Raw genomic sequence first — 185,238 nt, 5'->3', positions numbered from 1 at the left:
TCGGCAGTAGGGGTTCAAGGATTTCCCACTCTTCGTCTGTTAGGCTGCTAGAGTACGGCATGACTGCTGGATACGGCTTTTGCGGTAACTGTACTTCAAGATAGTAAAAGATGTCAAATGGATTCTATAAACAAAATGAAAACTCTCTATGCTGGATAAAACTATCAGCTTGATGCTAGTGTTATTAGCCTAGAAGCTTTCGCGGTGTACGTCTAAGTTATCACTAGAGCAAAGGATTTACTTTGAAAATCTGATAAATTTTATTCCAATTCAAAACAATTTTACTTGCGCCTTGCTGCTAAAAGGCTTTTACCCTTGTTTCATCAAACTTCCCATGACAACCTCAAGTTCAAAAACAGCACTTACCTCTACAAAAACCTGGATTTGGCAAGATTTCCCTATTTGCTATCAAACCCAAGGAACCACTGGCCCAGCTGTTGTTCTGGTGCATGGATTTGGCGCTTCTTGGTGGCACTGGCGAAAAAATATTCCCGTATTAGCGGAAAATTGCCGTGTTTATGCGATCGATTTGATTGGTTTTGGGGCTTCCGCAAAACCTAAACCTGGTGAAAAAATTGCCTACACACTAGAAACTTGGGGACAGCAAGTAGCAGATTTTTGCCGCGAAGTTGTTGGTGAGCCAGCTTTTTTAGTCGGAAATTCTATTGGCTGTATTGTAGCCATGCAAGCAGCAGTAAGCAACCCAGATATTGCCTTAGGAGTTGCTTTGCTTAACTGTTCTTTACGGCTGTTGCACGATCGCAAACGGGTAACTTTACCTTTGTCTCGTCGTTACGGAGCGCCTCTACTGCAACGCCTGTTATCTATTAAACCAATTGGTGATTTCTTTTTCAATCAACTCGCCAAACCGAAAACGGTGCGGAAAATTCTGCTGCAAGCATACGCGAATGCTGAGATGGTGACAGATGAGTTGGTAGATATTCTCACTTCACCAGCAAGTGATCCGGGTGCTGTAGCTGTGTTCCTTGCCTTTACTTCTTATTCTACAGGGCCTCTACCAGAAGACCTTTTACCACTGTTAGCCTGTCCTGCAATTATCTTATGGGGAACAGCAGACCCGTGGGAACCAATTAAGTTAGGTAGAGAATTAGCCAACTTCCCGCAGGTAGAAAAGTTTATCCCTTTAGAGGGAGTAGGGCATTGTCCCCAGGATGAAGCACCGGAGTTAGTTAATCCGATTTTACTCGATTGGATTTGGGAGCGAAAGGCGGTAATAGACTCGGCAAAATTAGAGGCATAATTTGCATCCAGTTAACCAAAAATTTTCAGAATGCATATTAGGAATTGATTCTTCTCTTGCAATAAGTTAAAGGGAAAATAGAAAGATAGATGCTAAAGGTAGCATCTATCTTTCTTGGGTCTAGTCCCGTTGATGTCATGCATTAAGAGAATATGGGGGAAGGCTCAAACTCTCTCATAACCTGATTTATCTTGAGCGAGTTATGTGAGTCTTCTACTCTCCCTACTAAGTGCAAAGTTTAAATGCAGGAATCACTCAGTGCTTAGGCTTTGCTAACTTAGTATCAACAGTAGCGGCGTCCGTAGTGGTGTCCATAGCGGCGTCCGTAGTGGTGTCCATAGCCGCGTCCATAGCCGCGTCCATAGCCGCCGTAATAACCATATATTCCTCCAGATAGAAGCTGCTGTTCTTCTGTCGATAGCTCCACAAGCAAATCAGGTGTAATGTTTTGATCTGACATAATTGTTTGCCTCACTTTTGTACAGTGCAAAAGAATGACTAGTGCCTTGAGATATACAGCAAAAGCTGTACTCATTAATTAGTCGAAACTATGTTGATCTGAAGTAAGGGGCGAGCATAAAGGTAGATGCTAAGGATAACAGCTACCTTTATTGTCTCTAGGCTGTTAATTTCATACCTGAAGAGAAGATAAGAGACGAATCAAACTCTTTCTCAAAATTTAATTTATCCTGAGTGAGTTATTATTAATCTTCTCTTTTATCTACTTGAGTCTGAGGATTGTGATTTTGTAGACTTTGGCTTTTCTTCTTCTGCCTCCATTTTCCTCTTCCTCTTCCTCTTCCCCTTCCTCTCCATCTTCGTCTTCATCGTCCAAGCTGGTTTGTCCCCCAGAGAGAAGCTGTTGATCCTCTGTGGATAAATCTACAAGTAACTCGGATTGGATGGATTGAATGGTTTGAACTGACATAATTCATTACCTCACTTACTTACACAAGTTGAATAGCAAAAAGGTGCTCGTCCAATAGTCAAAACTCTTTGCATTTGAAGTAAGAGGGAGCATCCAACTAGGTGCTAAGGGTAGCAGTTACCTTTTTCTCTATAAGCCATTGATTTAATGCTTTAAGAGAATATAGTCTACTGCCCAAACTATTTCTCAAAATTTAATTTATTTTGAGCGAGTTATATTAGCTTCTCTTACCCCCACTAATTGCAAAGTTTAGGAAGATCTTGGGATGCTACGGAGGCTCACAACACCTCTAATCAAGTATCGGCGGGGACGATGTCGGACAGGAGAACCGGACAAAGAAAGTTCATCGCCACCTGATTCATCGTCACCGAATTCATCGCCACCGAATTCATCGTCACCTAATTCATCTTGTCCCCCAGCTAGAAGCTGTTGTTGTTCTGTGGATAGATCCACAAACAAATCAGACATCATCATTTGAGTTGACATAAATTCTTTGCCTCACTTACTAATATAGGTGCTCATCACCTATATTTTTATTATTAACTATTTGTCTAGAAGATAAATTACTCTAAAGTTATAAAAAATCAAGGTTAATTTACTACTTTTGGTTCATGATATTCTAAATAAAAATAATAGTAAATTTTGACAAATTTGATGTAATTTTATTGATTACTTTAAATACATAGATCCAAGAAAATATTTTTGGCAGAATAGTATTAATGGCTTTTTGTACATAACTAAGTATGCGTTTAAAGCCATTGAGGACTACAAAAAACTTTAAAGTAACGAAGGATTTAATTTACAATAGAGTCATCTGCTTTGTTTCTAAACAAAGGAAAATTTGGCAACCAAATTTTTATAGAAGACCCTAATGTAAATTGTGAAAATATATATTTCGTATTTTGTGAAGATACATCACCATTTGCAAGTTTTAATGTATTATCTGCTGTAGTTTGGATGTTAGTTTGTTGGATAAAAAAATTATTTTCAGCTGGCATACCTTCATTTGGTATATTTGGAATTTGCCCAGCAGCTAGGGTTTCCTGTTCTTTTCCAGACAAATCCCTGAACCATTGATGATTTTGGGATTTGGTATTTTCAGACATAGTTTTATTTGCTCATACAGAGCCTAATTTTTACAGTGTTAAAAACTTTAAATGCTCTCCTTGTTGAGAGAGAAAAGTCTCAGGAGTACCTTGTATTTGTACCTGACCTTTATCTAGTAGTACAATCCAATCGGCTCGATTAACTACACTGGGACGATGGGTGATTAAAATCGTAGTTTTGCCCTCTCGGTATTCTAAGAGCCGATCTAGTACGTGAGATTCGCTGACTGGATCAAGTCCAGCGGTTGCTTCATCTAAAATGAGTACAGGTGGATTAGTTAGAATGCCTCTAGCGATCGCTAATCGTTGTCTTTGTCCACCAGAGATATTTGCCCCAAATTCCCCTAAAACAGTTTGATACTGATTTGGAAGTTGACTGATAAACTCGTCTGCATCAGCTATCTGGCAAGCTTTGACAATTTCCTCAAAGGAAATATAAGGCGTTCCTAAGCGGAAGTTGTCCAAAATTGAGCGACTCCAGAAATGAGGTTCTTGGGGTACATAAACTACTTGTTGTCGCAAACAATCCAGAGAAAGGTCTTGGATGTTATAGAAGCCAATGCGAATATTGCCAGAGTTAGGCTGATATAAGCCTGCAATTACTTTCGCCAAAGTACTTTTACCACAGCCGGACTTACCAATTAAAGCAGTTACTTTCCCTCCAGGCAGCTTGAGAGAAAAATCTTCTAATAAGTCAACTCTGCCAGCGTGGTGAAATTGGACATGAGAACAGCGAATGTCTGCATCACCAGAAATTTGGGCAACTGGCTTTTGACTACCTCCAACTACTTCTGGTGTAGCATCGATAACTTCCAGGAGGCGAGAGACTGCTGTTTGGGAGCGAAAATATTCATCTACAAAATTAATTAAAGAGTCAATTAAAGCCAGAACATTGACCTGGAGGACGTTAAAAGCCAGCATTTGACCAATGCTCAACTCTCCTTGAATTACCAAGATGCTTCCTAGCCCAAGTAAAATAACACCACCGAGAGTGGCTAAAAGTTTAGAAATAGTACCGTTGATAATTCCGATTTGGATGGTGCTGAAAGTTAAATTGGCAAGGCGACCAAAACGGCTTTGGAATTCATCCCAAAATTGTGGTGCAGCATTTGTAGTTTTGATTACCTGCGCTCCCTTAAAGGTTTCTACCAAAACGCCTTGATTTTCTGACCCCAAAACCAACATACTGCGGTTCTTTTGTCGGAGGATGGGTAAAAAAGGTAGGGTAGATAAGGCCATTAACGCCGCAAACAGCATGACTGCTAATGTCAGTTTCCAGCTATAAAACAGCATCAAGCAGAAAGATATGACTGCAATAAAAAACTGGCTAGGTAAAAGAACCACAATCTGCGATACCAATTGGTTGATTTCATTGATATCTCTGAGTCGGCTAGTGATTTCGCCACTGCGGCGAGCTTCGTAGTAATTTAAGGGTAAGTGGAGAATTTTTCGTGCAAACTCCAAAACTAATCCTAATTGCAGTCGTTGACCAAAATGAGCGATCATAATGGCTTGCAAGACTTGCAGACTACTGCTAAATAAGCTCATCACCACAACGGCTGAGATCACCACAGTGAGTAACTGGGTATCCCCACGCACAAGCACATCATCTGTGAGCAGTTGGATCAGAACAGGAGTACCTAAAGCGAGTAGACCCAGGGCAATATTGATCATCAAAACCTGAGTCAACAACCCACGATAAGGTAATATCCGCTGAAAAAAGCGTACTAAGCCAGCTTTTGGTTCTTCTTGGGGCTGCTGAAAAAAGCGGTCTGGATCTGGTTCGAGTAATAGCATTACCCCATTCCAAGCTGTTGCCAACTCTTCTCGGTTGACATAACGGATACCCACCCCTGGATCAGCGACAACGTAATTCTTACCCCGCTTGCCGTATAAAACAACCCAGTGATAACCCCGCCAATGAATAATTGCTGGTAGTTGTATTTCATTAATTCTGTCTACGATCGCAGGTGCAGCTTTAACTGCTCTGGCATTTAAACCTATAGCCTCAGACCCACGTTTTAAACCCAGCAAAGTTGTTCCTAGCTGTCCAGTCCCGACTGCATCTCGACTGCGATTGATACTTAAGAAACGTCCATAATGCTTGGAAATCGAAGCAAGACAAGCTGCCCCACAGTCTTCCTCACTCAACTGTAAAACACACTGGTAATTTTTACGGTGTTTAAATAGATCAAACATGGCCACTAGACCTATTAAATTGGTAGACGATGATTAATAAAATCTGCTTATTAGATTAAGAATTTGCGATTAATCTGGCTTTTCTGAGAATGAATTGAAGCACCGTTTCTTGCCGAGAAATAATATCAGCCCTGCCCTCCATACCAGATTTCAGATGACACTGGCGATCGCCTCTACCCACATATGGGGTTTGTGGCTCAATAGTTACCTCGTAGCCAACTGGATCTGCACTGTTTTTTCCAATTGGTAGGGCGTCTGGTGCAACTGTTTTGACTGTTCCCTGGAGAGTGCCATAGTCTGGATAGGGACAAGCAGAAACTTGCATTTGGACTTTTTGTCCCAATTTCACCTTGTCAATATCTTGAGCCGGCACACGAGCCTTAATTAGTAAAGGAGCATCGAGGGGAGCAATCTGAGCGATCGCTTCACTTGGTTGCACTACCTGTCCTGGGTTGCGAAGATTCAATTGCAACAGTGTTCCGGCGATTGGCGATCGAATCACACTCAAATTCAAGTCGGTTTTTGCCTGTTGCAGTTCTTTGGTGTTGCGATCAAGTTCTTTTTGGAGTTCAAGGCGTTGCTGGAGTAGAGTTTCTCGGTCTTTTTTCAAAGCGGCTAAGGCCGCCTCACCTCTAGCCTGTTCCTGCTGAATCCGTTCAGATGCCACGGTTACGGTAGCATTACTAGGATTAATCGCAGTTTTAGCCTTTTCTAGGTTGGTTTGGGCAACCTTAAGGGCTTGTTCCTTTTCCTCCAGGAGATTTTTGGCGTTAGCTTTAACTTGTTCTAGTTTCGCCTCAGCAGATTTAACCGCTTGTTCTTTGTCCTCCAGAAGGTTTTTCGCGTCAGCGCTAGCTTGTTCTAGCTTTGCCTCAGCAGATTTAACCGCTTGTTCTTTTTCGTCAAATAGATTGCGAGGAACGGCTCCCGACGCTACTATCGGCTGCAATCGGTCACGTTGCACCTTGGCTAAGGTCAAAGCGGCTTCTGCTTCTTGCACAGTTGCTATTAAGACTTTTTCGCGTTGCAATCGGTCACGTTGCACCTTGGCTAAGGTCAAAGCGGCTTCTGCTTCTTGTATAGTTGCTCTTAAGACTTTTTCGCGTTGCGATCGCTCTTGTTGCACCTTGGCTAACCTCAAGGATGCTTCTGCTTGCGTCATATCAGCTGTAGCTTTAATTTGCTGATCTTGATAGTTGCGTTGTGTCCCATCTAATTCAGCTTGTGCAGCTATAATCGTGCGGTTAGTTAAGTTTGTCTGCGCTGCAATCTGAGTATCTATTTGACCCAGTTGAGCATCAATTTGACTTAGTTGTAATTTACTTTGCTGAATACTACTTTCTAATTGACTCTTTTGAGTCTGAAGACGAGAATTATCAACGTGAGCGATCGCTTGTCCCTGGCTCACAACTTGATTCTCATGAACATCAATGTTTTGAACGGTTCCAGTCATGGCAGACTGAACAACCCGCAGTTCTCCTACAGGTCGAATATTTGCAGGAACTTTGACCGTGACGTTGTAATGAAGAACAGATGTCAGAGTAATACCTGCTACAAAGATAGTCAGTAAAACACCGCTGCCAATGTGAGTCCATTTACCGATATGAGGAAGAAACTCGTTAGCTTCAATTAGATGAAGTTGCTCTGGATTGGGTTCATTAAACCTATTCCAAAAATAGTTTTCTTGGGGGCGTAAGGAGTTCACGACATTACACCTTTTGTTTTAATGGATACCTGAAAATCTGCCAACCCAAAATTGCTGGGTTTTCAGATGGGAAAAGGTTATCAAACACCTTTTCCCTTTACCCCGCCACATTCCCTTGACGAACCACTAGGATAAAAAGCCAAACGGTCACAGATGCTGCCAATAGTAGCCAACATCATGTTTTATAATTGTTTATAATCAATCAAGGGGGAAGAAGAAGGTATGCGCGATGCGCTGGAATCGCCTTTTTCATATCTTTAACGTGGGTAACGCGTTGAGAAAACAGAGGAGAAAGCTCAAACTCCCTCAAAGTCCTCACTTACGTTGAGCGAGTCATTACAATCTCCTCTCCCCCTTTTTATCTCCAAGAAAAGATTCCATAAATTAACTTACTTGCGAATTGAGTTGTACCTGAAGCACTCAACAAAAGTGTTAGGTATACAAAGGTGAAGATTACCGAAAAACTTTGGAATCGTTCATCATTACAAGCATTAACTTATATAATCTTCAGTTGGAGAAACAAGAAGGAAGACGGAAAATTGATTCCTTATTGACTCTTAAGTGTTTGAAAAGCCCTACACACCAGTTTATGTCTAGAGTATTTCTAGATATGTCAAGCCTTATTCTTTGAGATCACCTGTGGGCATAGTTAACAAATGATAGTGTAGGCTTAAGCTGGGTTGGTGATAATGCTAAATAAGCTAACTTAACGCAAACCTAAAGAATCTTGGGCAGCGTTATTGATGTAATTATTTTGGCCAGTGGAGTTGGCGGTGTTGCCTAGTGGGCTAGAAATGCTTGTCCCTTGTACATTGAAAAGTCTTTGAGCAAAATTGCTGTTAGTCAGTTCAAAGTCGCCACCACCGACTAAAAGCTCCTGTTTTGCATCCGATAACTCTAGAAAAAACTCAGATATTATGATTTGACTTGGCATGATGTTAGCCTCACTACTTAAGCAAATCTAATGAAAAATTGGGTTCTAGATACTGTCTTCAAAATAAGGCAGAAGCAAGAAAAATTTTTCATCTTTGTTGTAAGTGCATCTCATGGTGTCTAACTTCCAATTGTCCTTATCCCCGACGTATTCAGTCAGATATTTGTTTTCTGCATAAGGCTGGACATTTCTAAAATCCATAGTTGCTTCCACCCACCAATGATTATAAATCTAGAGTGCATAAATTGCTAAATATCACCATGTGCTACCAGTGAAAACTGAAAAGTGTGATTCTGTAGTGGTCAGTTATTCGGTTCCAAGTTGCAGATTTTGAGTAGGGAAAGGAAGAACAAAACTTATGCAAGAGTTTATTCAATTCTTTATTCTTAACTGTTTGATAATTCCCAGTCGCTATTCCTTGCCTAAATATGCGAAGCGCTCTAGACTGATAGGTAATTTTTGGTATTACCTGTGGGAATGTTTAAACGATAGGCGAAGCAGACAAAGCCGTAATGTTCGTAAGAACTTTCCACCTAGCGCCACCGCCACAGCGGAGTTTACGGCACTGTCTTGAGAAACTGAAAAGGGTAACACCTGCAACATCAGCTATTCATTTCAAAGTTGCAGATTTTGGGTATGGGAAGAGAGTAGGAAGAAAACATAAATCTGATAAAAAATCGATTCATTGTTCACTGTTTGAGAACCCCCACTCACCATTCCCTACCTAAATATCCGAATTGCTCTGGCGTGTGACTGCTGATTTTCCGGGTGACCCCTGAAATACAGTACAGTTACTGTCCTTCGCCATTACCTCCATTACCACCTTGAAGTCTTCCTCCAGAACCGTTGAGAGATGGCGCTTGACCCAACGCTCTAACATTCGTAGGAATAACTCCACCCAAGCCCAAGAAATCTTGCGCCGCAGTATTTACAGTATTATTAGTTGCAGTGGAATTGGCATTGCTACCTTGGGGACCGGAATTGGTTGTTCCCCGTAAATTTGCCTGTCTATTAGCGAAATTGCTGTTACTCAACTCAAAGTCGGCACCACCAGCTAGCAGCTGTTGTTGTTCATCAGATAACTCGACAAACAATTTAGATGCAATTATTTGATGTGACATGATTGTTAGCCTCACTTACGAAATTAGGTGTGTGACCACCTAAGACCCAACTATAGGCATTGTTTGTCAGGATTTCATAAACCTGAAGACATAAAACAAAATTGTATTTTTGTTTCTCAAGGTAGATATAAAATCTTGTATTTGTTTTAGATATATCAATACGCTAGAGCAGCTATAGTCAATATTCAGTGATTTTGCAGTTATTTACAGTATTTAAACATATATTCCCTGATTTTGAATATCTAGAACCACAACATTTAAATTATGGTTATGGGTTTCCTGCGGGAATAATTATGGCAATTATAGTTGAGATGTAATAGGCAGTGGGAGCCTATAGATGTTATTGCTGATAAATCTAAGTAAGCGGGTGTAAATAATCATTTGAACAATTAGGAATGACACGCCAAAAGATTAGTAACTAAGAACTAAGTGGCTTAAGAAGAAAGCAAGGGCTGCACTGCCCAAGGGAACTGTTAAATTATCAATACCCAAAAAGGAAAAAGCTTCTAAAGTAGTAGCGATAAACGCCACCACGAGTGATATCACCCAAGTTTGCCAACTATTGCCTTGAGTTCCAATTAAAATCAGACTACTGACGAGATAGCTAACGAGCATCATAGTTAGGGAGCCTTCCCAACTTTTTTGTGTATCAAAGACTTTATACTTATGTGTACCAAAGCGTTGTCCGATTAAGGCTGCTAGTCCATCTCCCCAAGTCATAATCAAAATTCCTAGTGCTGCGTACTGGGGTTGTTGTAAGTACCAGAACCAGGCAATTAAAATACCGAAACTGACAGAGTAAAAAAATGTCCCTAAACTTTGCCGTCCGACGCTATTAATTCCAGGAAGAATAGAGAATCGATAGGATAATAAGGTGATTCCACTCGCTAAAATAGAAGCTGTAATCCCTACACTGGCGGGAATATCGAGCCACCAAGCGATTAAAATTACATTACCAGTGCCAATATGAACTATCTTCCGCACGATTTCTGGCTTGTCGGCAAAGCGGTTTACCACCCATGCAATCAGAAGGATGAGTAACACCCAAATTGCAGCTATCGCAATTTGCAGCCATAAAACCGGAATTGAGGAGAAGTCAGAAAATGTAATTAACAAAGATGTAACAAAATGAAAATTTTTACCTCTGTTACTAATTTATAAGATTTAGGTAACTGCAATGAAACTATTATTGATTTGGCTGATTCGGGGTTACCGAATGTTTATTTCGCCGTTGTTTCTCCCAACTTGTCGCTTTCAACCAACTTGCTCGATGTATGCCATTCAAGCCATTGAACGATTTGGAGTGTTACGTGGTAGCTGGATGGCAACTCTGCGGATTTTGCGCTGTCATCCGTTTCATCCAGGTGGTTTCGATCCAGTGCCAGAGGTGGTAGAAAAGGTGAAGGAGGAGTAGTTTTGTACAAATGGTGGGGAATTGAGGGGTGAAATTTAAACGCATAGGCGCTTCGCCTTCCCGCAGGGTAGGGGCGCAAAGGGAAGCGCAGAGGGACGCAGAGAATCAGAATAGAGGTAAATTATTAAATGAAGTGTTCGTGGGTATAGCTATTTGGGGAGATGTCAACAGCTGAGGTTGTCATCTAGCGTGGGAAGGTTGAATAATTTAATTTAGGCTTACGATGATTAATCCTACTGCGATTTCTATACCCGAACCACAAATTCCTACTCCTGAGCCTAATCCGCTACCTAGTCCCGAACCTGTACCGGGGCCAGCGATTCCTCAACCATTACCGGGGCCTGTACCAGAACCAGTACCTGCTCCCATTCCTCAGACGGTTCCAGGGCCAATTCCCCAAACCATACCGGAACCTGTTTAGATTACCTTGGTAATGTAATCCAAAATCTCAAATCTAAAATCCAAAATGCTAAGAGCCGGAATTGTCGGACTTCCCAACGTCGGAAAATCTACTTTATTTAATGCTGTAGTTGCTAATGCCAAAGCAGAAGCAGCTAACTTCCCTTTTTGCACGATTGAACCGAATGTCGGCGTTGTCGCAGTACCGGATGAGCGGTTAAATGTTCTTGCTAAGATTGCCAGTTCGGCACAAACTATCCCGGCGCGGGTTGAATTTGTAGATATTGCCGGTTTAGTTAAAGGTGCAAGTCAGGGTGAGGGACTAGGGAATCAATTCTTGTCTCACATCCGGGAAGTTGATGCGATCGTCCATGTGGTACGTTGTTTTGAAAATGACGATATTATCCACGTTGCTGGTTCTGTTGACCCAGCGCGAGATATTGAAATCATTAATATAGAACTGGGTTTATCAGATTTATCACAAATTGAGCGGCGAATTGACCGCACTCGCAAACAAGCTCGTACCAGCAAAGATGCACAGTTTGAAATCACAGTCTTAGAAAAATTAGCTGCGGCTTTAAATGAAGGTAAATCGGTGCGTCAGGTGAGCTTGAATGAAGAAGAAACAGAAATTATTAAAGGATTAGAATTGCTCACTTATAAACCGATTATCTACGCCGCGAATGTATCTGAGGATGAGTTGGCAACTGGTAATCATTTTGTGGAGACAGTGCGGCAAATTGCAGCAACAGAAAATGCCCAGGTTGTGATAGTTTCGGCTCAAGTTGAAGCGGAATTAGTGGAATTACCAGAGGAAGATAAAGCTGATTTCCTCGCGTCTTTAGGTGTGGAAGAAGGCGGTTTGAAATCATTGATTCGTGCAACTTACATGCTTTTAGGCTTGCGGACATATTTTACTTGCGGCCCCAAAGAAACCCGCGCTTGGACAATTAATGCCGGAATGTCTGCACCTCAAGCTGCTGGTGTAATTCACAGTGACTTTGAACGAGGATTTATCCGCGCCGAAACTGTCGCTTATAAAGACTTGGTAACAACTGGTTCGATGAATGCTGCGAAGGAAAAAGGGTTGGTTCGCAGTGAGGGTAAAGAGTATGTTGTGCAGGAAGGGGATGTAATGTTGTTCCGATTTAATGTGTAGGGGTAATTAATGAGTGGCCGTTATCGATAAGATAATGGTCAACCCACACCAAGCTGCGTAGGCATCGCACTAAATAAGTTGACAAAACCTTCAATATATGAATATTCTTCAAGGAAACTGTTAGGCGATCGCAAATAAACCAGCAATTCTCAAAATCATGATGCCTGTTTACACAAGTTATCAAAGGACATACTTCAGCTATTTCCACCCAAAATGTATACATAGGAACCCAAATTCTCATCATCTGTACCAACAATCAAACCGCCTTCTGCACCTGGAACAAGTTCCATACCTTCAATTTTGTGGTAATCAGAGCGGTAAAGAGGAACAAGTTGAGGATTTTGCCGCCATGCAATTTTGTTACCACGGAATCCCAGGTGTCCAGCGACATACACAGCTGACTGAAATGGGCCATCATCTCCAGCATCGCTTGCTGAAGTCATGTAAACAATTCCTACGGGGTCTACCTTAATATCTGAAATATGACGAACATTGCCAGATGGAAACGGTACTTTCAGATTGACAGAACCTGCGAGAGTAATTTGATATTTAGCTAAGTCAAACATTCCCCAAAAAATAGTTGCTGGTTGTTCTCCTTCACCTCGATGTCCCCAAATAGCAACTAATTGACCCTCTATATTTTGTAATCCAAATGCTTCAAAATTATTACCTTGAATAATTCCTGGTAGATTAAATTCCTTGATAATAGAGATCGTTTTATTGGCAGGCTCTAACCTAATGTAATAAGCTTTTCCAGAACTGCTTAAAGCTATAAAAGAGGATTTTGTTTTTTCTGGAACAGATGTTAAAGCTTCTAAATCGATGGGTAATTCTATGTTATTTGGCCAGTTTAAGGGGAAATATTCAGGTTGTTTTTTACCCTTAATGCTGATGATTGCTAAACGACTTTGGTTTTTGTGTTTGTTGTCATGGACAATCAATAAATCTAAGGAATTGCTTTGTTGCTCTATCAAAGCCATACCACTGATCCCGAAAGGGATACCACCACGAACCGGACGCCAATCTTGTGCCCAAACTTGTACAGATATGAGTAAAACTGTACCCAAGATTACTATATTGATGATTAACCTAATAAACCGAGGCATAGTAATTCGTAATTCGTAATTACAGCAGTTTTCATTTATTTGAAGCACTTCTGTCGTAGGGGCAAGTGCTTACTACGAACTTGCTTATCAGTTGACACCAATGAGCATAGCTGTGCTCCTAACAGGGCGATTCTATTTACCTGACAATAGCTGCATACAGTCAGCGGTTGCCTAAACCGATGCTCCATCATAGCAACCCCTTAAGCCAGTGGCTATAACGGGCAACCCCTTGCTGCACTTATTGAATTTCTCAGGATAATATTTTATGTAAAGAAAGCAATAATTCGTTGACAGTATAAGGCTTTGACAAAAACGTATTGACACCAATAGCAGCTACTGCACTGAGCTTATTCTCAGACATCAGTCCACTACTGGCAATAATTTTGACTTGGGGGTTGATTTTTCGCAGGGTACGGATGGCAGTTAAACCATCCAGCGAGGGCAGCATAATATCCATTAGTACGGCACTAATTTTGTCCCTATTTTTAGCGTATAGCGCGATCGCTTCAATGCCATCACTGGCAATGAGAGTTTTATAGTTGTGAGTTTCTAGTGATGTTTTCGTAATTTCTTGAATGGCAGCTTCATCATCCACAACCAAAATCAATTCTCCATGTCCTGTTTGTGGTGGTAATTCTTCTGGAGTGAGTGTTTCCATCCCTTCCACTGCTGGTAAGTAAACCTTAAAGCTAGTGCCACTTCCCGGTTCGCTATACACGTTGACAAAACCTCCGTGGCTTTTAATAATTCCCAGCACGGTGGAAAGTCCTAAACCTGTACCTTTTCCTACATCTTTTGTGGTAAAAAATGGCTCGAAAATTTTATCTAAGATTTCTCTAGGAATCCCAACTCCAGTATCGGAGACAGTAATCACTATGTAAGGCCCCTCTTTGGCTTCCAGGTTCATGCGGGCATAATTTTCGTCAATCAACAAATTCTCGGCAGAGAGACTTAAACTACCGCCATTGGGCATAGCATCACGGGCGTTAACGCAGAGGTTCATCAGCACTTGATGTAGTTGGGTGCTATCTCCAGAAACCATCCACAAATCCTGCGGTACATCAGTGCTGATTTGTATGGATTTGGGAAATGTCTCTTTGAGAATCTTGGCAAGTTCCACAATCAGATGTCTGAGTTGCAAAGTGATGCGCTTCCCTTCTACACCCCGCGCAAAGGACAGCACCTGTTTAACTAAATCAGCACCACGTCTGGCGTTGATTTCCAAAATCTCCAGTAGATGACGGGTGCGTTCATCTGCATCGGGAAATTTGAGCGGTAAAAGTTGCGCTCCTGCCAAAATCGGTGTCAGGATATTGTTGAGGTCGTGAGCAATGCCACTAGCAAGAGTGCCAATACTTTCCAGGCGTTGGGCGCGAAACAATTGGGCTTCTAAGTGTTTTTTCTCAGTAATATCTGTGTCAACGGTGAGAATTGATTTGGGTTTCCCTTGTTCATCGCACACCAGACTCCAGCGACTAGCAACAAGGATTTCCTTGTCCGTTTTAGTAAGTTTTGTTAACTCTCCCTGCCACTTACCTTTAGTAATAGCTTGCAACAGAGCCGCTTCAATTTCTGGTGAAGGTTCGTCATACAAAAGCTCACTAGCATTTTTGCCCCAAGCTTCTGTAGCTTTCCAGCCGTAAATTGTTTCTGCGCCTTTGTTCCAGAAGATAATTTTATTGTTTAAATCTCGCACGCAAATGGCATCTGTGGCGACATCAAGTAATGCTGCTTGTTCGCGAATTTTTTCTTCTGCCAATTTGCGTTCGCATAGCGCGGCTTGCCGTTCGCGTAGTGCGGCTTGTCGTTCGCTAATATCAATACTGGCGCATGTCACGCCGACAATTTCTTGCGACTCATTCCGCAATGGCTCAACTGTCAAATCGTAATATCGAGTTGTATCTTTGATTGTAATTGATACTTCCTCTCGCGTTCCTATGCCAGTGGTTAGCACCCCACGTTTAATTGTAATCAGACGTTGAGCATCTTCAACTGGGATAATATCCAAGTCTTTTTTGCCCAATATTTCCTCAACTGTCAATCCATAGGAGGGATTGTAAACCCAGGTGTACCGTAACTCACAATCTTGGTTGTAGACAAAGATGGGAGAGTTTTTTAGGGCTACCCGAAATCGCTCCTCACTCTGTCGCAGTGCGTTATCTGCCCGTTGACGTTCGATGGCATAACGCATTGAGCGCACTAGCAAGTCGCCAGTTACTTGCCCTTTCACCAAATAATCTTGCGCTCCTTCCTGCATTGCTCTAATTGCTAGGGTTTCATCGTTTATACCCGTGAGCACAATTATCGGAGTGGCTTTTGCTTGATGGTGAGCGATGACAAAGGTTTCTAATCCCTGGCTATCTGGCAGCGAGAGGTCTAACAAAATTACATCAAAAAGTTCCTTTTCTAAGTAGTTGAGTGCTTCGGAAAGCCGCTCAACAGGCGATAAATCAACTACAACTGTGCTAACTTCTTTTAAAAGCTCCTGTAATAAAAATACATCACCAGGGTTATCTTCAACTAGCAAGACTTTAATATTTTTACCTGCCATTTCCACTACTCCGGTGGCAGTTTTACGATCGCAAACCAAAAATTTTCTATTGATTGTACAATTTTAACGAATTGATCGAAGTCTACTGGCTTAGTTATATAACAGTTTGCACATAAATTATAAGCTTTGAGGATGTCTTCTTCAGCTTGGGAAGTCGTCAAGATTACTACAGGAATTCGCTTGAGGTTTTCATCTCCTTTAATTTCTGCCAGTACTTCCCGCCCATCTTTTCTGGGGAGATTTAAATCAAGTAGCACAATATCTGGATGGGCTGCTCTAGCATATTTTTCCTGTTTTCGCAAGAATGCCATTGCTTCCACACCATCTTCGACTACATTCAAGTGAATCGAGATTTTGCTATCTTCCAGGGCGATGCGTGTAAGTTGGGCATCGCCAGGATTGTCCTCTACCAACAAAACCTCAATAGGCATAATCGCTGTTATAGTACTCACGATTGTTTACCTGCTCTATCTGGAATTGTGAAGTAGAAAGTCGAGCCTTGACCCGGTTTCGACTCAACCCAGATCCGGCCGCCGTGGCGTTCTATAATTTTCTTACAAATTGCCAGACCAATTCCAGTACCTGGATACTTGTCTCTACCGTGCAAGCGCTGAAAAATTATAAAAATACGTTCTGCATACTGGGATTCCAAACCAATTCCATTATCACGCACCCAGAACAACCATTCATCTGCCAACGGGATAACATTTAAACTTTCCTGATTTAAATTTGCATCTGGTTTTGCTACCCCGATGTGAATTCGTGGCTGCTGATTCTGGCAAAATTTGATCGCATTGCCAATCAGGTTTTGAAATACTTGTATCAGTTGTGTAGGATCAGCCATCACTTCAGGTAAAGGATCATGAGTGACAATTGCTTTACTATCCGCGATCGCAATTTGCAGATTAGCGATCGCCTGTTCTAAGACAACGCTACAATTTACTCGGATAAAGGGCTGTCCACGGGTGCTGACGCGAGAATAATTCAACAAATCATTGATTAGGGTCTGCATCCGCCTAGCCCCATCTACTGCATAGTTGATAAACTGATCGGCATTAGCGTCTAGTTGATTTTTGTATCTTCGCTCTAGTAGTTGTAAATAACTCGTTACCATCCGCAACGGCTCTTGCAAGTCATGGGAAGCGACGTAAGCAAATTGTTCCAATTCCGCATTAGAACGAGCGAGTTCCTGACTTTGCTGGCTTTGTTTTTCTAATAGTTGCGCTTGAGATAAAGCAATCCCAATTTGGTTACCTAATTGTTTTAACAACTCCGTCTCAAAGTTATTCCACCGTCGAGGTGCAGAACACTGATGAGCCAGCAACAAACCCCAAATGCTTTCCCTGACTAGAATTGGTACTACAAGGTTAGCTCTGACAGCAAACTGCTGAAGAAATTCTCGATGGCAAGGTTGAATATAAGCGGTTTCAATGTCTTCAATGGCACTGACTCTGCCCTGACGATATCTTTCTATGTATTCTTCCTTAAAGCAGGGGTCAAAAATATTTCTTCCCAAAATTACCGGCCAGCCAGGTAGCACCGCCTCTTGCACTACTGTTCCCGAACCATCAGGCTCTATTTGAAAAATTAAAACTCGGTCAGCTTGTAGTAGTTTTTGTACCTCACTAACTGTGGTTTGAAGAATTTCGTCTATTTGTAAAGATTCTCGAATTTTCAAAGTGATTTCAGCAAATAATTGCGATCGCAAATTTTGACGCTTTAATTCCTCATCTGCCTGCTTGCGATCTGTGATATCTGTATAAGAACCAACCATGCGAACTATATCACCCAATGCGTCCCAAAGTGCCTGTCCTCGATCTAGAATCCATTTATAGCTGCCGTCTTGGCACTGGACTCGATATTCACAGACATAAAACGGTGTTTTCTTGGCAAAGTGGTCTTGGAAGGCTTGAAGTACCCAATCTCGCTCATCGGGGTGGATTAGTTTTGTCCATTCATCCCAACCGTTGGAAACTTCGTGGTCTTTATAACCGAGCATTTCCTTCCACCGAGTTGAGAAGAACACTTCATTAGTCTTAAGGTTCCAATCCCAAATACCGTCATTATTACCATGTAATGCTAATTGCCAGCGTTCTTCACTCTCTCGTAGTGCTTCTGCCGTTTTCCGTCGTTCAGTAATGTCTTGGAAATAAACAGACAAGCCATCTTTTGCAGGATAGGCGTGGACTTGAAGCCAACAGTTGAGTGACGGATAAAACTCCTCAAATTCTACACTCACCTGTTCTAAGATTGCCCTGTGATACTCACGATGGAATGTTGTGTCGATGATTTCTGGAAACACCTCCCAGATGTTTTTACCCAGTAATTCATTCTGGCTTTTTTGCAACAGCCGTTCCGCTTGACCATTAATGTAGGTAAATCGCCACTTTTTATCCAGGGCAAAAAACCCATCAGTGATGCTTTCGAGCAAATTAGCAACGCGGATTCTCGCAGCTTCAGACTGGGCGTGTGCTGCTTGCTCGTGCGCCACAAGCTTCTCGGTAATTTTAGATACCTCAGTTACATGCCGCCTGAGTTCTAATTGGTCGATTACCAAGCGACTCAGAGCTACAAGCGCCTCCACTTGTTTTTGGCTCAATTCTTTGGGAACTTGGTCAATTACACATAGAGTTCCCAGCATATCTCCCTGCGGGGTAATTAGGGGTACACCTGCATAAAACCGTATGTATGGATAGCCAGTTACTACGGCATTATTTGCCAATTTTTCATCAGCTAGGGTATCAGGAACCACCACAACATCACGCCGCTCTTGGCAAAGGTAAGATAACCCAACACACCGGGGCATTTCTGATACATCTAAACCTACTTTTGCCTTAAACCATTGACGGTTTTCATCAATGAAATTTACCAAGGAGATGGATGTGCCACAAATAAAAGCCGCTAACTGAGCAAGATTGTCGTAGGCTTCTTCAGGTTCGGTGTCGAGAATTTGATACTGGCGGAGGGCTTCTAGCCTCGACACTTCTGTATCAATTTGTCCAGCTTTCATTAACTTTTCTTAATAAATTCAAATGTAATATCCAGTCAAAAACGTGGCTATCTTAAGAACAGCTTAACTTTTTTTAATAATTGTTAATCTTTTCCCCGCCTTTGGCTGTTCAGGGAAGTCTGTTAAATTTTGTCAAAATGCTACATCCACATTAAAAGTGATGCTTAGTAGCAAACTATTCCCTGTTTACGCCGCAAAGTTATTGCGTAGGCGTAGCTCGTCGTAGACATCTCCTAGTGTAAACAAATTTAGTCTGCATGAATGATGAGATTCAATTGTTACAGACTATTTGCTGGTCTTTAAAACCCCACCCTGTCCTGACGACATCCCTCTCCTTAGTAAGGAGAGGGACAGATTTTACTACGTAAAAGCAGGGTGAGGTTTATTTGGGCTATTCGATAAACCGTGAATTGCGTCATCTTGACAGCAATACTATTAGACTCCTACCAAAACGGCTTCTCGCAACTTGGCAATCACATCGCTGAGATTACCCGTGTTCAGGCGGTAACTCAGAGGATGAGCAATCAACCGCGCCGTGCTTTCATACAGAGTAGCAATTTCAATCAAACCATTTTCGCGCAAAGTTCGCCCTGTAGAAACCAAATCCACGATCGCTTCAGACATTCCAGTAATTGGGCCTAGTTCTACTGAACCATACAACGGCACTATTTCCACAGGTAAATCCAGACTGTGGAAATATTCACGAGCGCAATTCACATACTTGGAAGCAACTCTACCATGCGGTGGTAAATCTAAAGGCGATCGGTAAGAACTGGATGCTTTTACCGCCACCGACATCCGACAATGCCCAAACTGCAAATCCACCAAGTGGGCAACTTGCGGTTGCTTCTCCCGCAACACATCGTAACCAACAACACCCAGTTGTGCTTGACCATATTCCACATAAACCGGCACATCCTGCGCCCGCACCAACAAAGCTTTTGCAAGTCCCTTAGTGTCAGGAATTTGAAGTTGGCGAGTTCCTGAATCTAAAAAAGCACTAAAATCTAATCCCACAGATTGTAGCAGGCGGATGCTATTTTTAAGGAGTTCCCCTTTTGGCAATGCAACAGTTAGCATTCTTGTTCTTAATATCCTTGGCGTTCTGGCAGTTGAATAATATTGAGAATATCTCTATATGCTTACCACAAGCAGCATGAGAATTTTATTAGTTGATGATGAAGTTGAACTAACTGAACCCTTGAGTCGCTTATTAACTCGTGAGGGTTACACTGTGGATGCCGCTTACGATGGGACAAGTGGCAACGAACATGCACAAGCAGGCAATTATGACCTACTAATTTTAGATTGGATGCTGCCAGGAAAAACGGGGTTAGAGATTTGTCAGCAATTGCGACGCCAAGGCAAAACCACTCCCGTGCTGTTTCTCACAGCTAAAGATACTCTAGATGACCGCGTACAAGGTTTAGATGCTGGCGCTGACGACTATTTAGTTAAACCTTTCGAACTGCGGGAGTTACTAGCGAGAGTCCGTGCTCTATTGCGTCGTTCCGGTTCCCAAACCTATGAAACCACCACCGGACGTTTAACCGTCGCTGATTTAGAACTCGATTGTGAAAATCAAGTGGCCTATCGCCAAGGACGAATCATTGAACTATCGCAAAAAGAAAGCCAGCTACTTCAATACTTTATGGAACACACTGGACAACTAATGACTCATGCCCAGATTATGCAAAATTTGTGGCAAGAGGAAGAACAACCCAGTAGTAATGTAATCGCGGCATTAATTCGTTTACTGCGCCGTAAGATTGAGGTAGGTAGAGAAACTGCGCTGATTCACACAGTCTACGGCAAAGGCTATCGTTTCGGTGCTTCCTCAGTGGAGTCAACCCCTTCCCTAGGGGACGCTGCACGAACGGGGAATTCAAAATTCAAAATTTAAAATTCAAAATTACAATCCCCATAAATAATAGCAAAGAAGCAAGCTACGCGCAGCATCTCGTAATTACGAATTACGAATTATTTTAGTCTTTGCAACTTTAATTCCTGTCGAAGTTTGTTGTAGAGGGATAAATCCACAGGCATCATAATCTGTTAAATTCCCTTCCACACACCAAGCTGATTAAAAGAAGCAGCAATTTCAGGAGTCAGTTCAGCAAGAAGTTGAGAAACTTTAGTTCGCAGATGCTCCAGGTTATCAAATAGCTCCCATTTCAAGTCTTGCTTGAGATATTCCCAAACGCGCTCTATGGGGTTCAGTTCTGTTTCCCAATATTTTAGCGATGCCTTCGGCGGCAAGCTACGCACTAACACTCATTTCTTGCCCTTTAATCAGATATAGGGCTTGTATACGTTCTTTGCACCGAGACTGTTTTTGATGTCTCAGCAACTCCTCTAGTTCCTCAACACTTTCTTCAATTTCGATATGCGTTACCCCTGCCATCACATACCCTGAATGCTACTTCTTTCTATATTTACCATCTGTCGCATTCTTTTTTCAAATTGGTATTAGTAAATAACTTAAAATCAATTTCCTCCAGAAAATTTAGACAAGAATTTTCCGAACATTTAAAAGTTTTTTATAGTCAAGATGTCTTTTGGAACGGTTCTTATTTTATTGCTAGTTGTGGGGGTGTTACTGTTTCAATGCTGAAAAAGTACATTGAGAACCAACAACAGCCTGAAGATTAATATTTGTTCGTTTCCTCCATATCTTCCTCCCTTGCCTGTCAGCATTGGTCGGAAGATTGTCGTCAACTCACCCGCCATTCATCCCACGCTGCCCTATCGGGTCAGACGTGGGGCTTCTGTCGGTTCAAGCTAAGGCACTTCAATGGGAATCAAAGCATTTTCTGGCAAGTAGTTGGAAAAACGCCCTTCATCAGCAAGCACCAAAATCAGACGCAGGGGATAATCTGGCGGAACTTGCAAGTCTGCCCACGGTACTGCCAACTCTAAACAACTATTTAAAGCTACTTGAGCGCGACTGAAACGGGGATGCCATTGATGATTGTCTCCAGCTTCCCGGAATTGAATCGATTGTGTCAGCAAATTAACTTCTAGAAGATGGTGGAAAAGGTAATTCAGTGGGGCTGCATCTGGTACATCTGCCAACGGAACTGGGCTATTGACCATTGTTTTTTCTGGATAGAACCACAGCAAATTCAACTCTGCTGGAAAATCTCGCCCTGGGGCAACGCCGTTTTTAAAGTCCAGCCGCAAATAGAAATTCAGGTGATCCACCCCATACCAAAGTCGCTGGATGACACTGCTGTTGTGCATCGTCCCCCGCGCCCCGCCAATTTCTATGCGTCCAGCTTTGTCCCAGTCTTGCTCATCACCCCTACCATCGATAACAGGATGGATAAATCCTTGTGGAGTGTGGCTTCCCTGTGCTTCGTGGATTTCCACTGGTTGTTTGAGGTAGGGCGGTACAGGTTCATTTAATGCCTTGTAAATGCCAAACAAGTGTTCTCGAAACAACTGGTCAAAAATGGCATCTTGATTTGATGAGTGTCCTGCACCAAACCACCAAAACCAGTCGGAACCCTCTGCGGCATACAATGCTTCCCACGCTTCTGGGTTGTTTTCTTCCGTTGCTTCGGGATGACTTGCGAGCATTTCTCTTGCTTCTGTCAAGTAATCCCAAGCACGATTTTTGGCAGGATCGCCGATCCAAGTGGTGAAACTACCATCCACCCAAGAACCACTATGTAGTTGCCCTCCGGGAATGGTGGCTGTGGCTGGAAATTCTTCTAGAAATTCGGAGACAGTGACGAGTTTGAGGTGGGGTTCATCGCTCAAGCTTTGATATAAAGCTTCTAGGAAGGGTTTACCGTCTTGGGGATAAAATTCCCAGCAATTCTCCCCATCCAAGGCGATGGTAACTAGCCAAGGTTGTTCACTGTGACTCTCTCTTTGCATTTTAGCGATCGCTTGCAAATGTCCCACTAAGTCCGCAGCTGCTTGTTTTGCGGGCATCGCACCGTAGGTAAAGCCAATCAAATCTGATAATCTGTGGTCACGAAACACAATTGACAAATCACCCTCTGTGGTTTGCAGGCGATAGGGTCGATACAGCAATTCTGGTTGCTGTACATTCCCCGCCCCATCCCGATGAAAAAAGTGTTTCAGCGTCCATCCCAAGACGGCTTCATCTGAGCATATCCACTTAAACCCTTGGTCAATAATATGTGGAAGTATTGCCGGGCTGACTGACTGTTCCGAAGGCCACAAACCACGGGGTATCTGTCCAAAGCGGTCTTTATAAAAGTTCCAAGCTTTCCGCAAGTGGCGGGGAATGTCTTCTTCCCACTGAAATCGCTGTTTTGGTAGTGTCATATACGGCACAGCTACCCTACCAGAGTTGGTATCAGCTAGCAAGGGTAAAATCGGGTGAGTGTAAGGCGTGGTGGTAACTTCTAGCTGTCCCGCCTCCTGCATTTTTCGATGTTGGGGGATAATGCGGCTGAGAATTTCTCGCTGTTTGGAATAAATGCGCTGGCGATCGCTTAAAGTAAAATTCCGACCCTGTTTTAACCAAGCCGCAATTTCCGGGTCATCCCAAAACAGCGGATCGATCCAAGCTAGATTGTGCCAAGCTAGCAAATCACCATAATCTGGCAATTCCCAATTTGCTAAACACCAAGCTTGTCCTTTTTCCTGCCTTTGCTGGTACAACTCGGCATAGCGGGGATGAGGATCAATTAGGGTGTGGTGATTGGCATCAAAAAAGTGTTGGATAATAAATTCCCGCTGTTGCTGGGTGAGTTGTTCATCCGGTGTCAAGCTGGCTGTGAGGTAAGGATCAAAAGCAGTGCCAGCAATATAATCTTCTAGTTGCAATATCAGCGATGGTACTAAATTCACCGTTTGGTGTAATTTAGGATACCGCTCTAAGAGCAATACCAAATCCAAATAATCTTTAGTCCCATGCAAACGTACCCAAGGTAGACGGTACTGCTGACTTGGAGATAGCGAAACGCCGCTGCCAGGAGATTTGTACAGCGGCTGATGTTGATGCCAGATAAAAGCGATGTAAAGAGGATGGGACATAAGAATAGTTAGGAGTTAAGAATGAGGAGTTAGGAGTTGATTCAAAACTCATAACTCCTAACTCCTAACTCCTAACTTTTACACCACTTGTTCAATTTCTGCAATTTCAGGAATCATTTCTTTGAGGCGGCGTTCAATACCCATTCTCAGGGTCATTGCAGAACTGGGGCAAGAACCACAGGCACCTTGCAGGCGCAGTTTTACAACAGGCCCATCGAGTTCTACGAGTTCCACATTGCCGCCATCAGACATAAGATAAGGGCGCATTTCATCTAAGACTGTTTCAACGTTGTCAATTGTGAGTTCCATAGTTTTAGACCTGCTAAGTTAATGATGGGGATTGGAGAGGCAGTTGCTCCACTTGGGGTCTCCCCAAGTGGAGCAACTACCGTCATGGGGAATGGGGCATTGGGCATAGGGCATTGAATAATAATGATCCCTGTACCCTATGCGCGGTTACTCATTAACCATTATCCAAAATTTTGTTTTTCAGCTTTGTTAAATCGATCCTAAATCTAATTGCCGCTAGATTGTCAGATGTCAGTTTTTAACGACTTTTGACTAAACCATTGCTGGTTTTAGCAACTTGATATTAGATTAGCTGAACAATTTGTCTTGCAAGCCCTCCTACTCTACTTTAGCCTTTAAAGTACTGAAGAGAATGCAGGGAGAAGGACAAGGAAGGTTTTTTCTTAATACCCCATGCCCAATATGCTTATTAAATAATAATTTCTCAAAAAATTTAAAACTCAAAACCCAGTATTGGTAATGTTCCAGATGACTAATGACCAATGACTAACTCAGCACTGTTTGTTGAGTCGCTATCACTAGATGAAACCATGACTGGTTGTTGATATAGTGGCACAGTGAATGTGACTGTTGAGCCAAGACCTTCGCCCAGACTATAAAAATGTACCTCGCCGCCCATTGCCTCCACTAGCTTTTGGGATATTGCCAGTCCTAAACCTGTACCGCCATACTGGCGAGTGCGGGAGCCATCTACCTGAGAGAATAATTGAAACAGTTTATCTTGTTTGTCTAAGGAAACACCGATGCCAGTGTCTGCCACACGTACTCTCACCATGCCAGGAAATTCCTGACCTTGAAAGTTCGGCTTCGCTTTTTTGAGTACTAAATCGGCGCTGACGGTGACACCGCCCTCATGGGTAAATTTGATGGCGTTACCTACCAAATTAAGCATCACTTGTAGCAACCGTTGGTAGTTGCTTTGGACAATAATTTCATCGGAGATAGCAGGCATTTGCATCCGAAAGCTGAGGTTTCTCGTTTCTGCTTGGGGACGCATGAAACTTTCTACAGCACTGAATAGCTCATCTAGCTTGACTGGAGCATAAGCTAATTCCATTTTGCCAGCTTCGATTTTAGCAATGTCCAAAATATCGTTAATGATATTCAGCAGATGTATCGATAAGTGGTGAGCTTCTGCCAAAAATTGGTTTTGTTCTTCTGGGTCATCTGCCATCCCTTCTAAAATCAGCTTCAAGAAGCCAATCATGCCGTTGAGGGGGGTACGAATTTCATGGGATACATTAGCTAGAAACTCGCTTTTGAGGCGGGAAGCTTCTTCGGCTTTTTGACGCGCTGATTCTAATTCTTTATATAAAGTAGCATGTGCGATCGCAGTTCCCAATTGATCTGCTGCTTCTTTTGCCAGTTCTAATTCCGATTCTGTTAATGTGTAACATTCATCCTGCCAACTCAAGGCAACCAATCCATTGGCTTGGTCTTGATAGCAAGTCGCAATTACCAAAGTTTTCTGCCGCCCAGCCTCTGTGTATCCAGACACTTCCATGACAACTGGTTCTAGGGTTGCCAAGACTTGAGCAAAGGCAGGTTCAGAAGCTATATCTATTTCTGAGCCTAGCATTGATTTGAGTTCTGGCTGGCGATACTCAGCCTTCACCCCCACTTTTGAGCTAGAGGGCTGATAAGGACAAATAATACAGCGCTCTAACCGCAGTGCTTTCCCCAAACTGTCAACTGTTTGCTGCCAAATAATATCTAAATCCAATGTCCGGCGAATATTTCTGGTAATCCGATTTACCAGTTTTTGGTGTTGCTGTGAACGTATTGCCAACTCTATTTGTGTGGGCGTTTTTGATGCCACACGCACTTGTTTTTTGTTGAGTGTCGCTTGCACTAAGCGTCCCATCACTAAAACTGTAGTGGCAGTCGTTCCCAAGCTTGGCATAATCGGACTAATCACTAAGTCCAACTCAAATAATTCCTGGTGGTAGCTAAACCAACACTGAAACCTTTCTGGCACCAAACTGGTCAAAATTCGGTGCAATCGTTCCAAATAAGTAACCTTATCCACCGGGACAAAGGTTTGGGTCTGGTTCAGCTCGTCAACTATTTTTTCAGTATTGAACCCCAGGAGTTCGCTGTGCTGCCAATAAAAGGTCAGATAGCGCCCTGCCCCATCTTGCGTATAGACCAACTCGGCTCCTAGAGTTGGTAATGAGCCATCAGTCTTACTGGTAATAGATTCCAGATTTTGGGAAAATACATTTGGCAATTGGGAATTGGCAGTAATAGTCATTAATTGAGTTGGATAAACAAAGGGTATCCGACCGTAATTTTACTAAAGCTGCTCAAATTTTTGCATAAATTTTTACAGCTTTTTTGTTTTTTATTGAGTATTTCTTGGTGTTCTGAAATCCAGATTGGCAAACTTAACTTTTTTAACTTGCATTGACAGCTAATTGATAGCGTCAATCGTTCCATTCACCACGAGGAGGAACGGGGGTACGCACAGGGGTGCGCGTTAGTTCGTCATCTCTGAGGATTTCACCCCGCAACCACTGGCGAATCGCCACCTCAATCACTTTACTTGGATCATTAGTGAGATGCTGAATTTGCTCTAGTAGTTCGGAGTCCAGGCGGACAGCAATTTCTACCTTATCGGCTCGTGTGTTTTCCGCTTCGGTAGTTTTCTCTTGCATATTCATAGGTTTGATATACTCTGAATTGGTTTTGTCTAAAGCTTTGTAAAGCAGTTATATTCATAGTTTGGGCTAATTCGCTGAAAAATCTTCAAGGGCACAGTTAAATAGTTCCCCAAAATAGCACCAAAGTAACAGGCTTTAAGTTTTAAATCGCATTTTTCATATAACTGACTAGACAATGGCTTTAGAAGTTTTGCCGATAAATCAGTGATTCTGGGTAATTACGGGTGGTAATTGCCCATGAGCCCTACATGATCCCTACATGTACTTATTTACATTTATTGTACGCTCCTAGCTGATGAATACTAGCAGCAACAAATAGACTTTCATAATATTCTTAAAAGTCCACCTATTTAGATCGAAAGTTAAAGATGGGGTGAAGAGGGAAGGGGAGGCAGAGGGGCAGGGGAGCAGGGTGAAGAATAATAACTCTATAACTCCAAACTCCAAACTCCAAACTCAGCACTAAAAGCAAGCAGCGTCTTGGCTAAGAAAGCATTAAAATACATTAAGTAAATTGCTCTTTTAACTTTGGTTGCTGCTAAGGCAAAGATAGTATATGACTGACGTTCCCGCAGTTCGCATTCGCAATTTTTGTATTATTGCTCACATCGACCACGGGAAATCAACCCTCGCCGATCGCTTGCTACAAGCTACTGGCACTGTTGAAGACCGACAGATGAAGGAACAGTTCCTCGACAATATGGATTTGGAACGGGAGCGCGGCATTACAATTAAGCTGCAAGCTGCCCGGATGAACTACACAGCTAAGGATGGTCAGCAATATGTGCTGAATCTCATTGATACTCCGGGACACGTGGATTTCTCTTATGAAGTCTCCCGCTCTCTTGTTGCTTGTGAAGGAGCACTGCTGGTAGTAGATGCGTCCCAAGGTGTGGAGGCGCAAACTTTGGCGAATGTATATTTAGCCTTAGAGAATAATTTGGAAATTATCCCGGTTTTGAATAAAATTGATTTGCCTGGGGCAGAACCAGAACGGGTAATTGGCGAGATTGAAGAAATTATCGGCCTAGATTGCAGTGGTGCGATACTCGCCTCTGCTAAAGAAGGAATTGGTATTGATGAGATTTTAGAAGCAGTTGTTGAGCGGATACCACCACCGCCCAATACCATAAATGAACGCTTACGAGCGTTAATATTTGATAGCTATTACGACAGTTACCGGGGAGTAATTGTGTATTTCCGGGTGATGGATGGCACAGTGAAAAAAGGCGATCGCATCCATTTAATGGCATCCGGGAAAGAATTTGAAATTGATGAGTTAGGTGTCCTTTCTCCCACTCAAAAGCAAGTTGAAGAACTACACGCTGGCGAAGTAGGCTATTTAGGAGCGGCAATTAAAGCTGTAGCGGATGCACGGGTAGGAGACACAATTACCCTCAGTAAGGCGAAAGCTGAGTCACCCTTACCAGGTTACGCAGAAGCGAACCCGATGGTTTTTTGCGGGATGTTCCCCATTGATGCTGACCAATTTGAAGATTTGCGGGAAGCCTTAGAAAAGCTCGAACTCAACGACGCAGCGTTGCATTACGAACCAGAAACTTCTAGCGCTATGGGGTTTGGCTTCCGTTGCGGGTTTTTGGGCTTATTGCACATGGAAATTGTCCAGGAACGCCTAGAGCGGGAGTATAACCTAGATTTAATCATTACAGCCCCCTCAGTGGTTTATAAGGTGATTACCCTCAAAGGTGAGGAACTGTACATCGATAATCCTAGCCGCTTACCTTCTCCCAATGATCGCGAAAAAATTGAAGAACCCTACGTCCAAGTAGAGATGATTACGCCGGAAACTTATGTCGGCAGTTTGATGGAGTTGTCACAAAATCGCCGTGGCATCTTCAAAGATATGAAATATCTCGCCCAAGGACGAACCACACTTACTTACGAACTTCCCTTGGCGGAAGTTGTGACTGACTTTTTTGATCAAATGAAGTCGCGATCGCGCGGTTACGCTAGTATGGAATATCACATTATCGGCTACCGTGAAAATCCTCTGGTGAAGCTGGATATTATGATTAACGGCGATCCCGTAGATTCCTTGGCGATGATTGTCCATCGGGATAAAGCTTACAACGTCGGGCGGGCAATGGCAGAAAAACTCAAGGAACTAATTCCCCGCCATCAATTTAAAGTCCCAATTCAGGCATCTATTGGCAGTAAAGTTATTGCCAGCGAACACATCCCCGCCTTGCGGAAAGACGTGCTAGCCAAGTGCTACGGTGGTGACATCAGCCGGAAGAAGAAACTATTACAGAAGCAAGCAAAAGGTAAAAAGCGGATGAAATCTGTAGGTACTGTGGATGTACCACAAGAAGCCTTTATGGCAGTACTGCGCTTGGATCAAAGCTAATAAAATTCAGGAGTCAGGAGCGGAGCAAGGAAAGCTCCGCCTCCGATCAGAATTCATAATGAATTGGAGGTCGAGTGGCAGATAGCGCAGTGGTAGCAAGTCCGCGAGCATCTGCATCTGATCTTTTTAGTCCCGCACCCCAGTTTTTTTGTTATCAATTCTTCTTCAACATCCATTAATTTTAATTACAAAGGCTGTCAACAGCAGCCTTAAGTGTAGGAGTTTTAGCCTGTTACTGGCAGGTTTAGCTTTCACAAAGCAGACTGACTCACTGTTGGCTCAACTATCCTTGAGTGTGCCTCTAGTGCGGGATTTCTAACAGCAAAATATAATTTATTGTAGAAATTCAAAACATCATGAGTCGCAAGCAGGCGCAAGAAAAACTCTCTGAGGCGGAGCAAAAGTATCGCACTCTAGTAGAACAAATTCCGGGCGTTGTTTATATCTCACCGATCAATACCACAGCAAAAGAAGCTTATATTAGTCCGCAACTGCAACAATTATTAGGCATTGCCCCGGAAGATTGGAATCATGGTTTCTTGAATAGTTGGTTAGATTACACTCATCCAGACGATCGCGATCGCTATTGGCAAGCTGTAGACACTGCGATCGCTACCGGAGAGCCTTTGAACATTGAGTATCGGATGATTAGGCACGATGGCAGAACAATTTGGGTACGAAACCAAGCCAATCTTGTTCTCTGTGCCGATGGACAAACTCAGGTACTTCAGGGTTTAGTGTTTGATATTACCGAACGCAAACAGGTAGAAGCAGCACTGCAAGAAAGCGAAGCGCGTTATCGTGCCATCCTCGAAGACCAAACGGAACTGATTGCTAGATGCTTACCAGATGGCATCGTTACATTTGTTAATGAAGCTTTCTGTCGATTTTTTGGACTGAAGCGCGAAGAGATTATCACCCACCACTACGAACCTGTTGTGTTTGAGGAAGACCGGGAACGTGTGTTTAGTCTGGTAAATTCCATCAGCTTAGAAAATCCCGTTATCACCATTGAAAATCGGGTCATAGCTTGCCAAGGGGTGCGGTGGACACAGTGGGTTATTCGAGGGATATTTGATCAACAGGGTACGATTGTAGAACTTCAATCGGTTGGAAGAGATATTACTGACCGTAAACTGGTAGAACAAGCTTTAAGTGAAAATGAGCAAAAATTCCGTGCTATTTTCAATCAAACCATTCACTTTATCGGATTGCTTCAGCCGGATGGAATAGTGTTAGAAGCTAACCAAACAGCACTGGAATTTGCTGGAATTACTCGAAAAGAAGTAGTTGGTAAACCATTTTGGGAAGGAAAATGGTGGACAATTTCTCCAAAGACCCAAGCACAATTAAAAACTGCGATCGCATCTGCTGCCAATGGTGAATCGATTCGCTATGAAGTTGACGTTTTAGGTCGAGATCATCGAGTTATGACGATTGATTTCTCACTACGTCCTATACTCGATGAAACAGGGCGTGTGTCACTACTAATTTCCGAGGGGCGAGATATTAGTGAATATCAAGCCGCACTGCGCGAACGCCACAAAGCTGAAGAAGCATTGCGCTCAAGTCAAGACTTTCTACAAAAAATTGCTAATACCGTACCGCATATTTTGTATTTGTTTGACCTTTTACAAGGAACAAGCATTTATCTTAACGAGCAGAGTGTAGCAGTTTTAGGCTATTCTGCGGAGGAAATTTGTCAAGCAGATCCGCAATGGTTTATAAATTGCTTTCATCCAGATGACCAACACCTCTGCTATGACCTACCAAGTCGCTTCGTTAACCTTAGCGACAATGAAGTAATTTCCACCGAATACCGATTCCGACACAAAAATGGGGAGTGGCGTTGGCTCAATACACGAGAAGTCATCTTTGCCAGAGATGGTAGCGGTACTCCAACGCAGATTCTTGGCTCGGTAGAAGACATTAGCACTCGCAAACAAGTCGAAGGGTTACTGCGACAACAGGCGGAGGGAGAGCGGCTAATTACTGAAGTAACTCAACAGATTCGGCAATCACTGAATTTGGAGGAGGTTCTTCATACAACAGTCAACAGTATTCGACAGTGTTTGGGTTCAGATTCCGTAGCTATCTACCAGTTAGAATCTGACGGAAGTGGCAATTTTGCAGCGGAATCAGTGGGTAATGACTATCCCCAGAGATTAGAGCACATAATGCACCCATTTTCGATCAAACAAGATTTTAGCGGCTATTACCAGGGATTACCTACAGTCCTACATGATATTCAGGAGTCTAATTTTTCAGCCGATCTTTTAGAGTTATTAGAACTTTATCAGATTAAGGCCGCGATGGTAGTGCCGATCTTGAATGGGGAGCATCTGTGGGGTTTACTGATTGCTCACCAGTGCGCCGCACCTCGCTACTGGCAAGCGTTTGAAGTTAATTTATTGCAGCAGTTGGCAAGGCAAGTAGCAATCGCTATTCATCAATCAGTACTCTACCAGCAAGTACAAGCTGCCAATGAAGAACTACAAAGATTAGCTACCCTAGATGGCTTGACTCAAATAGCCAATCGCCGCCGATTTGATGAGTATCTTGAGGATGAGTGGCATCGCCTCAAACGCGAGCAAGCGCCGTTGTCTTTAATTTTGTTCGATGTCGATTTTTTTAAACGCTACAACGATACCTATGGGCATTTAGCAGGGGATGATTGTTTGCGGCAATTGGGGAGTACCCTCAAAAGTATTATTAAGCGTCCAGCCGATTTAGTAGCGCGTTACGGCGGGGAAGAATTTGCTGTCATTCTGCCTAATACAGAGATTCAAGGAGCAATCTATGTAGCTCAAACTATTCGACAAGCAGTCCGCAACTTGGCCATTCCTCATGCTCAATCTAGTGTGTGCGATCGCGTTACTGTCAGTCTAGGCGTTGTCAGCATTGTGCCAAATTCTGAAATTTCGCCGCAAGACTTGATTAATGCTGCGGACAAAGCACTTTATCTAGCCAAACAGCAAGGGCGCGATCAAGTTCATGCTGTTTGCGTCGTTATCCCTTCTTAAAGCCTAAGTTGCAAAACGAGCGCTCAATTGTTCTAATTACGAATTACGAATTAGTATTATCCTTGCTTCCTATCCCTAGCCCACAGTTGATAACCTTTGATAAGCTTTAACAAAATCACTGTTAAAAAATCTCAAAATTTTAGTAAACATACTCACTGCATTTGCCACCCTTGTATTTTTAGGTAAATGTAGTTTTTTAGATATTTGTAAAGTGTTGGGGAGTCTAGCAGATGAAGATACTGGTACTGAGTTGGGAGTTTCCGCCGAGGATTGTTGGGGGAATTGCGCGGCATGTAGCGGAGTTGTACCCAGAACTAGTAAAGCTAGGGCATGAAGTCCACCTGATTACAGCGGAGTTTGGTCAGGCATCGATGTATGAGGTGGTTGAGGGAGTAAAGGTGCATCGGGTGCCAGTGGCACATAGTAATGACTTTTTCCACTGGGTAGTCAATCTCAACCTGAGTATGGGAGATCATGGTGGGAAGTTGATTTTAGAGGAAGGGCCTTTTGATTTAATTCATGCCCATGATTGGTTGGTAGGAGATGCTGCGATCGCTCTCAAGCATAATTTTAAAATACCACTAATTGCCACAATTCACGCTACAGAATACGGACGCTATAACGGTATTCACACAGACATCCAAGGCTATATTAATGGCAAAGAAAACTTGCTAGCTTTCAACGCTTGGCGGATTATCGTCTGTAGCGACTATATGCGCCAAGAACTAGGACGAGCACTACAAAGTCCTTGGGACAAAATCGATGTCATTTATAACGGTATCCGAGCCGAAAAGAAACAACATCACGTAGATTTCCATGCTCTGGATTTTCGCCGCCAATTCGCCGCAGACGAGGAGAAAATCGTTTACTACCTCGGTCGCATGACTTACGAAAAGGGTGTACCTGTATTACTTAATGCTGCACCCAAAATACTGTCCCAAATGGGAGGTAACGTGAAATTTGTGATCGTTGGTGGTGGTAATACTGACCATCTCAAGCGCCAAGCCTGGGATTTAGGAATTTGGCATCATTGCTATTTTACGGGTTTTCTCTCCGATGAATACTTAGATAAATTCCAAACTGTCGCTGACTGTGCCGTTTTTCCTAGTCTTTACGAACCCTTTGGAATTGTAGCTTTAGAAAGCTTTGCCTCTCGTGTACCTGTAGTAGTTTCTGATACTGGTGGTTTTCCCGAAGTGGTGCAACATACCAAAACAGGCATTGTCACTTGGGTGAACAATCCCGATTCTTTAGCTTGGGGAATTTTGGAAGTGTTGAAAAATCCAGGATATCGGCAATGGCTGGTGGATAATGCTTATAAAGATTTAGAGCGACGCTTTAGCTGGCCGAAACTAGCCAAGCAAACTGAAGAAGTATATCAGCAAGTTGTACAAGAGCGATCGCAAACTGTCTGGTAAGAGACTTCTAACGAAAATCGGCGGGAATCCCATCCCTTCAAAGGGTGTTCGGGATAGCCACCCGCCGATTTAGTCATTAGTACCAATGACTAATCGGTTTCCCCACGGCAATTCAAGAAAACGAGGGAAGGCGAGAGCATGTCGGAAAGACTTGCGATGTTTTCGTAGCCGTGGGATGAGTTAAATGATGACATACAGCCTCCAATGAGGTCATGGTGTATATATCACATTTGATTCATCACTTGTATGAACATTTTAATGCTATCTTCCACCTTTCCCTACCCACCAACACGCGGGGGAACCCAAGTTAGGACATTTAATTTACTTAAATACCTGAGTCAACGGCATACTGTTACTCTTGCTACTCAACGCGAGGGTGATCTTACAGATGCAGAAATAGCAGGATTACGCGATTGTGTGGATCATCTAGCCATTTTTGAACGCCCGCCAGATTATGGAACCACCGGAATATTCCAGAAAATACAGCGATTTGGTAGATTTTTACAACAGGGGACACCACCAAGTGTATTCAACCGCTACTCACTTGAGATGCAAACTTGGATTAATAACTGGGTGGAAGCGGGAAAATGTGATGTGATTACCTGCGAACATAGCGTCAATGAAATTTATGTACAATCGCATTTTCAGAAACAGCTAAAAACCATAGTTAATGTTCATAGTTCTGTTTACGCTACCTGTCGGAACCAACTAGCAACGGGTATTTCAGAAAATTCCCTCAGAGACAAAATTAATCTCCCACTTTTGCATCGTTATGAACAAAGCTACTGTGCTAAATTTTCGGCAATTGTCGCAACAACAGAAGAAGATAAAATTCAACTACAGGAATTTAACCCTAATAGTGAAATTACAGTTATTCCCAATGGCGTAGATTTAGTTTCTTTCCCCAACCGTACCACCGATCCAGGAGGACATCGCTTAATTTTTATCGGTGCAATGGATAATTTGGCAAACATTGATGCTGTCTGCTTTTTCAGCAACCAAGTTTTGCCAGAAATTCAAAAAATTTATCCTGATACAACTTTTGATATTGTCGGTTCTCATCCGGTACCAGAAGTTTTAGCACTCGATAAAAGACCAGGAATTAATGTGATTGGGCGTGTACCTTCGATGGTAGAATATTTACATCAAGCAACCATCTGTGTTGTACCCATGCGGACTGGGTTTGGCATTAAAAATAAAACTTTAGAGGCAATGGCAGCTGGTATACCTGTAGTGGCAAGCGATCGCGGCTTAGAAGGATTAGCCGTAGATGGTTCTAGTCAATCATTACGAGCATTACGAGCGAATAAACCGACAGAGTACATCACCGCTATTAGTCAACTATTTGATCGTCCACATCTGCGTTCAGAATTGTCTCACAACGGTAGACAACTGGTAGAAACTGAATTCACTTGGGATATCGCTGGTAAAAGCTATGAACAAGTTTGTCTTGGGACTAATTCGTAATTAGCACACACAGAAAAATGCTTGCTCTAATAAAGAACCCAGCCTCAGATACCGATAAATTTTAATTGTTCTTTCTTATCGGTGTAGGACAAATCTCTGTAGAGACCTTGTAATGCAACGTCTCTACATCGGTCGTGCAAAATATCTTATCTAAATCGTATTGGTTCAGGGTTAGCTTGTGAAGAACCACGTTAATTATTCTCAAACCTAGTCGAAGCTCCTAACACAAGTAATTTCTTATGCTTATGTTTATTCTTATTTTTGAGGGTAGTCAAATAATTATCAACGTAGCGGAAAGCAGCTGCACCATCGTAATCAGCAATGGCTATAGCTTGTAAGAAAACCTTTGAAGGAATTTCAAACCCTAAAAACTTTTCTGTTAAAATTAATAAATCTTTATCGGTGGCGGGAAAAGTAGTTTCTTCTGCCTCTTCTGGATCATAGAAGATATCTTCAATTAATGTTTTATACACTTTGTACCTCCCCAAATGCATAAGATGCAAAGCCAGTGATAAAGTTTAGCTGCTGATCGCGAGTTTGTAAGTTAACTGGGAGTTCAGTACCAGGGCATCCTATCTCCCTTAATATCTCTAAACAATAAGTACTGAGTTGAGTGTATGGAGCTTGCTCCAATTCTTGAGCTACTTCTAGAGCCATCTCCAGATTGACTTGGATAACCGTCGTTACAGGGTTGGTCATAAACACGCCCTAATAAACTGGATGCTCTAAGTTTTGATCACAAGCACAAATAGCGTAACGGTGTTTTTGCGGAATTTATGAAGAGGGGAAAATAAAGTATCAGCGCATTTGCGGTAATGTATCCGAAATTATGCAAACTAGGCTGAAAGCTTGGTCATTTCCATCTAGTTGCGATCACTTGCACCAAAAGATTTTGGCATATCCCTTTGGGAATATTGCTACACGCATCTCTTGCCAAAATAAAGTATAAATACTTAAAATTTTGGTCTTGCAGACAATGACAAAATCAAGACTTCAGTCCTGACTACGAACATTTTTAAGGAAGAAACATTAAAAAACCCACAATTTTACTCACCACTACTAAGGGTTTTTTGTTGTTGATAACGCTGTTTAAACTGCTGTTGTTGGATTTTATGATCGACAATTGGGTCAGGATAGCCAACAGCATGACGTTCTAAAGGTGGAATTTTACCAGTAACTAAATATTCTGTATCTACAGATCGCAATTCTGATACCCATTGCCGAATATATTCTCCCTCTGGATCAAATTTTTGTGTTTGACTAGCTGGGTTAAAAATCCTCACAGGCTTGGGATCCATGCCGCTAGAAGCACTCCATTGCCAACCACCATTATTGGCAGATAAATCTCCATCAATCAGGTGCTGCATAAAGTATTTTTCTCCCAATTGGGGATTAATTAGCAAGTCTTTAGTGAGGAAACTGGCGACAATCATTCGACAACGGTTATGCATCCAGCCACTTTCATTCATCTGACGCATTGCTGCATCCACAATGGGGTAGCCTGTTCTCCCCTCACACCAAGCTTGGAAGTGTTCTTCGTTAGTTTCCCAAGGAAAGTTCTTAAAGGTGTCACGGAAAGCACCATCAGCTAATTCGGGGAAGTTATACATTGCATGTTGATAAAACTCCCGCCAAGCTAATTCCTGTTGCCATGTGCGAATATTAACTGCTGTTTCCTCACTGCGGCTGTTTTCCAGTGCTTCTATCGTGGCTTGCCAAACGGTGCGAATGCCAATTACGCCAAATTTCAAAGCTGCACTCAGTTGCGATGTTCCGTCCACTGCGGGGAAATTCCGCTGTTCTTGGTATTCAGTAATAGCTTTATTAGTAAATTCCTCTAGCCGTTCTTGCGCCGCCGCCTCTCCCGGTGAAATAATCAATTGTTCATCCCAAATAAATCCTAAATCTTTAGCTGAAGGTAGTGTCAAGGCTCCTGCAAGTTGAGCAATTTCTTGTTCAGCATCTGTTAACCCCTCAACATTTTGCAGAGTTTCTACTGGGTTCGCTTTCGGTTTGGTAATCCAATTTTTCCAGAAGGGGGTGTAAACCGTATAAGGTTGATTACCTCCCGTGCGGATCTCATCTGGGGAGGTAAGGATTTGATCCCAGTTTTGGTTAAGAAACTGAATGCCTTTTTCTTTGAGGGCATTTATAACGGCGCGATCACGTTCTTGCGAATAAGGTTCTACATCCCAATTCCAAAAAACAGCTTTGGCATTTATTGCCTCTGCTAAAGCTGGTATCGCTTGTACAGGATCAGCGTGGAGGATTAACAACTGGCTACCAACTTCAGCATATCTCTCTTGGAGTTTCTGCAAACAGCCAATCATATAAGTTACTCTTACAGGAGCAACATCATCTCGTTCCAGAATATGCGGATCAAGGCAAAACACGCCCACCACTTTCGGACTCTGCCGTTTTGCCGCAGCCAGCCCCGTATTGTCAGAAATGCGTAAATCGCGCCGATGCCAAAACAGAATTAAGTCAGACATTCCATGCTAGATATAGTTCACCCGTACTAGCTTAGATGCTATTGGTACCAATGAACATCATTCTGGCGATAAATTTCTTCTTTAAGCTCATTCCACCCCTCAAAGGTAGGGCTGTTTCACGTTGACTGATGACGGTTGACGGTTAACAGTCATCAGTCATCAGTTAACGGCGGCGGGGCGGCTATCTCGGACACCCCTTGTTCGCACAGCGTCTCGTAGAGAAGAAGTGGGCTTCCCGCCGCCTTGGTGAATGAGGATTGAGAGTGAGTTAACAAGATGTCTCCAGGAAATTAAACCCCGGCTTATCAATCGGAAATAGTGACTTTTAAGCTCAAAGTTGAGTATACTCTTCTTAACAGTTAATTAGTCTTTTTGTCATGGCTAACCTACTACTTGACGACGGTACGATTGAGAGCGATTTAGGCGAAATAGCTCGTGAGCTTGCCCCTCTTGGCATTGAACTCAGACACTATGACCCAGGAACATCGCTTCTCTTTCCCAATCTGCTAGACCAGGACTTTTTAACTGAGTCCGAGAAACGTTATTGTGTAGAACTCCATAACAGCGTCTTTGAATTTATTCAGCAAGAAAATGGCGCTCTCTGGTGTGACTTGCTAAATGTGCATCCAGGTTCCTTTAATCTTCACCATCTGATAGCAACCTACGGGCGTTACCATACTCATCCTGGCGCTGAACCCCTCTATGTGTTGGCAGGAGAAATGATCTATGGCTTCGTGCGACCTGATGGCAGCCAAGTACAGCTTTTAGTTCAGGCACAAGACTATCTCTATATCCCCGCCGGCGTTGAGCATTGGTGCAGCCCGACTGCATCGTTGAATTTCAAAGGGGTACGCTATTTTGCGATTGCAGAAGGTTGGGTTCCCAATTATACGGGCACTCAAGTAAGTGATTCGCTCAACAAGCCGCGCTAAGGCTATTATCCCTAACTCAATTAGAGGATTTAAGTGAGGCGCTATTAGATTTCTCCGCAGTGGCAGACTTGACAAAATGGTTAAATAATGTTGTGTAATGCTGAAAAATTCACTCAACTTCTTCACAGCGAATTAACAGTGTTTCCATCTCCTCTGCTAGAGAAATCAACTCTGTCCAAGAGGAACCACTAACTAAATTTTGGGCATGAGCTAATCGGTTTCGCAACTGTTCAGCAGACTTGAGAAAGCGTTCGCCAAACCGCTTGGACTTTAGTTCCAGTTGCTGGAGAAGTTCTGGTTGATTTAAAATCAACTCTCGCTTATCACAGAATTGCAGATAATCTAATAAATCGGTAGCTTCGTTTCTTTCTTGGCTCTCTCGCCATAGCCTTTGAGCAACTTCTAAGCGTTCAGGTTTGAGGACTTTTTGCCAAGAATCTTGAGGATAGTAAATCCGCACCAGCCGCAGCAGATTCATTTCTAGCAGCGTTACCAAGCCAAACAGTAGCATTCGCGCGGGTGCTTTCTGCAAGTCGCCACAGGTAACAATCCCACTTACCTGATTGCAGTCCAAGACAAACAATCGCGGAGTTTGTTGTAGGATGGGTAGCAACTTCATCAGTGGGGTGGAAATGGCAATTAGCTCTTTTGGATGAAACACCCGTTGATAGTCGACACACTTGCCTTCTTTGCCTTGAATCAAACTAGAGCGTTCTACATAACCGCTAATAATATCTCCCGTCTCAACGCCGATAACATCAAAATTTTGTGCCTGCATCCAATGCAGCACTTCTGTCACTTCCGCATCGGCGGGCATAGCTTTAAGGGGTTCTGCCACGTATTCAATAGTGATATTGTTCTCAAATAAACTCCGCAGGTCTTGAGAACGAGATTTTAGGTGTTTCATCCCCCTACTGTGAACTCACGTTAAATAATCCTACGGCACTCACGCGATCGCCATCTAGAATTTTCGCCCAGATTACCTCTGCGTAGGCGTAGCCCAACCTAGGCATCGCTATCTCAACAAATACCATAAACGGTATACCATCCTTATTGGTATAAAGATAGTGGCAGTTAGACATTTTCAAGTAACAGAATATTTTGCACCACAAAAAAATAAATATTTATGTAGTTATCTGTATGAGATTAGTTGATTAATTTTCGCTAAAAATGCCGAAAATCCTGACAAAAAAAATGTTATTACTAAAACGACATATCGAATTGATACTTGGTAGAATTTTACCAAGATAACCAAAATTGATAATATTATCATGCCAAGAAAAGAACAAGGATGGGTTACATTTCAAACTTCAGAGGACGAGCGGAAGATCCTGGAGGAGTTCTGTGAACAGTCTCAACGCACCAAGACTGAGATTCTGCGGGAACTCGTGCGTAGTCTCAATCAGCACTCCTCGACACCAATATCACCACCAACTCACCAGGAAGAACAGGAAGATATCTACTACACTCAAAAGCCTGACATAGAAAGTAGTATTCCAAAAAAATCACTAAAAGTTAGCTCTCGGAATATTCTTAAAGGTGTCGTTAAACGAGTTATTTATGGAGCAGTTAATAGTGAGGTGACTCTGGAAATTATTCATAAAGTAGAATTAACTTCGATTATCACTAGAGCTTCCGCAGAAGAATTGGAACTATCTGAGGGAAAAGAAGCTTATGCAGTCATTAAATCTAACGATATTGTTATTGCCAGAGAATAGAAATACTTGATTTTAGGCGTTGGATATTAAGAAGATGAATTATCACTAACATTTTTGATTTTGGATAACTGCAATCTGACTAATATTTGATTTTTGAAAAAACTCAGTAGATGTCTATTCCCTTTTTTCCTGTTCCCTGTTTCCTCCCTACGCAAGTAAGTTCAGGGATAAAATCGGATTTCTAAAGATAAATTGAGTATATGTTTAAAAACAATACGGATGACACAAGACGCACGACAATATGCACCAGCAACTGAGCGCAACCGTGAACCAATTCTAGAAATACTTTTGCAGGTATTGCCTCAGAGTGGCACTATTTTAGAAATAGCAAGTGGCACTGGTGAACACGCAGTATTTTTTGCGTCTAGGCTCAGTTCTCATTTGTGGTTACCAACAGATGCAAATTTAGAATTACGAGCCAGCATTATTGCATGGACTGAACACGTGCGATTCGTTGATTAGCGAATAACGGTAATCAGTCCGTAAATAACTAATCCAGCCCGACAGCAGATTACTGTCACTAAAGGCTGAACTCTCGGTCAGATGTAGGTGAAAGTCCTACCATTCAGACTCAGAATTGACTCCTTATCTGCCCACACCGAACAAGCTCGGTTCTTGTAGAGTGAAGCTGGGAACAGGACGCAATCAGACGACCGTTGCGGGTTGACACTGGCGTTAACAGGGAGTTCCTATGGTGAAACCGGGTCTATAAAAGCAACTTAGTCCAAAGCAGGGCGCAACAGAAAATCCCTGACTTCACTGGAGAATTAATTCCCGCCGCATCTGCGTTTAATAACGGCAAAGAGTCAAGGGAATCCAGTAGTTGAATTGACCACGCCTAACGGAACAATCAATCTCTCCGAGGGAACGAATAAAAACGAGTTGTGGGTCTAGGGGCTTTCGTTCCCCAAGTAGCCCAGACGAGCGGAGGAATCCCCACAATTCGGGTAGGACGAACCGTAATTGGTTCGAGGTGTTCAGAATACACTAACTAGAGAAGAGAAAATGATTAGACACGGTGTAAAAACTAGTGAATCTTGGAAAGCTCTACCGTGGAAGAAATTCCGCCGTAACCTTTTCCGCCTTCAAAAGCGCGTGTACAAAGCGGTTCTTGTTGGAGACAAGCGGAAAGCTAGGTCACTCCAAAAGCTTATTTTAAAATCCACCTCGGCTCGATTTCTTGCAATTAGACTTGTATCTCAGCTAAACGCTGGCAAAAAGACGGCGGGTATTGATGGTAAGAAATCCCTCACATTTGAAGAACGCTTCAACCTTGAAGAACTACTGAAAATGAATAGCGGAAATTGGAAGCATCAAGGACTACGGGAAATCCCCATCCCCAAGAAGGATGGGACTACCAGAATGCTAAAAATACCTACCATCGCGGATAGAGCTTGGCAATGCCTTGCAAAATATGTACTAGAGCCAGCACACGAAGCCACCTTCCACGCCAGGAGTTACGGGTTTAGAACTGGGCGCTCTGCCCATGATGCACAGAAATACATCTTTGACAACCTACGCTCACAAAGTAACGGAATAGATAAAAGAGTTATAGAACTCGATATCGAAAAATGCTTCGATAGGATTAACCACTCATCAATAATGGACGAACTCATCGCCCCCAAAGGCTTAAAACTCGGAATATATCGATGCCTCAAGGCAGGAATCAACCCAGAATTTCCTGAACAAGGAACCCCACAAGGGGGAGTGGTCAGTCCTCTACTAGCTAACATTGCGCTCAACGGGATTGAGAGTATACACAGATACCAGAAACAAGGACACAGAATCACTGATAAAACCTCAAAAGAGGATATCAAAGAACCATCAATCCGATACGCGGATGACATGGTTATTATACTCCGACCCGAAGATGATGCAACAGAGATACTTGAAAGAATCAGCGAGTTTCTCCGCAAACGCGGAATGAATGTAAGCCAAAAGAAAACCAAAGTTACCGCCGCGACAGATGGGTTTGATTTCCTCGGCTGGCACTTTAAAGTCCAGAAAAACGGAAAGTTTAGATGTAATCCCTCAGTGGACAACTTCAAAGCGTTCCGTAAGAAAGTAAAACACATCGTCAACAACTCGAATTATGGCGCTACCACAAAGGCTGAAAAACTAGCCCCAGTAGTTAGAGGCTGGAGAAATTACCATAAGTTCTGCAAGATGGACGGGTCAAGGTTATCACTTTGGTTCATGGATCACAGAGCTTACACGGTATTCAACAAGGAAGCAAAACAGACACGCCACTCTAGCAGAAAACTGATAGATAAAGCGTTTCCAAAAGTTCCCTACTCCGAAAACAAACACATTTCTGTCAAAGGAACTAAATCACCCTACGACGGAGATACAGCCTACTGGAGCGAACGTAACAGTAAGCTCTATGACGGCGAAACCTCTAAAGCTCTTAAGAAGCAAAACCATAAATGTGCATCCTGCGGCCTAAAATTCATCGATGAGGAACGGGTTCACCTACATCACATCGACGGGAATCACGCCAACTGGAAGAAAAATAATCTTGAAGCAATTCATGAGAGTTGCCACGATTACAAACACATGAGCAAAAGCGCAAGCTAAGAACATCGGGAGCCGTGTGCAGTGAAAGTGTGCGCCGTGGTACGCACTGATAGAATTGCCAACACAGTTGGCTGGAGTTTGGGGTAATCGACTCCAAGGCGAACAACTTACCTAGACTCGAAAGAGCGAGGGGACAAGAGCATGTTCGTAAAGCGGAAAGTAACAGAAGACGTGTATGTTACGGTTCCGCAACGCCTGAACGATATGGTTAAAGCCAAACTGCTTAAACCCTAATATCCTGCGGTGGAACCGCACATCCTTCGGTAGCACGTCCGTACACCGATGTTATCGGTAGCCATTAAATCAACTTTCGTTAATGGTACACCCTGACCGATAAGCGATGAGTAATGAACTCATTCAAGGATATGAGTAGGAACCTAAGTCGTTCTTTATACGTTCATCAGTGACGGAACATGGGATTGCCTAAAGGACGCGAGTCCTATGGTGACGGAGTGACAATAGTAGTCGTGGGAGTATCGCCCCACCAAGGAAAACGGGAGAACCGTTTACAGGGCGAAGTGTCACAGGTAATTAGATGTAACAGAAATCGAGAGGTACGCGAGATGCGAACAGCCGAAACGATACTGAACATCATACGTGAGCGCGGACAACGTGGGTTGCCAGTAGAAAACGTGTATCGACTGCTATATAACCCAGATTTGTACCTACGCGCCTACGCCAAGCTAAACAGCAACGCAGGTGCAATGACACCAGGCGCTACGCTGGAAACAGTGGATGGGATGTCCCTGGAGAAAATTAATACCATCATTGAGGCTCTGAGATATGAGCGATATAGATGGACACCAGTGCGACGTATTTACATCCCCAAGAAGAACGGTAAATTAAGACCTCTTGGTATGCCTTCCTGGTCAGATAAATTACTTCAAGAAGCAATTCGATCCATACTAGAAGCCTACTATGAGCCTCAGTTTAGCGAACACTCTCACGGTTTTCGACCCCAACGCGGATGTCATACAGCACTGAAAGAAATTACCCAGAAAGGTCGAGCTACTAAGTGGTTTATCGAAGGAGATATCAGCGCGTGTTTTGACAGAATAGACCATTTTATCCTGTTAAAAATACTACAAGATAAAATCCACGACAATCGCTTTATTCGACTAATCAAGGGACTGCTGGATGCAGGGTATTTAGAAAATTGGAAATACAATTCCACTTATAGCGGGGTTCCGCAGGGTGCAGTTGTAAGCCCAATACTTTCCAATCTGGTGCTAGACAAATTGGACAAATACGTCGAACAGGAATTAATACCAGCATACACACGAGGTCAACGAAGGAGTGTTTTCCCACCGTACAATGTGCTGACCAAAGCAGCAGCCAAAGCACGAAAAGTAGGAAATTTGTCAGAAGCGCGTCAACTGAGCCAACAGGCACAATCGATTCCGTCCCGTGACCCCAATGACCCAAACTTTCGTCGCCTTTGGTATACAAGGTATGCCGATGATTTTCTGTTAGGAGTAGTAGGCTCAAAATCTGAAGCTGTGGAAATCAAACAGAAAATTGCTACGTTTCTACGTGACTCTTTAAAACTGGAACTCAGTGAAGAAAAGACGCTCGTTACCCATGCAAGGGACGAAGCTGCTAAATTCCTGGGTTATGAAATCCACATACTACACGCCGATGATAAGCATGACCATCGTGGTCAAAGATGTATCAACGGTAGTGTGGGTCTTCGGGTTCCAAAAAGCGTAATTAAAGACCATTGTGTTAAATATATGCGCTCTGGGAAGCCTATACACCTGACGCAAAGAGTCAACGATAATGCCTACAGCATAGTTAGCCAGTATCAAGCGGAATATCGAGGATTAGTCCAGTATTACCGCATGGCTTACAACCTCCACACTTTCTCCTTACTGAAACGAGTTATGGAGCTTTCTTTAGTAAAAACTTTGGCAAAGAAGTTTAAAACTACATGCCAGAAAATTTACAGACAGTATCGCACAACTATTGATACCAAAGGTGGTACTTACAAGGTATTACAAATTACAATGGAGCGCGATAACAATAAGCCTTTGATAACTCATTTTGGTGGTGTCTGTTTGCGATGGAATAAGTGGGTCAAAATAGACGATAACCTGGCTAATCATATCTGGAACGGGCGTAGTGAAGTCGTTCAACGTCTTTTAGCCCAAAAATGTGAAATTTGCGGGGCAACGGATAATATTGAAGTCCACCATATCCGCAAACTAGCAGACATTAAGCCTCATGGATGTAAAGAACGTCCAGAATGGATGGTCAAAATGTCAGCACGTAAACGAAAAGCCCTCGTGGTTTGTCGTCAGTGTCACGAGAAAATCCAATACGGACGCTACGATGGTGAAGCTCTCAAACGTTTTGATTACTGGAAAGCTACGTGATACGGAAACGGTCATGCGTAGTTTGGAGGGGGGTGGTTGGAAAAGTGCCAATACTGGTAACTCGCTGGCTACCTACCCTACTGCAAGCACGGATCTAACCGAGAGGTGCGAGAGATAATACTCTCCATCGACTCAACCATTGGATGTAATAACGTTTGTCCACCGCTTGAGCTAGATGCCAGAGAACCAGTTTGGGCAGTGGAGAAAGGAGCAGTGACTCAGTGGCTTAATATTTCGCCAATTGTCGCCATCGTCAATATTAATATGATTCACATTTCACCGTGGTCAGCCTGTCTAGGACTAATGGCAGGGGCAGGTCGGATCTTAGCAGCAGGAGGTATTCTCTATTTATATGGGCCTTTTAAACAAGGTAACGAACATACAGCAGCGAGTAATGCAGCTTTTGACGAATATTTACGCGCCCAAAACCAAGAATGGGGTGTACGTAACTTGGATGATGTAGTGGCAGCAGCTAAGGCAGAACATTTGATTTTGAAACAGATTTACCAAATGCCAGCAAATAATCTCTCAGTAGTGTTTGAACGTTCTGCTATTGAATAATTCTGCTTAAGGCTTCTGTAGAAAGGTTGGTTGAGGTCTGGATTGACCCACTCAGTAGGAAGTGGGGAATGGGGGAGCATAGGAGGCAGAGGGGAAGTTGTAGTAAGTGTTTCTCCTCTGACTATTTGCCCCTTGTGCCCAATACCCAATACCTATTCCTTGAGCAGCAAATAATATAGTGAACCATTACCGCCTGTGATACCAGCGCGATCGCCTGCTAGTTTACCAGACCCCATAAAATAATCCACCCGTCCTGGGCCCTTGATGGCGCTTCCTGTATCCTGGTCAAGTACAAAGCGGCTGACAGTACGCCTCTCTAGTTTGCCACCACTGACAGGATAGGGAAATGAGTTATAAATCAGCGCTAGCGCTCCTGGAGGCATGAGAGACTTATCTGTAGCAATGGAACGTTCTGCTGTCACTGGTACATGAATACTACCAGTCGCTGGTCTACCGCTTGTTTCTTGGAAGAAAACAAATCGTTCCCAGCGTGGCAGGTAATTGCTCAACTCTTGGGGTTTTCCCCGGAAATAACTAATCAGACGTGGCATTGTTAATCCTTCCAGTGGAAGTTTGCCATCTTTCGCTAGTTCTTTGCCGATGCTAGTCCAAGGGTAATCAGTTCCACCTGCATAGCCAATGGATGTTGTTTTGCCATTAGTTAATTTAATTTGGGCAGAACCTTGGATATGTACCATGTATGCGTCTAGGCGATCGCGAAACCAAAGCATTTCTAAACCACGCAACTGGCTCTTATTCCCTAGTAAACCATCCTTTCCTTCCAAATCAATTCGTTTTGGGTGGGGTTTTGGCCATTGGCTGAAATCAGATGGTAGCCGATAAAGGGGATACTTATATGTGGCAGTCCTGACACGGCTAGCAGTATAAATAGGTTCGTAGTAAGCAGTGAACTTAACAGTACCCTTGCCATCGTTGCCTACAGACTGGTAAAAGACAAACTCTCGGCGAACAGCGGCTTGTAATTGCGCTGCTGACTTAGAACTGACAACTAGTTGGCGAAAACGTATCAAACTTCGGCGGACGCGCTCAAGGGTAATTCCCTCAACTGGATAATTTTGATATGCTGCGATCGCCTCTTTCTTTGTTAGATAAAGCAGACTGTTATCAATGGAAGCCAACAGCGCTTTGCGATCACCGGTTTTACCTCTTTGACCCCAAATTTGCTCATCCCAACCCAAGCAAGTCTGCTGGAGCGCACAATCGCTTCCGATAGCGATTGGTTTTAGCGGCGGCGTTACATCAGGAGTAGTTGGTACTGGTAGAGCCGGGAGATCAGGAGTAGTCGGTACTGGCAACGGCAGAAAGTTAGGAACTTGAGCAACAACCGACCAGAGAGGGTTTACAAGGGCAATTCCCAGACTAAAGGAAAACAAAGCAAGGGTTTTTCTCATCATTTAGTTGAATCTTTCAACACTGGAACTAAAAACTGGTTCTACCCGGATTGCCACGATCCGAGAAGGGCGTATTACCATATATTCCCCTTGAATATTTTTGATCGGCACGCTAATAAAGTCATTAGAAGCAGACTTTGGCACAAGTTCGCCGCTATACCACTTCTGAAACTCTTGAATCGTAGGAAAACGTACTTCTTCTCGGTGGCCGCTTTCCAGTAGGAGGTATACGGCATATTCATTTGGAGTTCTAGCCATAAGATTGAATCATTTGAAAAACATTCAACCCATTGTTAACCACGTAACCCCCGAATGAAAAGGGTAAGCATACGGGAGCAGGGGGACAAAGAGAATAACCAATAGCCCATGCCCAATGCCCCATACCCAATGACTCTTCACTCTAGACGGCTAATCCTTTAACCAGTTCCTTAAAAAGTGTAAGTTGACTTGAGCTGTTGCATAACTCTCCAATCAACTTCTGATAAGTCATTGGCATTGTTGAACAACAGTTAATCAGGAGGCAAAAATTATGAAACTTTACTATCGTGGTTTGAGCTACGAATATGACCTAAACAAAGTTGGCAGCAGAAAAGTAGAACAGCCATTTGTGCCAGATCATAATCTGATGTACCGTGGCATTACCTATCGTGTTGATCCAAAATCCAAAGTGGCGGAAGCTACTCTACCACAAGTAGCCTATAAATTGAGCTTTAGAGGAATCACTTACTTTGTAAATAAAACTGCACAGAGAGAAGTTACCGCAGTCTCTGAACCAGCAAGTACTTCAAAAGTTGCAGTATTGCCGTTTTCCGAGGAATTAAAGCTTCAACAATAATATGGCAGGCAGCAAGCCGAGATGGAGTTTAGGGAGTCATGAACTTGTAGTAGAATCCTCGAAAAAGCTTGAAATTTCAGCACTATCTACTTTCTTTCTCACCAAACCTTGCCAAAGCTGGTAGTTGTGCCAAGATTAATTTGAGGACTTAGGCAAGTGACACAATGTTAGGACAATTATTAGACGGACGTTACCAAGTCCTTCAAGTCTTAGGTGGAGGTGGATTCGGTCAAACCTACGTTGCCCAAGATACCCATCGCCCAGGTTTCCCGAAATGCGTTGTCAAACACCTCAAGCCCGTCACTCGTAGCCCTGAATTTCTCGAAACTGCTAGACGGCTATTTACTAGTGAGGCAGAAACACTAGAACTATTGGGTAATCATGACCAGATACCTCGGCTTTTAGCTTATTTTGAAGACAATCAAGAGTTCTTCTTGGTGCAAGAGTTCATTGAAGGGCATACTCTAAAAGCGGAACTGTTCCCCAATCAACCTTGGACAGAAGAGAAAGTAATTCAACTGCTCCAACAGGTCTTGGGTATTCTGCAATTTATTCACAGCCACAACGTTATCCATCGAGATATCAAGCCGGACAATATAATCAGGCGGCAACAAGACGGCAAGTTAGTGCTGATTGACTTTGGCGCAGTCAAACAAGTCCAAACTCAACTGCTTACAGTTCCAGGGCGCACGGGGGCTACTATTATCATTGGTACCCCAGGATATATGTCTACAGAACAGGGGCAAGGCAAGCCCCGCCCCAACAGCGATATTTATTCTTTGGGCATTATTGCTATTCAATCGCTGACAGGGTTACATCCTATAAACTTTGAGGAAGACCCAGATACAGGAGAAATTTATTGGCAGCATCAAGCTAACGTCAGTTCTGAGTTGGCATCTGTGCTATCAAAGATGGTGCTACACCACTTTAAACAGCGCTATCAGTCTGCTGCTGAAGTTCTAGGGCTGCTGAAACATCTCGATACTAGAGTAGAAGAACAATCACTTCAACCATCATTTTCTACACAACCGCCTCAAGCTTCACTTTCTCAACAAAACTCAATTGGGTATCCGCCTGCTTCTATTCTGTCTCCAGAAAATTACAGTCGGTTGGAAACAATTCTTTTGGAATTTGTTGGCCCCGTGGCCTCAAGATTACTACGACAAGTTGCGGCATCAGCGCCCAACTGCGAAGAATTGATTAGTCAATTGGCGCTTCATCTTAGAGTAAATCAACAAATGGATTTTAAGAAGAAAACAATATTCCTTTTAGAAAAACCTACTCTACTACAGGAACTTACTGTTAAATCTGAAATAAAGTTCAATAATTTACCAAGTCAAGAACCTCAAGCAATCAGCGATAGTTTTGTGAATCAGTGTGAGCGAGAGTTAGCTGATTTAATTGGCCCAATAGCTAAGTTCCTAGTTCAAAAAGCTGTGAGGTCTTCTGGACAAGTTTCTCGTGCAGAATTTGTAAAAATTTTAGCATCACAAATTCCCGATTCTCAAAAAGCTTTGCAATTTCAGCAGCGCCTACTTTCATAATTTTTTATTGCATTTTTCTATCCATAAATTACGAATTACGTTAACGTAGTGCGAAGGAATCCGCTTATACCATTTTACTTTAATAATGGTACAAATACGCTGGTAAGGGCATGGCATTGCCATGCCCCTCCGAGAAATCTATATGTATGTATCAGGATTTTTGTGAATTGGTATTACCCCTGCGGGGAACCAAGCTAGCAAGAGCGTCATTACGAATTACGAATTACGAATTACGAATTAATTCTTAGCTCTGGTTATTCAACATCTCCATAGCTATTTTTAAGCTAGCTTTCATCCGATTAAATGCTTCTGCTAAACCGCCAATTTCATCATTAGAACTTTCTTCAAAATCAGCGCTCATATCACCAATGCTAACTTTTTGAGCGATTTTCTCTATTCTTCTGATGCGCTGAATCACGTACTTTTTGATTAAAAAGTTAATTAAGAAAACTACGATCGCAAAGATAGCAATTAAAAGTGCCATTATCAATATCCAAGTCCGTTTGGCATTAGCAAAAATCTCTTCAGAAGGAACAGAGATTATTTGGGCAGAAACAATCTGATTGAGTTGCCAGCCAAAACCATTTTCCGAGCCATAAGTTGCCAACTGACTCTTAGGAGCCTGATCTGGTGTAGAATGACACCGCAGACATTGCTGCTGTGTAATCTTTAGTGGTCGCGCAATGTAAAATACTTCGTTTTCTGACAAGTTACGAAAGCCTGTAATTTCTAAAGTATTAGGTTCGTTGCGAAAACGCTCTACAAGTTGAGTTTCAAAATTATCAGCTTTATCCGCTAAATTAGTTGGATTAAGTGTTGCATCCTTATGAAAAAAGTTTTTATATTCAGGCTTTTTCCGAAAATTTTCAAAAACCTCTTTAGAAGAAAAAGTTGGTACTATTTCCGGCATGAACGTTGGGTTGGTTTCTAGTGTAGGTGCTAACAAGGGATCGATCCGATTCTGTGTATAGTTTCTAACCGCGTTCACCATTTGGATGAGAATCTGCGCTTGAGAAGTTACTTCATTTTGCGCTCTCCCCTGAAGTACACTGGATAAGGCAATGCCACTTCCCAAAATACTAACTATGAAAACTAATATTAAAAGTAAGTTAAATTTAGCACCTATTTTTAAGTTTTTTAACGTAAAGTTGTTTAACATAACCTAACCAACGAAGGTTGTCTCTGAGTTTGTCTAATATTTATTTATACTTGTTAGAAAGCATCTCAACAATATTTAAATAAATGTTAATTATTTGCTGCAATATAACCTATTTAGGCGGCAGTAAAAATTATCTAAATTAATCCTGAAAGCCCAGTTATTTCCTTAACCATAATTAGTGATGTTTTTGCTATTTCCCCGTCGTTTATTTCTGTTTCATCTGCTAGGTTTGACATTTACCGCCTGCCAACCACGAAAGCAGTTTGAGGGCACGTTAACTGTTGGTGTTATTAATTATGGTGGAGGCGAACAGATAATTAACCAATATGCTAAATTCAATAGTTACTTGGGTGAAAAAACAAATGCATATATTCAGCTAGAGCCTGCTTTTAATGAAAACAAAGCCATTGAGCGCCTTGAGGCTCGTGCTTGGTCATTGGTATTTGCTCCACCGGGTTTAGCCGCTATTGCGATCGCACGCTACCAATATATTCCCTTATTTCCTTTAATAGGTATTAATAATTTGCGCTCAATCTTCGTTGTTCGCAAAGAAAGTCCGATCACCGAGTTGAAACAGCTGCAAGGTCAAACATTAGCTTTAGGTCAGTTAGGTTCAGCAACAGGATATTATTTTCCACTTTACAATCTTTATGGTACAACACTAGCTGATATCTTATTTGCACCCACGCCCAAAGCCGCTTTAGAATTGGTGGCTCAAGGAAAAGCGATCGCCTGTGCTGTCTCGGAGGCGGAATTGGCTCTCTACGGTTCACAGTTGGCCCCAACCGAATTCCGCATCCTATTTAAAGACCCTCACTATGTACCATTAGGTGTAGTCTTGATTGGGCCTAATGTAGAACGTAACCGTCAAGAGTTCATCCGCAAAGTAATGAGCGATGCGCCTTCAGCTTTGGCTCAAGAAGTGGGGTATGTACCCAATGGACAAGTACCAGATTATAAATACATGATTTCTGTGGTTGATCGGGTGAGTTCGATTACTTCTGGGCTAGAAGATAAACCGGTTCGTTTATTTTGAGTGAGATCGCGGATTGCTCAAAAAAACAATTTGAATCGGGCTAGCTGGTTTTGAATCGTCCCTGTCAGGATTTTATTTAGTTCTGTGGTGTCTTGGAATTGCAAAATTTGCTGCGTCGGTAAGTCGAAGGGAAATTGCCCTTCAAAGTCTGGGCGTTGCATGTGCGCTAGTAGAATCTGTTCAGACCGCTTACTTTGGATGGCATAGCCAATCTCAATACAGACATTTGGACTGGGAATTAATTGGGGGGCTTCTTTACCATCAATACTAGCGATGGGCGTGGTGTCAGCGATAAATAACAAACTCTTACGGATTTTCCGCATGATCGTGCGGTTAATCCGTACAGGTGCACCACTAGGGCGAGAGGATTCTACTAATGTTAGAGGAAGGCGCGATCGCAAGTTTAAATTGTCTAAACTTTTTCGCAGTTCTTCTCTCAAAACATTCGTGGCTGCGGCATACTCAGTTTGATAGCACAAAAAAATTGTTGGTTCTAACTGAGCCAACACCGCCTGCTTAGTGAAATAAATTTCATGACTAATTAAGTCAATGTTAGCGACACTATAGCCACCACTACCTTCAATATAAAATTCAATATTTTCCCCTTCCAGATAGCGACCAAACCAAGTTGATTTCTTAACTTCGTCGCTTTCTTCCAAAAAGTCTGCTCGCAATGCTGATCTCAGCAGGCTTTTTTTGCTTAAGCGAATGTCTGGCGGACGTTTTTCCAGTTCTGGAATCGGTTCGTAATCCTGTAGATACCACGCTCTGAGCGCAATAATTGACATAAGGCGCTATTTAAACTGTTTCTCGCTATTCAACTTCGTATAATCTTACACCAAGAAGAAGCTCTATCTCAGACTTATCTTTAAACACAACAACACCCAAACTTCTACTCGCTGAACTATCCCCTCTCATTGTTTATACTAGCCAGGGATGTACTAACTTTCATCACTTGTGTAAACAAGTAATAAAAATCAGTTACAGCGCCCCCTAATCTCCCATATTTGAGGAAATAGCAGTTTTCGCGTTGGGTGTTGTTGTCTTTTTACGAGACAGATGTAAGTTAAACAGCGTCTTTTACCTCTTACTACATTTCAAACGCAGCTGTTATATCTGCCAGGGAAGCTTGTTTTGTAGCTTCAATTATTAGATTATCACTTCTGGATGGGAGGGATTTTTTTTGAAACTAAACTTTACTTTTGATGCATTTTTAATCCAATTTAATCCAAGTCAATATACTGCACGCCCTATATAGTTTATAAATCTTTTCTTTAGCCTATTGTTAAAAGTTTTATCATCACACTTTGGGATGAATTCAGTAATTACTAATTCAAATTTTAAGTTTTGAAACTAACATTTTGTAATATTCTGAAAAATCGATTTGCGTGGTATTAGTGCCATCATCTAGAGCCAAGTTAATGCAAATTGGTTTTAGACATGGGGTTCCTCCCCCTGCTCCTCTACGTTTGGTTGACTATTAATTTTGGCTGGAGGTTTAACGGGAATTTCAATCCAGAACTCTGTACCTTTGCCAGGTTCTGAAATGCACTCCATTATTCCACCATGTTTTTCGACAATAATCTGATAGCTGATTGCCAGTCCTAGCCCTGTACCCTTGCCCACAGGTTTGGTAGTGTAAAATGGGTCAAAAATTCGCTTTTTCACCTCTTCAGTCATTCCAGGCCCATTGTCACTAAAACGAATTAACAGACGAGAGTTGTCTGTTGAGATTTTAGTGGAAATGTGGATATTAGGCATTGGGCCTGGGTTATTCTCCTTGTCCCCAGTTCCCATTTCCCAGTTCCCATTCCCCATTACCAGGGCATCTATGGCATTGCTAAGAATATTCATGAATACCTGATTCATTTGGCCGGCATAGCATTCCACCCGTGGGATGTTGCCATAGTCTTTGATTACCTCAATGCCTGGAAATTCAGAATTAGCTTTCAACCGATGTTGCAAAATTAACAAGGTGTTGTCAATGCCTTCATGTATGTCAACGCGCTTGTTGTCAGACTCATCCAAGCGAGAAAAATTGCGTAACGACAGCACTATTGAGCGGATGCGCTCGGTTCCTACTTGCATTGAGGTCATGATTTTTGGGAGGTCTTCTACCAAAAATTCAAAATCGATCGCTTCGATCGCGGCGCTAATTTCACTATGAGGGTGCGGATAGTGTAGCTGGTAAAGACGTAAAATTTCTAGCAGTTGTTCGGTGTAGTCACTGGCGTGACAGAGATTACCGTAGATGAAGTTAACGGGGTTGTTGATTTCGTGGGCGACACCCGCAACCAACTGTCCTAAGCCGGACATTTTTTCGGTATGAATTAATCTTGTCTGTGTTTCTTGGAGTTCATGTAGGGTATGCTCTAACTGTGCAGCTTGATTTCTGGCTTCAGTTTCGGCATCACAGGTTTGTTCGTAGAGTTGCGCTTGTTGAATAGCGATCGCAGCCTGATCTCCTAATTGTTGCAATAAATCAATTTCTGCATCCTGCCAATCTCTGGGAGCTTCACACTCATGGGCTATTAATAACCCCCATAGTTCCATACCTATATTAATCGGAACTATTAAGTTTGCTTGTACTTGCAGACTCTGCAAAAACTCTCGATGACATTCACTTAAAGAAGTTGCGGAAACGTTGTTAATTGCCCGTACCCTGCCCTGATAATATAGATGGGTATACTCATCAGGAAAGCATTCCGGTGGCGCATTCACTCCCAAAACTGACTGCCAATTGCCATTAATCTCTTCCACAATCACCGATTTACTCTTCAGATGGAAAATCAGCACCCGGTCTGAGTTTAGCAGGGGACGAACTTCCCGAACGATGGATTGCAGAGTTGTTTGCAAGTCTAATGTGCGGCGAATATGCTCTGTAACTTGTTTGAGTAGTTTAGTAAAGAGTAATGATTTTTCGAGTTCATAAGTTTGCTCTTGCACCCGCAGTTCTAGGTTGCTATTCAGGGCTTGTACCTGTTTATACATTTGCTGTTGCTGAATTGCCATTGAGAAATGATCGTACAAAGCTTGCCCTAATGAGATGTCTTCCGGCTTCCACTCAGGCGCTTGCCCCTTTTTTTGCTCTCGCCAAACCTCAAAGGAAAGCTGGGGTAGCAGTTGTCGCCGGTTTTGTTCACATCGTCCCGCCCACAAAATTTCCGTTTCAAATTCAGACCGAAAAATGCTTAATACACCAATAAATTTTTCTCGGTAATGTAGGGGAATCACCATGACTCCGCGAATTTGAGTAGAACGGAATGCTAAAGCCAAAACTCGCAAACGTGGTTCTTTATAGAGGTCAGATATTGCCCAAATATTACCTTCTTTACACTCAGCCATCCAGTTTTGCCACATGGGATGCTGTTCGATAATACTGTTATCTAACTCGTAGGGGAGTGTCGGTTGGTCGCCCCAGGTGTATAGTTCCAGACTCTGTTCAATGTAAAGCCTGCCACCTACTCCATTGAAGGCAGTAATAACTTCTTCTAACGCTCCCTGCAATTGGATTGTCGGCAGTTTATGCAATAGTGTGGTAACTCGGTTAATAGTAGCTTCTCGCTCTTGCTTGGCGCGGGCTGCGGTGAGTAGATTACTTTGAGCGATCGCGATCGCTACCTGGTCAGCTACTTGCTGCAATACTTTTAGTTCTCGCTTCAAAATATTTCGCGGTTCACTTTGGTGAGATACTAACAATCCCCATAATTTAGGCTTTGCCGATTGTTCTTGTGGATCACAATCTAAAATTGGCACTACCAACGAAGACTGCACGCCCATTGCCTTTAGGTATTGAATATGGCACGGGTCTACCTGCCGATAGTAGATATTAGTTTGTAGACGTTTGCCTGTTTCTTTTGACTGTAGAGGCGATAACCCGATCTTCCCGTTTGCCACATCCACAATCGAACGTTGCTGTGCTAAAAGAAACATCTCCCTAGCTTCTTGTGGAATATCATCAGATGGGAAGCGCTGCCCCAATAAGGATGGCAGACGTTGCTCATGGATAGATTCAGCAATGACTTCACCGGTACCATCAGTATCAAAACGATATATTTTTACCCGATCTGCACCCAAAAATAAACGCACTTGGCTAACGGTAGTCGTTAATATCTCTTGGAGGTCGAGCGATCGCCTGATCTGTTTTATCATCCGGTGCAGTAAACTTTCTTGATCTAAGCTTTGCTGCAACCCGTTTGGTTTATTAGTAAATGTCATTGCCTATATACACCATAACTGAAGTATAATTTTTTATAATTGTCACTGGTAAAAGTTTTTAACTTAACAATGCCTTAACTTTCATCCTATTTACCGAAATTCCTGCTACAAATACCTTGCTAAGGGCTTACATCTTTTGCAATGCAAAGATTTTTGGAAATGGATCAGAGAATATTTGAAAAGTATAAAATATTTTGCATGATCTCCGTAGCGCTTCTAAAGTTTGCTTAAGTGTGATCAAATCATTTATTGTATCATTAAATACTTCTATGTCGTCCTCTCAAATCATCTAAAAGTTAATAAAATTTTAATCATTGACATCTATTAATTTTATATTCTTAATCATTAAATTATTGCAGTAAAATTACTTAAGTTTATGTCTTAAAAACTGCGCTAAATTAAAAATATTTTTTACCTTTTTTACCCATTAATTCAATTAATTAAAATCTTTTCAAATAAATAACTAAACTATTGGCAACTTTTTGAAAGATTGTTGTCTGGGGAATTTTACTATTCCCCGCCGAATTGCTGATTTTATGTTGAATGTAACTATTTTGATTAAATTATTCGTAAATTACCGTTAAAGATAGTAAATTACGGATTTCTTCACGCACACTCATGAGAGTTTTACCGAGATGGTTTTGACCGACTTTATTAGCACCACAGCCCCAAAAAGAATCTGTTGGGGAGTTTTCAACTAAAATCTCATCGCCTGTTTTCAGGAGAACTTCTCTAATATCAGTATGAGTGAGAAACTTTTTGAGTACAGCTTCTCGCATAATTTGAGTTTTGACCAAATCCCAGTCTCGACGGAGTTGGCGAGTGCTACATCTTCCCAAAGCGGCAGCTTCTTCTGGGGTAGCGGCAGCATGGATGATGGGTATAATTGCCGCATCTGTACTGCCGACAAACTTTTGGGCTTGATAGTAATGCTCAACCGTTGGCCAGTAAGTACCCTGGATGTGGATTCCGTGGGGAGAAAAGTTAGAAAAACAGCCATAAGGCTGCCAAACCTTATAAAAATAAATGGTCATTTGAAAATTGCTCTTTTATATATTCAATTTCAGGGTAGCTGAAAGATCGCACTCGCAACCCAAAATCGAGCTTATCAAACAGATTTTCTCTCGGTTCACATCATTGGGGATTCTTCCCAACGACTTATAAAGATTATCAAACTTCTATCGAGCGATCGCTCAACGAAAATCGGCTATTCCTCCCATCCCTTCAAGGGGTGGGAGGAATAGCCGCCCGCCGATTTAGTCATTAGTCATTTGTCCTTGGTCATTGGTATTAATGACTAATGACCTCTTGAAAGGATTGATTGGTGAATACTTAGCACAGCCTGATAAAAACCACTTTACGTACGCTAGTGAAGCTCAGGGTTTAAGTCAAATTTGAGTTGATGAAGCGATCGCAGAACTTTTTGAGATCCTCCATATTCAGTTAAAAATCAAAGGTTGTGCGAATCACACCCACATACTGTGTATCATTTCTGCTATCATTTTCCGGGTTGAGAATCACCCAAAAACCAGGAGTCACTGAGATATTATCATTCAGGCGGTAGCGATAGAATGCTTCGATATGGTAAGCGTTATCTCGGTCTTGACGGACATCACTGTTAGAGACACGCGGCGGTATCCCAAAGAGAATTCCCGGCAGGTTGCCTCTACCACCCACATCGGGAAACGACATACCAATCGCCCCAAACCAAGCATTGGCATTATCTCCATTGTTCACAAAGAGAGAATCTGTTTCCCCCCTACCATTAGAAATATCACTGAAACCAGAGTTTTTGGCATTTGCCCAAACATATCCACCCCAAGAGTGAACCTGGAAATTTGGGGAAAAGCGATAGTATCCCTGTACACCAACAATGCTATTGGAAGTAGCAATGTTGTTTCCAAAGGGAGCATTTGACAGGGCACTGCCTCTCCCGGCGTTGATATCTACAGTGCCAGCAGGGGTATAACCATGAGAGTAGGCGACACCAATAGCTCCTTGCTTGCCGTAATATGCCAGGTGTGCCAGAGCGTTGTAACCGCCATCAAATAAGCCATTTTGCGCTGATGGAACATTCGGATTATTTGCTAAATAGCCCAAGGTGAGAATCAAGTTTTTACTGATACTCCAGTTAGCGGCTGCACCACCACCACCCCGCTCGAAGAGGGGACTGTTTTTGCCAAATAGTGAGGGAATCCCATTACCATCATCGGCAATGGTTGCAGGAGTGATGTTGTTTGTGATGTCGTTGTAACCAATGCCTGTGGGGCCAACGACGAAGGAGAGGGAATCACCAACCGGGAAGTAGTAACGAATGTGAGGAATTATAAGTGTATTGTTGCTGTCATTGTCGAAGTTCAGGCGTGTCATTCCTGTACCTGTGGCTGCGGCAATTTGGCTTGCACCATTGGAATTCGCAAAGTTGCCAAACTCTAGCCGGACTCGCAACAAATCTTTGCCGGTGAAGCTACTCTCCAAGTTGAGACGACCCCGGTTTGCAAAGAAGAGACGGGATTCATCGCGTTCCCCACCCACTCTATTACCAAAAGTATCACTAATGGCGGTAATAATTTGAGCATTCAACTTGGTAGTAGTAGAAAATTGCTGCTCCTCCAGCGTTGCTGTCCGTGCTTCTAGGGTATCCACCCGCCCACGCAGAGTTGTCAATTCTGCCGCAAACTCTGTTTGCAAATTTTGCAGCACTGCCAAATCTTCTTTCTTGACTAAATCGCTAGTACCCACAGCAATTAATTCATTCACCCGATTTAAGCAGGCATTTAAACCAGCTGCAAACTCATAACGACTCAAAGCACGATTACCGCGATAGGTTGCGTCAGGATAACCTGCAATACAGCCATAGCGTTCCACCAGCGATTGCAGTGCCTGGAATGCCCAATCGCTCGGTTTGATATCGGAAAGTTGGGAAACAGAATTGACTTGTCCCTCCAAATTTCTATCAGTATCTGCTGCACTCGAATCATCTTCTGGAGGTGCTGCCCAAACTGTTGGAATTGCCAAAAATAAGATAAAAAAGCTATGAAAAATAATTTTTAGCATTGATTTATTAGTTGTAAATGGTTGAATTATGATTTTGTAACTAAAGAGATTACACTCAAACAAAAGCTTTTAGTTTTTAAGCTAATCAGCATTGAACTTACATATTATGAGCTTAGATTTTGGTATAATTAAAACAACGTCTTGACCGAATAATTCATAATTAATAAATGGGTACAGAGCCAACACTGAATTAAAAATTAAGTGGTCTTCAGCTCTCTGCGAGACGCTGCACGCAGCAAGATCCCCGAAGGGGTACGCAAAATCGCTCTAAAAGTTTGGCGTTTGCGTAGCGTCCCGAAGGGAAGCCTCTTGTAGAGAAGGCTTTACGCTACGCGATCAGTCGACAGTTCAGCAGATCACATTGATAGTTTCTATAGGAATCCGGTTTGATTTATGAAAAAAATAGGTATTGTAGGGTGTGTTAGATGGAACGTCGTAACGCACCAAATCCTTATAAATGGTGCATTAAACTGTAGTTAACACACCCTATGTGTCTTTTCAAAAATCAAATAGAAACCCTATATCTTTTTAGTAATTTACTGAAGCGAGAATTTGTATTTGGTTAACCAAATTGATTTTGATAAATTCGTATTGGGTAGCTATAGCTCTCATCTAAGGACTAAAGTGCTTACTACGAAATCTCTTAAACTGTCATAATACTTGTGACAAAATCAGGCTTGGTGAGACAAGGGACATAAGCCTCTTGTTCTATGCAACCTCACAGATAATCGGTATATATCAAAGTCATTTTTTTACGTAGATGCGTAGCTGCTTGCCGCAGAGGATACAGAGATACAAATTACGAATTACATGTCTTCTAACTCAATTCCTTTGGTTTCCTTAATAAAAAAGAGAATGAAAAAGAATGAGGTAGCCGCTGCAATTGTATAAAGTCCATAGGCAGAACCTAGACCGAAATATTGCAGTATGGGAGGAAATGTTGTGGAAATGAGGAAATTCGCAATCCATTGCATTGCAGCAGCAACTGAAAGTGCAGCGGCTCGAATTTTGTTATTAAACATTTCTCCTAACAGAACCCAAACCACTGGTCCCCAGGAGAAGCCGAAGCAAAATACATAGAGATTGGCTGCAATGAGAGCTATAGTACCTGCACTTCCGGTGAGATTGGGGTTCCCCGCAGCATCCAGGGGAGCGGTACCAAAAATAGAAGCCATCGTCCCCAAGGTCAAGGTCATGCCAATCGACCCTAGTATGAGCAAGGGCTTGCGACCAAATTTATCCACGAAGGCGATCGCAATCAATGTTGTAATAATATTTACGGCTCCTGTAATCACCGTGATTGTTAGAGAACTTTGTTCTGAAAACCCGACTGCACGCCACAAAACGCTACTGTAGTAGAAGATTACATTAATGCCAACGAATTGCTGAAATACAGATAAGCCTATTCCTATCCAAACAATCCGAAGGAGTCCACCATTTCTGCTTAAGAGGTCAGAAAATCTGGGTTCGCGTTCTCGAAGCACTGTCTGCCGAATTTCTTCAATTTTTGCCAGCACATCACCCCCCAAAATCTTGGTGAGAACGTTAGCAGCTTCTGGTTCTCGTCCTTGAGCAACTAAGTACCGGGGAGATTCGGGAATCATTAAAGCTGACATTCCATAAAGCACGGCGGGAGGAATTTCTGTCCAAAACATCCAGCGCCAAGCGGCTATACCAAACAAAAACGGCGACTCGGCTGAACCTGCTGACACAGCAATAAAGTAGTCGCATAGTAGTGCAATAAAAATCCCAACTACGATCGCTAATTGTTGCAGAGATCCTAATCTTCCTCGCAAATGGGTGGGAGAACATTCCGCGATGTAAGCTGGAGCGATGACGCTAGCAGCACCAACTGCAATGCCACCCAATACTCGCCAAAAGATAAAATCCCAGATTCCGAAGGCAATCCCGGAGCCAATGGCACTGATGGTAAACAACACCGAAGCTGCTACCATTGCCTTGACTCGACCATAACGGTCTGCGATTTTCCCTGCATAGAAGGCTCCTACCGCAGACCCCAATAATGCCAGTGACACGGCAAGTCCCGTTAGCACACTGTTGGCGTTAAAGGCTTTAGAAAGGGCGCCAACTGCACCGTTAATTACAGCAGTATCAAAACCGAACAGAAAACCGCCGAGGGCAGCAGCACCAGCAATTAAAATTACATAGAATGTGCTGGATTTACGACGAACAGTAGTAGATGACATAGTTTATGTACATAGTTTATGTATTGTGAACATGGGGCATGGGGCATTGGGCATTTGGCTCTCTGCACCCCTCAGTCCCCAATACCTGCCGTGTATACACAAGTCTTTTAAAGTTACTGCTTAACATAGGGCAGGTTAATTTTTGCAGGTCGATGTAACAAAGGTGCAGGTTGATGCAACAAAGGTGCAGGTCGATGTAACAAAGGTGCAGGTCAAGAGATTTGTGTGTACACCGTAGAATCCCAATACCCAGTCCCAAGTTCCCTTTATCGTCTGGAACGTCTGCGGAGTCGGTCAATCATTACTGCTAAAATAATTACTAGTCCTTTGACAACTAGTTGCCAGAAGTAAGATAGGTTCAACAAGGTTAAACCGTTGTTGAGAATAGCAATGATCAATGCACCTAGAAGTGTGCCGCCAATTGTACCAATACCGCCGGTAAAGCTGGTTCCACCTAGAATAACAGCAGCGATCGCATCTAATTCATAACCCTGACCTAAGATGCCACTAGCACTATAAAGACGGCTGGCACTCATGATTCCTGCTAAACCTGCCAGTAATCCACTAATACCATAGACGAATAGCAACACCCGATTAACTTTAATTCCAGTTAATCTGGCTGCCCGCTCGTTACCACCGACAGCATATATCTGCACTCCCAAAACAGTTTGCCGCAGCACAAACCAGCTAGCAATTACAGCCAGTAGTGCAATTATCACTAGCCACGGAAGAGGGCCGACATAGGTATTACCCACCCAAGCAAAATTTATGTCACGGTTAATCAGCGTTGTTCCCCTGGCAATCAAGAAGGCAACACCTCGCAAGGCTGTAAGTGAACCCAACGTGACAATAAAAGGTGGCACATCTAGAAAGGTGATGAGAGCGCCGTTGAGTAAGCCTAAAAGCAATCCTGCTAGCAACGCAGCAGGCACGGCCGCCCAACTTAAAGCCGGCAGTAGCGATACCAGCAACGCAACTACGGCAGAAACAGCTAATATTGACCCAACAGAAAGGTCAATACCTCCGGTGAGAATCACAAAGGTCATTCCTGTCGCCAGCACAATATTGATTGATGCCTGACGCAAGATATTAATGATGTTACCGCCTGTGAGGAAGTTGGGAGAAAGGAATGCAAATAAGATGCAGATAATTACTAAGATTGGCAGAATACCCGCAACTTCCAGCAGAGTGCTAATTGATTTGCGGTTCCGGGATACGGGATTTTTGCCTAATTTATTGGCAGGCGGTCTGACTGTCTGACTCATGATTCTAATACCTCCGATGCTCCAGTTGCATAGTGCATAATCTTTTCTTGGGTGATTTCTTTACCAAGACTGCCGTCCAGTTCGCCTACCAGTTGTCCTTCTCGCATCACCAAGACGCGATCGCTCATGCCGACAATTTCCGCTAGTTCGCTGGAAACCATTAAAATAGCAACACCTTGTGCTGCCAATTCGCTCATAATTCGGTAAATTTCGCTTTTGGCACCGATATCTACGCCGCGTGTCGGCTCATCTAACATCAGGACTCTCGGTTTAATGGCTAACCAACGCGCTAGCAGTAGCTTTTGCTGATTACCACCAGAAAGATCGAGCGCTCTAATTTCCAAATTGGCTAGGCGGATATTAAAGTTTTCCACCGCGTCTGTTGACAGCCGATTAACTGAACTCCAGTTAACAATTCCAGCCTTTGCATCCTGCTTGAGTGTGTTGATGGCAATATTCTTGCGGGCGCTCATCTCCAAAAATAAACCTTGATCTTTGCGGTCTTCTGGGACGTAGCCAATTCCCGCAGCGATCGCATCACTGGGCGTATTAATTTCCAGTTTTTTGCCATTGAGGAATACTTCACCACTGGCTTTGCGGTCTGCACCAAAAATCAGCCGGGATAGTTCTGTGCGTCCTGCACCAACCAGCCCCGCTAAACCAACAATTTCTCCAGCGCGAATTTGAAAACTAGTTGGCTCAACTTTCTTGCGGGCGTCACTCATATTTCTGACTTCCAGCACGACTGGGCCAGGGTTCGTTTGCCGTTTATGTTCGTAAAAGTCTTGCATGGAGCGACCAACCATCATCTGCACCAATCGCTGTGGGGAAATTTCACTGCGTGTGAGACTGCCAATATATTGACCATCGCGCAGTACGCTAATCCGGTCAGCTAGGGCATAGATTTCTTCCATACGATGGCTGATGTAAATAATGGCAATGCCATCACTCCGCAATTTGCGAATTACCTTAAATAAATGCTCACTCTCGCGGTCAGACAGTGCTGCTGTTGGCTCATCCATTACCAAAACGCGGCTTTTATCTTTCAGCGCCCTGGCAATTTCCACTTGCTGCTGTTCTGCGATCGATAAGGTACCAACTATAGTCTGCGCTGTAAAATTGGCTCCCAGGCTTTCCAGCACTTGCTCTGCTTCCAGTTGCATTGCTTTGCGGTCTAAAAACTGACCTCGCTGCAACTCGCTACCCATAAACATATTTTCGGTAACGGTTAAATTAGGTGCAACATTCAGTTCTTGATAAATGAGATTAATACCCGATTTGCGTGCTGTCGCCGGATCGGTAATTTTCAGGGGTTGACCATTGATGCGAATTTCTCCTTCATCGGCAATGTAAGCCCCAGCTAGGATCTTCATCAATGTGCTTTTACCTGCTCCGTTTTCACCCATGAGGGCGTGAACTTCTCCTGGATAAATCGTGAGATTGACATTTTGGAGTGCAGATACACCATGAAATCGTTTCGTAATCCCTTGCATTTCTAATACAGGGGCGGTGGTTGGTGCATCAGGAAATGAGGTTTCAATAGTTTTTGTCATGAGCAGAACCTGTAAAAAGAATTTAAAATTCGCAATTGTGAGTTAGAAATTAATCCATAAACTCACACCTAATGTGAAATTAAAATCATCACAAAATCATGTTTTAAAACCGACCATTATCTTGGAAAGTTCTCATCATCGTGTTTCAAGATTTAGAACTTTCCGCAGATGCATATATATACATCATGGGTATATACAAAAAGTCTGTCAATGCACCAAAAGACTCAACTCAGATTAGAAATAACTTTTAATTGCAAATTTACAATTATTATTATTTACCAGCCTTTTTCTGTGCCTACATTATCTTTTGTGATCAACTTAACTGGAATCAGAATAGTAGGGTTACTAGGCTTTTTACCATTTAAGATGTCGTTGCCAACCTGAACTGCTTTTTGGGCCATTCCTCGTGGATTTTGAGTAGCAGTTGCAGCATATAAACTATCTTTAGCTGCGATCGCAGTGATTGCTTCTGGCGCACCATCAACCCCAACAATAAAGAAATCTTGACGTTGTGCTTGCTTTGCTGCTAGTTCTGCGCCAATTCCACTCGGATCGTTAATGGCAAAAACCGCATCAATCTTCGGAAAGGTTGTAAGTAAATCAGTCATAACTCTAAGTCCTCCATCCCGGCTACCCCCTGCATTCTGGTTTTTAGAGAGGATTTTGATATCGGGATATTTGGATAATACATTCTCGCAGCCACTAACTCGCTGAACTACCGAGTCCACTGGCGGCCCATTAACTATTACTACATTGCCTTTACCTTTGAGGCGATCAGCAATATATTTGCAACTAACTTCTCCAGCTTGGACATTATTAGTGGTGATGGTGGCATCCACACCTCCCTCAGCACCTGTGTCTACGGCAATCACAATTCTACCTGCAAGTTTGGCTTTTTCAACTATTGGTCTAATTCCACTTTTATCAGCAGCATTCAAAATAATGATGTCAGTATTTGCGGCAGTCAAATTTTCAATTTGATTGGCTTGTTGGTTAAGGTCATAAGCACTGGAAGCTGTACTAACATTGACATCTTTTCCGCCAATTCTTTTCGCTTCTGCCTCAACTGCTTGTCCCATAACGACGAAGAAAGGGTTACTTAGATCGCCAACGGTGAAGCCAACCGATCGCAATTTTGTATTCCCAGTGGCGGTTTTAGTTTCTGCACTAGTATTGGTAGCAGGTTTAATATCAGTGTTAGTAGCAGTGTTGCCATCGGGAGAACCATTTGTACAGCCGACAAGACTACCACTGATGATACCGAATATGCTAGCTGCGATTACGCGAAGCGTAACACCAGAGGTGAACGCAATCTTTTTCACATTCATATATCTCCTAGAAGTCATTCTTACTTAAACTAAATTTGGAACCAATATGTTATTTAAAAACAGGGCGAAATATTCTAACCCTCCTATCTCAATCCTTTTTCTGTGTGTTGTAATTACGAATTACGAATTAAAAATTACCAGCCTTTGTAGCTGCTAAGGTTATCTCTGGTAACCAACTTGACTGGAATCAGAATCTCAGATGACTCAGGTTTTTTGCCCTCGATGATATCATTTCCAACTTGAACTGCTTTTTGCGCCATCCCTGCGGGATTTTGAGCAGCAGTTGCAGCAAATACACCATCTTTGTCTTCCATTGCTTGGGTTGCATCTGGCGATCCGTCAACCCCAACAATAAAAAATTCATTGCGTCTTGCTTGTCTAGCTGCTAAATCTGCACCAACACCACTTTGATCGTTCGTGGCAAAAACGGCATCAATTTTGGGAAAGGTGGTAAGCAAATCGCTCATGACTCTCAGTCCTCCATCCCTAGTCCCTTCGGCGTTTTGGTTTTTAGAGATGAGTTTGATATTAGGATATTTGGACAATGACTTCTCGCAGCCACTCACTCGCTGATTGATTGAGTCCATTGGGGTACCGTTGAGGATGACCACACTACCTTGACCTTTGAGGCGATCGGCAATATATTGGCAAGCAACCTCACCAGCTTGGGTATTGTTAGAGCTAATCATTGCATCCACATCTGCATCAACGGCTGAATCTACTGCAATGACAACTCTACCTGCAAGCCTTGCTTGGTCAATTACCGGTTTAACTCCTTTTTTGTCAACAGCGCTAAGGATAATTAGGTCAGTATTCGCAGCAGTGAAATTTTCGATTTGGTTGGTTTGTTGGTTCAGATCAAAGGCACTGGAAACCGCATTAACTCTGATATTACCTCCAATTTTATTAGCTTCTATTTCAGCCCCTTTCTGCACTGCATTATAAAAAGGGTTGCCCAAGTCACCCAAGGCAATACCGATTGTTTGCAATTTTTTATTTGGAGCATTAGTTTGACTCTCTAAACTAGTATTGGTAGCAATGTTAGTACCAGTATTAGTAGCTGTGTTGTCATTTTGAGCGCTATTTGTGCAACCAATAACAGCGAAACCTAGTATGCCAACTATGAGCGAAATTCTCTTCATATTCATCTATTTTTCACAATGTATTTAAATTTCAAAAAGTCAGTAGAATATAAATGTGCAAATTTATCACAATATGAGCTATGTCTGAAAACTTCAGGCATAACCTAGCACTAATGCTGGTTTTGGAAATTTTTATTCCTCTCAAATGTTTTCTAATGTGACCTGATTTAAATTAGTGCTATTAATTGCCCTAATTTAAATATTTTGTTTTTAAAGCAAAACTACAAGCACTACACTACGTCAAAAAATCACATACCTGAAACTACATTTGGAAGTGTGTGGGCTAAAAACAGCTTTTAACTAGAACTAGTAGAACATGATTTTATCAAACTGGGAAATTTGCATTTCCTTTTACATTATTTTAGTTTAACCTGCATTATCGCAAATATGATCCCCGTTTATTGAACTTTACAAAGCCAAGAAAACTATTCCATTTTGATGTAGGTTCAACTTTTTCTACTAAAGCATTTGCGAAAATTAAGTAATTTTCGTCGGATGTAAACTTTAAAAAACTTAATATATTTAACTCGAGTTGAATTGAGAAAAGTTAATCCCGTAATAGAGAAATTCCTGTTTTTGAATCTATCTTTTAGGGGTAGAAATATATAGCCGATTGTCATATATAAAAATCCTCTTGTTTTATTTTCAGAGTTTATTCCAATATGCCTGTAAAGTGCGCTTATTTGCTATACTAATTTGCCAGAGCTAGTCTTGCTATATCTCGATCAGAATAATTCTTTAGATATAGGGATAAGAAATACCAAAAAAGTTATTCTCACCCTATTACCGCCGTTGTCAAGATGTGAAATAACAGATACGATAAGTAGTTCGCGTCTGTTCAATTGTTCTGAGAATTAAATAAAAATCGAGTCGGTGGCTATAAACATCAGGACATCTGCATAGATGTTTTCTACTTTTATCAGTGGCAATGTCCTATTTTTTATTGGAAAAATTTTCACTCGGTTTAAGATCGCTGAATAATTGTTTTTCATCATTAAGGAAAAGTAATCACCATCTCCACAAGCCCAATTATTTATCGCGTCTGTAGGGTATCTTTTTCTTTGCTTTTGCTTCTAGCAGAAATTTAGAATTTTAAGGTTCTGGGTAAATATTTAGCTACTAAATCTTCATAGTAAGGCTTTAATTTTTGCCAATCTGGAGGATTAGGGTTCTTTGAATACAAATCGTAGGGATTGAATAACTTCACCCATTTAAACATTTCTTGATCGTGTTTATCCATCAAATGTTCGTAAGCATTTTCACGATGTTGAGGATAAAATGAGTGATAGCGAAGGATGTATAATGCAGATTCAGGCAAATAGTTTTTCATCATGTAATATACATACTCATCATGTCCCCATGACATGTATACATTACTCAAGCCACAATTCGGCTCGTAAACACCATATAGGGAGTTATATATAGGGTTATTGTAATCAGGATTTTCTTTGAAAAATTCCGAGAAAACAATCTTATCAGAAAATGCACAACCCACTGGATAGGTATCACCTACTGTAGCCCATTGGGGTTCACCAAATAAGCAAAGTACTTTCCCCATATCGTGAAACAAGCCAGTAAGTACCATCCAGTCTGGGTGATCATCAGCGCGAATGGCTTCTGATGTTTGCAATAGGTGCTGTAATTGATCTAAGTCTGTATCAGGATCTGAATCATCAACTAATTGATTCAAAAACTCCAATGCATCCCAGACAGACATTTCTTTTTTATCCAACTTCAAAAATTCTTCTTTTTTTTCTAATACAAAATCATACGTTTGATTGATATGATTTAACCGATAGAACTCTTTCACCGTGTCTCTAGTGGGCGTTTCGTAATTCCTGTACTCTTCGGTGGTTTTACCTTCTTTAACTATGCTGTCCGGATCGGGATAGCGATTAAGTAAGTCTTCTTCCCATTCTTCTAGAGAATGTAAGGGATTGTTTTGAGCTTGGTCGATGGCATTATTTATAGTTTGAGACATAACTTTATTACTTGTCGATATTGATTTGTTAAATGCTACTTTCGCACTCCATCTTATGCACAGGTGTGCAAAACTTGTATTGAATTTATTTTTGCACACGTGTGCAAAAACGTGTGTTAAGTTTCTTGTCGTCTTTGGATGCATGTGGATTTGAGTTCAGACAAAGCACTTATGCGATCGCTAAATTCTTAGATATTTTGAATGCCTTCTCAGTAACTAAAACTTTTGTAAACAGCTATACACACGTGTGCACAAAGCTAAATATAAGCTCATATTTTGTTTTACACACCTGTACTTAATTTTTTTGTCAACTTCATACACAGAAGTGTCAATTTGTCAATTGAATAGCATGAGAATACTTGACAATATTAGCCAACTCTTGTAACTGGCTGATCGCTTCTGCACCCTCCAACTTCATTAATTCGCGATCGTCCCATAATTCCATCCAAGTAATCCCGTAATCAGACACTAAAAATCGAATCAGGTGCTTTTCTCCTAGGCTAACCATAAATGAAGCACTCTGCATTTGGTCACCGCATATATAACAAGACGCTGTATAGCCACACCCGTCAAGTGTAATTGTCAAGGCTTGCAGGTTCATTACCAAGTCTTGGACGAATTCCTGATGTTGTTGCGCTAATCTTAGAAACACTAGTTTTCTCCTACCACTAGATTTATGTGGTTCCTTTTAAAATTTCTTTAGATTTACATCTGATGTAATCTGGTTGCCAAAAGTTCATGTTTTCCCAAAGACGTGATTAATCTTAATCTTCCGGTTGTAACCAATAAGCTAAATTCCCAAGGCCGTTCTAATGTTTTGGACAATTACCTGGGGTGGTTGTGCAACATCCATAGATATGGTACTCAATGGTTCTTCAAGAGTATAAAACTGACTGTTGAGGAGTTTTTCGCTCATGTAATGATTGCTACGCTCTTGCAATCGCATTTGAATCAACTCATAAGATCCTTTGAGGTAAACTAGCTTGATGCGTTCGCTATCCAATACCAGAAATTGCCGATAGCTGTCCTTTAGAGCCGAACACGCCAGCACTACATTTTTATTATCTTGCAGCCAATGTTTTATGGCTGTTTGCAAATCTTGCAACCAAGGCATCCTGTCAGCTTCACTCAGAGGGATACCGCGCCGCATTTTCTCAACATTCTCTGGCGAGTGAAAAGCATCAGCGTCGCTAAACTCCCATTCTAACGAGTCTGCTAGCAGTTTTCCTATGGTGGTTTTGCCAGAACCTGATACACCCATTACGATAATAATCATTGACTGCTTAATCATATTTTACTTAAGAAAAGTTAAGTTATTGAAATGGAGGCAGAAGTCAAGACTCCTTTCCATGCAACATGTGAGTTGTATTAAAATCTCTTGACAAATAACGATTATTTTCTATAATACTACTTATGCACACGTGTGCAATATTTTAAAACCTCATATAAAAAATGAATAAAAGAAGAATTTCAATTGAAGATATTGCTCAAAGAGCAGGTGTTTCTCACTCCACAGTTTCACGCGCTTTGAGAGATAACGCTCTCATTAGCCCTAAAGTGCGAGAGGAAATTAAGCAATTGGCGCAGGAGATGAACTATGTGCCTAATGCTATTGCTCAAAGCTTGCAAAATAAACGCACTAATACTATTGGAGTAGTAGTAACTTCAATAGCAGATCCATTTTTTGCTGAGGTAGTAGAGGGAATCGAGAAAATAGCCAGACCCGCAGGCTTGAGTGTTTTGTTAAGTGCTTCACACCGAGATTTTGAGCAAGAAATAGCTGCTATTGATAGTTTTCATCGTCGGAGAGTAGACGGGATTTTAGTAGCAGACTCACGAATTAGTAAGCAGCATACCAAACAACTAACGCAAATTGCTGTGCCAACAGTTCTGATTAATAGCCAGACAGAAGATCAATCTGAAATATTTCACTCAGTGGCAATAGACGATCGCTTAGGTGCTAGATTAGCCACAGAACATCTAATAAGTCTGGGACACACCGCAATTGGTTATCTAGGTGTAGGCGATCGCAGCAGATCGAATCAGCAGCGCCTAAAAGGGTATCAAATGGCCCTTGCGGAAGCTGGTATATCACCAAATACTGATTGGGTTGCAATTAGTGATGAAGATGATACCAGAACAAGCGATGTTACTACCGGACAGCAGATGCTATCTAAACTATTGACTGCTGAGGTTACAGCGATCTTTTGTTACAACGACATGATGGCAGTTGGTGCGCTTTTAGCCTGCCAACAACTAGGTATTTTAGTACCGCGAAGTTTAAGCCTAGTTGGATTTGATGGTATTGCTTTGGGTAGTTACGTTACTCCGCCACTCACGACAGTCAGCCAGCCAATGTTAGAAATTGGTGGCATAGCCATGCAAATGTTGCTCGACTTATTAGAAGGAAAAATTGTAGAAAACCGCGTTTTATCTCCTTTTCTATTACAGCGTGGTAGTAGCGCAGCATTACAGTAATTTTCAGGTAATTATACAACAACTGAGATGGGGAGTAGGTAGAGAGGCGATTAATCATGTCTGTCGAAAAGCTCTGTAATAAATCAATACGCTTGGGTTAAGGGTTATTAGTATAGATGATTGGTCTTTTAAGACGCGATAAATCGCGTCTCTACAACTGGATTGTGTAATAAATAACCGCAATTAATTTGAAAAAATTTTAACAAAACAAAAATTATGTTAACCAAAAAACTGGCTTTATCTCCCGATCGCTGCTTTTCTCCAGAACCAGTTCAAAGACGACTAGCTCACCAATTTTTTGATAGCATATCTGCGCTACCCTTAGTCTGTCCACACGGGCACGTAGATCCAGCGTTGTTAGCTAATCCCGCAGCCCGTTTTGGTTCACCGACCGAATTATTTATTATCCCTGACCACTATCTTTTGCGGATGCTTTATAGTCGAGGCATACCTCTGCAAGCTTTGGGCATACCTACTAGTGATGGTTCACCAGCAGAAACCGACCATCGTAAAATCTGGCAATTGTTCGCCGAACATTTTTATCTATTCCAGGGTACTCCGTCCGGGTTGTGGCTGAAAGACGAACTAACTAACGTCTTTGGCGTAGATGAACCTTTAAATTCTCGCACTGCTGGATATATCTATGATTACTTGGAACGTCTGTTAGCTTTGCCTGAGTTTTCCCCTCGTGCTTTATTCAAACGCTTTAACATCGAAGTGCTTTGTACTACCGATGCAGCCAGTGATACCCTAGAGAATCAGCGATCGCTCCACGAAGAAGGTTTTACTCAAATCAGACCAACTTTTCGACCAGATGCAGTAGTTAATCTAGATGCTCCTGGTTGGCGCGAAAATCTTACCAAATTGGAAAGCACTGTAGGTAAAGAAATTAGCACTTACGCCACTTTTATAAAAGCCCTAGAAGAACGTCGGGCTTTCTTTAAAAAAATGGGCGCGACAGCTACCGATCAAGGTGCAGCTACACCTTATACCACACGCCTTTCTGACCAGGAAGCTGAAGCTATTTTTGCTAGAGCATTAACTGGCAAACTGAATCCAGGTGATGTTGAGAATTTTACCGGTCATATGTTCATGGAAATGGCTCGGATGAGTGTGGAAGATGGCTTAGTGATGCAAATGCATTGTGGTGTTATGCGTAACCATAATCCGGCTCTGTTCGAGACATTTGGATCTGATAAAGGTGCTGATATTCCGCTAAAAATAGAATGGACTCAAAATCTGCGCCCGTTGTTGTCAGCCTATGGTAATGATCGGCGCTTTAGCTTAATTCTTTTTGGCATGGATGAAAGTACTTACAGCCGAGAATTGGCTCCCCTAGCCGGTCATTATCCCACTATATTGCTTGGCCCGCCTTGGTGGTTTCACGACAGCGTAAATGGCATGGAGCGCTACTTTAATCAGGTAATGGAAACTGCTGGACTTTATAATACTGCTGGGTTTAATGATGATACCCGTGCTTTCGTTTCTATTCCGGCTCGTCATAATGTCTGGCGACGGGTAGCTTGTAATTGGTTAGCTGGATTGGTAACACGGGGATTGGTTGAGGAAGAGGAAGGGTATGATATGGCCCGCGCTTTAGCTTACGACCTCGCTAAGGTTGCTTACAAATTGGACTAATACTAATTCTCCCAAATCAAGCTATTAGAATTAGCTCTTTCAACGTGGCTCATAAAATATGATAGTTTTTTCTCAGCCTTCTCTGTGCCTCTGCGGTTTAAAAGTAATTTATTTAACTACAGAGGCCCAGAGGACACAGAGTAAATAGCTCAAACAGGAATTTATTAACCAAACTTTTTACCCACCTTAAAAGCGCTAGCCCTAATATTTAATATTGATTTTTTTAATTACGAATTTAAATAAGATGTCAGACTTGATTTTAAATAAACTTTTTAGCTTAAAAGACCAAGTAGCAGTCATCACAGGCGGTTCTGGTGTACTTGGTGGGTCTATGGCACGGGGTTTGGCCCTTGCTGGAGCGCGAGTCGCGGTTTTGGGTCGCAATGAAGCACGAACGGGTACAGTAGTGGCTGAGATTACCGCTAACGGTGGAGAAAGTATGGCTGTGCTTGCAGATGTTAGCGATCGCTCCCAATTAGAAATCGCTAGGGAGGCTATTATACAGCGTTGGGATCAGATAGACATCTTGGTAAACATGGCCGGCGGTAATATTCCTGCTGCCACAATTAACCCTGATGCCACTATTTTTGATATGCCTCGCGTTGCTTTTGAGGAAGTAGTTAGCCTCAACTTACTCGGTACTCTACTGCCTAGCCAAGTTTTTGGTGAAGCAATGGTCGAAAGAAATCAGCCCTATGGTTGTATTGTCAATATTTCTTCTATGTCTGCCATTCGAGCGATCAGCCGCGTGGTTGGCTACTCAGCTGCAAAAGCGGGGATAGATAACTTTACTCGCTGGTTAGCCGTCGAACTTGCCCAAAAGTATGGAGATGGACTGCGAGTAAATGCGATCGCGCCAGGTTTCTTTATTGGAGAACAAAATCGAGATTTACTCCTAAATGCAGATGGCAGTTTGACCGTTCGCGGGCAGAAAATTATCGACCATACCCCCGCCGGACGTTTTGGAAAACCAGATGAATTACTCAGCACCTTAATCTGGTTATGCAGTTCTGGTTCTAGTTTCGTCAACGGGGTAGTTGTGCCAGTAGATGGTGGGTTTAGTATCTACAGTGGAGTTTAATTATGTATTCACTGGCTGTAACTAATGGGATACTTTCACACGAGGAAGTTTCTGGGCTAGTTCATCAAGCTTTGACAGATCCGAAATTGGATGGACAGCGTATCCTAGTGTTGATTCCAGATGGTACCCGCACTGCTCCCATCCCCCAAATGTTTCGATTGCTTCATCAGGAGTTGAGTAAAAGGGTAGCGGCTCTGGATTTTTTAATCGCTCTGGGTACACATAATCCTATGAGCCAGGAACAAATCAATCACTTGGTGGGGGTGACACAGGAGGAGCGAGAGACAACCTTTAAAAAAGTTCGCATCTTTAACCACCTTTGGAATGAGCCAGATACTTTTATTTCTTGTGGAGTAATTTCAGCAAATGAAATAGCAGAGATCAGTCGAGGAATGCTACATCAAGCAGTTGAAGTCCGTGTTAACAAGCTTGTAGCAGAATACGATTTAATAATGATTTGCGGCCCGGTCTTTCCCCACGAAGTTGTCGGCTTCTCTGGCGGAAATAAATACTTTTTTCCTGGCATTGGTGGTCAGGAAGTAATTGATGTATCACACTGGTTAGGTGCTTTAATCACCTGTTACGAAATTATTGGTACACTGGGAATAACACCAGTTCGGCGCTTAATTAACCGAGCCGCTAACCTGATTTCTACCCCGAAGCTTTGTTTGGCGATGGTAGTTGCACCCAAAACGAATCAGCTAGCTGGACTTTATATAGATAAACCAGAGCCAGCTTGGGAAGCTGCTGCAAAATTATCGGCCAAACTGCATATTAAATATGTAGATCAGCCTTTTAAACAAGTGCTTTCAGTAATGCCCCAAATGTATGACGACATTTGGACAGGAGCTAAAGGAATGTACAAGTTAGAGCCAGTAGTGGCTGACGGAGGCGAAGTAATTATATATGCTCCTCACATTACCGAGTTTAGCTATACACATGGCGAAATCCTAGCTCAAATTGGCTATCATGTGCGGGATTACTTTCTCAAACAGTGGGATAAATTCCAAGCCTATCCCGGTGGAGTGTTAGCCCATAGTACTCACTTAAAAGGTATGGGTACATTTGATCCGATAGAAGGCGAACAAGCGCGGATTCGTGTCACTCTAGCTACTGGTATTTCTGCTGAACGTTGTGCTGCTCATAACTTGAACTATCGTGATCCGGCTACCATTCGACCCACTGAATGGGCTAACCGTGAGGATGAAGGTATCTTGCTTGTGCCGAAGGCTGGCGAAATATTATACCGTGTAATATCAAGCCCGGATAATTAGTTATAATTCCCACAGCCATTGCACCTCAAATAGCAGGCTCAATAAACTTATTTACTGCTAAAGCCTGAAACCCTGATTATTGCCTTGCAAATTTCTTGCTAAAGTTCTTTACGTACAACACCTACAGCTGATAAGAAGCCGTCAAAGCCACCGCTAAAGCATCCGCAGCATCATCCGGCCTAGGAATTTCATCTAAATCCAACTCCCGCGCCACTGCCTCTTGCACTTCCGACTTATCAGCATTGCCATACCCCGTTAAAGCTTGCTTAATTTGAGCAGGAGTAAATTCTACATAGGGAAGACGACGCTGGCCCAACACCAAAATGAGTACACCCCGCGCCTGTGCAACCAGGATTGTACTTGACATACGATAGAAGAATAGTTTCTCGATCGCCACTAAATCTGGTTTAAATTCCTCCATCACGGTGTGCAAATCATCGAATAAAGTACATAGGCGCTGTCCCATTTCTACATCTGCTGACGTTTTTATTACCCCAAAATCCAGCATATTTACTGTAGTTTCTTGTACCTTGTTGGAAACTTGTGTACAGGTAATTACTCCAAATCCTAAAGTTGCCAGTCCTGGATCTAATCCTAAAATTCGTTTTTCCATTAAATTCACTTTTACCAAGCCAGGGTATTGTTTAACTAGGAATACTGGCAATCTTGACCATTTGCTCTTAGTCTAATGGGATTGACAAATATAATAGTTTCACGCCTAGTGTTTTAAACCAAGTGGTGTACATTTTCTGTTAATTATTGTTTGTAGCACTGCTCCAAATTAGGTATGTCAATTGGTTTTCTTAGACAAGCCCTCAACGCCCTGCAAAAGCAGTCGCGTTCTCGTACTTCCTATCGGGTTAACCAGTGGTTCAAATGGTTATCCCCTGGACTATCGGTAAAACGTTGGTTATTGATCAGTATTGGGGGTGTACTGCTGGCGAGTTTGGGGTTAGCTATCTGGATTAAGCTGACCCCAATTTTTTGGATGTTCGAGTTGGTTAGAGGTTTCCTGGGAGTAATCACCAACATCTTACCCAACTATATCAGTGGCCCTTTGGTTCTACTTGGCGGCTTGCTGTTAGTGCTTTGGGGGCAAACTCGCACTGTAGGCTCAATTACTAAGGTACTAAGAGCAGAAGGCGGAGAAGAACTCATCGATGTCTTACTGGCCCATCATCGATTGTACCGAGGCCCGAAAATAGTGGTAATTGGTGGTGGTACGGGGCTTTCGACGTTGTTGAGGGGACTGAAAACCTACAGCGCTAATATTACTGCTATTGTCACCGTAGCCGATGATGGTGGATCTTCTGGGCGGTTGCGTCAAGAATTTGGAGTGTTACCACCAGGGGATATTCGCAATTGTTTGGCTGCTTTGGCAGATGAAGAAAAGTTATTAACAGAATTGTTTCAATACCGTTTTCGGGCTGGAGATGGGTTAACTGGGCACAGTTTTGGCAATTTGTTTTTAACGGCAATGAGTGATATTACTGGAGATTTAGAACAAGCAGTTGCAGCTAGTTCCAAAGTGCTAGCGGTACGGGGACAAGTACTACCAGCAACTCTCAGTGATGTCCGCCTCTGGGCAGAATTAGCCGATGGTCGCCGCATTGATGGGGAGTCTAGCATTCCCAAAGCTGGCGGTAAAATTGTCAAAATTGGCTGCATTCCAAATAATCCTCCAGCGGTACCAGCAGCTATTAAGGCACTTAAAGAAGCTGATTACATTATTATTGGGCCAGGTAGCCTTTATACAAGCCTAATTCCTAATTTATTAGTACCAGAAATTGCCGATGCGATCGCTCAAACAGATGCCCCCCGTATTTATATCTGCAATATAATGACTCAACCAGGAGAAACTGAAGGCTACACTGTTGCAGATCATATCAGAGCAATTGATGCTGCTTGTGGGCAAAGACGGCTATTCGATGCTGTACTAATACACAAAAAATCCCCCTCGGAACAATCACTTATCCGCTACGCCCAACAAAACTCCCATCCTGTTTTTTTGGATAGAGAAGCCGTAACTCAGCTAGGGCGAAGGATTGTTCCAGCTAATGTTTTGTATGAAGATGAAACTGGTTGTGTCCGTCACAATCCGCAGAAACTAGCACGAGTGTTGTTGCGGTGGTACGGTAGAGGTCATCACTTAAGATGAAAATTAGTCATTTGTCCTTTGTCCTTTGTTTAGACTAATGACTAATTAAGCTGATGCGCGTCTAAAGTATATAAACACTCTTGATGGTCGTTAACTGTTGACGGTTAATAGTCATCAGTCATCAGTCATCAGTCATCAGTCATTAGGTAAATGTACAAATTAAATGCGTAACAGCTTATGAAAACGTTTCTTGCAGATACAGAGGCGACGCTACGCTTAGGTATTGCTCTCGGTGAATCCCTGACTCCTGGAAGTGTAATTTTACTAGAAGGTGATTTAGGATCTGGTAAAACTACCCTAGTTCAAGGTATTGGCAAGGGTTTGGGAATCACTGAACCTATTGTCAGTCCGACTTTCACGCTGATTAATGAGTACACGGAAGGACGTTTTCCCCTTTACCACCTAGATTTATATCGCTTAGAACCACAAGAAGTTGCAGCCCTAAATTTAGAAAGTTACTGGGAAGGTTTTGAGGTGATACCAGGAATTGTGGCAATTGAATGGGCGGAACGATTGCCCTACAAGCCAGATAGTTATCTAAGCGTGAGTTTGACTTATGGGCATGGGGGCGCTCGTCAAGTCGAACTCTTACCATTCAATTGTGTCATTAACGAAGCCAAAATAATTCGTAATGATTAATCAAGTTCCTCTGTATCCTTCAATTAAATTACGAATTACGTTAGCGTAGCGGGGCGAAGCCCATTAGTAATTATTTGGTCATTGCCGCGATTTAAGCTCATCTCCCGACTGAAGTCCGAGAAATGTCACTTTCTTGAGTACAACATGAGAAAATGTCTGCAAACAGTCGAGGGAGAACTCCACACTCGTTCTATCTGCCACTACCACGCTCACCACTGTAAATCACTAACATTGTTATCTCAACTCAAAATAAATGAAAAATTTTGTAACAGCAGCTTTATTGCTGCAATAATCAGTTATAAAAACTGATTTAGATGGTGTATGAATTAAGAAAATGTCAACTGTTGTTGGGTTAAATGAGAGTTTTCACAAAACTTAGTCAGCTTGGTTTTGCCCGATTGGTTCTCTACTGTCATTAAGAGAATAAATCTGGATTACTTAGCAGCCAAAGCTATTACAAGAAAGTTAAACAACATCAAGTTTTGTAGAAGTTGTCTAACTTTTCCTTATATTTAATATACCCAGTGCAAAGTCATAATATATACACAAAAATACTGATTTATCAAATGTTTGAAAATTAATTTAAATAATTTTAATTAGCAATAAGTTTTTCTATTCACATCTGTAATTACTACTGAAATTACTAAATTTAAATAAAACATCTCGTATTTCTACAGAATTATCGTAGAAATACGAGATGTTTTATCCTATATTAGTTGATATTAATATGTCTACGTGGATGCACTAGTTATCTTTGATAAAAGAGGCGATCGCCTTTTTTATCGGAGAACCGGAGTCGTCTCTGGTATAGTACGTAAGACCTTGCTCAATGAATGCAGAGGTAGTATCGATTAACTGTTGAAGAACCTCGGAATTAGTGTTATCTATTTCTTCACTAACCTTTTCTCCTGTAAATCGGTTTTTTCGATCTTCTGGAGGTAATACAATGCGAGGATCTTTATAAGTCTCTTTTGGCTTGGGTTTAAATGTCTCATTTAAGTCAAACTGAAGCCGTAAGTAACGCTTAGAATCATATCCACCCATGATTTGTCGGCAAATTGTACTATCAATCTCCGATGTAGGTTCCATAAAGATATTAGTAAGATTTTGTACCCAATCTAAGCCTCTCCATTTGCTTATTTGCTTATATTGAAATGGTTCACCAGTTTGACCTGTGCCAATAGAAAGAATAGAAATATCTTCCAATCGCAGATTATCCAGTTTATATTGTTGCTTGATTATTGGAGAGACTGAAGACTGACTGATCCTCATCACTAGACTCAAAGCTGCCAGAGCAGGGTTGTTAGCAGAAATTCCTCCATCAATGTGTGGAAATTCCCAATATCCAAATTTTTCTTTATCTACAGGTTCTAATTTATATGGTGGAAAAAAAGTAGGAGCTGAGGCGGAAGCGGTACATATCTCCCATAAATAACAGTCATCGTACCATCTGTCTCCTAAATCGGGATGACAATTTGTAAAAAAGGTTGTATTTCGATATAACGTATCGTAAGCAAGAATCAAGAGAATAGGTTTTTCAATATCCTTTATTCTTGTGGATTTATAAGCATCTTTGAGGACGCTAATAATTCCATCATGAGAATATTTAGATCCTGAAAATACATCAATAATTGATTTGATGATAGACGGCAAGTTTTTATAGCGCTCTTTTCTATCCAGCGGGAATATATCTTTACCTCTATCTCTATACAGTTTAATGAGTTCATCACTCTCCTTCCCTACAGCAATCCCTCCTGCTAATATTGAACCGGTAGAAGTGCCAGCAACCAAGTCAAAGTACTCGTGTAAAAACTTTCCTTTCCCGTGATTTCTAATTTCTTGTTCTACTTGTTGAAGTATTCGTGCTGCGACGATTCCACGAATACCGCCACCGTCTAAAGCTAAAATTTTGAAGGTCATAGCAATTCTCCTTGATAATTTCTATGGTTATATTTCCAGGCATAGTTTCTGGGAAATACATGACTTGGATGAAGGTCAAGCATCATCAGATTTGTTCCAATACCTACCTTATCCGCCTAGAAGATTTAACGAACCGCCAAGGACGAGGCAGTGCGTTACAAAAGTTCCCAACACTCGATTACTCGCTAACTGTGCCGCTATCCGTTATAGCAACTGCCGTGCGACAGGTCATCTTATAGCGCGAAGGCAATAGTTATTAAAGATTTGACTTGAAACACTTATAAATAAATTCAGGGTTTCAAGTTGCAATTTATGATACAGCGACAAGTCAATACCCTTTGGTTCAAAGGGTAAAGGAGGAAAAACAAGGATTTTCGCCTTTTAGCTTTAACCAAACCGCATTGGTCTAGTCTTGACTCTAGATAGATGAAAATCTTGCCAGTTCAAGTATGGCTTTGATGTATAATTGTTTGTCTACTACGTAAGCTTAAATAAATATTTGCTATAAGAAAGTTAAAGCTTGACCCCGCACTTGCGTATTTACCTGGCCTTTGTCAAAAACTATTTCACCACCAACAATAGTGGTTGTAGCCCAGCCGGTAAGGTTCCAGCCTTCAAAGGGACTCCAACGGCATTTGGTTAAGAGTTCTTCGCGCCGGACTGGACGGTATGTATTTAAATCTACAAGCACTAAATCGGCATCATAACCAGGTGCGATCGCTCCTTTATTGGGAATACCATAAGCCACAGCGACATTTTTTGACATCCAGTTAACAACTTGAGCCACAGTACATTTTCCTTCCATCGCCGCAGTTAACATCAAAGCCAGGGAAGTTTCTACCCCAGGCATTCCCGAAGGACTATTAGGATATTCTTGAGCTTTTTCTTCTAAGGTGTGCGGTGCGTGATCTGTAGCGATGAAATCAATCACGCCATCGCGCAAAGCTTGCCAGAGAACTTCGTTGTCGTGGGGCGATCGCAAAGGTGGATTCATCTGTGCCAAAGTACCGATCTGCTCATAAGCACTGGTATTCAACAACAAATGCTGTGGTGTTACCTCTGCTGTTACCCAGCTAGGTTTCTCCTGACGCAGCAAATCTGCTTCTTCGGCAGTTGACATGTGCAAAATATGCAGACGACGGTGATATTTTTGAGAAAGTTTTAATGCCAGTTGGGTTGCCAGCAATGCCGCTTGATTATCTTGAATTTGCGAGTGAACAGCTGGATCGTGAATATTGGCAAATTCTTGGCGGCGTTGGTTGATTCTAGCTTGGTCTTCGGCATGAACGGCAATCAAGCGATCGCCTTTGGCAAATATCGCAGAGAGGGCTGTTTCGCCATCAACTAGCAACTGACCATGCATCGACCCCATGAAAATCTTAATTCCTGGTGTTGGCTTTGCTAAAAGCAAATCTGGTAAATTCTCTGCTGTTGCCCCAATAAAAAACCCATAATTAACCAAAGACTTTTGTGAGGCCCGTTGTAGCTTGTCGTCTAAAGCCTGCTGTGTCGTTGTTAGGGGGCGCGTATTGGGCATTTCTAAAAAAGAAGTGACTCCCCCTTTAGCACAGGCACAGCTAGCGGTAAATAAATCTTCCTTGTGTTCTAGTCCAGGTTCCCGGAAATGTACCTGCGGATCGATAACTCCTGGCAACAAAGTTAACCCTTCTGCGTCAATTTCAGTGGCTAGTGCTGTTTCGGAGATTTCTGGCGCAACTTCGACTATTTGGCGATCGCGCGTCAACACATCCCCAATCATCAGTTCACCATTGGGTAGGATTATGCGAGCACGGCGAATCAGTAAAATTTGTGGAGATGACATAGGGTTAACTTTGTTCAGACAGGGAGCTATGTATTACAGAGAACTATACTTTTAGGTTAAACTTATTCGCGCTCAGAGTAACCAATTTTTGCCGCGCGTTAAAAAAAAGTTTATTTTTAATTTATGAAGAACTCTGTCAAATCCACAATCTAAAATTAGTAGTCAAGATGGGAACATGACTAGGAAATTAAAATTTTCCCGTTAAGATTAACAGATAAAGTCTCACTAGGCGAGTTAATTACCTACATCTTTCCTTCCGTTAAGTAATTTCATGCAAAATCAAGTGTCTGATAACAACTCTAGTCAACAACCCGATAATTCTTGGATCGCAGAGCTAGGTAGAACAATTGTATTGAGCATTGTTCTAGCTCTGGGAATCCGTACCTTTGTTGCTGAAGCACGCTGGATTCCTTCTGGATCGATGGAACCGACTCTGCATGGTACGCCAAACCAGTGGGAGGCAGACAAAATCATTGTCGATAAGTTGAAGTATAAATTTGCTGACCCGCAGCGGGGTGATATTGTAGTATTTTCGCCAACAAAAGAACTACAGAAAGAACAATATCATGATGCTTTTATTAAAAGGGTAATTGGCTTACCTGGAGAAAAAATACAACTTAGGGATGGCAAAGTATATATCAACAACAAACCCCTCCCAGAAGCTAATTACCTTAGTTCTGGGCAGAGTACAGTCATTGATGTTTGCCAATCAGGGCCACAGCCACCTTTTTTGGCAAAACCCCAGACTATACCAGCCGATGCATATCTAGTATTAGGTGATAATCGTAACAGTAGTTACGATAGCCGCTGCTGGGGTGTTGTTCCCCGCCAGAATATTATTGGACGTGCTGTAGTTCGTTTCTGGCCTCTAAATCATGTTGGAGGAATAGATAAATCGCCAGTATATCCATAATTAAAAAACAATATTGATCAAATGGATAAGTAACAAAAAAATTAGATTTTAGATTGGAGACTGCTAAATTGCCAATCTTTAATCCAAAATCTGTCTTAAAAAGTTCAGTTAGCCTTTGGCGGAGCCAGACGTTCGCGGACTCGCTCTAAGCATACTCCTACGGGGATCTTGCTACGCGTAGCGTGTCGCAGACAAGCCTCTCGTAGAAAAGGCTTGACATTGCACTATCGCCGAAAGCCGGCGCTCCCACTTTTGTCTCCGACACGCTACGCGATGGTGCAAAGCACCCGCCAGAGGCGATCGCAAAATCTAAAATCCAAAATTGCTATGATGCCTTACCTAGCTAAGATTTTACTGTATCCAGTTAAGTCACTGGATGGTATTGAAGTTGAGAATGCTAGAGTTCTTGCTAGTGGAGCACTACAGCATGACCGCGAGTTTGCTATTTTTGACGAACAGGGTAGATTTGTCAATGGCAAGCGTCATGCTAAAATCCATTTACTAAGGGCGCAATTTGCGCTCTTCAATAGAACGATCTCGTTGCAAATACCCGATAGCGACTTACAACGAATTTTTCATCTGGATGAAGAACGGCAAGCTTTAGAAGCAACTTTGAGTGATTTTTTGGGGTTTGGTGTCACATTAAGGCAAAACTCTCTGATGGGCTTTCCTGACGATACGTCTTCACCTGGCCCAACGGTAATTAGTACAGCAACTTTGGCAGAAGTAGCTTCTTGGTTTCCCGGTTTAAATATAGATGAAATACGCCGTCGAATGCGTGCCAACATTGAGATTGATGGTGTACCAGCATTTTGGGAAGATCAGCTATTTAGTGAACAGGGTGATTTAGTTTCCTTTCGAGTAGGAGATGTGGACTTTTTTGGGGTTAAACCATGTCAGCGTTGTATAGTCCCAACACGCGATTCTTACTTAGGAGAAGCTTACCCAAACTTTCAAAAAATTTTTGTAACCCAGCGACAAGCAACTTTACCAAATTGGGTTGCTTCATCGCCTTTTAATCACTTTTATAGATTGAGTGTTAATACCGAATTATCCCCATCGTCAGCCGGAAAAATTTTACAAATTGGCGATGAAATTGACATACTTTCATAATAAAATTAACATTTCTTTAAAATAAAAAATCCTAAGTAAATTTTCTTGGATTTTTTTGTTTTTACTATGTATTTGTATGAAAATTTTAAAATTGTTGTACTTATAATATAAGTTTTTGTACAAGTCCAGAGGTTTTGAGACCGGAAAATCAAGACATCAGCAATTAAAAATTAAGTTTAGGATTGGGTGCTAATGGCGACCTGAATTTTAGAATGGCATACTGTAGCTTATCAGTGAAATTTCTGTTTATCCGAGGAAATGTGTTGATACATTGCCAGATAAAAGTGAGCAAATTCAGGTGTGATGTCTACAACAGGCTATGACGCTCTCTACGAGACGCTAAAAGCGTAGCTTGCAACTCTTACAGAGTACGCGGACTCGCTACCGCTACCCTATCGGCGTCGCAAAGTTTAAAAAATAGGCATTGGAGGGACTTAGCTAGTAAAACAAATATCAAATATTCGTGCTTTTTTATACGAAAAGATAAAAAATGTCATAGCTAAAGCCAATTATTCACCGTAATTATGCTGAGATTAGATGTAGCTTGTATGGCAAACATGCCCCTAGCAGATGCTGGGGAAGAATTAAACAACAATGTTATCCAAACTTCACCCCGTCAAATCTATTAATTGCTTGGTTGGCAAAGTTTATGCCAATATGCCCCTGAGGTATGTTCTGATTGTGCCCTTTATATTGCAAATTTTTGGGGCGGTAGGTCTTGTGGGCTATCTTTCGTATCAAAATGGCCAAAAAGCGGTTAAGGAGCTTGCGACTCTATTAGAAAATGAAATCTGCGATCGCATTGAACAGCATCTTGATAGCTATTTGACAACTCCCAAGCAAATCAATCAAATCAACTTAGATGCAATTGATCTAGGTCTGCTAAACCTTTCTGACTTTCTAACCACTGGAAATTACTTTTGGAAACAAATGCGGGTTTTCAATGTTGGCTACAACAGCTTTGCCAACCCCAAAGGTGAATTTATCGGTATTGAACGTCTGAATAATGGCAAACTATTGATTAATGAAGTTACTGAAAAGCATGGTATTGGGAAACTTTATGTTTACAATACAGACCTGAATGGGAATCGCCGCCAGCTTCAGCAAGTCAAAAATTACGATCCTCGTGTAGAAGCATGGTATGCAGATGCAGTCAAGGCAGGCAAACCCGTTTGGAGCCAAATTTATCAATGGGAAGATAAACCAGAAGTTTTATCTATATCTTCCAGCTTTCCTGTTTACGATAAAAAAAATAAACTAGTTGGAGTTATTAGTGTTGATTTGATCTTGTCACAAATCAGCAACTTTTTAGCCAACTTAAACACCGAAAAATTGGGTAAAACTTTTATTTTAGAGCGTTCCGGCTTAATAGTGGCTTCTTCTACTACCGAGCCACCATATACCATCATTAATGGTCAAATAAAACGTCGATCAGCATTAGATAGTCAAAATTATTTAATTAGACTCACAACTGAGTCTTTGATCAAACGCTTTGGCAATCTTGAGTTCATAGTGGGGAAGCAACAGCTAAACTTTACCGCCGATGGAGTGCGTTATTTTGTGCAGGTAAAAAATTGGAGGGATGAACTGGGTTTAGATTGGCTAATCCTGGCGGTGATTCCCGAAAGCGTATTTATGGAGGAAATTAACGCTAACACCCGCATCACCATTTTGCTGTGCATAGTTGCTTTTTTAGTAGCTGCAATAATTGGAATTTTGACTGCTCGCTGGGTAATTCAGCCGATTTTACAATTAAACATATCAGCTAAGAAAATTGCTCAAGGTGAATGGGAGCAAATACCAGAAATTCAGCGTTCCGATGAATTGGGGGAACTAGCCAAGTCATTTGAAACTATGGCAAAGCAACTCCAATTATCCTTTAGTGCTTTGTCAGCAAAGAATGCTCAGATGCAAGTCTTAAATGAGGCGTTATCTCACAGTCAAAGTCGGCTGAATCAATTTTTAGAAGCCATGCCGGTAGGTGTATTTATCATAGATGCTGAAGGTGAACCTTATTATACAAATCAAATTGGGCAGCAAATTCTTGGTCAAGGAGCGATGTCTAACGACAAGCCCTTCTCTACGAGAGGCTACGCCAACGGGTTCGGGGGGCCGCAAGACGCTCAAAGACTCGCTAACGCTACGCTAACGACGGGAACCGCCAAGACTGCGACCCCCTCACCGCTACGCGTCTACACAGAAGTAAGTGGCGAACAATTGTCAGAGGTATATCAAGCTTACCTTGCCGGGACAGATCAACTTTACCCCAGCGATCGCCTGCCGATTTTGAGAGCATTGCTTGGGGAAAGTGCCAGGATTGATGATATGGAAATTCGCTATTGTAACACGATTATTCCCATTGAAGTTTTGGCAAAGCCAATCTATGATGAATCGGGAAATATTGCTTTTGCGATCGCTACATTTTTTGATATCACCCAACGCAAACAAACAGAAAAGTTATTAGCAGAATACAATCGCACCTTAGAGGCTCAAGTAAAAAAACGGACTGAAGAGTTTCAGCAAGTTATCGAGCAACTGCAAACCACCCAAGAAGAACTGATTCAATCGCAAAAAATCGCCGCACAGGAACAACAAGCAGCCGTTCGGGAAGCCGCGCGAAGTGCTGCCGCCAACCTTGCCAAAAGCGAATTCCTCGCTAACATGAGCCACGAACTGCGTACCCCACTCAACGCCATTCTTGGTTTCACCCAAGTCATGAGCCGAGATTATTCGCTCTCTGGTGAACATCAAGAAAACTTGGCAATTATTAATCGTGCTGGTGAACATCTACTCAACTTAATTAACGACATTCTAGAAATGTCCAAAATCGAAGCTGGCAGAATTACATTAAATCTCAGTAGCTTTGACTTAATTCATCTGTTGAAAAACTTAGAGGAGATGTTGCACTTGCGGGCTGCATCTAAAAATTTAGAATTGCTATTTGAATATGCACAAGACATTCCTAAATATATAGAAACGGACGAAAATAAACTGTGTCAAGTTTTGATAAACCTTTTGGGAAATGCCATCAAATTTACTGATACGGGAAAAGTGACACTACGGGTGAGGCTGGGAACTGGCAAAGCCGGGGAGCAGGGAGAGCAAATTCCCCTCTATCCCCCTCATCTCTTCTTCGAGATACAAGATACTGGCTGTGGTATTACCCCACAAGAAATTGACTTGCTGTTTGAGGCTTTTGAGCAAACCGAAATCGGTAGAAAATCGCAACAAGGTACGGGACTGGGTTTGGCGATTAGCCGTAAATACGTGCAACTGATGGGAGGAGATATTACTGTCAGCAGTATGCCTGGTGTCGGTAGTAAATTTGCCTTTGATGTTCAGATTGCTCTAACTTGCCCCAGAGAAATCCCGACAAACCAAATTAAATCCCAAATTTTAGCTTTAGCACCTACCGAAAAAGCATACCGCATCTTAGTCGTTGACGATTCTAAAGAAAGCCGTCTGTTGCTAGTTAAAATTCTCACATCTCTAGGCTTTGAAGTTAAGGAAGCTACAGATGGTGTTGAAGCAGTTGCTAATTGGGAATCTTGGCAACCACACTTGATTTTTATGGATATGCGAATGCCAATCATGGACGGTTACGAAGCCACAAGAATGATTAAAGCCAAACAAATAGGGCATGGGGCAGCCAATAGGTTGCGGAAATTCCCAAAATTGAAACAACTGGCATCATCGGGGAGCCAGTGCCTTGAAGGAGGGTTACCCGATTCAGGCGACTGCGAGGTTCTCAAAGTTGTACACAACGCGTCTCCCACACCAGAAACAACTGGTGTCATGGGAAATGATGCTTTTGGTGAGTCCACTTTGCGATCGCGAACAGCCTTGACTTCCCCTTGCGACTTCTCTAAAGTAACGCAAGATTGCTGCAATACAGACACGATCATTATTGCCCTAACTGCTAGCGCCTTTGAAGAAGAACGCCAGAAAATTTTGTCCATTGGCTGCGATGATTTTATTCGCAAGCCATTCACACAGGAAGTATTATTGGAAAAACTGAGCCAACATCTGGGTTTAAATACCAATCAAGTAGAAACTACAAACATAGCAGTTGTCGATCAAGCTACACAGATTTTTGTCAGTGTTGCCGAACTCCTGAGCCATTTATCACAAATGTCGCCTGAGTGGCTCCAACAGATTCACTATGCCGCAGCCAGCTGTAGCGATGAACTGATTTTAGAGTTACTCAAGCAAATTCCATCAGATAATGGTCAGCTTTTTCAAGTTCTCAGGGATTTAGCAAATAACTACCAGTTTGAGAAAATCATGGAATTGACTAAAACAAACGTAGAATGAATTACGAGTATTTAGACCCTGATAAAAAAGATATTTTGATCATTGACGATATGGCAGACAACCTCCGGGTTTTATCCTCCATATTGACAAGGGAAGGGTATAACGTTCGTAAAGCCTTGAACTGGCAAATGGCACTGACAGCAACTCAAACATTATTACCGGATTTGATTCTACTTGATATTATGATGCCAGAAGTAGATGGCTATGAGATTTGTCAGACGTTTAAAGCTTGGGAGCTAACAGCCGATATTCCGATAATTTTTATTAGCGCTTTAGATGATGTTTTTGACAAAGTTAAAGCTTTTAAAGTAGGTGGTGTAGACTACATCACCAAACCTTTTGAGTTTCAAGAAGTTTTAGTGCGCGTGCAAAATCAACTGGCATTGAGATCGGCGCGATTAGAAATATTGAAACTAAATATCGAACTGGAACATCGGGTAAAACAACGGACTGGGGAGCTAGAAAAAGCTCTCCAAAAACTTCAAAAAGAAATAAATTCTCGCCAGAAATTGCAAAGTCAACTGCTAGATATAGCACTTCATGATTCTCTGACGGGATTACCAAACCGAGTTTTGTTTATCAGGCGACTAGAAAATTCTCTAAATCGGGCGAAGCAAGAATCTAATTATCAGTTTGCGATACTTTTTTTAGACTGCGATCGCTTCAAAGTTGTCAATGATTCTCTTGGTCATCTGGTGGGCGATGAATTGCTAATAGCGATTTCTCGTCGCCTGCAAGCATGTCTGATACCTATTGATAGCCTAGCACGATTGGGCGGTGACGAATTTGGAATTCTCCTCGAAAATATCACAGATATCAACATCGCAACCCAAGTTGCCGAAAGGATTCTACAACAGCTATCACTTGCTTTTAAACTGTCAAGATATGAAGTATTTATGAATGCCAGTATTGGTATTAGTTGGGGCAATAAAGATTATGATCGCCCAGAGTATTTGCTGCGGGATGCTGATACGGCAATGTATCGGGCTAAGGCTCAAGGAAGAGCCAAATATCACGTTTTCAATCCAACAATGCATCAGGAAGCTATTCAGCTTTTAGAGTTAGAAAATGACCTGCGGAGGGCTGTTGAAAGGCAAGAATTCCTTGTTTACTATCAGCCAATTGTTTCACTGACTACAGGCAGAATTTCTGGATTTGAAGCCTTGGTACGCTGGCGACATCCGATTCGGGGTCTGGTTTCTCCCACAGAATTTATTCCTGTCGCAGAAGAAACAGGTTTGATTAATGCCATCAATACTTGGGTATTACAGTCAGCTTGTCATCAATTAAGCGTCTGGCAACATCATCCAGTGATCCCAGAACCCCTAACTATGAGTGTCAATTTGAGTGCAAGGTTATTTTTACAGCCCAATTTTGTAGAACAAATTGACCGAATAATTTATGAAAATAACATAAATCCTGCATATTTAGAATTAGAAATTACAGAAAGTGTAATTATGGAAAATACTAATGCGATTAAAATAATTCTTCAACAACTAAAGCAGCGAAAAATCAAGTTGATTATGGATGACTTTGGTACGGGATATTCTTCTTTGAGTTACCTGCATAGCTTTCCTTTGAATGCACTCAAAATTGATAAGTCTTTTGTCAAACGTATGCAGGAGAATAAAGAGAATATGGGGCTAGTACCAGCAATGATTGGCATTGCCAACTCAATGGGTATGAGTGCAATCGCTGAAGGTGTCGAAACACAAGAACAGTTAGCCCAATTGAGAAGTCTAAACTGTAATTTTGCTCAAGGATATCTCTTTTCTCAACCCATAGAACAACAATTGGCTCTTAAGTTGCTCGCCGCAGCGCCTCAATGGTAGCTATCAAGTAGCAACTGGGAAACATTCCATTATTGACGCTCGGTTCGATAATCTGTGCGTGCTATCTACTATACTGCTGTAAGCAGGCTATGAAGTTAGTAAAGCTCATAACTGACCAATAGCTTTGATAGTCTATAAACCCCTCCAGGTACCGTGGGAGTTACACTATAAATATAAGTATTTCGGCGAAATTGGTCAACAAATTTCAGGGTGATTTCAAAGAAGCATTTATTATGCTCAATAATTATACGTCTAGCTTTTGATAATAATGCATTTTAATCAAACTAACCATCATAAAAGAAATATTTTGGTGGTCGATGATACCCCAGATAATTTACGGCTTTTATCGGCAATGTTGACTGCACAAGGTTTTGAAGTCCGCAAAGCCTTAAACGGTAAAATGGCACTGACCGCGTGTCAAATGGTTTTGCCAGATGTGATTTTGCTGGATATCAATATGCCAGATATGGACGGTTATCAAGTTTGTCAACAGTTGAAAGCTGACGATAAAACTTGTGAAGTCCCAGTAATTTTTATTAGTGCCCTGGATGATGTTGTAGATAAGGTAAAAGCCTTTGATGTTGGTGGTGTAGATTATATTGCCAAACCTTTTCATGGGGCAGAGGTTGTATTGCGAATTGAAAATCAGATTAATTTACGTTTACTCCAAGTTAAACTGCAAGAAAAAAACTTTTTACTTCAACAGGCTCTTGACAATTTGAAAGCCTCTCAAGTTCAACAGATTCAGAACGAAAAGATGGTGGCGCTGGGACAGTTAGTGGCTGGGCTGGCTCATGAGATTAATAATCCAATTAGTTTTATTTATGGGAATCTCCAATATGCTGGTCAATATGTGCAAGACCTAGTGACTATGATTGAGGTTTATCAACAGGAATATCCCAAACCCACACCTAAAATTCAGCAAATAGCCAAAGATGTAGACCTGAATTTTATGATTAAGGATCTGCAAAACCTGATAGGTGCAATGTATAGAGGATCTGATCGCATTCGGGAAATTGTACTAGCGCTACAACACTTTTCTCGGCATGATGAAGCAGAGATGAAGCGGGTAAATATCCATGAAGACATCGAAAACACTTTGGTGATGTTACAACATCGACTCAGGGAAGCAACAGACCGTCCCGCAATTGTTGTAGTGAAAGATTATGGTAATTTGCCCCTAGTCACTTGTTATGCAGGTGAACTAAACCAAGTATTTATGCATCTGTTAAATAATGCTATTGATGCAATCGAAGAGAGAGTGGGAAATCAATTTCCAACTCCCTACTCCCTAAGTCCACTTGACGGCAATTCCCCCACTTGGAGAGACCCCATTGCTTTTAGCGTTTCCCCTATGGAGAAGACCACACTGCCTCCTGCACTTGGGGAAATCCCAAGACCGCAGCTCCTCCCTAGCCCCGAAATTCGGATTTGCACAGAGGTGACAGACTTAAATATGGTCAAAATTGCGATCGCAGATAATGGCCCTGGTATTGAAGAGTCGTTGCGATCGCGATTATTTGACCCATTTTTTACCACAAAACCTGTAGGCAAAGGTAGTGGGCTAGGATTATCCATTAGCTATCAGATTATCGTCCAAAAACACCGAGGAAATATTATCTGCAATTCTTCTGTTGGGCAAGGAGCAGAGTTTGTGATCGAAATTCCCATCGAGCAACAAGAGCATTAGCCAACAGCGAACTCGGTAAATTGTCGTTTGAAGGGAAAATAAAATTTCATCATGCCTTGAGTTTAACTGTTGATTAACCTGTTGGGTCACTAATCACTCTGACAGGCTCAACGGCAATTGAACTGTAAACCTTATCCACCCTTGAGAACTGGTAACTTCAATTGTGCCTTGAAGATATTCCACTAACTTCTTCACTAATGGTAAACCTAATCCTGTACCGCCATTTTGCCAGCGATCGCTTTGAGGAATCCGGTAAAACGGCTCAAAGAGCCGAGATTGTTCTTTTTTAGGGATTATCACCCCAGAATTGCTAATTGTGATTTGAAAGTAGGAAACTTGAAGATTATCTAATACACCAGATTCAGCATCCTCATTTATTAGACTTTTTGTGGTGCCAATTACCCGAACATCCACCGTAATCTGTTCATCAGGTGGAGTATATTTACAAGCATTGTTGAGTAACTCTGAGACAATTTCGGTCAGACTAGCTAAGTCTGAAATTAAAGGTGGTAAATTTTGAGGAATATTAACTTGGAAAGTCTGTTGTCTAGCTCTAGCCCGTTCCTCAAAATACTCGGCAACGTGAGGCAACCAGTTTTGGAGTTGAATTGAAGTTAATTCCAACGGATAGACATCTGCATCAATCATTCGCATATGCAACAAGTTGTCTACTAAATCTAGCTCTTGTTCGCATTGGTCACGCAGAATAGTTAAGTAGCGGGCTACAGATTCAGATGAGGAAGGTACGTTTGAATTTAAAATGCCCTGCTGATCAAGAATATTTTCTAGCACCGAGATTGCCATTTTGATATTAGATAAGGGCGTTCGCATTTCATGAGAAGTGGTTGCCAGAAAATCCTCTTTCAACTGGTTCAGTCGTTGTAGTTCTGCCACTTGAATTTCTAGTTGTTGGGCACGTTCAGCAGCAAGATTACGTTCTTCAGTTAACCGTCGTTGCCTGTCATCCCGGAAAACTAATACGGCTCCTGTAATTACGCCACTATTATTTCTCAGGGTAGTAGCGCTATCAGCTATTGGTATAGTTGTTCCATCTTTAGCAACTAGTAAGACGCGACTGCCTAGATAGATAGCAGTTTCTTGTTTGAGGGTTGTGATAATAGGATTTTCTACCGGAAACTGAGTTTGTTCGTCAATGAGTTTCATAACTTCAGTTAACATCTTGTCTTTAGCTTCATTCCATCGCCACCCTGTCAGCACTTCAGCTACCTGATTGATGTACTTAATATGTAATTCAGGATCTACTACAATTACCCCATCACCCATTCCTCGAAGCACCGAACTCAAAAATTGTTCGCGATCGTAGCGATTGATTGCTGTTTGAATGGCAACATAAAGTTCTTGCTCCTTGATTGGTTTGAGAATGTATCCAAAGGGGGTTGTCAGGGTTGCCCGATCTACAGTACTTTTATCAGAATGGCCTGTGACGTAAATAATGGGTATTTGCAAATGATGCCAAATTTCCTCTGCTGCCTGGATGCCGTCCGTTTCACCCCGTAACCTGATATCCATTAAAATCAAGTTTGGGCGTAGTTCAGTTGCTTTTGCAATCGCTTCTTCTGCCGAATCGGCGATATCTAAAACAACATATCCCAGAGACTCTAAACTTTCTTGTAAATTGATCGCCAGAATATATTCATCTTCAACAACAAGGATTCTAACTGTCTCCTTTGTATGTATGTTTTATCTGATGCCAATCATTTTTATGCCCGGCTCTTTGTAAAAGTAATTTTGAACTGTGTTCCCCGTTGAGAGTCAATTTCAAGCTTTCCCCTTAGCTGCTTGACTAAACCCTGGACAAGTGTTATACCCAGCGTTTTAGCTTTTTTATTATCAAAATTTTCAGGTAAACCAATCCCATTATCTCGAATAATGAGTGTCAAAGTAGACTCGGATTCTTGATAAAACTTAACCTTAATTTCGCCTCTACGATTACCAACAAAGGCGTATTTCAAAGCATTAGAAACCAGTTCATTAATAATTAAGCCACATGGAATGGCGGTTTCGATGTCGAGGCTAGCATTATCAACTTGAATTTTCAGTTGAATCTGGCTAGAGCTGACATTATAGGAATCAAATAAATGAGTTGTCAAATCTGGAATGTATTGAGCAAAATCAATATCAGCGAGGTCTTCAGAGCCGTACAGTTTTTCATGAACTAGGGCAATGGAAGCAATGCGGTTTTGGCTATCACGGAGAATAGCTGTCACCAGAGGATCTTGTGTACGTCTGCACTGCATTTGCAGCAAACTGCTGACAATTCCTAAATTGTTCTTCACACGATGATGAATTTCTTTGAGTAATACTTCCTTTTCTTTGAGAGAGGCTTTGATTTTTTCCTTTGCTAGTTTTTGCTCGGTGATATCTTGTTGGACAGCTACAAGGACGCTTCCATACTCAGGATGCCCAAAAACGGAAGTGGTCGCACTACACCAGAATGGAGTGCCATCTTTTTTAACATTATGGACTTCATAGCTTGCCTCACCGTGTTGAATTACAGCAGTCCTAATCGCCTGATTAACTTCTTTAGGTGTAGTATGTTCATCCCCGTAGTTGACAATCGACACATGCCGACCGATTAATTCATTAGATTCATAGCCAAACATCTGCTCAAATTTAGGATTGGCGTAGACAAACACGCCATCTGTAGCACGAACTAGGCAAATTCCCTCCGCCATATTGCGGGTAATAACTGCTTGCAACTCTAGCATCTGTTCAGCACGTTTGCGATCGCTGATTTCAACTACAACAATGCCTATGCTATTGGGTTGATTGGCTTCCGACTGAATCGGAAAATAGGAAGCTAGCCAAGTCCGAATCACACCGGGGAGTTTTGGAGTTTCTCCAGTGATCTCCAAATCCAGAATCGGTTCACCCGTTGTCAAAACATATCGCAATACTTGCTCCAGGTTTGGTGTTAAATCTGGGACAATCTCCCACAGTGTTTTGCCAATATGTGCCGCTGCCGGAATGCCATTAATTTCTGCTAATGCTTCATTAATAAATGAGAAACGCAGTTCTCGATCAAGAATGGTTATACCAACGGGTGCACTATTGATAAAGGCATCCAATAACTTTTGCTTGTGAGCCAGTTCTCGCTCCAGAATCTTCCGTTCTGTGATGTCGATTGCCACCCTACCCACTAGCTTTTGTGCAGACAATCCGAGAATCGGGAACTTGTATACCAAAAATTCACCAAGGGTGCCGTCTGGTCGGGGAGCAACTTCGATCGCTTCAATTACCTGATTTGTCTGTATGACTGTCTGAATATGATCGAAATGCTGCCGAGCAATTTCATCTGAATAGAGGTCAAAAATCGATTTCCCGATCACCTGTTCGGGTAATAATTTAAATGTCCGCAGGTATGTTTGATTTAAGTAAAGTACACGCCCCTCAATATTGGTAATCCAAGCTAGCACTGGGCTGTTGTTCATAAATGCCTGGAACCGGGCTTCACTTTCTCGCAGAGCTGCTTCGGCTTGTTTCTGACCGCTGATATCGATGATAACACCCAGCATCCTTACAGGTTCGCCTGCTTCGTTGTAAACGCCGCGTCCTTTGCCAGTGAGCCAGTGAACACTGCCATCGGGGTAAATTACTCGATATTCAGCTTCATAGTTAGTATGTTGTACCAGCGCGTAGAGTAAAGCCTGCTCAACTCGGTCAACATCCTCTGGATGAATAGAATTACGCCATAGCTGATACTTCGCAGTTAATATTTCTGGCTCCAACCCTAGCAAGTGAAAATGGTTGTCGTTCCAGAGGACTTCTCCTGTTTGAACATTCCAATCCCAAGTACCAATGTGGTTAAATTCCAAGGTTAGTCTCAGTTGTTCTTCACTTCTAGCTAAGGCTGCTTCGGTTTCTTTGCGTAAGCGAAGCTCATCGTAGACATCGCTGATATCCCGATGAGTACCAGTCATCCGCAAAGGTTTACCCTGTTCATCTCGCATGACAACTTTGCCGTAGTTGGCAATCCATTTGTATTCGCCAGACTGGGTTCGGAGTCGATAGTCAAATTTGTAAGGTACTGAACTATCCTTTAGGTGAACTGTCAAGATTTTCTCAACCCAAGGCAGATCGTCTGGATGAACTAATCGCTTCCAAGTACTCAAATCCTGGGGAAGCTCATCAAAGCTGTATCCAAGCATTTCTAAATAGCGGGGGCTGTAATACACCTCTCCAGTGAGAATATTCCAGTCCCATAAACCATCCCCAGAAGCTTCTAGGGCTAATTGTAATCTCTCTTCACTTTCTCGGAGAGCTATTTCTGCCAGTTTGTGATCTTCTTCGACACGTTTACGCGCAGTGATATCCGTGACTCGTATTAGGTGCATCACATTGCCAGCAACCGTGACTTGTTTGGCTGCTATGTTTCCCCAAAAGGAATTGCCCTGCTTGGTGACATATTCAATTTCTCGACTCCAAAACCCTTGCTGGTTAATTTCTTCGGTTATGGAGGTTAACTCATCAGGGGTGAACTGTTGCTTTTGCAGCGTTTGACCTTCAATATTAATGAGTTCAGCTTTGCTAGAGGCTGCAAATAGCTTCACTGCTCGATCATTACAGTCAGTGGTCAATAATGTTTCTACATCTACTAAAAATAGGGCATCGGCGGATTCATTATAGATAGCTTCTAGCAAGTCACGACTGCGGATGATTTCTAACTCGGTTTGTTTACGTTGTGTAATATCTAGGACAGATCCTAACAACTTAACTGGCTGCCCTTGAGCGTTATAAGCTATCTCTGCTTTAGCCTCAAGGTAGCGCACCGAACCATCGGGTCGGACAATTCGATACTCAATATTAAAAGGGGTTTCTTGGGCAATCGCTCGTTCAAAATTGGTCTGGAACAGTGCTCGATCCTCTGGGTGAACCAGCTGGAGGAATTCTGCCTGGGTGGGTTCGCTTTGAGTTGGATTTAGACCAAATATGCGAAAAGTTTCCATTGACCAGCAGCGCTTTTTCGTTTCTAAGTTCCATTCCCAACTGCCGACATGGGCGATCTGTTGAGTAGTGGCTAGCTGCGCTTCACTTTGTTGGAGTTTTTCCTCAGCTTGTTTACGTTCGCTAATGTCTGCAAGTGAACCGACCAATCGAACTGGATTTCCTTGTTCATTCCAGATAGCTTTTGCCCGCGATTGAAACCATCGGTAGCTGCCATTCTTGCACCGGAGACGATATTCGACGTTATAATCTGCAACTTGCTGGAGCAAATAAGCCTCTTGTGCAGCCATTACTCTTGTGTAGTCATCAGGATGAATGCGAATACTCCACTCATCATCGCGATCGCTAATTTCGTTGGGTTTATATCCCAACATTGTGAACCAACGGGCAGACCGGAAGGTTTGATTAGTAGATATGTCCCAATCCCAAATTGCCTCATTAGTACCTGCGATCGCTAACTGCCAACGTTCTTCAGTTTGCCGCAAGGTTTCTTCTGCTTTTTGGCGTAAGCGCAGCTCGTCGTAGACATTGCGTAGTGCAACTTGCTGTTCGGTGATATCTCTTCCTTCTGGAATCAACAAAATGACTTTACCTGTATCGTCTAGAAGCGGACGCAGTGAGAAATCGATTGTTGCTACTCGGTTATTTGCACCTAAAACATCAACTTCATAGCGGATAAACTCTCCTTGAGCAGCACGGGTGATCGCTTGTCTTAATTTTTCTTGAGTTTGAGGTGAAATCATCCACCAGTGTGCTTCCCAAAAAGGGCGATTGATCACATCTCCAAGCTTAAGTCCGCCAAAACTTAGCGCAGTCTGGTTTGCTTCTAGTAAAGTACCATCCGGTGTCAGTAAACCTGTGAATTGGAAAGTATTATTGAAGATAGCGCGGAATCGGCGATCGCTTTGAGGTAATTTGGCAGTGCTTTCTTGCTGCTGTTCTAGCTGCCGCGTTAGCTGTATCCGCTCGATCGCCCCATGAACCGCTTGGCGGAAACTCTCAGGGGTCAGTTTTCCTTTGACTAGATAATCCTGTACTCCATTCTTGATGACTTGGACTGCGATCTTCTCATCCTCCTGTCCAATCAGCAGGATCACTGAAATCTGACTACTCCGGGTTTGCCTGTGTAGCTTATTGAGAAATTCCAGCCCGTCTGTATCTGGCAATTGGTAGTCCAATAGAATTACATCCGGTGTTTTCCATTGGCAGCCTTGTAGTGCCTTCTCCCCAGACTCAAATTCGTAAATATTGTAGGTGTAGCGATCGTCCTGTTCTAGGAAGCGTCTATATAAAACTCTGTCTTCAGCAGAGTCTTCCACAAAAAATACAGGTGTTGCATGAACTGTCATGTATATCGACCTCCTAAGAAAGCTGGGGAGCAAGCAGCCAAAGAAAACTTTTATTGACCTATGCCCCATGCCACAATCACTGAATCAGGAAATCCGGACTTTTTCTTGATCACAGACTACTATTTTTAGTTGCATAAACGCATAATAGAAGTGTGACTGATCTGTTCGCCCCTTTACAATCTCTCAAACAAGGTCACTGGTTCAAGCTTATCTGCGGAGCCAGCTTCCAACATTTGCCGGTAGTCAGAAGTTTAACGTTAGCCTATACTTTGGCGGGCGCTGACTGCATAGATGTTGCAGCTGATCCAGCAGTGATTGCAGCAGCGCAAGCAGGGCTACAAGTAGCCAAATCTCTGGCTAGGGATGCCCAAAAGCGAGGCTTTGACTACAAAGGCAACTCACCCTTCTTGATGGTCAGCCTGAACGATGGAGAAGACCCCCATTTTCGGAAAGCAGAATTTCATCCTACTGAGTGTCCTACAGACTGCCCTAGACCCTGTGAACGGATTTGTCCGGCACAAGCAATTGTGTTTAACAGTATAAAAGAAGACTTCTCGGGAGTAGTATCCGAAAAGTGCTATGGCTGCGGTCGTTGCATCCCAATTTGTCCATACGATATAATTTATACATCATCGTATGTGTCAACGCCGGGAGCGATCGCGCCATTGGTAATGTCAACGGGAGTAGATGCCGTAGAAATCCATACACAAGTAGGGCGGTTGGCAGAATTTGAGCGATTGTGGCAAGCAATTTCACCGTGGGCAGATCAACTAAAGTTACTAGCCATCAGCTGTCCCGATGGCGAGGGGATGACTGACTACCTAAGAGCAATATATGACCTGATTGCCCCACTCAAGAGTGCTTTAATTTGGCAAACCGACGGCCGCCCCATGAGCGGTGATATTGGCGATGGTACTACAATAGCCGCGGTGAAATTAGGGCAAAAAGTTTTGGCAGCTAAATTACCGGGATATGTGCAGTTAGCAGGCGGCACTAATAGCTATACCGTTGCTAAGTTAAAGGCAATGGGACTGCTTAAAGAGGCGGAGCGGCAGGGGGCGGGGGACAGAGGAGAAAAGTCTTCCCCCCTACTCCCTGCTCCCTGCTCCCCTGCCTCCATCGCCGGGATCGCCTACGGTAGCTACGCCCGTGTACTGCTGTCACCAATTCTCGAACAGTTAGAGAATAAGGAGGTAAGTAACATTAATATGAAGGCGAATCTTAGTCTAGAAGAAGATGATACATTACTTTGGCAAGCTGTAGAACTTGCCCATTCTCTCGTTTCCCAGATCAAATCACAGCAGGAGCGCTAATCGCTCGTTCTTTGGAAATTATCCAGGGCGGTTTCTCCTGCACGCAAATGTCCTCGCTATCTCTAAAAACGTCACCATAGAAAGCATGACGATTACAGACGATCTCCAAAAGTTATTAGACATTTTGCCCCAAGACCTGCGACAAGTACTAGAGAGTCATCCCAAACGAGATAGTTTAGTAGAAGTGGTCTTGGATTTGGGTCGTCGCCCAGAGGCTCGCTTTCCTAATCAAGCTGAGTATCTGAGCGAAGTACCCGTTACTCAAGAACAGATAGATGATTGCATTCAACGAGTCGGAATCTTTGGCGGAGATAATCGGGCAGGAATTGAGCAAACTTTGCATCGGATCAGCGCCATCCGCAACCGCACGGGTAAGATTATTGGCTTGACCTGCCGGGTTGGTCGAGCGGTATTCGGAACCATTGGCATGATCCGCGATTTGGTAGAAACTGGTAAATCGATTCTCATGCTGGGGCGTCCAGGCGTGGGCAAAACTACTGCCTTACGGGAAATTGCCCGTGTTTTGGCGGATGATTTGCATAAGCGAGTAGTGATTATTGACACCTCCAACGAAATCGCTGGGGATGGTGATGTTGCCCATCCCGCCATTGGTCGTGCTCGGCGGATGCAAGTGGCTCATCCAGATCAACAACATCAGGTAATGATTGAGGCAGTGGAGAACCACATGCCAGAAGTCATTGTCATTGATGAAATTGGCACGGAACTGGAAGCTTTAGCGGCCCGTACCATTGCAGAACGGGGCGTACAGTTGGTAGGTACTGCTCACGGAAATCAGATCGAAAACCTGATTAAAAACCCCACCCTGGCTGATTTAGTTGGGGGTATCCAAGCTGTGACACTGGGAGACGATGAAGCCAGACGCCGAGGTTCTCAAAAGACTGTTTTAGAGCGGAAAGCCCCTCCTACCTTCGAAATTGCTGTGGAAATGTTGGAACGCCAACGTTGGACAATACACGAAAGTGTTGCTGACACAGTAGATAATCTGCTGCGGGGTCGTCAGCCTACCCCACAAACGAGAACCGTTGATGACCACGGCAAAGTCGCTGTTACAAGGCAGTTAGCTGTTGTCAACGGTCGCGGTGGGCAGCTAGGGACAGTGGAGGATTCTTTTCCACCGGCGCGACCGTCTAATGGCTGGCGTTCATCTGGACAAATGGTAGCACTGCCGCAATTGCCTGTAGAGCGGGTTACTGGACGCAGTGAATTTGATCGTTTGCTCGATGAATCCTTCAATTATTCTGAGAGCATTGATTTGGATGCTGCTACCAGACAGCCAGGGCCCAATGGTGAGGATTTGCCACTGCACGTTTACCCCTATGGGGTTAGCCGCCACCAATTGGAACAGGTAATTAGCGTGCTAACTTTACCCGTGGTATTGACAAAAGATATAGATAGTGCTGATGCAATTTTAGCACTGCGATCGCACGTCAAAAACCACGCCAAATTACGCCAAATGGCCAAAGCCCGTCATGTACCCATCCACATGATTAAGTCCAGCACCATTCCCCAAATTACCCGTGGTTTGCGGCGGTTGCTGAACATGGACGACCCAGAAATGGCCGATGACCGAGAACTGCAACTGTTTTTGCACAACGGTAGCGATGATGAGATGGATGCCTTGGAAGAAGCCAGACTTGCTGTTGAGCAAATTGTGATTCCTAAAGGACAGCCAGTCGAGTTATTGCCGCGTTCTCCCCAAGTCCGCAAAATGCAACATGAGTTGGTAGAACATTATCGCCTCAAGTCGCATAGTTTTGGTGAAGAACCAAATCGAAGATTACGGATTTATCCGGCGTAATCTCACCCTCGCCCCCTCTCCGAAACGGAGAGGGGATGTCACTCGGAGACCTTAATGTCCTATAGAGCAATACGGTTGAGTTAAGCGCTACTGGTATAAAATTTTGGGTTTTCGAGACGCGATAAATCGCCGTCTCTACAAGTGTTTTTGTCTTATCTGAACTGTATTGAGTTATAACCAATGCTATCCGATCCTTGCCCTTGGAAGGCGGCTACAGTCTGAGGTAGATTCCTACATCATCTAGATATTTCAGCCATGCCAAAAAACCCGGTCACGAAGACCAGGTTTTTGTGGGGCCATATTCCCCCAAGGCTATTTATAGAAGTTATTTATTATTCACTGTTCTGGTAATAACTACCAAACTTAAGTTAGCAATTTCGGAAAATTGTCGCCCAATTATCAAAATTTTGTTTCAGTGCGATATCTGTGGCGGGATACGCCTACGCTAATGTCTGCTCTTAGCTTGATAACAGTGCGATCGCTGGCCGCACTTAGTGATCATTTAAATTGAGATCACAACTTCTGCCTGGGAATTTTGCTATTATTTGCTACTTTAAAACATATGCAAATAATTGAAATTTCTCCATTCCAAGCATTTCGCCGGAGTGTGGCGACGGTGATGCAAGTAGTTCCAAAGGAGCTACGCTATGTGGCAATTTTGACATTACTGGGTGGTGCAGGCCCAGCGATCGCTATTTGGCTCAACAAGGTGATAATTGATGAAATTACTCGCTTATTGAGCACGGGGACAACGCAGAATGCGATCGCCCTGATACTTTCTCAACCTCTGCTACTCTCCAGTATTGCAGGTTCACTGCTGGTAAATTTGGTGAGTGATGCGATCGCTAACATCAATAGCTTTGTATATACTTCCCTGCGCGATCGCATTACAGGCTTTATCCAAGGACAAGTGATTGAGAAGGTTGCCACTTTTGAAGATATTGCTCTGTTTGAAACACCCGATTTGCTAAATTTGGTGCAGCTTACCGAAAAGGGAGTACAACGACTTCCGGAGCTTTGTCTTAGGCTGGTGACAATGTTAGAGGGAATTTTTATCTTTATTCCAGCTATACTGCTTTCGGTGTCTCTTGCTTGGTGGGTACCACTAATTTTATTTATCTGCGTTACCCCTGCTATGTATGTCGAAAGGAAATACCGTAAGCAAGTTTGGAGAGTAGAAAAAACCCAAGCGAGTGTTCTTCGGGAAATGAACTTATATAAAACGGTTTTAACTGGAGAGACATACGCCAAAGAAATACGCTTGTTTAGCCTACAACCCTTACTATTAGAACGTTGGCACAGACTTTACCGTACCATTTTTAAAGCAATGGAACAGATTCGCCGTCGCGGGACAACGGCGGTTATTGGTTGGTCTTTGCTCAGTGGCTTAGGCTTTGCGTTACCTTATGTGTACGTAGTTCAGGGAGTGCTAGGTGGAACCCATAGTTTAGGGGATTTGGCACTTTACACTGGGGTAATTTTAGAAGTGCGTCGAAGTTTAGATAATTTGATGTCTGGCGGGTCAGAGTTATATAATATTGCACTGGCAACAACGCCCATTTTCCAACTTTTGGAATTAGAGCCGCAATTATTCCGTTCTCATTCAGAGTTGCAATCAAAGTCAGTCACAAAGGCATGGGGAGAAGTCAGGGAATCGGCTGCTAACAATCAGAACTTTCAAAGAAATGGGAATCATCATCGGCAAGCTTTATCAGGACTGAATGCAACTGAGGATGAAGCAGCGCAGACAGGTATTTACATCGAAAATCTATCCTTTACCTATCCCAACAGCGATCGCCCAATCTTAAAAAATATCAACCTGACGATTCACCCCAACGAGATGATTGTACTGGTGGGTGAGAATGGTGCTGGTAAGACCACATTAGCAAAGCTATTATGTCGTCTTTATGATCCTAGCCAAGGTGCGATTATTTGGAATGGGCAAGATTTGCTATCGCTCCCGTTAGAAGAATTGCGATCGCGGATTGATGTAGTCATGCAAGATTACGCTCGCTTCCCGACTACCGTGCGCGAGAATGTTGCCTTTGGGAATTTACCTAAAATGCAGGATGATGACGCTATTACGGAAGCGATCGCAGAAGCTGGTTTAGCTAGAGTAATTGAGAAGCTAGATCACGGTTTAGACACCCTCTTAGGCAAACAGCTAGAAGGCGGCATTGATTTATCAGGGGGACAATGGCAAAGATTAGCGATCGCTCGTGCTTTGTTGCGACTGTCTCCAGCCGAACTACTCATACTTGACGAGCCAACAGCGAACCTTGATCCGAAAACAGAACATGAGATTTACAACATTTTGCGTACCCTGGCGAAGCGGAGAATAGCCGTTGTAGTCAGCCATCGCCTCGCTCTGGCAAAACTAGCAGATCGAGTAGTAGTACTAGAACACGGTGAAATTATCGAGGTAGGTACTCATGACGAACTCATGGCACTAGGCGGACAGTATCACTTGATGTTTACTCGTCAAGCCAGTAGTTACAACTGAGTGAGGATTCAGAAGGCAGGAGGCAGAAGGGAACCCACGTTTAAAAACGTGGGATTGAAGTAAGGAAGCCTTGTGTCTCGTGCTATGCATCCCGACACAAATCTTTTTATACTAGTGGGCAATAACCCACAACTAAAGTTTTTATTAGTACTTCTTTCCTTCTGCCTTTCTTTGTAAAGAAGGGAATAGGGTACAGGGTACAGATTATTCCCTACTACCTATCACCTGTCACCTCTCCCCTAATCCCAATGCCCAATTTTTATTCTGGTAATTTATATTGCCCAACAATACGCTTGGCAAACTCTGGAACATGCTCTTCTAATTTCTCTGGATGATTTCGCTTCACATACAAATAATTCCGAGTAAAGTGAGAATCAATGGAAAACCGCGCATATTCCAAACCCTTGGGGCCGATTTTTTCGATGACTACACCCATGAGTTTCGCTGCCCACATCGGGAGGGTAACGCCTTTATCGTAAGCGGGAATACTTTGCTGTACAGCTTCCTTACGGTTGCCTTTAGATGTCACTGGTTGAGTATCTAACTGGTCTTTCACCAAATCCAGCATTTCTTTACCTGTTTCATTTCTAACTACAATCCATTGCCAGCCGAAGGGTGCGCCCATGTAGCCAACGACTAAATCGGCTAGGGAGTTGACGTAATCAAAGCAACTCATACAAGACGGTGCAAAGACATCTTTGAGTTGGTTGGTCTTTAAGCCAAAGAAAGGTACTGTTTCTGTTGAGCCATCCTCATGTTTGAAGTGAACCCGGAAGTCTTGCATGAATTCGTAATGCACAACTGTATCAGGCGATCGGCTGGTGGTTTCTAAGAATTTTTGCAGTCCGGCGCGGTTAACATTATCTACGCAGGGTGTACCCAAAACATACAACTTTTCTAAACCAAGTTGTTTTTCTACGGCTCGTAATGCCTGAATTTGACAACCAACACCAATTACCAATAGCCGCTTCATCCCTGATTTCTCTATCTGTTCCAACACAGAAAGATTTGGGGAAAGTGTTGGTTTATTTACCCGCGCTGCTAGTATTTCTTCTGGAGTACGAGCGATGATGGGCATGGGTTGAAAGCGGTCTTCTTTGGTATTTTGCACGCAGACAACACCTTCAACCATGCCGCGATTGAGCATTTCAATGGCAATACTGCTAACAATACCTGTCCATTGTGCGCCTTCGATGGGTTGTTGTTTCCGCGCCGCCATCATATCTTGGTGAACACCAAAGTAGAGTTCATCGGGGTTATCGAGATGGCGCGATCGCGTGTGCGTTTCTTCTTCAAGTTCGCCTATTTGCTGATTAATAAAAGCGCAGGCTTCCTTGACATAGTGAATATAGTATGTATCACATAGTCCACACTCGCTACAGAGTTCTTTAGCAGGGCGGCGGCTGGTAGATTTTAAGGCTCTGGCTTTTTTGTGAGGAGAAACTGAGGTCATATAAATTTTTTGTTTTATCCAGGAATCACTTTTATTACAATACCTTCACTGGCTATGAATTCACGATAGAGATTTAACAAGAAGAGGATGGACGCAAAAAGCTGAAGTGACTGCTTTTCCTGGTGTACTGGCTTACGGGCAGACACGAGAAGGACTACCATTAATTGACACTCGCCGCGATAAATCGACTCAGTTATTCGCTTATATCCCCTCACCTTTAGGCGAGGGGCTTTACGCTTCACGACTCGTAAGACCTCATCAATCTAGGCGTAGCGACTGTCTTGAAAGTCGCTACAAATATTTTATTTTTTCAGAGTAAGAAAAGTGATAGGGCGCTATATTTATTTTTGGTACTTTCTTACAGCAGTTTATTTAGCAGTTGGATAATTGCAACTGGAAAAATATTGATAATTGCAATTATCATCTCTAACCTTTAACTTAATTTTATCTATCTTTTATCAGAGGATTCTGTTTGCAAAACCATCACAATAGATAGATATTCTTTATTCTGAGGACAAAATATTCAACATTTATACACATTTTATAATTTCCATAATTTCCATAATTATCTTAAGTAATTATGTAATGGGATTTTATTCAAATTTCAGCATCATACTCCCAAAATCCCCAATATTAGCGTTTGAATCGACGAAAAGAAGATATATGCAAAGCCTCATGTAACGTGGCTCTCATTCTTACACACTAACAAGTCATAGTTTAGCATTTAGTTATATTTTCTGGTCTTGAATTGATATCTGGACATAAGGATATAGGCAACACCAGCGCAATATTGAATTAGTTATTTTTTACAATCTACCTAAAGTTAGATTAATTATATTGGCAAGCAACTCATTCACTTTCGTAGCTATAAAACTACAGTTGCCAACAATTATCTAACCAGTTCTGTTAAATAAAATCTAATCGTATTGAACAAGTGAGGAGGTGCAATTGCCATGTCTTTATCAAATACTGTTGAACAGCAGCAACCAGAAATTCAGACTTCTCCTAATTTCGAGTTTTGGAGGCAAGTAGGCTTAATCACTGGTGGTACTCTCTTCTCAATCATTATGCTGGCAAGTTCTCTTGTGGCCGGAGGGCTGGTTGGTTTAGCCATTAGTTTCCGTAACTTGCCAGAAGTCAGACAAATACGAAACTTATCACCAGCAGAAACAACTTACATTTATGACATCAAAGGCAAATTATTGGTGGGTATACACGGGGAAGCCAACAGAAAAGTCGTACCGCTAGATAAAATTTCCCCAAATTTAAAACGAGCAGTATTAGCCAGTGAAGATAGCTATTTCTATAACCACCACGGTGTTGACCCTGGCGGTATCGGACGTGCTGCGTTAGTCAACTGGATAGCAGGCGGTGTGAAGGAGGGAGGTTCTACAATCACCATGCAACTGGTGAAAAATTTGTTTCTATCTCACAAGCGTGCTTTTACACGCAAAGTAGCAGAAGCGATACTAGCAATTCGTGTAGAGCAAGTTCTCAGTAAAGAGCGGATTTTAGAAATGTACCTCAATGAAGTTTACTGGGGTCATAATAATTATGGTGTAGAAACGGCAGCAGGCACTTACTTTGACAAATCAGCAGAAAATTTGACTTTGGGCGAGTCTGCAATGATGGCGGGTTTAATTCAAGCTCCAGAACAATTTAGCCCTTTTGTGAATTTAAATTTGGCCAAGCAAAAGCAAAAAGTAGTGCTGGAAAGAATGCTGAAATTGAAATGGATTAACCAGCAAGAGTATGATAACGCCATTAACCAAGAAATTAAACTTGGCAAAATTAGGTCATTTCAACCTAGTAAGCATCCTTATGTTACTAATACTGTGGCACAGGAACTAATTCAAAAGTTTGGGCGTGATGCAGTACTCAAAGGCGGAATGCAGGTGCAAACCACCGTAGATGCAAACTTTCAATTGATGGCGGAAGAAACTATTAAAAAGTGGCATAAAACCCTTGAAAGTCAAGGGTTAAATAAAAATCAAATAGCTTTAGTGGCAATTGATCCACGCACACACTTTATAAAAGCATTAGTGGGCGGTGTAGACTCAAAAGCTAGCGAATTTAACCGGGTAACTCAAGCTTTCCGTCAGCCTGGTTCTTCTTTTAAGCCGTTTGTTTACTATACAGCCTTTGCTAGTGGTAAGTTTACACCAGATACAACGGTGCTAGATACCCCAGTCAGCTACCCTGATAATGATACACAGTACTCTCCCCGGAACTACGATAATAGCTTTAAGGGTGCAATACCGATTCGTACTGCCTTAGCACTATCCCGTAATGTTCCTGCTGTCAAGATTGGCAAAGCTGTGGGCATTAATAAAGTCATCGCAACTTGCCGCACCTTGGGAATTATGAGTCCGATGGAACCTGTGACATCTTTACCACTAGGTGCAATTGGTGTGACACCGCTAGAAATGGCTAGTGCTTATGCTACTTTTGCTAATTATGGCTGGCAATCGCCCCCAACGCTCATTGCTCGTGTCACTGACAGTAGTGGCAATGTATTACTTGATAATACCCCGAAACCTCGTCTAGTTCTTGACCCTTGGGCGTCAGCCACAATTTTAGATGTGATGCAAACAGCAGTTAAACAAGGAACTGGTAGAGGTGCAATTATAGATCGTCCAGTTGCTGGCAAAACCGGGACAACTTCTTCAGAAAAGGATATTTGGTTTATTGGTTCAGTACCACAGTTAACAACTGCCATCTGGGTAGGGAGAGATAACAATACACAATTGGTGCGCGGTGCGACAGGTGGAGGTATGGTCACTCCCATCTGGCGCGATTTTATGCTGAAGGCTCTTAAAGGTGTACCAATAGAGAACTTTAAAACGCCTTCTAATTTTTCTCGACCTAAGCCAATTAAAAATACTAAAAATTAAGTATTGGATGAAGATTTTCACAGAATGCGATCGCATAGACAGTGAAACAGAACCTTCAGGGACTTTGCCATTTCTACTAGTGAATTCTGGATTGGTAAATTCATGCAGCGTAATAGGTGGTCGTAGTAGAGAACTTAGACGAGTCCAAAGATAGCCATCGAGCAAGCAATTTATTGCAGGGAGAGAAAGCAACGCTCTCACCGAGATTTTAGCGATTGGGGGTGTAACCCCATCGTGAATTGACTCCATAAACGCCCCCTGTCATCTCTCAGTAGGGTAAAATATATAACTCTTCAGAAGTATTGACATCTGAAATTTTTCAAGCATTCATCTTGCATATTTTGACAAAACGTTATAAATTATTAGGTTATAGGGGAATAATCTGACTTCATAGTGTCAAAAAGTAATCCTGCTCAAGTAAATATACTGCAACCAGTTTTAACTTAACGCAAACACTAAACAGCACTGAAGATATGTTTTTATTTGGTAAAGCAAAGATTCTGTACATGAAACGGAACAACAAATAATCTAAAAATATATCTTGTGTGACTGTTTTGAAAATCATGTTACTGCTTGCGGTGAAAAACAACAACTATAATTCACCAAAAGAGTAATCGATTATAAGCAAATTAACTATAAATAAAGCTGCATAAATGTCAGCAGATTTATTCATTGTTGGTTGGTTAATTTTTCTCCAAATTATATTTGCTATTCAAAGAATCGTTTTTGTTATGCTGAGAATGGCAAAAATAAGAAATGAAGACGCATCTACCACAACTTTACAATCCAAATGGAGCTATTCTGGCGATGCACTTAAACGAATTGGAAACTACTGAAAATTTAAAAGAAGTGGAAGAAGCGTGGCAAACACTAGAGAAATCAATTCTCTATTATCAAGGACGCCCCGTTGGTACGGTAGCCGCTTATGATGCATCTGTAGAGGCGCTCAATTATGACCAGTGCTTTGTTCGGGATTTTGTCTCCTCAGCTCTAATTTTTCTGATCAAAGGTAGAACAGATATTGTTCGTAATTTCTTAGAAGAAACCTTAAAGTTACAGCCGAAAGAAAGGGCATTAGATGCCTATAAGCCGGGACGAGGATTAATCCCAGCTAGCTTTAAAGTTGTATCAGAAAATGGGCAAGAATATTTAGAAGCAGACTTTGGTGAACATGCGATCGCTAGAGTTACACCTGTAGATTCTTGTCTATGGTGGATTATTTTGTTGCGTGCTTATGTGGTCGCCACAGAAGATTTTTCTCTAGCCTATCAACCAGAATTCCAAAATGGTATTAAGTTAATCATGGAAATCTGCTTGGCGAATCGTTTTGATATGTACCCAACGCTGTTGGTTCCAGATGGTGCTTGTATGATTGACCGTCGTATGGGCATTTATGGGCATCCTTTAGAACTACAAGTTCTTTTTTACACGGCATTGCGTGCATCTCGTGAACTGCTAGTTTGCCAAGGTAATTCCGATATTGTTGCAGCCATTGATAACCGTTTGCCTCTTTTATGTGCTCATATTCGCCAGCATTATTGGATAGATATTAATCGCCTGAATGCAATTTATCGCTTCAAAAGTGAAGAATATGGCAAGGGTGCTGTTAATTTGTTCAACATATATGTAGATTCTGTTCCCTATTATGAATTAGATAAGTGGCTGCCAAGAAAAGGTGGTTATCTAGCAGGTAATGTCGGTCCGTCGCAGCTAGATACTCGCTTCTTTTCACTCGGAAACTTAATGGCAATCATTTCAGACTTAGCCACCGAAGAACAGTCACAAGCGATTATGACTCTCATTGAGGAACGATGGGATGACTTGGTGGGAGATATGCCGATGAAAATTTGTTTCCCAGCTTTGGAACATGAAGAATACAGAATTGTAACTGGATGTGATCCCAAAAATATACCCTGGTCGTATCATAATGCTGGTAGTTGGCCTGTTTTAATGTGGATGTTAGCAGCGGCTGCGGTGAAAACTAACAAAACAAGTCTTGCACAAAAGGCTATTGAAACTGCCCAAGGACGACTCAGTACAGATGAATGGCCAGAATATTACGACGGTAAGAAAGGGCGATTGATTGGCAAACAAGCTCGGAAATATCAAACTTGGACAATTACTGGGTTCTTATTGGCAAAAGAATTGATGGCGAACCCCACTTATTTACCATTAATCAGCTTTGGGAAATTACCAGCAGAACAGGTTTCTAGAGCATGTGAGTTTGAAATCGCCAGTGTAGACCCGTATATGCAATAATTAGTAATTTCTCATGACGCTCCTGCGTCACTAACGTAATTCGTAATTAAAAGACAGTTTCAGGCAGGAATTTAGACCCTAATTGAAACAAAACCACCTATAAACAAGGGGAAATTAAATCCGACAATTACGAATTACGAATTACGAATTAGTAAAGAGTTGGGAGTTAGAATACAAAAGCCTCCTGACTCCTGAATCACGTTTCCATGACAAACCCCCGTCAACTAGCTTTTATCGCCCTGCGAGATGTTCACAAGGGGGCTTATGCTGATGTTGCCCTAGATAGAGTACTGCAAAAAGTCAGTTTGGCTGATAACGATCGCCGCTTGATGACAGAATTGGTTTATGGGAGCGTCAGAAGGCAGCGTACTCTTGATAGTCTCATTGATCAACTCGCTAAAAAGAAATCTGATCAACAACCCCAAGACCTCCGCACCATCTTACACCTGGGTTTCTACCAGCTGCGCTATCAAGAGCGTATTCCCGCCTCGGCTGCTGTTAATACTACCGTCCAACTCGCTAAAGAAAACGGTTTTTCTGGACTAACGGGTTTTGTTAACGGTCTATTACGCCAGTACATCCGCCTAGCAGAGAAGATAAAAGGAGATCCGTTACAACTTCCAGAAAACCCAGTGGAACCCTCTGACTTTTCACTGGATCTGGAAAACCTCTCTCAAAACCTCTCCCCTTTTAGGGGAGAGGCTTTGAATTCTCCCCATTCCCTAATAGGGAAGGGGGCTGGGGGGTTAGGTTTCGCCTTAACTTTTCCAGATGATGTGAAAAGTCAGGTGGAACGTTTGGGTATTTTACACAGCTTTCCTGACTGGATTATTCAAGTTTGGTTAGAACAACTGGGTTTGGCTGAGACAGAACAACTGTGTGAATGGATGAACCAATCACCAACAATTGACTTGCGTATCAACCCACTTCGCACTTCCATCGAGGAAGTTGAGGCGGCTTTGCAATCTGCTGGTATTTTGGTGAGACGGATTCCTCATTTACCTCAAGCTTTACGATTGATTGGTAGTGCTGGGTCAATTCAAAAACTACCTGGTTTCAGAGAGGGTTGGTGGACTGTACAAGATGGTAGCGCTCAATTGGTAAGTCATTTACTTGACCCACAACCGGGTGAGGTGGTAATTGATACCTGTGCTGCACCAGGGGGTAAAACAACCCACATTGCTGAGTTAATGGCAGATAAAGGGAAAATTTGGGCTTGCGATCGCACTCCTTCTCGTCTTCGCAAACTCCAAGAAAATTCTCAACGGCTAAATTTACAATCTATTCAAATTTACACTGGCGACAGCCGCCACTTCAACCAATTTCAAAACACCGCAGACCGCGTATTGCTTGATGCTCCATGTTCTGGTTTGGGAACTATGCACCGTCATGCTGATGCGCGTTGGCGACAGACACCAGAATCTGTCCGCGAACTTTCGGTGCTGCAAAAAGAATTATTAACACATACATCTACTTTTGTCAAACTTGGTGGTGTACTAGTCTATGCCACCTGTACATTGCATCCAGCAGAAAATGAAGAAGTGATTTCGGCATTTTTAACTGAGTCACCTGATTGGCAAATTGAGTCTCCCAGAGGCGTTGAGTTACTTGATTCTGCTTATAGCACGCCTCAAGGTTGGTTCAAAGTTTGGCCCCATCAACAGGACATGGATGGCTTTTTTATGGTGCGCTTAAGAAAAACCAATAATTCCGAGTGAATACGGTTTGGGATTGTACGATTTGGTGGAGGCCTGAATCTACCAGAGGAGGCAGCAATGGTTACCCCTTCCAATGTCAAAAACTTAGTTAAAATCCTGATTGGAGCCGCCTGGATTGATGGCAGAATCCAGCCAGAAGAACGGCAATATCTCCGCGAAATAGCTCAAGCAAAAGGTTTAGCTAACGATCCAGAAATTAAGCCTTGGCTGTACGAATTAGTTCCTGTACAGCCAAAAGAATGCTATGACTGGGTGCGGGAGTATTTAGGCGATCGCCCCAGCCTTGAAGATTGTGAAAATCTGATTGAAGCCATCAGTGGCTTAATTTATAGCGATGGTGAAGTTGCCGTCGAAGAAGCCAGACTTCTGACCCAATTGCAGGATATAGCCAAACCGAATGACTCAACTCAACCAGCTCACACTGCACTTCTCAAACAAATTCAAAAGCTTTACCGCCGTTGGGTTGACGTACAAAACTAATCATAGTCAAAAGTCTATAGTCTGATAACTAGTAACCCTTAGGGGTTCGCCAGTCACTCATGGGGGAAACCCCCAAGACCGCGCTGGCTCACTAATGACTAATGACTAAATTATGACTTCGGTTCGCCCAGACCCGGAGTTTCTTCTTTATCAACCTTAGGCACAAAATCAGGACGCTCTTTGCTTTCCCAACCTGCGGGGCGTTTCGAGTTGTACCAAGCTATTGAACCAATGGTTACAGCAGCAATAAAACCAACGACATACACCAAGGTGAAAGCAAAAGGAAAATGACCACCACCTGTTGCGACTGAATCGGCTGCCTGCATCAATATATGCATGAGTATATTCTCCAATGTTAAGTAACACTACTTGACACACTATAGAATGAGCGTATCACTTAACATCCTCCCGTAGTTTAGTTTGAGCAACTTCATATTGCATAAAAAAGAGGATGGGGAGCAGGGAGAAGGGGGAAAATAATTTCTCTCCTCTGCCCCCTGCCCCTCTGCCTCTTCTCCATGCCCAATGCCCACTCCTCATTAAATTAATTAGAAGGTCTAAGCTTATCCCGCCAGGATGGCTGTGACGATGAAGAACCTGAAGAACCTGAACTATTTGCGGGAGAGGAAGATCGCCGAGTTCTTCGAGGCGGGGGAGAATCAGATTCTACTCTTCTAGAGCGCCGCCGTGGAGTAGATGATTCCGAGGAAGAGTTATTGGAACTTGATTCTTCGGTGCGATCGCGCCTTCTCCGTCTTGGGGTAGAATTACCTGATTGCTGTTCTTCTTGAGAATATCTCCTTCTGCTTCTACGTCTTCTAGATGAACTACTATCCTCAGAACTTCTAGTACTTTCCCCTTCTGAGTCATCATTAGAGGAAATCGAACGATTTAGCACTTGTTTGGGCTTGATAGACTGGGCTTTGATGGTGCCTTTACGACCTTCTAACTTGGGTCGTTTAGGAAACTTTTCTACTGGCATCTCCTCTACCGCTTTTTTCATAAATTCGCGCCAAGTGTAAGCTGCACTACCACTGCTACCGTATGTAGGGCGGTTATCATCGTTACCTAGCCAGACCCCTGTTACCATTTGGGGAATGTAGCCAATAAACCATAAATCGCGGGCTTCATCGGAGGTGCCGGTCTTGCCAGCAACTGGTCTATTACCTAATTGAGCAGCAGCACCAGTCCCTGCTTCTACGACGTTGCGTAGCATCCAAGTCATGATGGCGGCACTGTCAGCGTCAAGGGCGCGTTTAGACTTGAAATTAGCTGACCAAATGACCTTGCCTTGGCGGTTGAGGATGCGAGTAATACCATGAGGCTCTATATGCAATCCCTGAGTAGCAAAGCTACCATAAGCACTGGTCAACTCTAACAGATTGACTTCATTTGAGCCGAGAGCCAAAGAGTAGGTGGGCTTGAGTTCAGATTTTACCCCCATATCATGGGCAAGTTTAATCGTTGGTGTAAATCCCACATCAATCAATGTCTTTACCGCAATAACATTAATAGAGCCGGTGAGGGCATCTCGGATGTTCATCGAACCCCGAAATTTTTCACTATAGTTTTTCGGTTCGTAGCCGTCTACGACAAAGGGCGCATCCTGATAGCTATCGTAAGGGCTTTTACCGCTAGCGATCGCAGTAGCATATACAAACCCTTTAAATGTCGATCCTGGCTGCCTCTGTGCCTGGGTAACCCGATTAAACTGGTTTTTACCAAAATCTTTTCCCCCAACCATTGCCTTAATTTCACCGTTGCGGGGGTCAATGGCTACCATTGCTCCTTGCTTAAAGTTCTCCCAGCGTCCTTGATTTCGCAGTGTTTTAGCAACCGCCTCTTCTGCGACTTTCTGCCAAGCCGGGTTCAGCGTGGTTTCCACTACTAACCCCTCACTTTTTAGCACGTTAGGAGAAACGTACTTCGGCAATTCTTTTTGGATGTAGCTGGTAAAGTAGGGTGATTCTACTTGCACTCGTTTGGGTAAACTGCTTTTAAGAGTTAATGGCTCCTGAACGGCTGCTTGCCTTTGCTCTGTTGTAATAACTCCATCTTCTTGCATCCGTAGCAATACTAAGTTTCGCCGCCGTTTTGCAGCTTCTGGATTTTTGTCTGGAGCGTATAAGCTAGGAGCAGGAGCTAATCCAGCAATCGTTGCCATCTCCGCGAGGGAAAGCTGGTCTGGCGATTTACTAAAGTATACCCAGGATGCATCTGCCACACCATAAGCTCCACCTCCCAAATAAACCAGATTCAGGTAACGCTCTAGAATCTGATCTTTGGTTAATTCATTCTCCATTTTTTGTGCTAGGCGGATTTCCTTGAGTTTGCGCCAGATTGTCTGTTCTTGTTTCAAAAACAGAATCCGCGCTAGCTGTTGAGTGATGGTGCTAGCACCTTCGACCACACCTTGCGATCGCACATTATTCAAACCTGCTCTGACAATCCCTTGAGGATCAACTCCGTTGTGTTCCTTAAATCTTTTATCTTCTGAGGCGATGAAAGCTTTTTTTAAATTATCTGGAATTTGTTCCAGCTTTAGCTGTTCTCTGGCCGCTTCACCTTGTTGTTGTAATATGGTTCCATCGGCGGCTTTGATGGTCAGTGTTTGCTCTCTAACCACGGCATTCAATTCGGTCTGATCTGGCAAAGACCGATCTATTAAACTGACACCGTAGATCAAGGCAACTATCCCACCACTTACACCCAAACCTGCCCAAAACCATACGCGACGATAGAGTGGTTTACCGCCAGTTGCCTGATTGGCTTTAATCCTAGATGGTAAAATTTTCATCTTGCTCAGTAACTGCCTCGGCTGCGCCACATGTGCTGGTGGTAAGCTCTCATTTGTTCCTCCTTGTCCAGAGTTACTCAAATTAGTTGGTCTTCGCTTGAACCAGGAGGTAAGCTTCCCCATGTCAGTTCCTCGCTCAAAGTAGTAACTATATAACCACCATCAATCAACTTTGGGGTTAGCGCACCACCATTGTGTTAGTATAATATCCTATAAATAATTAACTAAATTCACCATAAAATAATGTTTTTTAGATTTGGTTAATTTAGTTTTGTAAAAGCCCTGTAATTTTGATATTTATTGAGAATAAAAAAATTATTGGCATTTTCTGGAATAAGTGTACCGAAGTATTCGCAAAGACAGCGCGAAAAGAGCTTACTTAAGGAGAGTGCGATGCCTACGGTGAGCTACGCCGAAGCAGAGCCAAGAAGAAGCGCCGTTGCCCTTGGTAGTAATATCGGCGATTCACAGATAATTTTAGAAGCAGCTATAGAAACTTTAGCCCAAACGCCAGGTATTGTCTTAGAAGCCAAATCCAATTGGTATCAAACCAAAGCTGTCGGGCCACCACAGCCAGATTATCTAAATGGCTGCGTCACATTGCAGGTAGAAATGCTACCCCAGCAGTTATTAGAAATTTTGTTAAGAATTGAACAACAATTTGGGCGTGTGCGTCAGGAACGCTGGGGGCCACGAATCCTGGATTTAGATTTGTTATTATTTGATGACTTTATTGTGGATACACCAAATCTCCAGATTCCCCATCCTCGAATGCGGGATCGGGCCTTTGTGTTAGTGCCACTAGCAGAAGTTGCCCCAGATTGGATAGAACCAGTTTCTGGGTGTGTTATTAAAGAACTGCTGAAAGAGGTAGACTGTTCTGATGTACATTTATTGATGGGCAATTAAAATTACCATCCTTAAACGCAGAAGAACGCTGATTTCGCCTCTGTATCACAGATAATCAGATTTTATTATGCCATTAGGTAGAGAATTACCACAACTGCTGAAACAACGCCTGTTTTATAAAGGACGCAAGTTTGATTTTGAAGTTAATCGCTTGCGTTTGCCTAATAAATCGGAAGGAGAATGGGAATGTATTCGTCACCCTGGTGGTGCACTAGCTGTGCCGGTAACGCCAGAGGGTAAACTCGTACTCGTGCGCCAGTATCGTTTTGCAATTCAGGGACGGATATTAGAATTTCCGGCAGGAACTTTGGAACCAAATGAAGATCCCCTAGAGACGATACAGCGTGAAATCGAAGAAGAAACTGGCTATAGTGCCCAAAAATGGGACAAATTAGGCGAATTTTTTTTAGCTCCCGGCTATTCTGATGAGATTATCTATGCATTTCTGGCGCGAGATTTAGAAAAGCTGGAGACACCACCACCACAAGATGGAGATGAGGATATCGAAACTGTGTTTTTGACTCCCGAAGAATTAGAGAAAGCTATTCTGGAGGGAGAGCCGGTAGATGCTAAATCAGTTGCTAGCTTTTTTCTGGCGCGTCCGTTTTTAATTTAATATCAATATGCTGTTAGAGTTAGCGATTGCAGATGCCTATGGTGCAGGCTTTGAATATGCTGATGAAATGATCGTTAACAACGATTTGAGTCGATACGTCGAACATCCGCGTTTTCGACTCAATCCTGGCAGCTACACCGACGACACCCAGATGAGCATTGCCATTGCTGAGGTGATTGTTGCTCAAGCACCGTGGACACCAAAAGTTTTAGCCGATAGTTGTGTTAGAGCCTTCAAGCGCGGTGAGCTAGAGCCGCAGTTATTGCTACCTTGGCCATAGGATTATGTATCAGATATGCGTTTATGCCGCATTACCAAATTTGCTTCAGTAGTAATTTTTTCTATCTTATTGGTTTGGATGTTGTCTCCCGCAACCATTGTACTGCCGGCTGATCCTGTTGAGCCAATTACAATCTATGTAACAGATTACGGTTGGCATTCCAGAATGGTTTTACCGACTGGCAAAGATGAATTAATCCAGTATGCTTACGGTGATTGGAATTATTTTGCACTAAATCAACAGGACTTTAAAAATGGGGCGGCAGCACTATTGCTACTAACTCAAGGCACTCTGGGTCGGCGAAAATTTAGCAATATCATCGAACTTCAGCAGATAATTCAACAACAAGATTACACCCTATTAAGTTTAGAAGTAGCACAAGCCAAAGTAAAACAACTGCTGAAATTATTAGATGAACGTTTTAACCGCAATCTTGCAACGAGCATCGAAAATCCACAAACAGGTTTAACTTTAGTCAAAGATGAGCGAAAATATACATTATTACACAATAGCAATCACGAAATCGTTGAGTGGCTAAAATATTTAGACTGCCAAATTGATGGTTTTGTGATGTGGGCAAATTTTCAGGTGAAATATTCATAACATTTCTGTTTTTTTAAATAAAAAATCTTGATTTTACTATCACAAAATATATACATAATTTTTGTTATTCGTTACAGGATCATGCTTCAAGTGGTCGCTACTATAACTTTCATTTTTCTTGGTACTGCTGCTTTATTTGAATGGTTGCAATACTGTCCAGCCCTAGAAGAAACAAATACACAGGCTAGAATTTCATATATTCCTGTTTTTAAACATTATTTTTGCTTTGGAGCTTCTAGCACGTACTTTTTACATCAGCCGCCGCGATCGCTCGTTAAGCTGGTTAGAAGCTATACTACGGCGATGGTACGATATATTTTTATTACTTAACTTATGGCGGTGACTACGAATAATTACCGTCACCATTCGTGTTTACCAAGCTGATTTACTAAATATTGAGCCTTTGCGATCGCAACTTAATCATGGCTTTGCTGAAGAGATCACTGTGATGGTAGGTATTCAAGTGATTGAGCAAATGCAAGATACAATTCGTCTTACATTTGTTTTCAACGATGAAGCAAGCAGTTTTCCATTACCCATGCAGATGGTTCTGTAATTAATATTCATCCGCTTCAATAGCTACTACCTTGGGCAGGTAGTTCTAGGCGCGATCGCAAAACAACCATAATAATTGAATACGCCCTACCTGACTATAATAGCTCATATGTAGAGATGCAATTTTACTCGCTTTTCTAAAAACTTATACAGGCTTTATAAAATCAGTGTATAATAATAGCTAAAATAAAAGTAACGAAGCTTATTAATATAATAATGACAGATTTAACGCCAAATAGCACATTTCTAATAACAGGAATTATTTTTATAACGATTGCTGTTATCGGACAATCTAAATTGGGTTTTATTGAAATTAATCCCGGTTGTTTGGGGAGATTTTTGGCTTTATTTATTGGAATTTCGAGTGTATTATATGCTTTAGGATTACTAAATCTTTCAGCTGAAACCCTTGATTTATTAAGAACTTCTCTGACAGAACAAATTAAACAGAGTATAAGCTCAATCAATGATATTTTACAAAGTTATTAATATCCATAAATTTTTTTTTGGATGCATCTCCAAACTTTTAGATTAAGGGAAATAGGTTAAATTTTCCCCTTAATCTTTGAAAATATTCCTAATAAGATGCTCCTACAAGACTGTAAATCAGGCTAGACAATACTAATAAGGTAACAATCACATAGATATATTCTCGCTGTAGCAGGAAAGCTAATAGGGAAATAAAAACTCGCACAATTGGAGTAGCAATTAGTAGTAACAGACCGAGTTGAATAATACCGCGATCGCTACCTGATAAAACTGCTTTTACTACACCTACTGGTGAGCTAAATTCGGATGGTTCTCCCTGAAAAAAGTGATATCCAGCAGGTTCAGCACCGTGATGAATTAAGTAGAGTATACCTCCCAGTAAAACTACAGAACTAGCTATCAAAACACCATATTTCAGGAAGTTACTGAGCAAATATTTTAATTGCTGCTCACTTGATATTTTCGTAATCTTGTTGTTAGCATCAATCTGACAGCTATTAGTAGTGGACTGTTCTAATTGTTCGATATTACAGTCTAGAACTTCCTGCGGTAAGGTTAGTGCAACCACTTCACTATTTGGCTGTGTCGGTAATGTCCACCGAAAGCTACTATTAAATTTATACATTTTATAGCCCCCCTATTAAACTGTTGTAGACCATTTTTAAAGCCATTACCACCAGCACAAGACTGAAGATAATTCTCAAAATTTGCGTTTTAGCGCCTGTCAGGATTCGTGCGCCCAAGAAAGCACCAGGTAATACCCCCAACATCACTGGCATGGATAGTCCCGGATCGATGTAACCCCGTGCTAGGTAAACTCCGGCTGATGCTGCTGCTGTGACACCGATCATAAAATTGCTAGTGGTGGTAGAAACTTTGAAGGGTAGACGCATGGCTTGATCCATCGCCAATACCTTAAATCCCCCGGAACCAATACCAAGCAACCCAGAAAGCACTCCGGCTATTAACATCACACCAAATCCCATTGGTACTGAATGAACTTGGTAAGACATCACTCCATCAGGAGTTGGATAAGTACCATTCAATTTCAGATAATTTGCGATAGGGTCTGCTACTTCATCTTCACCATGTTCTATTCTGGGTCGTTGTGAAAGGTATGCTGAATAAATGAGGACGAGCGCTAGCACGATAGTTAGGGCTTTCACAGAGACAAAAGTAGCAATCATTGCTCCTGCGATCGCACCAATGGTTGTGGCTACTTCTAAAAACATTCCCAATCGCAAATTGGTATAGCCTTTTTTAATGTAGGTAGATGCTGCACCCAAAGAAGTAGCAATTACAGATACCAGTGAAGCACCAACGGCATATCGAATATCAACGCCAAATACTGAAGTCAATAAGGGAACAATTACTACTCCGCCCCCTAACCCAGTTAGCGCCCCTAACAAGCCAGCGATAAATGAACCAATCCAAATTAGTAATGAAAATTCTAAAATAGTCAAATTTAATTCCTTTTTTTTACATGTATATCAAGATGCCAATATAATTTTTGTATTCTTTAAAACTTAATTGACAAGTTTACCACTGAGTACATATCGCTGTTCATAATTGTGTGCAATACCCTCTCGCTTCAGTATTCAGAAGCCAGAAGCCGGGAAGAATCCTAAGCCCTAACTTCTTACTCAAAAGTCTCATTAAGTTTCCAAAAAGTGCAACGATTACATCAAATGCACCTACCAAAGAAGAGATATATAGTAATCTGATCGGATTTTTGGAAAAATAAAATCGGATTGCTATATGCTTTCTTTAACTGACGAACGATTGCTAGCCTATTGAGGATTCTGATGACTGAGCTATATGACAGTATTGGTAGTACGTATGAGCAGTTCAAAACTAAAGCCACATTGCCAATAGCAGAAAATTTCACATTCTTCAAAACCCTTGGTAATTTTCAAGGACAAACCATTTTAGATTTGGCGTGTGGCACAGGTTTTTATAGCAGGTTATTAAGACAACAAGGATCTACAAAAGTTGTTGGTGTAGACATATCAGAGGAAATGGTAGAGGTTGCACGCCAGCATGAAGATAAAAATCCACTAGGTAATGAATACCAAGTGTTCGATATTATCAAACTTCCCCAACTTGGTAGGTTTGATTTCGTTACTGCAATTTATCTTTTGAATTATGCACAAAACAAAGAATATTTACTAAAAATGTTCAAAAATATTCGCAATAATTTGGTGGAAAACGGACGTTTAGTTGCTATTACAGTTAATCCAGATTTCTCTATGAATAAATCCAATCCTACCAAATACGGGCTAACAGTGCTAAAACAAGAAGCTTTATCAGATGGCTATTATTCTGAAGCTGAATTTCACACTGAGCCATCTTTTGTAATCAAGTATTTTCAGTGGAATCAATCTATTTATGAATCGGCTGTTATGGAAGCTGGGTTTAAAAGATTTGCATGGCATCCTATAGAAATTCCGCCAAAAGCTATAGAACAATACACAGAAGATTACTGGTGTGACTTCTTAGAAAATCCCTTGATAGTTGGTCTAAGTTGTGAGAACTAATCCTCTTTAATCTTTGGCTATACAAACAAAAAGCTGAAACGGGGAACAAAATAACTCTCCACTTTCCCCGTCATTTGTACAGCGACCTTAGGAGTTCAGCAAATCACTTCTCATTAAAATCTTTCAGCGTCTTAGCGTCTGTGGTCAGCCTAAACAAAATTTTTAATATTAAGTCGGTTGTAACGAATTAACCTATAACTTATTTGTCAATGTCATCTATCAGTAGTCAGTTTTAGTTGCTTTGACTCATGAACAACAAACAAATTTAATATTGTTATGAGCCAAGTATGTCGAAACTTTCAAAACTTTATCGATTACAAAATACTAGAAGTTTGAGAAGCTCCACAATGTTTACAATACGGTAAATGTTTATAAGTAAGATTATGGCAGTTTTGACATTCAATATCTTGATAATAACCACAGTGCGGGCAGTAAGTATCAAGATGTCGAATTTTCTTGGCGCAATTGACACAGCGTGATTTTTGAACTCTGCTAGCTGCTTGGACTTTAGCATTAAAGACAAATTTTTGAAAAAACTGGATAATTCCAAAACCAATAATTGGAATCAGCAAAATATAAGCATAATTTATCAGGAAAAGTAAACCACCAAAAAGGGCACTAATAATATCAAATAAAAATTTAAATATTGCACCTATTTGAAGAAATTCAAAGATTTTAACAATTAGTGGGATAAAAAAGATAACTAGCAAATGCCAGCTAATTAGTGAGATGAGTCCATATCCTCTTCTTTGGGCAAATTTGTGGACTGATAAGGCAATGAGAATCAGTGGTAGAAGAAAGAGGGACTGAAAAGCAAGCTGGATACTTGGATACCAAAATGATGCCTGCTGATAGCCTTTATCAACTTCCCCAAATTGATTGTCATCTTTAAGAAAGGCTAGAAAAGTAATACTTTCTGGTTTGGCAAGCAGTTCATTTTTAAGAGTAGAAATTTCTTGTTTAAGAATAGAAATTTGGCGATTATTTTGTTCTAATGTCTGTTTAGCTTTTTCAGCACTAACTTGATTAATTGATTGTTCACTGCCCTGACCTGCAATTTTTTCTAAGAGCGTTGAGTCATACTGGGCTTTAATGGTGCGATTGGTTTGTTCAAGGTTACTGATTTTTGCTTGTTTCTGATCAATAACTTTTATGATTTGCTGTTTTTCAGGATTGTTAATCTTATCTTTGTAGCCGGCATATTGCAAGCACGTTTGGGAAACCTTACCTAGATGTCCTATTTCGGCTTGTTGATAGTTTCGCTGAAAACTGAGTTGATTATTCGAGTTATATGGCAATGAAAGTTTAACAATTTCATAGTCTTTATCTTGAGTAGTTTTTGTCCGGTGATTTTGCCACTCTGAATAACATGGATAAGCCTCAGTCGGGCTGATATGCCACCTGCTAATATCATCCAGTCCGGTAAAAACATTAATTAAGATAAAAATATCAATTAAAATAATCACAATCAAACTCACTTTATTCAGCGGTTCGTTGTTGATTGTCCTTGATTGATTAAAAAATTGAATCAAAATTCGGCGGATTCTGGCAAACATATTGTCTTTTAAATAAATGAAATTCAATCCGAATCAATTTTATATGATAAGTAGTAAATGGCTGGACAAAAATACATCTATTCATCTGAAGTTTTGTTAATTGTTGAATAGAAACAAAATCCCCGACAACTTTTACGAAGTCAGGGATCTGTAGCTTTCAATTTTCACAAATCAGGCTATGGTCAAAAATATTATGACTTTCATCTGAAGTTGACACAGGTGAAGGCTGTGTGCGCCAACTGAAACCTATTTAGCAGCAAAATAAGCTTCTAATGCCTCAGAACCACCAATTAATTTACCATCAATAAACACTTGGGGAACTGTTGTCGCACCTGTAACTGCTCGTAAAGAGCGTGTGGTGATATCCTTACCCAAGGTAATTTCTTCGTAGTTAAGACCATGTTCCTTGAGCATCGCCTTAGCACGAGCACAGAAGGGACAACCGACTTTCGCAAACAGGGAAACTAGTTCGGGCTTCACTGCTTGGGGGTTGATATATCTGAGCATTGTTTCGGCATCGGACACCTTAAAGGGATCTCCTGGCTCGTCTGGCTCAATAAACATCTGGTTAATTACACCATCTTTCACCAGCATCGAGTAGCGCCACGATCGCTTCCCAAACCCCAAGTCTGATTTATCTACCAGCATCCCCATCCCTTCAGTAAATTCACCGTTACCATCGGGAATGAGAGTGATATTTTCTGCCTCTTGGACTTTTGCCCATTCGTTCATCACAAAGGGATCATTGACAGAAATACAGATAATTTCATCGACACCATTTTCTTTGAAAACTCCTGCCAACTCGTTGTAGCCAGGGAGATGAGTTGATGAACAAGTCGGAGTATAAGCTCCTGGTAAGGAAAAAACAACTACTGTCTTATCAGCAAACAATTCATCGGTTGTCACATCAACCCACTCGTTGTTATGACGAGTATGAAAAGTGACATTGGGAACTCTTTGTCCTCGGCGATTGGGGAACATAGTTTTGCTTCCTGAAGTAATCAATTCCAGTCATAACCTATCATGGGAAGACTGGTATGATGTAACTATCAATCAGCTAAAAAACTTCATTAATAAAGGTCGCGATCGCTGCTACAAATTCAGCAGTTGATTCATATGGTAAAACATTGCGCCCATTTATTTTTATACCTCTACCTTGAGGCAAACAGGCGAGGTAATGAGTCAAGCGTTCGTCTGGCGTTTCTTTTTTACTTTTTTCACTAATACTCGATGCAGTTTCCCCCACAACCGCTAATGTTGGTTGCCCAATAGAGGCGATAAAACTAGTATAATCCTGTCGCCAAAACCCTGCTAGAAAAGAAAACACTGCATGGCGACTAGCAAGATTTTCTGCACCGACAAGCAATGTATTTAACCACTCTGCATCCACAGAATTTTCAGAAGCAAAGAGTTGACGAGTCGAGAAAGAACGTAAAAATTTTGGGGTGCGTGCATAGCGATAAAAAGCACTCCCAAAAGGCGAATCTAACAGATTCCAAAGGAGTTTTTGCTGCCATTCTGGTGATTTATTTGTCATTAAACCCCATGCTGGAGGTCCAGAAAGTACAAGTCCGGCAATTAAATTTGATTCTTTTTGGACTAATTCGATAGCAACTGGTAATAAAGCACCTTGTACTACAACAATGACAGGTTTTTGCACTACTGTTTGTAAAAAGTACTGCAACTGTTCTGCCCAATCACTAGGAGTGTAAGCCAGATGAGGCATATCACTTTCGCCACATCCTAGTAAATCAGGGTTGTAAATTAAATTACATTGTCCTGTATTATACCATTCCCGACAAAATCGCTGCCAAAATTGCCGCGACAATCCGACACCAATAGGATGAATTAAAAGTAAGGGAATACCCTCAGGTGTTGTGTTAGTTGGTTGATGAACTGCGTAGGCGCAATGATAATTATTCCAACTGTAAAACTGGCTAGGAGATGCTGTCAAATTGGTTGTGTTAGTTACAGCAGATGGTTGCATAATTCCTAGTTTTTAATACTTGCTAAAAAATCATCTGTGGATGAATTAACTGGTATCCAGCCTCTTTCAGCTTTTCATTCGATACCCACGCATTATATGGGCGAGTACTCTTGATAGAAGTATCCCATTTAACTTTGGGTAAATTATGTTTTTCAAATAAGCTATCTAGCAAGTCTCGACTGGTGAGATGTGCATCATCTACCAGATTGTAAATCCCTTGCAAACGACGGTGACGAGCAAATTCTATCGCACCAACAATATCATCCAGGTGAATCCAATTTGTAATATCCTCACCGCCGGGACGGGTTGTACCAGAATATTTGCTAAATATTTTCACCAGTTCCCTGCCAGTCCCATAAATACCTCCTAAGCGAAAAATACAAACGCGGAGATTTTCGCTAGATGCTGATAGCAACACATCTTCTGTTTTTCGGAGTATTTGTGCATTTAAATTGGCGGGTGCAAGCGGTGTTTCTTCATCTACCCATACACCATTCCTATCACCATACACTGCATAACTACCTGTGTATATTAATTGTTTTACAGTCGGAGACTGCTGCAATGATGAAACTAAAGTCTGGGCAGTTTGTAGATAAGTTTCTTCATAAACTTCCGCACCTTTTGCACCAACACTTAAAACGACAACATCTTGATTGTGCAAAACTGATTTTAGACTCTCTAGGTCATTCCCGCAGGTAACTACAACTCTTTGGCTTACTGATTGTAGTGCCGGCACACGCTCAGGGGAAGTTGTGGTTACACTGACAACAAAATCCTTTTTTTGCTGCCAATATTGAGCGACTTTATAACCAACATAACCACAACCAATGATTGCAACGTTCATGACAAATTAGACACAAATAAATTAAACTACTCATCGAGACAATATTCTAAATTAAGAGACTGGATGTAAATAAATTTTACAGTCCAGAGCCAAAAATCAATACCAATAGTACAACCTAATGACTGGTGACTAATGACTATTTAGCTAATTCTTTCTCAATTATGGCAATTAATTCTGGTGAATTTGGCTGGACACTACTATTAAATCGAGCTACTACTTCACCTTGCTTATTAACTAAAAATTTTTCAAAATTCCAAGCAACAGTTCCCGTTGGCTCAATGGCTTTGGTAAGTCGCTCATAAAGTGGATGCTGCTGCGAGCCTTTGGCATGAACTTTATCGAATAGTTCAAAGGTAACATCATATTTACTCGTGCAGAATTGCACTATCTCTTCATTACTTCCTGGTTCCTGTGAACCAAAATCGTTACAGGGGAACCCCAAAATACGTAATCCTGTTTCCCCATACTTCTGGTTCAACTTTTCTAGCCCCTCGTATTGAGAAGTATAACCGCAGTAGGATGCCACATTTACAATTAAGAGTACCTTACCGGTGTAGTCGTTTAATTGCTTATCTTCACCGTTGATGGTCTTGACTGCGATATCCGAAATTGTGTTACTCATCTTGAATCTGATTTCTAGGGAATATTGCCAAGTCTCCCATATTACAGGTACTCTAAACCCGGTTTTTTTGAGGAAATTAGGATTGTTAGCCTTGTTTGCCACTACGCTTCTATTTAACTCAGGCTCTAAGCTTGTATGGGAGTTTCGATAGTTGTTTACCTCACTGATTGGTGCTTAATGGGCAAGGCGATTTCTAACAATTAACTTTTTGTATAAAAATTTAATAACATTCAGAATAGTTTGACCCGGATATCGGAAAATACTTACCTATAAAGGGTCTAGCTGCTTTATTTATTGCATCAGCAGCTATTTGCCATAACATAAGCGAAAAAATGTATTAAACGATACAGTTTTTTGGTTTGAGTAAATAGACAATCAGTCAAATTTATCCCTTGAGTTATCATGACTTTGCCAGTAGTTCACCTAAGAATCCTGGAGTCAGTGCTTTTGAGAGTGAATTCTAGAGTGAGTGGTAACGCTTTTCCCTTAAAAAAGTGATTGTAGGATAGCCATATCTATTTGGCTTTTTTAAATAGTTGTGCCAAAACCAAGAGTAGTAAATTTGGATTAAAAGCCCTTCCCCAAAAGCTGTCATATAAATTGAACCAATACTACCATCCCAATTTTCTTTGAATGTAAGTGTGTTACATCCTTTTTATAGGGATGATATTGACAATTTCCGGCAATTTCCTAGCCAAAGCTTCTTTTTTAAAGATTAAAGATTAAGTGAAGAAGACTTGGCTGTTTCAGAGATTACATCATACAATTTCTTAAGAAGAACTACGAAAAATATTTACAGATGTGCCAATAGTTTCTTAAACTCCTATTAAGGTTATTTGAGTTTCTGGTTTTTAAACAAGTGGTCTAAAGGAAAAATATCAAAAACCACTGGATCTAAGTTCGGACGGGAGTTTTTCCCTTTTTTAAGGATGGTTTTGAGGATGATGTTCAAATTCATGTACAAACAAAAATCAAAAACAAAAAATAGGCGTCTGTCTTCAAGAAATTACGCTGTAAATTCACAGACCAACTCAAAAGTCAAGCTATTTAATCTAGCAATTAAGCGACTCTCTCCTAGCTGGCAAGCTTGTTTACCTTTAGCTTGTCTGATTGTCTTGGGTTGGGGTTATGCCGCAGTTGCCCAAACTCCAGCCGCAGGGCCAACAACAGCAGAACTTAAAGTTGCTCTTGATACGCTGTGGGTTGCGATCGCAGCCTTTTTAGTGTTCTTCATGAACGCTGGTTTTTGTATGTTAGAAACCGGCTTCTGTCGCCAGAAAAATGCTGTCAACGTTCTTTCCAAAAACCTGATTGTATTTGCTCTGTCTAGTGTTGCCTTTTGGGTGATCGGTTTTGGCTTAATGTTCGGTGATGGCAACGACTTCATTGGATTGAATGGGTTTTTCTTAGGAGGCGCAGATAACAGTCCGGCTACAGGAGATGCTTATAAAGGTGTCTTCGATGCTATTAGTTGGACTGGTGTACCCCTAAGTGCCAAGTTTTTATTCCAGCTAGTGTTTGCCGGAACAGCAGCAACAATCGTGTCCGGTGCAGTAGCCGAACGAATTAAGTTTGTTGACTTCCTGATTTTCAGCCTCCTACTTGTAGGTATTGCCTATCCCATTACCGGACACTGGATTTGGGGTGGTGGTTGGCTAGCAGACAGAGGCTTTTGGGATTTTGCCGGTTGTACGGTGGTTCACTCTGTCGGTGGCTGGTCAGCTTTGATGGGAGCAGCGTTTCTTGGGCCCCGTCTTGGTAAATATCAAGATAGGCAAGTTGTGGCCTTGCCCGGTCACAACATGAGTATTGCCACTTTGGGCTGTCTAATCCTGTGGTTGGGCTGGTTTGGTTTCAACCCAGGTTCTGTCATGGCTGCCGATCCTAGTGCGATCAGTCACATTGCTGTCACCACTAACATGGCTGGTGCTGCCGGTGGAATTGCCGCCACCATTACAGCTTGGTTGTACTTAGGTAAACCAGACCTGTCAATGATTATCAATGGTATTTTAGCTGGGTTGGTTGGTATTACAGCATCTTGTGCTTACGTAGGCATTCCTGCTTCTTTACTCATTGGCTTCATTGCTGGAATACTGGTAGTTTTCTCTGTAACATTCTTTGACAAACTTGGCATTGATGACCCAGTGGGAGCTACCTCAGTTCACCTAGTTTGTGGTATTTGGGGGACTCTAGCAGTAGGTCTGTGGTCTGTTGGCCCTGGTGTTTATACTTGGTATGGCGATGCACTTGGCCCAGCAAAAGGTTTATTTGCAGGTGGTGGTTTTGGACAGTTCGGTGTTCAGTTGCTGGGCGTTGTCTCAGTAGGTGGTTTCACTGTTTTACTCAGTAGTATTTTTTGGCTGGCCCTGAAAGCTACTTTAGGTATCAGAGTATCCAAAGAAGAGGAACTAGAAGGTTTAGATATCGGTGAACACGGTATGGAAGCCTACAGTGGATTTCTCAAAGAAGGTGATGCAACTGGATTTTCTGGAGAACAAAGCTCAATTGGAAAATTTTAGGGTAAATATTTCCTTGGTTTACTCTCTGGCATATTTCTAATATCAGCTACCAACACACCATTAGTAGATTGAACTGATTCCACAAGATTCTCTATCCAAGTGGGGAAAAGTAGGGGGTTTTATACCTCCTACTTTTTCAAATTTTTACCTGATTGGTGCTTTATTATTTTGCGATCGCAGCCAAAAATACTAGTACTATTTTACGAAGTAGCTAATACAGTTACATAGGTAGGGGTGTACAGATGTACGCTCTTACAACTATTTATGTATTGCCAATATTTTATAAACAGTATTAATTGATACTATGTAAACAGGTAAAGTGGCGAAAATAAATCAAACTATTAATTATTTACGCCGACTTACTTAGACAAATCTAGAGACGAAATATAGCAGGATGCTTGCGAGTATTGACCGAATAATGTCACTATGAATCTGCGTGATCTAAATTAAAGTTAAAACTTAATTTCAGCAATACTTATTTTACCTTGTGAAAATTTTATGGTTAGAGGATTGAGAGTTAGTATGCTGCTATTGGCAGTTCTGGGAAATCTGGCATGGTCATTTAGCGCCAAGGCAAATTTTAACGGTAAACTCACCGTGGAAATTGATGGCTTGAAGAATAAACAAGGACAAATCTGCGCCAGTATATTTGCTAGCAGTGAAGGATTTCCTAGCGATCGCGATCGTGGCTTACAAAAGCAGTGTACCAAGATTACTGGCGCTCCCTTATCCATTACCTTTGAGAACTTGAAAGCCGGTAGTTACGCTGTTGCTGTCCTCCACGATCAAAATAATGACGGCACTCTCAATAGTAATGGCTTTGGTATACCTAGCGAAGGCTTTGGATTTTCCAGCAACCCAGAAATTCGCACAAGAGCGCCCAAATTTAGCGAAGCAGCATTTTTGGTAGCAGGCCCAAACACTAATATCCAAATCCAATTGAAATATTTTTAGGTTTATTCTCGTGAATCACTGTGTGAATCTTCTGGTAGATTTTGTTGTTCCGCCAAGCCACGCATTCGATTTATCTGAGTTAAAGCATATCGTGCTGTTGCTTGCACTTCGGCATCTGGGTCATCTAACGCATGGCGTAACATTTGACTCATTTGACCCATCATGTCATAAACGCGCGTCAGATCACGGATCGCATTTTGCCGCACTTGTGGACTTTCATCTTGGATTGAAATTGCTAGAGCACGGTTCATCGGTTTGAGCGTGCGGATACCAACTTCTGCTAAAGCTGCCAAAATTAAACTGCTTTCTTGAGAATCAGCATCAATCATCAGGTCAACCATCGGCTGAATTGCCCGCGAATCTCCCTGCTGACCCAAATCCCAAATAGCCTTGCGCCGCTTCGTTGGGTCAGAACTGCGTAAGTCTTGAATTAATTCGTCAACGATATTGAGTTTAGCAAGCCGGGAAGTTTTTTCTGGTAGCAGTAATTGTGTGGCAAGTGGTGGCGTAGGTGTTTGTAGACTAGTTACTGTCTCTGGTGAGGGTAGTATCATCGGGTCTTTTTCGGCTTCACCCAAACTTTCAGTATTTGATATTTCGGATTGCACTTGTTTGACCTGACGAAACCACCTCAGCAGGTAAATAAATGCGCCAATACTTCCTAGAATTCCGATGGAAAATATTAACCACCAGACAAAACCTCTCTCGGTTGCTTTGGGTGTTGTAGTTGCTTGGGAAGTCGAAGCAGGAGAGGTGAGAATTGGAGAGGTAACAATTGGAGAGGCAACAATCTGATTTTTGGCAGCCAAAGCTGCTTGTAGTCTCTCCCTAGTCGCCAGACCAGCAAGACCATCTACTTTTAAACCCTTTACTTTCTGGAATTTAGCTACAGCGATTTCCGTAGTGGCGTTATACTGTCCATCTACCATGCCACTGTAATATCCCAACTGCTTTAATTGGGTTTGTAATCTCTGCACATCTGATTTGGGACTACCGTATCTCAAAACAGCCGGACTAGCAGTAACTGTTGAACTAGCTTGTGCAAGTTCTAAAATTTCAGGTGCTAGGTTAGGTGTAGCTGTGCTTGAGCGAATTGGGTAAAAACCCACGCAAGAAAAACAGGTAATTATCAGAATTGAGGAACGGCATAGCCTCATATTGCAAGTTTCAGCCTGAACGTGCTTTTGAAGTCTTCGATACCACAATACCTTCAAGATGACCAAATGTTAACTGTCATTTTTTTATTGGGCATTGGGCATTAGTTATTTTCTCTCATCTCCCTACTGAATTACGAATTACGTTCGCTTTCGCGTAGCGTCTGGTAGACAAGCGTTCGCGCAGCATCTTATAGAGAGGAACGAGCGTCATTACGAATTACGGTAAAATTTCTCGTTCAGATTCTCTAACTCCTAGAGTTATGGGGTTCAATTTTTTAGCAGATGCTTCTAAAACTGGTTGCTGTATATTAGCTATCTCGCCCACAGTAACTGTGTCATTTTGCGCTGCTAAAGTATCACGTTGGTTAATGAGATAGATGCTGATTAAAGTTAGGAAAACACCGACCCACTGCAATGGACTGAGGACTTCTGAGAGGAAGAGATTGCCGAATAGTAGGGCAAAGACGGGTGTGAGAAAGGTGAGGGAACTAAGACTAGTGAGACTGCCACTAGAGGCAAAGTAGAAAAATAATCCGTAGGCGATCGCACTGCCAAATACGGTAGCATAACCCAAAGCCACTAAATCAGATGCTCCCAGATTCTCCCACTGCTGGGATTCGACCACTGATGAAACTCCCCATAGTGGCAATCCACCCAAAATCATGTGCCATCCTGTAGCGGTTACTGGGTCAGCATGTCGGCACACAAACCGAATCAACACTGTTCCCACTGCCATTGATAGCGCCGCTAACAACATCAACCACTCGCCGCTAGCAAACAAATCTTGCCAGTTACCAATTGTGATATTTGCGCCTGAGTCGAGAAAATGTAAAATCAACTCATCAGGTAAGCCGATTAAACTAATACCTGTGACACCCAAGCCTAGTCCCAGCCATCCCCAAAAACCAATGTGTTCTTGGAATAGCCACAACGATAGTAAGGCAACAGCCAAGGGTTGCGAGTCAATCATCACAGACCCTAACCCCGCACTGGTTCTGACTAATCCCTCTGCCAAAAAGCCTTGAAACAGCGTCCCATCTACGAGGGCAAATAAGGCAATCCACAGCCATGCAGCCCAACCCTTTGGCTGGGGTTTACCCATGAATGCTGCTGCAATCAGAATTAACATCCCTGCTGGTATCAGACGCACTCCCGCCATGAATAGCGGTGTGGTATGGGGTATCACTCCTTTCATGGCTACCATTGCCGTCCCCCATAGGAAAAAGGGGGCAATTAAGAGGAGAGGGGCGAAGGGAAGTTTAGATGCACTGAGTTTCAGTTGCATGGGTTTGCTGATGCCTTTGTTTAACAAGCGCAAAAATTGCTTTACCCAATTTTACCGAATTATGTAGTTTTGCGATCGCCTCTGGCGGGTGCTTTGCACCATCACGTAGCGTCTCTAAGACAAAGAATTAATACTCGTATGTAGCTAAAGTTACAAGACACTGGAGATTGTAAGAAGACAGATAGCTTTAAAAGGCTTTATCAGGTAAATCGCTTCCGGTTAGCAGTAATTATCTATCAGTTGTTGTTTGGTGGTTCAACTCCTTTTGCGAGGAAAAACCCAGAAATGAATGAACTCCTATTGTTTTTGCTAACAATTTGAATTCTGCAACAAATTCCAACCTTGATAAAGACTACGTGAACTGTTGTTCAGCCCATTTTAAATTGAAAGATTATAGTAAATAACTAAAAAACCAATTCAGTAATCCTGAAATAACCTCTCTCCCTTACCTGTTAGGGAAGGGGGCTGAGGGGTTAGGTTTTTAATTACTGAATCGATGCTCTAGATGACTGTAACGAAGCAATTAAGATAAATACCAATAATGACGAAGCCTAATTTTTAAGTGGTGCTAGCCATTATTTGCATGGGAATAACTTTCAAGAAATGAAATATTTACGGAATTCTGCAAGCTTAGGAAACGAAAAAGCTAGGGAAATTGTCAAATATATGAAATAATATAAGAAGAAATAACAAGCTCTATGCTGAAGTGTGAGTAGTCTTCAGTGTAAAGAACCGAGCAATTGAGCTTGCTTTATTAAAATTTTATATAAGGATACCTAAGTTTTCCCGGCTTAGATATCCAATAGCAACATAACCTATATAAATAGATTGTTGACTATATTATAATTAGCAATTTTTATTTTTAAATGCTTCTTAGGACAGTTTATAAATTGCTCCTTAAGTAGGATGTAAAAATTAAAGATAAGGCTTAATCTGAAAAATTATAAATTTTTACAAGAAGAAAATACAACTTATGTCCAGGTGCGTTAACGTAGTGTAACGCACCCTAATGTCTAAGACAAGTTAGCAACTCTAGACTTTTCTAAAGTCGCTACCAGTTTCACTCCAAATTCTTCCTCAAACACTCCTTTTTTATAATCTAAGCTCCAAAGTTCTAAAGCACAATCATCATCAGGTTGAGATGGAAAAATCAGCAAGTTGACTTGCCTAAATTGTGCATAATACTCACATTGTACTTGAGCGATCGCACCAATTTGCCGTCTATCTAAAGCCACTGCCAATCTCAGAATTGCACTCAATTGACTGACCATTTGTCGCTGGTGTTTAGTCAGCAATATCTGGGAATTTTCATGTTTTTTCTTAGGCGGCGATTTACGATGATAACGCGCTAAATTGGCAATAATTTCAATCTCGGTTTCTGTATAACCGAGCAATTCACCATTGCGAATTAGATAGTAAGAGTGCTTGTGGTGAGATGAATGGCTGATATAATGACCGCAATTGTGTAATATTGCAGCTGCCCACAGCAGTTGTCGCTCATCAGATCCCCAGTGGTGTAGGGTACCTTGAGTTTGGTCAAATAAACTCTGGGCAAATGTGGCGACGCGATCGCTATATTCTAAATTGACATGGTATTTATTAGCGAGTTTTAAAACATTGCGTTCCCGAACTGAACTTTGGTAGCGCAGCTTATCTTCAATTAAACCGTGGGTTAGCATCCAGTCTACGATTACGCCTTCCCTCAAAGAACGCTCACAGACTGTTACCGATTCACTACCCAACAGGGTCATCGCTTCCTGTAATATCACTGCACCAGCGAGTATAACTTCAGGGCGCTTATCTGGCATCCCAGGTATGGCAGCCCTTTCTGAGTTACTCAGTTTCCGCAAGCGATTTACCAACTCTCGCAAGTCTTTAAGACTGAACTGGTAGCCATTGAGGGTGGAAGGAATAACACCCGACTTTTCTCGCGCATGAATCATCGCCAGGGTTTCAATTGTGCCAGATGTACCCACCAAACGGGGAGATTCCCCAAACTCTAGGTTTGCTAGTATCTCATCTACGGAACGTTCTAACATCCCGCGTGTATAAGATTGCAGGTATTGAAACTCAGTGTTACTGATCGGATCAGTAGTAATTAACTCGCTAGTGAGTCGCACTGCACCGACTTTAGTACTGGTGAGAGTGCGTGCTTGGTGACTATCGCCTAAAACTAACTCTGTGGAACCACCGCCAATATCAACAATCATGTGGGGCTGGTTGTGAAATTCCATCCCCGATAGTACACCAAGGTAGATTCGTCGCGCTTCTTCTTGACCAGAAATCAAGTCAACGCTTAAACCCAACTCCGTTTTTACTCTGTGCAAAAAATCTTTACCATTCGGGGCTTCCCGTACAGCACTAGTTGCCACAGCAATGATTGTTTCAGCATTGATAGTTTTGGCAACTTCTTGGAAGCGTCCTAAAGCTGCGATCGCCTTTTTAATTATCTCCGGTTTGAGTTCCCCTGTAGTGAGATTGCGATCGCCAAGTCTCACAGTTTCTTTTTCTCTGGCGATAATGCTGAAAGCTGGTAGTGTGGGGTCAATCTTGACTACTACCATGTGTAAAGAATTTGTTCCCAGGTCAATGGCAGCAATAATCCGATGTTGCTTAGGTGGTTGAGTTGGAACACTCTCCCAGCTAGAAACTAAATTTAGCATCTAGTTTTCTCTCTCTATAAGAAATGATGGCAAACGGTGGTATGTCGGGGTAGCTGGCACTGATATTTGTTACAACATACTTGCTCTGAAAGTGGAGACGCGGGGAGGGGTGAGACGCGGTGATTTTTTCTCCGTGTCTACGTGTCTTTGTGTCTCCATGTCCGGTTCATCGTCGGACGAGGGTAACTGAGCTAAGTATATTCACCCTACTGTTTCTAACCTAGTGACTATTTAAAGATATTTAAAGTTGCCACTTGAGGTTATGTTTTTACAAATAACAAATAACGTTATTCTATAGATGTAAAGATGTGTTAATTCATCTATCTAAAGTTATTTGTTGATTTCTATGTTAAGGACGCCAGAACGCCCCCAGGAACCAGTTTGGCTTGTAATTATCCGGCTTTTGCGCTGGCATAAACCAGAAGGACGGTTAATTTTAATGATTCCTGCCCTTTGGGCTGTATTTTTGGCAGCTTCGGGGAAACCGCCTTTACCTCTGGTTGGTGTGATTATATTGGGTACTCTGGCCACAAGTGCGGCTGGGTGTGTAGTCAATGATTTATGGGATCGGGATATTGATCCAGAAGTGGAGAGAACACGCGATCGCCCCCTCGCTTCTCGTGCCTTGTCTGTGAAAGTTGGGATTGTAGTTGCGATCGTATCCCTAGCATGTGCAGCGATCCTGGCCTTTTATCTTAACCCCCTGAGTTTCTGGTTATGCGTGGCAGCAGTGCCAGTAATTCTGCTTTATCCAGGTGCAAAGCGGGTGTTTCCTGTGCCGCAACTGGTGCTTTCCATCGCTTGGGGTTTTGGCGTATTGATTAGCTGGAGTGCGGTGACACAAACTATCTCCCAAGCAACTTGGTTACTTTGGGGCGCGACTGTACTTTGGACATTGGGATTTGATACAGTTTACGCCATGAGCGACAAGGAAGACGATCGCCGCATTGGTGTTAATTCTAGCGCCCTATTTTTCGGGAATTATGCTCCTGTAGCTATTGGAATTTTCTTTGCTGGCACAATCTTATTATTGGCTTGGTTAGGCATACTCATACATCTGCACTTAGCCTTCTGGATTAGCCTTGCAGTTGCTACTATCGGATGGGTTTGGCAGTTTCTGCGATTAAGACAGCGAGACTTACCTAATCCTGTTTATGGTCAGATGTTCCGGCAAAATGTGTGGATTGGCTTTATTTTACTTGCTGGGATGATTGCTGGATCGTTTTAAGGCACTTGCAAATAAAAAATATCCCAAAACGGACGCAAAAACCCTCTCTATTTCTCGTCTCCCTGTGGTAGCCTGCGCATCTATGTTTATTTGGAAATCCCTAATAAGTAAAAAGTAATGCATAGAATCCTTTTGAAAAAATATTTATGAGCTTTTGTATGAGTATATTCTTTGATTGGTTTATGCGTACTTGGACAGCAATAGGCGTACTATTTTTGGTTGTCACCTGTCCATTTCCTGCACAAGCTGCTAGCCGCATTGATCCGCAACTGGAACAGCAAGTATTGCAAATTATCCGCGAACATCCAGAGGTAATTATTGAATCTGTTCAAGCGTATCAGCAGCAACAACAACAAAAAGTCAAGCAAGTACGGCAAGCATTTTTACAGGATTTAAAGACAAATCCTCAAACAGTGATTGGTGAGTCTCCCACCACAGGTTCAACTCAATCAAAGATTGTGCTAATAGAATTTTCAGATTTTCAATGTCCCTACTGTGCTGAGGCGCATAAAACATTGAAAGAATTGTTAGCAAAGTATCCAGATAAAGTCAGATTAGTTTACAAAAATTTCCCGCTGACTTCAATTCATGCTGAAGCGTTGCCAGCGGCAACAGCGGCTTGGGCGGCACATCAGCAAGGAAAATTTTGGGAATATCATGATGCTCTATTTACTAATCAAAAGCAACTAGGTGAGGCATTATATTTAGATATTGCTAAAAATCTAAATTTGGATTTGGGTAAATTTAAAGGCAATCTTACTCTTACTACTCCTGCAATTACAAAAGATATCCAACTAGCAGAAAAATTAGCTGTTTCTGGCACACCTTTCTTTGTAATTAATAGTCCGACTTTTTCAGGAGTGGTGCAGCTTGCAGATATCGAAAGTATATTGACTGGTGCTAAGTAAATTAGTATATTTTGAAAATAACTACTCATTGTTTAAATAGCTAGTCGTAAATAAATTAAATTTTGTAATCAGAACTTTAGCCCTCATAAACTCCTATCTGAGCAATGAATCACTCACTACATACTAGAATTTTATTCTATGTTAATTATGCCTACCTAGTTATTATTCACTGATTTATCAAGAAATAATAAAGGCATCGCTTACCAGAATAAAACCATAAATTCTGACTCTCTAAACTTCTGATTAGAAGCTTCCTCCACTCAGATTTCTGTATTAATTCTTCTTCAATCATGTTTGACAAATAGCAATATATAGGAATCATATTTGATTTCTGAAAAAAATCTAAGTATTTGTAGGGTGTGTTAGGCGTAAGCCGTAACGCACCAAAGCCTTAAGAATGGTGCGTTGCGCTGTCGCTAACGCACCCTACGTATCTTTTCAAAAATCAAATACTAGTCCTATATACTATGTAAGTACTGTATCTCCTAGAATCTGTTTAGATAGATACTTTTTTATTTAACAATAATGTGCATCTTTAGTTAGAGGTTTAGTGCATCAATAAACTGTTGTATTGAAGCAAGTGTAAGGAGTAGCTTATGAGGAGTGATGAGGAGAAATTTTCCTCACTCCTCATGTTCTTAACTTAGAGCTTAAGCGAGAAGTATTGATTATTACTCTTTCCCCTCTATCCCTGCATCCCTGCATCCCCCGCCGAGGCGGATCTTGGTGCATGAGGGGACGCAATCCATTTAACCCAGCTGCAATTGCTGAACCGTTATGGACAACTGTCGCGGCTAAGGGATGCATTCCTATGGTTGTGGCTAGTCCTAAGGCTGCCAAATTTGGGAACACGGCTAAACCGATATTTTGTTTAATTACGGCTTGGGTTTGGCGGGCGATCGCTATTGCTTCTAAAAAACTGGTGAGGTTATCATCCATCAGGACAACATCGGCTGTTTCCCTTGCTACCTCGGAACCTCCACTAAAAGAAATAGCAACATCGGCATAAGCTAGGGCAATGGAATCATTCAAGCCATCGCCGGTAAACGCTACAGTCTTACCCGATTTATGTAATTTTTGGATAATTTCGGCTTTTTGTTCTGGGAATGCCTCGGCATGAACTTGAGATAAGGGAAGATTAAGTTCTTGGGCAACAGCTATAGCCCGTTGTTGATTATCGCCTGTCAACAGATGTATTTCCATACCGTATTCGGTTTGCAGTTTCTCAATCACGGCTGGGCTTTCTGGGCGGAGTGGGTCTGTGTAATAAATAACTCCTTGAAACTCCTGATTTACCCCTACATAAAGTAAAGAATCATGGGCAGAAATCCGGCAATTTAGGTGATAGGGGCAATCTGCTTGGTTGCAGCGATGTGGTTCATAAAGACAGTCGAGGGGAATGCCACACTGACGCAAAAAGCGATCGCTTCCTACAATAACTTGTTCACCATCAATTTCGGCTCGTACACCCAAACCAATTTCATACACAAATTCTTGGCGGGGCAGAATCTCAATGCCCTGTTTCTCGGCATAGTGGATTACGGCTTGGGCGGCTGGGTGAGTCAGGCGTTGTTCGGCGGCGGCGGCCAGTGTTAACAACCTCCAAGGCGACATTCTTCCAACTACGGTTTCCACTTCCACAACTTCGATATCACCTTTGGTCAAAGTGCCTGTTTTGTCAAATACCAACGTGTCCACCTGTGCCAATTTTTCTAAAGCGCGACCACTGCGAATGAGAACACCATGTCTCGTAGCGTGGTGCAACGCTGCTAAGAAAGTTGTTGGTAGGGAAACGCGAATACCAGTTACAAAATCGAGGGTGAGGATAGATGCTGCCCTGGCTGGGTTGCGAGTTGCTGCTAACACCAGTCCAGCAAAAATCACGGCTGGCAATACTGCTTTATCAGCAACGGTTGCCGCATAGTTGCCCATGCGTGTATCGTGAACAGGAGCTTGTTGCACTAACTCGATACTTGCACCAGCACGGGTGGCAGTGCCTACTCGTTCGGTTTGGATGTAAATTTCTCCTTCTCGCACTAGCGTAGAAGCATAAACTGCTTGTCCTACCTGACGCAAAACTGGCATTGATTCACCAGTCAGTTTTTGTTGGTCAATTAAAGCTTTGCCGCGTAGAATTTGCCCATCAACAGGGATTTGTTCGCCTGGATAAACTATTACTGTGTCTTTTGGCTGCACTTGTGTGGCGAGGATGTGTTTTTTTTGCCCATCTGGTTGTTCAACCCAAGCGTAATGTCCCAAAGAATTTAGTAAATCGGCGGCGTGATTTTTGGTAACTCGTGCTGTGCGATCGCGGATCAGATCGCCAATCTCATGGAGTGTCATCACCAAAGCTGGTGTTAAGAGATTCCCTTGGGAAGAAGTTAAGGCGATCGCGATCAAATCTAGACAATCTATATTTAATTTTCGTTTTTGGGTAATGCTGGCATAAGCACGTTTAGCAATAGGTAAAGCCGCCAGTGCCACTGTTGCCGCAATCATTGCCCTCGGGATGGGAAATCCTAACCCCAGTAAAGCTAAAACAGTAGCCAAAGCTGGCAGCTTCACGCCAGAATCATCTACTTCTGCTATTTGTTGACTGTTAACTGTTGACTGTTGACTGACTTTAGCTTCATGTAGCAAACGTACTAGATACGCTTGCATTAACCCATCATTATTACTAAATAATTGATATTTAATGGCAATAGAACTACAAGAGCGATTAACACGAACGAACGTAATGCGACTATCAGATTCTAGTAACTCTTGTAGGCGTTGAGCATAATTGGGTTCATAGGCTAACAGGGGAACGCGAAATCTGATTCTGCCAGAAATTATATGTACTACATGATAGTCAATTCCAGTGATGATTTTTGATTCCTGAGCCACTCGCTTGGTAGTTTCTGGCTTGGTGGCGATCGTCATGATTTCCCCCTCATGGTGTTGTGGCGATATGATGGGTGGGAATTCATCCTTACAGAGATTTCAACATCCCACGAAACAATTATGTCAAGTCAAGCCTTTACGAGGAATCTAACTGTGAACATAAGTCCATTTAATACCATTACTGATTAATTTATAACCAACGCAATTATTTTTACAGTTAGCTTAAGACAAAAGCTGCACTCCTGTTTACTCAAAATTTTTACGGTTTTTGAATGTGTTCGTCAATGTATTTCTTAAGAAATAATTTATATTTTTTAAAAAATCAAGCGTCTATATTAATAATTATTCTCAACAATTTAAAGATGATGACTTATTTAATTGAAAATACTCAAGTATTAAATGAGATCGCAATCAGCAAACGCTGCAAATGAAACAACTCACAGAACAGTATTGCTGTTGAATCATGGATAACTACTAACTCAGGTTGCAAACTCATAACTGCTGTGGTCTTGAGGTTTGGTAATTGGTAACTAGAAATTATTAAACAATTACCCGTCACCTATTAGCAGTAATCACCCTCATAAGCAGCAACTTACATGACTACATGAGGTGGCATGAATATGAAACTATCGATGGTGAAACCTGGGCAAACAGTTACTATTGCCTTAATTCGTACCGATGAACCTGGGTTAGTGCGACGACTAGAAGCAATGGGTTTCAAAGTCGGGCAACAGGTAAAAGTACTCCGCAAAGCTTGGTGGAACGGCCCCCTACATCTACGAGTGGGATTGACCACAGAAGTAGCGATGCGACGGCATGAAGCAGAGAAAATTCTTGTAAAAGGGAGTAGGGCTGGGGAGTAAGAATTTTTCTATGCCCAGTCTATTGACTAATGATGAAGAGGTATAAAGATGACGCATTGTCATGGTTCAGGTTCAGGACTTGGCACACTCAGAAATATACCTGGGGTGCAAAGGGTTGCTGTTTTGGGAATGCCGAATGTTGGCAAATCTACTTTATTTAATCGGATTACGGGAGCAGGTGCATTTGTAGGTAACTGGCCTGGTGTGACAGTTGACCTGTTAAAAGCAGAGATAGAGTTAAATCATCAAAAGGTGGAGTTTGTTGATCTGCCAGGAATCTATGATTTAGAAGGCTATTCTGAAGATGAACTGGTGGTGCAAACATTCTTGGCTACTTGCCCAGTAAACCTAGTGCTGGTGATTCTCAATGCTGCTCAAATTGATCGCCAGATTCGTTTACCCTTACAAATAAAAGCCTTGGAAATGCCTGCTGTGGTAATTCTCAACATGGCAGATGAAGCAAAACATTTTGGCATCAAAATAGATGAACATAAACTAGCGCAGAAGTTAGAGATGCCTGTAGTTTTGGTAAGTGCCAAGTATGGTCATGGTTATGCTAGTGCTATACGTCAAATCAGTCAAAAACTAGCACAACAGCAAGCACCTATTGCCCCGGAAGAACTAAAACACCAGATTCAAACACACCGACAAATTCCAGAGTCACAAATTCAGGACACTCTAGAAAACACGGTGGAAATGCCCTCACGCTTGTTTAAAACGCTAACAGAAAAACTAGATGCAGTATTGTTGCATCCAGTTTTAGGGCTGCCCTTGTTTTTCCTGTCCATTTACTTAATGTTTCAGTTTGTCTGGCTGGTAGGGTTGCCATTGCAAGATGTGGTCGATGCGATCGCAGCTTGGTTGCAACAAGTAGCGATTGTTCCCCTGATGGCTGATTTACCAGAGTTTTGGCGGGGCTTTTTAGTTGATGGGGTTTATGGCGGGTTAGCTACGGTAGCGTCGTTTATTCCCCTAGTGGTGACTTTTTTCTTCATGATGGCGATTGTGGAGGATAGCGGCTATTTCTCCAGAGCAGCCTATATGATGGATGCCTTGATGTATCACTTTGGGCTGGATGGTCGCAGTTTTGTGTTGCTAATTATGGGGTTTGGCTGTAATATACCTGCCATCATGGGAACAAGGGTGATGCGATCGCGGGCATTACGTTTACTCACCATTCTCATTATTCCCTTTGCCCTCTGTTCTGCGCGGTTGACTGTATTTGTCTTTATTATTGATGCCCTATTTGACCGCACTTGGGGCCCGTTAGTTTTGTTCTCGCTGTACCTGTTCAGCTTTGTTGTAGCATTGCTAACAGGATTACTTATGAAAGGGCAGTTTCAAAACCAAGAACCATTCGTAATTGAACTACCTCCTTACCGTTTCCCCACACTTAAGCAAATATTTTTACGTGGTTGGGGTGAATTAAAACACTTTTTGCAACGGGCCACAGGATTTATTACAGCAGGTGTAGCTGGTGTTTGGCTGTTGAGCAATTTACCTCAAGACACAGCCAACTCGATTGGTAATGCTGGGCAGATATTAATCGCCATCCCGCTTTTAGTTGGTATGGTTACAGGTTGGAATGCAATCAAAGCATTCTTGCAGCGTGCAGGTGTATGGATTGCAATTGGTGTAATAGCTATTTGGTTATTGAACAATTTGCCTGGGGGTCAAGATACAAGCTACGCTACTCGCATTGGTGAGTTTTTCTCCCCTGTATTAAATACGGCTGGTATTCCCAAAGAATTAACCATTGCTTTACTGTTTGGCTTCATTGCCAAGGAAATTTTAGTGGGTTCTTTAGCAAGCATCTATCATCTCGCCGATGCCAATGCTGTCCAAGCAACTCTAGCTCAGACAATTTCACCAATTCAAGCCTATAGTTTCATGCTATTTTGTCTGCTTTACACACCTTGTTTGGCAACGGTGGCAACTATTCGTAGCGAGTCTAAGAGTATTCGGTTTACCTTGATATCGATTGTTTACGGGCTAGGATTAGCGTGGGTTGTGAGTACGTTGTTTTATCAAGGAACAAGGTTAATGGGGTTGAGTTAGGAGTTTGAAACCGCTATCTACCTTGGATGGCCACACACCATTACAAAGAACGATCGCGATCGCACCATATAAACACCGCTTTTCCAACAAAAGTAACCAGACTCCCATTGTAGAATCTGGGGTACAATCCCGCCTAACAGCCTTTGAGATGATGATCCCGATTTTAGATATGCGTCTATTCAAAGAAAAAGAATGGTTATTGAGCTTGCTGGTAATATCTCTAGTTCTATGGCTGATATTTTTAGGAAACTCCCCTTTACGAGACTGGGATGAAGGTACTGTGGCACAGGTTGCCCGTGAAATTTGGCGTGCCCCACTTGGTTCAATGCGTTGGCTTTACCCCACCTTGGGAGGTGAACCTTATCATAATAAGCCACCTCTGATGCACTTGCTAATTGCTTGGACTTACTCCATCGGGGGTGTGAATGAGTGGACAACACGTCTACCAGGTGCAGTGTTAACTGCCTTGGGAGTGCCTTTGCTTTACTTGGTGGGATGCTTGCTTTTTAACCAAACTTTACCAGCTTTGTTTGCCGCTTTAGTTTACCTGACGATGTTGCCTGTGCTGCGTCACGGACGGCTAGCAATGCTAGATGGTGCAACTATTACCTTTTTCTTGCTGTTGTTGTTTTGTTTGCTAAAAGCAAGGCAGAATCATCGGTATGCTCTCGGTGTGGGATTTTGTCTAGGGTTAATCACTCTAACTAAAGGGATGATGGTTTTGCCGCTAGGGACAATAGCTTGTTTATTCCTGATCGCAGATCGGCAGTTTGCTTTGTTAACAAGTCCCTACCTATTAGTGGGAATATTTTTAGGAAATGCACCAGCGATCGCTTGGTTTGCTGCTCAATGGCAATATTATGGTGAAAATTTCTTCAAAGTTAATTTTCAAGCACAAACTTTTGATCGCCTTACACAATCTGTTGAAGGTCATACTGGGCCTCCCTGGTACTATTTAATCGAGTTAATTAAGTATAGTTCTCCTTGGCTATTATTTTTACCGGAAAGTATTTATCTAGCTTGGAAAAAACGTCGTACTACCTGGGGCAGTCTAATTATTATTGGCACAATTATTTACTTAGTAACTATCTCTTTAATGAGAACTAAACTGCCTTGGTATATTATGCCTGTATATCCATTTTTAGCCTTGGCGATTGGTGCTAAATTGAGCGAAATTTGGCAGCATGGCCATTCTCAGGTACGAAGTTGGACAATATTTATAGCTATTATTGCTATTGCTGGTCTAGGAGGTTTTGTTTACTTTGTTATTGCAAATAAAGAACCTATTCTAATGGTTATGAGCATTGTTTTGGCAATAACTATGGGCATTGTAGCTTGGCTAATTAAGCAACGCGATCGCAACTTTATTCCAGTGTTATTTACAGGGATGTATTTAGTTTTAACTCTGTTAGTAAGTTCGCAATCTTGGATTTGGGAATTAAATGAAGCTTTTCCAGTTAAACCAGTCGCAGCCTTAATTCGGGCAAATGTTTCACCAGGAACACAAATTTATACCTCTTTTGCTTATGAGCGTCCTAGTTTAGACTTTTACAGCGATTGCAAGGTAACTGCTGCAACTGTGCCACTTTTACAAAAAATGTTATCTAATAAATCTTATTTACTATTAGACAATGCGGCTTTACAGCAAATCAATTTAACTGATAGTCAAATTATAGGAGCAGCTAACGGATTTACTCTGGTTACCAAAAATTAATTACACCAACGAATATTAGATAGAATATTACCTAAAAAATTAGATAATTGGGTATCCCCAATGAGGATGCTGGGTTTGTTCACTACCTATCATGGTGCTACGATCCTTCGTTCGTTACTTGAACTGTGGATTGACTAGATTGGGCTAGATAGATACCCGCTAAAACTACGGCAAAAGTTGCCCAGTCAAACAAACCTACTTGTTCTGAAAAAATAAACCAAGCAAAAATGGAGGCTAGGACTGGTTCGATAAGAAGCGTGACGGCGACGACACTTGAAGAGATTCTGCTGAGGCTATAAGCCAAAAGTCCCTGACCTAACACTTGGCAAAATAGGGCTTGGAAAATGATGAAAAACCAACCCATCCAGGAATAGGGAAGCAGCCTATCTTCGAGAAATGGGAGGACGGGTAGTAGAAACATTGTTGTGATTCCACAGCGCCATAGCATGATGGTTGCGGTGCTAAAACGGGTTCGCAGTCGTTCTATTAGCAGCATACACGTAGCCATAAAAATCGCAGTTAGCAATGCTAAGGCATCACCGAGTATTTGGTCAGTTGCAAATTGCACCTTATTGAGTTCAAATGCGATCGCTCCTAAAAGTGCCATAACCAGACCAATAACGAATCTGTTATCAAAGCGCCGACCGAATAAAAGATACCCAGCCAAAGCAACAAATAAGGAGTTCAAATTAGATAGTAAAGCCACGTTGGCAACGCTAGTTTGACTTAGCGACCAAGCCCACAAGAGGAGGTAGGTTGCAGCAGCTGTTCCCATTGCCAACAACAACCACACATCTTGACTCGTAAAAGGCTTCTGTTCTATAGATTGGTTATCGGACTTTTGGTTGCGGAAAGCCTCAAGTCCATTCCATAGCGCAAAGACGACTGTGGCGATCCAACTGCGATGAAATACCACAGCATTTGCACCAATTTCTTGTTGACACAATTTGGTCAGAGATGGTGCTAAAGATATGGGGATCAGGGCAATAAATAATGAGATAGTTCCTAATAAAGCTGGTGTTTCAGAGAATTGTTGCTTTAGTAATGACAGTTTCAGCGTCATACTTTTAACGAGAGTGGTAATTATATTTTTGACTGATTCTTGGAACGGGTAATTAATAGCAGCTTGGCTAGATACGGCTAAGTATAAACCTATTAAAACTACAGCGAAACCTATCCAATTTGAGAAAGTTAATTTTTCCGAAAAAATTACAAGAGCGAAAATGCCGCTAAATACAGGCTCTAACAGATGCACCAAGGAGACAACCACGGAGGAAAACCTAGCAAGGCTATAGGTCAAAAGTCCATGACCTAAAACTTGGCAGATCAGCGCTAAGGAAATTACCCAAAGCCAGCCACCGAGTGTAGAGGGGAAAAGCTGATCTTGAGTGAACAAAAGTATGGGTAAGATGACTAAAGCAGCGATCGCACAGATCCACAACTGGATTGTGGCAGGAGAAAATTTGGTTCGTAATTTTTCTACGATCAGCAGGTATCCACCTAAGAAAACCGCAGAAACGATCGCAGCAAAGCTTCCTTGAACTTCGTCTGTAGCAATTTGCAGTTCCTCAAATTCAATAGCGATCGCTCCTCCAAGGGCGATGATCATCCCAATCAGGAATTGGCTCTCAAAACGCTGACGAAATAACAGCCACACCCCTAAGCTAGTAAATATCGGGGCGAGATTATGCAACACACTAGAAATCGCAACGCTAGTTTGAGTTAGTGACCAAGCTAAAAATACTAAAGTGGCAGCCCAAAGAATACCAGCACCTAGCAATAGCAATAGATCCCGACTGGTGTAGGTCTGCTGTTCTATAGGTTTGTCTAAGGAAAATCGCTGCCGTATTGCCTTGTATCCATGCCACAGCAAGAAGACCAAACTAGCAAGCCAAAAACGATTAAATACAGTGGCATTGGGGCTGAGTTCTGTTTCGCTCAATTTCATAAAAATAGAGCCAAAAGAAATGGCACCTACACCTACAAATAATGAAGCGATCGCTATCTTCGTTTGATTGGATACATTCATTAGGAAATTTAAATATATGGATCAAACCTTCTAACCAACCCAGCGCTCTTGGGCAAATCCTACAGCTATTTTGGCTAGTAATGTCACAAAAACGCCCAATACTAAATATCCCTGGCGAGGATGGCGAGATAGCAGCACACCAATGGCTATATTGAGAGGTACAATACCGTAGGCGAGACGGCTTAAGGAGATAGTACCTCCAGAGGCTAGCAGCAAACCAATACCACAAAAGCCATAGATAACTGTAACTGGGGTCAGTTGCGTGTGTAAGCGCCACAACATATAGCCACCACCCAAGACCATGAACAAGTTGAGCAAGTTATTGATCCACTCTTCACTTGCCAGAATCAACAAAAATAAGACTAAAGCATAAAAGCTATAGAATAATTTCCCAGAACGAAAATGTTGACGGAAACGCCATAAAAGATAGCTACTGGCAACAATCACGCCAAACAACAAGAGATACCAGGGGTCTTGAATGCCGCCAGATGGTTTTTGAATCCAACCATATTGCCAATTTTTTGTGCCGACTGCAATTTGCATAAGCATATTTAACCAACCCTGCCAATCAAACCCCAGAGTTGGTCGCCATCCTCGTTGTGCTTCGATAAATGCTAAAGGGTTGCCAAAATAAATCGCACAATACAAACTGAATAGAAGTATGCCAATCGCGGTAGTCAAACCAGCTATATAGGCAATGGGTGGTCGGCGTTCTTTCCACGCTGCGATCGCAAATGCTGGAATTAGTGCCATACCTGTAGGACGTGTTGCTGTCGCCATCGCCCCCCAAAGCGCAGTCCAACCATATTGCTTTTGATCAAACGCCCGCAAAGCGGCCGTACTCAAAAATAAATACAGCCCTTCTGTGTAAATCACCCCCGTAAACATAGAAGATGGATACAAAGAAACCACAGCAGTAGTCCACTGTGCTGCATTGATGCCATAATGCTCTTTGACCCAAAAGTATAAATAGTAAAGTGCTGCGAAAAATGCCAAGTTGTTGACTAACGTACCTGCTAATTCAAACGGTAAGCCCAACTTCATCAAAACCCAGATGGTTAAGGGAAAAAGGGGAAAGAAAGCAAGATTATGTTGCTTACCATCATTTACAAATTGATAGCCAGAAGTAGCGATCGCTCGGTAATGCATACTATCCCATGCATCAACAACCCCCCAGCTAAAATGGGGCAATAATTTTTCTGCTGGTAACGGTAGCTTTGGCGCAACCAGCAACATAGCTGTCCAAATGAATATTCGGCTGGCAAGCCATATTGCTGCTGGAAACAGGAAATAATTTTTCCATAAAACTTTTTTTATAACTATCTGAACTTTGACCATAAGGTTGAGTGCTTCAACAAACTCCTTTATGCATCCTTTTACCTATGGCTGCAACACAGCAATTTATGAGTAATATTTTGCATATTAAATCCTCCACCAACATAATTAACAAACTGGACAAATTAGCAATTAATTGAAATTATTTCTTATTTGGTTACTTTTGCCAATTTTCTCGGAATTTATCTTTAAAAGTATAGTATTTATAAATACAATTTTTGTCTAGTTATATGAAAATTGAGCAACTTTAGTACTTTATGGCTAGCAGTCTATGGAGTTGAAATTAACGGATTGGGGCGTAGTGACGAGGACACGGGTAAATAGTCCTTCTTTGCGCCTCCCCCTCGCCGCGTCTCTACTCGTTGTCAGTGTATCGATTATAGGGATTGCTGTTATTAAAGAGTCCCCAGCAATTTATAGTGGGAGTTGTCTGTAAATCCTTAAGCAATTGTGAAAGCGATTACTCTTGTTGGTTCCACTGGTTCTATTGGTACTCAGACTTTAGATATTGTCACTCAGTACCCAGATCAGTTTCGGATTGTGGGATTGGCAGCTGGGAGCAATGTAGAGATGTTGGCTGCTCAAATTCGGCAGTTTCGGCCGGAAATAGCAGCCATTTGCTCAGAAGATAAATTACCAGCGCTCAAAGAAGCAATCATTGATCTCGATCCCCAACCAATTCTACTCGCAGGCGAAGCCGGAGTGATAGAAGTCGCTCGTTACGGCGATGCCCAAACTGTTGTCACTGGTATCGTTGGTTGTGCTGGCTTACTACCAACGATCGCAGCTATTGAAGCTGGTAAAGATATTGCCTTAGCGAACAAAGAAACCCTGATTGCTGGGGCCCCTGTGGTTCTACCCCTAGTCGAAAAACACGGTGTAAAATTACTCCCAGCTGATTCCGAACATTCCGCAATTTTCCAATGCCTCCAAGGTGTACCAAAGGCAGGTTTGCGGAAAATTTTGCTCACAGCATCTGGTGGGGCTTTCCGAGACTGGGATGTAGAAAAGTTAGCAGATGTAACCGTTGCTGATGCTCTCAAACATCCTAATTGGTCGATGGGGCGGAAAATCACAGTAGACTCTGCTACTTTGATGAATAAAGGACTGGAAGTAATTGAGGCTCACTTTCTGTTTGGGTTGGATTATGACGATATTGAAATTGTCATTCATCCCCAGAGCATTATTCACTCGTTGATTGAACTGCAAGATACTTCAGTTTTAGCCCAACTCGGTTGGCCGGATATGCGTTTACCCTTACTGTATGCTCTATCTTGGCCCGATCGCATCTACACCAACTGGGAACGACTAGATTTAGTCAAAGCTGGAAATTTAACCTTCCGTGAACCAGATCATCAAAAGTATCCTTGCATGAAGTTGGCTTATGCTGTGGGTAAAGCTGGTGGTTCGATGCCCGCTGTGTTGAATGCTGCCAATGAGCAAGCTGTAGCTTTATTTTTAGAAGAAAAAATTCGATTTTTAGATATTCCCCGGTGTATAGAATGGGTGTGCGATCGCCATCAAAATGATAACCGTGCTAATCCTTCTTTAGATGACATTTTGACAGCAGATAAATGGGCAAGACAAGAAGTTTTAATAGCGACTGAAAAGTTAGAAACTCAATCGCGGATAATTTCTCTGCGGTAAAAACCTTTAGTTCAGATACCCAAAAGGCAGATTTTCTGGCTCTTGACCAATTCGTGTTTAGCCTTCAACTTAATGCTGAAGGCTAACGGTTAAATTTAGTTGCGATAAGTAACTTCTAAAACTGTATTTTTGTCCATCCGCTACTATGCCTTGTTAGATTCTTTGTCTGATATCATGTCCGCTTAATTAGTTATTATTCAGGGCATCTATGCAAAAATCTTAAAACTCTCTTTCCCCCTGCCCCCTGCCCCCTGCGGTTTTAATGATAAGTCTTTTACCGGACATGATATGAGATAGCTATTGATTAACTAGAGACATTTGTTTTTGGCTTTTGTAATAACAAAACAATTCCTAAAACTGGAAGAATTAAAGCGATTAAATGTATTACTTTAAAGGACGTTCTAGATATTACAGATGAGCCTGATAAATATACGCTGATGATTGTCTGAGTAATACCAAAAATATACCAACTATAGATCGCAATTGTAATCCATTTTGCCCACACCTTTTCTTTAAATATTCCAACTATTGTGGCAACTGTCACTAAAGTAGCGATCGCCAGAAAAAATATTGTTGTAAAAGATATCTCATTCCCAGCAGTATTATTTCGAGCTATCATAATCCAAATTATTGCATTAGCTGCAAAACCTAGGGCAACCAACCCTAAATATGCCATGCTATAAAACTTTCCAACTTTTGTATAAATTTTTGTGACCATACACTCTACTCTAAGCCTTTTGATTCTCATAAATCAAATAGCGTTACTGTATCCTTCCAAAAATAAAACTTTTTTATACTGTAATTATTTATACAGAAATATCAATAAAAAATCTTTTTAATAATTCTGCCAAATTGCCAAATAAGTTGCCTCTTATCTGAATCCTTGTCTCGTTTTCAGGTAAAATAGCATTGGTACAGTTAAAAAATTTTAGCTTTAGTATCTATTCCAAATTAGGTCTATTAGCTTTAGTACTAGTAATTTTTAATTTCAGATAAAAACTTCCCCTTTCTGAATAAAGACCTTTTCAGGTAAGGGCTATTGTTAAGGAATTTCTACATTATGATTGCTACGTTGATTGTAGCCTGGATTATCTTTATAATATTGTGGAAGTTGTTGAAAGCAACCGTTAGCAATGCATTAACTCTTGCTGCAATCCTGATTTTATTAAACATTGGTTTTGGCATTACCCCACAAGATATTTGGCATCATATAACGCAGTTTACGCAAACTATATCGCAGTTCCAAAACGGCAAGTAAAAAATTAAAAATTCACCTTTTTTGATGAAGGTGAATTACAAAAAATGAACAAATAAAATTTTCAACATTCAAGCAAATCTTGTCTGTAACCTTTGTTGTTCAATTATTATTTAATGCTGAAATTTTAGCAAATGCATCCTTAAAACTCGGTGGTAACTGACGCATAATCTTGCCTCTTTCGCGATCTAAAGCGACTAAAGTCACCTTGGCAGTGACGTACAATTGTTGTCCATCAGTTGAGACAATGGCATAATCCCAATTGATTCGGACGCCAGTCACCTCAGCCATGCGCGTTTTTACCACCACTGCCATACCCAATTGAATTGAACGGTGATAGCGCACCGACAGTTCTACAACTGGTAAATCGCAACCTATAGCGGCTAAATCAGCAAATTCAATCCCTATAGATCGCAAGCATTCATTCCGCGCTTCTTCCATCCAAGCTATATAGGAACCGTGCCAGACAACACCTGCATAGTCAGTGTGGTGAGGTTGCACTCTGACAGGATATTCAAACCAATTCCCAAATTCATGACTTGATGGATTGTCAAGGGCGCTGGTTGGTGGTAGTTTTGGTTGGCTGGGTTTTTCTTCTGACATGTTCAAATTCTCAGCACCTATAAATTTTCCAAATTATTGAATAGCATAAAAATTAATTGCGTTGCCTGACTTCTTGATTTAATATTTACACTTCCGAGTATAGGGAGTGTTTTGTTATGCAGCCTAATCTCCGGTATGTGAGTGTTGTTACTTTGACACTACTTAGTTTACTAGGTTTTGGGATGGTGTATCCAGACAATAACCAGGTAAGCAGAAATGCAAGGTTGAGGTACAACTCTGGAGAAAAAGCTCAAGCTTTACCCAACAATAATCAGCTTTCAGAAATTGCAAGGCTCAATGAAGAAGCTATCAAAGAATCTCGTCAAGGTCAATCGCAAGAAGCGTTGCAGATATTACAGAAAGCATTAGCCCTAACTAGAGAACTTGGAGAGCGCTCTTGGGAAGCAGTAACATTCAATAATATTGGCAGAATCTACCAAAGTCAAAAAAAGTATCACGAAGCACTTCAATCCTATCAGCAAGCAATATTAATTAACAAAGAACTTGGGGATCTCGTTCAACTTGGCAAAACCTACAGTAACATAGGTTACTTATTTGATATCCAAAACAAACCAGAGTTAGCAATTTTTTTCTACAAGCACTGCTTGATTAATCGTGAGAAAGCTCGCTTGAAACCGTCAGCACTGAGTGCGCCACAACCAGATGCTTACAGCATAACTGTTAGCCAGACTTATCGCATTTTGGGTGAACGATTGCTCAAACAGGAACGTGTTGCTGAAGCACAAAGGACAATGGATTTACTCAAAGTTGAAGAACTAGAGGAATATCTCCAGAATGTGTCAGGTAATCAACGTACTGCCAAAGGTATTAATATAGCGGCAACAGAAAAACCAATTAAACAAAAGTTGGATCAAAGTGTGGATAATGCTGTTGTGCTGGGTAAAGAACTGACGACATTACGGAAGATTTCCCCCAAAGAGCGATCGCTCCAACAGAAACAACGCATCGAGCAATTAGTCCTAAATCAACAGCAACTCTTGGATGGATTTAACGAATTTATCAATAGTCCTTCAGTAAAAGCACAGATAGAGCAAATTAGCCGTACAGCTAGGCGGCAAAATTTGGAATTGGAGAGTCTCAATGAACTTCGGGATAATTTGGCGCGATTACCTCAAAAATCGGCACTAATCTACCCACTGATTTTAAAAGATAGTTTGGAATTGGTATTGGTAACTCCTGAATCTCCACCAATTCATCGCACCGTTGCTGTAAAACGCGAAAACCTTCATCAAACAATTGGTACTTTCCGCCAAGCTTTAATCAATCCCAGTCGAAATATCAAAGCACCTGCACGCCAATTGTATGACTGGCTAATTAAACCAATAGAAAAAGACCTGAAGCTATCAGGTACACAAACTCTGATTTACGCTCCAGATGACCAGTTACGCTACATTCCTTTAACTGCTTTATATGATGGTAAACAATGGCTAGTGCAGCGTTTCAGTGTCAATCACATTACATCTGCCAGCCTGACTAACTTAAACACCCCACAACAATCTACTTTACGGGTTTTAGCCGGCGCTTTTACTAAAGGTAATTATCAAATCAAAGTTGGTAATCGGCAAGTTGCTTTCGCTGGCTTACCCTTTGCAACGCGGGAGGTCGAAAGTCTAGCAGCTGCGGTTCCTGAAACTACGAAGCTTTTAGACGATGCCTTTAGTCCCAAAGTCGCTGTACCCCAAATGGATGACTATACAATTGTCCATTTAGCGACTCATGCAGCCTTTGTCGTGGGTAAACCAGAAGATTCGTTTATTTTATTTGGGAATGGCGATCGCGTTAACTTTAGAAATGTCGCCACTTGGTCACTCCCCAATGTAGATTTGGTAGTGTTGAGCGCCTGTGAAACCGGCTTGGGAGGCAAGTTGGGTAACGGTGAGGAAATTTTGGGCTTTGGCTATCAAATGCAACAAACCGGCGCAAGAGCTGCGATCGCCTCGTTGTGGTCTGTGGATGATGGTGGTACACAAGCACTCATGAGTGCTTTTTATGGTATCTTATCTACCGATAAGCTGACTAAAACTGAAGCTTTACGACAAGCCCAAGTCTCATTAATTACTGGAGACAGGAAGTCTCTAAGTCACAATGCACCTGTAGCAGCAGTTAGTAGCTTTAGTCACCCATACTATTGGGCACCCTTTATTTTGATTGGCAATGGACTTTAGCTTTGCCAGAGAATGTCTTTTTCAAGTTTGTGGCTAATGTATCAATTGTAAAATCCGGTAATGGCGATCGCTATTGTAAAATCCGGTAATGGCGATCGCTGCTGCAAAAATTATAGACATAATTAACTAAAACTGTGTTAGCGGAGCTTAACGTACCCCTACGGGGAAGCGAGCTAGCAAGAGCGTCTGTCTGCGACACGCTGCGCGAACGTAGAGAAGTTATCGCATTTTGATGAAATTTTGGGAAAAGAGGAGCGCACAATTACCCAATCGCTAAATTTGGTGCCTTTTAACAGCTTCCATCTAAAGGCTCAAAATCCGGTTCGCAAGGTTTTAGCAGATACCAAAAAATATGCGATGGGCCAGCCACGAGCCAATCACTTAATATTTATGGAGAATAGGTTAAGAGCGATCGCTAACTAAGCCATCATTACCAATTACCGATAATCAATTTCTAATTTGCGATCGACCTTTGGAACCTTAATACTTCTTGGCAAGAGTTTTAGAGCCTGTATCGGTTTGCATAGATTGCTTGACAAGATCAGCCAGTTCGTCTAGTTGGCTAATTGCCTCCGCACCTTCTAGCTTCATTAATTCGCGGTCATCCCGCATTTCCGTCCAAGTAATCCCGTAATCGGACACTAAAAAACGAATCAGATGGTTATCACCTAAGCTAACCATAAACGAAGCACTATTCATTTGGTCGCCACAGGTGTAACAGGACGCAGGATAGCCGCGCCGCTCTAATACAACCGCCAAGGCTTGCAGGTTCATTACCAAGTCTTGGACGAATTGTCGATGTTGATGTGCTAGTCTCAGAAACACTTTTGTCCTCCAGACACCACAGTCATTTGAGTTTCTTTTATATTTTCTTTAGATTTTCTCATCCATTGGTATTGTAAACTATTCATTACAATTACCAGACAGATGATATTGAGTCGTTAATTGACTACCTTGTTTAGGGTAGTAGATCAGAGTTTTGAGCGCCGTATCAAACTATTCAGTTTGCAAATTAAAAATCTCGGACAGAATTGCTAAATTTAACTATATCTTTATACACTTCTGTCAGGGTAGATTCTTACAGGAAGCGTTCCGCTTTAAGAGTAACTTAAATCTAGCACTAGTCAACTACAGAAAAGTTACATATTTGGCTTTTATTGGCGATGTGCAGCGAAATTCACAGCTAGAACAGACTATAACGTAGTTTTGCATCGTTATAATAGTTCTTGCTTAGATGTTTCATCTATTCTCTTTCTAACGTAGATTTTGGTATAGGAAAATGATTAAATATACCAAATTTCCCCCTTCTGTATATATAAAGTTGAGCAGATGACAGTGCAAATTTGAGATCCAGTATTAAAAGCAGGTTAGTTATAGTCCTTTATACAAACTTTACGTAATTAATAGACAAGTCTGAGTGTAGAATCCACAATAGATAAACTCAACACTGACAATACCTAAACTCAGCAGTGCAATGTTGCCATTTAGGCAATATTTTCAGCTATTTTGGGATTATCCTCAAAAAGTTGTACTGAAGTAAAGCACAGAAATTGGGAAAGATCCTTATCTTAGTTTGGTTTTGCTAAATAAAATGTATATATAGTATATTTCGATTATTTATTCAAACTGAGTAATTATTTTTTATTCATCACTAGCAGCCTGTCGAAGAACTAGCTGAAGCATTTGCCCTTAATATATGCAAAAAGTGAACTACCCAGCTTTGTGCCGATCATGCATAGAGAACTGGCAAAATCCCTTTGCTGGCTTGATTACACTAATACAAGTTCCAATATGCTTAGGTTAGCGCTTTAGCCGCAGTCTTGCTTAATATTTAGTTGAGACAAGTCACATCGGTAAACCAAGAATCCCACCCTTTCAAGGGGTGGGAGTGTCAATTACTAAACATTACTTGTAGTGCTAACAAGTTTCTCCCCTTTCAACATCCGCGCCGCAGCTTCAAGTAGAGCTTCTTCGAGATAGGGCTTGGTAAAGTAGCCACTAGCACCGAGTTGAGCTGCTATTTGTCTGTGCTTGTCTGCACCGCGAGAGGTGAGCATAGCGATCGGTAGGTGGTTGAGGTTAGAGTCTTTCTGAATGCGAGAGAGTAATTCCAGACCATCGCAGCGGGGCATTTCGATGTCACAAAATACGATATCGCAAGGCAGACCAGAGCGCAGTTTATCCCAAGCTTCCTGTCCGTCACGCGCCTGTTCTACGCGATAACCTGCCTTGTTAAATGTTAAGGAGAGCAATTCTCGGACTGTAATTGAGTCATCGACGATCAGCACTGTCGGGTCAATCTTCGTAGGAGAGGTGTCTACGGGAATCCCTTTCTGTTGCCAAGAATTGCCACCAATTTGTGTAGAAATCCGTCCCTGGAAGATGTCAATTATTTCCAGCACATCAGCAATGGGCATAATGCGACCATCACCAAGGACTGTAGCACCAGCTACACCAATGGGTTTAGGTGCTGGGCCTTCAAATTGCTTAATTACAATTTCTTGCTCACTTAACACTAGGTCAATCTGTAGAGCAATTAGGGTATTTGCCGATCGCACGACGACCACAGAAACCATATCATCATCTCTGGTGCCGCCATAGACATTACCGCGACTAATCTGGCGATTGAAGGTTAAAAGTTCCTTCAGAGGACGGAATGGCAACACCGTATCGCGCCAGGAAATAAATGATTGCCCATTGGCATCGTGCTGAATATTTTTGACTGGTATATCCAGCGTATCTTCTACACCGTCCATCGGGAAAGCAATTCTAGATCGATCAGAGACGCAGCAGAGAGCTTTACAAATACTCAGAGTCAGTGGCAGACGGATGGTGAAGGTGGTTCCCTTACCGATCGCAGAATCGGTGTTCACTGTCCCACGGATTTCGCTAATCTCGGAGCGCACTACGTCCATACCCACACCACGACCAGAAATTTCATCTGCCTGGTCTTTAATCGTAAAACCAGACTGGAACAACAGATCATAGACTTCCAGACGAGACATGGCTTTTGCTTGCGCTTCCGTAATCATGCCAATCTTCACCGCCTTCGCTTTAACCTTTGCTGAATCGATACCAGCACCATCATCGCCTACGGAAATGATCGTTTGGTTTCCTTGGTGGAAGGCACGGATAGTAATGATTCCTACGGGTGGTTTACCAGCAGCTTGTCGTTCTTCTGGCGTTTCAATACCGTGAGCGATCGCATTATTCAGCATATGAGTTAACGGATCGGTCAGATGATCCAAAATCATCTTGTCAATTAAGGTATCACCACCTTCGATCACCAACTCCACTTGCTTGCCACACTTGATGGCGTTGTCGCGCACTCCTCGCCGCCAGCGATCGATAGTTTGGGCAAAAGGCACCATTCGCGCTCTTGTTAGTCCCTCTTGTAGCTGGGTGGTTACTTGGCGGAACTGCCTTGCTACCCGCTCGGTTTCTTCGGTAACGAAATCAATGTCACTTGCCGACTCACGGACTCGCACAATGCGTTCAATCATCTGCTGGGATAGTGTATGGAAGGGAGTAAAACGATCCATTTCTAATTCGCTAAAACCCCTATCGGCATTCGAATCAGGTGCTTGGAAGCCGGAGTCTTTCTTTTTGCGCCCAGCTAACAGAGAAGCTTCTAATAGCGATCGCTCGTACAACTCTTGCATCCTTGCGCCCACATCCGAGAGTTGCTGTACCTGAATCAGTAAGTTATCTAATGACTGCCGCAGCCGTTCATGATCCTGCTCTAAGGTATTGCGATTTACCACCAACTCCCCAACTAAATTACTCATATCGTCCAGTTGCTTAACTGGAACCTTCATCGTTTCTTCAAATCTCGCAGCCCGACGAGTAGAGGGACGGGGAGCTTTGCTGGTGTTGGATTTTGCTACTGGTGAATGAGATATTGTTTGATCTGCTTCTGCCAGCAACTTCTCCAAGTCACCAAATTCATCTATGCCTGGTGATGGAATGACATTTTTCGCCAAGACTGGTTGAGTGTTGAAGGGCTGGCGTGGGTGTAGCCCGTCGTAGACATCGCTGTCTTTATCTGTACCGAGCAATTCTTCTAGGGCTGTAAAATCTACTTCTGGTATTGACGTAACTTTGGGGTTAAGTGCTACTTCTTCTCCTAGTAATGCTTCTAAATCTGCAAATTCATCTTCTGAAGCAACTACTTCAACGGTTTCTGTCGTTACCAATTCTTCAGTTGAGGCAACAATAGCATTTTCGCTTTCTGAGACTACTACAGTTTCAGATGTCTTTCCTAAATCCCACAAATCGGTTTCTACAGCTTCCTGAATAACCGTTTGTGTGAAGTTATTGACAGGCTGTAAGTCAATTTCTGCTGTGTTTTCTCCTAATTTTTCCTGGTTTTCTGCTTCTGGCAGAGCAGTTTTTGGAGACAATAAATCATTTGTAAAACCCAGTCCTGTACCTTCAAAAGCTGGATTTTCTGTAAACTCAAAGGTAGTTTCTAAATTATTACCCTCAGTATCTAACACTTCTTGACTGATATCGACTGAATCAGAAGCTTCACTAAAACTGATATCTAGAGAATTTTCTGTAGCCGATAGTTCATCCACAGTATTATCTGTGGTTTCCATCTGAATATAGGTAGAGTCTGTAGCTACATCCTCAAACAATAGGTGGGGATTTTCATTGAAACCAAATAAATCATCTGGCTGTACTTGGGGTGATGCTGAATCGGAAGTTTCACCAAAACTGATATCTAGAGAATTTTCTGTAGCCGATAGTTCATCCACAGTATTATCTGTGGTTTCCATCTGAATATAGGTAGAGTCTGTAGCTACATCCTCAAACAATAGGTGGGGATTTTCATTGAAACCAAATAAATCATCTGGCTGTACTTGGGGTGATGCTGAATCGGAAGTTTCACCAAAACTGATATCTAGAGAATTTTCTGTAGCCGATAGTTCATCCACAGTATTATCTGTGGTTTCCATCTGAATGTAGGTGGAATCTGTAGCTACATTCTCAAACAACAGTTGGGGATTTTCATTTGTGTTTTCATCGAAAGCGCTGAATGAATTAAGTTCCAGATCAACAGCAGATATATCTAGGGGCTGATTAGTAAATTCTGGAACAAATGGTTGTTGCGACCTGAGAATTTCCTCTTCTGGATGCTGCGAGAACAACGGCGTTTCAAGCATGGAGGGCTGTACGCTATCGTTGATTGCAGGGAAAATAGTTGAGTTACTCGGTGCTAACTCATCAAATAAATCATCTCCAGAATCCGATGAGAATATCAAATCTAGCTGCTCTTGGTGCTGGAAATTGATATCAAAATCTTCTTCTATGTCAAAACTGGTTATAGCAGAAGGTATTGGCTGCTGACTATCGGCAAAAATGTCATCAGCCGCAGCAAACAAACTCTCCTCTAATGCCCTTTCCACATTCTGCTCAATTAAGGAATCGAATTCGTCCTCTTCCTCTGTGGTTTCCTGGTTCCAGAAGTTGCTCAGATCATTTTCTGATTGAGAAAACTCAGGTGCTGTTGCTGGAGATGTATCAAATAAATCACCGAGTTCTGGCTCGGTTGTAGGCAGTAGTATCTGTTCTTCCATTTCAGCGAATAGGTTATCTAAAGACAAGCCTGTTTGCTGGGGTAATTCTATATAGTCACTAGAGGTAATTTCCTCTACCCAATTTGCATTTCTAGTTTCTAAAAATAATTTATCAAGACTGTTTTGTTGGTTCGTAGATAGTTCCACACTGGCCAACGCCTCAGTTTCTGGTTGAGTAACTTCACCTGTAGGCAATAGTTCGGCATCATTATCTAGTGCCAGTGTCAAGAAATCTTCAACCACATCGTTTTTGTTGACATTAGGAGGCAAGTTTATATCACTAGAAATATCAATAAATTCTTGTAAATCCTGGGAAGAAGAATCTAAATTTATATCAAGTACGTTAATATCACTTAGCTCTAGAGTCGTAGCAGATGTTTCTTGATTTTGCGATTCTGAATTCTCTTTTTCTAGGAAATTGTCGCCAAATAATAGGGATAAATCTTCTGTCGTAGCTGTGGTTGTTAGATGCTGCTCGTTGCTTGTGTCTTCATCAAAAGAGAGTAAATCGGATAAATCGCTATGAGCATCCTCAGCATCAGTGCTGCTGAAATCAATTCCAAAGTCATCGGTGGCAACATCTAAGGTTTCTTCTTGATGCCAGCTTTCATCTAGTTCGGGAGTATCACCTTCAAATAAATCGGCAAGGGTATTTAACTCAGCTATTCCTACTTCTGGGCCATTGGGGTCAAGATTGCTACTAATTGGATGTGCTTCGTCATGTGTGGTGAAAGTAAAACTAGTATGAGTTGCAGCGTTTAGTGGTGTCCTTTGTTGAAGATAGGAGTCATCGCTAGTATGATCGTCTAGATTCAGTTCTTCAGTTGTCTGGGCTAATGACTCGGTGTTACCAGATAGAACTCGCTCTGACACAGTTGATGATTCTGTCAAAACCGCAGACTGTTCGTCAAATAAATCAGGGGTTATTTCTAACAACTCAATTTCTGCAAAGCTCAAAAGTGCTTCTAGTTGCTGACTAATTGCAATTTCGGCTTCCCTACCTTGTAGGACTAATTCTTGAGCTTGCTTGATTTCGGTAATGACAATTTTAGCTAACGTCAGATAAGTATTTTCAGGATTACCGATCGCACTGGCTGCTGCTTGACACAAAACACACCACTTGGATAACTTCCAAGTCTCACCAAGTCTGACTAACTGGTAACAGCATTGCTGAAGGTTTTGTCGAGTTGAGGATGTTGTTGTTTGCTTAAACAGTTGCAACATTTCCCGCAATCTTTGCAGCACTTGGGCTTGAAATTCGCCCCAATTATTATTTTCTTTTGCGGTGACTGGCGACTGTACCTGCTGGGGTATTATTGAGAAGGATGTTTCTGGAGATTCCTGATGAGCATCTTCTGTCACACTGGGAATATCTCGCCGCAGGAAAAGTTCTGTAAGTGTGGAGACGTTCTCTACAGAGGTTGTGTGTAATTCTGTTGCGTCAGTACTACTAGTTACTCCACTATTCCCTTGTTCTACAAGTAATTCCAAATGCTGATTCAGCCATTGAAAGACCGGCTCAGTTTCTGACATCAAAGTATTAGCTGCATCTTCAGAAAGACCAAATGGCCCGCTCAAATGCTCTAACAGCACTTTCAGGGTATCAGATACACCAAGAAATAAGGACTCTAACTTTTGGTCAACCTGAACCGGATGCTCTTTAAGAACTTTGAAACAATCTTCTAGACGGTGAGATGTATGCTGGATGCTAGTCAATCCAAGCATCGCCGCTCCTCCTTTGATGGAGTGAGCCGCCCGGAAGACTTCACTGATCATTTCCGGGTCGTTCAGAGTACCCTCTAAATTCAGCAAGCCCTGCTCAATGGTATTCAGGTGATCCCTGGCTTCTTCAATAAAGTAACCCAAAATCCGCTGTTGTTGTTCCGGCAGCATAGCAAAAGTTGTGAGTTATGAGTTGTGAGTTATGAGTTGTGAGTTATGAGTTGTGAGTTATGAGTTGTGAGTTATGAATTATGAGTTATGAGTTGTAATTTTTATTTCTAACTTTTCACTCCTAACTCCTAACTTTATTTCAAGTTGTGAGTTGTGATTTTTATTTCTAACTCCTCGCTCCTAACTCCTAACTTTTTTACCTGGTTTCCATAGTTTCCACTCGGAAACGTTCAACGGAGGCAATCAAGTCACGGGATACACCTACTAAGTGTTGTAGGGCACCTGAAACTCGCTGTGCTTCCTGGGAAGTTTCTTGCGCGGTGAGTTCTACTGATTGCATTACATGAGCGACGGCGCGGGAAGTTTCAGTCTGTTCTACAGTGTCGCTGGTAATCGAGCGTACAAGAATATCGATGCGATTCGCTACTTGAATAATGTTTTCGAGCGATCGCTTGGCTTCTTCTGCCAATTTTGTCCCTTTAATTACTTGTTGTGTGCCTTCTTCCATCGCGGTCATTACAGAGCCTGTTTCGCTTTGGATTTGCATCACAATTTGTTCAATTTCCTTCAAGGACTTAGCAGATTTATCTGCTAACTGGCGCACTTCATCCGCGACGATCGCAAACCCGCGTCCAGCTTCTCCCGCCCTTGCCGCCTCAATACTAGCATTGAGTGCTAACAAGTTTGTTCTCGAAGCAATTTGAGAAATCAACGCCACAATTTTAGAAATTTCTTGGGAAGATTCCGCCAACCGCTTCACTTTTCGAGTGGTTTCGGCAACGGTTTCTCGAATTTCCAAAATCCCTGCTACGGTATTTTCTACGGCTTCGCCACCTTTTAGAGCGATCGTACTAGCATCACGAGCAACGGTTTCAGCTTCCCGTGCCGCCTCTGCTACCCGCTGAATCGAGTCGGTCATTACCTGTACAGAATTCAGCGTCACTGCCAACTCTTCTGCTTGACGCAAAGCGTCACTAGATAAGGCTCTAGCAAAGGTTTCAGAGTTTGTTGCACCTTTTGTCACATCTTTCGCCGCCACTTTTACCTGTTGGACGATATCCCGCAGGTTTTGAATTGTCAGGTTAAAGGCATCAGCTACGGCTCCCAGTACGTCGGCTGTTACTTCCGCTTGGACTGTTAAATCGCCTCTAGCAGCTCCTTCCACATCATCCAAAAGACGAATCACTTGGCGTTGCAGGTTTTCTTTAGCTTCCTCTTGTTCATCAGCCTTCCGTTGGGCTTCACTTGTGGTCGTAAAAATTACCCGCGCCATTTCATTAAAGCCACTGGCTAAATGCCCAAATTCATCTTCGGAAAACACTGTGGCTTGAGCATTCAAATTTCCTTGGCGTACAGCCTCAAACTGAGCTTGCAGATCATTGGTTGTGCGCCGAATTTGTTTAAGCGCAAGATTCCCCATAAAGCCGGCGGTAGCAAAACCTGCAATCCCAGCTGCTAGGGACATTGCCCAACCTGTGTTTCGAACTGATTCTCGTTGTTGGACTGGCGAAAATGTGGTGGCGACAAAGCTAACTGTGGCTACAACCAGCGCGGAGACAATGCCCACACTTCCAGCAATTAACCATTGTTTCCTTTCTATCGAGGCATTCTCTAATGGTGCTAACCATCCTTGCTCGATGCTGACGTTGGGTTCTAGTTTCGAGACATCTGTTTGGCTAAAAACTGGAACTCCTTCATGGGAACCAGTCATCGTGAATAGTTCCTCTTCGCGATCGCTAGCTGCATTACTTGCAGAACCATCCACGACTTGAGAGCGTCCACTACCACTAGTTTCTGATGGAGCAGAATGCATTGCTAGATCGCCGAAGTTAGAATCTCCTTCGATCAGGTCAAACCCTGGAATGTTACCTAAATCATCAAATTCCTCAAAGTCATCTAAAAACTCTATATTGCTCTTAGAATTTTCTCCATTCAGTATATTGTTTGAGTCTTCATAAGAGCTTATACCCTCTGAGCCGAAGGCAGACTCAAATGCTTCCATATCAAAATTTTCATCGTCATCAAAGTTATTTTTACCGATGAATTCACCTGATTTAAACTGCTTTTCTTTCAGAGGGATATTGCTACTAAAAGATGAAGCATCATCAGATAAATCTGGCTGGTAACCTTCCTCTAATCCAAGTTTTTTTGACTTTAACCAATCATGTGCTTCGGTTTCCGGCAAATCATATTGACTGTTGTTATTTGTTGATGAACTATTTCTAAGTTCTTCTTCAACAATCAGTAAAGTTTCGTCTCCCAAAGGAGATTTTGTATATTCTAAGTTTCCAATACTCAACTCTGGAGATTTTGGCTCACTCAACAAATCAGGGAAATTATTCTCGTGATTACCAGTTTGTGAATTAGAAAAGGAAGAATTACTATTCTCACTAGCTGAACTTCCGTGAAAAGAAGTTTTCCCATTCTCTGAAAAATGACTATTTCCTAATGATTCTTCAAGACGATCTTCTGATACATCTTCCTGCCAGAAAGCAGGCAACTCTAATTCTGTTTTCTCCTCCCAACTGCTGCTATTTGATTCTTGTTCTTGTGATTCTTCATTGAAGGCAAAAGGATCATCACCAAAAGCTGTAGAATAATCTGATATTTTTCCCGTTCCGATACTATCTTCTGTGGGTAGATCAAATGGACTTTTTGAAGATAATTCTTCAACGCCATTCAGCGTTTCTTCATGCTCTCCAAAAAAGTTCAAATCAAGGTTATTGCTGTCAAACTCCTCACTAGTGCCCAAATCTTCTAATTCTTGTTCACTATATGCCAGTGCATCAGGCATCTCTGAGGAATTTATTTGCTCTTGGCTTCCTGATGTATCAATCTGCCCCATGAATGACTGTAAATATTGATTGATATTCTCAATTCCATTATTGGCAAAACCAATAATTTCTTGATCGTCAGTCAAGCTTAATACCTGTTGATATTCTTCTTTTGCTACATCGTACTGCTGTAAAACATAGTAGATGTGACCCCGTAACAAATGGGAGTTGGGGTCATTTGGTAAATTTTGCACCACTTGGTCAACTAAAGTGGCGGCAACCTCATAATTCCTTTGAACATAGGCGCTCATCGCCTGTTGATATGTTGGCTCGTAATTATCAATACTTGCTGCCATTTCCTCCTCCAATTTCATCCTGCCCACCTAGCACTCCGTAAAATTGCCATTTGATCGAGCAGCCGTAGACACTGATTGTTTTTAGCACCTAATAACCACTCTCCACGTAAAAAGGGAGCCATAGTATCTGGAACACTAGTTGGTGGCATGAGATTCTGGACATCCAACCAGTGCATACCACCAATTTCCTCTACTGCTAAACCCACTATTGTGTCTTGCTCTTCAATGGCAATCACCGGAATTTCAGCTCTATCTGTGTTTAATGCACTTGCTTCCCCAAGAAATTGGCCCAAATCAGCCACCCAAATAACTCGACCTCGTAAATTTAGAGTACCCAAAAGTAAAGGAGAAGCATTAGGAATCGGGGTGATTCTATCAGGACTTAGTTCAATTACCTCCCGAATGCCAGTTGCTTGTAGTGCAAACTCCTGATGCGAGGGAATGTAAAACCTCAAATGTAACTCACCTTCAGGACTTTCTACTTGTAATTCTGGTCGAAAATGGTCTTGACCACTGCCACTTAAAAAGTCCGGTTTGCTGACCATATTGCTTTTGTCCTTATCCTCGCAGCAGTTGTTTGACTGTTCCCACCAACTCGGTTGGTTGAAATGGTTTGGCTATGTAGGCATCTGCACCCTGTTTCATGCCCCAATAGCGATCAAATTCTTCGCCTTTGGAAGAACACATCACCACAGGAACATTTTGGGTTTTTGGATCGGATTTTAAGCGCCGACAAACTTCGTAGCCGTTCATCCGGGGCATGACAATATCCAATACCACTAAATCGGGAGGTGCTATTTGAATTGCCTCCAATGCTTCTAATCCGTCACTGGCATGGGTCACTGTTAAGCCAGTTGCTTTTAGGAGGTCTGTAATCATCTCCCTTTGCGCGATACTGTCTTCCACAATCAGAACTGTACTCATAAATGTCTATTTACCTCCTGATGTAGACGTTCCTATTTGGAACATTCCCTGATTCCTCCGCAAGTATTAACTGTATAAATTAATTCTAGTTTTTGACTATTTTCCTGGATATTGAGGTTTCACTGAGTTAGCTGACTCTGTGATAACATCTTTTACCTGATCTTTTAGTAGATCAACGAATCTTGGATCTCTTTATGTGCCCCATGCACTATTGAGACTCTATGTTGATATATTTCTCTACGAGCATAAGTAACTCAGTGTCTGTAAATGGTTTTGTTAAATAATCTGTAGCCCCGACCATCCTAGCTTTGACTCGATCAATAAATCCATCTTTACCAGTGAGCATGATAATTGGTGTGAGCCGAAATGCTGTTGAATGTCGCAGCATGGCGCAAACCTCGTGCCCCTCCAATTCCGACATGGCAATATCGCATAAAATTAAATCCGGTTTGAGTTGAAAAACCAGACTCAGTGCCTCTAAAGGATTGGTGAGAGCGATCGCTTCATAACCTTGTGGTTGTAAGATCGAATTTATAGTCTCACCGATGGCGATCGCATCGTCAATACATACTATCCGCCCCTTGTGTTTTCCTTTCAATTCCCAGCTATCAGTGTGGGCCTCTGTTTTTTTTGTAACTGAATATACTAGTTGTAACCAACTCTGTTGCACATATGGATATATTGCCTTAGCGACTGTCAAAATGTCTCGGTTGAGATAGCGAGCCAGTTGACGCAAGGATGTTTTACCATCAGCCCAATGTTGTAGCTTACTTACGGTTGCTTCTGGTAGTGAAGATTGTAGCTGAACTTTGTCAGATAGCACTGGCAATTGTTCGGGTGACTGAATGTGTGGATACAGTTGCTTCCACTCTTGCACCTGCTTCGTAATTTTTGTAACAAATGGAGCAATCTCGAAAGTGTTTAATTGCGGGGCAAGTGCCGCACCCTGATGGAAAATGAAGTTACCTTGGTGTAAACTCAGCAGGTCAAAAAGGGTTTCATGCACCAAGCCGTGAATGATACTACCAGCTATCTTGGGGTTGATAATATTCCGCTCCAAGAGTGCCCAAAGATAGGCATACTCTGGTGAGTCGGTTGATGGTAGAGAGGCAATTTGTTTGTCGGTGAGTTGCATCTCAACTCGGTAATGACGTAAATAATCGCTAATTCTGGATAAATTACTATTGCCTTCTTGACAATAGATAATTTGACCATTGAGAAAAAAGACGAACCAAGACTGTTGTTTGGCGCGATATTTGCTTGCTCCGTCTCCACCCAGTTTGTTGTTATGGTGAGAGCTAGTAGCTCTCACCCATAGTTGCCCAGTTCGCTGTCCCAATTCAATCAATTGCAGGATACTGCAAATATCAATTTCATTTAAATTTCCCTGCATTTATCTAAAAAGTACTCCTTAAGTATTGCTGAATTGTGAATTATGACTTCTTCTTTAAGTTAAGTATTGATTATGGGGTACTGGAAATATTTTTACTCTGTTTTTTATTGTCATTAGGGAATACATTAAGCTATAAACCTTAATCTTTCGTAATACACTTCGACAAAGCTAGTGTTAACACGGAAGTCATCATCACTGTCATCAGTACAAAATATAAAGGCGCGACCAACTCGCTTTTATAAGTATCAAGACGTAACATCTCGCGTCTATAGTTTTGTCTGTCTTGTTCTCCTAAACTTCGGTTCAGTGAGACAAGTTAACAGAATTATTTAAGGTATATCCCAAAACATAAACTTTAAGTGCATCAATAAAGGACTAACGGTGTGCTGTATTTAGCAGAAGTACAAAAACAGAAAGGTGGTTTACTCAGTGGCGGTGCCAAAACCGAACTGAAACTGCTAGCTTGCCAGCGAACTGACCAGAATTGGAGTACTGTGTCGGAAGAAGTAATTGCCGCTGAGGACGCAAGCAAATTAAATGATGGTGCTTTGGTACTGGTTGAACTGAATCCGAATCGTCAAGTGCAGCGGATTCAAGAAGCAGGACGGCCACTAGTCAACATTTTGCAGAATTTTTCCCGCCAATTGGAGAAATTTAAGCTCAAGGAAGATGAGATTGATCAGTGGAAGCAATCGCTGACGTTTCAGGCGCAAGAGTTGAATCGCCGTGAAATGGACATGGAAGTACGCTCAGAACAGTTGCAACAATTAGAGGATGAGTTGCAACAACTAGAGGAGCAAAAACAGGAAGTTGACACATCCCGCCAGGAAATTGAACGGTTACAAACAGAAGTTGAACGCAACCGCCTAGAATTGGAAGGCGCTTGGGAGCATTTGCGGGGTGAGCAGCGTCGCCTGGAGGAGCGTCAAGCGGATTTCCAACAGGGGACGGTTTTGGATGAGGAGCAAAGTCGGGTAATGAGTGAGTTGCTCGATCGCTTGTCTAGTCGTGTTGCTCCCACGGAGACAGTAAGAGAACACCTGCATCTGGCCTTTGAATTGATCGAAAAGCAGCAAGCTACTCTTACCCCCCACTGGCAAAAACTGGAGGAGGAAAAAACTGCGATCGCACAACAGCAACAAGAAGTTGAGCGCTTGTCACAAACCTTTAGCGATCGCCAAAATGCATTGCAAGAATCACAAAATTCTCTAATTCAGCACACAGCCCAATTGCAGATAAATACAGCAGACCTTAGCAGCAAGCAAGAGTATGCTCGGATAATTAAAGAGCAGTTACGAAATGCCGAAGAGTTATATCAACAGATTCACTCTTTGGCTGCAACGTCTGGTGGTGTGGTTCTCGGCCAGCAAGCTGATGTAGAAGCTTTGGAGAAAATGCCTTTAGAAGAACTACAAAAGATAGTCCAAGACTTGCAGCATAAGTTAGAAATAGACGCTACCTTTGTTCACGATCAAGAACAAGAACTGAAATATAAACAAGAAGCTATAGAAGAACTCCAAACTAAAATAAATCACGCATCTGACCATGACCACATGAATTTGGAACTGGAACTAACAGATGAAAAAGACCTCTATCAGATGCTAAACTCCAGTTTGGTGGGACAACGCCGCAATATGCTACAGCATCAGAAGTTTCTTAAGCAACACCAAGCTGTATTGCTACGGCGACAAGGACATACTGTTGTTGATGAAGAAGAGGGTAATAAAGTTAATTTAGAACCGATTCTGTTACAAATTGAAACCCAGCGACAACAATATTCACAGGAAATCCAAAAGCTGGAACGTGAAATTGAGCAGATTCGTTCTGGTATTGAGCTAAATCAGGGAATGATTGACAATCAAACCCACGATTTGGATGAGAAGCGCCAAGAACTGAAAGCGATCGAAGAAAATTTGCTATCTCTACGAAGAACAACTGCTGAATGTTGTGGTCGGGTGGATCTTTATCAAGAAACACTACAACCAATTCAGGATTCTCTTGATGGCTTACGGCAAAAGCTGCAAGGGATTGCAGAATCTTTGGATCAATTCCAGGAAACTGGTGATTATCAAGTTCAAGCGATCGCACAGTTGCGCCACACTCTCCAAAGTTTAATGCCTCAGCCAGAATTATTAGCATCTTAACAAGTTAGGAGTGATGAGTTATGAATTAAAAAAATTCCTAACTCATAACTTTTAACTATTTCAAATAAATCCAGTCGCCTTCTAATTGAGCGATCGCACCACCAGGAAATGGATCGGTTTGCGATCGGTTTGGCGCTATAATTAGAGCCGTTAATTTTTCGATATGTTCAAAACTTGGGGCATCAGTCAGTATTTGCTGCAACACCTGACGCATCACCCGACGTTGCAGTGCCAATGGTGCTTTCTGCAATACCCGACGATTTAACCTTAAGGGAAAAGGAGCAATAAGGGAATCTTCTTCATGCCCAATGTCCATCGCCTTTTCTCGAAACTGCTGGGCAGCTTTTTCTAAATATTCTACTTCCGCTTGGAGAAGTTCTGCTGTTTGGGCTAAGGCTGATTCTACTTGAGGATTGAAATTTTCCCGCAAATATGGTATTAACTCTTGGCGAATGCGGTTGCGGGCATATTGCAAATCTTGATTGGTGGAATCTTCCCAAATTGGCAATTTAAACTCTTGGCAAAATTGCTCTGTTTGTGAGCGAGTAATTTCTAACAGTGGACGCACTAGCATAATGCTTGTAGTTAGGGGACGTTGCCAAGTTAGGGCTTGTAAGCCATCAGCACCAGTACCGCGAATTAAGTTGTAGAGGAGAGTTTCGGCGCGATCGCTTGCGGTGTGTCCTGTAACTATATATTGATAATTATTTGTTTGCGCGATCGCACTTAAAGCTTGATAGCGCCAATCGCGTGCAGCAGCTTCACTATTTATAGGTTCGTTTGCTGTTTCTAAATAAAAGGATATATCCCAAGTTTTAGCTAAATTCTCGACGTGATGAGCATTAGCTTCGGAGTCAGAACGCCAGCGATGATCACAGTGAGCAATACCTAAATCCCATTCCCATTTGGATTGTAAATCTAAAAGTAATTTGATTAAACACAGAGAATCCTGTCCGCCAGAGACAGCGATTAATAGACGCTGGTTGCGTTCAAATAAGTGGCGCGATCGGATGGTGCGATGGATTTTCGCGTGTAGAGGAGTCCATACCATTTTTAGAACTTCTCATAGTTTTTGGATTTGACTTGCAGCTACAACTTGTTTAACAGTTAACGCCAGTTCGGGGAAAGTAGTAGAGATAATACGATCATTGCCCGTAAACTTTTGAACTTGGTATTGACCCTCAACCAATTGGTAAACAAAAACCGTGGGGAGTTTGGGATTACCAAGATAAGCACGAGAAGCGATCGCCAGATAATCTACAATCCAATACTCAGAGATACCGAGTCGCTGATACTCATCTAGCTTGTCAACGTAATCATCATCCCAGTTTGTTGAGGTGATTTCTACAGCAAGTTGAATCGGTTCAATCAGCGCACCATAGGCTAGAACATTAGTATTCCACTGTGATGCATTAACTACACCTACATCTGGATTTCTACCTCGTTCTTCCCCAGTATCAGTAAACGTCCTAACAATGATATCTTTATCAGCAATATAATCTAGTCCCAAGCGCCTAATTTCATCATTGAAGCCAAGCATTAAAAACCTTGCGACATTCTTATGCGCTCTAGTTGGCTCCACTGGTATAATCTCTCCATTGATCAGTTCGTAAATGCCACCATCAGGGTATTGCTCTAGAAACTCTTCAAAAGTTAGTTTTTTAACTGGAGTCTGAACCATATTGTTCACCTGCTAAAAAAGGACTTAAAGTAATTTGTAATTGATAATGACGCTCCTACATTGCTAACGTAATTCGTAATTTTTGAAAGTCAGATTCAATCTGGATTTCCAGGTTTGCGTCTGTTGCCTTATTTTAGGCAATTCTTGCAACACAAAGTAAATAATTTTGCAATACTCTCTGCGTCTGACTTTTCACGGCATCTAGAAAACCTCTCTCTAAATCTCTCTCCTAAAAGGAGAGAGACTTTGAATTTTCCCCCCTTCCCGCATCGGGAAGGGGGTTAGGGGGTTAGGTTTTTGGTGGACTTTTCCACATAACCTGAATTGTCATTCTCTGCGTTTGTGCGTGAATCTTATCCCAAATTCAAGGGATGATATACAGAATCTTGGATAAATTCACAGGTAACTTTATGGCAGAAATTCAAATTGGAATCGAAGGTGAAAGCGCACCAGCAGCAGCCGAGGCTTTGCTAGAAATTCCTGGAATATCGGGAAGCTATGAAGTTCCGACGCAAAGAGAGGGAACTCTCGCCGCCATCGCTACTATTATTGGCATTGTGGGTGGTGCTGTGGCTTTAGCTGAACAAATTCGCAAATGGTATCAAGAATGGCATAAATCTCATCCAGGTAAGCAATTTGATGTGGTAATTCTTGACCCTGAGACTGGAAACAGGATTTTACTCGAAGAAGCTACCATAGAGGAAATCACGGAAATCCTCAAATCTATCAGCAAATAAGTGCAAACTATCCGCATTCAACTTCGGGAAAGTACGCAGGAAACAGTTGAACTCAGGTATTGGCTACCTCAAATAAAGCACTATGAATCACGTCGTCTGAAATTAGCAGAAATCGCTGATTTCCTCAAGCAAGGTGAACGAGATTACTATAAACTGCTGCCCAATTTACCAGGAATCGGGCAGCAGTTATTTTTTTGGTTGGATGGCGATGGACGCTGGTTGAGTCGGGGAATTGCTAACTGTCGCGCTGAGGGGTTGGTAATTGCCATTGATACCGATCAAAAATTGGCGCATTTACCTTGGGAAGTGCTGCATGATGGTGAGGATTTTTTGGTGAAGCGGGTTAATCCAGTGGTGTTACCTCTGCGCTGGATTGAGAAAGAAACTGAAGGGTTTTCTGTGGAAGCACGACAATTGCGAGTATTGTTTATGGCAACCGACCCGGAAGATGTGGAACCAAAGTTAGAGTTTGAACAGGAAGAGGCGAGAATTCTGGCTGATACGCAAGATTTTGCTGTTGATTTGCGGGTGGAAGAAAGCGGTTGCGTTAGCGAGTTGGGTAAGGTGTGGAGTCGCTATCTGAATGACTTTGATGTGTTTCACCTCACAGGACACGCGTCAATTAAAGATGAAGCACCTTACACCCCTTACTTTATTACTGAGACAGAAATCGGCGATCGCCACGAAACCACAGCCGCAGAACTGGCGGAAGTCTTCCGGTTTCGCTTTCCCAAATTGGTGTTTTTATCTGGGTGTCGGACTGGACAAGGAGCAGATAAAGGGGCTGTCCCTTCAATGGCTGAGGCGCTAATTGCCCAAGGTGCTAGGGCTGTTTTAAGTTGGGGGCGGCCTGTGGAAGATCGGACAGCCACAGCCGCCGCCGCGCACCTCTATGGGAAATTGGCAGCCGGATATCAATTAGCTGAAGCACTCGCTAGCACTTACCAGCAGTTGTTTAAACAGAATGTGCGTGACTGGCATTTGTTGCGGTTATATGTCCAGGGAGAATGTCCCGGTGCGTTGGTGGGTGTGTTGGGAGATGTGCCACCCTCTGCGCCGGAACCTGCTTATGAACAGTTTTTAGATCCCGATACCCAACTGGTGCGGGTGGCGAAACCCTCTGAGTTTGTTGGCAGACGGCGGACTTTGCAACGTTGTCTCAAAGCTATTCGCACTTCATTAGGGGTACTAATTCACGGACTGGGGGGTGTGGGTAAGAGTACTGTGACGGCGCGACTTCTGGAAAGGATGGTTGGCTATCACAGGCTGGTGAATTTTCGGCAACTCGATGAGGACAAACTGCTCAAAAGCCTTGCTGAACAATGTACCTCGGAACGGGGGCATGAAATTCTCAATGGCAAGTTACCGTTGATGCAGCGCCTCACCAAGTTTTTCACTGAAGGACTGAATACCAAAGAACAGCGCTTTGCCTTTGTGCTGGATGACTTTGAGGCTAATTTGGAATTACGCAATGGGGTTTATGTCTTGCAACCACAAGTTGTGGATGTACTGCTGGCGTTGCTGAAGGCGATGCAAAATTCCCAACTTCCCCACAAGGTAATTATTACCTGTCGCTACAATTTCACATTGTCGGAACTTAATCATCGTCTGTACCGCGAACCTCTGGGTGCTCTGGGTGGGGCAGATTTAATTAAAAAGTATAATCGTCTGGATTCGTTTAATGGCACTTTGGGTATTGATGCAGAATTGCAGAAACTCGCCAAAAAAGCAGCAGATGGAAATCCTCGCCTGTTGGAATGGTTGGATAAGATTCTTTCTGAAAATATTACAGATAATCTCGCCACAATCTTAAAGAAGATGGAAGTGGCAGAAGAAAAATTCCGCGAGGATATTTTGGCTGAGGAATTGCTGAAGCAGCAAACTCCAGCTTTGCGTCAAATGCTGGGGAAGTTGTTGGTATATGAGTTACCTGTTCCTCTAGCTGCTATTTCCCCGATTTGTGAGGATATCTCAAGTTGGGAAAGTCATAAGCAACGCGCTGAAATTTTGGGTTTGTTGGAAGTTACCTTCACCAACAACACAGAGAGGTTGTATCGTGTTCCCCGGATTTTGTCACCGTTGCTTGAGTTTCCAGAAAACCCCAAAGGTGAAGAGTTGTATAAACAAGCTGCACAAATTTTGTATCGTCTGTGGTGGGAAGAGGCGGAAGGTGCGACGGAAGCACAAATGTTAGAAATTCATCGCTTGGCGTTGCTGGGGAAGGATGGAGAAATTGCGGCGAAAATAGCTAGTTCATTGGCGGAATACTTGCGGAATCAAAGTCGATTTCGGGAAGTAACACATCTGTGCAAATCAACCTTAGAAATTACTAAAAACCATAGTGTTCTCAAAGAGATTGCTTATTGTGAACACCAAATGGGTGAGGTTGATCAAGCATTAAACTATTACGAACAAGCTTTAAATCTTTGTCCCGCAGAAGACGAACAAGAACTAGCATCAATTTATCATTGTTTAGGGATGCTAAAAGCCAACAAAGGGGAAGTGGATGAAGCGATCGCACTCTATAACCACTCTTTGGAAATAAAAGAACGCATCGGTGATGTCCAAGGCAAAGCGGCGACGTTGAACAATCTGGCAATGATCTACGCCAACAGAGGGGAAGTGGAACAAGCGATCGTACTCTACAACCAGTCTTTGGAAATAAAAGAACGCATTGGTGATGTCCAAGGCAAAGCGGCGACGTTGCACAATCTAGCAAGTATCTACGCTGACAAAGGGGAAGTGGAGCAAGCGATCGCACTTTTCAATCAGTCTTTGGAAATAACTGAACGTATTGGAAATGTCCAAACGAAAGCGGCAACGTTGCACGAACTGGGACGTATGTACGCCAACAAAGGTGGAGTGGAGCAAGCGATCACACTTTTTAATCAGTCTTTGGAAATAAAAGAACGCATTGGTGATGTCCAAGGCAAAGCGGCGACGTTGCACGAACTGGGACGTATCTACGCCAACAAAGGGCAGGTAGAGCAAGCGATCGCACTCTATAACCACTCTTTGGAAATAAAAGAACGCATTGGTGATGTCCAAGGCAAAGCGGCGACGTTACACCAACTAGGACGTATCTACGCCAACAAAGGGCAAGTGGAGCTAGCGATCGCACTTTTCAATCAAGTCCTTGAAATTGATGAACGCATTGGTAATGTCCAAGGCAAAGCGAAGACGTTGCACCAACTGGCAGGTATCTATGCCAGAAAAGGGGAAGTGGAGCAAGCGATCGCACTTTTCAATCAGTCTTTGGAAATAAGTGAACGCATTGGAGATGTAAAAACTAAAGCGGCGACGTTGCACCAACTGGCAATTATCTACGCCAATAAAGGGGAAGTGGATTAAGCGATCGCACTTTTCCATCAGTCTTTGGAAATAAAAGAACGCATTGGTTATGTCCAAGGCAAAGCAATGACTCTGTGGTGGTTAGGAGATTTGGCAGAACAACAGGGTGAATACACTAAAGCGATATCCTATTTGCAACAAGCTTTAGAGATTTTGCAGCGATTGAAGTCACCGTATGCTGAAAGGTTGAGGGCGAGTCTTGAGAGGGTGATGGGTAATTCGTAATTCGTAATTCGTAATTACTGAAAGATTTTTGTTTCACGCATTTGCCTTTAGGCGTTCCCGCAGGGTAGGCGCAGAGGTGCGAAGAAGAAGGCAAGAGTGTGAGTTAAGTAAATGAAAACTGCTGTAATGAGTCTTTGATACTTGCGTGTGAATCTCTTAGCTTCGTGAGTGAACCTTTGAGCTTCGTGAGTGAACCTCTGAGCTTTGCGCGAGAACCTCTGAGCTTCGTGAGTGAACCTTTGAGCTTCGTGAGTGAACCTCTGAGCTTCGTGAGTGAACCTTTGAGCTTCGTGAGTGAACCTCTGAGCTTTGCGCGAGAACCTCTGAGCTTCGTGAGTGAACTTTTGAGCTTTGCGCGTGAACCTTTGAGCTTCGTTGATTACAGAACTTACATACTCAGATCCCCTTAAAAAAGGGGCTTTGAACGTTCCCGCCTTTTTAAGCTACGGTGTATACACAAGTCTTATCAAGTTGCCTAGTAGCGTTTCGATCCCCCCTAGCCCCCCTTAAAAAGGGGGGAACAAGAAACAAAGTCCCCCTTTGTAAGGGGGATTTAGGGGGATCAGGGTTTCAGGCTTCAGTGCGTCAGTCCTAGATTAGTCTTTACTAGCAATTCAGGACAGAGAATCAGGATCTATGCCGAGCGATCGCAATCTTTCTGCTAGGAGATTAGCACGTTCTTCTGATGTTAAAAAGCGTTTTCCTTCCGCCTTATACCAATACAACCACTCGCGCGTAATCCCTAAATACGTTCCTCGTTCGATGCCAATTCCTAAACTTATTTCTGGCAACCAAACTGGATTACCATCATGTAATTCATAAACATTATTAACTAATTTGTAAACTTCTAAACGTGGCTTACGGCGACGAAATGGGTTGTAAACTACATAATACAAAATTCCCAATCTTGCATACTCTGCTTTCTTAGTCGAGTACTCACCACGATATGTCTTAGATACCACTTCCAGCGCTAATATCGGTAGTTTCTTTTCTTCCCAAAGCACATAACTGGGACGGAGATTTTCATCATAAAATCGCTCAACGCCCAGACTCAAAAATCCATCTGGTACTATTGGCGGTAAGTCTGGGTCATAATAAATACCCATATCTACGCCAAAAAACCAATCCATGCGTTCTGGCCAAGCCATTGCCAGAAGCGCTTTAAGTAAACCGGGAATCAAGTCTTGTAATTCGTTATCCACTGGCGTATCGTCAGAGTCTGGCAGTTCCTCAGATGACGGCAAACAAGCTAATGGATCGTACTTTAGCATGATAGGTTTACTCTTCCTCAGTTATTAGTACATCTTTATTTTATTAATGAATTTTGATAGCAATTCAGCACATCCTAATTTTATTTACAAATATCGAGAAACTCAAAACCCCGACTTCATAAAGAAGCGGGGTTCTTTTGCTCGTTGGATATTAATTTTCCACTTGTTTTAGTTTTTGAAAAATTTCATCAAGTGGTGACTCAGATTCATCAGGACAAAATTCTAAAGCAAGTCTAACTTTTCCTTTTTTCCATCCTAAAGTACTAAATTGTAAAACTTCACAATTTAATCCTTGGGTATACAAATTTACTTCATCTGTTTCTTCTGCTCCAATAAATTCCTTAATTGCTGTAATCAAATCACGGACTTTAAATGTTTTAGCAATATTTAACTTATTAAAAGTGTCTGGTTCTATAGACACAACTTCATCATGGTTTAGTCTCTCGAATCCATCTTCCATAAAAATCTCCTGTCAATAAATCTATATTTTCTAGAGATATAACAGTTCATCCGAAATAAAATGATGTTTTTATAGATTTAGTGTTGCTCAAATAAAAATTCAGTAATAATTTGATGTCCGGTAAATTAGCCTATAATTCTCGCGTTACCCCTCCCCAACCCTCCCCTTAGTAAGGGGAGGGTTCGCGGCAGCGCGGGTGGGGTAGTTTTATTTAAACGGTTCTTAAAAAAACCAACCGTAAGAATGCAAACCTTTACCCAAAAGATTTACACCGAGATAGCAAACCCAAACCACAAGCAAGCCCGTGGCGGCTAAAATGGCGGGACGACGCCCTTGCCAACCGCGAGTAATTCTGGCGTGGAGGTAGGCGGCGAACACTAACCAGGTGATTAATGCCCAAGTTTCTTTCGGGTCCCAACTCCAGTAAGAACCCCAGGCTTCGTTAGCCCAAACGCCACCGGCAATAATGCCAATTGTCAGCAGGGGAAATCCTAGCCCGATGATGCGATAGCTGATATTGTCGAGGGTTTCAGCAAGGCTAAGGCGCTGGGGTGAAAGAGGTTCAGCAGATGCAACGGCTGGAGATTCAGGGCTAGTTACTAAATTCAAAACAGCAGTGTTACCGTTACCGTTGCCGTTGCTACTACTTTCAAAACGGGCAAAGCCATTATTTTCGGCAGAAGGGGCTGATGGTTGAGAAATTAGTTCAGATGCTTTGTGCAAGCGGTAGCCGTTGCTGCGATAGCCACCAGTACCTACAGAACTACCTTGTAGTTGGATGTTTTGACCACGAGTGACAATTAAGAAAGCGATCGCTAATAATGAACCCACCATCAAAGCAGAATAACTCAACATCATGACGCTGACATGCATCATCAGCCAATTTGACTTCAATGCAGGTACTAAGGGTTCTGACGCTTGCATCTGGGATGGTAGTGTCATAGTAGCAAAAGCAGCGATCGCCATTGCCACCGGAGCTGTAGCAACTCCTACTAAGCGGCTACGGCTACTACTTTCAGCAATCAGATGGACTGCGGTAATTCCCCAAGTTAAGAAAAACAGAGATTCATAGAGATTACTTAAGGGAAAGTAACCAGCTTCGATCCATCGTGCCCCTAGTAAAGTCGCTATGCACAAATTTGCGATCGCCATCCCAGCTGTCCCCAAAGCGGCTAGATAAGGCAGATTTGGAAAAGCCGCTCCTCCCCAATACACCAGCATTGTCAGGAATAATATGGCAAAGGACGCATTGTCCAGCCAGTTCTGGAGTACAACCAGATTCATAAAGTGTTCTCTCCGTGGATGATTTAAAATATGGATTCTGACTGTTCTGATCCTATATGCTTAGAGGGTCATGAAACAGGTTAAAGCTAGGAGTTATGAGTTATGAATTAATAATTTTTAATACCATTTCTTTTTAAGCTTGCTAAAGATGATACCGCTCTGAGGTAAAGAAACACCAGCCTCGAAGATTGATGTATAGCAAGATTTTTGAGAATTGGTACAACTCCTAACTCCTAACTCCAAATTCCTAACTCCAAATTCCTAACTCCAAATTCCTAACTTTTCAAATTGCTGTTATGGAGAAGTAGTAGATGGTGTAGCAGAACTGCTCTTATTACTTTCTGGACTAGGCAAAGCAGTCGAGTTCCTAACTTTTTTGAGTGAGATAAAAATGTCGTAACGGTTGCTGCGACTATCGCTGACGGCAGATGTCATCCCAATTGAGCGCGTTGCAGCTAGCAAAGATTGTTGATTGGGAATTAAAGTTGGTAAAGGGAAATTTTTCACAGTTCGTTCAACATCCAGGAAAAATTGACCATTTGCCGGATTTGGTTCTGTAGGAACTGTTTGTTGGAAGGGAAGAGTGCTAGCTAGTGTGTTGTTGGGTTTGGGAACAATTTTATCAGTGATGGGAGCGCCCACTACTAGAAAGGCGACATCTCCATCTAACCAACCGTGGGTGGCGGTTAACGTGCCATAGGGTGATACCCAGTTAACAACGGGTTGACCTGTGACTTTCGCCGGTTGGACTTGGAACTGGTATTGATTTCTCATCACTTCATCGAGCTGTTTTATGGATGTTTCAGCTGATTGGCGATTGCTTGTCTGTACCATGAACAGTAAACCCACACGAAAATCATCTGGTGAACCTTGTTTTGCAGTAGTAGGAATCAATGATAGGGAAAACTCGCCTTTCATCCAACTGAGCAAATCCTTATCTAAATCGAGATCGGTAAGCGATTTTATACCACCTCTGATCTGTTCTGGTGCGATCGGCGATCGCGGATTTCCCTGAGATGTTAAAACATAATCTCCCCACAACCGCTGTAAGTTTCCCCCCGAAAGCATCATTAAGGTTTCCGCTGGTACGCGGCTTTGCATTTTCCCAGCTTTGTTTTCTACCGCCAGCACACGTTGACTATTAGGATTTAGCCAAGAAACGCCCTTGAAGCGAATTCCTTCTGCCTCTAAGGTCATTGTCCCCGCTAAACCTTGGTTATTTTGCAGTTGAGCTAAAACTTGAGCAGGTAAAGGGCGGTTTGGAGAAGTTGCGGCTATTTTGGCTGCTGTTGGCACATTTATGTAAAACTGGCCAAAGGGTTGGTAATTGGCAATTTTTGGAAAATTCTCAGCAAAGCCTCCTGTTGTGGCTAGGGATGTTTTATTTTTGTAGGCATCAATTGCTCGTTCTGTGGCTTTGGGATTATCAGTTATGACTAAAAAACGCCCATCTAGTAAAGCCGCTGAGAAGTTTTCTCCTGCTTGTCCCTCACTTTGTTTAATGGCGATCCCTTGATAAGTACGGTCAATCCATTTGCCTTGTTTAAGGGTTTTGGGTTGTGCCAAAATACTTTTGGCGATTTCTGGGTTTTTCACTGGCAATACCATTACCATCGACTGCTGATCGCTAGCAGCATCTTCATTGGTGGTAACTGGTTTGGGTGCAGGTTTACTGGCTGTTGCTGGAGCAAGAATTGCGATCGTAATGTCATTACCTACCCAAGGAGCGATATCTTTCTGGAAATCATAACCATTACTAGTTAGAAAGCGATCGCGCAATTCAACTAAATTTTTGTCTAGTTCTGCTTGGGTTTCTTTTGTGCCAAACTCCCGCAATTTCTGCCATTGCTGGGGATCTGTTGTCAGAGAAACCGCAAACAGGGCATCACCAGGAATAATATTTGCACCTACTAGCAAATCGCTGGAAGATAGTTGTCTCTGGCTTAACAACCAGTATGCTGCACTCCCTGCACCAATCAATAGCCCAGCAGCCGAGAGCGTCAGCACCAGAGACGGTTTCTTATTTTTATTCATTGGAACAGACACAAGAGGCGGTGCCATTGAAACCTATACCTTATACTTGCAAACTCATTAGTTGTTTGATTGGTTAAGTTAACCAAAAAGTTTCTCGTTATCTAGGGCAGTTAACTGCATAAATTTCGCCATCCTAGACTTTGATGATATTTCCGTAATAAACCTTCCCTACTGTTTCAAAAGCGCTGTTTTAGTGGTTAGTTACCTTTTTTTAACATGCTTTGTTGAATTTCGCAGAATGCTTCTGCGGAAATTCTTAGAGAGTTAAATCCGTCATTTCAGGCACTTTGAGGATATAACTAACTTGGGCATTGCTGCAAGTCATCAGCAACAGACACTACCTTCTATTTACAGAACTCCCATATGTTGTCTTGACTTTATCTAACCTAGATAAATTCAGTATTCGGGATTTCGTATGGTTTACCAATCTTACAAATCAGATAATATTGGTGAATTATAATTTTTCTGAGTTTGTATCATTTCAATGCAAAACAGTTGTTATTTTTGCTGAGGAGCAACTGCTAATTTTTGATTAAAAAAAATTAAAAACTAATTGAGCTTTGAATTAGAGTGTGCTTCTTTGAAAAAGTACACTACGTGCAGCGTCTAGTAGAGAAGCGGTACTAGGCTGCTAAGAACACGTTGGAATTTTTGAATGGTATTATGCTTATGCCTCAGCATTAACAGCACTTAGCTGCATAGACCCCAAATATTTGGTTAGATAAGGCGAAAAAACTTCATAAATTAAGGTCAGTGGCTGTCCATGATGCCAAAACAAGTAATGGCGACCCCAAAAAGGCCCAGTTACATCAAAACCAGACTCTAACGCCGATGAGTCACCGTAATAAATTCCTCGAACATCCCGATACAACTCTGTACGAAGACGAGCTAAACTCGCCCAAATTGGTAATGAACGATTTTGCAAATACTCATCTACATGACTGGCTTCCCACCATGAGGTTGCATAGGCTAATCGCTGACCAGAAGCAGTACGCAGCCACACTTGTCGCCGTAGTCGCGGCCCTGGGACAGCTTCGATTAAGTCAGGAGCACCATCCAAATCCATGCCAATCAATGACATATCAATGACATCTACTTCTACAGGCTCACCTGTAAGCAATTCTAAGTGACGTGTTGGAGATCCGTCACCCAAAAGCATTAGCTGCCAAGCAGGTGCTAGCTGAGTGTGAGGTAAACTTTGTTGAATTATTTCCTCCCCTCCTTGCCAAATCGGAGTGAGGCGATGCCAAGCTGCTGGCAGTGTTAAGTTGTTTGTTGGCGTAAAAGTAATAGTCAATGCTTTTTACAAAACTTCACTTATCTCTATAAAAGCATAAAAAACTAGACCTATACCAATATTAAGGGTCAATAGTCTAAGGTTTTTGACCCTTGACTATTGACCCTTGACTAAACAAGCAAAAATGCGGATGGCGAGACTCGAACTCGCAAGGCAAAGCCACACGCACCTCAAGCGTGCGCGTATACCAATTCCGCCACATCCGCACGGGTTGTCTAAACATAGACTATAGCATAAGAAAATAATTATAGTAAGGTGATATCTAAGTTATATTTCTTAAAAATATAAATTTCCTCAAGGCGGTATCAGGCTGACAGAAATCTAGCATCTGCACAAGTGATATTAAAAAGGGTAGAGCGACAGTGTTCGGCAGGGTGCGATCGCGTACCCACCCGCGGTAGGCAATGTCTACGACGGGCTATGACGCTCGATAGCGCAGCGTAAAGCCTTCTCTACGAGAGGCTTGTCTACGACACGCTGCGCGAACGCCAACGGCATAGCTTCTCTACGAGACGCTACCGCGAACGCTTAGAGCGACGTAGGAGCGTCTGACTCGCTATCGGCGTCGCAAAAGCCCAGTTTGGTAAGCTAGCCACGACTTACAGCAACAATGTTGTTAGTGTAGTAAGACCTGTAGAGGCAGCAAGCCTGCAATCTTAAGTTTGCTTAGAATCAGGGTGGCGAATCTCCTGTGATAATTTGAAATAATGCGAAAGCGTCGTTTCAAGTTGGATCAGAGAAAATGTCAATCTACTGGTAATGATATCGAAACTAAAAAATGAAGTTTGACAAAATATTAATTGCCAATCGGGGAGAAATCGCCCTTCGCATTCTCCGCGCCTGTGAAGAAATGGGGATTGCGACAGTCGCGGTTCACTCCACCGTTGACCGGAATGCTCTCCACGTCCAACTTGCTGATGAAGCGGTTTGCATTGGCGAACCTGCTAGCGGTAAAAGTTATTTGAATATTCCCAATATTATTGCTGCCGCATTGACGCGCAATGCGACAGCGATTCATCCAGGTTATGGCTTTTTGGCAGAAAATGCCCGGTTTGCAGAAATCTGTGCTGACCATCACATTGCTTTTATCGGCCCAACTCCAGAAGCCATAAAGCTGATGGGGGATAAATCCACTGCCAAAGAAACCATGCAAAAAGCTGGAGTCCCGACAGTACCAGGTAGTGAGGGGTTGGTAGAATCTGAGGAAGAAGGATTAAAATTCGCCAAGGATATCGGCTATCCAGTAATGATCAAAGCCACAGCTGGTGGTGGTGGACGGGGTATGCGCCTGGTGCGTTCTGAAGATGAATTTGTCAAACTTTTCCTTGCGGCTCAAGGGGAAGCAGGAGCAGCTTTTGGTAATTCTGGCGTTTATATAGAAAAATTTATTGAACGTCCCCGCCACATTGAATTTCAAATTTTGGCGGATAACTACGGTAATGTTATCCACTTGGGTGAACGGGATTGCTCTATTCAGCGGCGGAATCAAAAGCTACTAGAAGAAGCTCCAAGTCCGGCTCTCGACGAAAACCTGCGTGAGAAAATGGGACAAGCTGCTGTCAAAGCTGCTCAATTCATTAATTACAGTGGGGCAGGTACTATCGAGTTTCTCTTGGATAGATCCGGTAAATTCTACTTTATGGAAATGAACACCCGGATTCAAGTAGAACATCCTGTAACAGAGATGATTACTGGAATAGACTTGGTTGCCGAACAAATTCGGATTGCTCAAGGGGAAAGACTCAAGCTTACTCAAGAGCAAGTAGTCTTGCGGGGTCATGCGATCGAATGCCGAATCAACGCTGAAGACCCCGATCATGACTTTCGCCCTTCTCCTGGGCGAATCAGTGGCTATCTGCCCCCTGGAGGCCCTGGTGTTCGGATTGATTCTCACGTTTACACAGATTATCAAATCCCGCCCTACTACGATTCCTTGATTGGCAAGTTAATTGTTTGGGCACCAGACCGGTCTACTGCTATTAACCGTATGAAACGCGCACTCCGGGAATGTGCCATCACTGGACTACCCACGACGATCGGGTTTCATCAAAGAATTATGGAGACTCCACAGTTTTTGCAGGGTAACGTCTATACAAATTTTGTGCAGGAAATGAACGGCTAGGGGACTGGGGAGTAGGGAAGGAAAGAGGTTATAGGTTACAGGGGACAGGGTTATAATCTGTAACCTGTACCACCTTCCACCATCCGTGCGGATCTCTCTGATCTTAAGTTACAGGGGCAGGGTTATAACCTTTAACCTGTTCCCTATACCCTGTAACCTGTACCCTAATTCACACGAGAGAACATAGTCAGCAATCCTTGTTGACCTAGTAATATTTCTCGCAGCAGACTGAAGATACCAACCAAAATAATAGGTGTAATATCCACTCCGCCTATAGGTTGCACCAGTTTTCGCAATGGCACTAAAAACGGTTCAGTAGGCCAAGCTATTAAATTAAAGGGCAGACGATTCAGATTCACTTGCGGATACCAAGTGAGAATGATGCGAAATATAAATAAAAATGTCATTAGCCCTAAGACAGGGCCCAGAATCCAAGCAGTCAGGTCAACACCAGTCATCGGTTTAAGGTACTATCTATCTGTAAAGAAAGAAAAACTCAGGCGAACGGCAAGCCGCGCTTCGCGAACGCCACAAAATTTTAAGCTTTGTAAAGCACTCTTATCATCATTTTAACTAAATGCTGTGACTTTCTTCGGGAATAAAAAAGTAAACTCGCTCACAGCAGTTACCAAGTTTGGCAGTTCAGAGTTAGAGGCTTCTCAAGAAAGTAATACACTATTAAAATTAGGATGAAGTGTGTAAAAAAAGGTTGAGAAGTATGACGCCTTCTTTAGCAAATTTTCTTTGGAGTCTGTTATGGGGTACTGCAATTGTTGTGATACCCGTTACAGTTGGTCTAATTTTCATTAGCCAAAAAGATAAAATTCAGCGTTCGTAATGCTTATGAGAGTTAATTCAACTCTCATAATCGATTGTCTGTCAGCTATCTACATTTATTGCACCAAAAGCAGCAGTTTTTGAGGCTAATGGCAGTTGTAGATGACAGACATAGGTGTTTTTACTTTTCGGTGAACGGCTTCAGAGCTTCTTTGCCAGAGGCTTTGAAGCTTCAATATATCTTGCCTAATTAGAGTAGTGATTTTAATTGTGACTCGCTAACATAGATTTGATATTGGGAAAACAGCAATGATAAATTTTGGGCTGAACTCAGCCAGTTTTCTGGCTCAGGTAAATTTTGGGGCAAACTCAGCCAGTATTCTAGGAATTTTCCTGGCTGTGGCTGGGGCAGCACTGTATTTTCTCCGCACTGTGCGTCCAGAATTGTCACGAGATCAAGATATCTTTTTTGCGGCAGTCGGCTTGCTCTGCGGCTTCATTCTCGTGTTTCAAGGATGGCGACTAGATCCGATTTTGCAATTTGGTCAACTGCTTTTAGTTGGCACAACTGTATTTTTTGCAGTTGAAAGTATTCGTTTGCGGAGTATAGCTACCCAGCAAGCAAAGCGCAACACTCCGATTGTGGATGATGAGCGAGAGGTAAGCAGAAACTATTCCTACAACGATCGCAGAAAGTATCAGGCTGAAATGGATGCAGACTTAGATCCATTGCCTTATGAAGACGAGGAGGAACGCCCTGTACGTGCCCGGATTCGGGGTAGCAGGGATGAGATTTCAACTCGTGATGACTACTACGAGGAGCAACCACCCCGTCGTTCAGAACGGCGTAACAGCAGCAGTGGCGAAAGACAGGCTCCAGCTGATAGAACACGGCGGCGGACTTCTGGGCGTCCTGTGAATCGCCCTTCTGAAACCTCTGAAGAAGAAAATTGGGGTTCTTCATCTAGGCAAGTTGATGATTGGGAAAGTTCGGGAGGGGAAGTCAGAAAACCTTCTCGGCGTAATAGTAACGGGTCTGGGCGTCCAGAAAGTCGTGAAGATGATGTTGCTCCCAGACCAAGAAGGCGTCGTCCACCCGCTGACTCGGCTTCTCGAAGACCGCGCGAAGATGATGAGGCGATCCCAACTGATTATGTGCCATACAATCCGATTGAAAAGCCAAATCAGGGGCCAGATAATTCGACCGATTTTGATGATGTTTGAAACAGTTTGCACAGAAGTAGGTTTAAAGGCGACGGAAAAAAGTTGAGGTGGAAAAATTTACGCCTACATTTTGGCTCCAAAGACCAATTCATTGGAGCCTAGTTTTTGGTTTAACAAGCTTGCTTGCATCTTGTGGTTCTAACAATATTCCCATAGGGCCTACTTCCCTCAACAGTCGCTACACCGAGGAGCAACCTGCTTTGAGTGGAAATGGGCGCTTTTTAGCGTTTGTATCTAATCGGAATGGTAATCAGCAGCTATTGGTTTTCGATTTGGAAAGGCAACTGTTTATTGGCACACCGGGCATAAACCGAGCGGAGACAATTGCTGAAAGTCCTAGCTTGAGCTATACCGGGCGTTATATTGCTTATATTACTAGCGACCAAGGTAGACCTGTGGTGGCGCTTTACGATCGCGCTACACAACAGTCGCAAATCGTCACACCAACCTATC

At 42.2% G+C, this 185,238-nt stretch carries 136 protein-coding genes, 1 tRNA gene and 5 pseudogenes (1 of these 142 only partly in view); 66 read left to right on the top strand and 76 right to left on the bottom strand.

Going from position 1 to position 185,238, the window contains the following annotated elements; all coding sequences use genetic code 11:
- The first annotated feature begins 334 nt into the window (after positions 1-334).
- Positions 335-1,261, top strand: a complete 927-nt coding sequence (locus H6G92_RS06520; RefSeq protein ID WP_190891975.1) for an alpha/beta fold hydrolase — start codon at positions 335-337, stop codon at positions 1,259-1,261.
- Positions 1,262-1,544: 283 nt separating this feature from the next.
- On the opposite strand, the gene H6G92_RS06515 is transcribed toward H6G92_RS06520, so the two are convergent.
- From H6G92_RS06515 to H6G92_RS06475, 9 genes are all read right to left on the bottom strand, one after another.
- Entirely contained in the window at positions 1,545-1,721 is a 177-nt protein-coding gene (locus H6G92_RS06515; RefSeq protein ID WP_190891974.1) for a hypothetical protein, read from the bottom strand.
- 261 nt (positions 1,722-1,982) lie between these two features.
- Positions 1,983-2,189, bottom strand: a complete 207-nt coding sequence (locus H6G92_RS06510) for a hypothetical protein (RefSeq protein ID WP_190891973.1) — start codon at positions 2,187-2,189, stop codon at positions 1,983-1,985.
- Positions 2,190-2,438: 249 nt separating this feature from the next.
- Positions 2,439-2,675 carry a hypothetical protein gene (locus tag H6G92_RS06505; RefSeq protein ID WP_190891972.1) on the bottom strand — a complete coding sequence of 79 codons (237 nt, stop codon included), beginning with the start codon at positions 2,673-2,675 and terminating at the stop codon, positions 2,439-2,441.
- Between the two features lie 308 nt (positions 2,676-2,983).
- A complete protein-coding gene (locus H6G92_RS06500) occupies positions 2,984-3,295 on the bottom strand; it encodes a hypothetical protein (RefSeq protein WP_190891971.1) in 312 nt (103 codons plus the stop codon).
- A 30-nt stretch (positions 3,296-3,325) separates the two neighbouring features.
- A complete protein-coding gene (locus H6G92_RS06495; protein ID WP_190891970.1) occupies positions 3,326-5,494 on the bottom strand; it encodes a peptidase domain-containing ABC transporter in 2,169 nt (722 codons plus the stop codon).
- Between the two features lie 55 nt (positions 5,495-5,549).
- Complete coding sequence (locus H6G92_RS06490) at positions 5,550-7,199, bottom strand: HlyD family efflux transporter periplasmic adaptor subunit (RefSeq protein WP_190891969.1); 1,650 nt, start codon at positions 7,197-7,199, stop codon at positions 5,550-5,552.
- Between the two features lie 706 nt (positions 7,200-7,905).
- Positions 7,906-8,133: a CTB family bacteriocin gene (locus H6G92_RS06485; protein WP_190891966.1), complete on the bottom strand. Its 228-nt coding sequence runs from the start codon at positions 8,131-8,133 to the stop codon at positions 7,906-7,908.
- A gap of 791 nt (positions 8,134-8,924) precedes the next feature.
- Positions 8,925-9,254, bottom strand: coding sequence for a CTB family bacteriocin (locus H6G92_RS06480; RefSeq protein ID WP_190891963.1), 330 nt, complete (start codon positions 9,252-9,254; stop codon positions 8,925-8,927).
- A gap of 411 nt (positions 9,255-9,665) precedes the next feature.
- Positions 9,666-10,370 (bottom strand): diacylglycerol/polyprenol kinase family protein, encoded by a 705-nt coding sequence (locus H6G92_RS06475; RefSeq protein WP_190891961.1) that lies wholly within the window; start codon positions 10,368-10,370, stop codon positions 9,666-9,668.
- Between the two features lie 61 nt (positions 10,371-10,431).
- Between H6G92_RS06475 and yidD the strand changes: the two genes are divergently transcribed.
- The 3 genes from yidD (at position 10,432) to ychF (ending at position 12,226) form a co-directional block, all read left to right on the top strand.
- On the top strand, positions 10,432-10,668 hold the full coding sequence (gene yidD, locus H6G92_RS06470; RefSeq protein WP_190891959.1) for a membrane protein insertion efficiency factor YidD: 237 nt from the start codon (positions 10,432-10,434) through the stop codon (positions 10,666-10,668).
- Positions 10,669-10,891: 223 nt separating this feature from the next.
- Complete coding sequence (locus tag H6G92_RS06465) at positions 10,892-11,089, top strand: hypothetical protein (RefSeq protein WP_190891957.1); 198 nt, start codon at positions 10,892-10,894, stop codon at positions 11,087-11,089.
- Between the two features lie 45 nt (positions 11,090-11,134).
- Positions 11,135-12,226 carry a redox-regulated ATPase YchF gene (ychF, locus tag H6G92_RS06460; RefSeq protein ID WP_190891954.1) on the top strand — a complete coding sequence of 364 codons (1,092 nt, stop codon included), beginning with the start codon at positions 11,135-11,137 and terminating at the stop codon, positions 12,224-12,226.
- 194 nt (positions 12,227-12,420) lie between these two features.
- On the opposite strand, the gene H6G92_RS06455 is transcribed toward ychF, so the two are convergent.
- The 5 genes from H6G92_RS06455 to hisG all read right to left on the bottom strand — a co-directional run bounded on the left by H6G92_RS06455 (position 12,421) and on the right by hisG (position 19,973).
- The gene (locus H6G92_RS06455) at positions 12,421-13,332 is read right to left on the bottom strand and encodes a hypothetical protein (protein WP_190891952.1); all 912 of its coding nucleotides are present in this window, start codon (positions 13,330-13,332) and stop codon (positions 12,421-12,423) included.
- Positions 13,333-13,582: 250 nt separating this feature from the next.
- The gene (locus tag H6G92_RS06450; protein WP_190892012.1) at positions 13,583-15,883 is read right to left on the bottom strand and encodes a hybrid sensor histidine kinase/response regulator; all 2,301 of its coding nucleotides are present in this window, start codon (positions 15,881-15,883) and stop codon (positions 13,583-13,585) included.
- Between the two features lie 5 nt (positions 15,884-15,888).
- Positions 15,889-16,335, bottom strand: coding sequence for a response regulator (locus H6G92_RS06445; RefSeq protein ID WP_190891950.1), 447 nt, complete (start codon positions 16,333-16,335; stop codon positions 15,889-15,891).
- Positions 16,332-18,893: a GAF domain-containing protein gene (locus H6G92_RS06440; RefSeq protein ID WP_190891948.1), complete on the bottom strand. Its 2,562-nt coding sequence runs from the start codon at positions 18,891-18,893 to the stop codon at positions 16,332-16,334. Before H6G92_RS06440 ends, H6G92_RS06445 begins: the two co-directional genes overlap by 4 nt.
- 435 nt (positions 18,894-19,328) lie before the next feature.
- Entirely contained in the window at positions 19,329-19,973 is a 645-nt protein-coding gene (hisG, locus tag H6G92_RS06435) for an ATP phosphoribosyltransferase (RefSeq protein ID WP_190891946.1), read from the bottom strand.
- A 76-nt stretch (positions 19,974-20,049) separates the two neighbouring features.
- Between hisG and rppA the strand changes: the two genes are divergently transcribed.
- Positions 20,050-20,796, top strand: coding sequence for a two-component system response regulator RppA (gene rppA / locus H6G92_RS06430; RefSeq protein ID WP_190892010.1), 747 nt, complete (start codon positions 20,050-20,052; stop codon positions 20,794-20,796).
- 152 nt (positions 20,797-20,948) lie between these two features.
- On the opposite strand, the gene H6G92_RS06425 is transcribed toward rppA, so the two are convergent.
- Positions 20,949-21,167: a hypothetical protein gene (locus H6G92_RS06425; RefSeq protein ID WP_190891943.1), complete on the bottom strand. Its 219-nt coding sequence runs from the start codon at positions 21,165-21,167 to the stop codon at positions 20,949-20,951.
- Positions 21,168-21,362: 195 nt separating this feature from the next.
- Here H6G92_RS06425 and H6G92_RS06420 point away from each other — a divergent pair.
- A pseudogene (locus H6G92_RS06420) lies at positions 21,363-21,545 on the top strand (IS200/IS605 family transposase); the annotation flags it as partial.
- A 129-nt stretch (positions 21,546-21,674) separates the two neighbouring features.
- On the opposite strand, the gene H6G92_RS06415 reads toward H6G92_RS06420, so the two are convergent.
- The 4 genes from H6G92_RS06415 to H6G92_RS06400 form a co-directional block, all read right to left on the bottom strand.
- Positions 21,675-23,909 (bottom strand): glycoside hydrolase, encoded by a 2,235-nt coding sequence (locus tag H6G92_RS06415; protein ID WP_190891941.1) that lies wholly within the window; start codon positions 23,907-23,909, stop codon positions 21,675-21,677.
- A gap of 78 nt (positions 23,910-23,987) precedes the next feature.
- Complete coding sequence (locus H6G92_RS06410) at positions 23,988-24,218, bottom strand: NifU family protein (protein WP_012408256.1); 231 nt, start codon at positions 24,216-24,218, stop codon at positions 23,988-23,990.
- Positions 24,219-24,690: 472 nt separating this feature from the next.
- On the bottom strand, positions 24,691-26,472 hold the full coding sequence (locus H6G92_RS06405) for an ATP-binding protein (RefSeq protein ID WP_190891939.1): 1,782 nt from the start codon (positions 26,470-26,472) through the stop codon (positions 24,691-24,693).
- A 172-nt stretch (positions 26,473-26,644) separates the two neighbouring features.
- Positions 26,645-26,881 carry a hypothetical protein gene (locus H6G92_RS06400; RefSeq protein ID WP_012408258.1) on the bottom strand — a complete coding sequence of 79 codons (237 nt, stop codon included), beginning with the start codon at positions 26,879-26,881 and terminating at the stop codon, positions 26,645-26,647.
- Positions 26,882-27,437: 556 nt separating this feature from the next.
- Here H6G92_RS06400 and lepA point away from each other — a divergent pair.
- The 4 genes from lepA to H6G92_RS06380 all read left to right on the top strand — a co-directional run bounded on the left by lepA (position 27,438) and on the right by H6G92_RS06380 (position 35,157).
- Complete coding sequence (lepA, locus tag H6G92_RS06395) at positions 27,438-29,249, top strand: translation elongation factor 4 (protein WP_190891937.1); 1,812 nt, start codon at positions 27,438-27,440, stop codon at positions 29,247-29,249.
- Positions 29,250-29,605: 356 nt separating this feature from the next.
- Complete coding sequence (locus H6G92_RS06390; RefSeq protein WP_190891935.1) at positions 29,606-32,272, top strand: PAS domain S-box protein; 2,667 nt, start codon at positions 29,606-29,608, stop codon at positions 32,270-32,272.
- 230 nt (positions 32,273-32,502) lie between these two features.
- A complete protein-coding gene (locus H6G92_RS06385) occupies positions 32,503-33,690 on the top strand; it encodes a glycosyltransferase family 4 protein (protein WP_190891933.1) in 1,188 nt (395 codons plus the stop codon).
- A 246-nt stretch (positions 33,691-33,936) separates the two neighbouring features.
- Entirely contained in the window at positions 33,937-35,157 is a 1,221-nt protein-coding gene (locus H6G92_RS06380) for a glycosyltransferase family 4 protein (protein WP_190891931.1), read from the top strand.
- Positions 35,158-35,348: 191 nt separating this feature from the next.
- Here H6G92_RS06380 and H6G92_RS06375 read toward each other — a convergent pair whose 3' ends face one another.
- The 3 genes from H6G92_RS06375 to H6G92_RS06365 all read right to left on the bottom strand — a co-directional run bounded on the left by H6G92_RS06375 (position 35,349) and on the right by H6G92_RS06365 (position 37,649).
- Positions 35,349-35,630, bottom strand: coding sequence for a hypothetical protein (locus H6G92_RS06375; protein WP_190891928.1), 282 nt, complete (start codon positions 35,628-35,630; stop codon positions 35,349-35,351).
- The gene (locus tag H6G92_RS06370; RefSeq protein ID WP_190891926.1) at positions 35,623-35,856 is read right to left on the bottom strand and encodes a hypothetical protein; all 234 of its coding nucleotides are present in this window, start codon (positions 35,854-35,856) and stop codon (positions 35,623-35,625) included. The genes H6G92_RS06375 and H6G92_RS06370 overlap by 8 nt, the downstream gene beginning before the upstream one ends.
- A gap of 347 nt (positions 35,857-36,203) precedes the next feature.
- On the bottom strand, positions 36,204-37,649 hold the full coding sequence (locus tag H6G92_RS06365) for a deoxyribodipyrimidine photo-lyase, 8-HDF type (protein ID WP_190891924.1): 1,446 nt from the start codon (positions 37,647-37,649) through the stop codon (positions 36,204-36,206).
- Positions 37,650-38,026: 377 nt separating this feature from the next.
- Between H6G92_RS06365 and H6G92_RS06360 the strand changes: the two genes are divergently transcribed.
- On the top strand, positions 38,027-38,581 hold the full coding sequence (locus H6G92_RS06360; RefSeq protein ID WP_190891922.1) for a 1,2-dihydroxy-3-keto-5-methylthiopentene dioxygenase: 555 nt from the start codon (positions 38,027-38,029) through the stop codon (positions 38,579-38,581).
- Positions 38,582-38,613: 32 nt separating this feature from the next.
- A pseudogene (locus H6G92_RS41055) lies at positions 38,614-38,679 on the top strand (hypothetical protein); the annotation flags it as partial.
- A gap of 11 nt (positions 38,680-38,690) precedes the next feature.
- Here the strand turns inward: H6G92_RS41055 and H6G92_RS06350 are convergent.
- On the bottom strand, positions 38,691-39,488 hold the full coding sequence (locus H6G92_RS06350) for a hypothetical protein (protein ID WP_190891920.1): 798 nt from the start codon (positions 39,486-39,488) through the stop codon (positions 38,691-38,693).
- 364 nt (positions 39,489-39,852) lie between these two features.
- Here H6G92_RS06350 and H6G92_RS06345 point away from each other — a divergent pair, with 364 nt between their 5' ends.
- The 5 genes and pseudogenes from H6G92_RS06345 to H6G92_RS06325 form a co-directional block, all read left to right on the top strand.
- Complete coding sequence (locus H6G92_RS06345; protein ID WP_190891918.1) at positions 39,853-40,299, top strand: TOBE domain-containing protein; 447 nt, start codon at positions 39,853-39,855, stop codon at positions 40,297-40,299.
- 219 nt (positions 40,300-40,518) lie between these two features.
- A pseudogene (locus H6G92_RS06340) lies at positions 40,519-40,740 on the top strand (DUF938 domain-containing protein); the annotation flags it as partial.
- Between the two features lie 564 nt (positions 40,741-41,304).
- Positions 41,305-42,876, top strand: a complete 1,572-nt coding sequence (locus H6G92_RS06335; RefSeq protein WP_190891916.1) for a group II intron reverse transcriptase/maturase — start codon at positions 41,305-41,307, stop codon at positions 42,874-42,876.
- Between the two features lie 413 nt (positions 42,877-43,289).
- The gene (locus tag H6G92_RS06330) at positions 43,290-45,251 is read left to right on the top strand and encodes a reverse transcriptase/maturase family protein (RefSeq protein WP_199344710.1); all 1,962 of its coding nucleotides are present in this window, start codon (positions 43,290-43,292) and stop codon (positions 45,249-45,251) included.
- 96 nt (positions 45,252-45,347) lie between these two features.
- Positions 45,348-45,812, top strand: a pseudogene (locus H6G92_RS06325) (DUF938 domain-containing protein); the annotation flags it as partial.
- Positions 45,813-45,964: 152 nt separating this feature from the next.
- Here H6G92_RS06325 and mltA read toward each other — a convergent pair.
- Positions 45,965-47,224: a murein transglycosylase A gene (gene mltA, locus H6G92_RS06320; RefSeq protein WP_190892006.1), complete on the bottom strand. Its 1,260-nt coding sequence runs from the start codon at positions 47,222-47,224 to the stop codon at positions 45,965-45,967.
- A gap of 3 nt (positions 47,225-47,227) precedes the next feature.
- Positions 47,228-47,482: a hypothetical protein gene (locus H6G92_RS06315; protein WP_190891914.1), complete on the bottom strand. Its 255-nt coding sequence runs from the start codon at positions 47,480-47,482 to the stop codon at positions 47,228-47,230.
- 271 nt (positions 47,483-47,753) lie between these two features.
- Here H6G92_RS06315 and H6G92_RS06310 point away from each other — a divergent pair, with 271 nt between their 5' ends.
- The gene (locus tag H6G92_RS06310) at positions 47,754-48,059 is read left to right on the top strand and encodes a DUF4278 domain-containing protein (protein WP_190891912.1); all 306 of its coding nucleotides are present in this window, start codon (positions 47,754-47,756) and stop codon (positions 48,057-48,059) included.
- Between the two features lie 164 nt (positions 48,060-48,223).
- On the top strand, positions 48,224-49,603 hold the full coding sequence (locus H6G92_RS06305) for a serine/threonine-protein kinase (RefSeq protein ID WP_190891910.1): 1,380 nt from the start codon (positions 48,224-48,226) through the stop codon (positions 49,601-49,603).
- Between the two features lie 244 nt (positions 49,604-49,847).
- Here the strand turns inward: H6G92_RS06305 and H6G92_RS06300 are convergent, their stop codons facing one another.
- Positions 49,848-50,762 carry a Tll0287-like domain-containing protein gene (locus H6G92_RS06300; protein WP_190891908.1) on the bottom strand — a complete coding sequence of 305 codons (915 nt, stop codon included), beginning with the start codon at positions 50,760-50,762 and terminating at the stop codon, positions 49,848-49,850.
- A 181-nt stretch (positions 50,763-50,943) separates the two neighbouring features.
- On the opposite strand from H6G92_RS06300, the gene H6G92_RS06295 reads away from it, so the two are divergent.
- Positions 50,944-51,798 (top strand): phosphate/phosphite/phosphonate ABC transporter substrate-binding protein, encoded by an 855-nt coding sequence (locus H6G92_RS06295; RefSeq protein ID WP_190891906.1) that lies wholly within the window; start codon positions 50,944-50,946, stop codon positions 51,796-51,798.
- 17 nt (positions 51,799-51,815) lie between these two features.
- Here the strand turns inward: H6G92_RS06295 and H6G92_RS06290 are convergent, their stop codons facing one another.
- From H6G92_RS06290 to H6G92_RS06235, 12 genes are all read right to left on the bottom strand, one after another.
- Entirely contained in the window at positions 51,816-52,586 is a 771-nt protein-coding gene (locus H6G92_RS06290; RefSeq protein ID WP_190891904.1) for a hypothetical protein, read from the bottom strand.
- A 646-nt stretch (positions 52,587-53,232) separates the two neighbouring features.
- On the bottom strand, positions 53,233-56,016 hold the full coding sequence (locus H6G92_RS06285) for a GAF domain-containing sensor histidine kinase (RefSeq protein ID WP_190891902.1): 2,784 nt from the start codon (positions 56,014-56,016) through the stop codon (positions 53,233-53,235).
- Positions 56,017-56,579: 563 nt separating this feature from the next.
- Entirely contained in the window at positions 56,580-57,050 is a 471-nt protein-coding gene (locus H6G92_RS06280) for an N-glycosidase (protein WP_190891899.1), read from the bottom strand.
- A gap of 409 nt (positions 57,051-57,459) precedes the next feature.
- Positions 57,460-59,073 carry an iron uptake porin gene (locus H6G92_RS06275; protein ID WP_190891897.1) on the bottom strand — a complete coding sequence of 538 codons (1,614 nt, stop codon included), beginning with the start codon at positions 59,071-59,073 and terminating at the stop codon, positions 57,460-57,462.
- Positions 59,074-59,879: 806 nt separating this feature from the next.
- Positions 59,880-61,280, bottom strand: coding sequence for a sugar porter family MFS transporter (locus tag H6G92_RS06270; protein ID WP_190891895.1), 1,401 nt, complete (start codon positions 61,278-61,280; stop codon positions 59,880-59,882).
- A 266-nt stretch (positions 61,281-61,546) separates the two neighbouring features.
- Positions 61,547-62,545, bottom strand: a complete 999-nt coding sequence (locus H6G92_RS06265; RefSeq protein ID WP_190891892.1) for an ABC transporter permease subunit — start codon at positions 62,543-62,545, stop codon at positions 61,547-61,549.
- Complete coding sequence (locus H6G92_RS06260) at positions 62,542-64,098, bottom strand: sugar ABC transporter ATP-binding protein (RefSeq protein WP_190891890.1); 1,557 nt, start codon at positions 64,096-64,098, stop codon at positions 62,542-62,544. The genes H6G92_RS06265 and H6G92_RS06260 overlap by 4 nt, the downstream gene beginning before the upstream one ends.
- Positions 64,099-64,373: 275 nt before the next feature.
- Positions 64,374-65,426, bottom strand: a complete 1,053-nt coding sequence (locus H6G92_RS06255; RefSeq protein ID WP_190891888.1) for an ABC transporter substrate-binding protein — start codon at positions 65,424-65,426, stop codon at positions 64,374-64,376.
- Between the two features lie 134 nt (positions 65,427-65,560).
- Positions 65,561-66,568: an ABC transporter substrate-binding protein gene (locus H6G92_RS06250; RefSeq protein WP_190891886.1), complete on the bottom strand. Its 1,008-nt coding sequence runs from the start codon at positions 66,566-66,568 to the stop codon at positions 65,561-65,563.
- A 1,084-nt stretch (positions 66,569-67,652) separates the two neighbouring features.
- Positions 67,653-68,549: an inositol oxygenase family protein gene (locus tag H6G92_RS06245; protein WP_190891883.1), complete on the bottom strand. Its 897-nt coding sequence runs from the start codon at positions 68,547-68,549 to the stop codon at positions 67,653-67,655.
- A 328-nt stretch (positions 68,550-68,877) separates the two neighbouring features.
- The gene (locus tag H6G92_RS06240) at positions 68,878-69,201 is read right to left on the bottom strand and encodes a DUF1815 family protein (RefSeq protein WP_190891881.1); all 324 of its coding nucleotides are present in this window, start codon (positions 69,199-69,201) and stop codon (positions 68,878-68,880) included.
- Positions 69,202-69,339: 138 nt separating this feature from the next.
- Positions 69,340-69,825: a gluconokinase gene (locus H6G92_RS06235; protein ID WP_190892004.1), complete on the bottom strand. Its 486-nt coding sequence runs from the start codon at positions 69,823-69,825 to the stop codon at positions 69,340-69,342.
- Positions 69,826-70,001: 176 nt separating this feature from the next.
- Between H6G92_RS06235 and H6G92_RS06230 the strand changes: the two genes are divergently transcribed.
- From H6G92_RS06230 to H6G92_RS06215, 4 genes are all read left to right on the top strand, one after another.
- Positions 70,002-71,027 carry a LacI family DNA-binding transcriptional regulator gene (locus tag H6G92_RS06230; RefSeq protein WP_190891880.1) on the top strand — a complete coding sequence of 342 codons (1,026 nt, stop codon included), beginning with the start codon at positions 70,002-70,004 and terminating at the stop codon, positions 71,025-71,027.
- 216 nt (positions 71,028-71,243) lie between these two features.
- Entirely contained in the window at positions 71,244-72,665 is a 1,422-nt protein-coding gene (gene uxaC, locus H6G92_RS06225; protein WP_190891879.1) for a glucuronate isomerase, read from the top strand.
- Positions 72,666-72,909: 244 nt separating this feature from the next.
- Positions 72,910-73,746 carry an SDR family oxidoreductase gene (locus tag H6G92_RS06220; RefSeq protein WP_190891878.1) on the top strand — a complete coding sequence of 279 codons (837 nt, stop codon included), beginning with the start codon at positions 72,910-72,912 and terminating at the stop codon, positions 73,744-73,746.
- Between the two features lie 2 nt (positions 73,747-73,748).
- Positions 73,749-75,020 (top strand): lactate racemase domain-containing protein, encoded by a 1,272-nt coding sequence (locus tag H6G92_RS06215; protein ID WP_190891877.1) that lies wholly within the window; start codon positions 73,749-73,751, stop codon positions 75,018-75,020.
- A gap of 121 nt (positions 75,021-75,141) precedes the next feature.
- Here the strand turns inward: H6G92_RS06215 and ruvC are convergent, their stop codons facing one another.
- A complete protein-coding gene (gene ruvC / locus H6G92_RS06210) occupies positions 75,142-75,633 on the bottom strand; it encodes a crossover junction endodeoxyribonuclease RuvC (RefSeq protein WP_190891875.1) in 492 nt (163 codons plus the stop codon).
- Between the two features lie 174 nt (positions 75,634-75,807).
- Here ruvC and H6G92_RS06205 point away from each other — a divergent pair, with 174 nt between their 5' ends.
- Both H6G92_RS06205 and tsaE read left to right on the top strand, forming a co-directional pair.
- Positions 75,808-77,178 (top strand): gluconeogenesis factor YvcK family protein, encoded by a 1,371-nt coding sequence (locus H6G92_RS06205; RefSeq protein ID WP_190891873.1) that lies wholly within the window; start codon positions 75,808-75,810, stop codon positions 77,176-77,178.
- 177 nt (positions 77,179-77,355) lie between these two features.
- A complete protein-coding gene (gene tsaE, locus H6G92_RS06200) occupies positions 77,356-77,817 on the top strand; it encodes a tRNA (adenosine(37)-N6)-threonylcarbamoyltransferase complex ATPase subunit type 1 TsaE (RefSeq protein WP_190891870.1) in 462 nt (153 codons plus the stop codon).
- A gap of 744 nt (positions 77,818-78,561) precedes the next feature.
- Here the strand turns inward: tsaE and H6G92_RS06195 are convergent.
- Complete coding sequence (locus tag H6G92_RS06195; RefSeq protein WP_190891861.1) at positions 78,562-79,737, bottom strand: patatin-like phospholipase family protein; 1,176 nt, start codon at positions 79,735-79,737, stop codon at positions 78,562-78,564.
- A 23-nt stretch (positions 79,738-79,760) separates the two neighbouring features.
- Between H6G92_RS06195 and H6G92_RS06190 the strand changes: the two genes are divergently transcribed.
- Entirely contained in the window at positions 79,761-79,976 is a 216-nt protein-coding gene (locus H6G92_RS06190) for a hypothetical protein (RefSeq protein WP_190891859.1), read from the top strand.
- 263 nt (positions 79,977-80,239) lie between these two features.
- On the opposite strand, the gene H6G92_RS06185 is transcribed toward H6G92_RS06190, so the two are convergent.
- Complete coding sequence (locus H6G92_RS06185) at positions 80,240-81,559, bottom strand: dihydroorotase (RefSeq protein ID WP_190891856.1); 1,320 nt, start codon at positions 81,557-81,559, stop codon at positions 80,240-80,242.
- A 271-nt stretch (positions 81,560-81,830) separates the two neighbouring features.
- Here H6G92_RS06185 and lepB point away from each other — a divergent pair, with 271 nt between their 5' ends.
- The 5 genes from lepB (at position 81,831) to H6G92_RS06160 (ending at position 91,421) form a co-directional block, all read left to right on the top strand.
- Positions 81,831-82,472 carry a signal peptidase I gene (gene lepB, locus H6G92_RS06180; RefSeq protein WP_190891854.1) on the top strand — a complete coding sequence of 214 codons (642 nt, stop codon included), beginning with the start codon at positions 81,831-81,833 and terminating at the stop codon, positions 82,470-82,472.
- Between the two features lie 330 nt (positions 82,473-82,802).
- Positions 82,803-83,585 (top strand): MOSC domain-containing protein, encoded by a 783-nt coding sequence (locus H6G92_RS06175; protein ID WP_190892002.1) that lies wholly within the window; start codon positions 82,803-82,805, stop codon positions 83,583-83,585.
- Positions 83,586-84,179: 594 nt separating this feature from the next.
- The gene (locus H6G92_RS06170; RefSeq protein WP_190891851.1) at positions 84,180-87,899 is read left to right on the top strand and encodes an ATP-binding protein; all 3,720 of its coding nucleotides are present in this window, start codon (positions 84,180-84,182) and stop codon (positions 87,897-87,899) included.
- Positions 87,896-89,731 (top strand): GGDEF/EAL domain-containing response regulator, encoded by a 1,836-nt coding sequence (locus H6G92_RS06165; protein ID WP_190891848.1) that lies wholly within the window; start codon positions 87,896-87,898, stop codon positions 89,729-89,731. The genes H6G92_RS06170 and H6G92_RS06165 overlap by 4 nt, the downstream gene beginning before the upstream one ends.
- A gap of 268 nt (positions 89,732-89,999) precedes the next feature.
- Positions 90,000-91,421: a hybrid sensor histidine kinase/response regulator gene (locus H6G92_RS06160; RefSeq protein ID WP_190891846.1), complete on the top strand. Its 1,422-nt coding sequence runs from the start codon at positions 90,000-90,002 to the stop codon at positions 91,419-91,421.
- 93 nt (positions 91,422-91,514) lie between these two features.
- Here the strand turns inward: H6G92_RS06160 and H6G92_RS40785 are convergent, their stop codons facing one another.
- On the bottom strand, positions 91,515-93,095 hold the full coding sequence (locus tag H6G92_RS40785; RefSeq protein ID WP_313889940.1) for a hybrid sensor histidine kinase/response regulator: 1,581 nt from the start codon (positions 93,093-93,095) through the stop codon (positions 91,515-91,517).
- Between the two features lie 47 nt (positions 93,096-93,142).
- Complete coding sequence (locus H6G92_RS06150) at positions 93,143-97,735, bottom strand: PAS domain S-box protein (RefSeq protein ID WP_190891844.1); 4,593 nt, start codon at positions 97,733-97,735, stop codon at positions 93,143-93,145.
- Between the two features lie 152 nt (positions 97,736-97,887).
- Here H6G92_RS06150 and ldpA point away from each other — a divergent pair, with 152 nt between their 5' ends.
- The 3 genes from ldpA (at position 97,888) to H6G92_RS06135 (ending at position 103,370) form a co-directional block, all read left to right on the top strand.
- The gene (gene ldpA / locus H6G92_RS06145; RefSeq protein ID WP_190891841.1) at positions 97,888-99,048 is read left to right on the top strand and encodes a circadian clock protein LdpA; all 1,161 of its coding nucleotides are present in this window, start codon (positions 97,888-97,890) and stop codon (positions 99,046-99,048) included.
- 85 nt (positions 99,049-99,133) lie between these two features.
- Positions 99,134-100,867: a R3H domain-containing nucleic acid-binding protein gene (locus H6G92_RS06140; protein WP_190891839.1), complete on the top strand. Its 1,734-nt coding sequence runs from the start codon at positions 99,134-99,136 to the stop codon at positions 100,865-100,867.
- Positions 100,868-101,429: 562 nt separating this feature from the next.
- Positions 101,430-103,370 carry an ABC transporter ATP-binding protein gene (locus H6G92_RS06135; RefSeq protein ID WP_190891836.1) on the top strand — a complete coding sequence of 647 codons (1,941 nt, stop codon included), beginning with the start codon at positions 101,430-101,432 and terminating at the stop codon, positions 103,368-103,370.
- A gap of 259 nt (positions 103,371-103,629) precedes the next feature.
- Here the strand turns inward: H6G92_RS06135 and H6G92_RS06130 are convergent, their stop codons facing one another.
- The gene (locus H6G92_RS06130; protein WP_190891834.1) at positions 103,630-104,823 is read right to left on the bottom strand and encodes a Coenzyme F420 hydrogenase/dehydrogenase, beta subunit C-terminal domain; all 1,194 of its coding nucleotides are present in this window, start codon (positions 104,821-104,823) and stop codon (positions 103,630-103,632) included.
- Between the two features lie 106 nt (positions 104,824-104,929).
- Here H6G92_RS06130 and H6G92_RS06125 point away from each other — a divergent pair, with 106 nt between their 5' ends.
- The 5 genes from H6G92_RS06125 to H6G92_RS06100 all read left to right on the top strand — a co-directional run bounded on the left by H6G92_RS06125 (position 104,930) and on the right by H6G92_RS06100 (position 112,174).
- Entirely contained in the window at positions 104,930-105,142 is a 213-nt protein-coding gene (locus tag H6G92_RS06125) for a hypothetical protein (protein WP_190891824.1), read from the top strand.
- A gap of 634 nt (positions 105,143-105,776) precedes the next feature.
- Complete coding sequence (locus H6G92_RS06120) at positions 105,777-107,717, top strand: transglycosylase domain-containing protein (RefSeq protein WP_190891821.1); 1,941 nt, start codon at positions 105,777-105,779, stop codon at positions 107,715-107,717.
- A gap of 807 nt (positions 107,718-108,524) precedes the next feature.
- The gene (locus tag H6G92_RS06110; RefSeq protein WP_190891998.1) at positions 108,525-109,976 is read left to right on the top strand and encodes a glycoside hydrolase 100 family protein; all 1,452 of its coding nucleotides are present in this window, start codon (positions 108,525-108,527) and stop codon (positions 109,974-109,976) included.
- Positions 109,977-110,182: 206 nt separating this feature from the next.
- Positions 110,183-111,694, top strand: coding sequence for a 16S rRNA (cytosine(967)-C(5))-methyltransferase RsmB (rsmB, locus tag H6G92_RS06105; protein ID WP_190891816.1), 1,512 nt, complete (start codon positions 110,183-110,185; stop codon positions 111,692-111,694).
- 57 nt (positions 111,695-111,751) lie between these two features.
- Positions 111,752-112,174 (top strand): tellurite resistance TerB family protein, encoded by a 423-nt coding sequence (locus H6G92_RS06100; protein ID WP_190891814.1) that lies wholly within the window; start codon positions 111,752-111,754, stop codon positions 112,172-112,174.
- Positions 112,175-112,284: 110 nt separating this feature from the next.
- On the opposite strand, the gene psb35 is transcribed toward H6G92_RS06100, so the two are convergent.
- Complete coding sequence (gene psb35 / locus H6G92_RS06095; RefSeq protein ID WP_190891811.1) at positions 112,285-112,512, bottom strand: photosystem II assembly protein Psb35; 228 nt, start codon at positions 112,510-112,512, stop codon at positions 112,285-112,287.
- 206 nt (positions 112,513-112,718) lie between these two features.
- On the bottom strand, positions 112,719-115,094 hold the full coding sequence (locus H6G92_RS06090) for a transglycosylase domain-containing protein (protein ID WP_190891809.1): 2,376 nt from the start codon (positions 115,092-115,094) through the stop codon (positions 112,719-112,721).
- Between the two features lie 270 nt (positions 115,095-115,364).
- On the opposite strand from H6G92_RS06090, the gene folK reads away from it, so the two are divergent.
- The 7 genes from folK (at position 115,365) to H6G92_RS06060 (ending at position 118,423) form a co-directional block, all read left to right on the top strand.
- Positions 115,365-115,880, top strand: a complete 516-nt coding sequence (folK, locus tag H6G92_RS06085; protein ID WP_190891807.1) for a 2-amino-4-hydroxy-6-hydroxymethyldihydropteridine diphosphokinase — start codon at positions 115,365-115,367, stop codon at positions 115,878-115,880.
- A 67-nt stretch (positions 115,881-115,947) separates the two neighbouring features.
- Entirely contained in the window at positions 115,948-116,496 is a 549-nt protein-coding gene (locus tag H6G92_RS06080) for an NUDIX hydrolase (protein ID WP_190891805.1), read from the top strand.
- A gap of 7 nt (positions 116,497-116,503) precedes the next feature.
- On the top strand, positions 116,504-116,776 hold the full coding sequence (locus H6G92_RS06075) for an ADP-ribosylglycohydrolase family protein (RefSeq protein ID WP_242059053.1): 273 nt from the start codon (positions 116,504-116,506) through the stop codon (positions 116,774-116,776).
- 15 nt (positions 116,777-116,791) lie between these two features.
- Entirely contained in the window at positions 116,792-117,379 is a 588-nt protein-coding gene (locus H6G92_RS06070) for a DUF2459 domain-containing protein (RefSeq protein ID WP_190891802.1), read from the top strand.
- Positions 117,380-117,460: 81 nt separating this feature from the next.
- Positions 117,461-117,709, top strand: coding sequence for a hypothetical protein (locus H6G92_RS39075; protein ID WP_206758838.1), 249 nt, complete (start codon positions 117,461-117,463; stop codon positions 117,707-117,709).
- Positions 117,710-117,782: 73 nt separating this feature from the next.
- On the top strand, positions 117,783-117,935 hold the full coding sequence (locus tag H6G92_RS06065) for a hypothetical protein (protein WP_190891800.1): 153 nt from the start codon (positions 117,783-117,785) through the stop codon (positions 117,933-117,935).
- Positions 117,936-118,150: 215 nt separating this feature from the next.
- Positions 118,151-118,423 carry a hypothetical protein gene (locus H6G92_RS06060; RefSeq protein WP_190891798.1) on the top strand — a complete coding sequence of 91 codons (273 nt, stop codon included), beginning with the start codon at positions 118,151-118,153 and terminating at the stop codon, positions 118,421-118,423.
- 88 nt (positions 118,424-118,511) lie between these two features.
- Here H6G92_RS06060 and H6G92_RS06055 read toward each other — a convergent pair whose 3' ends face one another.
- Together H6G92_RS06055 and H6G92_RS06050 are read right to left on the bottom strand one after the other, a co-directional pair.
- On the bottom strand, positions 118,512-119,048 hold the full coding sequence (locus H6G92_RS06055) for a DUF1634 domain-containing protein (protein ID WP_190891795.1): 537 nt from the start codon (positions 119,046-119,048) through the stop codon (positions 118,512-118,514).
- Position 119,049: 1 nt separating this feature from the next.
- Positions 119,050-119,886, bottom strand: a complete 837-nt coding sequence (locus tag H6G92_RS06050) for a sulfite exporter TauE/SafE family protein (RefSeq protein WP_190891793.1) — start codon at positions 119,884-119,886, stop codon at positions 119,050-119,052.
- A gap of 342 nt (positions 119,887-120,228) precedes the next feature.
- Here H6G92_RS06050 and H6G92_RS06045 point away from each other — a divergent pair, with 342 nt between their 5' ends.
- Positions 120,229-120,960 (top strand): class I SAM-dependent methyltransferase, encoded by a 732-nt coding sequence (locus tag H6G92_RS06045; protein ID WP_190891791.1) that lies wholly within the window; start codon positions 120,229-120,231, stop codon positions 120,958-120,960.
- 314 nt (positions 120,961-121,274) lie between these two features.
- Here H6G92_RS06045 and H6G92_RS06040 read toward each other — a convergent pair whose 3' ends face one another.
- The 5 genes from H6G92_RS06040 to H6G92_RS06020 form a co-directional block, all read right to left on the bottom strand.
- The gene (locus H6G92_RS06040) at positions 121,275-122,516 is read right to left on the bottom strand and encodes a hypothetical protein (protein WP_190891789.1); all 1,242 of its coding nucleotides are present in this window, start codon (positions 122,514-122,516) and stop codon (positions 121,275-121,277) included.
- Between the two features lie 246 nt (positions 122,517-122,762).
- A complete protein-coding gene (locus tag H6G92_RS06035; protein WP_190891786.1) occupies positions 122,763-123,497 on the bottom strand; it encodes a redoxin family protein in 735 nt (244 codons plus the stop codon).
- A 76-nt stretch (positions 123,498-123,573) separates the two neighbouring features.
- Positions 123,574-124,503, bottom strand: a complete 930-nt coding sequence (locus H6G92_RS06030; RefSeq protein ID WP_190891784.1) for an alpha/beta fold hydrolase — start codon at positions 124,501-124,503, stop codon at positions 123,574-123,576.
- 22 nt (positions 124,504-124,525) lie between these two features.
- Positions 124,526-125,347 carry an SDR family oxidoreductase gene (locus H6G92_RS06025; RefSeq protein ID WP_190891782.1) on the bottom strand — a complete coding sequence of 274 codons (822 nt, stop codon included), beginning with the start codon at positions 125,345-125,347 and terminating at the stop codon, positions 124,526-124,528.
- A 136-nt stretch (positions 125,348-125,483) separates the two neighbouring features.
- Complete coding sequence (locus tag H6G92_RS06020; protein ID WP_190891779.1) at positions 125,484-125,969, bottom strand: glutathione peroxidase; 486 nt, start codon at positions 125,967-125,969, stop codon at positions 125,484-125,486.
- 956 nt (positions 125,970-126,925) lie between these two features.
- On the opposite strand from H6G92_RS06020, the gene H6G92_RS06015 reads away from it, so the two are divergent.
- Both H6G92_RS06015 and H6G92_RS06010 read left to right on the top strand, forming a co-directional pair.
- A complete protein-coding gene (locus H6G92_RS06015) occupies positions 126,926-128,488 on the top strand; it encodes an ammonium transporter (RefSeq protein ID WP_190891777.1) in 1,563 nt (520 codons plus the stop codon).
- A 522-nt stretch (positions 128,489-129,010) separates the two neighbouring features.
- Positions 129,011-129,442, top strand: a complete 432-nt coding sequence (locus H6G92_RS06010; RefSeq protein ID WP_449289980.1) for a DUF2141 domain-containing protein — start codon at positions 129,011-129,013, stop codon at positions 129,440-129,442.
- Positions 129,443-129,444: 2 nt separating this feature from the next.
- Here the strand turns inward: H6G92_RS06010 and H6G92_RS06005 are convergent, their stop codons facing one another.
- From H6G92_RS06005 to H6G92_RS05995, 3 genes are all read right to left on the bottom strand, one after another.
- Positions 129,445-130,599: a peptidoglycan-binding protein gene (locus tag H6G92_RS06005; RefSeq protein ID WP_190891772.1), complete on the bottom strand. Its 1,155-nt coding sequence runs from the start codon at positions 130,597-130,599 to the stop codon at positions 129,445-129,447.
- Between the two features lie 217 nt (positions 130,600-130,816).
- Positions 130,817-131,884: a DMT family transporter gene (locus H6G92_RS06000; protein ID WP_190891770.1), complete on the bottom strand. Its 1,068-nt coding sequence runs from the start codon at positions 131,882-131,884 to the stop codon at positions 130,817-130,819.
- Positions 131,885-132,897: 1,013 nt separating this feature from the next.
- A complete protein-coding gene (locus H6G92_RS05995; RefSeq protein WP_190891768.1) occupies positions 132,898-134,547 on the bottom strand; it encodes a Ppx/GppA phosphatase family protein in 1,650 nt (549 codons plus the stop codon).
- A gap of 346 nt (positions 134,548-134,893) precedes the next feature.
- Between H6G92_RS05995 and H6G92_RS05990 the strand changes: the two genes are divergently transcribed.
- Both H6G92_RS05990 and H6G92_RS05985 read left to right on the top strand, forming a co-directional pair.
- Positions 134,894-135,775: a 4-hydroxybenzoate solanesyltransferase gene (locus H6G92_RS05990; RefSeq protein ID WP_190891766.1), complete on the top strand. Its 882-nt coding sequence runs from the start codon at positions 134,894-134,896 to the stop codon at positions 135,773-135,775.
- Between the two features lie 158 nt (positions 135,776-135,933).
- A complete protein-coding gene (locus H6G92_RS05985) occupies positions 135,934-136,683 on the top strand; it encodes a DsbA family protein (protein ID WP_390625423.1) in 750 nt (249 codons plus the stop codon).
- A gap of 630 nt (positions 136,684-137,313) precedes the next feature.
- On the opposite strand, the gene H6G92_RS05980 is transcribed toward H6G92_RS05985, so the two are convergent.
- Positions 137,314-139,605 (bottom strand): heavy metal translocating P-type ATPase, encoded by a 2,292-nt coding sequence (locus H6G92_RS05980; protein WP_190891761.1) that lies wholly within the window; start codon positions 139,603-139,605, stop codon positions 137,314-137,316.
- Between the two features lie 575 nt (positions 139,606-140,180).
- Between H6G92_RS05980 and H6G92_RS05975 the strand changes: the two genes are divergently transcribed.
- The 3 genes from H6G92_RS05975 (at position 140,181) to H6G92_RS05965 (ending at position 144,201) form a co-directional block, all read left to right on the top strand.
- The gene (locus H6G92_RS05975; RefSeq protein WP_190891759.1) at positions 140,181-140,429 is read left to right on the top strand and encodes a FeoA family protein; all 249 of its coding nucleotides are present in this window, start codon (positions 140,181-140,183) and stop codon (positions 140,427-140,429) included.
- A 48-nt stretch (positions 140,430-140,477) separates the two neighbouring features.
- Positions 140,478-142,487 (top strand): ferrous iron transporter B, encoded by a 2,010-nt coding sequence (gene feoB, locus H6G92_RS05970; protein WP_190891757.1) that lies wholly within the window; start codon positions 140,478-140,480, stop codon positions 142,485-142,487.
- Positions 142,488-142,656: 169 nt separating this feature from the next.
- Complete coding sequence (locus H6G92_RS05965; RefSeq protein ID WP_190891996.1) at positions 142,657-144,201, top strand: ArnT family glycosyltransferase; 1,545 nt, start codon at positions 142,657-142,659, stop codon at positions 144,199-144,201.
- 97 nt (positions 144,202-144,298) lie between these two features.
- On the opposite strand, the gene H6G92_RS38765 is transcribed toward H6G92_RS05965, so the two are convergent.
- Positions 144,299-146,230 carry a DMT family transporter gene (locus tag H6G92_RS38765; protein WP_199344709.1) on the bottom strand — a complete coding sequence of 644 codons (1,932 nt, stop codon included), beginning with the start codon at positions 146,228-146,230 and terminating at the stop codon, positions 144,299-144,301.
- Between the two features lie 30 nt (positions 146,231-146,260).
- Positions 146,261-147,568, bottom strand: coding sequence for a mannosyltransferase family protein (locus tag H6G92_RS05950; RefSeq protein WP_190891755.1), 1,308 nt, complete (start codon positions 147,566-147,568; stop codon positions 146,261-146,263).
- A 447-nt stretch (positions 147,569-148,015) separates the two neighbouring features.
- Between H6G92_RS05950 and dxr the strand changes: the two genes are divergently transcribed.
- Complete coding sequence (gene dxr / locus H6G92_RS05945) at positions 148,016-149,212, top strand: 1-deoxy-D-xylulose-5-phosphate reductoisomerase (RefSeq protein WP_190891752.1); 1,197 nt, start codon at positions 148,016-148,018, stop codon at positions 149,210-149,212.
- 304 nt (positions 149,213-149,516) lie between these two features.
- Here dxr and H6G92_RS05940 read toward each other — a convergent pair whose 3' ends face one another.
- Entirely contained in the window at positions 149,517-149,930 is a 414-nt protein-coding gene (locus H6G92_RS05940; RefSeq protein WP_190891750.1) for a hypothetical protein, read from the bottom strand.
- 342 nt (positions 149,931-150,272) lie between these two features.
- Here H6G92_RS05940 and H6G92_RS05935 point away from each other — a divergent pair, with 342 nt between their 5' ends.
- Positions 150,273-150,470: a hypothetical protein gene (locus H6G92_RS05935; protein WP_190891748.1), complete on the top strand. Its 198-nt coding sequence runs from the start codon at positions 150,273-150,275 to the stop codon at positions 150,468-150,470.
- A gap of 99 nt (positions 150,471-150,569) precedes the next feature.
- Here H6G92_RS05935 and H6G92_RS05930 read toward each other — a convergent pair whose 3' ends face one another.
- Positions 150,570-151,070 carry an acyl-CoA thioesterase gene (locus H6G92_RS05930; protein ID WP_190891745.1) on the bottom strand — a complete coding sequence of 167 codons (501 nt, stop codon included), beginning with the start codon at positions 151,068-151,070 and terminating at the stop codon, positions 150,570-150,572.
- A gap of 116 nt (positions 151,071-151,186) precedes the next feature.
- Between H6G92_RS05930 and H6G92_RS05925 the strand changes: the two genes are divergently transcribed.
- A complete protein-coding gene (locus H6G92_RS05925) occupies positions 151,187-153,256 on the top strand; it encodes a CHAT domain-containing protein (RefSeq protein WP_190891743.1) in 2,070 nt (689 codons plus the stop codon).
- A gap of 240 nt (positions 153,257-153,496) precedes the next feature.
- A complete protein-coding gene (locus tag H6G92_RS05920) occupies positions 153,497-153,679 on the top strand; it encodes a hypothetical protein (protein WP_190891740.1) in 183 nt (60 codons plus the stop codon).
- A 57-nt stretch (positions 153,680-153,736) separates the two neighbouring features.
- Here H6G92_RS05920 and H6G92_RS05915 read toward each other — a convergent pair whose 3' ends face one another.
- The 6 genes from H6G92_RS05915 to H6G92_RS05890 form a co-directional block, all read right to left on the bottom strand.
- Positions 153,737-154,081: a DUF1815 family protein gene (locus tag H6G92_RS05915; RefSeq protein ID WP_118162512.1), complete on the bottom strand. Its 345-nt coding sequence runs from the start codon at positions 154,079-154,081 to the stop codon at positions 153,737-153,739.
- Positions 154,082-155,154: 1,073 nt separating this feature from the next.
- A complete protein-coding gene (locus H6G92_RS05910; RefSeq protein ID WP_190891738.1) occupies positions 155,155-160,731 on the bottom strand; it encodes a hybrid sensor histidine kinase/response regulator in 5,577 nt (1,858 codons plus the stop codon).
- Between the two features lie 196 nt (positions 160,732-160,927).
- The gene (locus tag H6G92_RS05905; protein ID WP_449289979.1) at positions 160,928-163,879 is read right to left on the bottom strand and encodes a methyl-accepting chemotaxis protein; all 2,952 of its coding nucleotides are present in this window, start codon (positions 163,877-163,879) and stop codon (positions 160,928-160,930) included.
- Positions 163,876-164,406, bottom strand: coding sequence for a chemotaxis protein CheW (locus H6G92_RS05900; RefSeq protein ID WP_190891733.1), 531 nt, complete (start codon positions 164,404-164,406; stop codon positions 163,876-163,878). Before H6G92_RS05900 ends, H6G92_RS05905 begins: the two co-directional genes overlap by 4 nt.
- A gap of 13 nt (positions 164,407-164,419) precedes the next feature.
- Positions 164,420-164,785 (bottom strand): response regulator transcription factor, encoded by a 366-nt coding sequence (locus H6G92_RS05895; protein WP_069073698.1) that lies wholly within the window; start codon positions 164,783-164,785, stop codon positions 164,420-164,422.
- A gap of 208 nt (positions 164,786-164,993) precedes the next feature.
- On the bottom strand, positions 164,994-166,178 hold the full coding sequence (locus H6G92_RS05890) for a response regulator (protein ID WP_190891731.1): 1,185 nt from the start codon (positions 166,176-166,178) through the stop codon (positions 164,994-164,996).
- A gap of 383 nt (positions 166,179-166,561) precedes the next feature.
- Here H6G92_RS05890 and hmpF point away from each other — a divergent pair, with 383 nt between their 5' ends.
- The gene (hmpF, locus tag H6G92_RS05885) at positions 166,562-168,322 is read left to right on the top strand and encodes a pilus motility taxis protein HmpF (protein ID WP_190891728.1); all 1,761 of its coding nucleotides are present in this window, start codon (positions 166,562-166,564) and stop codon (positions 168,320-168,322) included.
- Between the two features lie 55 nt (positions 168,323-168,377).
- Here hmpF and tilS read toward each other — a convergent pair whose 3' ends face one another.
- Together tilS and H6G92_RS05875 are read right to left on the bottom strand one after the other, a co-directional pair.
- Positions 168,378-169,373 (bottom strand): tRNA lysidine(34) synthetase TilS, encoded by a 996-nt coding sequence (gene tilS / locus H6G92_RS05880; protein WP_190891726.1) that lies wholly within the window; start codon positions 169,371-169,373, stop codon positions 168,378-168,380.
- Positions 169,374-169,385: 12 nt separating this feature from the next.
- Complete coding sequence (locus H6G92_RS05875; protein WP_190891724.1) at positions 169,386-170,003, bottom strand: Uma2 family endonuclease; 618 nt, start codon at positions 170,001-170,003, stop codon at positions 169,386-169,388.
- Between the two features lie 410 nt (positions 170,004-170,413).
- Here H6G92_RS05875 and H6G92_RS05870 point away from each other — a divergent pair, with 410 nt between their 5' ends.
- Together H6G92_RS05870 and H6G92_RS40195 are read left to right on the top strand one after the other, a co-directional pair.
- Entirely contained in the window at positions 170,414-170,740 is a 327-nt protein-coding gene (locus tag H6G92_RS05870) for a hypothetical protein (RefSeq protein ID WP_190891721.1), read from the top strand.
- Positions 170,741-174,316: pseudogene (locus H6G92_RS40195) on the top strand (tetratricopeptide repeat protein).
- Between the two features lie 614 nt (positions 174,317-174,930).
- Here H6G92_RS40195 and H6G92_RS05855 read toward each other — a convergent pair.
- From H6G92_RS05855 to H6G92_RS05830, 6 genes are all read right to left on the bottom strand, one after another.
- Positions 174,931-175,587 carry a Uma2 family endonuclease gene (locus tag H6G92_RS05855; protein WP_190891714.1) on the bottom strand — a complete coding sequence of 219 codons (657 nt, stop codon included), beginning with the start codon at positions 175,585-175,587 and terminating at the stop codon, positions 174,931-174,933.
- A gap of 151 nt (positions 175,588-175,738) precedes the next feature.
- The gene (locus H6G92_RS05850; protein WP_190891711.1) at positions 175,739-176,047 is read right to left on the bottom strand and encodes a KGK domain-containing protein; all 309 of its coding nucleotides are present in this window, start codon (positions 176,045-176,047) and stop codon (positions 175,739-175,741) included.
- Between the two features lie 222 nt (positions 176,048-176,269).
- Positions 176,270-177,331, bottom strand: a complete 1,062-nt coding sequence (ccsB, locus tag H6G92_RS05845) for a c-type cytochrome biogenesis protein CcsB (RefSeq protein ID WP_190891709.1) — start codon at positions 177,329-177,331, stop codon at positions 176,270-176,272.
- 294 nt (positions 177,332-177,625) lie between these two features.
- A complete protein-coding gene (locus H6G92_RS05840; RefSeq protein WP_190891707.1) occupies positions 177,626-179,392 on the bottom strand; it encodes a DUF3352 domain-containing protein in 1,767 nt (588 codons plus the stop codon).
- Between the two features lie 640 nt (positions 179,393-180,032).
- Complete coding sequence (locus H6G92_RS05835) at positions 180,033-180,662, bottom strand: chorismate lyase (protein ID WP_190891704.1); 630 nt, start codon at positions 180,660-180,662, stop codon at positions 180,033-180,035.
- A 125-nt stretch (positions 180,663-180,787) separates the two neighbouring features.
- Positions 180,788-180,868: transfer RNA gene (locus H6G92_RS05830), tRNA-Leu, on the bottom strand.
- 572 nt (positions 180,869-181,440) lie between these two features.
- Here H6G92_RS05830 and accC point away from each other — a divergent pair.
- Entirely contained in the window at positions 181,441-182,784 is a 1,344-nt protein-coding gene (gene accC, locus H6G92_RS05825; RefSeq protein WP_190891702.1) for an acetyl-CoA carboxylase biotin carboxylase subunit, read from the top strand.
- Between the two features lie 164 nt (positions 182,785-182,948).
- Here accC and H6G92_RS05820 read toward each other — a convergent pair whose 3' ends face one another.
- The gene (locus H6G92_RS05820) at positions 182,949-183,242 is read right to left on the bottom strand and encodes a YggT family protein (RefSeq protein WP_190891699.1); all 294 of its coding nucleotides are present in this window, start codon (positions 183,240-183,242) and stop codon (positions 182,949-182,951) included.
- Positions 183,243-183,502: 260 nt separating this feature from the next.
- On the opposite strand from H6G92_RS05820, the gene psbX reads away from it, so the two are divergent.
- The 3 genes from psbX to H6G92_RS05805 form a co-directional block, all read left to right on the top strand.
- Positions 183,503-183,622 carry a photosystem II reaction center X protein gene (psbX, locus tag H6G92_RS05815; RefSeq protein ID WP_012412183.1) on the top strand — a complete coding sequence of 40 codons (120 nt, stop codon included), beginning with the start codon at positions 183,503-183,505 and terminating at the stop codon, positions 183,620-183,622.
- A gap of 248 nt (positions 183,623-183,870) precedes the next feature.
- Positions 183,871-184,785 (top strand): Ycf66 family protein, encoded by a 915-nt coding sequence (locus H6G92_RS05810; protein ID WP_190891697.1) that lies wholly within the window; start codon positions 183,871-183,873, stop codon positions 184,783-184,785.
- A 47-nt stretch (positions 184,786-184,832) separates the two neighbouring features.
- A protein-coding gene (locus H6G92_RS05805) for a TolB family protein (RefSeq protein ID WP_190891694.1) crosses the window boundary here: on the top strand, positions 184,833-185,238 show its 5' portion. It continues 155 nt past the right edge of the window; 406 of the gene's 561 nt are visible here — the first part of the coding sequence; the start codon lies at positions 184,833-184,835; its stop codon lies off the right edge, out of view.

This window comes from Nostoc foliaceum FACHB-393, from assembly GCF_014698505.1.
GTDB classification, from domain to species: domain Bacteria; phylum Cyanobacteriota; class Cyanobacteriia; order Cyanobacteriales; family Nostocaceae; genus Nostoc; species Nostoc foliaceum_A.
This window is presented reverse-complemented; position numbering and strand designations above follow the sequence as displayed.

Bases quoted from the DNA above. Each gene is read 5' to 3' on its own strand.
- H6G92_RS05840 (WP_190891707.1), bottom strand. From the start codon at position 179,392: ATGGCACCGCCTCTTGTGTCTGTTCCAATGAATAAAAATAAGAAACCG.
- H6G92_RS05910 (WP_190891738.1), bottom strand. From the start codon at position 160,731: ATGCTGCCGGAACAACAACAGCGGATTTTGGGTTACTTTATTGAAGAA.
- H6G92_RS06075 (WP_242059053.1), top strand. From the start codon at position 116,504: ATGCTGTTAGAGTTAGCGATTGCAGATGCCTATGGTGCAGGCTTTGAA.
- H6G92_RS05895 (WP_069073698.1), bottom strand. From the start codon at position 164,785: ATGAGTACAGTTCTGATTGTGGAAGACAGTATCGCGCAAAGGGAGATG.
- H6G92_RS06135 (WP_190891836.1), top strand. From the start codon at position 101,430: ATGCAAATAATTGAAATTTCTCCATTCCAAGCATTTCGCCGGAGTGTG.
- H6G92_RS06505 (WP_190891972.1), bottom strand. From the start codon at position 2,675: ATGTCAACTCAAATGATGATGTCTGATTTGTTTGTGGATCTATCCACA.
- H6G92_RS06060 (WP_190891798.1), top strand. From the start codon at position 118,151: ATGACAGATTTAACGCCAAATAGCACATTTCTAATAACAGGAATTATT.
- H6G92_RS05985 (WP_390625423.1), top strand. From the start codon at position 135,934: ATGAGTATATTCTTTGATTGGTTTATGCGTACTTGGACAGCAATAGGC.
- H6G92_RS06015 (WP_190891777.1), top strand. From the start codon at position 126,926: ATGTACAAACAAAAATCAAAAACAAAAAATAGGCGTCTGTCTTCAAGA.
- H6G92_RS06335 (WP_190891916.1), top strand. From the start codon at position 41,305: ATGATTAGACACGGTGTAAAAACTAGTGAATCTTGGAAAGCTCTACCG.
- H6G92_RS05810 (WP_190891697.1), top strand. From the start codon at position 183,871: ATGATAAATTTTGGGCTGAACTCAGCCAGTTTTCTGGCTCAGGTAAAT.
- H6G92_RS06465 (WP_190891957.1), top strand. From the start codon at position 10,892: ATGATTAATCCTACTGCGATTTCTATACCCGAACCACAAATTCCTACT.
- H6G92_RS05820 (WP_190891699.1), bottom strand. From the start codon at position 183,242: ATGACTGGTGTTGACCTGACTGCTTGGATTCTGGGCCCTGTCTTAGGG.
- H6G92_RS06175 (WP_190892002.1), top strand. From the start codon at position 82,803: ATGCCTTACCTAGCTAAGATTTTACTGTATCCAGTTAAGTCACTGGAT.
- H6G92_RS06315 (WP_190891914.1), bottom strand. From the start codon at position 47,482: ATGGCTAGAACTCCAAATGAATATGCCGTATACCTCCTACTGGAAAGC.
- H6G92_RS05890 (WP_190891731.1), bottom strand. From the start codon at position 166,178: ATGCAGGGAAATTTAAATGAAATTGATATTTGCAGTATCCTGCAATTG.
- H6G92_RS06040 (WP_190891789.1), bottom strand. From the start codon at position 122,516: ATGTTTGCCAGAATCCGCCGAATTTTGATTCAATTTTTTAATCAATCA.
- H6G92_RS05990 (WP_190891766.1), top strand. From the start codon at position 134,894: ATGTTAAGGACGCCAGAACGCCCCCAGGAACCAGTTTGGCTTGTAATT.
- lepB (WP_190891854.1), top strand. From the start codon at position 81,831: ATGCAAAATCAAGTGTCTGATAACAACTCTAGTCAACAACCCGATAAT.
- hisG (WP_190891946.1), bottom strand. From the start codon at position 19,973: ATGCTAACTGTTGCATTGCCAAAAGGGGAACTCCTTAAAAATAGCATC.
- H6G92_RS06270 (WP_190891895.1), bottom strand. From the start codon at position 61,280: ATGTCATCTACTACTGTTCGTCGTAAATCCAGCACATTCTATGTAATT.
- H6G92_RS39075 (WP_206758838.1), top strand. From the start codon at position 117,461: ATGCTTCAAGTGGTCGCTACTATAACTTTCATTTTTCTTGGTACTGCT.
- H6G92_RS06160 (WP_190891846.1), top strand. From the start codon at position 90,000: ATGCATTTTAATCAAACTAACCATCATAAAAGAAATATTTTGGTGGTC.
- H6G92_RS06275 (WP_190891897.1), bottom strand. From the start codon at position 59,073: ATGCTAAAAATTATTTTTCATAGCTTTTTTATCTTATTTTTGGCAATT.
- H6G92_RS05980 (WP_190891761.1), bottom strand. From the start codon at position 139,605: ATGACGATCGCCACCAAGCCAGAAACTACCAAGCGAGTGGCTCAGGAA.
- H6G92_RS06450 (WP_190892012.1), bottom strand. From the start codon at position 15,883: ATGGCAGGTAAAAATATTAAAGTCTTGCTAGTTGAAGATAACCCTGGT.
- H6G92_RS06070 (WP_190891802.1), top strand. From the start codon at position 116,792: ATGCGTTTATGCCGCATTACCAAATTTGCTTCAGTAGTAATTTTTTCT.
- H6G92_RS06080 (WP_190891805.1), top strand. From the start codon at position 115,948: ATGCCATTAGGTAGAGAATTACCACAACTGCTGAAACAACGCCTGTTT.
- H6G92_RS05875 (WP_190891724.1), bottom strand. From the start codon at position 170,003: ATGGTTCAGACTCCAGTTAAAAAACTAACTTTTGAAGAGTTTCTAGAG.
- mltA (WP_190892006.1), bottom strand. From the start codon at position 47,224: ATGAGAAAAACCCTTGCTTTGTTTTCCTTTAGTCTGGGAATTGCCCTT.
- H6G92_RS05925 (WP_190891743.1), top strand. From the start codon at position 151,187: ATGCAGCCTAATCTCCGGTATGTGAGTGTTGTTACTTTGACACTACTT.
- psb35 (WP_190891811.1), bottom strand. From the start codon at position 112,512: ATGCATATATTGATGCAGGCAGCCGATTCAGTCGCAACAGGTGGTGGT.
- ychF (WP_190891954.1), top strand. From the start codon at position 11,135: ATGCTAAGAGCCGGAATTGTCGGACTTCCCAACGTCGGAAAATCTACT.
- H6G92_RS06020 (WP_190891779.1), bottom strand. From the start codon at position 125,969: ATGAGTAACACAATTTCGGATATCGCAGTCAAGACCATCAACGGTGAA.
- H6G92_RS06480 (WP_190891963.1), bottom strand. From the start codon at position 9,254: ATGTCACATCAAATAATTGCATCTAAATTGTTTGTCGAGTTATCTGAT.
- H6G92_RS06235 (WP_190892004.1), bottom strand. From the start codon at position 69,825: ATGATTATTATCGTAATGGGTGTATCAGGTTCTGGCAAAACCACCATA.
- H6G92_RS05850 (WP_190891711.1), bottom strand. From the start codon at position 176,047: ATGGAAGATGGATTCGAGAGACTAAACCATGATGAAGTTGTGTCTATA.
- H6G92_RS06290 (WP_190891904.1), bottom strand. From the start codon at position 52,586: ATGTCAATTATTGCGCTCAGAGCGTGGTATCTACAGGATTACGAACCG.
- H6G92_RS06190 (WP_190891859.1), top strand. From the start codon at position 79,761: ATGGTTATATTTCCAGGCATAGTTTCTGGGAAATACATGACTTGGATG.
- H6G92_RS06230 (WP_190891880.1), top strand. From the start codon at position 70,002: ATGAATAAAAGAAGAATTTCAATTGAAGATATTGCTCAAAGAGCAGGT.
- H6G92_RS06415 (WP_190891941.1), bottom strand. From the start codon at position 23,909: ATGTCCCATCCTCTTTACATCGCTTTTATCTGGCATCAACATCAGCCG.
- H6G92_RS06485 (WP_190891966.1), bottom strand. From the start codon at position 8,133: ATGCCAAGTCAAATCATAATATCTGAGTTTTTTCTAGAGTTATCGGAT.
- feoB (WP_190891757.1), top strand. From the start codon at position 140,478: ATGACGCATTGTCATGGTTCAGGTTCAGGACTTGGCACACTCAGAAAT.
- H6G92_RS06260 (WP_190891890.1), bottom strand. From the start codon at position 64,098: ATGACAAAAACTATTGAAACCTCATTTCCTGATGCACCAACCACCGCC.
- uxaC (WP_190891879.1), top strand. From the start codon at position 71,244: ATGTTAACCAAAAAACTGGCTTTATCTCCCGATCGCTGCTTTTCTCCA.
- H6G92_RS06255 (WP_190891888.1), bottom strand. From the start codon at position 65,426: ATGAATGTGAAAAAGATTGCGTTCACCTCTGGTGTTACGCTTCGCGTA.
- H6G92_RS05870 (WP_190891721.1), top strand. From the start codon at position 170,414: ATGGCAGAAATTCAAATTGGAATCGAAGGTGAAAGCGCACCAGCAGCA.
- H6G92_RS06195 (WP_190891861.1), bottom strand. From the start codon at position 79,737: ATGACCTTCAAAATTTTAGCTTTAGACGGTGGCGGTATTCGTGGAATC.
- H6G92_RS06220 (WP_190891878.1), top strand. From the start codon at position 72,910: ATGTCAGACTTGATTTTAAATAAACTTTTTAGCTTAAAAGACCAAGTA.
- H6G92_RS06245 (WP_190891883.1), bottom strand. From the start codon at position 68,549: ATGTCTCAAACTATAAATAATGCCATCGACCAAGCTCAAAACAATCCC.
- H6G92_RS06205 (WP_190891873.1), top strand. From the start codon at position 75,808: ATGTCAATTGGTTTTCTTAGACAAGCCCTCAACGCCCTGCAAAAGCAG.
- H6G92_RS05900 (WP_190891733.1), bottom strand. From the start codon at position 164,406: ATGGTCAGCAAACCGGACTTTTTAAGTGGCAGTGGTCAAGACCATTTT.
- H6G92_RS06025 (WP_190891782.1), bottom strand. From the start codon at position 125,347: ATGAACGTTGCAATCATTGGTTGTGGTTATGTTGGTTATAAAGTCGCT.
- H6G92_RS06120 (WP_190891821.1), top strand. From the start codon at position 105,777: ATGTCTTTATCAAATACTGTTGAACAGCAGCAACCAGAAATTCAGACT.
- H6G92_RS06500 (WP_190891971.1), bottom strand. From the start codon at position 3,295: ATGTCTGAAAATACCAAATCCCAAAATCATCAATGGTTCAGGGATTTG.
- H6G92_RS06495 (WP_190891970.1), bottom strand. From the start codon at position 5,494: ATGTTTGATCTATTTAAACACCGTAAAAATTACCAGTGTGTTTTACAG.
- H6G92_RS05950 (WP_190891755.1), bottom strand. From the start codon at position 147,568: ATGGTCAAAGTTCAGATAGTTATAAAAAAAGTTTTATGGAAAAATTAT.
- H6G92_RS06350 (WP_190891920.1), bottom strand. From the start codon at position 39,488: ATGAAACACCTAAAATCTCGTTCTCAAGACCTGCGGAGTTTATTTGAG.
- H6G92_RS06265 (WP_190891892.1), bottom strand. From the start codon at position 62,545: ATGAGTCAGACAGTCAGACCGCCTGCCAATAAATTAGGCAAAAATCCC.
- yidD (WP_190891959.1), top strand. From the start codon at position 10,432: ATGAAACTATTATTGATTTGGCTGATTCGGGGTTACCGAATGTTTATT.
- H6G92_RS05930 (WP_190891745.1), bottom strand. From the start codon at position 151,070: ATGTCAGAAGAAAAACCCAGCCAACCAAAACTACCACCAACCAGCGCC.
- H6G92_RS06365 (WP_190891924.1), bottom strand. From the start codon at position 37,649: ATGTCTGACTTAATTCTGTTTTGGCATCGGCGCGATTTACGCATTTCT.
- H6G92_RS06000 (WP_190891770.1), bottom strand. From the start codon at position 131,884: ATGCAACTGAAACTCAGTGCATCTAAACTTCCCTTCGCCCCTCTCCTC.
- H6G92_RS06370 (WP_190891926.1), bottom strand. From the start codon at position 35,856: ATGACCAACCCTGTAACGACGGTTATCCAAGTCAATCTGGAGATGGCT.
- H6G92_RS06005 (WP_190891772.1), bottom strand. From the start codon at position 130,599: ATGAGGCTATGCCGTTCCTCAATTCTGATAATTACCTGTTTTTCTTGC.
- H6G92_RS06090 (WP_190891809.1), bottom strand. From the start codon at position 115,094: ATGGGGAAGCTTACCTCCTGGTTCAAGCGAAGACCAACTAATTTGAGT.
- H6G92_RS05855 (WP_190891714.1), bottom strand. From the start codon at position 175,587: ATGCTAAAGTACGATCCATTAGCTTGTTTGCCGTCATCTGAGGAACTG.
- H6G92_RS06310 (WP_190891912.1), top strand. From the start codon at position 47,754: ATGAAACTTTACTATCGTGGTTTGAGCTACGAATATGACCTAAACAAA.
- H6G92_RS06285 (WP_190891902.1), bottom strand. From the start codon at position 56,016: ATGACATTTACTAATAAACCAAACGGGTTGCAGCAAAGCTTAGATCAA.
- H6G92_RS06110 (WP_190891998.1), top strand. From the start codon at position 108,525: ATGCACTTAAACGAATTGGAAACTACTGAAAATTTAAAAGAAGTGGAA.
- H6G92_RS06400 (WP_012408258.1), bottom strand. From the start codon at position 26,881: ATGAATATGCAAGAGAAAACTACCGAAGCGGAAAACACACGAGCCGAT.
- tilS (WP_190891726.1), bottom strand. From the start codon at position 169,373: ATGGTATGGACTCCTCTACACGCGAAAATCCATCGCACCATCCGATCG.
- psbX (WP_012412183.1), top strand. From the start codon at position 183,503: ATGACGCCTTCTTTAGCAAATTTTCTTTGGAGTCTGTTATGGGGTACT.
- lepA (WP_190891937.1), top strand. From the start codon at position 27,438: ATGACTGACGTTCCCGCAGTTCGCATTCGCAATTTTTGTATTATTGCT.
- H6G92_RS06055 (WP_190891795.1), bottom strand. From the start codon at position 119,048: ATGTATAAATTTAATAGTAGCTTTCGGTGGACATTACCGACACAGCCA.
- H6G92_RS06280 (WP_190891899.1), bottom strand. From the start codon at position 57,050: ATGACCATTTATTTTTATAAGGTTTGGCAGCCTTATGGCTGTTTTTCT.
- H6G92_RS06170 (WP_190891851.1), top strand. From the start codon at position 84,180: ATGTTATCCAAACTTCACCCCGTCAAATCTATTAATTGCTTGGTTGGC.
- H6G92_RS06150 (WP_190891844.1), bottom strand. From the start codon at position 97,735: ATGACAGTTCATGCAACACCTGTATTTTTTGTGGAAGACTCTGCTGAA.
- H6G92_RS06215 (WP_190891877.1), top strand. From the start codon at position 73,749: ATGTATTCACTGGCTGTAACTAATGGGATACTTTCACACGAGGAAGTT.
- H6G92_RS06515 (WP_190891974.1), bottom strand. From the start codon at position 1,721: ATGTCAGATCAAAACATTACACCTGATTTGCTTGTGGAGCTATCGACA.
- H6G92_RS06405 (WP_190891939.1), bottom strand. From the start codon at position 26,472: ATGACTATTACTGCCAATTCCCAATTGCCAAATGTATTTTCCCAAAAT.
- H6G92_RS06330 (WP_199344710.1), top strand. From the start codon at position 43,290: ATGGGATTGCCTAAAGGACGCGAGTCCTATGGTGACGGAGTGACAATA.
- H6G92_RS06520 (WP_190891975.1), top strand. From the start codon at position 335: ATGACAACCTCAAGTTCAAAAACAGCACTTACCTCTACAAAAACCTGG.
- H6G92_RS06130 (WP_190891834.1), bottom strand. From the start codon at position 104,823: ATGACCTCAGTTTCTCCTCACAAAAAAGCCAGAGCCTTAAAATCTACC.
- ccsB (WP_190891709.1), bottom strand. From the start codon at position 177,331: ATGAATCTGGTTGTACTCCAGAACTGGCTGGACAATGCGTCCTTTGCC.
- H6G92_RS06185 (WP_190891856.1), bottom strand. From the start codon at position 81,559: ATGTCATCTCCACAAATTTTACTGATTCGCCGTGCTCGCATAATCCTA.
- H6G92_RS06305 (WP_190891910.1), top strand. From the start codon at position 48,224: ATGTTAGGACAATTATTAGACGGACGTTACCAAGTCCTTCAAGTCTTA.
- H6G92_RS05975 (WP_190891759.1), top strand. From the start codon at position 140,181: ATGAATATGAAACTATCGATGGTGAAACCTGGGCAAACAGTTACTATT.
- H6G92_RS06140 (WP_190891839.1), top strand. From the start codon at position 99,134: ATGACGATTACAGACGATCTCCAAAAGTTATTAGACATTTTGCCCCAA.
- H6G92_RS06165 (WP_190891848.1), top strand. From the start codon at position 87,896: ATGAATTACGAGTATTTAGACCCTGATAAAAAAGATATTTTGATCATT.
- H6G92_RS06440 (WP_190891948.1), bottom strand. From the start codon at position 18,893: ATGAAAGCTGGACAAATTGATACAGAAGTGTCGAGGCTAGAAGCCCTC.
- H6G92_RS06410 (WP_012408256.1), bottom strand. From the start codon at position 24,218: ATGGAACTCACAATTGACAACGTTGAAACAGTCTTAGATGAAATGCGC.
- tsaE (WP_190891870.1), top strand. From the start codon at position 77,356: ATGAAAACGTTTCTTGCAGATACAGAGGCGACGCTACGCTTAGGTATT.
- H6G92_RS06455 (WP_190891952.1), bottom strand. From the start codon at position 13,332: ATGCCTCGGTTTATTAGGTTAATCATCAATATAGTAATCTTGGGTACA.
- H6G92_RS06100 (WP_190891814.1), top strand. From the start codon at position 111,752: ATGGTTACCCCTTCCAATGTCAAAAACTTAGTTAAAATCCTGATTGGA.
- H6G92_RS06345 (WP_190891918.1), top strand. From the start codon at position 39,853: ATGCCAAGAAAAGAACAAGGATGGGTTACATTTCAAACTTCAGAGGAC.
- H6G92_RS06045 (WP_190891791.1), top strand. From the start codon at position 120,229: ATGACTGAGCTATATGACAGTATTGGTAGTACGTATGAGCAGTTCAAA.
- H6G92_RS06390 (WP_190891935.1), top strand. From the start codon at position 29,606: ATGAGTCGCAAGCAGGCGCAAGAAAAACTCTCTGAGGCGGAGCAAAAG.
- H6G92_RS06385 (WP_190891933.1), top strand. From the start codon at position 32,503: ATGAAGATACTGGTACTGAGTTGGGAGTTTCCGCCGAGGATTGTTGGG.
- H6G92_RS06035 (WP_190891786.1), bottom strand. From the start codon at position 123,497: ATGTTCCCCAATCGCCGAGGACAAAGAGTTCCCAATGTCACTTTTCAT.
- rsmB (WP_190891816.1), top strand. From the start codon at position 110,183: ATGACAAACCCCCGTCAACTAGCTTTTATCGCCCTGCGAGATGTTCAC.
- H6G92_RS06030 (WP_190891784.1), bottom strand. From the start codon at position 124,503: ATGCAACCATCTGCTGTAACTAACACAACCAATTTGACAGCATCTCCT.
- H6G92_RS06380 (WP_190891931.1), top strand. From the start codon at position 33,937: ATGAACATTTTAATGCTATCTTCCACCTTTCCCTACCCACCAACACGC.
- H6G92_RS06510 (WP_190891973.1), bottom strand. From the start codon at position 2,189: ATGTCAGTTCAAACCATTCAATCCATCCAATCCGAGTTACTTGTAGAT.
- H6G92_RS05935 (WP_190891748.1), top strand. From the start codon at position 150,273: ATGATTGCTACGTTGATTGTAGCCTGGATTATCTTTATAATATTGTGG.
- H6G92_RS06295 (WP_190891906.1), top strand. From the start codon at position 50,944: ATGTTTTTGCTATTTCCCCGTCGTTTATTTCTGTTTCATCTGCTAGGT.
- H6G92_RS05965 (WP_190891996.1), top strand. From the start codon at position 142,657: ATGCGTCTATTCAAAGAAAAAGAATGGTTATTGAGCTTGCTGGTAATA.
- H6G92_RS06010 (WP_449289980.1), top strand. From the start codon at position 129,011: ATGCTGCTATTGGCAGTTCTGGGAAATCTGGCATGGTCATTTAGCGCC.
- ruvC (WP_190891875.1), bottom strand. From the start codon at position 75,633: ATGGAAAAACGAATTTTAGGATTAGATCCAGGACTGGCAACTTTAGGA.
- folK (WP_190891807.1), top strand. From the start codon at position 115,365: ATGCCTACGGTGAGCTACGCCGAAGCAGAGCCAAGAAGAAGCGCCGTT.
- rppA (WP_190892010.1), top strand. From the start codon at position 20,050: ATGAGAATTTTATTAGTTGATGATGAAGTTGAACTAACTGAACCCTTG.
- H6G92_RS38765 (WP_199344709.1), bottom strand. From the start codon at position 146,230: ATGAATGTATCCAATCAAACGAAGATAGCGATCGCTTCATTATTTGTA.
- accC (WP_190891702.1), top strand. From the start codon at position 181,441: ATGAAGTTTGACAAAATATTAATTGCCAATCGGGGAGAAATCGCCCTT.
- H6G92_RS06300 (WP_190891908.1), bottom strand. From the start codon at position 50,762: ATGTTAAACAACTTTACGTTAAAAAACTTAAAAATAGGTGCTAAATTT.
- H6G92_RS06250 (WP_190891886.1), bottom strand. From the start codon at position 66,568: ATGAAGAGAATTTCGCTCATAGTTGGCATACTAGGTTTCGCTGTTATT.
- H6G92_RS05995 (WP_190891768.1), bottom strand. From the start codon at position 134,547: ATGCTAAATTTAGTTTCTAGCTGGGAGAGTGTTCCAACTCAACCACCT.
- H6G92_RS06360 (WP_190891922.1), top strand. From the start codon at position 38,027: ATGGCTAACCTACTACTTGACGACGGTACGATTGAGAGCGATTTAGGC.
- H6G92_RS05940 (WP_190891750.1), bottom strand. From the start codon at position 149,930: ATGGTCACAAAAATTTATACAAAAGTTGGAAAGTTTTATAGCATGGCA.
- H6G92_RS05905 (WP_449289979.1), bottom strand. From the start codon at position 163,879: ATGAAATTGGAGGAGGAAATGGCAGCAAGTATTGATAATTACGAGCCA.